This is a genomic window from Streptomyces sp. NBC_00271 (assembly GCF_036178845.1).
In the GTDB taxonomy this organism is placed as follows: Bacteria; Actinomycetota; Actinomycetes; order Streptomycetales; family Streptomycetaceae; genus Streptomyces.
This window is the reverse complement of record NZ_CP108070.1, coordinates 283,077-507,955: the sequence shown is the minus strand read 5'-3', so window position 1 is coordinate 507,955 and position 224,879 is coordinate 283,077. Positions and strand designations below refer to the sequence as shown.

Genomic DNA, 224,879 nt, shown 5'->3' with positions numbered 1-224,879 from the left:
CGCGGCGAAGATCGCGGTGGGGACCCTGGCCGTGGCCATCACGAACGGCGCCGCTGAGGTTCTGGCCCGCTCCCTCGCCCTGGAACTGGCCCCGATCCGGGTCAACGCCATCTCTCCCGGAGTGATCGACACAGGCGCCTGGGACGCCCTCGGCGAGCAGGGCAAGGCGGACTACTTCGCCGACATCGGTGCCCGTAACCCCGCACGGCGCATTGGCACCACCGACGACATCGCCAATGCCGTCCTGTTCGCCATGACCAGCACCTTCCTGACCGGCGTGACCCTGCACATCGACGGCGGTGAGCCGCTCACCTGATCCCGTCCCCGGTCCGATCCGAACAAGACGGGTCTGATCCGAACGAAAGGAAAAAGACCCCGAAAGGAAGCAAGACCCCGAAAGGAAGCAAGACTCCGAAAGGAAGCAAGACTCCGAAAGGAGCAAGACTCCGAAAGGAGCAAGACGATGGGCCTCTCCTGGCAGCAAGGACCGCTCGCGCCCGCGGCGGTCGGCCGGTTCCTGGTCGCCGATGCGCTGCCCGACCGGATGCTGTTCGCCGAGCCGCTGCGCCGTCGCATGCGTGTCCGGTTCGGCGACACCTGGATCGTCGACAGCGAGGACGTCGTACTGCTGCACGAGCCCGGCCGCTATCCGGTGGCCTACTTCCCGCTCGGTGACGTCACCGCCGACGTCCTGCAACCGGGCGAGCACACCACCCGGCACCGTGACCTCGGGACGACGGCCTGGTACACCGTCCGGGCCGGGACGCAGAGCAGGCCGCACGCGGCGTGGCAGCACACCGAACTGCCCGACTACGCCGGAGACCTGAAGGGACGGGTCGCCTTCGCGTGACGGGCCATGGAGGCCTTCTACGAGGAGGACGAGCGGATCGTCGGCCACGCCGCCGACAGCTACCACCGCATCGACATCCGCTCCACCAGCCGCCACCTGGTCGTCCGCAGCGGCGACCGGGTCGTCGCCGACACCATCCGACCCCTGGTCCTGTACGAGTCCGGGTTCGCACCCCGCTGGTACGTCCCGCGCGCCGATGTCGAGGAGTCCGTGCTGACCCCGGCCGAGGGCCAGACGTTCTGCCCGTACAAGGGTCTGGCCAGCTACTACGACATCGCCGACGCCCACCGCGCGGCGTGGTCGTACGAGGACGCCTGGACCGAGGTACGACGCGTCTGTGGGCTGGTGTCGTTCGAGCCGGACGAAATCGAGGTGCTCCTGGACGGCATCCGGCTGAGGCTGGAGCCCGGTCAGGGCGTGGTCTCGCACGGCGTCGACCGCAACCTCGGCCTCGACGAGACGACCGCCGTCCGGCAGGCATGACCGGCACCGTCGTACTCGACGGCACTGCCGGTGCCACAGGAAGGAGCGACCGATGCCCACCCTGCTGTTGGTGAACGTCGGCATGGCGAAAGACGTGTCCTGGCAGGGCAGGACCGTCCACACCGGCGTGTGGAAGTTCCCCGTGCACGGCCCGGCGAGGGTCCGCCGGCTCGACATCGACGGCGACGGCCAGGGCGACACCAACGGCCACGGCGGCGAGCAGCGCGCCGTGCTGGTCTACCAGATCCAGTCGTACTGGCACTGGCAGCAGTACTTCGGACGCGACGACCTCGGTTTTGGCCAGTTCGGGGAGAACCTCACCGTCGACGGCCTGCTCGACGACGAGGTCTGCATCGGCGAGACCGAATTCGAAGTCACCCAGCCGCGGGTCACCCGCTACCGCGTCGGCCTGCGTCTCGGCGAACCCGAACTGCCCGCGCTGCTGGTCAGCCACCACCGTCCCGGCTTCTACATGCGGGTCATCCACGAGGGACACATCCAGGCTGGCGACCCGATCGTGCGGACCAGGACCGGGCCCGGCGCGCTGAGCGTGGCCGACACCGACGCGCTGCTCTACCTCCCCGACCCCGAACGCGCCAAGCTGCGCCTGGCCCTGCGGATCCCCGCCCTCAGCCCCGGCTGGCAGGACTCGTTCCGCGATCTGCTCAAGTCCGTCGACGGCCGGGCCGTTGTCGCGGTCACCGGCCCCGCCTGGAACGGCTCCCGGCCGCTGCGTGTTGCCGGAGTGGTCCCTGAGAGCACGACGGTCACCTCGATCCACCTGGCCGCCGGACGGGTCCCTGCTTCCGGCTGCCCACACAGGCCAGTACCTCCCTGCGCATCCCCGAGGCCGGCCGTCCCGCCCCGGTGCGCAGCTACTCGCTGTCCTCGACGCCCGATGCCGGCCGCTACCGGATCAGCGTCAAACACGAGCCCCACGGCACGGTGAGCGGCTATCTGACCACGCAGCTGCGGCCGGGCGCGATCCTCGACGCCGCGGCACCGCGCGGTGACTTTATGCTCGGCGAAGGCACCGGCCCGGTCCTTCTCCTCTCCGCCGGCATCGGCCTCACCCCGGTGCTGTCCATGCTGCACGAGCTCGCCGTCCGGGACAGCGACCGCGAGATCTGGTGGATCCACGGCGCCCGCCGCCCACGGGAACACCCGCTGGCCGCCGAGACACATGCTCTACTCACCTCGCTGCCGCACACCCACGAGCACGTCTTCTACACCACAGCCAGACCCGAAGAACGCCGCCGCACCCGTGCCGCCGACGGTCGGCTCACCAAGGACAAGGTGGTCGCGCTGTCCGTCCCGGCCGATGCGACCGCCTACGTCTGCGGACCCGCCACCTTCATGGCCGACATGCAGCACGCCCTCACCGCGGCCGGGATCGACCCGGCCCGCATCCACACCGAGCTCTTCGGGGCCATGCCCTCCATCAACCCCGGCCTCACCGGACAGGCAGCCCGGACACCCCACCAGCCCCCAGGGCCGCCCGGAACCGGCCCGCTGGTGACCTTCGCCCGTAGCGGCGTCTCCGTGACCTGCCCCGACAGCAAGCCCAGCGTGCTCGAACTCGCCGACGCCTGCGACGTTCCCACCCGCTGGAGCTGCCGCACCGGCGTGTGCCACACCTGCACCACCCTGCTTCTGTCCGGCGACATCGCCTACTCCCCGACGCCGCTGGAGCCCCCCGACGGCCACGTGCTCATCTGCTGTGCCCAGCCCAGCACCGACGTCGTCCTCGACATGTAAGGCCGGCCAACACCATGACCACACCAACACCGCAGCCAGATAGAGCCGACGAAGACAAGCGGACAGCTGTCGCACCGGCCGACTTGGATCCGATAGCCGTCACTCCGGCCATCGGCCCGATACCGGCCATCTACATCCCCCGGTCATCGAACAAGGCCTGCGCCGCCAACCGGATCTGGCATACCGCAGCCCGGGCGGCATGCAGGGTGGTCCAGCGTGCCACCCGCCGTCCGCCGGACCACCGGACACCCCGGGACGGTGAACCCTCGGCCAGCCCCGCCGCACTCCACGCGAACGGTATCGACAGGAGGAACGATGCCCGAGACCCCAGCTGATCTGCGATACAGCAGTGGTCACCTCTGGGGCCGCTTGGACCATGCCGGCGGCCTCGTCCGCGTCGGAGTCACCGCCTTCGCCAACACCGATCCCTACGGCCAGGGTTGGCTGTTCGAGACCGACATCGACCCAGCGGCGTGGGACGAGCAGGTCGCCGTCCTGATGGAGGTCCGCGCCCACCGAAGCCTGGCAGGTGCCTGATGGACTACCAGCTCGAAGTGATCACCCTGTCGGTCAGCGATGTCGACCAGGCCGCAGCCTTCTACACCCAGGTCGGCTTCATCCTCGACGTCGATTACCATCCGGCCGACAACTTCCGCGTATGGCAGCTGACTCCGCCGGACTCGGCCTGCTCGATCCAGGCGACTGGGCGTCGGGCCCCGACCCCGACCGCCGGGACTACGCCAGCTTCGCCGACTTCGCCGACCCGGACGGCAACACCTGCACGCTCCAGGAAATCGGACGAAGCAGCGACAGCTCCACACCTGTTGCGCACGTGCCTACAGAGTGATCCAGTAGCGGCGCTTGATGCCCGCGTTGGTTGTGCGGACGTCCTCCAGGACACCACCGTTGCGTTCGATGCTGCGTGCCGACGCGACGTTGTCGTCGTCGCAAGTGACGAGGACTCGATCCAGGCCGAGCGCACGGGCCTCTGGTAGAACCGCCCCGAGAGCCCAGGTAGCCAAGCCGCGTCTCCGGAAGGAGGGCCGGATGCTGTAGCCGATGTGCCCGCCGATGTCGAGCAGAAGGGCGTTCAGGTAGTGCCGCAGATCAACGGCCCCCAGATAGCTGTCGCCCTCGACGATCCACCAATGGGTCGCATGGACGCGCTCCTCCCCGACGGCAACCGACCTGTCCGACTGCTGTCGCAGGCGTTCGACCCACGCCGAGAAAACCTCGGGGTTGTCGAGGTCGGCATCAGGAGCGAGACGCAGGCCCGTCCCGTCCTGGTGGGCACCTGGAGACCACTCGTCACGCGCCGCGAGCCATGAGGAATGCAACCGGCCTGTGGGTGCGATCAGTTCAGGCATGCGGGCGACGCTAGCACTCGTTCGTCTCCCGTGATCACGATTTGCTGCGCTGGGTTCTTGAAGTGTGCTGGTCATGCGGCGAGGGCGGGGTTGTGCCCGACGCGGGCCCGTTTCCGGAGATGCTCCGCGTTGGTTGTGCTTCGTGGCCTGTACTCGTCGACGAAGCTGCTCCTGGCCGCAGTACGGTACGGCAGTTTCCAGCCGTGGGTGATGGTGCAATGCTCGCAGGCGATCGTGCCGTTCATGTCCGGGTAGTGCCGCTGCCCTGCGCAAGAACTCTGTGCTCGCTCCTGCACCGGCTTCCACGGGTTGGGCTTCGGCATCCGTACCTGATCGTTCCTCGGGCACCATCCAGCGCCGACACCGTGACCTCGTCCCACCAACGCCTCGGTGGGCAGGCCGAGTTGCGGCTCGATGTGCAGCTGAGCCCCCGGTTGCCGTGGCGTCAGGTCCACAGGGGTCCGGCCCTACTGGCCGCGTCCCGTGCGCCACGGGGCCACACACCTTGCCACGCACACCGTCGAGATACCGGCGAGCGCCATGGCCACGTCGACGTCGGTGAACTCGGCGACGGCCCCGAACACAGCCGGTCCCGCTCCCTGCACCGTCATCAGTCCGGCGGTGAGCAGTCCGAACGCCTGGCCGCGGCTGGCCTCCGGGACCGCGTCGAGGAAGGGGCGCTGGAGTCCGAGTGCGTACGCGAACCCGGTTCCGGTGACCAGCAGGAGGCCCGCGCACACCGCCCACGGCGGATCCAGCGCGAAGCCGGTCAGCGGCAGGCCGATGACCACCACCAGCGCGGCGACCAGGCGTTCCCGTACGGCGGGACGCACGAAGCGGCCGACGGCCAGGTCACCGGCGAGCATGCCGACCGGCAGACAGGCCAGCAGCAGTCCGGCCGAACCGGCGGGCATGCCGCGACCGCCCGCGAACGGGACGAGCAGGCTCTCGGCACCGGCGACAAACGCGGGCGGCAGCCACTGGGCGAGCAGGAGCTTGCGGACCCTCCGTTCGGCGAGCAGCTTCGTGTTGCCGGACCAACTATGGCGCAGCACCGAGCCGAAGCCCTGCCGCGATCCGTGCCGTAACGCCTGCTCAGGCGCGGGCAGGTCGGGCAGCCGGAGGCGGACGGCGACCGCGGCGGCCAGGTAGGCGCCCGCGCTGAGCAGGAGCGCGGTCCGCGGGCCAAGGAGCTCGACCGCGGCACCGCCGCCGGCCAGGCCGAGCAATTGTGCCGCGGACGCGGACATGTTGGACAACGAGCGTCCCAGGACGTAGGCGTCACCGGTGAGCGTCTCGGCGATGAGTCGGTTGGTCACGCCGCTGAAGGCGGGGGTCAAGCAGGCCACGACGGCGATGACGACCAGGATGGCCGCCACCGGTAAGTGGACCACCCCCATGACGGCGGCCGCCGCACACTGGAGGCCGTATCCCGCGGTGACGAGTCGGCGCGGGCGGGCGCGGTCGGCGAGCGAGCCGAGGAGGAGTGAACCGGCGAGTTGCGGCAGGAAGCCGACGCCGAACGTCAGGGCGCCCAGCAGGGGTGAGCCCGTCGTCGCGAAGACGAGCACCGAAAGGGTCATGATCCGCAGCGAGTCGGCCGTGACCGTCAGGGTCCGGGTCACGAACAGCAGCCGGAAGCGCCGGTCGGCCAGCACTTCCCGATAGGTGGCGCGCTGTTGCGGGGCGAGGTCGGGGGCGGAGGGCACGGGCAGCAGAGTGCCGGGCGCCCCGCGAACCAGCCCGCCGTTACGCCTGAGGCGTAAGCCCATCAGCGTGTCTGCCGGGGCTTGGGACAAAATTCAGGACAACAGTCCCATCGGTGCGGGACGCGGGGTGCCGGAGAATGACGCATCCGGGCAGGATGCCATCCGCCCTGCCCGGGCCTGCTCCGCCCACAGACGACCGAAGGGACCGGACATGCTGGTAGACCACATCGAGACCCCCGACCTGGCTCCGCAGACCTACCTCGACGACGAAGCCCCGGAGGTTGCCGTCGACGCCCCGGAGGAGCGCGCCTGGCTCCCGTCGTACCAGGCGGTCCGGACCGCCTGACGCGCGGCGCGTCCCGTCGGCACCGGGCCCGAGACAGGGCCCGGTGCCGATGACTTATGTCCACGTCCGGCGCCCGACCCTGAAGGACGGTCCCCGTTGCCCGCTTCACCTTCCGCCGCCGAGCCGGCCACCGACCAGGTGGCGCAGGCCGACACCATGCTCTGCGCCGATCGGCAGTTCGGCGACTCCGCCGCCATCGGCGAGCGCAACCTCGCCCGGTTCCGGCTGGGCCTGACCATGCTGGCGCGGCATGACGGGGAAGCAGCGGACGTGCTGCGGACAACGGCTTCGGCGGCCGACGAACACCTCCGTCCGCTGCTGTACGACCCCGTGCTGCGCAACTGCTTCGAGGTCGACCTCGCGCGACTGGAGAGCGGCCGACTCGGACCCAGCTCGTTCGGCTCCTACGTGAGCGGTTACGTGCCGGCCTTGGCGGCGGACGCTCCGCCCGCCATGGGGCCCTGCGAAGCCGTCACCCATCCGCACCGGAGTGCCTGGCCCGGTCTCGGGGACGCCTGGGTGCTGACCGAGCCGGCGCCACACGGCAGTTCGCAGGAGATGCTGGCCGGGCGCCTCATGGAGCTGTACCGTGGCGCGCTCGGCGACGGCCGGGCGGCTGGCCCGGTCGATAGGACGACGTACGCGCTGTCCTGCGGGAGGGCGCGGAACTCCTTGCGACACTGCTGCCCGCCGCGGGAGCCGGTGTACTCGGGCACGTCACCATGGTGGGCTTCACCCACAGGGAGAGCGAAGAGGGCCCCCTGCAGTCCATGTCCGGCGGCGACCCGCTCCCCTCGACGGTGCTGCTGGCGCCCGAACGCTGCACGTCTCCGTGGCTCGCCGCCGAAAGCCTGCTGCACGAGGGCGCCCACCTCAAGCTCTTCGACGCGCTCCGTACGGGCTCGGTGGTCAAGAACGCCACCGAGCGCGTCCCGATCCCGTGGCGGATCGGTTCGTGGACGGTCATCCGGGTGTTCGTAGCCCTGCATTTCTACGTGCACCTGCTCGTCTTCCGGGCTGCGGCGGCCGCCGCCGGTGAAGCGGTCCGGGAGAGGTTCGGCCCGCCCCCGTCGGTCGAGGACCTCGACGAGCCCAGCCCCGGCACCCCCGCCGCCCGTAGCGGGCAGTACCGGACCAGCGCGGAACGGGCCCGCTACCTCGCCGAGTGTGTGCTGTCGCTGCCGGAGGAGGCGCTCACCGAGAACGGGCACCGGTTCGCCCGCTGGCTCCTCACCGCACTCCGTCTGGTGGACGGCGACGCGCCGCGGCCCCATGACCGTGCCGCGGCGACCATCCGGCGGGCGGAACCGTGGCAGCCGCCGGAGATTCCCTCAGGAGGCGTCGTCCAGCGGATCACCCCGGTGGACGCATGCGCCCTGCCCGGCCTGGGACAACTCGTCGTGAGTCCCACGCGGTCGGCCCAAATGCACTGGCTGAACGCGCGCTCGTGGACGGTCTACTCCCTGTGTGACGGGCGTGACCTCGGCTCGGTACGCACGGCCTACGCCCGAGCGGTCGATCTCCCGGCCGACTCGGAGGAGGTCGACCGGCAGGTGAGCGACAGCGTGCGTCGGCTTGTGGCAGCCGACCTCATCACCCACGACATGTGACACTCCCCGCTCCAGGCACCGGTTCCGTCGGCCACGGCTGTTCAGCTGTTACGCTGCTGCGCCTTACATACTTGCGGAGCCGGAGCCGGAGCCGGAGCCGGGCTCGGCCGTTTCCAGGCCGGCCAGCCGTGCGGACACAATGGCCTCCAGCCGACTGGAGACATGAATTTTCGGCAGGATGGCCGAGACGTAATTGCGCACGGTCTTCTCCGATATGAACAGCTCCTGCGCTATGCGGCGGTTTCCGTAGCCGAGAGAGACCAATCGCAGCACTTCCCGCTCCCGGTTCGTGAGCGCCGGGAACGGGAGCGTGCCGTCGGCTTCCGCCAGGCGCACCAAGAGGGCGGACAGTTCGCCGCCGGCCCGCGGTCCCAGCGTGACGTACCCCCGCTGTACGGCCCGCACGGTGCGCAGCACGTCCACCGTCTCCGTGTTCTTGAGCAGGTAGCCCGTGGCCCCCGCCATCAGCGTGGTGAGCAGCAGGCCGTCGTCGTCGTGCTCCGGGGACACCGAGGCGATCAGCCGCGGCGCCGGGTAGTGCCGACGCAGTTGCTGGAGCAGCCCGATTCCCGCGCGGCCGGGCAGGTCGAGGTCGACGATGACCACATCGGGCTTCTCCTCCCGGACCGCCCGCACGCCGGCGTGCGGGTCGTGGGTCCCTGCGGCGACGGTGATCCCGCCATCTTCTAACGCGGAACGTAAGCCGCCCAGAATCAGGGGAATGCTCTCTATTACCACCACACGCGTACCGATATGTCGGACCGCATTGGCCATCCTGGCCCTTCCTCACACCCGGGCCGGCGTGAGGCGCAACGAAGCGTCTTCCCCACACCGCCATGATCAACGTTCGAGTGAAAGCGTAGAACCCCCGTTGACCGGCGGCCGGTACAGCGCATGTGCGGATCCGGCGGCGGGTCGGAGGGGGCCATCGGAGCGGAGCGATGTGGTGTGGCCGAGCCTAGGCAACTCCTGGTGGATCTGTTACGGCAGAGCTGACCGAAGCCCCTCGGGCTCGATCGGCGGCACGATGGCCGGCTGACGGCCACGGAACAGGGCGCCGAAGTCGGCCATCCTCGGCTCGACTACTCTCGGCGAGACTGACGTTCACTCTGCGATCCGGGCGAACTGCGACCGAATCGTCACTCGGGAGACGCCGACGCATGAATACGCCACCATCGCCGCCTGCAGCGGAGCGGACTGACGGGTCATCCGTCCGGATCGGCGCTCTCGTTCCGCTGTCTCGGCCTGGCTGGGTCGAGGCAGGCCAACACTTGCTCGCTGGGCTCGAGTTGGCCGTTCGCGAAGTCAATGACGCCGGCGGGCTCGTCGGAAGGCCACTCGAGCTGGTGGTCCGAGACACCGCGGCCGATCCACAGAGGGCCGCGGCGGCCGTGGATGAATTGGCTCGCCTGGGCGTGGCTGCCTTGGCGGGGGAGTATCACAGCGTCGTCGCGCGTGCCGCTGCCGCCAGGGCCGACGCCCTCGGCCTGCCGTTCCTCTGCTCGTCAGCGGTTCTCGACGCGCTCACCGAACAGCCGACGGAATGGGTCGCGCGCCTCGCCCCGGCACAGTCCCACGGCTGGCGGATCTACGCAGACTTCCTTCTCGGCGCGGGCCACAGTCGAATCGCCGTAGCAGCCGAGCCGAGTGTCTACTGGGCATCTGGGGCCCGCATTCTGCGGGACTACCTCGCTCCACGCGGCGGCACCGTCATCGAACTCGACATGCGCGAGCTCGCCCCCACGGCCGTGTGCGACGAACTCGTCGACAATCGCGCGACAGCCCTCCTTCTGCTGGTCGGCCACCCCGAGCCGGCAGTGTCGATCGTCAAGTCCGTACACCGCGACCAGCGCCTCGCCGAGGTCATGATTGGTGCACCGGCAGGGCAACCGGAGTTCGCGGAATGGGCGACGTTGCTGGGCGACGACAGCGCCGCGATCCCGTTCTTGCGCTACTTGCCCGAGTGCCTCAGCCCACTCGGTGCACGAGTCGAGACGGCCCTCCGCGAGCGACTGGGCGAAGCACCCTCATTCGTCGCCTTCGAGGGCTACGACACGGTCGCCGTCCTCGCCGATGTGCTGCGTGCTCGCGGCGCGGACCGGGCGCGCACTGCCGCATCCTGGCCACGCGTCGCAGTCGAAGGCACCCGCGGGCAGATCCAGTTCTCCCGCACGCCAGGCATCAGCGTGTGGCAATGGGCCTGGACGCCAGTCCAAGTCGTTGATCGAGATCCGGCGCGAACCGATCGCTTTCGGATCCTCCACACCGGCTGAGAGAGCTCGGAAGTCCGATTGCCCAGATCTGTCAGGACCTGAGGCATGACGTTCGGCCCAGCAGGAATCGGCAGTTGGGCGGATGCCGAGCGGGCCGAACTCATCGAAGGCGAAAGTGCGGTCCGGACGCTGGTTGAGCGCCTATTCGCTGCGGGCGAGCTTGGCGTCGAAGGCCGGATCCGGGGACACCTTTCACGTCTTCGTATGGTGGAAGGACATCCTGCGGCGGCTCTGTAGGCGGTGCAGGGCCTCCCGGCCGATCGTGATCGGCCGGGAGGTGTTCCGACACACGTGATCGGCGAGCTTGTGGATCCCGACCGGTGGGCACAGCACTGGCTGAGGATGCGCCAGTTTTCGATCAGTGGTTGACGAAGTCCGGGCCGACGGGTCTGCATACGGATCGCGCATGTGGTCCATGGGCTGCTGACCGGCCGCCGACGGGCGCTGTCCGCCCGTGGTGGGAGGCCGTGGGCGGACAGTCGGCGGTGTGTGCGCCCCGGGCGCCGAGCACGGGGGACACGTACGGGGGTCCGGCCGGGGCGAACCCCACCGGACCCCCGTCCCCCCGTTCCCCCCGTCCCCCGTGGCGGAATCTCAGCTCACGGTCCACTTCTGGTTGGCGCCGCCCGAGCACGACCAGATCTGCAGCCGGGTGCCGTTGGCCGAGCTGTTGCCCGTCGCGTCCAGACACTTGTTGGCCTGCGGGTTCACGATGTCGTGGGCCGCGCTGACGGCCCACTTCTGGTTGGGCCCGCCCGTGCAGTCCCACAGCTGTACGGTCGAGCCGTCCGCCGTGCCGTTGCCGGTGACATCCAGGCACTTGCCCAGCGCGCGTATGGTGCCGTCGGAGGAGACCGTCCACTGCTGGGCCGTGGTGCCGTTGCAGTCGTAGAGCTGTACGGGCGTGCCGTTGGCTGCGTTCGCCCCGGCCACGTCCACGCACTTGCCGGCGAGCCCGGTGATCGGGCCGCCGGTGGACCCCGAACTGTCGCTCGTCGTCACCTTCACCTCGTCCACCACCAACTGCTGCGGGAAGACGGTGGAGCCGTCGGGGTCGCCCGGCCAGTAGCCGCCGACCGCGAGGTTGAGGATCATGAAGAACGGCTTGTTGAACACCCAGGTCTTGCCGCCCAGATCGGCGGGCGTGCGCCGCTGGTACACCGTGCCGTCCACCGACCAGCTGATGGAGTCGGGGGCCCAGTCGACGGCGAAGGTGTGGAAGGCGTCGGCGAAGGCCTGGCCGCCCGGCAGGGAGTAGGCGGCGCCGATGCCCCCGGATCCCGAGTACCCGGGTCCGTGGATGGTGCCGTGCACGGTCGAGGGTTCGAAGCCGACGTTCTCCATGACGTCGATCTCGCCCGAGTTCGGCCAGCCGACCTGTCCGATGTCGCTGCCGAGCATCCAGAAGGCGGGCCACATGCCCTGCCCGCGCGGGATCTTCATCCGCGCCTCGACATGGCCGTAGGTTCCGGAGAACTTCCCGGAGGTGTTCATCCGGGCCGAGGTGTACTCACAACGCCCGTACCAGCACTGGTAGTTGCCCGGATTCTCGCGGCGAGCGGTGATCACCAGGTGACCCTGGCCGTCCAGCGTCGCGTTGTTGCTTCCGGACGTGTAGTACTGCCGCTCGTGGTTGTTGACGTTGTCTCCGGTCTCGATCTGCCACTTCGAGGTGTCGACGCCCGCGCCCGCGGAACCGTCGAACGTGTCGGAGAAGGTGGTGACGGCCGCGGCCGCCGTGGGGGGATCCGCCTGGGCGGGAACGATGGCGGCAGCCGTGACGAGCGCTGCGGACAACGCTGCCAAGAGGCATCTGCGGAGGAGACGTGGGGAGTCCAAGACTCTCCCTTCCGTACGGCGCCCTGAGAAGGGGGCGTCGACTGAGGTGGGGGGTACGTGCATCGCCTCTTGATTTAAGGAGTGAGGTAAGGGGGTGTCAATACTTTGGTCCGGACCAGCACTTCGGGTTCGGCTCAGGCCTCTTGGGAGTCACGTCGGTCGCGGAAAACGACGGCATGGGCGCACCTTCCGGCCGCGCCGCCGTCCCAGCGGCAGCCAACCCACCAGCGTCAGGGCTTGATCAAGTTCCGTGGGCGTCCGGATTGTTGGTGATGCCCAGGATGGGGAGTGCTCGTTGGGGCTCGTCGCGGATCGCCCGGGTGGTCTTGGCGATGTTGTCGGCTCCGAGGGTTTTCAGCGGCCGATGGCGAGGTTGCGGAGGGTCGCCATGGCCTGTGGTGCGGTCCCGGCGTGGACGGTGGAGGCGTCCTCGGCGAAGGTGACATCCCTGATGTGGTGCGAGGAGTTCTCCACGCCCCAGTGCCCGCGAATCGCGGCGGCCAGATCGGCGGGACCGGCTTGGTGGGCGTCGAGATTTGTGACGGCGTAGACACTCTCACGGGTCTCACGCCGGCCGGTCTGCTTGCGGCGGCGGTGGATGCGGATGGCCAGGCGGGCGTGGGGAAAGGCGATTCCGCCGAGTTTGTCGGCGATCGAGCAGGTCTTGATTGAGCGGGACTCGCGGCGTCCGTGTCCAGCCCCGGAGGCGGCGTGCTGGACTGCGATGGACTGCCAGGGCAGGGGGGCGAGTTGGGCGTGGACGGTGGGCTGGTTGGTCTTGATCACGGCGATGTAGTGGGCCTTCTTGGTCTCGACCAGCCAGGAGATGTTCGACTTGACCGAGTGCAGGGCGTCGAAGGTGACGACGGTGCCGGTCAGGTCCAGCGGTGCCAGCAGTGGACAGAAGTGTGTGGTTTCGTTCGTCTTCGCGCCGACTTCTACCTGGGCAAGGGTCACGACGGTGCGTGGGTGACCGGGGAGAGCAGATGTCGGCGCGTCGCGGTGAGACGGGCTGATCCCTTGAGTGCCTTGCCGTCGACAGCGATCACACGCGACGGCCCGAACCCGGAGGGCGACGAAGCCTGGGCGGGTTCGGTGGCGGCGCGGTGCCGGTCGGCCAGGTAGGCGCCGACCGCCCGGTCCAGGGCGTCACCGTCAACAGCCCCCAGCACACGGCCGATCGTGGCCGGCGCCGGAGTGCGCCCCCATCTGAGCAGGTGGCGGCGGATCCCGATCGCCGTCAGGAGTGCCGTCGAGGCACGCTGGCCCCACTCGGCAGTTCGTCGATGCTCCTGGCTCCCGAGACAGCCGCGCAGGCGCACACCAGCAGGATCGCTGTGAGTGAGTACCACCGGCCCCGCCGTGCGCGCGGGTCGGGCACCGAGTCGAAGTAGGGGCGCAGGTCGGCGATCCGGCCGCTGTCCAGCGGGCCCAGTTTCACCAGCACGGCAGGTAGTGGAGAGGAAGCAGCAGCAGGCACGGGCCACCTCGTGATCATCTGGCTTAGAGAGCCCGGCGGTAGGCGTCACTTGAGTCTTCTGGTGGTGGGTAGGTGTCCCAGCAGTAGCGCGGCGGACGCGCGTGCGGAGCGTGACGAGTACGCATGGCCGCGCCCGGCTGATCCCTAGATCCTCGAACGTCGGCTGAAGCCTGGCCGGGCGGGCGGCTGCCGAAGGGTCAGGCGGCGGGAACCGCCTGCGGATAGAGCACGCTCGGGTCGGCGGACAGGGCCGCCTTGAGCTGGACGCAGTTGTTGTCGGTGAGGATCTCCATCTTCCCGGCCTCGATACCGTCGAGGGCGGCGCGCACGACATCGGCGGGGTCGTTCTTCTCCACGTCCCACCCGGCCATCATGTCGGTGTCGGTGCTGGCCAGGTGCAGGCCCGTCACCGCGGTTCCCTGGCCCGCGAGTTCGAGGCGGATGCCGTTGGTGAGGCTCCACGCCGCCGCCTTCGACGCGCTGTAGGCGTTGGCCCCGTCGTAGGCGAGCCAGGACATCGCCGACAGGACGTTGAGGATGGCCCCACCGCCGTTGGCGGCCAGGACGGGAGTGAACGCCCGGACCACGTTGAGGGTGCCGAAGTAGTTGGTGTCCATCTCCAGCCGGATCTTCTCGGGGTCCCCGGTGACGAGGTTCTGCTGGGTGAAGACGCCGGCATTGTTGATCAAGAGGGTGACGTCCGAGGCCGCGCCCGCCGCGGCGGCGACCGAAGCCGGATCGGTGATGTCGAGCCGCAGTACCTCCACACCGGGGAGGTCGACGAGGTGGGGGGTGCGCGCGGTCGCGTAGACCTTGGTGGCGCCCCGGTGCAGGAGCTGTTGGGCGAAGTGCCTGCCGATGCCGCGGTTGGCGCCGGTGACGAGGGCGACGGAACCGGTGATCTTCATGGGGAGTCTCCTGGCAGTGGTGAGGTGATTCCTGTCCGGGCTGTTCACGGGCTACGCTAGAACCTGACGTTGACGTCAGAGGCAAGGAATGTGATCCAGGTCATGGAGGGGGCGTTGATGCGCATCGGTGAGCCGGCCTCAAGGGTGGGCGTGAGCGTGCGGGCACTGCGCTACTACGAAGAGCAGGACCTGCTGGCCTCGGCGCGCAGCCCCAGCGGCAGCGGCAGTACCCGGACAGCGCGGTCGACCGCGTCCAGCTGATTCAGCAGCTGTACTCCGCAGGGCTGCCGAGCAGGGCGATCCTGGAACTGCTGCCGTGCGTCGAGACCGGTGACGTGACCCCCGCGCTGCTCGACCGGCTGTCGGCCGAGCGGGACCGCATCGATACGCAGGTCAGCACCCTGGTGAAAACCCGGGACCGGCTCGACGCCATCATCACCACAGCCTCCACAGCCAGGAGCGCGGGCCGGCCCTGCCCTCGTTGAGCAGCGCGCCTTCCCCAGGCGTGCGGCAGTGCTTGTCCGCCCGACGCAGACGGACGCCCGTCAGCAGGCGTCACTTGCGTCTCTTGGTGGTGGGCCGTCCGTCCCAGCGGTAGAGCGGGGTCGCGCGGCGGATGAGCATGCGGTGCGTGACGATTGCGGCGGACAGGTAGAGGTAGAAGTCCACAGCGCACTGGCGCTTCTCGGTGCAGCGGCGGAGCTTGCCGAAGCCGTTCATCCATGCGCGGCTCCGCTCCACGACCCACCTCTTGCCGGCCTGGATCGGTGCGGGCACGCCCTTGCGGGCGATCTCGCCGGTGAAGCCCAGTTCCTCGAGCGCGGCTCGGGTCTTGTCACTGTCGTAGCCCCGGTCCAAGTTGACGTTGACCTGCTCGGGAAACACACCGATCTGCTTCTTCGCGGCCTCCAGGGTGGGCACGAGCAGCGGGGAGTCATGACGGTTGGCCCCGGCCGAGACGAGACCGATCGGGACGCCGCGGGCTTTGGTGGCCACTGAGCGCTTCAGGCCCTGCTTGCCCCGGTCGACCGGGGAGCGTCCGGCTCCCTCGCCGCCGCAGGGAGCCTTGGTGATGCACCCGTCGACGGACAGCTCATGGAGTTGGAGGCCGATCATGCGGTCGTACGCCTGCACGGCCAGCCCGTGGACCTGCTCGGCCATGCCCAGCTGTGACCAGTACTTGACGCGGCGTCGGATGGTGCGGTCGGAGCACTGGCGGTCGGCGATCCGCTCGTATCCGGAGCCGTGCATCAGGGCGGCGATGACGCGCTCGAAGACAATCCGGTCCGGGATGCGCGGGTTGTGGCAGCCGAGCGGATGGGTATCGACATGCTCGGGCAGCAGCGCTGCGAACTGGTCCCACAGGGGTTCGAGCAGGCATGATGGCAGGACAGGCGCGAGCCCTCCGGTGATCACTGAGCGTCAAGAACTCCATGATCACCCAGACTCGTGCCTGTCTTGCCTCCGGGTTGTCACACGGCCATTCGCCACACCTACCGCCGGGCTCTCTTAGACACCACAATGATCACGAAGCCCGTGCCTGCCTTGTTATGCGCCCCAACCGGTCACAACCCGACCAGCCGCACGACCCCAAAACTTGCAACCGCCCTGCAACAGGGCCTCCCGGAACGCTCGGAATGGGGTCGCACCCCCGAGCTACCAGGAGGCCCTGCCTTCATGCGCGTACGGCCGGAAGATCACCCGACCAGGAACTCCGTTCGACCTGCAGGTTTCAAGATCGGTTGAGATGCGGCTTCTCACTGCAAGTGACGCCTCACCGACCTCGACTGAACCCACCACCCCGTTGATCCGTCAGATCACGAAGTACGACTGGAGTACTGGGCCACGAAGAGCACCCTGCGCTACGCCCAGCGCCACCCCGAACTCCTCATCGGTTTCCTGGCCGGAACCGGCCTGGAACTTGTCGCCCCCGCGTCAGCCCGTAGTCAGAGATCAGCATCAGCGGGGGTCTCGTCACGCGATCAGCCGTGGACGGTCTGCTTCACACCGTCCTTGGTGGTGATGTCCACGGACATACGCCACCTCGTACGCTTGCCGACCGTGACGGTGACCGTGTCCGCGAATTTTCTGCCGTGCAAATCCTTCGCCTTGATGCGGGCGCCGAACGTGGCGCTGTCGTCGCAGCCACCGACCTCGGCGCTGAGGCCGGTTCCGCTAGTGACAGTGAGACCGCCAGGTCCGAGACAGTCGTAGCGGACGCCTAGTTCGGCGATCCGGTCAGCAGAAACAGGAAGTTTGACCGTCCCGGGTCCGAGATGGCCCGGCGTCTCCTTTCCGCTGTCAGGACGGTCCGGATCAGACACCAGCACTGATTTCGACGGGCTGCCCACAGGAGCCCGATTTCCCCCTCCCCCACACCCGGCGGCCAGGATGACGATGACTGGCAGTACGGCCAGATGTCTTCTGCGCATCAGCTCTTTCCGTGCCAGGTTTCGCGACCCTTGTAGAGCAGCCGCGCTGATCCACTGCGCAGCACCTTGGTGGTGCAGTTGGGCTGCGTCTGGTTGTAGTTCCACTTCGTGTACTTGACCTTCACACCCGCGTGCAGGTAACCGTGCCTCATGTTGTTCGGCACCTTCCACGACCACGTGTAGGTCGAGCTGTTCGTCCACTGCCATGCGAAGTGGTAGTCGAACGACGCCGACGCCTTGACGAGGACCACCTTCGCTTCGCCCGAGATCGATCCGCCCACGGTGGACGTCGTCGTCTTTCCCTTGTGGAAGGTGATGCTGATTGTCGTACCGCTGTCGCCGCCGGAACGGGGTTCCAGGTCCCGGTAGTAATTGTAACTGCCGGAAAAATCGTAGCCCGTGGTCATCGGGCAACTCATGGGCACAGCGGCGGACGCAGGTGTGGAGCTGATGACGGCCAGTGCCGCTGCGACACAGCCTGCCGACATGATTCGCGAAATTCGGCGCACGCGTTCCCCTCGGTTTTCTTTGGTCGACAGCGGCCTCTACAGCCGCCGAGGAGAGACCCTAGCGCCGACTCCCACCTCCGTTCGCACGGTTGAGCGAAACCTGAGGTGCGGCGACAGGCGGGACCGGGTCGCCCGTTCGGGTGCTGGTGCCCCAGTACTCCAGTTGCACTTGGCGATCTGACGGATCATCTGGGTGAAGGGTTCAGTCGAGGTCGGTGTGACGTCGCTTGCAGTGAGAAGCCGTGGCGGTCACGCTTTTCGGCTCTGGCTCAATTTCTGGATGCTGTTGGTGATCTTCACGCGGTGAGGTGAAGTCTGCCGGCTGTCCGTGAGTCGATGTTCTCGTGGTGCTGCACTGGTGCAGGGCTTGATCAAGTTCCGTGGGCGTCCGGATTGTTGGTGATGCCCAGGATGGGGAGTGCTCGTTGGGGCTCGTCGCGGATCGCCCGGGTGGTCTTGGCGATGTTGTCGGCTCCGAGGGTTTTCAGCGGCCGATGGCGAGGTTGCGGAGGGTCGCCATGGCCCGTGGTGCGGTCCCGGCGTGGACGGTGGAGGCGTCCTCGGTGAAGGTGACATCCCTACAGCCGCGCAGGCGCACACCAGCAGGATCGCTGTGAGTGAGTACCACCGGCCCCGCCGTGCGCGCGGGTCGGGCACCGAGTGGAAGTAGGGGCGCAGGTCGGCGATCCGGCCGCTGTCCAGCGGGCCCAGTTTCACCAGCACGGCAGGTAGGGGAGAGGATGCAGCAGCAGGCACGGGCCACCTCGTGATCATCTGGCTTAGACACCACAATGATCACGAAGCCCGTGCCTGCCTTTTTATGCGCCCCAACCGGTCACAACCCGACCAGCCGCACGACCCCGGAACTTGCAACCACCCTGCACCAGCGTGCCACTGGTGTTGAGGATGGCGTCGTCGATGTAGAAGGCGCGCCATGCGATGACCGTTGCCTGGATCAGTGCCACCAGCAGCACGACTGTCGAGGTGAGCACCAGGTTCCGTCCGGCGGACCTTGCTTGGTCAGCGCAGTGGGTGCAGAGCCGACGAGTGATACACGGATCGCCTCCCTAAGATCGAGATGAGTTCGAGCACCACGGCTGGATCACGGTCAGGGAACCGCGGTTGATGACGACGATGACGTCCGGCTGGGGCAGATCGTCGATGAACTTCGGCTTCACATCGCCCAGATGGCCAGCCCTTACCTCCTTGACCTCAGGTGGATGAACGGCCCCATGAGAACTGCCAACGATCCGGCGGCTTTACATTTCACATACACATCGTCAACGTGCCCTGTAGTTGGGATAGTTGTGACGCCTCGGTCGGATGTTCCGGCCGACGGCCTGACGATCCTGGGGGGACCTGTGACTTTCATTCGCCGTGCCGTTTCGGCGGCCGCTGCCGTCGCCGTCGTGCTCGTGGCGACGTCTGCGGACTTCGCGTCGGCCACCGGTGGGGAGCAGTCGTACATCGCCGCGGACGGCACGATTCAGGGATGTGTGAACTCGAGCGGTCACCTGCGCCTCGTCGAGGTGGGCTCCGTCTGCCGGTCCCACGAGCAGTCCGTCACCTGGGCGCAGACCGGCCAGGAGGGGCCTGCCGGGCCGAAGGGGGACACCGGGCCGAAGGGGGACACCGGAGCGAAGGGGGACACCGGAGACCAGGGGCCGGCGGGACCGGCCGGTCAGCACGGAGACACCGGGCCGCAGGGCCCGGCCGGACCCACGGGTTCGCAGGGGCCCGCCGGAGCCCCCGGTCTGGCGGGCGTGCACGTGGTCACCGTGTCGAAGAACGTCGGAGTCCTGGACGTGGTCGACGTCGCCGCCACGTGCCCGGACGGCGAGATCGCCACCGGGGGCGGCTGGTACCTGCCCGGCTCCGACGCCCAATCGTATGGCTCGGAATTGCACTCCAACCCGATCCTCTCCGGCACCACGCCCGTCGGCTGGACCGCCGGGTTCCTGAACGGCGGCTACGAGCCGTACTACACGGCCTCCGTCTACGCGATCTGCGCCAAGACCGGCTGAGGCCTCAGAGGCGAGGTGCCCGGGGCTTTGCGGCTTTGCTGACCGTCTGAGAATGAGGACGTCTCGCACAGAGGCAGTTCTTCAGTCGTCGAGACGTCGGAGGATCTGTGTGTACTCACCTGTCTCGACCCGGCGGGCGAGTACACCGGGCATGTTGCTGATGCCGGCGTCCCGGACGATGGGTCCCTCCCAGCACCAGAAGAGTGATGATGGTGGCGCTCCATTGGGATCCGTCCTTCAACCGCACTGCGACATCGACGTTGTCCACCGACTCCTGATCCTCGCCGGCATCCTGCAGGAATGCGGCCTCGAACCGCTCCGTGTGGACTCGGTACCAGGGCCCGTCCCACCCGGACCCATCTCAACCACGTTCCTCTGACGACGCCTGCGGGACTGTACCGAAGAAGGGTTCTGGCCCAGGCTGCGGGCTCCACACCGGGCCGTCGCCGGTCGACCGCGGGCGTCCCGGCAGCAAGTACCATCTGGTCGTCTACCAGCACGGCACACCCCTCGCGTCCCGCAATGATCATGGACCCGAGCGTAAAGCTGTCTGAAGGCCTGGCGGCGTGCTCAGCCGGTGGTTCGTGGCGTGTTGAGGGATCGGGCGAAGTCGGCGAGTGTGCGGAAGTCGTCCTCGCGCTGACCGATTCGTGGGTCGACGTGGTGCAGAAGCCCAGGTCCGTGGTGGCGGGCGGTCACGTATGCCTGGTCCAGATCGCTCTGTTCGTCGTCCACCCAGGCGAAGGGTCGGCCATTGGCGTAGTCCACCAGGGGGCCGGTCTTCCAGTGGACCCCGTCGGGGCGGTCCTGGAACAGTGCGTCGCCGAAGTCGACGAAGGGGAGTTCGGGAAGGCCGAGTACCGGAGCGATCCACCGGTTGGCTTCGTCCATCCATGTGGTGGCCCAGCACAGCTCGTAGCCTAGTTGGAGCAGGGATCGCCCGTGCTCTGGGTTGAGCCAGACCCGCAGGGGGCGCCGCCGGGCCGAGAGCCCTCTGTGTTCGTCTGGAGTTCCGCTGTCCTGGGGCACTCTGAGTGTGGTGTAGCCGTCGGGGCGCCTCTCCGGCTGGGCCGCATAGGGGTTGAGCGGCCCGTCCACGTCGAGGAACAGCAGTGGTCGGTTCACGATTTCCCCCCGGTCTTGCTCAACATCGGCTGCGCCGTGGAAGCGTAGCTGCAGCGATCGTCGCGTCGTCGGGCTGGTCTGATGCGATGATCCCGGCGTGGTGGGTGTGATCACGGTATCGGAGCCGTCCCGGACAGCCACGTGCACCGGGCTGAGTCCGGACTGCTGGCGGCAAGTTGGCTGTGCCGACTTGCCCCGCTGTTCGGCGTCTCGGAGTCCGCAGGCGACCGCATCATCGGCCACCGCGGTCCTCTTCTTGTGCTCCGGCCCCGCCGACGGTTCCGTAAGGACACCGTGCTCGCTGTGGGCGGGGCTTGGAGGACTCATGGCGACCACCCAGACCGAGCACCCAACGCGGACGCCGGCCGGATCCTTCAGAGCACGGCCGCTCAACCTGTTCGAGGTCGAGGTCACAATGGCGCTCGTCCTCGGATGGCGAGCGTTGATGAACGACTGCTTCGTGCTGGAACCGTCGAGGCGAGCATCAGCCACCGGACGGCCAGCGGGCTAGGCTCGGCCGACGGCCCGTGGGGCAGCGGTGCGGAACGGCTGCGACTCGGTGGCCAGCAGGACCACGTACCCGGTCTCCGCTACGGCGCTCCCGGCGTATCCCAGCTCGGACTGGATGCCGCGGGCGTTGGCGTTGGCCTTCGGGTTGTACGCGACCACAGGCCCCCCTGCTTGGCGCTCCCGAGTACTTGGGGTCCAGGTGACGTCCCGTTGATCTGCTCGATGCTATGCGGCTGATAGCTGGAGGAGTTCCGGAACTCCCTGGGCGTGCCGGTAGGGCTGGAAGTGGGGGAGAGGGTTGTCGACGAGAGCGACGCAGCGGGGTGCTCCGATGCGACGGGCCGGCAAGCAAGGACCGGGCTGCGGCGGGCTCGGGTCGGGCGTTGCCTCGGACAGGGCCGTTCGCGTCCTCAGGACCGCCGCGGACCGCACTGAGACGAGGTGGCTGCTGTAGGAGCCGCCCCCGCATAACAGCCGCTGGACGTACAGCACATGTGGTTCAGTCCCTCAATCGGTCGATGGGCAGTTGAAGGGTGAACACCGACCCGATGCCGGGGCTGCTGCGTGCGGTGGCTGTGCCGCCGTGTGCCTCCATGAGTTGGCGGACCATGGCCAGCCCGAGGCCGCTGCCGCTGGTCTGTCGGCTGCGTGACCTCTCGGCCCGCCAGAAGCGTTCGAAGACCAGCGGCAGGTCTTCCGGCGCGATGCCGGTTCCCGTGTCGGCGACTTCGATCACGACTGTCTCCGCTTGCTTCCCTGCTTCTCCGGCCGGTGCCGCACGCAATGTGACGCTGCCGTCGGCCGGTGTGTGCCGCAGGGAGTTGGACACCAGGTTGGTCACCGCCTGCCGCAGCCGTATCGGGTCGGCGGTCAGCGCGGGATCTCCCTCGGTGGGGACGCCCAGGCGGATACCGGCGGCGTCCGCCCGAGCCGATGGGCCCCGGCGACATGGTCCAACAGGTCGCGTACGTACAGGGGCTCCGGATGGAGCCGCAGGGCACCGGCGTCGGCGGCCGCGAGGTCCTGCAGGTCGTCGATGATGTGTTGGAGCTGGAGGGCCTCGGCCAGCAGGGAATTCATGAACGCCTGGTCGGGTACGGCGATGCCGTCCTGCCCGGTCTCCAGCCAGCTGCGTATGTTGCTCAGCGGGGTGTGCAGTTCATGGGCGACGTCGCTGACCATGGCTTTGCGCGGTTCCTCCATGAGGCTCCGGCGCTCGGTGAGGTCGTTGAACGCGGCGGCAAGATAGCCGATCTCGTCGTGGGTGGTGACGGGGACCCGCAGTTGTCCCTCTGCCGTCGGGTGCAGTGCCGCCGCGGCGAGCGCCCGCAGGGGTCTGACGAGTTGGGTGCCGACCAGCACCGTGACCGACACGGTGAGCAGCAGCACCAGCCCGGCGGCTCCGGCGACACGCGCGGTGTTGGCCGGGGACAGGGCGAACACCGTGCGGGTGGGCCCGTCTGGCGGATCGGTGATGAAAAGCAGCGCTGGGGCGGCGACGTAGGTGGCCAGCTGTTCGCGGCGGGCCGAGTCGACGCAGGGCTGCGCGGTCGCCGAGGTACTCACGGCCGCGAAGTCGGACCCGATCGCCACCTCCCTCAGGCCGTGGCGCCCCAGGCAGTCCGCGGCCAGCGCGCCCAACTGGGCGAAGGCCTTCCTCTCGGTGGGGGTCGGCTTTTCGAGCCGGGGAACCTCGCAGAGCTGGGATCCCTTGGAAGCGAAGAGGTTGCCGCCGCCGATGACGACGTACGGACGGCCGCTCGCCTGGTGGTCGATCCGCGCGGCCAATCCGGAATCCCGCAGGCAGCCCAGGATCTTCGTGACCTCGCCGCCCAGTTGGCGCCGTTCGGGAGCGGTCAGCCGGTACGGGCCGACGGCTCGTGAGTCGATCCGGTCGTCCGTGGCGTGGCGGTCAAGCCCCGCGTCGACGTGCAACGGGTCGACCACGGCCGACTCCCGGGCGGGGAGCGTGGCGGCCGAGCCGGAACGGGCGAGGGTCCGGGCACGATCCTGGGTGGTGAGGGTGATACGGCGCCCGGTGCGCTGCGCGAGGTCCCGCACCGTCCGGTCCACGCCGTCCCAGCCGGGGTGCGTGGCCGCGTATCCCACCAGGGTGTCGTAGACCGTGGTGTCGTCGGTGAGGACCTGGCCCTGCTCCTGGCGGATGGCGTGGGCGGTGGTGCGGGCGGCGAGCCAGGCCGTGGCCGCGACCGAACAGACCGCGATCAGCACGGATGCGGCCAGCATGCGCACCAGCAGGCTGCGGTGCGGACGCACCCGCCACATGCCGGCGCCCGCGACGGCAGTTCTGTCAGGACCGCGCATCGCCCGGGCCTTCGACGGACCGTCCGTCGGTCAGCTTGTACCCGACGCCGAACACGGTCAGCAGGCGTAACGGCCGACGCGGATCGGATTCGATCTTCTTGCGGAGGTTCAACACGTGGACGTCCACCGTGCGTTCGGTGATGCAGCGGTCGAACCCGTGGAGCTGGGCGAGCAGTTGACGGCGGGTGAAGACCCGCTCGGGCTGCTCCGCCATGGCGGCGAGGATCCGGAACTCGCCCGGGGTGCACTCCACCGGCCGGTCGTCGACCCGCACCTCATGGCGTACGGGATCCACCGCGAGGGGCTTCTCGGCGGCCTCGCCCAGGGCTGCGCCCAGGTGCCATCGGTCGGCGATCTGGAGGGCCTGCGGGGCGCCGTGGGTGGCGTCTTCGGCGTAGCAGGTGGCGCGGTCGTGGTAGATGATCTCGATCTCGGGCCGCTTCGCCAGCCAGGCTGACAGGTGTCGGCCTCGCAGTCCGGCAGCAGGTCCACCGGGTGACGTGTCTCGACGTCGACGACCACGGTTCCGTAGATCCGACCTCTGCGCTGGGTGTGCTCATCCACGCCAACCACGCGGGGCGTGGTAGCAGGAGGGTCGGGTATCGAGGCGATCAGCCGCAACAGAGCGTTCCGGCTGACCGGCGCCCCGAAGGCGTCAGTCATCTGGGCGCCGGCCCGGCCGCCGAGACCGACGGACGCCAGCCTGAAGCGCAGCCTTTCGGTCCGCCCTCCGTACCGGCGAGTGAGCCCGGGCACCTGCTCTGCGAAGGTCCGCCGAGGGCGGGAACTCTCCGTGCAGGTGAACCTGCGGACTCGTAACGACAGCACGATGCGCTTGCCCGCCGTCGGTAAATCACCGGGAAACCGCAGGCAGGAACCGTGTATACGCGACACAAGAAGTGGACCAGAGCCACCGAACGGGTCCACTCGGTTCGCTGCTGCGAGCATCGCGGCTCCCTGCTCGGTAGACGCGCTCCGAAGTTTCCGCATCGGCGTGGCGATGGCCACCAGTGCCCCGAGGCCGAGTGCCGGACGTGCCTATGAAACGGCTCGTTCCTAAGCGACCGTGAGCACGATCTTGCCTCGGATATGCCCCTGGGCGGCGCGTTCGTGCGCGGCTCGGGCATCCGCGAGCGCAAACGTGCTGTCTATCGCGACGCGAACCGTGCCCGTGTCAAGCAGGCGCCCCAGTTCGGCGAGTTGCGCGCCGTTCGAGCGGACCTGGGCGCTCGAGACCGTGACGCCCAGCTTCGCGGTCTCTTCGTCGTCGAAGTCCCCGGGAAGGACGGGGAACTGGACGCCGCCGCGCTTGAGTGTGCGCAGGAAGCGACTGCTGTCGCGGCCACCGACGGCGTCGAGAACGAGGTCGACGTCATGCACGAGTTCCTCGGGACGACTCTTGGTGTAGTCGATGAACTGGTCGGCGCCGAGTTCGCGCAGGAACGATTCATGCGCACCCGATGCCACCGCGATGACACGTGCACCCTTCCATTTCGCCAGCTGTACTGCGAAGTGCCCCACGCCGCCCGCGGCGCCGTTGATGAGCACCGTCGTGTCGGAGTCGAGTGCCATCGGGCGATGCCGCGCCACCTGGAAGGGCGAGGGGTGATCGTGTCCGACCTCGACCAGGAACTGCCACGCCGTCAGCCCGGCCATGGGCGCCCCGGCGGCGTGCACGTGATCGATGCCGACCGGCTTGCGTGCGAGGTCCGACGCGGGCGCGGCCACGTACTCGGCATATGCGCTGCCGTTGAAGCTGGGAAAACGCAGAAGACCGAAGACTTCATCACCTACGTCGAGGCCGTCCACATTCGCGGCTACGGCCTCGACGACGCCCGACATGTCCGTCCCCGGCATCACCGGCAGGGTGACCGTCGATTCCGTCTCCCCGGGCATCGTGGTCAGCCCGCCGCGCAGGTACCAGTCCGGAGGATTGACACCCACCGCGTGAACGCGAACGAGCACCTCACCCGGCCCCGGCTCGGGAGTCGGCACTTCGTCGTAACGCAGAACTTCAGGGCCACCGTGCTCATGCACCCGGATCGCCCTCATCGTGTGTCTCGGCATCGTTTTCTCCCTGCCCCTGTCGGGGGATATGCTTACCGGATCAGTGATCCACCTATCCGGATCACTGATCCGAATATATGGACCACCGATCCAGATAGTCAAGAGGGGCAGATGCGGGCCGACGCCAGGAAGAACCGCGACCATGTGCTCGCAGCTGCGGGCACTGCCATCACCGAGCAAGGCGTCGATGTATCGCTGCGCGACATCGCGCGCAGGGCCGACGTCGGGCTCGCGACGCTGCTGCGTCACTTCCCGACGCGCGAGGCCCTGCTCGAGGCTCTGCTCCGCACGAGCTTCGACGAGATGACGGCGCGGGCAGGCGAGCTGGAGACGTCTAGCGCGCCCGAAGACGCTCTCGTTTCCTGGCTACGCGACTGCGTCGCGTGGACAACCGAGTATCGGGGCGTGACAGTGCTGATGGCAGCCGCCATCGAGGACACCGAGTCCGCACTCCACGCTTCGTGCGTCACCCTGCGCGCGGCCGGTGCGCGGCTCCTCGCCCGAGCCCAGTCCGCGGGCATAGCGCGGACCGACATTGATGGCACCGATCTGTTCGCGCTGGTAGCGGCGCTCGCGTGGCTCAGCGATCAACCCTCGCTCGCCCCACGCGCCGATCATCTCTTCGATGTTGTCGCGAGTGCGATCCTGACCAGCGCAGCGAGCGCCGGTGCCCCCGGGTGAACGCCGCCCCCGGGCCCGAAGCTGAAATCGTCGCGCACGCGGACCGTCGAACTCGGCCGCGCGCGGCAAGGAGCGGTTCGACACCGAGTTCGCCACGGCGGTCAAGGGACCGCATCCTCGTGGTGCAGGCGCTCGACGACGAAGCCGCGAGCGTCGTCGCGTACCGCGTCGGCATCCCACTTGGCCCTCGGCAACAGATGCTGCGGGCCGCATGGGGTCGCGGTTCCACCCGGCCGAACCGTCCCGCGATGCGGTCCATCAGGACCTCGAACGTCTCCTCCCGGCGGCCGGGATCTACGCTGCGACCTGCGACCACTGTCTGATCTTCTGTCTTCGCACACCGATGACCACCGGTGGCCGCACCCGTTCCCGGACCAGTCCCGACCAGCAAGACCTCGATCTGGGCCCAAGACCTCGATCTCAGCCGGAATACCCAGCGCTGGAGTTGCATCAGCTGATGGACATGTCCTCCCGCGAGATCCGCATCCCCCTCAACGAGGTCGTGGCAGTCCTGCAGGACCTCAACGAGTTCGTGGTTTCCCTCGATCAACTCGGATCCCGCCAGGCGTTCGGAACCGCCGACGACTACACCGTCGGCAAATTCGTCGCCGACTGGGATGTCGCTCGGCGATTGTCCCGCGCCCGACGCGTCATCAGTGTCGCGTTGGATGCGCAACTGAGCGAGGACGAGAACGCCGAGATCGATGCCCTGTGTGACCAGGGCCGCTTCTACGGCACGCACAGCCCCACCAGCACCCCCACAGACCAGTCCAGCTGAGACGACAAGCACATCGGACTGAACCGATCGACGCGCATCGGACCGACCCGATCGACACAGGGATCTGCGCGATCGATACCCGGCCGTGATCGGGCGCGCCGATTGGCCGGTGAGGGCTGTCGGACCGGGACAACACGCACCGGCGCCATCGATCACATAGGGAGCGAGAGCAGGCGGACCTCTCCAGCGGGCCAATTCGCACCGTGGCACAGTGGCGTCCACATGGTCCGCAGCGGCATGATCACGGGTCCCCCGGGTTGTTCGACATGGACGTCCTGCTCAAGCGTTTGCCAACCGAGTCGCTGGTAGAGCGGAACGAGGGGAGGTCGGCAGAAGAGAAGCCCGTGCTGTGGCCCCATCGTTCGGGCGTGGTCCACTGCCGCCGATACGACCAACCGTGCCAGTCCACGGCCTCGCAAGTCAGGCGCAACAGCCACCCCGCCGACGCCCACCACCTGTGTGCCGACCTCTCCGATCAATATGGGTAGCCGAAGCAGCCCGGCGTGTGCGACGAGGCGGCCCTTCTGCCTGATGCCGAAATGATCTTCCTTGGGCAACCAAGTCAATCCGGCGTCTGCGACGCCGAAGGGATCGGGGCTGTCGCCGATGATTTCGATCTGGTCGGCCTTCGTATACTCCGTGAGTCGCACCACGTGCGGTGCGGGAGGGAGACGGTCTGTCATCTCGCCATGATCCTGTTCACCCCGGACCCTGGGCAAGTGAAGCACTCGAGGTGCCCAACTGAGGTGCTCGGTCACGCTGGCGGGGGCCGGCGCGGAGACGGGTGCCGCGACCGGTGATCATCGGTGTGTGAGGACAGAACATCAGACGGTGGCCGCAGGTCGCGGCAGGGATTCCGCCTGCTCCGCCAGACATGTTCGAGGTCCTGATGGGCCGTATCGCGGGGCGATTCGCCCGGGTGGAACCACGGAGCCGGGCACGGGAGTTCGTGTTCGGGCTGCCGTCGGACCTGCCACACAAGAACTGCTGGACGCTGGCCGAGTATGCCGGGGACTCGACCCCGTACGGTCTGCAGCACCTGATGTTGCGGGCCAAGTGGGACGCGGATGCGATCCGTGACGATCTCCGGGGCTTCGTCGTCGAGCAACTGCTGGCTGACAACGTCGTGTTGGTGGTAGATGAGACCGGCAATGTGAAGAAGGGCATCGCCACGGTCGGCATGCAGCGCCAGTACACCGGAACTGCCGGACGCATCGAGAACAGCCAGGTCGCCGTCTAACTCGCCTGCTCGATCCCGCGCGGGCATGCGGCGATCGACCGGGAACTGTATGTGCCGCGCTCCTGGACCCTGGACGAGGTCCGCTGCCGGGCCGCCGGGATACGCGAAGAAGTCGCCTTCGTCGCGAAGCCGGCTCTCGCCATTCGTATGGTCGACCGCACCCTGAACGCCGGGGTCCGCACATCCTGGGTGGCCGGGGACAAGGCCTACGGAGGCAACCCGCAGTTACGGGGCGCGTAGGACGTCCTCTGACGACGTGGGAGTTGAGGAGCAGCGGAACGAAGACCGGCGTCAAAGTGACCAGCCTGCTCGCGCCCGTGACCGCAGCCGCTGACGGCGCAGTTCGACCTGTCCGGCGTGCGTGCTGCAACGCCGCACGCCCTGGGGCTGGACAACGCCTGAGGGGCCAGCACGTCGTGCCGGCCCCTCAGGTCTTTAGTAGCGGGGACAGGATTTGAACCTGCGACCTCTGGGTTATGAGCCCAGCGAGCTACCGAGCTGCTCCACCCCGCGTCGGATTCCTCCACCCTACGCCAACTATTCCGCCCCCGAGACCATGATTGCCTGCCAGCCGCGAGGGATGTCGGCCGTCACGGCTGCCGCTTGCTCTTGTTCCTCCGCACCCTCGTTGGCGGCCAGGCCGTGAATCCGCCGGAAGCCGACTTACCGAGGGCGCGCTGATCGCCGGAAGGATCCCCCTGCTGGGCTGGCCTTCCCAGCCGTGGCGCTGCCTGGACCGGCATCGACGTCTACGGTCGGCGAACGCGTACGGAGGCGGCATACACGTGGGGGAGTGGGATGGGGAGTTGGGAGAGCGCGCTGTCCGTGCGGTGGGCGGCCCGCCTGCCCCCGTACGGCCACGGCACCCTCACCTATGGCTGCGCCCGCCATGGGATCAAGCGGTGGTGGCTGTATCTGACGCAGGAACAGGCTGCCTCGGTGGCGTATGGGTTGTGGCTGCACCGGATGGCCGGCTCGGCCGCGGAGGCCAACCGCTCCGCCCGCGAGTACGGCGTCGTGCACAGCCCGGCGCGGGACTTGGGCGAGGGAATTCCGGCCACGCGGGGTGGAGCGGGGTCCGGTGAGCGAGTATGACGTGGCTGGACCGGCCTGGGCAGGTGCTGAGGGCTTCGGTGAGTGCGGACACAAGCGGCGGGCTGCGCGGTGGCGCACCCAGCTTTGTGTCGTGGTTCTTGCTGGTCAACCTGCCCCTGGAGCTTGCGAGGAGAGGGGCCGTCAGCTGTACCCTGCGCCGACGCCGGGTGTGTCGTCGCTCCTCCTGCTCGGGAGTGGGAGTCGGGTTCGGTGAGTTCGTGGGGAGCCGGAACAGGCAGGTCGCGCAGCAGGCGGGTTTGGTCGGTGTCAGTCGGCTTGAGCGATGAAGTCGGCTAGTGCGGCAGCAACGGCGTCGGGTTGTTCGTCCGGGATGAAGTGTCCTGCGTCCGGCACGACGACCCCGGTTCCGTTGTCGGCCCATGGCCTGAGGGAAGCTGCCATGTCGGGGATGGAGCCGTGGCTGCTGGAAAGCCCGAGAACCGGCACCGTCAGGTGCTGTTGTTCAAGGGACTCGTGGTTCTTTCGCGCCGATTCAGCGGCGTCTCGGTAGTAGGCCAGGGAAGCGCGGAGTCCGCCGTCAGCGGCGATGGCCGCGGCGTACTGCTCGATCTCGGCGTCGTCGAAGGTGTCGGGGGAGAGGGTTTTGGCCTTCAGGAACCAGCCTACGTACTCGCGTTCGCGGCCTGTGAGCAGTGTCTCGGGCAGGTCGGGCACGAGATGGAAGGCGAAGTGCCAAGTTTTCCACGCCACCTCGGGGTCGGTCGGGATGGTGTCGGGGAGTGTGATGCCCGGGATTCCTGCGTCGAGGAGTGCGACGCCATGCAGCTGGCTCTGGTACTTCAAGGCGAGGGAGAAGGCGACCCACGCGCCGATGTCGTGGGCGGCCAGCCAGTATGTCGAAACTCCGAGCGCTTTCACCGCGGCGTGGACGTACGCGGCGACGGTGTGCGTGTCGTAGCTGCTGTGCGGGCGTTCGGAGTGGCCCTGGCCTGGCAGGTCGATCGCGATGACGTGGAATCGGTCGGCCAGGTCGGGCATCACCTTTCGCCATGCCCACCAGGTCTGCGGGAATCCAGCGAGCAGCACGACGGCTGGGCCGTTCGGCTGACCGCCCTCAACCGCATGAAGTCGGACGCCGCCCGCGTCGACCCAGCGGTGGGTGAAGCCGGCCAGGTCGTTCAGTGGCAGGTCGCGGACCGGGTTGTCGCAGACGCGGGCGGTGATTGCAGGGTCAGTCATGGTCTTTTCTCCATCGGTGTTGGGTGTGTTGGGTGTGTTGGTTCGGTGTGTCGGCCGAGGGCGAGGCCCGCGTGCGCGGTGAACACGACGTGCGTGGCGAGCATGGTGCTCGAGATCTGTGTCCCCACGGCCTGACGCGCGCAGGCCCGCAGCGCCCACCGCGGCCCCGTAGATGCCGTACGTCTGCAGCATCAGCGAGAGGCGTACTCCACTCTTGTTGCTGAATCCCAAAAATACACAAATCACATCTTTGTGATGTTCGGAGCCATTATGGACTCGCCTGAGGTATCCAGCCGGAGTCCGCCATTGAGAGTGGAGGACGCAGAGCTACTCGGGTACGCGGTCGCTGCAGTACGCCAGTCCTTTGTCGCGGGACTTGACGGGGTTTCATGGAGCGGGCAGGAGAGGGCCGGAGACACTCGGTGCGGCGCGGTCGCTCAGGCAATGGCGGTGGTGGGGCGGCTCAGTGCGCTCGCGAGGGTCGTCACAACGACGGCGACGGCGAGGATCAGGGTGGCGACGTCCTGGTTGATGGTCTGGTCGAGGAGCCCGAGGGCCAGCGTGGGCACGATCGTGCCGGTGTAGGCGAACAGGAAGTACGTGGAGAACAGATCCGCCCTGCGCCGCGGGTCGGCGAGCCGCTGGGCGACCCCGACACCGCGGCGGAAGGCCAGGCCGATGCCGGTACCCGCCAGAAGCGTTCCGGCAACGAACGTCGGCAGTGACCGTGTCCACAGCCCGGCCTCGAACACCGCGACGCCCGCTACGAGGAATGCCGACGCCGGTCGGCGCCCGGTGATCCACCGCTCCGGGGCGGCCACCTGCGCGATCAGGGCGACGATGAACAGCAGCCCGACCTCCGCGCCGACAGCTGCGACGTTGTGGACGTGCAACTTCTCGCGGAGGAAGGAAGGCACCAACGACGAGAACAGTCCGCTGACCGCGAACGCGGCGAGGACAGCTGTGGCGGCCCGCAGGAACTCGGTCCGCGCTGCCCGCCCGTCGGGAATGGTCGGGCTTCGTGGTGAAGGGGTCGAAGCCCATCCGCGGCGCCCACAGCGCATACAGCGGAATCGGCAGCGTCCCGCCCAGCATGACCAGGGTGTACACCGCGGCTACGAGCCAGAACCCGGCGCGCGCCCGACGTCCGTCGGCGGACGGAATAGCCTGTGCGCGGACGTCTGACGCGATGTCGTCGATCATCGTGCGGCCTTTCGAGTGCGAGGACCAAGTCCCTCACGTTAACCATCTTGGATCGATCGGTCAAAGATGACTCGACCGATCGATCCAAGATGCGAGTAGGCTTACAGCAGAGACGTGACAGGGGTGTGAAGGAGGAGGTGGACGCTGTGTCCGGCCGAAAGCAGTTCGATATCAGTGCGGCTCTGGACCAGGCCATGCGGGTGTTCTGGCAGCGCGGGTACGCGGACGCCTCACTCGATGCCCTCGGTGCGGCCACCGGCCTCGGCCGCGGCTCCCTCTACGGCGCCTTTGGCAACAAGGACGCCTTGTTCGGCAAGTGCCTCGACCGCTATGCGTCGATCTACGGTGCGCAGTATGAGCAGGCGCTCGCGGCGCATCCCGGTGACCCGGTGCGCGCGGTCGAGGCATTCTTCGACGTCATCCTGGGCCGTATCGCCGACCCGTCGGTCCCCGTGGGGTGCCTCATCGCCCAGTCCGCCGCGCAGTCACTGACGCTGAAGGAGGAGAACAGTGGGCAGGTGCGTGGCCTGCTCGACCTACAGCGCCAACGGGTACGTGCGGCACTGGCGGACTCCTCGGCCGACAGCCGAACGCTCGACGAGCTCGCAACGTTTGTCGTCGCCGTCAACCAGTCGCTCGCCGTACTGAGCCGTGCAGGCGCCACCGACGCCGAGCTGCGCTCCGTGACCCGGCTCGCATGCACAACGGTGGCGGACACCCTCGCCCGGGCAACATCCGAGGATGTCACCCAGAGCTGAGGGGCACCGGTTCCGCCAGGTCTCGGCTTTCAAACCCGGCATGCCGACAGGCACTGCCGTCGGCGTGATGCCGAGATAGTCGGCGCTCTCGCGGACGGAGTGCCCAAGGGCGTGGAGTGACAGAGTGACCGGTTCGTCCTGGCTCTCGGCCGTCCATGTCGGCTCCGCGGCCCGCCCTTGACCGTCGGGCGGCAGCTAGCCCTTCGAGTCCGGCTTCCAGTCCTGGGCGAGGAGTCCGAGCAGCACCTCGTCCAGGAACTCGCCCAGCACCCAGGCCGAGGAGCGCAGCACGCCCTCGCGGACGAAGCCGTTGCGCTCGGCGGAGCGCAGCATCGCGTCGTTGTCCGACAGCGTCTCGATCTGCAGCCGCTGCAGGCCGCGCACGACGAAACCGTAGTGACAGAGCACCGCGACCACGTCGGTGCCGTAGCCCTTGCCGCGCGAGGACGGCAGCAGCCCCAATCCGATGTGAGCGGACCGGTTGTGATTGTCGATGCCCCACAGCGTCGCGGTACCGACCAGCGTGCCGCCGTCCAGCTCCACCACGGAGAACGGGACGAGCCCCTGCTCCTTGTCGTCCACTACGAGACGCGAGTCCTTCGAACCTGGCGTGATCGGCCGCCACGGCCGGCCTTCGGCCCGCGAGCCGTTGACCACGTCGTCGTAGAGCTCGGTCCGCAGGACCGGGATGTCGTCCTCGTGCCGGGCCCTCAGCCCGACCTTGCTGCCCTTTAGCATGCAAGCTTCCTATCCGACCGGGCTGGTCTGCGGCAAACCAATAAAAGATCAGCTCAGTTGGTGTACCGGCGGTAGCAGATGAGGGAGCTGGCGATGCCGACGAAGGTCCGGAGATGCTTGGTTTTGCGCTCGTAGCGTCTGTGCTCGCGGCGGCAGCGCGCTGTCTCCCTTTCGTCCGGCCCGGTGGCGGATCAGTGGAGGGTGTAGGCGAAGCGCTGGGCGGGTAATGCCGAGGCTGGCTGCAGTTGCTGCTCTGTTGGAAGTGGTGGGAACACTCCAAGACCGGCTCGTGATCATTGTCTCTGGCGGGGCCTCTGTCCGTGTCCGTCCTGTCGCAGACTTGCAGGAAGCGGTGGCCCGGCTGGTCGCCGTGTCTTTGTTCCAGCCGAACCAAGGACTGCAATCGTGAGCGAGCGCGTTCTCACCCCCCGCAACCGGGGTTTCCTCTTCCTCGACTCCCACCCGGCGGGCTGCGAGCAGCTGGTGGCCGACATGTGGCAGGCATGCCCCACCCCTGCCGGTGCGCCGGAGGGTGCCGGGCCGGTGGCTCTGATCATCGGCTCCTCGGCCGGATACGGCCTGGCGGCCACTCTCGCCGGACTCAAGCGCGCCGGCATCCGCGGCATCATGGTCTCCTTCGAGAAGGCCCCTACCGAACGGCGTACGGCTACAGCCGGCTGGTACCGCACCGCCGCCACCGCCGACATCGCCCGCGCCGCCGGGCGGGATCTGGTCTTCCTCAACGGCGACGCGTTCTCCGACACGATGAAGAACCAGGTCGCCGACCTCATCGAGCAGCGATTCGGCGGCAGGCTCGACTACCTGATCTACTCGGTGGCCGCGCCCCGGCGCACCGACCCCGACAGCGGCACCACGTACGCCTCCGTCCTCAAGCCGATCGGCCAGGCGAACCGCACCAAGACTCTTCTCTTCGACGATCAGGGCGTTCCCGAGGTCCGCGAGGTCGAGACCGGGCCGGCCGAGGGCGATGACGTCGAGCAGACCGTGGCCGTGATGGGCGGCGCGGACTGGGAACGCTGGGTCGACCACCTCGCCGGACGGGACCTGCTCGGCGCCGGCTTCGCTACCGCCGCGCTGTCGTACATCGGATCGCCGCTGACAGCGGCGATCTACCGGCAGGGCACCATCGGCGCGGCCAAGGCCCACTTGGAGGCCACCGCCCGCATCCTGAACGAGCGGCTCGACAAAACCGTAGGCGGGCGGGCCGTGACCTCCGTCAACGGCGCCGCCGTCACCCAGTCCTCCACCGCCATCCCCGGCATCGCCCTGTACACCGGCCTGCTGCGCGGCGTCCTTGGAGAGGACCTGGTCCCGCCGGTACACCAGCTCGCCGCCCTCTGGGACCAGCTCACCGGTGCTGCCCCGCTCACTCTGGATGACGAAGGCCGGGTCCGCCTGGACAACTGGGAACTCACTGACGACGTCCAGGCGGCCGTCGCCGAACGCTGGGAGGCCGCCACCACCAGCACCATCGCCGACCTCGCCGACCTCGTCTGGTTCCGCGCCGAAGTCCAACGCCTGTACGGGTTCTCCGTGCCGGGCATCGACTACACCGCCGCAGTCGCCACTGACATCCCTTGGCCCACCCACACACCCTGACCCCGGCATCCGGCATGGAGGAACGCCATTTCGAGGAGCGTACTGAGGTGAGCGGCGCAGCGCGCCGCCGGCGCCAAGGGGGAGGCCCTGGTGGCCGCGTCGGCTGAGCGAGGCGGCTTCACCCGTGCCCAGGCAGCCCCCCGCCCGGCCCAAGGCGGGGGCCAACGCGGGGAGATGTACCGCACGCTCCTGGACGTGTCGGGCAGGCCACCATCTCCCGCGTCCTGAGCACTGCCCACCGGGATTTGGGTGGCGACTTCCTTGGCCTGCCTCAGAATCCCCGTGATGCGGCGGGCCAAGGCACCTCCCTCACGGCCCGGTGGCGGGGGCCGCGATCGCGGCGTCCTTGGTGAACGAGCCGGTCGACGCCGCCGACGATAGGCAGCTGGGCAAGTCCCTCGCCCGCTGCGGGCGCGTCGACCTTCTCGAAATCGACGAACTCGGCTACCTCGAACTGGACCGCCGCGGCGCGGAGATGCTCTTCCACAGCATCGCGGTCGCATCCAACGAGGGTTCACGGGTGGAGCCGCACCTTCGCCGACCCGAGGCTCTGCGCGCGATGGTGGACAGGCCAATCGACTGGAACCGAGACCTACAGGCTCGCCCGCACCGATGGAGTCAAGCGCCTGCAGAAAAGGACGTGGGTCTACGCAGCAGCCACTGCCCGAACGCCCGACGCGGTGGCCGCACCACCACGCGGCCGTGGGCCTTCTGACCGACCAGCTCCACTCGCAGAGTGACCGGCGTATCAGGATCCGTCGGAATCTGACGGTACTTGACTCTGCTGTGCACCAGCTGCAGACCATCAGTGTCGACGACGATGCCCGGCCTCGTAATCAGCGTCAGGGTTTTCCCCGTCATGCTCACGTCGATCCGCAAGGTGCCGTGCGTGATCACTGCGTCAGTGAAGTCAAGCGTCACCTCACAGTATGTCACCGCGAGTTCCAGCCTCCGCGGTACCACCCAGCGCCCTACGCGCTCGACCGCCCCGCTGTGGACCTGTTCGATCCGAACGATGTCCTTGACCTCTGCTCCACTCCCGCCGACGGTAGCCGATACGGGCGGCAGGTCAGCGGTAAGCGTGGTCAGTTCGCTCAGAGTCCGCGCCGACAGGGCAGCTTCCAGGCGATCGTCCAACTCGTCCGCGGTCAGCCGGCCGTCCCCCGCCGCGATGCGCAGCACATCCACCACTTGGTCCCGGTCGGCGTGAGAGGCTCGCAGCTCGGGCGGCGAGCCGGGGCCGGAGTGCTTCCCGGTGGGCGAAATCTGTCCCGACATACTTCCGTCCTGGTCCTGTCGAACGTCTCCACGCGACGCAGGCAGCGGCGCGAGTAGAAGACTAACGCTATATCGCGACATGGATGCCGGCTGGGCCCCATCCCGAAGAGGCGATGGGCAGCGTCGATTCATGGCGTGCGGCATCCATCATGCCGAGACCCGGTCGCGACAACAACCGCATCCCAGCGGCCAGTTCACACCGTGCCCCGGGGCCGCTTCAGTGCGTCCGAAGTGCAGAGAACCTTCGCGAAACGGGGCTACCGCCGACCACCATGCTGGGGCTGCAGAACGGGTCTGGCCCACTTCTCGGCCTTTATCGCTGACTTGGGGGTGCATGACGATCAGGAGCTGGCGGGCATTACCCCCGCGACACGGACGGAGATCCACGCGTGTGCACTGCTCCTACCAGCGGTGTCTGGCGGGCCGTCCCGTCGTCGGCCGACAGGTGCGACTCGATCTGCGGGCAGCGGGGACGTCGTCTCGTGTGCGGCAACGGCAGTTGTGGGCGTCGGACGTTCGCCGAGCGGATTCCGGATCCGACGCGTTGACACGCACGCCGCACGAATGTCCTCGTCGCCCAACTCACTGACACCGCCCTGATTCCGGGCGGACGTGCCGGAGCCAATCTGTGCGGACGCATGGCCGTCACTACGTGCAAGGACACCCTGCTCCACCCCGTTCGCGCACTGCCCGTCCCGCTGCCGGAGACCGTCCCGTATCTGGGGGTCGGCGAATTCGCCGTGCGCCGTGGTCGTACCTACGCAGCGATCCTTGTGGACACGAACACTCACCGTCCCATGGACGTCCTCGCGGACCGCACCGCACTCACCTTCGCCGCCTGGCTGCGCGAACACTCCGAGGTGCGGATCGTCTGTGGCGACCGCGCCGGCTCCTTCCTCGACGGTGCCCGCGCCGGTGCACCACAGGCCCGGCAAGTGGCCGACGCCTGGCATCTGCTGCACAACCTCGCCGAGGCCGTCGAGCGCGTCGTCGGACGACACCGCGCCGAACTGCGTGAACCCCTCACGGTCGGGACCGACCAGGACGACAGCTGCCTGCCGACGGACACCGTCCCCACCGCCCGGGGTGAACTCGACGTGCACGGGGACGTCCGCGGCCCCTGATCGCCCGCACCCGTGCGCGCTACCAGCAGATCCACGAACGCATCGAACGCATCGAACGCATCAAACGCGGCGACAGCCTGCGAGCCATCGCCCGTGAACTCCACCTCAGTCGCGGCACCGTCCCGCGCTTCGCCCGGGCCATCAATGCCGAGCAGCCAGGAGCTGTCCGGCCGATCCTGTGCGGAGCCGGACGACCAGCGCGGTGGCGGTGTCCGTATTGAGGTAGACGTAGCGCGCTCCGACGGCGCCCTGATGCAGCTGCTGGTCTGGACCGACCGGTCCGTGCTCGACCTGTACGGCGAGGGCCTCCAGGTCGAGCGCGCCTTTGAGACCAAGCCTCGCCGCGGCGACGTCTTACTGATTCTGGCGGGTCAGCTCGTTGCGGCGTTCTCGCGCACGATGGTTCAGGCTACGAGAAGGCGGAGGCCGAGCTCTGCCGCGTCGAGGGCGACGAGGTCGCGGTTGCGCTCCGCCCACCGGCCTGAGGAAAGGTCGTCGCGAAGGCTGTTCACCGCCCGTTGCTCGGCCTCCGGCCCGACTCTGGTCCATACCGATACCGCGCGGCGCACATGTTCGTCCAGGTACGCCTCCGGCCGGCGCCAGTGGGCCTCGAAGAAGCCGTCAGCGCAGTCCCATGGGATGAGCACCGGCTCCGCGCGCCCCCCGATCGCGCGGGTCAGGTCTGCCAGTGAAGGCCAGCCGACGAGAAGGTCAGCGAATTCCGGCAGGTAGTCGCGGGTGAGCCAGAACCTCTGAAGCCAGCCGGTGTCACTGGCGTCGTATGTGAACACCACCACGCGCCGGGCCACTCGCCGCATTTCGCGCAGCCCGGCAATCGGGTCCTGCCAGTGATGAACGGTGCTGAAGGCCATCGCGGCGTCGAAGGACTGATCCTCGAACGGGAGGCTCTCCGCGGCGGCGGCCACGCACGGCGCCGCGCTCGCGGGACGCTGCGCCCGCATGACCGCCGACGGTTCCACCGCGGTCACGTCGCGGTCCGGGGGTTCGTAGGAGCCGGTGCCGGCCCCGACGTTCAGTACCGTCCGTGCGTCCCCGAGCGCATCCCAGACTCTCGCGGCGATCCGCGGCTCGGTGCGCCGCGTCGCTGGGTAAGCGGACCCGATGGCTTCGTACAACTGCGCGCCGAGTACTTTCAGTTGTTCCTCTGGTGTGGTCCTGATCCCCATTGCCCGTGCCTCCAGTTCCCTGTCTATGGCCGTCACCATGGCAGCAGCGCGGTCGCGCTGGTCCAGCAGCAGGCCGCGCAGCCTGTGGAGGTGCGCGACCGCGTCGGTGGTCGGGTCGTCTACGAGATCCGCGATTTCACGCAATCCGAAGCCCAGCCGCCGATAGCCGAGCACCTCCCGCAGTCGCTCCACGTCGTCCGCCGAGTAGGCCCGGTATCCGGCCGAGGTCCGCGCGGATGGCTGCACGAGGCCGATCTCGTCGTAGTGATGCAGTGTGCGGACGCTTACGCCGGCCAGCTCGGCCACGCGTCCCACGGTCAGGTGTACCTCCATGTCACCGACCATGCGGCATGACGCCACGTGAGGGTCAAGCACTTCGCTCCTGGTACCGCAGGGTGGGCCGGAGCCCGCCGGCCCTGTCCCTCAGATGTGACACAGCATGTGTCAACTACCTGGCACGCGCCAATCCTCGACACCTTGGTTCTTTGCTCTGGCCGCCACGTAGTCGATTCAGTCCCTCTTGGCATGCAAGACCATGCGGACAGCTGTGTTGACGTGCATAGCGAACAGATCAGCGGTCGTGGACGCAGGCATGTCAATGGCGGGGGTGGTGGTCTCACTCGTCCGGACGACCGGCCCCGCCACCTCCGCGCGCGGCGCGCCACGTCACCCGAGCGCGTCCGCGCTTCGCGCCTAAGGTGACGCCCGGAGGTGGAGAATGCGAGTGGGGTTGCACGCGCTCGGTGTCGGTGACGGTGCCCGTCCCGAGGTGATCCGTGCGGTGGCCACAGCCGCGGAGACGCACGGCTTCGCGAGGCTCTGGTGCGGCGAGCACGTGGTGCTCGTGGATGCGTCCGCCTCCCGTTACCCCTACTCCGTGGACGGCCGGATCGCCGTGCCCGCGGACGCGGACTGGCTGGACCCGCTGCTTGCCCTGACCTTCGCGGCGGCGGTCACCAGCCGAATCGAACTCGCCACCGGCGTACTCCTGTTGCCTGAGCACAATCCGATCGTGGTCGCCAAACAGGCAGCCACACTCGACGTGCTCTCCGCCGGGCGGTTCAGCCTCGGGGTCGGAGTCGGCTGGTCGGCCGAGGAATTCGCAGCGCTCGGGGTCCCCTTCGCCAGGCGCGGGCAGCGCACCGAAGAGTACCTCGCCGCGATGCGCACCCTCTGGGCCGAGGACCCGGCCTCCTTCGCAGGGGAGTTCACCCGATTCGACGCGATCCGGGTCAACCCGAAACCGCTGAGCGGCGGCCAGCTCCCGGTCGTGGTCGGAGGCAACAGCGACGCCGCCTTGCGCCGCGCGGCCACGCTCGCCGATGGCTGGTACGGCTTCAACGTCCCGGCGGCCGACGTCCCGGCACGCATCGCCGTTCTCGCCGACGAGTGCGCCCGCCACGGTCGCGCTTTTGCCGAGCTCACAGTCGCCGTCGCGCTGAGCGAGGGCACCCCGGAGCACCTCCCCGCACTCGCTGCGGCAGGCGTCACCGAACTCGTCGTCGTCGGCGCACCCCCACCCGCTCCCGAGGCGGCGGCCACCTGGGTCGCGGAGATCGCCCAAACCTGGATTCGCCCGGAGACAACGCTTCAGGGAGCGGTAAGTGGTTGAGCGGTAGTCGCTGGAAGGTGCTCGACCGCGCCGAGGAAGTCGCGGAAGGCCCGGTCGGTGCGGGTGGTGTCGCCGGTGGCGTCGAGGTCCATGAGGAGACCACGGATGACAGCGAGAACGAGCGTAGCGAGATCCGGCCGTCCGATGCTGCGCAGGCCGTCTTCGAGCGGCCCGAGCCAGTCGGTCGTCGCGGTGCGCCGGAAGTTGGGCCACAACTGCTGCTCCGCGCTCTCGCGCAGCTGACCGAACATCCGCAGGTACGGCCGCCCGTCCGGGCCGGTGATGGAGGTCCAGGCGCGATCCAGGGTGGCCGTGTAGGGCTCGTCGGGTCGCACCCGCAGGAGGTCGCCGAATGTGTCGAGTTGGCGTTGCCGCGCCCGCCCGAGGACGGCCCGCAGCAGGGCGTCGCGGGTGCCGAAGTGATAGATCAGCATGCGGGCTGAAGTGCCGGTGGCGGTGGCCAGCGGCTCGAGCCGGTCGGGGAGGCCGTGCGCGAGGGCGTGATCAGCGCAGGCATCGAGCAGCCTCTCCTTGATGTGCGGTTGCGGTCGTCTGCCCACGGCGCGACTTTTTCACGTAACGGGGGCTACGTCTACCGTTGGTCGAAAGGCGGTCACGGCAGACGTGGAGGAAGCGATGAGGGTCGTGTTCGTGCATGGGGCGTGCGTGCGGGACGGGTCGTGGTGGTGGCACCGCACCGCCGAGCTGCTGCAGGAGCGAGGGGTGCCGAGCGTGGCCCCGGCGCTGCCGAGCTGCGGCGAGGCCGGCCTGCCCGGCGGCGTCGGCGGTCCGGGGCTGTCCGAGGACGTTGCCGCGGTGCGGCAGGTGCTGCGGACCGGCGACGAGCCGACCGTCGTGGTCGCCCACAGCTACGGCGGCATCGTCACCGCGGAAGCCGCTGTGGGAATCGGGTCGGTGCGCCACCTGCTGCTGGTCTCCAGCTACCTGCCCGAGGTCGGGCAGAGCCTGTCGGAGTTCGGGGACGGGAGCCCTGCCCCGTTCCTCGACGTTGACCCTGACGCCGGCACGTTCGGGGTCCGCCGCGAGCTGCTCGTGGACACGTTCCTGCAGGACTGCGACCCTGAGGTCCAGGCGCAGGCGGCGGATCACCTCGCCCGGCAGAGCGTGCAGGTGACGGGGCAGATGGTCGGGGCGGCCGCATGGCATCAGGTGCCCTCGACGTATCTCGTCTGCACTCAGGACCGCGGCACCCCGCCGCGCCTACAGCGCGAGTTCGCCCGCCGGGCCGGCAGCGTCGTCGAACTCGAGGCCGGCCACCACCCGTTCCTGTCCCAGCCTGCCGCGGTCCGGGACCTGCTGCTGAGCCTGTGACGGCAGCCACGGACGAGCCGGGCCGGCGATCCGAGGACCGGGAGGCCGTCGTGAGCGCCGAGGAAGAACTTCTGTCGAGGGTCTACACGGCCTACAACGGGCAGGACATCGACCTACGAACACCGGCGTGACGCCAGATTTCCGGCCGCTGATCCTCAAGCGCCGTTTCCCCCTGACGCGTTGCCCCCAAGATCAACCGCTTAGCGTTGTTTTTCGCTGGAAGCTACCGGCATCCCTTGGCACGGTCCGAGGACCGGCCACCATTACGGCACCGGGGAAGGCCCCGTCCACACTTCGGGCGGTGCTACTTCTCATCGACATTTCCGGGTCCGGCGATCGCCAGATCCTGGGTGTGGACCCGCCACCGGTTCGCACGGTTCGGTGTGCGGGCGGTCGCCAGACTCAGACGCCTACACCTCTGTGGAGGGCAGCGGGTCCTGTCCCACCAGGTTGTGTCCGCGGGCGGCCGATGCGCGCACGGCGTCGAAGCAGTAGCCGATCATCTCTTCTTCGTACGCGTGCAGGGCATCGGCCAACGGCCGACCACCGGAGGCCTGAACGAGTCGAGCGGTCAGTACCCGCGCGTCACGCAGTGCGGTGTTCGCGCCAACGCCGATGGCAGGGCTCATGACGTGGATGGCATCGCCCAACAGGGTGACCGCGGTGGTCTCCCACGTCGCGACGGGCACGCTGGTGCGCACCGAGACCGGGAAGATCGAGGCGGGGTCCTGGCGGGACACGATCTCGACCAGTCCAGGGTGCCATCCCTCCACGAGGGAGAGCGTGAGCGCTTTCAGTTCCGCGCCGTTCGTCGCGAACAACTCCTCGTCCGTGCAGGGAATCTGCTCACGTCGGGTGCCGAAGACGCACGCCAGGTAGTCGCTGTCGTCGCTGAGCTCGATGTCGGAAGCCAGCCGGGCTGTCGCCCGGTGCATGGGCTCGCGGTACTGCACGGGGGCGAGTCCCACGAAGCGCTTGACCGGGCCGATGACGGTGGTCCAGAGTCCGAGCAGTTCGGGCGGGACCAGGGCTCGGGCCTGGTCACCGGCGAACGGGACCTTGCCGTAGAGCAGCCGCAGTCCGGCGTCGACGACCTGGGCCTGGGGCAGGTACTGCCTGCGGGTGGCCGAGTTGACCCCGTCGGCGCCGATCAGGACATCGCCCGTGGCACTGGTGCCGTCCGCGAAGTGCGCGGTCACCGAGCCCGACCGGTCGGTGTCGTAGTGGGTCAGCCGGGCACCGTAGCGCACCGCCTTGTCCAGGCCGGACAACAGAATCTGCCGCAGCGTCATGCGGTTGACCGCCAGGTGCCCGCCGCCGGGCAGGTCCGGGACGGGCGGGAGTTCCTGGGCGTGCAGCAGGTTCAGCTGGTGGTCGAAGGCGTCCATGCGCGACCCGGGGGTGGCGGCGGTAGCCGTGAACACCTCGTACGCCTGCGGCGTCAGCACCGCCCTGAGCGCGGTGATGCCGTCGGAGTTGATGCCGATGCGGTAGCCCTGGTTGCGGAAGGCCGCAGTGGAGTCCTTCTCGTACACCGCGGCGCTGATCCCCGCCCGGCGAAGCCCCTGCGCGAGGGCCAGGCCGCCCAGCCCGCCTCCGGCGATGATGACATGCAGATCCGACACAGCTGTGTCCCTTCTCGAAGATGAAACGAAAAGGGACGCACCGGACGTGCCTCAACGGCACCGTACGAGCGCATGACCGCCATCCGGACTACCTACCGGACCGTGAGCGATCGTGGAGAAGATCCTCGGTCCAGGTCAGGAGCGCCTTCTCCGTGGCCATCAGCGTCATCTTGCTTCTCCGTCTCGGGTGCCGCCGTCCACCGGCGAACGCCGGTGGTGTGCGGCCTGCGCCCTGCGGGCCGGGCTACGGGCTCCCGGTCCGCACGCGGAGTCGTGGGCCGGCGGGCTGGGCGCAGCACCGGAGGGGCGGGGGTGTCAGGCTCGGTGGTACTGGATAGGGGTGGTGACCGTGCCGCCGAGCCGGTCGGCGGCGTGACGGGCCCAGGAGGGATTGCGCAGTAGCTCACGGGCCAGGAGGACGGCGTCGGCCTTGCCCGAGGTGAGGATCTCCTCGGCCTGCGCGGGCTCGCTGATCATGCCAACGGCCGCGACGGGCAGGTCGGTCTCGTTGCGGACGCGCTCGGCGAAGGGGACCTGGTAGCCGGGCCCGGTCGTGATCTTCGCGTCGGGGACGATGCCGCCGGTGGAGACGTCCATGAGATCGACGCCGTGTGCCTGGAGCTCTTTGGCGAAGCGGACGGTGTCGTCGGCTGTCCTCGGGGTTCTCGGACAGCCAGTCGGTGGCGGAGATACGGAAGAACACCGGCAGGTGCTCGGGCCACATGGCGCGTACGGCGTCGACGATCTCCAGCGCGAAGCGGATCCGGCCCTCGAAGGAGCCGCCGTATTCGTCGGTCCGGCGGTTGCTCTCCAGGGAGAGGAACTGGTGGATCAGGTAGCCGTGGGCTCCGTGGATCTCGGCGACCTCGAAGCCGGCTGCGAGAGCGCGTACGGCGGCAGCGGCGAACTGCTGGGTGATCTCGCGGATACCGGCCGTGGTGAGCTCCTCGGGAACCGTCGACGTTTTGTCGAAAGCCACCGGGCTGGGGCCGACCGGTGTCCAGCCGTGGGGCTCGTCCGGGGCGATCGGGCGTCCGCGGTCGATCCACGTGCGCTCGGTCTACGCTTTGCGTCCGGCGTGCGCCAGCTGGATCCCGGGGACGGTGCCCTGCGACTTCAGGAAGGCGGTGATGCGCTGAAAGGCGGCGACCTGCGCTTCGTTCCAGATGCCGAGGTCATACGGGGAGATGCGGCCCTCGGGGCTGACGGCGGCGGCCTCGGTGATGATCAGTCCGGTGCCGCCGGCGGCACGTGCGGCCAGGTGTGTGAAGTGCCAGTCCGTGGGCGCGCCGACGCTCTCGCCGTCGGGGGAGGCGCTGTACTGGCACATCGCCGCCATCCAGATGCGGTTGGGGATGGTCAGCGACCTGAGGTCGTAGGGGGTGAATAGCGAGGTCATTGCGGTACTTCCTTGGTGAGGGATCGTGTCTCGGACGAGGTCCGCACACCGAAAGAACAGCTGGCAGCTCGCCGAATACGCCGGCCACGCCACCCCGCACGGCCTGCAGCACCTGCTCTCCCACAGGCGCTGAGGTGCCGGGGTTCACGCGTAGGTTTGGTCGGCGGACCGAACGGCTGCGATCGACGTTGCTCTCGGTCGGCCTTGCCCTCGCGGGCAGGGCCGGCGCTCGGGTGACGGACGTCTTGGGGTCGCCGGTCAGCCGGAACGCTTTGCTGCGGCTGATCGCCGCGCTGTCCGATCCTCCGGTCACGGAGCCGCGCGTGTTCGGCGTGGACGAATTCGCCCAGCGCAAGGGTCGCATCTACGGAGCCCGTCGCAAGGGCCGCATCTACGGAACCGTGCTCGTAGACGTCGAGACACGTCGCCCGATCGACCTTCTGCTGGACCGGGGAGCGGACACGCTTGAGGCCTGGCTCGCCGAGCGGCCCGGCATCGAGAACGCCTGCCGCGACCGTGCCCCCTCCTTCGCCGAGGGCGCGACCCGTGGGGCCCCACAGGCCATTGAGATCGCGGACCGGTGGCACCTCTGACACAACCTGGGAGAAGCCGCCGAGAAGTACGTCTACCGATACCGCGGTTGCCTGCGTCCCGCACCAACACCGCCCGACGAACCGCCGGAGGAGGCAGAGCCAGCCGTGTCACCGCCCACGGGCCACCGGTTTGCCGAACGCACCCGCGCCAAACACGTCACCATCCACGCATTTTTGAAGGCTGGCCACAGCAGGCGGTCCGTCGCCCGGTAGCTCGGCATGACGCTCAACACGATCCTGCGCTTCTCCCGAGCCACCACACCGGAAGAGCTGCTCACCGGCCAGTGGCAAAGCCGCGCGACCAGGCTCGACGCCTACAAGCCTAACCTCGACCAGCGCTGGCGGAGGGCTGTACCAACGCCTGGAAGCTGTGGGAGGAGATCAGAGAGCAGGGCTCCCCGGACGGCTATGGCAACGTCCGCACGTACGTGAGCAGGACTCTGCGCCGCGAACCCCAGCCGGTCAGGCCCCGGCCGCCATCGCCCCGCGCCGTGACCCCCTGGCTCCGGACCCACCCGGACGCGCTGGTCGGGAGCGACCGGATCCAGCTCAAGGCTGTGCTGGCGTACTGCTCCGAGCTGCACGTGCTCGCCAAGCATGTGCGGGCCTTTGCCCACATGGTCTCCGACCTGCACGGCGACCAACTGCCAGCGTGGATCGAATCAGCCAGAGCCACTACCGACCTGCCCAGTCTCAGCCGGTTCGCCCACTACGTCGAACGCGACCGTGAGTCCGTCGTCGCCGGCCTTTCCCGACCATGGAACTCCGGTGTGGTTGAAGGCCATGTCAACCGGATGAAGATGCTCAAGCGCCAGATGTTGGATCGCGCAGGTTTCGAGCTCCTCCGCAAGCGCGTCCTGCTCGCCAAGTGACCTTGTCAGCGGGCCTGATCCGACTGCCTGTGTTCGTCATCGATCCTGCGGGGCATCACGCCGAGAATCAGATTCTCGAGGGCGTGCGGCATTGGTCCGAAGGTGGCGACCCAGGTCTCGACAAGGTAGATCTCTCTGTCCTCATCGATACCCAGAAAGAATCGGCCGTGACCGAGCTCGCCGAGCGGGAAGAGACGCCTCCCCAAGGAGTCGCTCCACTCGGAGAACCGGTCATCCTCTCCCCATACCAACTCCGGGTTCAGTTCGAATGGTTCCCGGGCGCGGTTGATTCCCGGGCCACCGATGCTCACGGTCAGCCCCCCGAACTCCTGGAGAAACGCCTCCGCAGCATCGTGCATGACGATGCCGACCGCTTCGAACCTGGACCGCCAGCCGACCGTGTCGACCTGCCTACCCGCCGCCCATCCCGATGCCTCCAGGACCTCAAGCACCTGTGGCGACCATTCGCTCATGACAGGCCCCTAGCTCCCCCCAACTTGAAGTACGAGGCGATCATCCCAGCAGGCGACCAGAGAGAGAACGCGGCCTTGGGGAACATCGGTACAGCGGTTATCGGTGAGAACGATCATGGTTCGCGGGTGGAGGTCTCCGCGTTCGGGTGGGGCTGGGTCTGAAGCCGTTGGCGGAGGTCTGCTTCTTCGGCCGTGAGCGCGCCGTCCGGGCGGCGGACGCGGACTCGGCGAGGGCGCGGGATGTCGTCCGCGTTCCGGAGGTCGGCGAAGTCGGCGTGCGCCTGGGCGACGGCTTCGGGGCACGCCTCCTTCTCCTCGGCCTTCCACCAGGGAAGCTGCGATGAGACCTCAAGTAGCCCTGCGTAGCAGTCGCTACGGCCTGTGACCGGCGTTTGGTGTGGAATTTGGCGTGGTGCTCCAGGTTGCGCGTGGTTCGCAGACGGCCGGCATACGACGCGGCCGGACGGATCGTGATGGGGTGTGGTCGGCCGACAGCGTGCTCGCTCAATGACAGAGCCGACGATCGACCTGCCGAGGTGTTCCATCCCCGGCCCGGCCCTGGCGCTGGTGGTCGAGTCGGTCGCCTGCCCGGCGATCCGCAAGGTTACGGGCGAGTGCCTCACGGCGTGGGCCCAGCTGATGGAGGCGCTGGTGGCCGAGCGCCGCCCCGACCGGCCGGTACCGCCGATGGGCGGTACCGTCGCGATCGGGGCGATCGTGTATCTGCCGGCCACCGCCATCGAGGAGGACCGGGACGTGTCCTCGATGAGCGGCATCCTGGCCGGCACCACCTACCGTCTGCTGCTGGCCTGACGGCGGGGGTGGTCGGCTGCTAGCTCAGATGCCGGGTGAAGAACTGGGCCGCGGCGTCCCCCGCGAACTGCGGGACGCCGGTGTGCCCGCCCAGATTGGCGTGCAGCGTCTTCTCCTTGGAGCCGAAGGCGTCGAACAGGTCCAGGGCCTGCTGCCGGTCGTTCCCTTCGTCGTCCCACTGCAGCAGGACGTGCAGCGGAATGGTGACCTGGCGGGCCTCCTTGAGGATGGCGCGAGGGACGAAACTCCCGGCGAACAGAACGGCGGCCGAGATGCGCGGTTCGACTACCGCCAGCCGGGTCCCGATGGCGATCACTCCCCCCGAGTACCCGACCGGGCCGCCGATCTCGGGCAGCGAAAGGAGAACGTCCAGGGTGGTCTGCCATTCCGGGACCGCCTTTTCGACCAGCGGGAGGACGAGCCGATCCACGATCTCGTCGTCGACCGGCTCGCCGGCCTCCAGCGCCCGGCGCAGGTCGGCACGGGCCTGCTCGGCAGCGGCGGAACGGGGCCGGTCACCACTTCCGGGGAGCTCGATGGTGGCCGCGGCGAAGCCCTCCGCCGCGGAGTGCCGGGCCCGGGCCGCCAGCCGGGGGTACATCTTGTGCAGTCCGCCGGGGTGGCCGAGCAAGATCAGCGGCGCCGGTGCGGATGCGGATCCGGGCGTCCACAGGATGCCGGGGATCTCGCCGAGGGTGAATTCGCGTTCGAGGAAGCCGTCGTCGAGACGCTGTTCAGAAGTGAATTGCATGGTCGTGCCTTTCGGGAGTGCGCTTGAACGGCGCTCCCGGACGACCTATCGCCCGACCGTGACCCCGGAGGGGAGCACCCATGTCGATACTGCGTTCACGGGTACCACCTCCTCGTTCTCTCGCACGGCCTCCGGAAAAGTAGCAGTGGTCGCCGTGGTCCGCCAACAGGTTTCTGCAGAGGCTCCGTGGCCGGATGCCACGGCACGGTTCCTCTAGTCCTCTAGTCCTCTAGTCCTCAAGGCCGACTCAGCTGACCACGGACGGCATCCTGACTCCGACCGGCAGGACCGTCTGGGATGAGTCGGTCGTCCGTCGTGCGTACGCTGCAACGGCGACGAGGAAGGACTGAACCATGGCTCGCATCACCTTTCCGCTGAGCAGACCGCTCACGATGCGCAGATCGCCGCCATGTCCGCGCTCGCCGAGAAGTTCAAGGTCGGGATCTCGCTGTACGGCAACACGCCCTCGCCCGCGCGCGACTCCTTCACCAGGATGATCGAGGGCGGCATACTCCAGGTCGTCCGGTTCATGCGGCACCTGAAGGCGATGCGCTAACCGAGCCACCCGGCCTGCACCCTCGCCCCACTACACACCGACGGACAGCCGAGAACGACCAGGAGTGGCACGGTCGCTACCGTCAATGGCTGCCCCATTGGTCCCCAAGGCCGAAGAAGAACCGCTCCAACTCGGGGCGGGTCGGCTCGTCGGCGAACTTGCCGTACGCCTCGGCCTGCGCATCAGTCAGGAACTCCACCAGCACGGCTGGAACGTAGCAACCGGCCGCTGCCGTCCGATGGCCTTTCGGCGAACCTCGGCAACACCGCCGGGCGGTGTGCTGGCCAACCTCGTGACGTGATCAATTGCTGTTCGTATTCGGCTGGCGCGAGGGAGCCGAGGGCGGAGTGGTGGCGGCGCCGGTTGTAGTACGACAGCCACCTGAACAGCTCCAATCATGTCTGCGCCTTCGAGGTCCAGCGCATCCGTGCCGCAACTTGCGCTTGAGGCCCTCGAAGAACGATGCGGCGAGGGCGTTGTCGTAACTAGAGCTGCCGCGTCCCATGCGGCGGCGGATGCCATGCCGATGGCAGACCTCGGCAAAGGCGGCCGATCCATATTGGGCGCCCCTGTCCGTGTGAAGGACGACGTCGTGGACGAGGCGGCCGCGGGCGGCCACGGCCATCTCGATCGCGTCGGTGACCAGCGAGGTGCGCATGTGGTCCGCGATCGACCAGCCGATCACACGCCGTGGGCAGATGTCGATGACCGTGGCGAGATACGGCCAGGTCGAGCCGACGGCGACGTACGTGATGTCGCCGCATCACGTGGTGTTGAGCATGTCCGTCGTGAAGTCACGCACCACCAGGTCTGGCACAGGCGGTGCCGTCTTGTCCTGAATGGTCGTGCGTTTCTTGCGTCGCAGGTGCCGTCCGACGATGCGGTTGATCCTCATCAGCCTGCTCACGCACCCGAGGCTGATCTTTCTCCCGAGGGAGCGGAGTTCGGCATGGACGCGCGGGGCGCCATAGGCGCGGGCGTCTGCAGTGGCCCGGTGCTGGTAGTAGCCGGAACGGGAAACACCCAGGACTCGGCAGATTTGCTTCACGCCGAAGGCAGCGCGATTCTCGGAGATGAAGTCCCAGCGGCGGGGGCTCACTTCACCTCCCGGGCGAAAGAGGCGGCTGCCCGGCGCAGGATCTCGCGCTCCAGCTGCCGCTCCTTCTCCGCCTTCAGTAGCCGGGCGTTCTCCACCCGCAACCGGGCCAGTTCCTCAGCCGGACTCCCGCCGGCCTCGCGGCGCTCGGGCAGTGCCTGGGACTCGTTTTCCTTGCGGACCCACGTCCGCAGCGACTCAGCTGTGATACCGAGGTTCGCCGCCACCGCCGCGTATGTGCGCTCGCCGCCCGCGGCGCGGTAGAGCGCGATCGCGTCCTTCCTGAAGGCCTGCCGCAGGGCGTGGTGTCGGTGGCGATGGGCGGCCGGGAGTTGTGCGTGCGGTACCAGGGCAGGCCGGATGATTTTGAGGCGCTGAACGCGCGGGTCGACGCAGCCGTTCACCTGGCGGCGAGCCTGCAGGAGGCGTGACGCGGACGCAGACTCGCCCGCTGTCTCGGCTCCGGCTCCCCTCCGCAAACGTTGCTCGCCTGACCTGCAAAATCCACAAGCCCCTCAACGGGTCGCGAGCGCGATCCAAGCCCCTTCAGGATGCTGGGCCGGCTTCAATCACAACTGAGGCTGGGACTGCCGGTAGTGCTCGTCGGTCCCTGACTGCCTAACTGGCTCTAACAAAAGCTGTTGATCATGTGACTGTTGGCTTGTCTGCTCGTTGGTCTGGTCGTGGGGAAACGTCAGTCGAGGCCGTGGATCGTGTCGGATGAACTGTGGTCGCTCATCGAGCCGTTGCTGCCCGCGCCGGGACCGAAGCTGGTGGAAGGCAGACCTCGAGTGCCGGACCGGCAGGCAGTGTGCGGGATCCTGTTCGTGCTGCACACCGGCATCCAGTGGGAGTATCTGCCGCAGGAGTTGGGCTTCGGCTCGGGAATGACCTGCTGGCGACGGCTGGCCGCCTGGAACGAGGCCGGCGTCTGGGACCAGTTACACGTGGTGCTGCTGAAGGAACTGCGGTCGAAGAACCAGCTGGACTGGTCGCGGGCGGTGATCGACTCCTCCCACGTCCGGGCTGCTCGGCGGGGCCCAAAAGCGGTCCCAGCCCGGTCGACCGCGCACGGCCGGGCAGCAAGCACCACCTCATCGTCGACGGGCAGGGCATCCCGCTCGCGGTAACGCTGACCGGCGGAAATCGCAACGATGTCACCCAGCTCCTGCCCCTGCTCGACAAGATCCCGGCGGTCGCCGGCCTGGTCGGCAGACCTCGCCGACGGCCCGACGCGCTGCTGGCCGACCGCGGCTACGACCATGACAAGTACCGCCGCCTGCTCTGGCAACGCGGGATCCGCCCCGTGATCGCGAAACGAGGCCAGCCACACGGCTCCGGCCTGGGCATCTTCCGCTACGTCGTCGAGCGCACAATCTCCTGGCTGCACGGCTTCCGCCGCCTGCGCATCCGCTGGGAACGGCGTGACGACATCCACGAAGCTTTCCTCGGTCTCGCCGTCTGCCTGATCACCCACCGACACGTACAGCGGCTTTGTTAGGGCCAGTAAGGAAGCGTCCCTCACCGTAGGGCCACACCCTCTGGAGGGCCGGGAACGGGGGGCCGCCCTCTGAGACGTTTTGCAGGTTGGAGGCTTGTCGCTTCTGGCCGGTGCGCCATAAGTCTGTCGCGCCACCTCCGTGCATGGTGGTAGGAACTGCGGGCATGGAATTCTTCTGCTATCACCGCGATCGGTCCGGCTCCGAGACCTTGCGCAGCGAGTTGCTCGAAGAGCATTGGTCCTACATGGACCTGTACGCGAAGGAGATGATCGCCCGAGGCCCGACCCTCGCCGACGACGGCGAGATGGCCACCGGCAGCGTGCACATCGTCGACCTGCCAGATCCCGCCGCCGCCCGCGCGTTCGCCTTCGACGAGCCCGGCTATCAGGCCGGTGTGTACAGGGACGTGCTGCTGCGCCGGTGGCGCAATATGCTGGGGCGCACCATGTGGGACTTCCCCGGTGGCCGGACCGGTGGCAACCGGTACCTGGTACTCGGCCTCGGCTCGGGGGAGGCCGCCGACGCCGCCATGCCGCCCGACCGGGACGAGCTGATCGCATACGGGCCGCTGCTGTCCGACGACGGCACCACCTGGCTGGGTACGGCGGCACTGGTCCGGGCGCCGGACCCGGACACGGCACGCGCTGTCCTGATCCCTGACCGGTACGCCGACATCGAGGTCCACAACTGGCAGTTCGGCGGTCGGCCATCATGAACCCTGGGCGGCGGTGACCTCGGCGAAGTCGTCGGCGGGCCCGAGACGCACCGCATCCAGCAGCCGGCACCACGAAGTGCGGCCCGATTCGAGAGCGGCGACGAACGAGTACGGTCGGCCGGGGATCATCGGGTGCTGGTCCCGGCCGCGGCCATAGGTATGGCAGAACAGCCTGTCCGCGCTGCACGGCGCGTCCGGCCGCAGCCGGTTGCTCACGTCCACGGCCAGAACGAGCCTGCCGTCGGCCGCCTTGGGCTGCGGCAGCGAGGCCAGAGTCCGCCGCAGCGCCCCGACGTCGACGCGGCCACGGTTGAGGGCGTCGTCCAACACGCCGTGCCCACGGCGTGCTCGGCCAGCAGCGTCAGGTTCACCGGCGTTCTCACCGGTCCGTCGGCGCACAGCAAGGCGTCGGTCAGCTCGAAGGCCAACAGCCTGAGGCGACCTTGACCTCGCGTCAGGCCCGGAATCGACTCGGGGCGAGAGTTGGGCCTGGTCGACCCCGTCGAGCGCCACGATCAGTTCGTCGACAAGCGCCTGGTGCTGTTCCCGTTCGGCATTCCGCGCCGAAGTGGCTAGGACGAGCGTCTTTGCCAGACCAAGGTCTCCCGGCCCAGCGCCCAGCAGTTCGCGGGTGACGACGATGGAGTCCATCACACCGATGCCACGCGTGCTGAGCATCGACTGGATCGCTGACATCTCCGTGCCCGTCGCCAGCAGGGGGCGGAGCTCGTCAGTCAAGGCCGAGAGTCGCAGGGCCCTTTCAGGGGCGAGTCCAGATAAGGCCACCGCTCAGCTCCCGTTCTCAGCCGGTACGGGCTCGGCCACAGTGTCGACCATGACAAGGCCAGCGCTGACGGCCTGTCTGTCGTCGATCCCTACATGCCGGAGGAAGGCCCAACGGTCCAGCTGAGTGCATGCCCAGTTGGAATCGTATGCCGCGGTCGGCAGCTGCGGCATGCGCTTGCGGCCCGTTTCGTCCAGCCGATACGGCCCCTCGAATGCGCTGTTCCATGCGCTGTTCCAACCGTGGACAGCGGGGGTGTACCGCTCTCGGGCCTCTTCAGCGCTGACCCCCCAAGTAGGCCGCGATCTGTGCCCAGGAGCTGCCGCGTTCGACTTCGTAGACGACGGCCGAGTTCAGAGTCCGCTCGGCCAGTTCGATGAGCTGCCGAGCCTGGCTTACGCGGCCGGCGAGTCCGGTGTCGACATCGTTTCGGGTACCCACCAGCCCGGCGGCACTGTCCGCCACCTCGGTGGCATGGCCGGCAAGTACGAGCCGGGCCAGTCCTTCGCGGGAGTATGCGGCTCGGTCATGGTCATAGAGGGTCGGCTCGCTCATGAGGGACAGAGTTCCATGTCCAGGTGTCACGTCGCCCATGACGCCCGCACTCACAGCGCGCCACCCAGCGCGGGGCGAGTTCCGTGACCAACTCGCCCAGATGTTGGCGCGACAGCCCGCAGAAGGCAGGAGGGGGCATGGCCGCGCGGGCCTGTTTGATCTTCACGCATCAGACAACTCGCGGGGTCGTCTCTCTGTCCCCACACTCAACGACCAAGATCAATCGCAGGTCGGCCCAGTAGGGTCGGAGGCATGACGACACCCCTTGCTGGCAGTGCCTTCGACTCGCTCCGCCTCGACGCCGTGCCCGACCAGGAGGCGCTGCGCAGGGTCTACGAACCCCCCAGCGACGCGGCCGTGCGGAAGCAGATGACCGAACTCACTGAGCAGACCCGGCGGTTGATCGGCTGCTCATCGCTGGTCCTGGTCGCCAGCGCGGACGCCGAGGGCAACTGTGACGTCTCCCCGCGCGGCGGCCCCGCCGGGTTCGTCGCCATCCTGGACGCACGGACGGTGGCGATACCGGACGCGACCGGCAACAAGCGTCTGGACACCCTGCAGAACGTCGTCGCCACCGGACGGGCCGGGCTGCTGTTCGTCATACCGGGACGCACCACGACGCTCAGGGTGAACGGCCGGGCCTGCGTCTCCACCCGCCCAGAGCTGCTGTCGCAGCTGACCGCCGTGGGCAAGCCGCCGGCCAGTGCGCTGGTGCTGGGGATCGAGGAGGTCTACCCGCACTGCCCCAAGTCGCTGCTGCGCAGCGCGGCCTGGAAGCCGGAGGAGTGGCTGTCGGCCGACGCCCAGCCGGCCTCGGCCGAGGTGACGCTGGCCCAACTGCGGATGCCTGAGCTGACGATCGCCGACATCGAGCAGGCGGAGGCGGACTCGCTGAAGTACCGGTACGAGTAGCGGGCCGACCTGCGATTGCTGAACCACCAGCCAGCGGTGAGCGCGGAGTGCAGATCCGCGAGCCACCCGATGGGCTACCTCGATCGGCGTGGGGAATCGACGGAATGCGGTGCTTGGGGTGACGGAATACGCGGGGTGCAAGGTCGGTCGGCTGGGCGGCCGTCACGTGTCCGTCGGTTCTCGCGGGACTCACAGTGATGCGTCGGCGCCCCGCTAGCCGAGTTTCCGCAGCACCTCGGCGATGGTGGCCCGGTACGTCCGCAGCGCCTGCAGCCCGGCGGCGTAGCGGTCGCGGTGCCGTGTGATGTCCACGGCCTGCTTCTGCGCCCGTGCCGCGTGCCAGAGTTCGGCCGTATGGTGGCGGCGTTTGCAGATGACGTCAGCGACGGCGGTGGCCCGCTCCCGCTGTGTATGCCGGGTGTTGCCGTCACTGTCGCGCTTCCAGGCGGTGTCCGTGTACGCCGCGACGGGGTCGGGATAGCGCGTGAATCCTTGTTCTGCCACACAGCGGGACCACACATCCCAAGCCGCGCGGAGGCGCGGGTCGCGCTTGACCGCCTTGTCGACCTCGATCGCCCGTGTGCTTGCGTAGAGCCAGTCCCGCTTGGGGTCGATGCCGCGCATCAGGCGCCGGTTCGCCTCGGCGCTGCAGGCGGGGAAGTCCGCATACTCGGCGTTGGTCATCCGGCGGCCCTTCGGCCGGAGGGACAGGGACTTTGCCGGGTCCCAGCCGTAGCCCCAGCGGCGGGCGGTGGAGAGATCCAGGACGCCGTAGTCGGTGCTGACTGCGGTGGCGACGACGGGGTCGCTGGGGTAGCGGGGGTCGAGCGGGAAGTCCGGGTGGCCGCGCTCCGCCATGCACTGCCGGATCAGCAACGCCGTTGCCCGCTGCGATCGCTGGTAGTCCTGTGGCGTGTAGTCGTAGCGGTCGGCCGGGAGGGGGCCGAGGTCCGACGCCGTGCGGATGACCTCCGGGCGTTCTGGACCGGCGGCGCAGATCGCCGCCAGCACCACCACGGCACTCAGCCGCCACCCCCGAGTCGTCATGCGAAGGGATGGTAGCGGGCGGCGTGCAGCGGTCGGCCCTGGGCCCCCGGCGACTCATCCACGCACGCCAAGACTCCGAGCGACAGAAAGCTCGATCAGGCGACGCCTAACGAGCAGCTCTCCAGACCGACGTACCGTGATCCTGCGGGAAACTCCCCGCTCCCTCGCGGGACTCTCACTCTGCCCATGCCACACTTCAGCAGGTCGGCGAATTGCGTCGGTTGATGCCCGTTCTCAACGAACCCAGTCGACAGCGGGCGGCTGACCTGGTGATCCCTCGCAGCGAAGGCTGATCATTTTCGCCGAAGGTTGGTGACGGCTAGGTTTTCTCACCGAAGGTTGAGTGATTGTTTAGGGCTGGCTGTCTGGGGTCAAGGTTCGGTCCTGGTCAACTCGACATCGCTCGGTCCTCAGACGAGTTGACGGTTGTAGACCGGATTGCGAAGAAGGCCAGTGCTGCGAGGACCGCTGCACTCGCTGCGAGTGCCAAAGCACCTGGAAGGGACCGGGTTACGACCGGTCCGGCAACCGCTGCCCCCAGGGCGAATCCGGTGATTTTCAAGCTGGCGCCGGTGGTGAAGATCTGGGCGCGGAGGTGTTCTGGGGCCTCCCGATGGCGGATGGCGAACAAGGCGGCCAGTTGGGGTCCTTCACCGATCCCCGCGATGAGTACGGCCACGATGAGCACGACGGGCTGACGCCACGTGGCCAGGGCCAGCGCGGCAGCCTGGACGAGAGCACTGGCCCAGATGATCGTGTCGGGGGCGGCTGAAGGCGGAAACCGGGCGAGTACAGCGTTGGCCACCAGGGCGGAGATCGCCGCGCAGGAGAGCAGCACCGCGCCGCGGCCGGCTCCGCCCAGGACGCGCTCGCTCAGGAGTGGGATGCACGCCGTCAGCATGCCCTGGGCGATGCAGGAGACGACCGAGGTGAGGGTCGCTCGGGCCAAAGCCTGCCTTCCGACGATGACGCGCATTCCGGCAGCAAGTTCGCTGATCAGTGAGGTTGTCCGAACGCCCCTCGCCCGACCGGGACGGGCGGGCAGCATCCACGCGGCGGGCAGTGCCAAGGCGATGAGCCCCACGGAGACCACCACGGTCGTCGGGGCTCCCAGCGCCTCTGCCACGCCGCCGGCGAGAGCCGGGCCGGCCAGACTCGCCACGCTGAACGTCATGGCATCGAGGGTGTTCGCCCGGGGCAGGTGGTCGCGCAGCACCATACGGGGCAGTTGGGCCGTCCATCCACCCGACAGGGCCGGCCCCAACAGCCCTGTCACCACTGCGATTAGGATGATGACAGCGAACGGCATACGGCCCAGTCCTAAGAGAATCATCCCCAGCCCCGCCGCATACAGGACGAGGGCCACAGCCAGCAGGCGTCCCGGCCGTCCTGTTCTGTCGAGGAGTGCCCCGAGCACCGGCCCCCCTACCGCGGCAGAGATCGTGATGCCTGCGAGCAGCGACGATGCGTCGGTAGGAGATCCGGCCAGGGCGAATCCTGTCAGCATCAGCGCCGGTCCCGACATCTCGTCCCCGGCACGAGCTGCCACTGCCCCGGCCAGATAGAGGCGGAGTGAGTAACGCTTTTCCATCAGCAAGACGTTACGGAGGTAACTCAAAACTCAGCAAGATGCGTTACATTCCACACGTGTCCCCCAACAGCGACGACTGGTCCACCCGACACTCCGTGCTGACCACCGCTCGGCGGACCGCCGCCCTGATCAACGCTCTCACTGACGACTCTCCCGACCCGACCGAAGTGGCCGACGTGCTCCGCACATACGGTGAGACAGACCCCATCGACCTCACCACCCGCGACGTTGCCGGGATGCGCGCAGCCGCCACCCTGCTGCGGCAAGTCTTCGCCGCCGAGCACACCGATGACGCCGCAGCCACCCTCAACCACCTCCTGCAGGAACACACCGGACCGCTCCGTCTGACCTCGCATGGCGGCAGCACCCCCTGGCATCCCCACCTCGACCACGATGACAACGCCCCCTGGGACGAGTGGCTCCTCGCCTCGTCCTGCATGGCCCTGACCGTTCTCGTCTGGGACCGTCAATGCCCGCCCGGCAGGATCTGCGCATCATCCAGCTGCCAGAACGCCTTCATCACCCAGGGCAGCGGTCCCGAACGCCGCTACTGCTCCCGCCGATGCGCCACCCGCGAACGAGTCGCAGCCCATCGACGCTCCCACTCCGCCGAGCAGTCGAGTGAAATCAAGTAGGGCGTCCAGGATCCAACGCAACATCGCTCAACCTTCGATGAGCCGTCTCCGAGGATCTGGTCCCCGTCTTAGTACTCCAGCAGCACTTTGACGTTTTCCCTGTTCAGGGGCGGTCTGGGTGAGTGTAGAGGGCTGATGACCGGCCTGTGTTCTCTTTCCCGGGCCGCCCCTCGATCGTGTGCAGCCGCCGCTGATAGTGACAGCGGTCCGGGCAGCCTCCCTGCGTGATCGACGAGCGTGCAGTTGAGATCTGGAACGACGAACTCGAGGAACTGTTCCTGCGTACCGGCCACCGCTTCAGGCGTGTCGAGCCGCGTCGCCGGATGCGTGACTACATCCGTGGACTACTGGGCCCGGTCGGCCGCAAAAACGGCTGGCAGCTGGCCGAATACGCCGGACACCGCACACCCGACCGCCTCCAGCGGCTTCTCAACGGCGCCCGCTGGGACGCCGATGAGCTCCGCGACGACCTCCAGCACTACGTAGCCGAACGGCTCGGCGAGCCCGACGGGATCCTCATCCTCGACGACACCGGCTTCCTCAAGAAGGGCACCACCTCGGCCGGCGTGCAGCGCCAGTACTCCGGCACCGCCGGCCGCACCGAGAACTGCCAGATCGGCGTGTTCGCCGCCTACGCCACCACCCGTGGACGCGCCCTGGTGGACCGGGAGTTGTACCTGCCCAAGACCTGGACCGACGACCGCGACCGCTGCCGCGCCGCCCACATCCCCAACGAGCGGACTTTCGCCACCAAACCCGACCTGGCCAAGGCCATGGTGCTGCGGGCGATCGCCTCACCGCTGCCGATCGCATGGGTGACCGCGGACGCCGCCTACGGCCAGGAATGGCGGCTGCGCCACATGCTGGAGGAGACCAGCCTGGGGTATGTACTCGCGGTTCCCAAGTCCCAGCAGGTGCCTCACTTCGGACGCATCGACCACCTCTTCTCCCAAGCACCCGACGAAGCGTGGGAGAGGCATTCGTGCGGTGACGGTGCCAAGGGCCCGCGCGTCTACCACTGGGCCGCCCTGCAGATCACGCCCATCGAGGACTTCGACGACGAGATGCCCACCCACCAGCGGTGGGCACTGGCCCGCCGCAGCATCAGCAAGCCCGAAGAGATCGCCTACTACCTCGCCTACGCACCGCTCGGCACCACCATCGAGCACCTGGTCCGCGTCGCTGGGATGCGCTGGGCCATCGAGGAAGCCTTCCAGGCCGCGAAGAACGAATGCGGCCTCGACCAGTACGAAGTCCGCCGCTACACCGGCTGGATGCGGCACATCACCCTGGCCATGCTGGCGCATGCCTTTCTGGCCGTCATGGCCGTCGACGCCGCGGCAAAAGGGGCAGCAGAAACGGTTCCTGCCTCGCGCCCCTCACCGTGGCAGAAATTCGGCGGCTCCTGGCAACTGGCCACTCATCCACCGCCGTTCACCAGCCCTTCATCAGCGCACGCGCGTTGAGGTGGTCACACTGGCGCAGACGACGCCAAGCCGTCGCCCGCCGCTGTCACTATCAGCGGCGGCTGCACACGATCGAGGGGCGGCCCGGGAAAGAGAACACAGGCCGGTCATCAGCCCTCTACACTCACCCAGACCGCCCCTGAACAGGGAAAACGTCAAAGTGCTGCTGGAGTATTAGTACTGCAACGGTGCTTGCCGTGACTGCTGGCCAGCTCGGTCGTTGGTGTGGGTATGGGTGGGGACCTTGCTGGTGTCAGGTTGTGGGCGGGTGAACTGGACGCTCTGCATGAGCGGTTCGTGCACAGGTTCAACCGGGAGGAGCCGCGTCAGTCGGCGCTGGCTTACATGCGGGGCCTGGTTGCGCCGCTGCAGCGCAAGAACGGATGGACGCTGGCGGAGGAAGCCGGGCACGCGGGTCCCGATCGCATCCATCGGCTGCTGAACAGGATCGAGTAGGACGCCGACGAGGTCCTGGACGACGTGCGCGACTACGTCGTCGAACATCTCGGGGACCGCGAGGCCGTCCTGATCGTCGATGACACCGGCTTCCTCAAGAAGGGCATCCGTTCGGCCGGCGTGCAAAGGCAGTACTCCGGCACCGCCGGCCGCACCGAGAACAGCCAGATCGGGGTGTTCCTCGCCTACGCCACAGATCGCGGACGCACGCTCATCGACCGGCGGTTGTATCTGCCCACGTCCTGGACGGACGACCGGGAACGGTGCCGACGGGCGGGCATCGACGACACGGTCGGCTTCGAGACGGAGGTGGCCATGGCCAAGGCGATGGTCCGCAGGGCCATCGCCGACCGGGTCCCGTTCGGATGGGTGACGGCGGACGCCGCCTACGGCTTCAGCAAGGGCTGGCGGTTCGAGCTGGAGCAGGCGGACGTCTTCCACGTCATGGCCACCACCCGGCACGACACGGTCGTCACCCGCTGGTCCATCGACCACCCCGTCCACGACCTGTTCCCCGGCCTGCCGCGGCAGAAGTGGAAGCGTCGTTCGTGCGGCGCGGGAGCTCACGGCCGGCGGATCTTCGACTGGGCCCGCGTCGAAGTCAGGCCCTGGCACCGCGAGGACCGCCGGCACTGGGTTCTCGCCCGCCGCAGCGTCAGCCGGCCCGAAGAGATCTCCTACTACATCGCCTACTGCCCCACCGACACGACGCTGGACGAGCTGATCCGCATCGCGGGCAGCCGGTGTGCTGTCGAGGAATGCTTCCAGACTGCGAAGCAGGAATGCGGCCTGGACGACTACCAGGTCCGCCGCTACCCCGGCTGGCACCGCCACATGACCCTGGCCATGGCCGCTCACGCCTGCCTGACCGTCCTGCGGGCGCGGGAGCTGGATACGGAGAAAGCAGAAACGGATCCTCCCAGCTCATCCACCTCAGCCTCGCCGAGATCCGACGCCTGATCACCCGCCTCACGGACCGCCGCCCGACCCCGGTCGACGACGTTCTGCACTGGTCGCACTGGTCGCACTGGTCGCACTGGTCGCACTGGTCGCACTGGCGACGACGACGCCAGCACCAAGCCCGCATCAGCCACTACAAACGACGCGGACACAGTCCCTGAAACTGCCCAGCAATCAGAACAAGCACCGTTGCAGTACTAAGCAGTGCCCATAAATCCCGGTATGACAGGTTCGCCAGTGGGACGTGACGGCGGATCGTGATGCCCTGCTTCTTTTGGCTGATGTGGTCGGTGCAGCCGAGGGCAGGACGGTGAGCGGGCCTCATGGCTGGGCGGAAGAGAAACAACCTGGGACGGTGGGTCCGCTGACGGCAGGAACAGGGCAAGCGGTAGCAGAGCCGGAGGCATCAGATTCGGGCGCCGGCAGTTTCCTGCAATGGCTGTGCGCACTCGTCAGTTCCCCCAAGGCTCATGGCCATGAGCCTTTAGCCCATCCGCACGAGTAACGGGCTGTCTCGCGATTGATTATGGGGTGTGCTGGCCTGAGGGTTTGGCTGGTGGGTGGTTCAGCAGGTGGTCGTGCGGACGTGCACAAGCTCAGTGCTCGGCCGACGGCGGGTGGTGCGTTTGGCGGAGCGGTCGGAGACCAGGGCGGCGATGGCGCGGTGGGTTTCGCCGTAGATCTCACGGCGTTGGGTGTACCGCTGGAGCGGGCGCCACTGGCGGTGTTCGGGGTTGGCGTGTTCGACGCAGATGCGTCGGGAGGACTGGCGGCGTTTGTGCTCGCGCCAGCCGTACCGTTCGGTCGGCGGCGCGGTGTCGTCGTCTAGGCCCTTCGGCTTGCGGGGCGGGGCCGAGACCTGGCCGGGGAACTCGTTCGCGAGACCCCCCGGTAGCCGTCGTCGACTACGGCTTTCACGGCTGGGTGCTGGCGGAACTGCACGGTGATGCCCTCGGTGCGCACCGCGGTCTGGTCGCGCATTCGGCCCGGCCGTTCGGCTCCCGACCACAGGGTGCGGCCCTGCTCGTCGCTGACGGTGGTGGTCTTGATGGTCTTCTGCTTCCGCTTGCCCGAGACGAACGCCCGTCGGCCCGGTCTGCCCGCTTGCGGGCGGCGGACCTGAGTCGCCATCCCGTCGATGCTCAGTGTGATGTCCTCAGCTTCGGCGTAGGCGAACACGTCATCGAGCGTGCGCAGCCGCACCCCGGGGGCCGGTGCGGGACGGCGAACCCGGGCGCGGCGAGCAGCGGAAGCAACCTCGCAGATCGCTCGACGGATGGTGGACGAGCCCACCTCGTAGATCACCCCCAGGGCCTCGTAGGTGAGTCCGGTTCGCAGGTGGACCAGCGTCACCAGGAGCCGGTCGACGAAGACCAGCCCGTACTTCGGGCCGTCTCCGGCCTCATGCAGGCGGACACCCTCGCGACGTTCGTGCCGTTCGGACTCGCACCGCGCCTCTCACCGCGGCCCGAGTTCGGCGGCCAATTCACCGAGGTGAGGCCCGAGATGCCGCAGAAGGCAGGATGAGACATGGCCGTACGGGCCTGATTGGTCATCACAATCCGGAGAACTCGCGCCGCCCCCGCCATGTCCCCACCCGTGACGAAGATCATCAATCGCAGGTCAGCCCGTTAGGATCCGCCGCATTCGCTGTTGTCGCTGCCGGACCGGCACAGCGCGCCCGGGTTGATGGAGGGAGAGGTCGGGGCGGGCTGTGGGTGCGCTTTGCGGTCTGCGTCGTGTACTCCGATGACGGCCACGAGCACCAGGACTAGTCCGGCGAGGACTTGGACGCCGCTGCTGATGATCGCGCGGGCCATGAACAAAAGGAACGCGGAGACCAAGACGATGCCGCCGACCACGGCTACGTAGGCGAAGGGGCGGGTGAGGGAGACGGACGAGTTGTCGGCTGCGGGGTCGAACATCGTGTAACCCGCGGCGTCGAGTCCGAATAAGAACGCGATGAGGGGGGCGATGACGTCGATCACGAGGAGGCCGATGGCGAGTGCGATGTCTGCGGCCGTGTGCAACCACCTGCGCCGCTGCGGCGGAAGAGGATTGGTGACCCCTGTATAGCGGGGGTGGTGAGTCGGCCACGGTGGGCTGTGGGGGGGAGGCGGCGTGGTCATGGGCCTAGCGTCCCTCAGAAGCGGACCGGGGTCCTGAGTAGAAGTACTCAGGACCCCGGCAGGCGGTCAGTGCAGGAGCGGCGAATCGGGCGTGGGGGTCGGTAAGGCGTCCTCGCAGGCTACGGGCCACCTACAACCGCTACGGCGGCGTGCGGCACATGCTTGCCGCCCTCGATCTGGCCACCGGCAGGCTGTACTACCGCATCCGCCCGCGCAAGCGGTGGCGGGATTTTCTCGGCCTGCTCAAGGCCCTGCGCACCCGCTGGCCCGGGGAGAAGCTGTATGTAGTGCTGGACAACTTCTCCCCGCCCAAGCACGCGAAGGTCCGCGCTTGGGCGGCCGACAGCGACATCGAGCTGGTCGTCCTGCCGACCTACGGCTCCTGGCTGAACTGGATCGAGGCCGAGTTCGCGGCTCTGCGCCAATTCGCCCTCAACGGCACCGACCATCGCAGCCACGACGAGCAGAACGCGGCCATCGCCGCCTACGTCCGCTGGCGCAATGCCCGCGCCGAACCGAAGAGAGCCTTCGCACCCGACTCACCGATTCGCTCCTGGACCGAATACCCGGTCAGAGCTGCCTGAGTGTTCCTGCTGTTGTCGCCGGCCCGCACGCACCACGCGCGCGCCACCGGGAAATGCACGACGTGGCGCGATGACGGCGATAGCGCCGAGCGTCACGGCCAGCGGGATCTCCGCGATGACCGCAAAGGCCATTGCGGTGTACCAGTCACTCCCGGCAAGGGCGGTCATCACGTCGAACCAGGCATCGAGGGCGAACAGTGTGGCAGCCGCGGAAGCGACCGGAGCCAGATAGGCCGATCGGGTGCGCAGCAGGACGGCCGTCGCGAGCAGCCCGAGCACTTCCAGCACATCGAGTCCGATCCAGGAACTGGACCAGTTGCGTACCTCGGCATGGCCGCGTGGGGCAGCTCCCATCTCGAAGATCCAGATGACAAGCACCGCGGCGAGCACCACGAAGGCACGACCCAGCTGACGCGACGATTTCTCACTGAACATCCGGGGATAACCCTTCCATCTCAAGGTATCTCGCGCCGAGTGTGCGTCCCGCGGCTTCCGGTTGTCCTCATCCCACAAGACGACACCAGACCTGAAGAAGTTCAGGGATCTCACTGCCAGCTACTCAGGGTTGGCGGGGGCCACCGCCATGACCAGGCACCGCAGCTTGATCAGATATCCCGTCCAACATCCCGAGCGGGGTCACTAGCTCGACTCAAGAGTGGCCTTGATGGCCGGCGCGAGGCCGTTTTCGATCTCGTCCCGTGTGAGTGCGGTCACCGCAGGAAGGCGCAGCAGGTAGCGGGTCAGCCCGAGGCCGAGGAGTTGGGAGGAGACCAGGCCGGCCCGGCGTGCGGCGAGCTCGGGGCCCAGGGCGGCGGCCAGTGCGGGGGCGATCTGGGCCGCGAAGATCTCGTGCATCCGGGCTGCCGCATGTTCATTGGTGACCGCCGAGCGCAGCAGGACCAGCAGCGCGTCGTCGGCCGGGTCGCCCTCCCAGCGATCGAGGAAGTGCCGCACCAGCGCCCGTGCCAGTTCGTCCGGCGGAACGGTTGTGAGGTCCGGCAGTCGCAGGTCGATGCACAGTGCCGTGTCGAAGAGCTGTGCCTTGTTGCCGAAGTAGCGCATGACCATCGAAGGGTCGATGTCGGCGTCCGAGGCTACGGCGCGGATGGTGGTGCGTTCGTAGCCCTGGGCGGCGAATCGCTCACGTGCGGCGCGCAGGATCGCGGCCCTGGTCCGGTCGGAACGCTTGTCCGTGCTGGTGGTCTCAGTATCCGGCGTCATGCCAACAATCGTAGGCCAACGGCGGTTGACTTTCCAGTGCGGGTCGGGGCATCCTGCCAACAGACGTAGGCCAACGCCTGTTGGCTTTCCTCCTGGATGTGAACGGAAGACTCCGCCATGAACACCACCGCACTCCCCGTCCGCACCGAGGTCGCCATCGTCGGCGCCGGCCCCGCCGGCCTCGCGCTCGCCGTCACCCTCGCCGCCTCCGGCATCGACTTCGTCGTTCTGGACCGGCTGGCGGAGGGCGCGAACACCTCGCGCGCCGCCGTTGTGCATGCCCGCACCCTGGAGGTCCTGGACGAGCTGGGAGCCTCCGAGGAGCTGATCGCGCGCGGCATCCAGGTCACCCGGTTCGCCGTCCGTGATGGCTCACGCCGGCTGCTGACCGTGCCGTTCGACAAGCTGCCCACAGCCCACCCCTACACGTTGATGGTTCCCCAGTACGAGACCGAGAGCGTGCTGCTGTCCCGGCTGCGGGCGCTCGGCGGCGAGGTGCACCGCCCGCACGAGGTCACGTCGGTCGTCCAGGACGAGGACGGCGTCACGCTCACCACGAGCACCGGGCAGGCACTGCGCGCCGGGTATGCCGTCGGCACCGACGGCATGCACAGCACCGTCCGGGAAGCGGCGGGCATCGGGTTCACCGGCAGCGCCTACGCCGAGTCCTTCGTGCTCGCCGACGTCGTGATGGACTGGGCTCCGGGCCCCAGCGAGGTGTCGCTCACCTTCGGCACCGCCGGTCTCACTGTCGTCGCCCCGCTTCCCGGCGGCCACTACCGGGTCGTCGCCACCGTGGACGACGCCCCGGACACCCCCGACCTTGCCTTCGTCCAGCAGCTGCTGGACGAACGCGCCCCCGGCCAGGCCAAGGTCACGGGCCTTGCCTGGTCCTCACGCTTCCGCGTGCACCACCGGGTCGCCGACCACTACCGGGCCGGCCGTGTGCTGCTGGCAGGCGACGCCGCACATGTGCACAGCCCCGCCGGCGGTCAGGGCATGAACACCGGCATCCAGGACGGCTATGCCCTGGGCCGAGCGTTCGCCACCGGACAGCTCGACGGCTACGAGGCACGGCGACGCCCCATCGCCCAGCGGGTGGTCGCCTTCACCGATCGGATGACCCGCATCGCCACCACCCGCAGCGCCGTCGCCCGCGGTGCCCGCAACATCGCGCTTCCCCTGCTCGGCCACACCGGCCTGCCCAAGAAGCTCGCCACCGAACTCGCCGAGCTCAACTACCGGTAGAGACACCCGTGAGCGTCCCTTTGCGCGACTCGCTCCGGCCCCTGGCAACCGACATCCTGTTCTCGCGTCCCTTGGATTGGTCACGACACGCGATGACGATCGTCGCGGCCTCCGCCACTCTCGCACTTCTCTGCATCCCGGCCGTACAACGCCGCCCGGCGCATGCCCCGGACGCCGCCGGTGGCAACCTCCCCGATGCCACCCGACGTGAAGAGGAAAGCCGCGCCGCCTGCCCTCACGGTGCGAGGACCGCGGGGCGACACGGGGCAGGGCGGCTGGCACACACCTCAGAGCACGTCGGTGCCCGGGGACAGGCCGACGAGCCACAGCGGCCTTCTGCTTGCCCCAGCACAGGCCTCGGGGGGAAAGCCGTCGACGGCGGGCGCGCGCCGTCACCGGCAGATACGACGCACGAATACATGGGACTCGACCTGCTGGCCAAGGCCCGCGTCCACCCGATCGAGTCAGAAACCGCCGAGACCGCCCTGCCCACCGAACCCACCGAATAGCCTCAAAACGAGATCACCGAGTAGCCGTCAACACACCACTCCCGCGGACGTGACCCTTAAGGGGCCATGATCACTCGCCCCAAAGCAGCTCCGTAAGTTGTTCGGTGGCCCGGGAGGGCCGGATGTGGCTTCAAAGCAGCTTGTCGATCGTGGCTTGGCTGGAGTGGCCGTCCGGTCCTTCGGGGCGCCCTGGTCGCTGATTGAAATGCGCGGATCGGTCGCTGTTTACGGAGCTGACGCCGGGGTGTCCTACGGGCCGACGGAAGGAACTCGGCTGCGGGAGGGACGCGTGAGCAAACAGAGGGCCCGGATAATGGGTCGGTATCGACGCGGGCAAGGGCCATCACTGGGCCGCGGTGGTCGACGAGACCGGCGCGACTCTGTGGTCGAAGAAGATCGAAAATGACGAGTCGGCGATCCTGACCGCACTCGGCGAGATCCTGGACCTGGCCGATGAGGTGCACTGGGCGGTGGACATCTCCAGCAGGTCCTCGGCACTGCTGCTGGCGCTGCTGACAGCCCACGGGCAGCAGCCTGTCTATGTGCCCGGGCGGACGGTCAACCGCATGGCCGGCGCCTACCGGGGCGAGGCCAAGACGGATGCCCGCGACGCCTATGTCATCGCCGAAACCGCCCGCCACCGCCGGGACTTCGCCACCCTCGACGTGCCCGCACAGCTGGCCGCCGACCTCGCACTCCTGACCGCTCACCGCACCGACCTGGTCACCGACCGGGTGCGAACGGTCAACCGGCTCCGCGATGTGCTCACGGGCATGTTCCCCGCCCTGGAGCGGGCCTTCGACTACTCGGCCCGCAAGGGCGCACTGGTGCTGCTGACCGGCTACCAGACCCCGGCCGCCCTGCGCCGACGCGGCCAGGCTCGTCTGGCCTCTTGGCTGGTCAATCGAGGCGTCCGCGACGCGGACAGCGTGGCCGCGACGGCCGTGGAAGCCGCCCAGGCCCAGCAGACCGCGCTGCCCGGCGAGGACGCCGCCGCACAGATCGTCGCTGACCTGGCCACTCAGATCCTGGCCCTGGACGACCGACTCAAGCGCATCGACCGGCAGATCCGCGACGCCTTCCGCACCCACCCCCAGGCCGAGATCATCGAGTCGCTGCCCGGCATGGGCCCCGTCCTCGGAGCCGAGTTCGTCGTCGCCGCGGGCGACATGACCGCCTACGTTGACGCCGGCCACCTTGCCTCAGCCGCCGGACTGGTCCCCGTCCCCCGCCATTCCGGCCGCCGCACCGGCAACCTGCACCGCCCTAAGCGCTACAGCCGCCGCCTACGCAGAGTCTTCTACCTCTCCGCGCAGACCAGCATCATCCGCGACGGCCCCAACCGGGAGTACTACCTCAAGAAACGTGGTGAGGGCTGCAAACACGTCCAGGCCATCATCGCCCTCGCACGACGCCGCACCAGTGTGCTGTGGGCTCTTCTACGCGACGACCGGGCCTTCACCCCCACCCCGCCCATCACGCAGACGGCTTGACTCAGCCCAAGGCCACAAAGCCAGCAGCGTGGCTGAGGCCGGCGGGGCCGCAGCGAGACACAGGCGCACCTGATCGGTCGGCGTGCCCGCCGTCGTGGCTGACTTTCGTCGGCTGAGGCACAGACGACCTACGGGACGAGGCGCCGCCCTCACTTGCGAAGGGCGGCCACAGCGTTGACTCGGTCATTGAAACTCCAGCCCGCTAGGCGGAAGGTCATCGTCGTCCGTGCCTGTCGGGCATGCTTTGGGGAGTGTGACTGATAGGCCGATGCTCTCCATCGCGGCTTGGAAGGGGACTCCGGGTGGTGTTGCCGCTGACCAAATCACGGAGGTGCAGGTGCTGGTGTCGCAGTTTCCCCCGAATGTGAAAAAGTCACCGCTCTCCACGGACTTGCAGCGGCACACAGCGTGGGTCGGGTTGCGCGGGTCGATTTCGCAGTCCACGTCCAGACAGTTTGCCCATTGTGCTCGGGGTGTGCAGGTCATGGTTCGGGTATGATGGTTCGTGTTTTGTGTCGAGAACGTCGATACCAATCTTCTGCCGACTGGTGCCCGTTTTGCACACGACTTATAGCCGTAGGAGTAGCCGTATTCCACCACGCAGCGGCAGATGACGACGTTCGGGTCGCTCAGCGAGGGTTTGCAGGCGGCTTTAGTACACAGCGCGTAGCGCTGTTTGCAGAGCCATCCCCCAGCGAACTTCACTTGCTTTGGGCGCCAGTTCGCCCCGGTAACACCGCGGGCCATCGCACGGGTGGAGATGACGGTGGGCACCATCGTGGCCGAGGCGAACAACAGCGCGCGTCGTGCGATCGTTGATCTACCACGCGGTTGGAGTGCCCTGGTCACCAGGTCGGCGATCTCTGCTGCCCCTGCTGCTGGCGCGGCGGCGAGGATCCGGTCGGTGTCGATCAGCATTGCGCTGGGTGTGGCGGTCAGACCGTAAGTGGTGAGCAGCATTCGGTCTTCGTCTACCAGTAGGTTACGCAGCCCGTGCTCACGTGAGAGGGCAACGCTGTCTGCGGAGGGACCGCCGTTCACGATTGCGATGGTCAGCCGTTCTGCATGGGCCTGTTGCCACCGGGCCACCTGTGGCAGCAACGCGTCGCACGCGCCGCACGCGTGATCAGTGAAGAGAAGCAGGAGTGGCTGATGCGCAGCGGCAAACAGTTTCTCGAGAGTCCATACTTGTCCCGTTGCGTCAGGCAGTGAAAAGCCCGGTGTGACCATGCCCGGTCGCACTTTCCCGGATCGCTTGAGTTCTAGTACCACCCAACACGTCGCTGCGATGGTCCCTAGGCCCGTGAAGAACCATGGGGCACGCCCGTCGGTTGCGACGAATCCCGCCGTAGCTGCGAGGAGCCCGTTGCGTGCGAGCGTGGCCCACCCGACCGGCGTGGCGCGTAGCCCTCCGAAGCAGTGGCAATTCGGGGTCCGGCCGCGTGCGATGCTCACCACGATGGCCAGGCAGAACGTCAGCAACAGTCCGAGCGCTCCAAGCGCACCGATTCTTGCCCATGGGTTGACGATAAGGGCCAGGGCTGTGACGAACTCGCAGGAGATGAGAAGGTATCCAAGCGGCTTCCCTGTTCGAGCTGGCAGGCCGAAGCTTGCGATTGCGCGAGGCAGTCCCTCGCGGTCCATGAGTTTGGCGATCCCCGCGACCCCGAAGACCGCAGCCAACACCAGCCGTGCTGCCAGGACCATGCCCGCTCACTCCAATCGTTCTGGACGCCCTCCGGACGGAGCGCAGGCATCACGCACACACACCACGGCGCCCCGAACGACTCGTACCGCCTTGCGAGGCCGCGAACAACACTCCACAGGTCAGACTCACCCAGACGGCCGTGAGCCCGGTGGCCGATCGACATCAACGGCGTCCATTGAAGGTCCTCGGCAGGTTCCGAAATTTGCCCAAGGCCGGGTAGTTACTGAGCCTTTTCCAACCTGTTCGCCGCGAGCGTGGTGCTCGGCTGGTCATGCACCTTCGGTGTCAAGTCGCTCCGCGGACTGGAGCAGGTACTCGGGCAGTTTTGAACTGGCCGCCAACACCTCGATGCCGATGAGGCGGCCCTGCTCGTCGAAGTCGAGGTTGATCATGCCGTCGACGTCCACTGGATCGCAGGGATACATGCGCGCGGACTTCACGCGGGCCTGCGGTTCGGTGAGGTATACGTACGCTGCGTTGACGGTCTTGTCGTAGGTGACTCTGACGTCTGTCACGGTGAGCGGTCTCCCTTGCTGTCATGGATGGTGGCGCTGTCCTTGTCCATGCCTCCGGCCGCAGCGATCTCAGGCTGCCGTGGCGAGGTGCAAGGCCAGGACGGCCTTGACGATGTCGGTGATGCGGGTGGTGCTGCAACGGAGTTTGCGCAGGAGCCGCCAACTCTTCAGGGTGGCGTTGGCCTCCTCTCCGACGGCTCGGGTCTTGGCGTGGGAGGAGTTCACCGCCCGCTTCCCGGCTGGGAGTGTGCTCCAGCGGCCCCCGGTGAGGCACCCGGATCGTCCCCTGAGCTCCCTGATATCCCTTGCCGGCCCACGTCCGGATGCCGGCTTGGGTGAGAGCTTCGATGATGCCGTGGGTGCGTGCGGCCTTGATGTCGTGGACGGCACCTGGCAGGGCAGGTGAGGCCCAGAGCAGGCGCCCGAACGCGTCGGCGATGACCTGGACGTTCATGCCGTGGCGCTTGTGCTTTCCAGAGTAGTAGGGGCGGTCGGCGGCAATGCGGTCGATGTGCAGCAGGGTGCCGTCCAGGATCACGAATGCCTTGTTGGCGGCGACGGTCATGGCCTGCTGGAGTGTGGGGGCGAGGGCGGCCAGGACCTCAACCGCCTCGACTATGTACCGGTAGACGGTGGCCAGCCCGATCCCGAAGCCGGCCGCGAGCTGGGCGTACGTGTGCCCGCAACGCAGATGGGCCAGCGCGAGCAGAGCCTGTCGGTCCGCGGTCAGGCGGCGCCAGCGTGTGCCGCGCTCACGCCGCCGGGCTCTCAGCAGGTCGGACAGGTAGCGCAGGGTCGAGTTGGACAGATCGATCCCCGATGGGTAGACAAGCACGTGAAGCTCCGGGCGGACAGGTTGATCTTGGTCGACAACCCATCTACCAGGAGCTTCACCCTTTCCTCAACGCGGCCTTTAGCCAACCGACGTGCTACGCAACCAGGTTGGAAAAGCCTCCCTACGTTGTTCTGCGGGATGCGGTGAGCCCTTCGTATGGTTGACCCACCCAGGGTGCCGGGTGTGGTTCAAAAGGCTCTGCCGCTTGTGGCTTTCAGTGATTGGCCGCCCGGTGCTCCACGACGACTCGGCTGCCAATTAGGAATTGCGAATGATCGTTCCGTAGGGAATCACTGACTGCTTGAGCGGAACTTCCAGATCACCCCCTCGAACTGCTCCCGCAGATGCTCTGACACGACATCCGCTTCCAGCACGCCGGTCGAACCGGCAGCACCGGTGACGTCCGGCGGAAGGCGACAGCGCGCGGGCTGCTCTTCGAACATCTGGAGAACGGCGTTGTCGTGGGCGCCACCGGCTTCGATGCGCCGCGGGAGGTACTCGCGGTCAGACGGGATCTGGTCCGGTCGACCATGCCCGCTAGCTAGTGTCCTGCGCCGGAGAACCGTCGGCAGAAGTGGGCGGGGGAGTCGAGAGTTTCTTCGGCTGTCTTGGTCCAGATGAACGGCTTGGGGTTTTCGTTCCAGTCTTTGACCCATGCCCGGATTGTCGGCGGCGGCTGAATCCTGACCCAGTTTGGACGGTCGAGTTCTGACCCACCGGGTCTGGTTGCCGGTGTTCAGTCGGTGTCGTGTGTCGCGGTGGGGACGCGTCCCAGTTGGCGTCCGCGCATGCGGTAGGAGTCGCCTTTGAGAGAGTGGACCTCGGCGTGGTGGACGAGGCGGTCGATCATGGCGGCGGCCACGGTCTCGTCGCCGAAGACCTCGCCCCAGCGTCCGAAGGGCTTGTTGCTCGTGACGATCACGCTCGCTCTCTCATAGCGGTTCGAGACCAGCTGGAAGAACAGGTTCGCGGCCTCGGCTTCGAAGGGGATGTAGCCGACCTCGTCGACCACGATCAGCGGATAGCGGGACAGTTTGGTGAGCTCGGTCTGGAGGTGTCCGGCGTGGTGGGCTGCGGCCAGGCGGTCGACCCACTCGGCGGCAGTGGCGAACGCGACCCGGTGACCGGCCTGGCAGGCGCGGACCGCGAGCCCGATCGCCAGGTGCGTCTTCCCGGTGCCCGGCGGTCCCAGAAAGACGGTGTTCTCCTTCGCGGCGATGAAGTCCAACGTGCCCAGATGCGCGAGCTGTTGGCGAGTGATGCCGCGCAGATGGGTGACGTCGAGTTCCTCGATCGTCTTGATCGCGGGGAAGCGGGCGGTGCGGATGCGGGCCTCGCCGCCGTGGGACTCACGGGCGGAGACCTCCCGCTGGAGACAGGCGACGAGGAACTCGGTGTGCGTCCAGGTCTCCTTCAAAGCGCGTTCGGCCAGCCGCTCGGCAGCGTCCAGCAGGGCCGGGGCCTTCATCGCCCGGGCGAGGAAGGACAGGTCGGCGGCGGTCTGACGGCCCGTCCTGGGCTTGTCCGCGGCGGCGGTCTTGGTGGTGGCGGGCATCAGGAGACCTCCGGCTCGTCGTGTCCGCCGCCACCCTCGATGAGGGTGAACATGCGGTCATAGGAGTCGAGTTGGCGCTGCTCGACCTCGACGAGATCACTGGCTGTCGCAGCGTTTTGCCCACGGGCGGCGAGGGCCTGGGAGGCTTGGTGGTGGCGATAGTCGCCGCGCAGGAGGGCGGCGGCGCGGGCATGGTCCGGGTCGGTGATGGTCTGCTGCTTGGCCCAGCACCGCGGATGGCGCGCGACTTCCGCCCCGCCGGGGGTGAGAGTGACGATGACTTCGTCGGTGTCGGTGCGGACCTGGACTTTCTTGCCGATGGCCAAGGGGTGCACGGAATAGTCGCAGGTGTCGACGCGGATGTAGTGGTCGCGGCCGATGCGGGTCGCGAAACGCCACCAGCGTGGCGGGTCGACCGGCGGCAGGGCGAGCATCTGGGCCCGGTCGGCCTCCCACCGGTCAACCGGACGGGCGCCCAGGGTGCGGTGCTGGCGCCGGTTGGCGACGGCCAGCCAGGCAGTCAGCTGGGTGTTGAAGTCATCGGCCCCGGTGAAGGTGCGGCCGGGAAGGAAGCTGGTCTCCAGATAGCCATTCGCCCTCTCCACCAGCCCTTTCGCTTCGGGATCGCGAGGCCGGCAGAGATAGATCCGGGTGGCGAGCAGGCCCGCGAACGCAGCGAAGTCCCCGGTCACCTTGCCCCGGCCGATCCCGGCCTCGTTGTCCCAGACCAGCATCCGCGGCACTGCATCCCAGCCGGTCAGAAGCTTCCAGTGCCCGTCGATCAGGTCGCCGGTGGTGCGGGTGGGCAGCATCCGCGCGGCGATGATCCGCGAGTAGCCGGACACCATCACGAGCACCGGAGGCCGGCCGCTCTGCCCGTATCCGAGCGGGATGTCGACGGGCGGGAACCACAGGTCGCACTGAGCCAGCTCGCCGGGCTGATACGTCGTGCGCGAGACCGGATCGACGGGCAGATAGGCCGGCCGCAGCTCGCGTACGCGTTCTTTGAGGACGGTCATCCCGCGCTCCCAGCCGATCCGCTCGGCGATCACGGTCGCCGGCATCGTCGGGGTCTGCTTCAGCAGTTCCCGGATCTGCGGCTCGACCGCGTCGACCGCCGAGCCCTTCGGCGGCCGCGAGTAGACCGGCGGCCGGTCCGTGGCCAGGGCCCGCTTCACGGTGTTCTTCGAGATGCCCAGCTGCCGGGCGATCGCCCGGATCGGCATCTGCTCGGCCCGGTGCAGCCTGCGGATCTCTGCCCAGTCCTCCACGGAAATCACCCTCTTCTCCTGACCTTCGATCAAGATCAGGTTGGTCAGAAGACCACGAAGTGGGTCAGTTTTGATCCGCCGTCAGAGGGTCACGATTCACCCGTCGCCGACACGGATGTCGGCTTCGAGGGCCTGGATGTTCTTGTGTGCGCCTCGGCGGATCATCTGGTGGGCCAGGTAGCCGAACCACCGCTCGACCTGGTTGATCCAGGAGGAGCCGGTCGGGGTGAAGTGCAGCTCGAACCGCGGGTGTTTGGCCAGCCAGGACTTGATCACTGGAGTCTTGTGAGTGCCGTAATTGTCCACGATCAGATGGATCTGCAGGTGAGCGGGCACCTCCTTGTCGATCCGGATCAGGAACTTCTTGAACTCCGCGGCCCGGTGCCGGCGGTGCAGGGCAGTGATGACCTCACCCGTGGCGGCATCGAACGCGGCGAACAGCGTGGTCAGGCCGTTGCGCACGTAGTCGTGGGTGCGCCGCTCGGGCATGCCCGGCATTATCGGCAGCACCGGCTGGGACCGGTCCAGGGCCTGGATCTGCGACTTCTCGTCCACCGAGAGCACCACCGCCCCTTCGGGCGGGTTGAAGTACAGGCCCACGACGTCGTAGACCTTCTCCACGAACAACGGGTCCGTCGACAGCTTGAAGGTGTCCGCCAGATGCGGCTTGGGTTGGAACTGCCGCCAGATCCGGCCCACGGTCGACTTCGACAGACCACTGTGCCGCGCCATCGATGTCCGTGACCAGTGGATGGCGTTCTTCGGGAGCTGTGGGCGGTCGGCCCGGCCGGAGCCCGTCCAGCCGCTCGGCGAGGAAGCGTCGGCGCCATTTGCGGACGGTGTCCGCGGTCACCCGCAGATCCCGGGCGACCGCGACGATCGGCGGTACCTCCGGGCCCGCGCACGCCAGCACGATCCGCGCGCGCAGGGCCAGGGCCTGGACCGATGTCGCCCGACGCGTCCACCGTTCCAACACCGCCCGCTCATCATCAGACAGCAGCAACGGTTCCAGCTTTGGGCCCCGACGAGGAACTGACGCACCAGCAGCAGAAGTCACGCAACTACTGACGATCAACTACTGGCGCAGGACACTAGTGGGGCCAACTCGAGCCGCCCGGGCTGGGCCGAACGACATCGCAGCCAATGACGTGTACGCGGGTGAGGGCCGGTTGCGCCTGGGCTGAGGGCCTTGTCCCACCGTGAGTCGGCGGGGATCATGACCGCGTGCAACACCGAGAGGAACTCCACGAACTGCTCCCATGCGCCGGACTCACGGTCGTCGAGGAGATGCCCCCTGGCAGCCTGTTCCCGCCGGAGGCCGGCTGGCGGATCGCGCGGGGGATCGCGGCGCCGGACGGCGCGGTCCGGGAAGCGCTCGACACCGCGTGGTGGCGCCGCCTTGCAGATGCCGACGGCGAGTTCCTGGTGGCTGTCCTCGGACATCGGATCGGCGGCAACGACTCCTGGTGGACGCGGGTCCGCTACGCCGGCGGCGGTGTGCCGGGGCTGACCGGCGACCCCGGGTTCGTGGCGCTCTCCCTCGACGGGCAGGTGCTGCTGGCGGAGGTACCGGGCGCGGACGGGCCTCGGGTGACGGCCCTCGACCGACTGCCGGAGCGGCTGGAGGAGGCCGCCGCGGCCGCCGGGCGCGAGACGGAGGTCGAGCGTGCCGAGGTGTGGGCGGCGGTGCCCGGCCAGCCAGCATGGCCTTTGCACTGGGCGGAGGGGATCGGGTCCAATCCGGCCGCGCCGGACGAGCTGCTGATCCGGCTGCTGGATGTGGCGGAGGGCTTCCTGCACGGCTGCGACCGGCCCGCCGTACTCGACGCCGCCGTGGCGCATCCCGATCCGCGGGTGCGCTCAACGCCCGCCGACACCTTCCGGCCCAAGCTCACATCCGATCAGTGGATACGCCTGGTCCGCGCCGAACCGTCGCCGAGCCGGCGCGTGCTCTGGGCCGAGCATGCCTGCGCCTGGGGGGTCGAACTCCCCGGGGACCTGTACGACGACCTCCTCGCCGGCCCGTCCCGCGCTCAGGCCGCCGAACTCCCGGGGCTCCCCGCACACCACCTCCCCAGCCTCACGGCCGACGCCGATCCCGAGGTGCGGGCGACTGCCTGCGCCCGGTGGGAAGACCTCGCCGCGCCGCTGCGGGCGCGACTGCTCGCCGACACCGACGACGCGGTGCGAACGGCGGCGCTGCTCGCCCACCACACCAGCGTCCCCATGCCTCGCGAGGTCTTCACCGCGCTGCCCACGCCCCGGCGCGCGCTCGAACAGTGCCGTCTCGCACCCGGGTTGGAGGCGGATCTGGTCCGGGACGGGGACGCGGAGGTACGCCGAGCGCTGGCCACCAACCCGCTGCTCAGTGCACACAGCGTCGCCGTCCTGGCGCAGGACCCATACGACGACATCCGCTCGGCGGTGGCACTGCGGCCCGACCTCAACGAGGAGCAGCGTGCCGCGGTGCGCTACGACTTCGACCCGACGTCGATGTCGCGCACTGTGCCCTGGGTCGAGGGCCTGCACGGTGACGCCGACGCGATGCGCCGCCTCGCCGTATCGTCCCATCCGCTCATCCGCCGAAGCGTGGCCCGTGCCCGGCATCTTCCACCGGACGTCGTGGAGCGTCTGGCGCGGGACGAGGACCGGACGGTCCGCCTGTTCCTCGCCGAATCGTGCGATGACGCGCCGGCCCGCCGGCCGAGATGCTGCTGGAGGTCTGGAGCTGGTGGGACGGCAGCTTCAGTCACCCCGACCGCCCCCGCAGCCACCCCAACTTCCCCCGTACGGGCCTGCTGCGCTACGCCGGCGACCCCGGTGGGCGGATGCGCCGCCTGGCCCTGGACGATCCGGAGTCCACGCCTGCCGACGTCGCACGTCTCGCCCGCGACCCAGAAGCCGAGGTGCGCCGCCGCGCGGCCGAGGACCCCCGGCTGTCACCGGCCGACGCGGTGCGGCTGCTGAACGACCCAGCGGACTACGTCCGCGGGACCGCGATACGCAATCCGCAGCTGCCGGCCCGCGTCCTTGCCGGGCTGCTGCACGACCGCGACACGGCATGCGAGGCGGTCACCAATCCGGCGATCCCGGTCCCGGTCCTGTACCGCATCCTGGCCGCGGCCGCGGCCGCGGCCGCGGCAGCCGTGGCAGCCCGGCGCTGAACACCGCCACCCCGCCGGGCGGCCGTGGCGGTCTGACCCTGAACTCCGGCGCACCCCCGCCCGGGCGGCTCGAGTTGGCCCCACTAGTGCAGCAGCGGCTTTCGCTGGCTACGGCAGAGACCGGGCCACGCTGGCACGGGGCCGCTTCGAGTCGTCATGCCGGGGCCGTTTGACGACGTCGTAGCCCCGTCGCGCCTTGACGGCCGGCCGTAGGGGGGGCCGAGAGCCCGCCGACCCCACAGTCGTAGCGAGTGAACCCACGTCAGGCTCAACGCCGTAGAGGCAGGATCGCCACCAGTTCCCAGGCAGAGCCCTCCGAGATTCGGCGAACTCGTCGGTTTCCGGTCTCCGGTGACAGCGTGATCGACGCGGCGATCTGCGACGGCGACATCGTGACCGTGAGGAGGCAGGACAGTGCCGACCACGGCGACATCGTCACTTCCAGCGGGGGCAACCGTCGTGCAGCGTGATCCGATGAGGATCGGTGCAGCTCAGCAGTGGTGTGGAGGGCGCTACCGCGCGCAACAGGTGTGGCGCTATCACTCGATCAGGTAAGGGACGCACCGTCCCATTGAGGCCCGCAGCCTCCGATCGAATGCCAGTGCCCAGTGCCTGGATCAAGGGGGCCCGCATGGGCGACCTCGTCGTCGTGTGGGCTCAACCAACCGCAGACCAGGGGGACGTGGTGGCGGCCATGCTGGAAGGCGAAGCTACAGTGAGCTCCGAACCGATCTGCGGCAACGGCGCCACGATCCTTGGCATCGTCACGGCCGTGATGCGCAAGGTCTGAGTCCCGTCCACGGGCTCGTGAAGCAGAGCGGGCACCCGGCGTGATGCCGCATACAAGGCCTAGCGTCTGAGCGTTTCCGCAGGTCAGAGCCATGGCCGCCGTGCTCGCGTCAGCACATGGTCAGCATCAGGCCGGACGGTTTCCGGCTTGCTGAGCCGCACCCGCGAGGCCAAGTCGAGGCACCGCAAGGCGGACAACGTCCGCCACTACTTCCATCCCTCGGCGGAGGCGATCGCCGAGGTCGCCAGCCTCTCGCCCCTGGCGGCAGTCGCCGGTTGAGGCCCGCCGCGCCGGCCTCTCGCGGTCCTAGGCCTACTTCGGTCGGTTGGCGCGAAGCACGGCTGCGACCATGTCGTCCAGTCCGTGCTCGGTCACCCCGGCGGCAGCAAGTCGACGGCCTGGTGAACATGGCCGAGAGCTTCGACAGTGCCGTCGTCGACGAGCTTGGGCAGCCAGTGTGAGTGATCCGCCACTTGTTCTATCTGTGCGGTGTGGTGATCTGCCGTACTGCGTCGACGACGGCGTCGCGGTGCCGGGCCAATCGTCGCGTTGACCATGGGTCGCTTCCGCTGGTTGGGCTCATGCCGCCTGTGAGGCTGAACCAGGCTTGGGTCAGCGCCAGCACGAAAGCCACCAGGTCCTCCGGGCCGAGCTCCGGCTCGACTCGACCCTGCTCCTGGGCCGCCGCCACGGCTGTGGTCTTGGCGGTGTAGGTGGCGACCTCCTGGTCGGTGGCGCCGGGGCGTTCCAGCAGCTTCCAGGAGAGCAGCCGCATCAGGTCGGGGTGGGCGATCAGGTTGTCGAAGATCTGTCCCGCGACTCCGGGGATGTCCTCGGCGTCGAAGGGCACTGTCTCCGCGCCCACGTCGAGCACCCGGTCGATCACGGCGTCGAACAGTTGCTCCTTGTTGCCGAAGTAAGCGTGATCGACTTCGACGGCTCGACCGGTCCGGAGGGCCACCCCGACCTCAAGGGGTTCGGTACCGACACGGCTTTTGTGTTCTGGTTGCGCGACGGGGTCAGTGAGGGGCGTGCCGCGCACGTCGGTTTCACCGCGCCGTCGAAGGAGGCGGTCGACGCGGCGTACGCGGCGGCCATGGCGGCGGGCGCGACCGACAACGGCGCACCCGCGGACCGTCCCTACTACGCTCCTGGGTACTACGCGGCCAGCGTCTTCGATCCTGATGGGTACAGCCTTGAGTTCACGTACAAGGCGTGGCAGCACTCCAAGGACTGACCTGGGCTTTTCGCAAGGTCGCGTTGACGGGCGGTGGTCCGGCTTGCTCCGATTCAAGGCGGCAGCCCCAGCACCGACACGAGAATGCAGGCGACTCGCCCGTGATGGCCTCGACGCCCATGGACGGCGTCCGAACGCCGTTTCAGTTCAGAGGCAGTCGCCGGCCGACGCTCAGTTGTCGTCGAAGGCGTCCTGGTCCCGGAAAGGACGCAGCCCTGCGGCCGGCGATCAGGCGTCCCTCCCGAGTGGTATCCGGCCGGCGGTCGCCCGCGGGTGGGGAACCAAAGTGAGCAACTCTGCGGAGTACCCCGAGCAGGGGTGGCGAGATTCAAGGAGCCTCATCACCGCTCAGCAATTGGTGGTCGGCCAGTTGCGGCAGTCGCAGCCGGAACGGCAGCCACAAGCGTCCGCCTCGGCGCCGGCGGCCGGGGCCGTCGCGGTGGCCGGGGTCGCGCAGCAGCCTTTGCCCTGCCAGGCGTCTCGGCCTTCCTTGATGGCGATGGCGGCGATGACCAGGGCGGCGATGGGGTCGGCCCAGGACCATCCGAGGGTGGCGTTGAGGACCAGGCCGATCAGAAGCACGGGGGACAGGCCTGGTGGACCTGCTCGCCGAGTGCGGCGACACCGAAGAGACCCCGATTCCCGTCGCGTTCGAGACCTCCCGCGGCCAGCTGGTCGCCGTGCTACGGACCGGCAAGCGGCAGGGGTTCGCGATCAACCCGATGGCCGCCTCCCGCTATCGCGACCGTCACTCCGTTTCGCGCAAGAAGTCCGACCCCGGCGACGCCCTGGTTCTGGCGAACATTCTTCGCACCGATATGCGCGCCCCCCGGCCGCTCCCGAACGACAGCGACGACCTTGCCCAGGCGGTCGCCGTCCTCGCCCGGGCCCAGCAGGATGCCACCTGGAACCGGCTACCCGACAGATTGCCAACCAGCTCCGCTCCCTGCTGCGCGAGTACTACCCCTCCGCCCTGGCAGCGGCCGACGGGTGGAAGAACGGTCTGTGCCGGACCGAGGTTCGCGAGGTCCTCCGGACGGCTCCGACCCCGACCCGCGCGGCCCGGCTGACCCGCACCCAGCTCCAGGCCGCCCTCAAGCGGGCTGGCCGACAGCGCGGGGTCGAGGCCGAAGCCGAACGGCTTCGCGACATCTTCCGGGCTGACTGGGCCCATCAGCCTCTGCCCGTCGAGGACGCGCTCGGCAAACAGATGCTCGCTCTCCTCATCCAGATGGAAGCCGCCTGCACTGCTGCCGATAACCTGGCTGAGGCGGTCGAAGAGGCTTTCCCTCAGCACCCGGACGCTGGTGAAGTAGGCCGCCGACGAGGTACCCATGGCTCGGGTCCTTTTCCGACGGCCCCTTCCCGAACCGTGCGGACTAGTTTCCCAGTACACGGCTCTCCGGTGATCGATTCCGAGTGGAGACTGTGGCCCGTCCCGCGTGGATGCGCTGGTGGCATTTTTGGCAAACCACGAGGGTTTTGCGCCTGCGTTCTGCCATCTGGCGAATCCACGGACCCGGGTCCGGTCGGCCTGGTCGCTTGAGGTCTGCGAGCTTCCTGACGTGGTGGACTTGCAGCCCTGTCGTTGCCTCGCACATCTCACAGCGTCCGGCAAGGAGCCGACGAATCAGCTCGTTTTTCCGATTCCCCATGACCGGCTGGACGTCGGACATAACGGTGGTGTGTTGCCGCCGCAGAGTGACTCCGCCGAAGCGGGCGACCAGTGGCTTCCTGCCGTCCTCGCGCTGCACCACGACTGCGAAGCACCTTCTCGGTCCGTCAGGAGTATCGACGGTCGCCTTGTACTTGCGCACCATCTTGTTGACGGTGGAGTCGTGTTTCGCAGCCAGGGTCCTGAGTAAGGAAACTGTCATGACCCAGCGCAGGCGGCTCAGGCGGCACACGTTCTGTGCCATCAGGTAGTACTGGACGATGCCCCGATACTCCGCTCCGTACTTGTCGACGATGGTGAAGTCGGCATCGTGCAGGAGCATGTTGCGGTGCCAGGGCTTGCCCCGCTGCATATAGCGAGCACACCGATCCCGGATGACGGCCATCGGCACGTAGAGCCCAATTTCGCCGTTCACCGCTCGGCGTCCGGCGGTGATCTTCGTGTCGGCATGCTGGGATTTGACCTCATAGCCGAGGAAGTGTGCCGCCTGGCTGGAGGCATGCGTGATCAGCGTCTTCGACTCAGAAAGTTCCAGCCTGAGTTCGTCACGCAGGAACGTACGGATCTGGGACTTGATCTCCTCGGCCTCGTGCTTGGGACCGGCAAACCCCAGGAGAAAGTCATCGCAGTACCGCACGTACCGAAGGCGCCGGTAGCCGGGATCGTCCGGGTCCTGGCTGGGCAGGAGACGGCGCTCACGCCGAAGCGCGTGCAACGTTCCCAGGTCCCCACGCCGTTTCGCCGTGTCGATCCGGTTCTCGATGTCTCGGTAGGGCGGATAGGGACGACGACGCCTCCCGCGGGTGTAGTCCGGGATCAGATGCTGTTCCACGAACTGGTCAAGTCGGTCCAGGTAGATGTTGCACAGGACAGGCGAGGCCACCCCGCCCTGTGGGGCGCCACTCAAGGTGGCGTTCCACTTCCAGTCCTCCAGATACCCGGCCTTCAGCATGTGACCGACCAGCCGCAGGAACCGGCCATCGTGGATCTTCTCCGCCAGGATCGCGAGCATGACCTCGTGGTCCAGGCTGCCGAAGCAGTCGGAGATGTCCCCTTCGATGAACCAGTGCGTCCCCTTCCAGGTATTGACCACCTCGCGTAACGCGGTGTGGCATCCCCGGCCGGAGCGGAATCCGTGGGAATGATCGGAGAACTGGACGTCGTAGTAGGCGTCCAGCAGGAGCCGCACAACCTCGGCGACCAGCTTGTCCGACCATGGAGGTAGGCCCAGAGGCCGCCTCCCGACTTTCTTCGGTATATAAACCCGCTTCACCGCCGACCAGCGATACGACTCCGAGCGTAGGCGCCCGATGATCGCGTCTATTTTGGCCAGCGACATGCCGTCCACGGTTTCTCCGGTGACTCCCGGCGTCATCGCCCCTCTGTTCGAGTAGATGCGCCCGTAAGCCATCAGGAATAGCTGCGGGTTGAACAGCTTCCTATACAGCCTTTCCAGTGGCAGTCCCTTCCTGCCACGCTCTCGAATGACGTCCAGTACCGTTTCGGCATTCTGCATTACGCATACCTCCCTTCACTGGACATCCCTTTCACCTGTGCCCCTTCGCCTTGTGCTCCGGCTTTCCCGGGCTCCTTGGCGGATCGAAACTTCCGCGACTACTACGGGCACTCCGTCACCATGGGGCGCGCGCCCTGTAGGTGATCCCGTGGTACGTCTTCGCTGTACGTGTCGAGCACGACGTAGGCCGCCCACTCATCTCCTTGACCACCCTCGTTGGGCGGCGCCCCGCGCCACAGAGGCTGCCTCAGCCTGATCTCTATGCCGGGGCATGGCGCGGCGTCGGTAACAGGCGTTGTTCCGGCGGGCGTGACAGCTTTACACCTCTTTGGAGATTGGACTTCAAGCAATCCAGCCTTGGCCATATCGCGCGGGTCTCGCGGCACCTCACCCTGAACGCCTCCAGGTGACCACCGCTTTCCTGGCATGCGATTGTCCCCTCGCGCTTTCGCGTCCAGGTAAGCCAGGTGACCCAAGAACATTCCTCTGAGTTCCTCCCAACTGCGTCGGGGATACAACGAAGCGCCTCACGGCGCACAGACCATCCTCAGCTTCCCCGGTCTCAGCGTTCAGCTCGGCGCTCGGGTGCTCGCCGAGATCGGCGACGACTGTAACCGATGCGCCGACTCCCGCGGCCTGAAGGCATACACCGGCTCCTCACCCATCACCAGGGCCTCCGGCAAGAAGTCGTCCATCATCCGCCGGTGGGTGAAGAACGACCGCCTCAACCACGTCGGCTACCCCTGGGCCTTCTCCGCGATCACCGCCACACCGGGCGCCAAGGCCCACTACCGCCACCGTCGCGATGAGCGCGGCGACTGGCACGCCGCTGCACAGCGCAACCTTCTCAACCGCATGATCGGTCAGCTCTACCACTGCCTCCAGCACCGCAAGCTGTTTGACGAAAACACCGCCTTCCCTGTCCACGCGGCCGCCGCCGCATAACCGCGGGCGGCACCTCTGCCATGCTGGCCATCTCGCAAGGGCGGGAGAGACGTGACTGAGCCGATCGCCGGATTGATCATGGGCCGAAACCTGCGCGCCTTCCTGGAACTGCTGTCCAGCTACGCGGACTACGCCTTCGACGAGACCGACTGGGACACGATCGAACTCGGCATTTTCGACACCGACGACGAGAAGCCCGACGGCTGGTACGCGTATCCACTGGTGGGCTCGAGTGCCACGCTGGAGGTCAGCCTGGCCCATTCCGTCGGCAGCGAGGTGATGTCCATCCGCGTCGCGGGGGCTGAGAGCCCCGAACTCCGACTTCGGACCGACACCCTCCTGACCGCATTCTTCAGCATCTGACCACCGTCATGTTCGACTGAACCACCCGAAGCCCGCTGCCACTTGACGAGTTGGACCCCACGCCGGTTCCCGACCGGTCACGGGCAACCGCAACGGTTGCAAGGCGTGGGAACTTTCCGGTGCGAAGGCCGCCGTCGGCCGGGCCACGGTCATCGCGGACGGGGCTATCGGAGCACCGGCCTGCTCATTCCGCACCGCCGTGAACGCGGCCAGACCGAACTGCCAGCTTGGAAAGAGGAGCACGATACCTCCCACCGCAAGGTCCGGGCCCGCGTCGAGCACGTCGTCGAGCGGATGAAGGCATGGAAGATCCTTCGTGACTGCCGCCTGAAAGGCGACGGCGTTCACACCGCCATGCTCGGCATCGCCCGGCTGCACAACCTCGCCCTCGCGGGGTAACTCCCGCCCCATACGGGACCAGAGAGGTCCAAGGGAGGTGGTTCCCCACCTCCCCGGCTCGGAGAATGTTCAGTCGATACAGAACTCGTTGCCCTCGATGTCCAGCATCGGGATGCACGACTCGTTTTCCTCATCGGCGTACAGCGTTTGCACGTGGGTCGCACCGAGCGCGACCAGTCGTGCGCACTCGGCTTCGAGCGTGGCGAGGCGCTCGTCCCCCACGAGCCCGGTGCCGACCCGGACGTCGAGATGCACCCGGTTTTTAACGATTTTCCCTTCGGGGATGCGCTGGAAGTACAGGCGCGGGCCCGCGCCTGAGGGATCACTGCAGGCGGACCATGATCCCTGCTTCTCAGGAGGCAGGGTGCGGTTGAAATCATCCCAGGTGGTGAACCCCTCCGGTGGCGGCGGTATGACGTACCCCAACACTTCACACCAGAAGCGAGCGAGGCGCTCAGGTTCTGCGCAGTCAAAGGTGACTTGGAACTTCTTGATCTCTGACATCGGCGCACCGTACCGCGTACCAGGGGGACCCCGCCGCTCATTTCCCCGGGCGGATCCGCCCGTCACCCGTCGCATCCTGGGGCGCCTTGGAAACCAAGTGATCAAACCGGACAGGCCACGAGAACGACGCGACCGTGGCGGCGGAGCGCCACAGTAGTCCCCAGGATCCAGTCCTGACCAACCACCTTCAGGCCAAGATCAGTTGCGGGACAACCCTTGATGGACGGGGCAAACCTGCTCTGTTGATCCCCTCACCCTTCGTGTGACCTTGTGCGGTCTCTTTGCGTGATCTTCTCCGGCGTGTGAGTTGGCTCGGGAGTGTCGTGGAGAGCCTGCGAGAGCCGCAGTTCGTTCCCGAGGCTCGGTTCGATCACGGTGAGCCGATACCCGAAACCAACGGCACCCAGGCGAAGATCCGGGACTGCAACGACGGCCAGAACCAGGCCTGGACGTACACGTCCCGCCAGGGGTTCGTGGTGTACGGCAACAAGTGCCAACGCGTACAACCTGGGCACCGCCAACGGCACCAAGGTCCTGATCTGGGAGTGCAACGGGCAGAACAACCAGAAGTGGAACATCAACTCGGACGGGACCATCACGAACGTCAACGCCGGGTTGTGCCTGTACGCGTGCAACGCGACGACGAACAACGGGACGTCGCTGGTGCTGTGGACCTGCAACGGCGGGACCAGCCAGCAGTTGAGTCAGAGTTGATCTGGTAGTCCTGTGGGCGCGGGCGGATACTGCCCGGCGGCGCCCACGCGCATGCCGGACAGAGCCACAACGGGCACCCGCCGCGAGGTCACACCTTGTCCCGGGGACTCGCCTCTCCGCTCAGCCCTGCGCGCATGGCGAGCAGCCCGGCCTGTACCCGGCTCTCGCAGTGCAGTTTCTCCATGATCCGAGAGACATGGGCCTTCACGGTCGGCACGCGCAGGCCCAGCCGCCGGCCGATCTGGGCGTTGCTCAGCCCGTCCGCTATCGCCACCAGCACCTCCCGCTCGCGTGGTGTGAGCGAGGGCAACTGGGGCGGCACGGCCGGCGGTGGCTCGGCGGCCGCCCGGGCCACCAGGTGGTTCACCGCCTCGGGGGCGAGGGCATGGAGGCCGGCCGCGGTGTTCCGTACCGCGTCGAGGACCTGACCCGGCTGGGCGTCCTTGAGCAGGAAGCCATGGGCGCCGGCCCGAAGCGCCGGCAGCAGATAGGTTTCGGCGTCGAACGTGGTCAGCATCAGGATCCGCGGCGGTACGGGCAACGCGGACAGTTCCCTGGCGGCGCCCACTCCGTCCAGGCCGGGCATCTGCACGTCCAGCAGCACCACGTCAGGGGTCACACGAGCACAGGCCTCGACCGCGGCCCGCCCGTCGTCGGCCTCGGCGACCACCGTGATGTCGGGAGCGGTCTGCAGCAGCAGGCGCAACCCGGTGCGGACCAGGGCCTCGTCGTCGGCGAGCAGGACCCGGATCACTGAGCCTCCCCGGCGGGTTCTGCCCTCATCGTCTCCTGCTCCCGATTCGGTGCGGGCGGGGGGACGGGCAGCCGGAGCAGGAGGCGGAACACGCCGTCCCGGTTCCCGGTGTCCAGGGTGCCGCCGAGGAGCGCGGCCCGCTCCCGCAGACCGCGCAGGCCCAGGCCCGCGCCCTCGCCGGCCGCCTCACCGGGCAGGCCGGTCACCGGATTGGTCACCTCGCACTCCAGGTACTCCCCGTCCACCCCCAGCCCCAGCGTGGCGCGGGCGCCGTGGGCGTGTTTGCGGATGTTGGTCAACGCCTCCTGGACGATTCGGTAGACCGTGTGCTCCACCGCCGGCGGCAACGGCCGTTCCCCGGCCCGGAGTTCCGTCACCCTCGCGGACCACGGCGCCCAGTCGACGGGCACGCCCGCCACCGCCGAGTCGGCCAGCAACTGGGGCAGATCCCGCAGTGCCGGGCCTGGTTGGAAGGAACTCTCGACGGTCTCCGGGTCACGCAGCACATCGAGAATTTGGCGGAGCTGAGCCAGCGCGCGCCTGCCGGTGACTCTGATCAACTCGCCGGTCTCGCGGGCTCGCTCCGACTCCTGCGGGTCCACACTCAGCGCACCCGCGTGCAGCGTGATCAGGCTCACCTCGTGAGCCACCACGTCGTGCATCTCACGCGCCAGCGCGGCCCGCTCCTCCGCACGGACCCGGCGGGCGATCAGCAGCGCCTCCCGCTCGGCCCGCTCGGCGCGCTCGGCTAGCTGCTCCAGCCTGGCATGCCGGTACCGGATCACCGTGCCGCGCCAGACGGGCGCGCCGACCAGCAGGGCTGACCCCATGACGCCCACCACCGGGGCGCCCAAGGTGAACTGGCTGAGCACCGCGGCGGCGTAGACGCCGTACCGCAGAGGGCTCGCTGCCCGCCGTTTGGCCAGCGAGTACATCGCAAACGGCAGGGCCGGCTGAACGGTCAGCAGGCTCGCTCCGGCGACCACGGCCGCCACCAGAGTGGGCCGATCGCGCCGCCAGGCCAGCAGGAGCCCGGTGGCGCACTCCAGGACAAGGGAGACCGCGAGCGGCAGTGGCAGCAGGGACCGCGGTGCGGCGGCCGGCAGGAGTCCTCCAGAGGCGATCAGCCCTGCCAGCACCCAGGCAATCGGCTCGGAGGGCCACTGGATCCGGGCAGGACGAGCTGCCACCGAGGCAGGCGCAGAGGAAACGGACACGTGTTCCAAGGTAAAGGGCCCTTCGGTTGATCGTTCCGGGAACCGCCGCCGACCCGCGCACCGTGGCCGCGTCCCGCCGGGACGGAGCGTGCCCCGGTGGGCCGGCGTGAGACCGAGTGGCTCAGGGCGTGGTGCTCTCACTGCTCTTGTCGTTGTCCTGGGCGGCCTCGTCTTCGGCGGACGGCAGGGCCTGGGTGGCGGTGACCTTCCCGTCCCGGTAGCAGATCTGAAAGGTCTGCTTCTTCTCCAGGGACACGTGCTTCTGCAGGTAGTAGTCACAAGTGGTGCCGGCCGGCGGCTTTGGCTTGTCCTGCGGCTGGAGACCGCCGGGCTCGCCGAGGCGGTCGCGCACGGCGTCCCGGTTCTCGCCGACGTGAACGCCCTTGAACTGGACCGTGGTGATCATGTGCGAGGTGATGTCGCTCGCGGCGTGCCTGATGCTCAACCAGAGACCGACTCCGGCGAGCACGGCGAGTCCCAGAATTCCGAGCAGGATCTTTCCGGCAAGGCTCACGGCAGAACTCCTTGGCTATGGGGGGGTACCGACGTCCTTTGACGTCGCCCAAGCAGTCTGTTCCGGCACTCCGCGCCGATCGTCGCCCTGGACGAGGAACCCGACCCCCGACTTTCGTATCCCCCCACGTCCTCCGTACGGAATTAGCCGCCGGCAAGCCCCGACATCGTTCCGCTGCGAAGGACTGCCGGTGATCTTGGTGGTCCCCGGTGCTGCAGCCTGATCATCGGGCATGCTCGGGCTGTTCCGAAGGCTGAATCAGTTGTCGAGGTGTCCGTTGTCCGTCCGCCCCCGTCCCGGTGCGCAGGTCCCGTCTCTCACCGCGCAGGTCGCGCGGGCGAGCAACCCGGGTGGCACGACGGCGATATGGGTACGTGACCGCCTCGACGGGCTGTAGAACGACGAGGACTTCGCCGACTGGTATCCACGTCACGGTCGTTCGAGCCTCTCGCCTGCCCAATTGGCCGCCGTCTGTGTGCTGCAGTTTCTGCTCGGCTTGTCGGACCGGCAGGCCGCCGAGGCGGTGCGCTGCCGCATCGACTTCAAGTACGCCCTCGCGCTGGAGCTCGATGATCCCGGCTTCCACCACAGCGTGCTGTCCGACTTGCGAGAGCGCCTCGCCGAGGACGACCGTGCCGACCGCCTCCTGGACCTCGCGCTGGTTCGACTCAAGGATGCCGGGCTCGTGCGTGAACGCACCACGCGGCGCACCGACTCCACCCATGTGCTGGCCGCGGTGCGCGACCTGACCCGGCTGGAACTGGTCACCGAGGCGGTCCGTGCCGCGCTGGAAGAAGTAGCACGCACGGCCGGGCATCTGCTGGTCGGCCTGGCCGACGAGGACTGGGGGCGCCGCTACGGCCGTCCGGTCCGTTTGGGCAAGAACCCCACTCGGCCCAAGACCAGGATCCTCGCCGCCGGCGACGACGCCTGTCGGCTGCTGGAGCATCTCCACCGGCACGGACCGGGCCGCCGGCCCGGCCCGCAGGCAGAGGCCCTGCGGCAGATCGTCGTGCAGAACTACTACCGCGACACGGCGGGCCGCCTGCGCTGGCGCACCGCTGATGAAGGCGGCCTGCCGCCCTACTCCTTGGCGGTCGTCTCTCCCTACGACACCACGGCACGCTATGTCCGTCGCTGGCACATCATCCGCTGGAAGGGGTTCGCGGCCCATCTCACCGAGACGTGTGCCTCCGGCAGCGTCAACGTGATCACGGATGTGGCCACCACCTCGGCCGCCACGAACGACGCTCAGTCCCTGCCCGGCATCCACACCCGCCTGGCGCGTCGTGGACTGCTGCCCGCCGAGCACCTGGTCGACGGCGGCTACATCTCCCTGGTCCACCTGGAACGAACCCGCTGGGCCTCGACGCTCGCCCAGTACAAGCGGACCGCCGCACTGGGCGGCACCTTCGTCCTCCTCCCGCACGACCTGTGGGGCGCGGATGGCACCACCAGCCAGGGCTGGCCCGGTGACAACGGCGACTGGACGCAGTTCGATGCCTTCGTCACCCAGCTCATCAGTGACGTCAAGGCCAACAACATGACGGTCCAATGGGACCTGTGGAACGAGCCCGACGGCAGCGGCTTCTGGGGCGCCTCGCAGACGCAGTACCTCCAGATGTGGTCCCGCTTCTACGCCAAAGTGCGCGCCGCGCTCCCCGCGCAACTCATCGTCGGCCCCAGCATCGCCGGCCAGCCCAACTCCTCCAACACCTGGTGGACGACGTACCTGGCTTACATCAAGGCGAACAACCTGGCCCCCGACATCTACAGCTGGCACGACGAGCCCGGCGACCCGGTCACCGACGTCGGCCGCGCCAACTCCACGCTTACTGCGGCCGGGTTGACCAACACGCGGCCGTACCAGATCAACGAGTACGCCACCCTGTCCATGCAGTCCCCGGGCGGCGGAGCCTGGTTCATCGGCCGCCTCGAACGCGCCGGCGCGGACGGCCTGCGCGGCAACTGGGCCTCGGGCACCGGCCTGCACGACGACGAGGCCAACCTCCTCACCAAGAACAGCGCCGGACAGTACCTGCCGCTCGGCGAGTGGTTCATGTACCGCTACTACGGCTCCCAGACCGGCAACATCGTCAACCTGATACCCGGCACCGGCACCGACGGCCTGGCCACCAAGGACAACTCCGCGGGCAACGCCAAGGTGCTGCTCGGCAGCAGCGGCAACACCGGCACCGGCACCGTCACCCTCAACCTGACGGGACTCAACACCACGTCGGTCGTGGCGAACAGCCAGGTCCGCGTCGTCGTCCAGCGCATCCCCTACAACAGCGGGGCCGCGGTGACCGGCCCGGAGACCATCGCCGACACCACCCTCACAGTCAGCGGCAATGCCCCCTCGGTGAGCCTGCCGTGGACGAACGCCAAGGACGGCTACACCGTCACCCTGCTGCCCCCGTCCAACACCACCGTCTCCACGGTCGCCGTCAGCCAGAACAGCGGCCAGTGCCTGGACGACACCAACCGCTCCACCGCCAACAGCACGCAGTACCAGCAGTACTACTGCGAGGGCGGCTACCAGCAGATGCTCGACCTCAAGCCGGTGAGCGGCAAGACCAACACCTACAGCGTGGTCGACGAGCTGAGCAGCAAGTGCCTGGACGTCTCGGGAGCGTCGACCGCCGACGGCGCTGCCGTCATCCAGTACACCTGCAACAACGCCACCAACCAGCAGTTCACGCTCAATCCCGTCACCGCGCTCGGCAACAGCCACGACTACCAGCTCGTCGCCGTCCACAGCGGCAAGTGCGTCGACGTGAGCAACGTCTCGACCGCGGCCGGCGCGCAGATCCACCAGTGGACCTGCGACGCGGCAAGCGTACTGAACACCAAGAAGAACCAGATCTGGCGGCTGCTCGGCAAGAGCTGACCGCCGTCACGTACGACGATGGGGAGGGGCGGTTGAACTGCCTCTCCCCATCGAAGGCGTTGCTTCAGGAGGCCTGCCGCACCGGCAGGACGATCGCGGAAGGGCGTGCGGGGTCGTGGAAGACCTGCTGGTTGTCGGCGCGGAGGGTGACGGCCGTGGCGCGCTGGTCACCGGTTCCGGTATTGCGGTTGAAGCGGGGGAAGGCACCACTGGAGACTTGGACGCGGATGCGGTGGCCGCGCTTGAAGCGGTAGGCCGTCGGCCAGAGTTGCACCGTCGCGCACGTCGTGTCGTCAGCGTCGGTGAGGCTGATCAGACCGTCGCAGACGTTCGTTGAGCGCCCCTTCTCGTCGACGTCGCACAGGCGGACGAACACGTCGGCGTACGGCACGCTGGAGCGGAAGAAGATCTCGGCGCTCACCTCGCCGATGACCTCGACGTCCTGGTCCAGAGCGGGAGTTGTGTAGGTGAGGACGTCGGAGCGCGCCTCCAGCTTGGCGTTGTCCACACGGCCGTACTTCTGCAGGGTCCACATCCGTACGCCGCCGAGCGCGGGGGTCGGGTCGGCCGGGTCGTAGTGGTACTCGTCCGGAGTGGACTCGACAGGTAGATCGCCGGCCAGGGCACCTCCGGGCTGGAGGTGGAAGCGCTGCGGCTCGTATCCCGGGGGCGGCCAGGCGGGGAAGTCGCGCCACTTGTCCTCGCCCATGACGAACAGGCGCACCGGGGCGCGCTCCGGTATGCCTCGCCCCTGGCGAGGGCCAGGCCCCATTCCAGCGCCTCGCGGGTGGCCAGCCCGTCCGTCGCCGTCGCCCAGTGCGCCCAGGGGCCGATCGTGACCCTGTGCGGCGTGGCCGGTCCGGTCCGGGGCAGAGTCTGGAAGTCGCGCAGCTGGTTGGGCAGGAACAGGTCGTACCAGCCGCACACCAGACTCGACGGGACGGTGATGTCGGCGACCTTGTCGACATGGTCGGCCGCCTGTCAGAACGGGCCGTCGCCGTCGTGATGGAGGACGTTCTGGAATTAGCTGTTGCGGTGCCCCAGGAGCCCGACGTCGGCCTGGCTCAGCGGCAAGGTGCCCATGGCCCGCAGGATCTCCCGCTCCTCCAGCGCGTTGCGCACGTTGGCGAACCGGCGTTCCTGCCGTTCGACCTGGACCGCCCAGGTGAACGGGGTCTCCAGGGCGAAGCCGCCCTCGCGGTTGAACGCCATGGTGAAGGTGGCGTTGGACACCACCGGAACCATGGCCTTGACCTGCGGCGGTACGGCGTCCGCCACCGACCACTGCGTGTAGCCGACGTAGCTGGCGCCGACGAGCACGATCGACTCACCGGCCCACGGCTGCTTGGCCACCCAGTCCAGAACGTCCAGGCCGTCACGCCGTCCACCGGACTTCCGTGCGCGGCCGACACGATCCGGCACAACCGCGCCCAGCCGCCCGCGGTCTGCGCGAGCAGCGTGATCCGCCACCGCGGCTCGGTGACATGGGCGCCGCCGCGGACCGGTGTCCGACGCCGCCCACTGCCCGGGGCGGGCTCGGCGGCCGGAGCGACCGCGAGGTCGACCCCGAAGACGGGCCGGATGCCAGCGGCGGCCGCGGCCTTCGCGAAGCGGACCGTGCCGGCCACGGTGTCCCGGTCGGTCAGCGCGAGCGCGGTGACGCCGCGCTCGGCGACCCGGCGCACGAGGGTGTGCGGGAGAGAGGCGCCGTAGCGGGCCGAGTAACCGGAGGCGACGTGCAGGTGCGCAATCCCGGAGGCCGACACAGTCCACCTCCGATCACACGCGCCTCAGTTCAAGCCACATGGCCAGAACTGTCGCTAATGCATCGAACATAATTCGAACAATGCGACTCTTCTACCCCGGGTGTCGCTCCCGTACGCGGTGTGACCGGCCGGGGCAGCTATCTCGCCCCGGCCTGCGGACATCGCGGCCCGCCATACGACATCCGCACACCACTTCTCCGCCCCGCGCTGGCCTGTGCGCATTCCCTCCCTGTGCGCATGCCGGACCGCACCGCCGCCCATACGCTGGCCTTCTCGGGGCACGTCACGGAGGTCTGCATGCCTCGAACCGTCTGGTCGGGCGCCATCAGCTTTGGTTTGGTGACTTCTCTGAACTAGGAAGCCTTTCCAGTCCACTGCTGCTGAGGGCCAGTGATGTCCCATGCCCGGGTCGACGCCAGCCCGCAGCAGAGCGTCGAGGGCGGTGACATCAGACCCCTACGCCGACGGCGCAGACGATCCCTCCTCCCCGGCGTTGTCATAGCCGCGCAGTCGTGCCGCCGCGTCCGGCGTGAGATACAGGCGGGAGCGGAGAGCCGTGAGGACGAGGTCTGCCTTGCCTGTCGTGCTGTGGGCCTGGAGCCAGGTCAGGGCGCCTGTGACCGCTCGGTGGGTGTCGACCGGAGTGAGTTCAGGGTGGGTGAGGAGGGGGCGAGGACGAAGCGGGCGCGGGCGCCGTACCGGTCGAGGCAGGCGAAGGCGACGGAGATGACCGAGGCGGCGTCCACAGTGGTGAGGCCGGTGTGGGAGAGGAGAGGGCGCAGGAGGAGGGGTGCGCCCGGGGCGGTGGCGTTGTCGTTCAGCCAAGTGAGGGCCGTGGAGAGGGCCTGGCGGGTCTGCTCGGGGGCGAGTTCGGGCCGCTTGAGGAGGGAGGTGAGGACGAAGCGGGCCTCGCCGAGGCCGCTGTGCAGGTCGAGCCACGCGAAGGCATGCGCAGCGGCGCGCTCTCATCGTCGCAGTCCGGCCAGGAGTCGTAGCGGTGGGCGCGAGCTCCGTCCCGCCAGACCTCCAACTCCAGTCGGTCACCGTCGTACTGGAAGGCCGCCAGCACCGGGACGCCCAACTCGGTGCTGATCGGCCCGGCGAGCGCGAAGACACCATTGCCGTCGACGAACCGGTCCGGATGGGCGAGGCAGAATCTCGGCCCGGCGGGGGTCGCGTAGCCGGCCGTGCAGACCTCGCGCAGGACGGAGGCCGCCTGTTCGAGCGGCACGGGAATCAAGATCGTGCCGTACGAGGTCACGGCCTCACCTCCTGGGACGCGGTGACCCTATGTGGCGGTTACGCTGCGCGGCAAACGAAATACACCCACTTCAGAAGTGCGCCTCGCGCCCGTCCGATGGCCTTTCCACGTGGGGAGATCCATCGAGCAGGTTTGGGGGCACCCTCGAGCAGGAGGTGGCCGATTTCAAGGCTCTGACCGGATCGGCGTGAACGCTCCTGTAGGTTCTTCCGGACTCGTGTGGGCGGGCCCTCGGTGAAGGAAAGAGGGGGTGACCGTGGCTGACGAACGGCTTGATGCCGAGTGGCTTCGCGGCTGGTGTGAGCAGGCGGGTGCGGCGCTCGCGAAGCTGATGGAGTCGTTCCAGGCACGGTTTGGCTTCGAGCCGGGAAGCAACGTGGTCGTGCACGCTTCGGAGGCGAGCCATCAGGCCACCGACGTGCTCGTGGAGCTGACGCCGATTCCCTCGGACCTGACCACGATGTACTGGGTGATCGACGAGGTCTCCTTGCCCGATGTGGAGAACGGCTACTTCGTCCACCCGGCCTTGCTGGTCGCGGACCACTTCCGCGAGTACGGGGCCATCCAGATCGACGGGGAAGAGCCCGCCCTGGTATTCGCCAGCGACGGGGGCGGGCACCTGTTCGCACTGGCGGGCTCCGGGCGGGTCTGGAGGTCGACCACATCCTCGTGGTTCGATCAGTTCGACCTTGCCGCGGCCAGTCTTCAGGAGTTCTTCGAGGGGCTCTCTCGGCAGATCAGCGGCCGGCTCTGACGGCTGGTCGAAGGGCGAGCTGACTCGAAGCCGGGTGAGGATTCGGATCCTCAGGAGCCGGATTTCACCCGTGCCTAGCCCTTTGCCCTGGTCGGCTTCAGACAGCACGAGACCATCCTCTACGGTGCACAGATGCGCTATTTGTTAGACGCCTTCGCCGTTGGAGCACTGAGGCGAGGTCGGTCCGTCGAGCAGTTTCTGGGCCCCACCGGCTGGCCAGAACGGCCTGGTGTCCGCTGGGTCGAGGTCAGACCAGCTTCCGGACGTTACGAGGTCTTCCTCCACACCGCCCAGGATGTCGGCCACCAGGGCTTCATGGACCTCGTCGAGTTCCCACCGCTCGACCTGGACGACGAAGAGGAAGAGTTCGGTCGCCTGGTCACCACTGCGGACGACCCGCTGACCGCCCTAGCCGAGGCTGCGAGTCGCGCGGGGGCGGTCAGCGGCCGATGGGTCAACACCGGCCTGGCACAAGACGAATACATCGACTTCGTACGAGCCGGGCGCCCAGCACGTGAATCCTCCGACACGCAGCCCCCGATCTGACCCACGGTCGGGGCCTCCGAGGGGAGGACGGGCTGAGCCGTTCGAGCTGACGAACTTACGCCGGCTCACCCTGCCCGCGCGGGGAGGATGTCAAGGAACACCCGCGGCAGAACGGCGCGTTCGGCTGACCCCCGCCTGCGCGGGGAGGACCGGCGCGAGCAGCGAGACGACAACGGCTCCACCGGCTCACCCCCTGGGAAGGACTGTCAACACTCCATTGAGAACTGGCACGTTGACGGCTCATCCCCTCTCGACACCCCCGCCTGCGCGGGGAGGACTTGAGGTTGGCGAATGGCACCAGTGGATTTGACAGCGGTTCGTGGCTCCACTTGACGGTCAGGGGTGGCTCCACCGGTGTTGGCGGCGGCGTCAACCGAGCGCAAACGACGCCCGCCGCTGCCAGCGCAATCCGTCATGGACCAAGAGATCGACCGACGATACGCGGGCAGTGACGGGAAGCCTGCCGCGAAGGTCGGCCTCAGCTTCCTCCAGGACGGCATCGTCTTGGCCCTGGGCGATAGTCAGATGCGGGACGATGTCGTCGAACTGCCCACCGAAGGGCGGGGCCTCCGGCCACCGGTCCGCGATCGCCTCCGTGAGCCGGCGGAACGATGCGTCCGGCTCGGGGGTGAGATACAGAATCCCGGGGAACCGCCCGCAGTGCTCGAACCGGGCCTCGAAGGACCTGTGATGCCCGATTACCTCACCGATGGCAGCGCAGGTGTCCCTGTCGATGCGGCTTTCGTCGAGGAACGGGAAGAGCACGGTGACATGCGCCGGGACACCCCCACGAGCCGAGGGGTCCAGCCGGTCCCGCCATGCTCGAACAGCAGGTTCCGCCTCCGGAACCCTCACGATCAGTCCCGACCACCCTGCTTGAGATTCGCTGGAATCGTCACCCGCCATCTCACATGTCTATCAGCAGGCCCAGAGGGCAGCGACCGATTATCGCCGCGAGCAGTCGAACCCACGGCCAGCAGCCCCTCCCGCGGGTGGGGCCAAATCTCGTTGCCAGATCAAGCCCAGAAGGTCGCTCAGTGGGGCCGAATCCCGCTGGGCGGATTCCAGAGAGCGTCGCAACACGTGATCACTCCAGTGTTGCGACGAGCTTAGTGAAGAGCTCGGCGGGTGTCCGCCAGCCGAGGATCTTGCGGGGGCGGTCGTTGAGTTCGGCGGCGACGTAGCCCAGGTCCTCGGCGCTGTAGATCGACAGGTCTGTGCCCATGGGGAAGTACTGCCGGAGCAGGCCGTTGACGCTTCTATGTCAAGCGGTGATCTGGTGTTGGGTGATGTGGTGCTGCCAGGAGGCTCGGTCTTGGGTCATGGCGCGGTGGATGACGTCGATCAGGTGGCGTTTGAGGATGCGTCGGGCTCCGCGGGCTCCCTTGGCGGGCTCGTGACGGGCCAGGAGTGCTCGTGCGCCCGGGTGGAATCGCTGCTGGACGATGGACGTCGTGTAGAGCACGCTGTTGAGTCGCCGGTTGCCGCCTCGGTGCAGTCGGTAGCGTTCCTTGTCGGAGGAGTAGACCGGGATCGGTGCGGTTCCGGTGTAGCGGGCGAGCTTTGCTGAGCTGGTGAAGCGGGTGATGTCGCCGATCTCGGCGAGCAGGACCGCCGCGGAGACGTGGCTGATCCCCGTGATCTCCAGCAACGCGGGTGCCAGCGGGGCGACCAGTTCCCGGATCGTGGCCTCGAGTCCGCGGACGCGTTTGTTCAGCTCGTCTATCTCCGTGATCATCTCGGCCAGCACCCGGCGGACGTGGGCGCTCATTTCCGTGGTCTCCAGCAGTGCCGTCAGCGAGGTCATGCCAGGCCGGCGGGTGAGGTCGCCCGGGGCGTGGTCGAGCCACAGGTGCGTGTATGCCTTGGTCTGGTTGATCACCATGGTGCGGCGTCGGACGAGGTCGCCGCGGGAGTCGACCAGAACGCGCAGCTCGCGCACGCGCTCATCAATGCGGTGACGGTCCAGGCCGGAGGTGGCCATGGCGGCGTGGGCGACCGCGACGGCGTCGACGGGGTCGGACTTGGAACCGGTGGCGGCGTGCAGTTTGCGGTGCGCGGCCATCAGACGGGTGGGAACCCAGACCACCTCGTGGCCGGCCAGCAGCAGACCGTCGGCCAGTCGGCGGGCGAAGCCACGGCCGTCCTCGATCGCCCAGGTGACGGGCATGCCGTCGGCGATCGAGCGGATCCACTTGAGCAGCACGCCGATCATCGTCGCGTCGTTCTTGATGGTCAGGGGCCGGCTGACTCGCCGACCGTCTGCACCGATCGCCACTGCGACATGGACGTGCTTGTGCGGGTCGATCCCCACTGTCGCCATCGAGTTGTCCTCTTGTCTGCTGCCGCGGATGACGGGACAGATGCGAGGGCCCCGGCCAGGGGACAGACCTATTGCGAGTTGACGGCTCAGCAGGCTTCTATCAAGTCACTCCCGGCCAGGGCCCTCGTCCTGTGGACCGCCGTGGACATCTCAACGGAAAGCCTTCCGGCACGTGTTCTCCGAGTCACCCAGCGGTCCCGCCGAACCCCTCCCGTCGAAGAAGCCCGGCCTGCCAAGGCTGCACCAATAGGTGTTCTCGTTGGAGCCGCGCTGCCATGGGCTGGCCGGCTCGCAGAAGTAGATCGGTATGTCAGTGGCGCGGGTGAACTCGTCGTGTCAGCCCATTTCGCTGCCCTGATCCCAGGTCAGCGAGCGGGCGAGCTCGGCGGGGAGTTCGGCGAAGGCGTGCAGGAGGGCGTCGCGGACGTGCTCGGCTCCCCGGCCGTCGGGCAGGTGCAGGAGCTTGACGTAGCGGGTGGCGCGGTCGACCAGAGTGCCGATGGCCGATCTATTGCCCTGGCCGACTATGAGGTCGCCCTCCCAATGACCGGCGATCTGGCGGTCTGTGGCTTCGGCCGGGCGCTGGTTGATCAGGGTGCCTGGGGCGATGAAGCGGGTGGCGCGCTCATCAATGCGGCGTCGGGCGCGGCGGCCGGATCGCAGCAGGCCAGGCTTGTGTTCCAGGCCGCCGCGGTGCGGCAGGTAGATCGCCTGGTAGATGGTTTCGTGCGCCAGGTGGCGGTCCGGTTCGTCCGGGAAGGCGGCACGCAGGATCTGGCTGATCTGCTCCGGGCTCCAACGGCGGTCCAGGTGCTGCTGGATGAACTCCTTCAGCTCCGGATCGCGCCGTATCTTTCCCTCCTTCGAGCGGGTGCGGCGCACGGCAGCTCGCCGCTGGGCCTGAAACGGGTGGTACTTGCCGGTGCGCGGGTCGCGGTTGCGGCTGATCGTGGCGGGGTCGCGGGCGATGGCGCGCAGGGACTTCTTGGCCCGGAGCAGGTCGGCGATGACGATCCGCTCGTCCTCGGACAGATAGCGCGGCGACACCTCGACGATGTCCCGCTGTTCGGCGATCGGCGAGTAGACGCGTTCGCGGCCTGCCCGGTCAACGACCTTCCGTCCGTACCTCCACCGGGTCCCGGTCCTACGGTTGATACCCACCTCGCGGCACGCGGCCGAGTTACTCATTCCCTGCGCCATGAGCCGAAGGTATTGATCACGCCTCTCGGCGAGCGGGGCAGGTCCAGGCTTCTTGGGCTTCCGGCGCGGCTTGGTCATCGCAACATCCCTCAGGGCAGGTGTTGCAACGACCTATAGAACCCAAGCTGACGACCGGGGCCAGCTCGAGTTGTCAGAGCCAGCACGAGGTCGTCCGGCGGCTCACCCCCGCCTGCGCAGGGAGGACCACGCCCGCCGCAGCGACTACGTCACCGGCTACGGCTCACCCCTGCCTGCGCGGGGAGGACGGTCGCGTCGGATTCGCGGAGGGCGATGGCGACGGCTCACCCACGCCTGCGCGGGTATGACGTCGCTGGCGTCGGCGCGGGCGTGCTCCACGACGGCTCACCCACGCCTGCGCGGGGAGGACCGCATATGGGAGGTCTGGGGCTACGGCCAGACCGGTTCACCCCCGCCTGCGCGGGGAGGACGGGCCGCGCTGCTCCTCGAACGCGGTGTCGACCGGTTCACCCCCGCCTGTGCGGGGAAGACTCACCGAACGCGCCGCCGAGTTCGGTGATCGCCGGCTCACCCCCGCCTGGGGCTACCACGAAATGCGGCTCGTGAGGTGACGGAATGGCAGTCGCGGGGTCAGGAGCTGCGAGCACCTCCCGCGCCTGATTCCCTCACCGGTGCCGGGGCTGGTGTCAGAGCGTGGTGACACAGTATCCGGGACTGATGAATAGGAGGGGGAGGCGATGGGTGACTTCTTTGAGCGGATCGTCGACGTCGAGGTGACCGGCGAGGAGGCCGGGCCGCTGGCGGAGCGGATGGTCACCTGGATGGTCACTGAGGGCCTGATCACGCGTGAGGTTTCCAGCGACGGGGTGTACAGCCTGACCGTGGACGAGGGCTATGTGCCAGGACCTAACTGGGCGCGGGCCGTTGCCGACTCATCGGACCCGGACTGGCTGCCGGGCCCGGTGGCCGTCGTCGTTGGGCGCGACTACCACGTGGGCGGTCAGGGAGCGGACGATGCGGAGTACGCCGTCTGTCCACGGTGCGAAAACAAGACCGTGATCATCAACTATCCCGAGGAGTTCGAGGCAGACGAGGATGTCTGGCAGCCGTTCAAGGACGGCATCGCGGCCTGGAAGGAAACGGGCGAGGGGAGTGCCCCCTGCCCCGCCTGCGGTGCCTCGGTCTCGGTCACAGAGTGGCAATGGGAGTCCAATTTCGCGGTGGGTGCCCTCGCCTTCGACTTCTGGGGCTGGCCGCCACTCTCCGTCGGCTTCTGTGCGACGTTCAGCCAGCAGCTGGGGCATCGCACTGTGGAGCACATGGGCAAGTTCTGACGGGAACCCACACGCCTCAGCGCGGAAATTGAACGCAAGGCGAGCCACGTTTTCGCAGGTCAAAGAATTCTGTCGGTATCCCGCCTGCGCGGGGAGGACGCGGGCACGGTGCCTGCACCGGTTGTCCTGTCTCACTGAAGGTTGACCAATCTCACCGAAGGTTGACCGCTGCGGTGTTGTCTCAACGAAGCGTGATCGAGATATCCCGCTGGCAGCCTGGTAGTGTGTACGACTTCACCGAGCAAGGGCTTCGCGACGCGATCGCGGCAGCGGAATCGCCGGCCTGGTCTGTGAGGGCTGCCGTGGGACGACGTCTGGCGGCAACACCGCAGATTGAGGGTGTCGCCGATGTCCTGCACCGTCTGTTGCTAGACGCTCAGGACACCGGCGTAACCTCAGATACTGCGTCAGCTCTCTTGGCTCGGAGAGATCTGGCTGGCCTGCGTGCCGTGCTCGCTGCCCGTACAGTCGCCTCTGACCGGGGAACCGCCGATCAGCTCGCTGCGGAGCTGGACTGTGACCCACGCTGGGCGACCGGACAGGACGGCGACGAGCTGATCGTGCAGCTTCGGACGTTGGCAGCGGACAGAGACCCCGATGTCCGCAACGAAGCCCTATCGCGACTTACACGCCTGCGCTGATCGGAAGGCACTGATCAATCTTCGGTGAGATCGGTCAACCTTCAGTCAGACAGGACACCGGTCGACGTGAGCGGCTGCCCCCCTGCCTGCGCGGGGAGGACAAATCCCTGGCGTTCACGCCCGAGGGCACCGGTGTCCCGGGGCTGCCACTCATGCCCGATCGAGCCTGCTTGAAGGATGCGGACGTTTGACAGCGAGCCCAGGCATCCATGCCCTCGCGCCGCCCCCGACCGGCCGGAGGATCCCAAATCGAGGGTCGGCAGGCGGCGTTGCGGGAGAGAATGGCAGTCATGACGTACGAAGGCTCCTCCATCGACCCGACCAAGCCCAGCATCGCCCGCGTCTACGACTACCTGCTCGGCGGCAAGGACAACTACGCCGTGGACCGTGACATCGGCGACGTGTTCAAGCGCGACCTGCCCGGTTCGGTGGCCATCGCCTTCGCCAACCGCGCGGCCCTGACCCGGGCAGTCAGGGAGATCGCGAAGACCACCGGCATTCGGCAGTTCATCGACCTGGGCAGTGGCCTGCCGACCGCGGACAACGTCCACCAGGTCGCGCAACGGCACGCCCCCGAGTCCCAGGTCGTCTACGTCGACATCGACCCCCAAGTGCTGGTCCACGGCCGCGCACTGCTGGAGAACAACGACCGGACCCGCGTCGTCGCGGTCGATGTGCGCAACCCCGAAGGCATCCACACTCACCCCGACACCCTGGAAATCATCGACTTCACTCGTCCCGTCGCCGTCATCCTCAGCGCCATCCTCCACCACGTCAACGATGACGAGGACCCGGCTGGCATCGTCCGCTACTGGCGAGACCACGTCCCCTCCGGAAGCTACTTCTTCATCAGCCACTTCCGCTCCGGCAACAACCCGGAGACCGCAGAGGCCGAGAAGGTCCTCCAGCAGACGTTCGGCCGCGGCCGGTGGCGCACCGACGCGGAGATCGCCTCCCTGCTGGACGGCCTGGAGCTCCTCGACCCCGGGATCGTCCCCGCGTCCCTGTGGCGTCCCGACGAGAGCGACAACTCGTGGAACAGCGGCGAAAGACGAGAGCTCACGGTCTGGGAACACCTCATCGCCGCCGGACTGGCCCGGAAAGCCTAGACGCGATCCCCGGATGACGACCGCCGGGCAACTGCGCCTCCGGCCGGCAGGCCGCCGGGGTGGCGAAGCTCCTCGGCATCGACGCCGGCAAGTGAGCGGATTGACGTCCTGCCCGACCGCACCGCCCAGACCCTGGCCGCGTGGCTGCATGAGTTTCCCGGGGCCGAGTACGTCTGCCACAACGGTGGGATTGATGTCGCGACGGGCTGGTCCATCGTGCCTGGCGAAGCCGAGGACTCCTCGCCTCCCTGTGGCGGGTGGCCACATGGCAGACGCCTTGACAGTGAAGTCAGTCGCCCCAGATCAGAGCGACGACGTCGACTGACTTCAGTGTCGAAGGACACCCCCGCCGAGCGGCTCACCCCCGCCTGCGCGGGGAGCACTGTCAACACTCTATTGAAAACTGGCGCGTTGACGGCTCACCCCCTCTCGACACCCCCGCTCACGCGGGGAGGACCCCGCGCGGGCGGGGGTGAGCCGAGTTCTTCTCGGCCACCTGTGCTCGGGCACCTGGTGTCGCGGGTGGGGAACCCGAAGACGTCGTGATCGCCGCAGGCCATGATTCACCGCGCCGGCGCGGATGGCAGTGGAGGGTGCCGCAGCGTACCCGGCCTGCAACGACGGCCTTCCGGACCGATGCGGCCTTCCATAGGCGCGGCAGCGCCCGGCTGTTACGAAGAGGCTCACCATGGGACGAGGAGATGTGCAGGGTTCGAAGACGATCTGTGAGCACCTCAAGTCCAGCTCTCCACAAGAGCGTTGGAATCGCAACCATCCGCGGGCACCCGTGACACTCCAGGCGCACGGTGCGCTGGAGATAGTGACCCGATCATGCGGGTCGAGGCGCCCGCCCTCATGGGGAGGCATGCGGGTGCCGACCGCAGGAGTGGGCAGGCTCCCCCCGTGCCGGCCCGCTCCTGCGCGCATGCGGCAGCCCGGGTATCTCAGTGGCATGGGCACCTGGGCTGCCGTTGCCGACGACGGCGTGGCCGAGACAGTCTCCGCCCGGCCCGCTGTCCGTGGCCCCTCGTCATCGTGGACGCCACTCCTGCCGGTAGCCGGGATGCCGCGCATACGGCTGTGCGAGAAGGGTCAGGGTGTGACTCAGAGCAACGGCCTGACCTTCCAGTCGAGCGGCGTCGACGAACTCGGCCGTCTGCACTGCGATACCAGTCGCCGACATTTCCGTGACCCGTCGGGTGGCACCTGCGGCCAGGACGGTCGTCCTCTCGCAGGCGTCCATGCCGGCATGCCTGGCTCCGGAGCGTAGGTACCGCAGCCGGGGCGCACGTCGACCCGCTGGGCTGCGTCCCGGTCACTTTCGCACACGGAATCGAGCGGCCAATAACACTAACGACGCTTTCGAAAGGCTATGTGCAGCCCATGTGATGCTCCTGCGGGGATACTCGGGAATTCCATGTGTGCGTCGTCCGCGTCTGAGTGTCCGCAGTCGCCCCGTGATCACGCCGGGCAGTCCTAGAGGTAAATACTGGTCGGCCCTTGGCGGTCGGCAAAAGGAATCACTCGCCCGCATATTTGGGAAAGTTGCAGAATGTGTGCCCAAATGTGGAATATCCCGGGCGGCGTGTAACGCGGCGACGGCTGCATGGCGCAGACCTATACGGGCCCGCGACGATTTGCAGGCGGGACCGTCAGGAGACTCTCGTGAGAGGCGACCCGGGAGGCGGTTTCCGCGCCCCGGTTCGCAAGATGATGCGTCAGATTGGATCCCAGTGAGCAATCCCGACCCGATGCCCGGATACGGCTCCTACGGCCAAACCCCGGGCGAACCACGCCGCTACCAGCGGAACCAGGGCGCTGCCCGACGGACGGCCCTGGCCATCCAGACGGTCGCCGACATTGCTGCCGGCTTCCTGTGCCTGTGGATCCTGCTCCACTTGCTCGGAGCCAATGAGGGCAACGTCTTCGTCGAGTTCGTGCACGGAACGGCCGACTTGTTGGCCTGGTGGTCACAGGACATTTTCACCATGGACGCAGAGGCCCTTCGGGTTCTCCTCAACTACGGCCTGCCCGCCCTGCTTTATGTGCTCGTCGGCCATGGGATAGCTGTGCGGCTCAGCCGCGAATGACCTCATTGCTGCCCTTGAAGTCACCATGGATTTCGGGGTCCGTTCAGGCGGCACAGAAGTACGACACCAAGGAGGACGAGCCCTGTGACATCCGACCCGGCCGAAAATGATCACCTGCCGGTTTACGAACGCCTGGTGCGTGAACACGGTGATGCCGTGGCGGAAGCTCGCGTGGTGGCCGAAGAGACGCATCGCCGGATAGCGCAAGTCTTGAACTGGCATGACGCACACCATCTCGGGCACGCTTCGAGCTAACTCGCCTGGAAGTCGGACTGCGGAGCCGAGCGGGGACCTGCCTGCAGAAGCGGTCCGGTTGCGGGGCGCCTCGTTGGGAAGTCAGCGGGCCGCTGCGGGACCGGCGGACAGGCTCGGTTCGAGGGGTTCGAGGGGATGGAGGGCCGGCCACAGGTACTCGGCCACCACCACCGCCTCGACGCGATACCCCGCATCCCGGTAGGCACGGGCCTGTTCCGGGTCGACGTCAGGGGTTTCGACCACCGCGTCAAATCGCAGCCATCAACAGGAAGCTGGCCCATCCTGGGACGAGTGGCGCCATGCGAGACCTTCTCGTCGCCGACCTGGGGCGGGCCAGCAGAATGCTGGACTTCTCCGAGCAGTTCGTCCCCAGAATCAAGTGAGTGGAGCATGACCGTGGCGCATGATGCATATGTGCGGCAGCTGATCGCACGGGCGAAGGACGGCACCATCCCGCCGCAGGAGGTGAAGCAGATCGCCCAAGCCGTCACCGAGTGCCAGGCCGGCAGGGAGCTCTACCAGCGGCTGTACGCGGTGGCCCGTGCGGGCGGCCCGGCCTACGAGCCGCTGATCGCCACGTATCTGATCTACCCCCAGGATCCCGCGGTCTCGGCGCTTGCCGTGCAGGTGCTCACGGCGCACTGGAGAGTCGGAGCGAAGTACACGAAGCAGATCCTCGAGTTGCTGGGATCCCCCGAGTGGGACCTGGATGACGACGTGTTCATGGCCGCAGTCTCGGGGGCTGGGTGGATCCTGCACGACGGGTTCGACGCCGAACTCCTCCGCGCCCTGCTGAAGCTCGCCGAGGAAGGCCGCGGTGAGTACAACGACGATCTTATGCAGGGTCTCGCAGTGGAGGCGATCGCCCGCGCGCTGGGCGCCAGCCACGCCGAGTTGACCAGACTGCCCGAGGGAGTCACCCGTGCGGAATGGTCGCAGGGCTTGCTGAGGGCCGCACGTGACCGACTGCACGAGGCAGCGCGTCAGCCCTGAATCCGCTGACACCCAAGCAGGCCCCGGCCGGACGACGCCCGGCCGGGGCCTGCTGAGCCTCGAAGACCTGCTGCAGCACGCAATGCACATACACGATCTTTACGACGAGCTGAATTTGCAGGAGCGCGGCCGGATGATGGCGACAAGCGGTCTCCCAGGCGCGCGCGTCCGGAAGTCCGCTTCCTCTGCTGATGCCGGACGGCATGTACGGGATGCGGGGCGATGCGTGCCTGGCGGAGGAGAGTACCGAGATGCTCGCGGATCTGTCCGAGCGCCACCGCCAGTTCCAGAAGGCCCTCAACCAGGCCTCCCAGTGGCGCTCCGAGCCGGTCCCCGAGACCGGGGAGTGGGGCGGCGGCCGCGTGGACGACCCGTACGACGACTTCGTGGGCCGCTACATGTTCGCCTTCTGGCGGCTCATCGCCCAGGGCGTCACGGCCGTCGACCCGTCCCCGGCCGCATCCGTGCGCACCGCCGCCGGCGGTGATGACGGCTCTGTGCCGCGGGACTCCGACGTACGGGTTATCCGGCTTGCTGCGCCCTCGCCCCGCCCGTCGGATCTGGATGGGGAGACGAAGCGGGTGTACCACCACCGGCGGCCGGTGCGGATACACAAGGTTCGGCAGTGGTATCCCAGCCACCAGGAACACCGGGTGATCTGGCGAGGCCCGTACATCAAGGGGCCTGCCGGCGCACCGCTGATGATCGGTGAGAAGGCGTACCTCGTGGATTCGTAGGTGCGCCCTGACGGCCCGTGCCGGTGATCAGAGCGTGAAAGCCCCGGCTGGACGGGGGAGACCAGCCGGGGCCGTGGGTGGTGGTGTGCGGAGGGCGGTCGCCTCTCGGCGAAAGGCTCCATGGGGCTTCAGCCGGACGATCGTCCCCATGGGCTAAAGGTGAGGCCCGGGGACACTGTCCCCTCCGCAGCCACATAATGATGAACGGTCAACCACCCCTGGTTGTTCCGTCGTTGGCATCATGCATCGTGTGAAGTGGGGCACGCCCGACGGTTTTCGCGACATGCGAGAAGGTAGGTCGTTTTCATCTGCTTTGTGTCGCTTCACGCGCCACAGGTGGATGCTTGTGCCTCTGATGTGTCGGGTTCCGGCATAAGGCGGCGGGAGCAATCACCGATATCAGCTCCCCTTGGAACGCGACAGGCTCTGCCGGATGAGACGGGCAATATGGGCTTCCCTCACGTCCCGCGTGCACGCCAAGTACTGGCCAGTCCGCTTTCGTAGGCGGCGATGACGAGTTGGGCCCGGTCCCTGGCCCCCAGCTTTGTCAGCAGACGGCTGACGTGGGTCTTGACCGTGCCAACGGTCAGATACAGCTCGGCTGCGATTTCGTTGTTGGACAGGCCACGTGCGATCAGACCCAGCACGTCACGCTCGCGGCCGGTCACCCCGTCCAGGGCATGGGTGACCGGGCCTGTGTAGCCGGGGCGGCGGACGTAGGTCTCGATGAGCCTGCGAGTGACGCCGGGTGACAGCAACGACTCCCCGGTGGCGATCACCCGCACGGCGTCGATCAGGCGTGCGGGTGGAGTGTCCTTGAGGAGGAAGCCCGCGGCGCCTGCGCGGAGCGCCTCGAAGACGTACTCGTCCAGGTCGAAGGTGGTGAGCACCAGGACGTGGACGGGCACCGGAGACGGGCCGCCGAACAGCGTGCGGATGGCCTCGATGCCATTGATCCCGGGCATCCGGATGTCCATCAGGGCTACGTCGGGGCGCAGTTCGCGGATCACCCTGACCGCCTCGGTCCCGTCGGCCGCCTCGCCGACGACCTGGAGATCGTTTTCCGACTCGAGCAGCACCCGGAACCCGGCACGCACCAGCGTCTCGTCGTCCACCACGACGACCCGCACCGTCATGCGCCCTCCAGATCGGCGCCCACGGGGAACTGGGCTGTTCGCTCGTCCGCGGCGTACGGCAGCCGGGCGGCGACGCGAAAGCCGTGCGGCGAGAGCGGGCCCGCGTGAACCTCGCCGCCGTAAAGGGCGGCGCGTTCCTTCATGCCGGTCAGGCCGTGGCCCTCGGTGATCGGGGTGGACGTGCGGCCGGCTCCGGTATCGACGACCGTGAGCGCGACCTCGCCCGGCGCGTAGGCGACCGTCGCCCGGGCGTGGCTGGTGCGGGCATGCTTGACGACGTTGGTCAGGGCTTCCTGCACGATGCGGTAGGCGGCGCGGTCCAGACCTCGGGGCACGGCGTGCGGGTGACCGCTGATCGTCAACTCGACCTGTACACCGGCCCGTCGGATCTGCTCGAGGAGCGCGTTGAGGCCGTCCAGGCCGCCGGGCAGCCATTCGGCACCGTCGTCATCGCGCAGGACACCCAGCAGCGAACGCAGCTCTCCCAGGGCATCCCTGCTCGTCGTCTCGATTGCGGAGAGGGACTTCGCGGCCTCGTCAGGTCGGCTGCCGATCACGTGGTGGCCGACGCCCGCCTGGACCGCGACGATGCTCAGGCTGTGCGCGACGACATCATGCAACTCCCGGGCGATACGCATGCGTTCCTCGACGAGGAGGAGTTGTGCCCGCTCTTCGGCCTGCTCGACCAGGCCTCGGGTGTAGGCGCGGCCCCGTCTGGTGGACCATCCGATCGCCCAGGCGGCGGCCTCGACAATGAGGCTTTGGCTCATCCCCGGCCACCCCCAGTAGTCGTGCCCTGTTATGCCCTGCATAGGGATCATCAAGGCGAGTTGTGCGGCGCCTGCCACCACGCACGCGTACGCCGCGACACGCGTGGGTCGGGCGACCGCCACCCCGTACACCAGCAAGGCAGTCGCCAGCACCCCCGTCAGGCTGAGCGCGCCGTCGGTGGCCATCACCACCGACGCCACCGCCAGTGCAGGCAGTGGCAGCAGCCGCCGGACGGCGACGGCCGCGCCCAACGAGCACGTCAGCACGGTCTGCCATGCCGGCCAGCCCGTGCGGTGCGTGCCAAGCGTCCACCACACGACGTTCGACGCCATCAGGACCACGGCGAAAAGCACATCCAGCGCGATCAGCTGAGTCGGCGTCAGCTTCCCGGCATGGGACGCCACGTCATGCCTCACCATCATGCCTCGCATGCATCCGACCCTAGCCGGGAGGGCGATCATCCGCCTCTGTCCAGGGATAGAGATCAGCCGGTCATTCCGTGGTCAGATCCGCGGGGCGGGCACCCTCTGCCAGGGTCGGCCACATGGATCTCTCCCGGACGCCCGCCCGCCGATGGCTTTCCCCTGTGCCCTGGCGCTTCGCCCTGCTCGCCGCCGCGTCGTCCCTGACGTACGGCGGTGATCACGCGGTGAACGCCTGGGCATCGACCAACCTGGCCAATATGGGTGATCATCCTGTGGAGGCGCTCATCACCTCCGCCTTCCTGTTCGGCGCCGATCCCTGGGCCTGTCTGCGCAGCATCGCCCTCGCCGGGGCCATACTGGCGTTTCTCGTCATCCGGTTCGGCAACATGCGGGCGGTCGCGCTGATCGCGGCCGGCCAAGTCCTCGGCACACTGGTGAGCGAAGGGCTGCTGGCAGCACGGATCGCGGCGGGCCAAGCAGACCCGGCGCTGCGTACGACGCTGGACGTCGGCCCGTCCTACGTGATCGTCTCGGCCCTGGCCGCTGTGGCGGTAGCGGGGGCCAGGCGGTGGCACCGATGGACCGCGCTCGCCGCGCTCGCGGTGCGCGCACCGCACATCACGAGCGGCCTGACCGCGCTGGGGGTCACTCCCGTCGGCCACGTGACAGCACTGTCCACCGGGATGCTGCTGGCATGGGGTCCCCGGCCGTCCGACGCCCGCCACCGCTACCTGCACCGACTGACGTTACGCGCAGCGCCGCTTCAGACCGAGGAGCGTACCAATGGTCGGGCATTGTCAACTTGAGCTGGTGGCCTTGGGGCTGGGATGATCGCCGGGTTTGTTGATCACCGGGGAGGGCTGGCTGTGGGGACCGGGGCGGCGGTGTCGTAGAAGGGGTTCAGGTTCCCGGCGGAGATCACCGCCCATGCGGTGTGGCTGTATGAGGTGGAGGAGCTGCTGCTCAGCGCGGGGTCATCGTGCCCAGCGCCGTGTTCTCTCTCGAAGCCGACCGCAACGAGATCGGCATGCGGATCCTGTCCGCCGAAGCCCGCGTCGCGCTGCACCACATGCGCTCCGGCACCATGACCGACGAGGACTGGACCCGCCTTGCCCGGCGAATGCCGGACGTCTGCGCCGCCCCGGTCTACATCCAGGACGGCTCCTACTCCAACGTCCACGACCTGCGCGCCCACTGCCGCTACCTGCAGGCCCGGGCAGGCGTGCGGCTCATCGTCGTCGATGCCGTGCACCTGCTCACTACGGCACCAGGCCGCTCGGCCCCCGCTATGAGGAGATCTCCGAGATCGCCCGCTGCCTGAAACTCCTCGCTAAGGAGCTCCGCCTCCCGATCGTCGTGATCTCCACCCTCAACCGCAGTCCCGAGCAGCGCGTCGACAGGAAGCCGATGATCAACGATCTGCGGGACTCCGGAGCCCTCGAGGACAACGCCGACGTCGTGATCCTCCTGCACCGCGAGGACGCGTACGAGAAAGACTCGCCCAGGGCCGGCGAGGCCGACTTCATCGTCGCCAAGCACCGTCACGGGCCCACCGCGACCGTCACGGTCGCCTTGGGCCACTACTCCCGCTTCGTCGACATGGCCCAGCCATAAAGCAGACTTGTAGGGTCTCAAATTACGTGTCGGAATCTCACGACTGGTGCCGGATGGAAGTCGGATCCGATGTGGCGCTGAGACATGCAGGTCGCGCCTGTACCTCGTTCGCGTTGAAACGCCGACGCCTGGAAGGCCAAGCGGCCGCGCCGGGAACAGCCGGTCCGTCCGGCGCGGTTGCATCGACCGAGGGACCGGCGCCGCACGGGCGGGGAACACGGAGACCACAAGGTCGTCCGCCCCACCAGGATCCGGGCCCCAGGGTCGCGGTACGCCCGCCGCGCACTCGGACCACGACGTATTTCTGCAGGAGGACTGTTTCATGACTGACCGGCCCTTGACGCTCATGGCAGTACACGCCCACCCCGACGACGAGGCCACCGGAACCGGAGGGGTCCTCGCGCGGTACGCGGCGGAAGGCATCCGCACGGTTCTCGTGACGTGTACCGACGGCGGTTGCGGTGACGGACCGGGAGGTGTCAAGCCGGGCGATCCCGGGCACGATACGGCGGCGGTCGCCTTGATGCGCCGTCAAGAACTTGAGGCGAGCTGTGACGTCCTGAAGGTCAGCGATCTGGAGATGCTGGACTATGCCGACTCCGGGATGACGGGCTGGCCGAGCAACGACGCCCCCGGATCCTTCTGGCAGACCCCCGTGCAGGAAGGCGCGGCCCGACTCGCGGAACTCATGCGGCACTACCGACCTGATGTGGTCGTCACCTACGACGAGAACGGCTTCTACGGCCACCCCGACCACATCCAGGCCCACCGCATCACGATGGCGGCACTGGAGATGACCGCGCTGACACCAAAGGTGTACTGGACCACGATGCCCCGCTCGATGATGCAGCGGTTCGGCGAGATCATGCGCGAGTTTCATGAGGACATGCCGGAGCCGGATCCCGCCGAGGCCGCCGCGATGGCCAAGATCGGCCTCCCCGACGATGAGATCACCACGTGGGTGGACGCCACCGCGTTCAGCGGTCAGAAGTTCGACGCGTTGGCCGCGCACGCCAGTCAGGGCGAGAACATCTTCTTCCTCAAGATGGGCAAGGAGAGGTTCGGCGAGTTGATGGGCATGGAGACCTTCGTACGTGTCCAGGACGCCACCGGCGCGGCCATACCCGAGAACGATCTCTTCGCCGGACTGCGCTGATCCACCCGTCCGACGGGGGTCTGGGAAAGCTCATTGACCGCACGGCGCGATCGAGCGGGTCACACACCCGGAGGCTTGTCCACGCGAGTTCCGCTCCGGCAGCCCGCGTCCAGGCCCTCGCCGACGGCGTCGACGCCTGCCCGCACTTCCGCCCCGACACTGCGCTCGTCCCCAAACCACCTGGCACCCGCACAGGTGGGAGACCTGCGGGCTGCTGACTCGGAAGGTGCGCGACAGCCCAGGTCACAAGCCCGGCGGTCTGCTCCGATCAAGACAGACCGCCGAGGAAGCGACACAAAGCTGAGGCTCCCATGTCCGACACGCCATGAGGCGACGGAAGAACAGCAGGTCACGAGGGCGGTCTCCGACACCAACCGCGAGACCCTGCAAGACTTGCAGCTCGGAGCGTTCACTCTTCCGAGTGGCGGAAGGGGAGATCCCTCAACGCGGGGAGCCAGCGTTGGCACCTTGGCTATAGCCCGGCTCCGCTGACCTCTCGGCCCCGCGGCGGCTTCTTGGCATCATCACCGCATGGCCCCAACCCTTCCCCGCACGATCCGGGCAGTCGACACCGAACAGCTCCTCGACCTGGAGAGGGAGGCCGGTGCATACGGCTTCAGCCAGCGGCTTCCGGTCGACTGGCTTCGGGACCACCTCGTTCCCGGAGCGACGCACTACTTGTTCCCCGCACTCGTCCATCACCTCAGCCATCGCCCCGAGGTGTCGCCGCACTGGAGATGCGAACTGCTGCTGACGGCCCCGAGCGGCGAACAGTTCTTGAGCCTGCTCGACGTGCTCCCCGCCACCTTCAGCAAGCTCCCGGAGACCTTGGACGCCACGTTCAAGACGGACATCGCAAGCCGCATGGAGCGGGCACCAGCCCAGCGTGCGTGGGCAGAAGCAGCTGGTCGACTGCCGAAACCGACCCGGAAGAAATGCCACGAGCCTGAGACACCAGACGGGGACATGAGCTGAAAGGACGTAAGGTCAGTCTCGTCAACGTAGGTCGTCAACTCGAGTATCGGCTGCGGGATCCTAGGGCCCATATCGAGTCGTGATCAATCTGTGGGATTCGCCCCTCTCGGTGGGGCTGGACTGTGTCCTGTGACAGTGACCTTGACCGATTGCCACTGAAGTTTGACCGCCTGGAGGCGTTTACCAGCGGACCGCCGAGATCAGTCCGCCGGGCCGCTCCTCACGCTGCGGCGGGGTGCTGATCGGGCGGCCGTAGGCGGCAGCGCGCTCGCGCAGGGTGTGGCTGTCAGCCTCCCAGCCGTGCCCGGCCAGCCAGCCCACCGGGTCGTCGGGCATCTCCGAGACCCACATGGACGCCGGCGATCCCGGCTCGGCGTCCCCGCCAAAACGCTCGATCACGCCGCGCGAGCCCAATGTCAGCCCCATCCAACTTCCTGCCGCCGACTGCGCGCTGATCCGGGCCAGCAGCAGCTCCACCGCGTCCTCGGGCAGATAGATCAGCAGTCCTTCGGCGATCCACGCGGTCGGCACGGCCGGGTCGTGCCCTGCGGCGGCCAGCTCGCCTGGCCAGTCCTCATGCAGATCCACCGCGACGGTGATCCGCTCGCAGCATGCGACGGCCCGCTCCTGGCGTAACACCGAAGCCTTGAAGTCCAGTGGTGCGGCGGTGTCGACCTCGAACAGCCGGGTGCCCTCGGGCCACTCCATCCGGAAGGCCCGGCTGTCCATGCCAGCGCCGAGCAGCACGACCTGCCGGACCCCGGACGCGGAGGCCTGCTGCAACAGGTCGTCGAGGAACTTCGTCCTGATGACAATGGAGAACGACACCGCCAGCCGGCGGCGGCGCGCGGCCTCGTCATCGGGCAGCGGCGGCGAGGAGGGCCATAGGCCACCGGCGGTGGCGAAGGCCTGTGCCAGTGGGTCGCGGAACAACGCGTTCTCCCGCTCGGTCTCCAGCGCCCGCACCCTGGCCACCCCGACCGCTGTGGCCCACACTCCCGACGGCTGCACCCGCTCCTGCTCATCAGTCACCGCGTCAGCCTAGATGATCGATTCCAAGGGGGCTGATGAGTACCGGTGGTCAAAGTTCAGTGGCAATCGAACGAGATTCGCTGTCACAAGACAGAGGTCGGCTCACAGGGCGTCGCAACTCCATGATCACGGAACCGTGTCTGTCCCCGTCTGTCGACCGCCTATCTGTGCGACCTCTAAGTACGGCCAGTTACTGAGGTAACTGAACGTGGCCGCTGTCGGCTTGTCGTGCGCACCTTTGAGTCGTCGCGGCCAGCAGCGGCCAAGTTCGCGATCCGCCTCGCGCGGCTGACAGACTGCACAGATGATCGACGATCTTCCCGCTGGCCTGAGGGTCCGACACCTTGCCGACGAAGACCATCTCCGCGTGCTCGCCGTACTGGACACGTGGTGGGGTGGCTTGAAGGGGGAGGCCGGGGCGACGGAACGTGCGCTGCTTCTGCCCCGGCTGTATTTCCAGCACTTCACCACCACCAGTTTTCTGGTCGAACGCGGCAGTGGAGAAGTTGCCGCCTTCCTGGTCGGCTTCCTGTCGCAGACAGAGCCCGAAACCGCCTATGTGCACTTCGTCGGCGTAGACCCGCCGCTGCACGGGCAGGGTGTCGGGCGTGCTCTTTACCGGGCCTTCTTCGCGCTCGCTCGGTCACACGGGCGCCGTTACGTGCACTGCATCACCAGCCCGGAGAACACTGCGTCACGGGCATTTCACACCCGACTCGGCTTCATGGCCTCAGCCGTGAAGCCGGACTACGACGGTCCCGGACTCGACCGGGTGGCGTTCACCATCGACCTTTGCGCGGAGCCGGTGGCCATCCCCTAGGGCGGGCATCGAAAGTGCCTGGTGAGGATGACGGAGAGTCCATTTGTGATCCAGAATGATTCGATGGCCACGCTTGAAACTCCCCGTTTGATCCTGCGTCGCTGGCGCGAGGAAGACGTTGCGCCCATGGCTGCCATCAATGCCGACCCTGAGGTCATGCGGTGGATCCGTGACGGCAGTGTCCGTGACGAACAACAGACTCGCAGCCGGATCGAGGCATGGGAGAGCGAGTGGGAGTCACAGGGCTTCGGCCTGTTCGCCGTGGAGATCCGGTCCACTGGCGAGCTGGCCGGGTTTACCGGCCTTTCGGTGCCCCACTTCTTGCCGGAGGTACTGCCGGCGGTTGAGGTCGGCTGGCGGCTAGGACGTTCCCATTGGGGGCAGGGCTTGGCCACCGAGGCCGCTGCGGCCGCTGTACGGTTCGGGTTCGAAGAGCGAGGGCTGGAGCGGATCGTCAGCATCACTCAAGTGGGCAACGACGCCTCCGAACGGATCATGACCAAACTGGGGATGCATCCGGTCCGTGAGACCGTCAATCCCACCGGCGGTCGGCGAGTCCGGGTGTTCGAGCTGTCGTCGGACCAGTTCGTCACAACCACTCGTTGATGGCGGCAACGAGGACGGTAGCCTCGCAGCGGTTGCCACTGCCGGAAGCGGTTCGAAACGGTCGACCAGGCACCGAACTCCCGCGGCATCTCACGCCACTGCCAGATCATGTGCCTGCGCTGCCATCATGGCTGACCGAACCGCTGTGGGAACGGCTGTGGTGTTGGCGGCATCGCGGCGGTGGCTGCGGGCGTCGACGCGTCGTAGCCGGGAGCGGCTGCTCGAAGGGCGGCGGTCAGGTAGCGGTGAACGATGTCCAGTTCGCCCGGGGTGAAGTCCTCGGTCGCCTCGACCAGGTTGGCGATGAGCGGGCCGAAGAAGGACCGACCCAGCTCCACGGCTTTCTGCTCCACCGTCAGTACGACGCGCCGTCGGTCGTTTTCATCGCGCCTGCGGCGGACGAGCCCCAGGCGCTCCAGCCGGTCGAGCAGGGCAGTGGTGCCGGCCGAGTTGAGCCGCAGCGCCGCACCGAGTCGTCCCGGGGTGACATCGGTGCACGCCCGGTCGGCGTCAAGCAGGTGGATGAGGGCCCGCAGATCGGTCGGGTGCAGGCCGTTTTTCGCGGCGAACTCGGCGCCGCGCAGATCGAGTTCCACGGTCACTGCGCGCAGTAGATGGACCAGCCGCATCGCGGGGTTGATGTCATCACTCACCGGGCTAGTATCTCGCTAAGCGAGATACTTGGTCAACGAGACGATTCTCCGGGGGTTCACTGTGTCCTCATCCCAAGAGTTCTTCGCCGCTTACGACGCACTGCTCGCCCGCTGGCCCACCGGTACCGCCGAGATCGACGTTCCCACCCCGTATGGGACCACCCGTGTCCACGCCTACGGCCCCGCTGACGCCACTCCAGTCCTCCTTCTACACGGTGGCGGTTCCACCGGCGCGGTCTGGTTCGCCAATGCCCCAGCTCTTGGCACGCACCACCGGGTGCTGGCCGTCGACATCCTGGGCGATGCCGGACACAGCATCCCCGGTGGACGCCCGCTGCGCACCACCACCGACCTGATGGCCTGGTTGGACGCGCTGCTCGACGGCCTCACCGTGTCCCGCATGCACCTGCTGGGCCACTCCTACGGCGGTTGGATCGCCCTGACCTATGCCCTGCACGCCGCGTGGCGGGTCGATCGGCTGGTACTGCTCGACCCGACCCAGTGTTTCGCCAACTTCCGCCCGGGTTTCCTGCTGCGCTCGCTGCCGATACTGCTCCGCCCGACGCAAGCCCGCGCACGCGTCTACCTGGACCGCGAGACCGCAGGGACCGACACCGACCTGGGCTGGAAGCGGCTCTATGCCTTGGCGGTCTCGGGCTTCGCGAACCGGAAACTGGTCGTCGGCCGTCGCCCGGACCCGACGGCACTGAGCGTTCCGCTGCTGGTCCTACTCGCCGGCCGCAGCGACGCCCACGACGCCGCGAAAGTCGCAGCCTGCGCCCGCAAAGCCGTACCGGACGCCCGGATCGAGATCCTCGCCGAACTCACCCACTTTGCTATGCCCACCGCCATGCCCACCCAGACGAACCACCGGATCACCGACTTCCTTGCAGACAAGCAGGAGAAGCAAGCCGCCCCGGGCGCGGTTTGAAGGAGATCAAGCGGAGCGGACTACGCTGAGGCCATCCAGCAGCTCGATCCACACCTCGGGGGAAGGTACGTGGTCGTTCAGGGTCGGCGCCGGGGGCGTCCCTCCCAGCGGTGGGTGGTCCAGGCTCGGCGGATGAGGCTACGCACGGTGGCCAGCCGGATCATCAACTCGACCTGCTCTGGAGTAACCGCACTCGATCCCGGGGTCGGTCGTGGCGAACCTCAGCATCCTTTCCTGAACCACGCGAAGGCCCCGACCCTCAACCGCCGACTCCGGCCGGCAGGAACCGCATGTACTTGGGCTGAGACAGCGACGCGGCGACACGCTCCGACACCCAGCCTGGGCCAACCCCGAACCGAAGGAACTGCGTCATCGTCCCCAGCACGGCGTTCGCCTAGCCGTCCTTGCGATACCGGATGACGGGCTGAACTCTTCGGCCCCGCACCGGCAGCGGCGTGCTGACGAGCCAGTTCCGGAGCCTCAGCAGATTCTCGAAACCTGGGTCCGACCACGAGAACGCTCGTTCATCACACCAGGTCAGGTAGAGAGCCAGACCGTACGCGTAGTTCCGTTCGGTGTTCACCGACCGACCCATACCGCGTACAGCATCCAGGTACGCAGTCGACTCCGGATGCAGGCGGAACTGCTCGTCCACCACCACCCATGCCACTCCCGAAGGGCCAGCCACCGTCGCTCGCTCGGCATGAAAGATCACGAAAGGTCTAACGTGCCAGACCTGCCAGTGACCTATCAGATACCCGTCAGCCACACAGCCGAATGAGCCCTGACCTCACATGCCCTACGCCGAGAAACCACCTCTAGATACCTCTAGATAACCATTCCGGTGAAGCTGATGAGCGCCACCGAGGACCGTTCGGTCCGTTTCCATCAGGTCCATACTGAGGACCTGGGCCGGGTGCGGGTGCGCAAGTACTGCGAGGCGGAGGACCGCGAAGTGTCCGCGGCCGAGATCGGCAAGGGGTACGAGGTCTCCAAGGACACGCTGGTCGCCGTCACGGACGAAGAGCTGGAACAGATGCCGCTGCCGACCGCGAAAGCGATAGAGATCGTCGCGTTCGTGCCGGCCGCGTCGATCGACCCGGTGCGGCTCAGCGGCGACAGCTACTTCCTGCAGTACGACGGCCAAGTCGCAGCGAAGCCGTACGCCCTGATCGCCCGGGCGCTGGCCCGCAACACGAAGGTGGCCGTCGCGAAGCTGGCGTGGCATGGGCGTGAGCGCCTGGTGCTGCTGCGGGTGCGGGACGGGGCGCTGGTCGCGCACGTGCTCAAGTGGGACGACGAGGTGCGTGACCCCTCCGAGCTCGCACCGAAGGAGGCCAAGGTCGACGACTCCGAGATCGACGAAGTCCTTCAGCTGATCGACTCGATGACGACGGACGACATCTCCGGCTACCAGGACGAGTACCGGAAGGCCCTGGAAGCGGTGCTCGAGGCGAAGGCCGAGGGCCGACAGCCACCCAAGCCGAGCACTGAGGCCGAGGAACCGGGCGGCAAGGTCGTCGACCTGATGGCCGCCCTGCAGGAGAGCGTCCGCAAGGCCCAGGCAGCGCGCGGCGAGGACGTGGGTGATGCCGAGGTCCACGAGATGCCGAAAAAGCCAGCGGCCAGGAAGCCGGCGAAGAAGACGCCCGTCAGGAAGACCGCGAAGAAGACCGCGGCGGCAAAGAAGTCGGGCCCGGCGGCAGCGGGGCGCCTAGGACGACGTTCCGTCGGGATGCCGCAGCCCGGAGTGTCCGACGGCACGACGCCCGGCCCAAACAAGTCCGTCGTCCAGGACGGAGCCCCCCGCTGCGCGGTGAAGTGCCGTCTGAACTCCTGCTCAAGAGGATTCTGCGCAGCTGCTCGGCCGCCTGGTCAGCTTGCCGCGCTGGCCGACTCCTGCTCGCGGTGGTGCTTGAGCGCATCGCGGGCGGCCTGTACATCGCCGGGAGCGAACTCGGCCGGGTGGCACACGAGAACCTCAGCGAGTTCGAGTTCCCTCGCCCGCAGCCGGGCGATCTCCGCGGCGTCCTCCGGGTCCCAGCCGGGCGAGGCGGGACGGGACGCCGGCCGCCACGCGTTCTCGTGCGTCTCCCACGCGTCCATCGGCTCCACCGACCACGGCACCTTTGCGAAGAGAGCTCGGAGGTCGGCGCGGACCTGATCAAGCTCGTTCTGGGCGTCGATCAGCATCGGGGGAAATTCGTACGTTGCCACGCCCCTACGGTACGTCTGTTCGAACCGGATCTCCGCCCGCCCAGGGTGGATTGCGGCAGCTCCTGCGCCTTCATGTCGTCCCCGCATCGGGTGGTTGATCCACTGCGGATGTCTCTGTGAGCCGATCCCAAAGACGATGAGAACGACGGCACAGCTGCCCCACCAGGGTGCGTCGGCCACTGCCCCGAGCAGGCCGCCCGTGATGACGCTGGTGACTGCGGAAGCGTTCATGCCACGCTCCGGGCGGTGCAACGGCTGCAGAGCCGGCCTGCGCCGCCTTCGCGGCACACGGAGAGTGGACGCGAGAACACCTCAGGGCTCCTCGGATGCGGAGGAAGATGATGGCGGACACCTGCCTGGTGTCGTCCGCGGGGGAGCGCGCCGCGCGGTCGGCCATACGGCTCTCTGCGGTGAGAACGTCCCTGATGAGCTGAAAGCCCCGCCCGAAGGTGACGTCCTGCCAACGTACTGAGCATCCCGCATGCCGTTCCCCCCGCCGCTTGGCATGAGCTTCCCCGGACACCCCGATCGACGACCGCCAGCGCGCTGGTGCCGGAGCGCGCCGTGCCTTTTGCAGACGGCATATTCAGAACATAGGCACCGGTCTTCGGTGAGCCGACACCCTGCAGGAGCTGGCAGAGCTGTTGAGGGGGGCAGCCCTGAGCGGGTGTGATCACAGGAGGACTCTGGAGGGGATTGGCTGCGCGGACGGACGCGCAGAGGAAACAGGAAGCGGGCTGCCACTGGCAGGCCAAGAGCACGATGAGGCAGCCGACGGTTATCCGCGCAACTGCGGGACCGGGAGGACTCGGCCACTGACTGGCCCTTCATCCGAGGGTGTTGACCTGCGAATTCTCCGCAGATCGAAACCTGGGTGGGCCTCGAAGTGGCACTAGCGAGTCGATTGCCCGAGCGGGCTCTGCCACGGCCGCCTTGTGAACGGCTACCCGATACCGCATCGGCGGGCTACTCAAGCAACCGCTGGAGTCAGCCTCGGGACTGCCTTGCCACGCCGACGTGCACGGCCCGACACGGGCCAGCGAACGGCGCTGCGGTCGGCGCCGCCGGTGGCACAGTGGTGCCACGCGCGGCCGCTATGTCTCCACCCGCAGTCCCGAGGACCTGGTCCAGCTTTTCCAGGTCACCGACTGGCGTGCCGAGGAGGCGCTGGCGCCGAACTGGAACGTCGCCCCGACCAACAACGTGTGGGCCGTCCTCGAGCGCATGCCGCGCGACCAGACCGATGCCACCGCGGTGGAGCGGGAGTTGCGTCCGCTGCGCTGGGGCCTGGTGCCGTCCTGGGCGAAGGACATGAAAATCGGCGCGCGGATGATCAACGCGCGCGTGGAGACCGTGCATGAGAATCCCGCCTACCGCCGCGCATTCGCCAAACACCGCTGCCTGCTGCCGGCCAACGGCTTCTACGAATGGGAGCAGGGCAAGGACCCCGACACGGGCAAGGCCCACAAGCAGCCGTACTTCATCCATCCCGAGGACCAGCAGGTGATGGCGCTCGCCGGCCTGTACGAGTACTGGCGCAACCCGGAGGTCAAGCAGGACGACGACCCCGCCGCCTGGCTGACGACCTGCACCATCATCACCACCGAAGCCACCGACACGGCCGGCCGCGTTCACCCCCGCATGCCGCTCGCCCTCACGGCGGACCACTACGACTCCTGGCTCGACCCCCACCGCCAGGACCCCGACGAACTGCGGGCGCTGCTCACCCAGCCCGCCGACGGCCACCTGGACGCCCGGCCGGTCTCCACGACCGTCAACAACGTCCGCAACAACGGGCCCCAACTCCTGGAGGGGAGGCTCCGCCGCGCTGCTGGTCGCGCGCGGAGTAGAAGGTCGTCAGGTCGCGGACGTCGTCGATGTCGGCCTGGGCCACCAGCCGGAGGGAGACCGCTGGGCGCTTCGCCGCTGCGGCAGGGGCGGCTGCTCACCACGAGGCGGTGGGCAAGGCGAGGCCGGCGGCCGAGTACGCGGCGGTCGCCAGCAGCTTGCGTTGGTATATGTCGAGGTCGTGGCGCTCGGCCCTCGCGGGCCACCTTCGCGACGAAGTAGTGCCCCTGCTCGGCAGTAGATTCCGCACGGAACAGCTCCGCCGCGACACGTACTCGGCCGTGGCAGAGATGACCTACCTCTCTTGACGCGATCACCGCGGCTCTGCCTCGTGCCGGCGAGCACGAACGGGCTCTCACCATCGCCGCCGGAGAAGCGGCTGCCCTGGCCGGTTGGGTGGCTTGGGACCTGGGCGAGCTCGACAAAGCCGATGCCTACTACGAGGTCACGTCGCAGTGCGCGGCGACCGCCGGGCACCCTCCACTCCGAGCCCTGGCCCTGACCTACACCAGCTACGGCGCTTCGACGCCGAAGGCGAAGTTGGAGTTCCTTTCTCAAGCGGCCAACGACGTGCGAGGCCACGGCAACGCTACTGCTGCCGTCTGGGCCCTCGGCAGGCACGCGGAGGAAGCTCCGGCGGCCGGCGACGAGACGGGGGCGCTCCGGGCGTTGGACCGAGCGCGCTTCGCCTACGACTTCGCGGATCACACCAGCGAGCAGGCGTGGGTCCGGTTCGTGACCCCGTACCGCATGGACTCGTTGGCCCTCTCCGTATGCGGCAGTTGTGGCGTCCCGAACTCACCGCTACAGCCGACACCGCAGTCGACCGCCTCGGAGACGAACTCCCGGACGGAGGCGTCGTGGTCCTCGGAGATCTTGCTTCGGCCCTACTGCGTGGAGGTGACGTCGACCAAGGCGTCTACGTGTCACGGTAGTTCGCGTCGGCGGTACAGGCCAAGCCCAACACGATGGGTAAGGAGCGCGCAGCGACTATCGCAGCCTCGCTCCCCGACAGCCAGCAGGAACTCGCCGTTCACCTACGGCAGTTCGCATCCTGAGCCCCCTCGCGCGGTACGCGGGCAAGCCTAGGACGCGAACGTCGTCGTACGGCCGGCCCGTCGCTCCTCAGTCCTGTGCCGTCTCCTCGACAACCCAGGACAGGTACGCCTCCGACCCTCCGGTCACGGGCAGCGTGATCCACTGGGGGACGTCATACGGGTGCTTCTCGTGCAGCCACGCCTCCAGTGCCGGGAGACGGTCCGTCGTAGTCATGTACGAGATCCGCCACTCCTGTCCCGTCTCGACCTTTCCCTTGCCGGTCGGCTGCGCGATCACAATCTCGTGGGCCATGCAACTACCTCTTCAGCTCGAGTACCGCGACCCTACCCAGCCGTCCAGGGAACACCGAAAGTCGGTCGCAACCGGTGAAGGTCCTCTCGTCGACGAGGTTGTGCAGCGGCTTCATGACGCAGGTGCCGGTGCATGTCTTGCACCTCAATGAACGGTCAGACTTCCGTGCGAGTTCACCCTGACCGCGGTGTCCAGGGGGCTGCCGTCAGGACTTCCTGGGAGAGGCTCTGGCAGACATCTTGGTGCTGAGCTGCTGGCGGCATGCGGGGCCGCCAGGAGGTGAAGGGGCGCGGTCCTCCTGGCGGCGTTCCCGCCGGGGTTCAAAGGGTCAGCGGTCGTCGCGCCCCTGGGACATGGTGCGGCGGTCGTTGTAGTTGCCGGTGCTGCTGCGGCGGTTGTCGGTGTGGTCGCGGGCGGCGGAGGCGGCGGCGAGGGCGAGGAGGGTGGCGATGGCGCCCGTGATGAGGTTGCTGGTGATGGAGCGGGTGTGGGCGACGTCGCCTGCGACGACCCAGGGGGCGACGCAGGTCCAGATGCCGATGGCGGCGGCGGCCCAGGCCATGGAGTGGGTGCGCTCGTAGGAGCTGCCGAGGCCGCCCAGGAGCAGCATGTAGGCGATGCCGGCGATGAGGTTGGTGACGGCGAGGGTGGTGAAGCCGTTGAAGCCGACTATCCAGGGGGACGCGGCGAGGTACAGCCCGGTGATGAGCGCGAGGGCTTCGATCATCTGGGCGCGTGGGGTGGCGGCGGCGCGGTCGTGTCGGGCGCGCAGTTCCATCAGGTCGGGGTGTTCTTCGATGGGCACGTGATGGGTTGACGCCATGATGGCCTCCAAGGGAGAGATATTCACCCACCGTCTACCCCCGTAAAGCCGACATAAATAGTCAAACAGGGCATGTTTCTGGTTGTGGCGGCGTGCGCCGGTGCTGGATGTGGCGGCTGGCGCACGCCGCCCGCGGGGATGGCGGGTCGGCTGATCGCACACCGGTGCCCACGACCAGATAGGCATTACCGACCTTCTAGCTCGGGCCCTGTGCCCGGTGGAAGTGCGTACGCCGCATGGCGCAATCGACCGCTCGGCAAGACACCCTCCGGGCAGGGAACCACCATGGAAAACAATCGCGAGTCGGATGCGGCGCACCAGGTACCCGACGGTGTTGACGTCAAGACGGTGTTCGCGCTGGGCGCGCTCTCGAAAGCGTTGGAGACCACGGAGCGGGCCCGCGGCCACCTCTATGGGTTCCACCAGCTGACCGGGTCGGCGGACTTCGAGCTCGGCGACGCCGTCCGGCTCCTGCGCGAGGCGGGCCACGACGAGCAGGCCGCACGGGTCGAGCGTGACATCGTGGGCCGCAACGTCATCCCGGGACACTGGACCTTCGAGATCATCGAGGCCTACAACTCCACCTACTACCAGCCCTTCGCCGCGATGGAACGCGGGATCGTGGAAGAGCTGGCCGCCGGACGCGACCACCTGCACGAGGCCCGCCTCAAGGCGACCCGCCGCACCCAATACCATCCCGACCACACCGCGACGCCCCCCACCTCCTGAACCGAAACCCGTGGAAGCCAGAGCGCGTGCGCGATCCGCGGGGAGCGGGCCCGATCCAGGGCCCAGCTGCTCGGCCCGGGGTTCCTGGCCGTCCGGAAGCGACCAGCCCGGCTGTGCGCAAAAGGTCGCCGCTGCCGGGCGCTACCAGCGGTGACGGCCGCCGGAGTGGGTGCGCCCTATCAGCGCAACATGCCGGATGGGCGTCTGGCCCCTGCCGTTTCGCGGACACGGCGACGCCTAGACCTTCACACCCATTCGGCATGGTCGTCATGCACTTTGCTCAGGTTGAGGGATGCGCTCCGACGGCCTGCCGATAGGCCACGTGCCCGCCCAGCGCACCGCTCACAGCGACCGCCGTCAGTCCGCCCAACGACCACAGCCTGCCCTTCGTCGAGCGACCGCGGAGCCGCGCCGTCAGGGACGCGGTGTAGAAGGCCACCGCAGCCACGTTCGAGACCGCGTGGGCCAGTCCGACCCGGGCCTGCTCGGGCGGCAGGTCCGCCCAGTCAGCCCAGCCGGCGACCGCTGCCGGGGCGACACCGGCCAACCCGACGGCCGTGAGGGTTGTAGGCGCACGCTGCCCTGCCGGCACGATGTCCAGTACTGCGGCCGACAGCCAGCAGCCGATCGGTACCTGTACCAGAACGGGATGCACCGGATGGCCCAGCGGCCTGCCGCGCAGCAGATCGCGTACCTCGCCCAGCGGGACCGAGCGGATTCCCCGCTGGAGAACCCGGATCGCCGGATCCGCTACTACCGACCGTTCGATACGGTCCAGAGCCGTCAGCCACCACGTCGACGCGGTGTCGAAGGCCGAGGTCTTTCTGGCCTTCGTAGAGGTGTCGAGGGCGTGAGTGTTCATGCACAACGACTACCCGGCATCAGGCCACCATCCCACGGTGGCCTCGACTGAACCCGAACGGCTGCCCTGCACGATTCCGATGTCAGGCCGCTGGGCCGGCCGTGCGCCGCGGCTCGATGCCTCCCGGGCGGGCGGCAGGTCGGCAGGGCAGCAGGGTTCGCGGGACTGTGGAGCCGCCGGAGCCGCGCAGATCGAGATGATCACCTGTTGTCGTTCTGCGCATGATGCAGATACCGACGGGTACTCGACGATCTCAACCCATTCGACACCAAGTGATCGAGCGGCCTCTCGACGCAGTCTGGGCGGTTCTGGCGCATTCTAAGCTCTACGCCGACGGGGTCGTGGGGACCTCCGCGTCATGGCCACTGGACGCTCGATGGCCGCAGGTCGATGCGGCGTTGGCGTATCGCGTCGGCCTGGGCCCATGGACGTACGAAGGGCGGACGGTGGTTCGTCGGGTGGAACCGCCCCGCTGGCTGGAGCTCGAGGCCGACAGCGGTCGGTCGCTTGGGTACGGCGCGCATCGCCATCGAGGTACGCCTCTGGGGGCGGACAGGCGTTGGTCCTCGTGGATGAACACCCGCTGCGCGGACCGGGAGGAGCTCTGCACGCCGCGCCTCTCGATCTCTTGATTCAGCTGAGGCACCGCAGCATGCTGCCCCGCGCAAACCGTGGAGCGCGTGGCCTCGACGGCATCCGACACCAGAGACAGGGCCACGGCAGGGGACACGGCAGCCGGTGGCCGGGGCCAAGGGGCTTGAACCCCGCGCCACGTTCGGCGTGGCGCGGGTCTCAGCGATGACCGGCTGGGTCCTCGGATTGTCCTGCCGGGAGGCGCAGGCCCTGCGGTGGCGCTCGCCTATGCGCGCGAAGGCGCGGACGTCCTGTTCACCCACCTTCCCCAGGAGATGTGGAGCGTCCATCGGAGCGGGTGGAGCTATCTGAGGTGGCGCCCGGCCGGGCGCGCGATGGCTGCGGCACCCCGGTGCCCCGGACCAGCGGCCGAGGGCACTTTGAGCTGCTGCCTGGTCATGGTCAAGCGGTCTCATCTCCCCGCGCTGCCGCGCCTCCTGCTAGAGCTGGTCCATGGTGGGATTGCCCGCCGGAGGCCGGCGACGGGGGCAGCAGCGGGGAGGTACGGAGGCAGGCCGGCGGTGGTTCCGTCGTGTGGCAGGCGCACCCGCCGTGGGCGGTCTACTGGTCGGCGCTGGGAACCGCGAGGGGATCACCGGGGGCCTTCTTCTTGGCCGCTTCCATCTGTTCGCCGAGTTCGGTGAGTCGGTTGCGGCCCATGGCTTTGTGGACATCGGGGAACCATTCCTTCTCCTCTTCCTCGACGTGGTGGCGGACGTTCTCCATGAGGACGGTCATCTTGGCGTCGAACCGCTCATCGGCCGGGTCGAGGTCCTTGAGCTCGGAGAGCATCCACAGCACGACGTGGTGTTCCTCGACGCTTTCCAGGACGTCGTCCTTGGTGTCGGGGTCCGCCTGGCGGGCGGCCGGGTAGAAGATCTTCTCCTCGATCCAAGTATGGGTGGTGAGTTCTTCGATCACCTGGTCGGCGATCTTCCGCTTCTCGGCGTGGGCGCCGTCGCCGGCCTTCTCGAACTGCTTGAACAGCTTCTCCACTGTCTTGTGATCTTCCTTGAGCAGCACAATCCCGTCCACAGCTATCCCTCCGCATCGGTTTTCCCGGACGGCCCGTGCCGCCCAGGGGAACCGGGTACCCACTGCGGCCACATACCTGTCACAGACGACGCCCGTGTGACTCGGAACGATGACCCGAGCTGAGCCGTCCGCCAGTCAGTAGCGGCGCACCACCAGCGGTTCGTTCTTCTGTACCGCGCCTGGACCAGGCCGCGTCGCCGATCGCCAGTCCCGTGTGGGACGAGAGAGCGGTGGGGGCGCCGATGTGCCTAATCTGGAAGAGGCATCACAGCGAAATCGGAGGACACCATGATCGTCCTCGGCGTCATTCTGCTCGTCATCGGCCTCGTCGCCGGAATCAGCATCCTGTGGACCATCGGCGTGATTCTCGTCGTCATCGGAGTCGTCCTGTGGATTGTGGGCGCCCTCGGCCACGGTGTCGGCGGACGCAAGCACTACTGGTAGCAACCACATCGGCTCAGGGAGCTCCGCAATCCGTGGACCTTACACAGTCCGTACCCCATGCAAGAACGGAAGGCAGGCCAGGCCATGGCCAAGGAGCCGAAGTCATCCCAGCCCCCGCGCGGTGAGGGCCCCAGCCGGCACAAGGGCACCCAGCAGCACGGTTGGTCTCCGGACGTCGACGAGACCCGCCAACAGGACAACCCGAGCGCGCACCGCTCGTTCCACCCTGATCAGCACGCTCCCGACAAGGGCCCCGGGCGCACGGTCTCCAAAGAAGAGGCCGGGAATCCGCACGGCAGGCCCGTGAAGAGCACGAGCGACCGCGGAGAGGAACAGAGCAAGGCCCGCAGTGACGAGAAGGGCATGCACGACACCGGCCCCAAGGGCCGCTCCCAGCGCCCCAGCGGAACCAGGGACGCATCCGCCACCACCGGCGTCGACCCCCAGGACCCGCAGGACCCGCCCGGCAACCGCCGGGCCCGCTGACCTGCGCACCCAGTCTCTCGTCGTGGTCTACGACATCCCCGCCGCTCAAGGTGAGCGGCGAGGTCGAGCTGGAGTGGAGGGCCGCCTCGTCGGCCACCGACTGTGACTGGACAGCGCGTCTCACCGATGTCCGCCCCGGACGGGACATAGACGGGGGTCGTTGATGGCATCGTCCATGCCCGTTGTCGCAACGACCCCCATGCCGATGTCGCCCTGCCCACCGCGCGTGCACGTGCCGCTTCGGCAGTGCGGCATGGCCAGGCGGTCCTCGGGACGGTCGTCTGCATCGCGGTGGAGGCCACGGTCTCAAGGCCGATGTGCGCTGTGCCGATGAAGCGGTAGCGGACCAGGTCGATGGTGTGTCGGTGCTCCCGTACGGGGTGCACGTCCTAGCGGGTGAGGACGCCGACCACGCAGATCTGGGTTCGCTCCAGAGCGCCTGGGGCGCGGCCGTGGCCCCGAGTCGGTCGCGGACCAGGTGCCCGAACTGGGGCCCGGTGGTCCATCAGCCACGACAGGCCCTGGCACCGGTCGGGAGTACGGTCTGCGTGGCGTCCAGGACTCCCGCCACGGGGAGACGCGCCGCCATTCAGCATGCAGGCTCCTGGCCAGCCCGCTCGTGCGAGCCTCAGGCTCGAACTGCGCGGCGCCGAGCTGTGGTGGCGGGTCTACGCTGTGATCTTCGCTCGTGCCCCGGCTACACGGAGCCTCTGGCCGCTCCGAGCACTTTCCAGAAGCACGTCCGCAGCGGCGATGGCATCCTCGACGGTAGCCGTCGCGGTCGTCACGCACAGCGTGTAGGCGACATTGTCAAGGTCCCTGGCCGTGCGCGAATCGCTGCTGTGCGCGTGCGCGAAGCGAGCCTCCGCATAGTGTGCAAGGAGTGTTCGCAGGACCTTGGGGTGAGGTTCGAGCATCGCAGTAGCGCCTCTCGTGTTGTGCTTCTCACGACCGGCTTCCCGCTTGCCATGTCCGCACACGTGCCCATGTCGGCCAGGGGTTGCGGCGATTGAGGGCAGCTACGGCGACACCCGTGTCCTGGTGTGTCGGTTGTACTGGTTTGCGCTGCTTTGCAGTGTCAGGCGGTATACCCCCTGCTCACCGCATCCATCCGTCTCGGTACAGCTTTTCGACATGCCTGGACGACAGAACACCGTCATTGCTGCGTGCAGAAAATCTGTCATGGCGGGAGTAGATATTCGAGATCACGGGGGTTAATGTCTTGCCCGTAGCCAGGAAGTCAGGAAGGCGCGGCAGACACGAACCCGCCGCGCACCAGCAGGTATTGGCACGGCAGTAGAGCGGCGGGGCCGGCGGATTCTCGGGGTCCTCTCGCTGGCTGCCGGGCTGGGCGGCTCACAGGGGCCGCCAGCAGTACGTAGGTGCAAGGAGATGGATCAGGAAGAGGAGAAGGAGGCAGACGCCATCAGGATCGCCCGGGCAAGGCCGTAGTCGGCCCGGGTACCGCAGGCCCCGGAACGGAAGGTGGTCCCACGGTCACGCATACGCGATCCCCGCACGCATCCCCCTCTCCCGGGAGAGCGAGCGGAAACAGAAGGCCGGCACCGCAGTAGGCCGGCAGATGGTGTTCAAATCCCTCGGGGCCCTGGTGCCGTACGGCACCAGGGCCCCCGATGCGTTCCCACGACAGAGGTGCGAATGACCGCAGAAAACTCTCTGCGTCGTCTCGATGACGACGACTACCCCGCCTACACCATGGGCCGGGCCGCCGAAATGCTCGGCACCACACCCGCCTTCCTGCGGGCGCTCGGTGAAGCCCGCCTGATCACGCCCCTGCGCTCGGAGGGCGGCCACCGCCGCTACTCCCGCTACCAGTTGAAGATCGCCGCTCGCGCTCGCGAACTCGTCGACCAGGGCACTCCGGTCGAGGCTGCCTGCCGCATCGTCATCCTCGAAGACCAGCTCGAAGAGGCCCGGCGCATCAACGAAGAACACCAGGCCGGTGCCGAACCGCGCCGCACGGCGGACGCCTGACCCGCCAGGCATGGAAGCCGACGACAGGATTCCCAGTGCGCTTCACACGGCCGCCGGCGCAATGACGGCCTGCCCGACCGGGCAACAGCAGCGCGAAGGCAGAGCTCCGACGATGTCATCGCCGGAGCCCCTTCACGTTCCCACCGCGTCATCAGCCACTGCAGCTGTCCCGCCTGTTCCCAGCCCGCAACGGTCGGGAGGCCTGGGGGAGTTCGGCGCGGCCGAAACAGCAGCGTGTATCCGGACGGGAGCTTGGTGAAGAGACCGCTCGGAGAGCTCCGTCTGTACGTCGTTGGCCTTCACGGCCGGGCGGCGCTCGACGTTGACGGTGAGCATGTTGCGCTCGACATCGAAGTCGAGCGCGCCTTTGCGACACCGGCCGGGCGTGGGCGATCACGTTCTCCTTGCCTTCACGGTAGTCATCCCTCGGCATTGCCGAGGGGGGATCCAAACGAAGCTGCCTTGAGGCCGCGCAGATAGGCACGGTGGTGGTAGCCCGGTAGCAAGGCAGGCTCAGGTCTTGGCGATCACGGAGTTGCGACGCTCTGTGATCACCGGGGAGACCTGTGCCTGTACTGCCGTCATGGCCGACGGAACCACTCTGGAAGCAAATTGAGATTCTGCAGAGTCTGCCCACTGGCACCACCCTGTACGACAGCGCGGAGGCAGTCGCCCGCCAAACACTTCGGCGGTTGGACCGAACCACGGAATCGCACAGCATCACGGGCTCCATCGACGTGGTACTCAGCGGTCGCCGCGGAAATCTCCCAGCCGTCGCCCACGCCTACCCGGTGGGCCGCGCCTTCGCCACCGCAGCGGGGGTACCCCGCGAAATTCTCATCTCCGCCGCAACCCGCTCCCCGATGGCTGCTCAAGCGATCTGACCAAGCCACTGAACTCCTCTACCTTCTCGGCCCGGCTTCTTACGAGGTTGTGAGCGATAGGCGCGTGTCGCCCTTGCGCGTTGTCCGGCTTCAGCGCGAGCACGCCGTGCGTCAGCGCGGATCGCTCCGAAGCAACGAAGAGCGATCGCGCCTGCGGGCTTCAACCGCGGACATTCCAAAGGCCAGCCCACCTGCGATGAACCAGGGGTTCCAGAGCGCCAGGGTCCAAAACCGTTGCCTTGCACTCACGCTGGTATCCAGGTGCGTCACGTCTGTCAGCAGCAAGAACTCAACGACAATGCCTCTCGTCAGCAGGATGCAGCTGACCCCCCAACCCAAATACCTCAGGATGCGCCTCGCTGGCTTGGAAGGGGGACGTGACTGAGCGAGCAGCCATGCCAGCAAGGCGCCGACCAGGCAGAGAGCCCCCACGCCCCACAGACCCACCAGTACGAACCAGAGCGGGCGTGCGTCGGCGAGCTGCCGTCCAGCGGACACGCTTAACCCCACATCGCCGCCGACGGCCCAGTAAAAGTGTGATCCGGCAAAGATCACCGCCCACACACACGCGACGTACCCCCACCGCCAGGCCGATTCCGTCCTCAGCGACACACGCCTCACCCCTCATCGACTTCGGCTCATTCTCTCTGCTACTGCGATTTACGAGACTTCAGGGCCCAAGCCATGACGTGGGGACGGCCGCACGAGTTCTTTGAGCGTGACCTTGAAGTGGGCCCGTGCGGCCTTGTCCCATCCTGCCTTCACCGGGATCCTTCGCGCCCATCTCGCCGATCTGATCGAGGAGTTGGCCGGTCCTTGGACCGCAAGCTGCGAGTCCGCGCTGCACCACCGGCGCGGCAGAAAGCGAAAGCGACAGGCCGGAGCCGGGCCGAAGCATGAACTGCTCTTCACCGACCAGGTCGTGGTCACGCTGGTCTATCTGCGGCTTCAGCTTCCGCACGCCGCCCTCGCCGAGCTGTACGGCATGGAGCGCTCCACCATCACGCGAGCGATCGGGGAGATCCGCCCCCTGCTGGCCCAGCGACGCTTCGCTGTCCGTGCCCCCCTGGCATCCGGCTGCACACCCTGGCGGACGTGTTCGCCTACGCCGAGGCGGAGGCCGCGACCTTACGGATCGACGGCACCGAGACCCAGGTCCGCCGACCACAAGCCCACCGTCGGGGACGGACGGCCTTCATCTCCGGGAAGAAGAAGCAGAACACCATCAAGACCACCACGATCAGCGACGGACAGGGCCGCACCCTGTGGTCCGGAGCCGACTGGCCCGGCCGCATGCACGACCAGACCGCGATGCGCACCGAGGGCATCGCGGAGCAGTTCCGCCTCCGCCCAGGTGTGAAGGCCGAAGTCGACGAGGGCTACCGGGGCCTGGCCAACGAGTTCCCCGAGCAGGTCAGCGCCCCACCGAGGAAGCCGAAGGACCACGCCCGGATGGCGAGAGACACGCCTGGCGCGAGGCACGCCGACGGCAGTCCTCCCGCCGTATCTGCGTGGAGCACGCCAACGCTGAGCACAAACAGTGGCGCCCCCTGCAGCGGTACGTCGGCCGCCACGAACATTACGCCCAGACCCACCGTGCGTTCGCCGGCTTGGTCTCCGACCGCGCCGCCGCCCGGCCCACGAGGCGACAAACGAGCGCCGAACTCGTCCCCGCCAGCCCGGCCGCCTGCTGATCGCCCCCAACCGAACCATCAGGACGACTTGCCCCGACCTCAATCGCTCACAACCTCGTTAGTCCCGGGTGCCTCGCCAGTCCAGGCAGACCACGGTGGCGTCGTCGTGCAGGACACCTTGTTGGGCGCGCAGGACGGCCTGCGTCAGCACGTGAACGGTGTCGCGAGGGTGCAGGTCGCGGGTGCCCTCGATCAGGGCGGGAAGTTCCTCGGCGATGGCGTTGCGTTCGAGCATGCCATCAGTGACCAGGATGAGGCGGTCTCCCGGTTGCAGTTGGCGGGACTGGACGCGGTGTGGGTGCGGCAGGGGAGCGCCGAAGGGCGGATCGATCTCGGGAGTGATGCGGTGGAGATGTCCCTCGCGCAGGAGCCAGGGCCATGGGTGGCCGGCGTTGATGAGACCGACACATCCCGTCCGCAGATCGATGCGCAAGAGCTGGCCGGTGACCAAGGAGCCGTATGTGCCGTGGTCGAGCAGGGCCTGATGGGCTTGTCGGGCTTGTTCGGCCAAGTCAGCGCCACTGCGACGAGCCATGCGCAGAGCGCCGACAAACAGGGTGGCCAGAAGGGCGGCCCGGACGTCGTGGCCCATGGCGTCGGTGATGGACACGTGCAGGGTGTGGCGGTCGAGGGAGTGGTCGAAGGTGTCGCCGGCGACCGTTTCGGCTGGGATCAGCTCGCCGGAGACCGTGAACTGCGGTGCCTCACAGGTGAGGCAGTCGGGGAGGAGAGTGTTCTGGATCTCAGCGGCCAGGACTGCGGGGAGGGTGCGTCGGCCCCACTGGTACAAGTCGGTGAAGCGGCGGTTGGCGATGAGGATGTAGGCCAGAGCATGGGCCGATTCCACGATCGCCTGCACAGCTGCGGATGTGGGGGCCTGAGGGAGGAAGACCTCGAGAAGCCCGATGGCATCCCCCCGGTTGGTCACCGGAGCCACGATCTGAACCTGCCCGCCAGGGTGCCCCTCTCGCACGAACACCCGCTGGTCGCGTAGGACTTGCTCATAGACGGTGCCGGGCAACCCGATGTGCTCCCGGTCCTCGCCGGCGTCGGCGTTGCTCAGACGCACAACGGCGTTGCCGGTGAAGTCGGTGATCAAGAAGGACACGGTTCGGGCGTCCAGGCTCCTAGCCAGCTCGCAGGCGACCACCTCGGCCGACTCGACAGGCATCCGAGCCTCCGCCGCAGCAAGCAGTCCGGGCAGCACTGCAGATCCTTCAGCCATCCCCGGTTCCTCTCGGCCGGATCCACTCAAAGATCCACTCGCGCGACGGGTGCACCCACGGGCTGTGCCCGTCATCCGGCGCAACACAGAGTTACCCCGGGCGACAGCGCGGCACCCCCATTACGCCATCAGTGGCATGTCACAACCCGTCAGGCGGATTGGGCCGAGGCCGATACCCCGTTAGTGAGGCTACGATGCTGATCGTCGACCCGCAGCTCTCCTACGTTGCTGCCGTCCCCAGATCGCAGCAGGTGAACAGCCCGCGCATCGACCATCTCACCACTCAGGCCCCGCGTGAGGTGTGGCAGCGTTTGTCGGCGGGGACAGGGGCCAAGGGCGAACGGTTCTGCGACTGGGCCGCCGCCCGTCCGCCCGCCGTGGACGAGTTCGACGGCGGCGAGCAGGCCCGGCAACGGTGGATGCTGAGCCGCCGCAACATCAGCAAGCTCGACGAGACCCGAGAGATTACTCGACCCCCTGGTGTGGTGACCCACCTCTACCAGCACAGAGCACAGAGAGAAGACGGTTGGCTTCGTTCACTTTCGGCGTGCACAGGGCCAGGCCACTACTGCAGTGCGTGAACCGCGGCTGAGAACACCGGGGGCATCCGAGACGCTGCGGGCACGATGAGGCGGGCGGTGCCAGGACGGCGGCTCGCGGCCAGCAGAGCTCCGGTCAGCAGCCGGTGGCGCCGGGTCAACTGGACCCAGGCCCGCTCGTACGCGTCCGGTCGCCCGGCGGCCAGGCAGCGGACGGCAGCCCCGGCCGTCGCCAGCGCGAGGGCGATGCCCTCGCCGGTGAGGGCATCGAGGTAGCCCGCGGCGTCGCCGACGAGCAGGACACGGCCGGCGACTCTGCGCCGCACCCGCTGGAGCAGTGGTCCGGCGCCGCGTACCTCCGTCGCGGCCGGGCCGGGCAGCGACGCGGTGAGGGCCGGGAAGCCGGCCAGGTGCTCGTCGTACCCGCGACGGCTGCGGCTGAGGACCGCGACGCCCACCAGGTCGTCGCCGACCGGTGTCACATAGGCCTCGCCGTGCCGGGACCAGTGGACCTCCACGAAGTCAGTCCACGGCTCGACGCGGTAGTGCCGGCGCAGTCCGTAGCGGCCGTGGGGGCGGCCCGGCAGTTCCAGACTCAGGCTGCGGCGCACGGGGGAGTGCAGGCCGTCGGCGGCGATCAGCCAACGGGCCGTGATTCCGGCGGCGGTGACCGTGTCCGGGCTCTGGTGCACCTCGCCGACCTTGCCCGTCAGCATCCGCACGCCGAGGCTGAGAGCGCGCTGGTGCAGTGCGGAGTGCAGCGTTGTACGGCGGATCCCCAGCCCGCTCCGGCCGCGGAAAGACGCTTCGGCGCGGGAGGCGCCGTCCACGTAGCGGATGCCGCGCAGTTCGCGGCCGGTGACCTCGACGCCCAGGGCTCGCAGCGCGGCGACACCGCCCGGCATGACGCCTTCTCCGCAGGCCTTGTCGACGGGCGCGGTCCGGGGTTCGACGATGACGGCCTCCAGGCCGGCGAGCGCGGCGTGGATGGCGGCGGTCAGACCGGCCGGCCCGCCGCCGGCCACGAGTACGTCGATCACGCCGGTGCGGGCGTGGTCGGGGCGGTAGCTGTGGCCAGCGCACGGTTCTCGCAGCGGATGCGCACGGTGAGCAGGGCAGCGTTGAGTGCCGTGAACACGGCTGCGGTGACCCAGGCGGTGTGGACGAGTGGCAGGGCCGCACCCTCGGCGACGACGGCCACATAATTCGGATGCCGCAGCAGACGGTAGGGGCCGCTCGTCACCAGCGGCAGGCCGGGTACGACCATCACCCGGGTGTTCCAACGGGGTCCCAGGGTCCCGACGCACCACCACCGCAACGCCTGGGCGCCTGCCAGCGCGGCCAGCATGGGCCAGGCCAGGGCGGGTACGAAGGGCCGGTCGGCCAGCCACACCTCGGCCGGGCAGCCGACCAGCAGGCCGGTGTGAAGGGCGACCATCGCCGGGTAGTGGCCTTGCCCGGTCACGATCGCGCCGCGGGCGGTGCTCCACCGCTCGTTGCGGCGGGCGACGACGAGTTCGGCGACGCGCTCGACGGCGACGGCGGCCATCAGCAGTCCGTACCAGATCATGTGTCCTGTGTCCTTCGAGGGTTCGACTACCAGCGCAGCAGGACGAGTTCGCAGGCGAACCCGGGCCCCATCGCCAGCAGTACACCCGGGGTGCCCGGCGGCGGCCGGTGTTCGGCCAGGGTGTCGCGCAGTACGTGGAGCACCGATGACGAGGACAGGTTGCCCACGTCGGCCAGGTGACGCCAGGTCACCTCGAGCGCGTCGGCGGGCAGGTCGAGGGCTTCGGTGACGGCCTCCAGGACCTTGGGGCCACCCGGGTGGCACACCCAGGCAGTTACGTCCTTCGGCTTCAGGCCGTGGTCGCCGAGGAACCCCTCGACGTCATCGGCGAGGTAACGGCGTACGACATCGGGGACCTGTGGGTCGAGGACGACCTGGAAGCCGGAGCTCCTGACGTCCCAGCCCATGACGCGCCCGGTGTCCGGATACAGATGGCTGCGGGTGTCCACGATCGTCGGGCCGGCGGTCTCGTCAGGGCGGCCCGGGCGGTTCGCGCCGCACGCGACGACCGCGGCGGCGCCGTCGCCGAACAGTCCGGTGGCGACCAGGTTGGCCATGGAGGCGTCGTTGCGCTGGAAGGTGAGCGAGCACAGTTCGACGGACAGCAGTACCGCCACGTGGTCGGGCCGGCCCAGCAGGTAGTCGTGCATACGGGCCAGTCCGGCTGCGCCGCCGGCGCAGCCCAGGCCGAACAGGGGCAGCCGTTTGACGTCCGGCCGCAGACCGAGGCGGCCTGCCAGCCGTGCGTCGATCGAGGGGGCGGCGATGCCGGTGACGGACGTGAAGATCAGCAGGTCCACGTCGGCGGCGGACAGACCGGCCATGTGCAGTGCGGCTCTCACTGCCTTGGCGCCCAGGTCGGTGGCGGCGGCGATGAAGACGTCGTTGGCGGCGCCGAATCCGTCCAGTTCCTCGTACCGTTCCAGCGGCAGCGTCATGTGGCGCGAGCCGACCTTCGCGCTGCGGTGCAGCCGGTCCAGGACCCGGCGGTCGGTGCCCTCGGGCAGACAGATGCGGGCCACCATGTCGGTGATCTCGGACTGGGTGCGACGGTGCGGTGCGAGGGCACCGTGAACGGCGGCGATCCGCGTCATATGGTTCCCGTCCGGCTATCGATTGGAGTGCGTTGCTCTGGACGTGTTCCCCGGACCCGGGCCTCGACACCACGGATCGCCCGTCCGGCCGTTAGCCCAGGGGTGCGTGCTCCAGCCGGGTGGGGGCCGGGGCGCCTACGATCGGCCGGGTGGGCACTCCTGAGCAGTCGACGACCGTCGGCGCGGCCGCGAGTTGGGCCGGCCGGGTGGGCGGCCTGGCCGGGTCGTGCCACCCTGGGCCTGTCGTGGCGGTCACCGCCTTGATCGCCGCGCTGGCCGCGTCCGCCGGACAGGGCGCCGCACGTTGCGTCCTGACCACAGCCGCAGTTCTGACCGGGCAGTTGTCCGTCGGCTGGTGCAACGACGCGTTCGATGCGCGCCGGGACATCGCCGCCGGCCGCCGTGGCAAACCCGTCGTCGACGGCGCGGTGGGTGTGACGGAGGTGTGGGTGGCGGCGTATGCCGCCCTGGCGCTGTGCGTGCCGTTGTCGCTCGCCTGTGGCCTGTGGGCGGGCGTCGTTCACCTGGCCGGGGTGGCGGCGGCGTGGGCGTACGACCTGCGGATCAAGGCGACTGCATGGTCCTGGGCGCCGTACGCGGTGGGTTTCGCCGCGCTCCCGGCGTTCGTGGCGCTGGGGCTGCCGGGGCAGCCGTGGCCGGCCTGGTGGGTTGTCACCTCTGGCGCGCTACTGGGGGTCGGAGCCCATCTGGGTGATGTGCTGCCGGATATCCGCGGGGATCTGGCGACGGGCGTACGGGGATTTCCGCACCGGCTTGGCCAGGACGGCGCGCGGCTGCTGCTGCCGGTTCCGCTGGTGACCGCGTCCGCTGTTCTGGCGCTGGGGCCCGCCGGACCACCCGGCAGATGGGGAGCGGCGGCGCTCGCGGTGGCCGGCCTGGTCGCGGTGGCGGGGACGGTGCTGGGACGCCGCTGGGAGCGGACGGCGTTCGCGGCAGCGGTCGCCGTGGCGGTGGTGGACGTGGCGTTGTTGCTGCTGCGCGGCACCGGGATCGCCTGACCGTTCTGCCTCGCCGACCGGCTCTCACCGTACGAAACCCGCGAGCGGAAGAGGGCGTTTCCCGCCCTTTGCTGCGGTTGCCGTCAACTCCGCCGACAGCCGGACACCCATCCCGGGTGCGTCCAGTGGCGCGGCGCCGCGGACGGGCAGCTCTGTCTCGCGGGACGCGAGCGCGGCGCCGGACACCAGTTCTGGTTCCAGCCGGCGTCACAGCCCCGGCTCCAGTCCCAGGGCTTCGGCGTCGTCCGCGCCGTCCAGCGGTGGCGCCGCGCGCAGTTCCGACGCCGCCGCTCATTGAGCAGTGACGAGCCGGTCCGGCCCTCGGTGGGCGGCCTCGTCGGCGAACAGAGTGCGAAGGCCCGGCCTGGGATGCGCCAGTCTGGTCAGCCATTCCATGAAGGGCACCGGTTCTCTGCGTACTCACGGCCGAGAAGGGAGGGATCCCGGCCCGTCCTTCTGCCGGGCCTCGCCGAGCACGGAAGAACGTTGAGGGCCGAGCCGATCGCCCAGCTCGACGAACAGAGGCGCGTCCATCACATCGGGGAGTGGCCAACGCTGGAACAGCAGATGGTGACATGGGTTGCCGGCATGGGCGCCCTCCTCCGCAGCGACGTGCGCGAGGTCGCGCGAGAGGAACAGTGCACGATCGTGCGATTGCCGGTCGAGCGGCGCGACGACGACCTGGTCGGCCCCTCTCCCTCTGGAGGTTGGCCGCGGGCGCACTGTTCGCTCGGCCGGGGTGGCATTACGCTGCATGGTGACGCCCGAGCCCCCGGCAGCAGCTCAGTTGCTCTGTTCCGGGGAGGCGCGTGGTGCACACAGGTCTCGACAGCGCCTTCGTGATCCTGCGTTTGGCGAGAGCGGGCTTGGCCGCTGGAAAACGTCGGCGCTGGCTTGATGGCGACGATGTGCGTGGCCCAGTTCGATGTCAGGGCATCGAACAAACCGTGACGCGACCGTTCCGCCAGTCGGCGACCGACCATGGTGAGCGCCGGCCGGAGGCCGTTGACCAACGCCAGGCGCATGTTTTTGCGAACCGGCTCCACACAGAACATCTCCGCCTGACGCCGCCTCTCGCAGGCGAGTCGACGGGTGTGGTGACGCCGTACAACTGCCGACGCGCCATCTGTGTCGGCTGCCTCACCCCACGGGCGTACAGGCGCGCATGCGACCTGCATACCGGCGAACTGCACGACCTGGCCGGCCAACTGACCCAGACCTGCGTCTCGGCGACATCCGGACCGCCGACCCTCGACGCCCAGCCCCGCAAGGAGTCCCCTGTGACTGCTACCGCTCCCGCGCTCACCGAAGCCACCCTCGCCGAGGAGTTCGGCAAGGAACTCGACCGAATCCGCTCCGGGATCATCGCCACCCGCGGCGCCGACGACGCCCGTTACATCCGTGCCGTGATCGCCACCCAGCGGAGTCTGGAAGCGGGAGGCCGGATCGCGCTCGCCATCTCGCTGCTCCCGCCCGCCTGGGCGGCGGGCGCCGCCATGCTCTCCCTCGCCAAGATCCTGGAGAACATGGAGCTGGGCCACAACATCCTGCACGGCCAGTGGGACTGGATGGGTGACCCGGCCATCCACTCCACGACCTGGGAGTGGGATTTCCTCACGCCCGCCGCGGCCTGGAAGCACACCCACAACCATCTGCACCACACCTGGACCAATGTCGTGGACCGCGACCGCGACCTCGGATACGTCGTCTTCCGGATGAGCGCCGACCAGAGCTGGCGCCCGCGCCATCTCGCCCAGCCGCTCTACAACTTCCTGCTCGCGCCACTCTTCGAGTGGGGCATTGCGCTGTACGACCTGGAACCCGATGTCGTCGCCGCCGGCCGCAAGCCGTGGCGTTCCTTCCTGGACGACGTGAGCGGGTTTCTTGCCAAGGCCACCCGTCAGCTCGCCAAGGACTATGTGATCTTCCCGTTGCTCGCGGGCCCGTCCGCGCTGCCCTGTCTGCTCGGGAACCTCACCGCCAACACGGTGCGCAACCTGTGGACCCACACCATCATCTTCTGCGGCCATTTCCCCGGCGACGTCCAGACCTTCACCGAGGAGCACATCGAGGGCGAGACCCGCGGCGAGTGGTACCTGCGCCAGATCCAGGGCTCCGCCAATATCGAGGGCGGCCCCCTCTTCCACGTCCTCAGTGGCAACCTCGGTCACCAGATCGAGCACCATGCCTTCCCGGATCTGCCCAGCAACCGCTACGCAGAGATCGCCCCGCAGGTGCGCGAACTCTGCGAGAGGTACGGCATCCCGTACGTCACCGGCCCGTTGTGGCGGCAGTACGGCTCCACGTGGGGCCGTATTCTGCGCTTCGCTCTTCCTGTTGGTGGACTTGCCGCGAGGTAAGGCCGAGCCGTGTGCGGAGAATCCGCCCAACCCGTGGACTCATTGGTACAACTGACCAGCCAGGGCATGGCCGAAGGGCTTGGGCTTTGACTGGACCTCGCGGACGAGGACCGGACAGGTCGCGTGCGGCGCAGGGTGCTGGCAGGGGGCGAGCCGGCGACTTCGATCTCGGGACTCTCCTCTTGGCGGGTGCCCGCGCCCCGTCGGCCGTGTTCGGACAGCCGCGCAAAGAGGTTCTGACGTGTGCGCCTGATGGGGAGCGCAGGCCAGGCGGGCGGCAGCAGCGACACGGCCAGGGTGGAGGGGCCTAGAGAGCGAGGGTGAGCGGGCCTGCCGCGCCATTGACGCAGGTCTGGATCAACTCGCCCGGTTCACCGTGCAGTTCGCCGGTCCGCAGATCGCGGACGCGGCCGTGTACCAGCGGGACGAGACAGCCGAAACAGATCCCCCGGCGGCACCCGTACGGCATCGCCACACCCGCGGCCTCCCCGGTCTCCAGCAGGGGCACGGACGCGGACGCGTCGGCCTCGATGCCGCTGCGCTCGAACCGGACCCGGCCGCCCGGCGCGTCGGTGTCCGCAGACAGCACGGGCATCGGCCGGAATCGCTCCACGCGCAGCCGCTCGTCGGCCCCGGCCGCGGCCCAGTGCCGCTGCAGTGCGTCGAGCAGCCCCCCGGACCGCAGGCCCAGGTCTCGCGGTCGTACCAGTCCGGGCAGAGCACACTGATGTGCTCCGGGACCAGCCGACCGGCCGTACGGGTGTACGGGTCTCGACGCTCAGCCAGGGCAGCCGGGCCGCCAAGTCGGCCAGTTCGGCGCGGAAGAGGAACTCGTCCGGGCCGGGTGCGCTGTGCAGGAGTACGACGTCGGGGGCGGCCCGGGGAAGTGGCGGCGCGCGAGGGTGCGCAGCATCCCCGCCATCGGGGTGATGTCGCTGCCCGCCGTCACCATTAGGATCCGCGGCGGCAGCGGATCGTCCGGCAGCGTGAACTCGCCCTGCGCGGGGCCGAGTCGGAGCACCGTTGTGGGACGGGTGCGGTACACCAGGTGCGGGGAGGCCCGGCCGCCGGGATCCTCCTTGACCGTGATCAGCAGCGTCCGGCCCGGTGCCTCGGGGGTGAGGTGATCGAGTACGTACGCCAGTGCCGTACGCCGTCGATCTCCACCCCCACCGGCAGGTACTGACCGGCCCGGTGTCCCGCCCAGCCGCTCCCGGGACGGATCTCCAGCGTGGCGGCCCCGGCGCACTCCGGCCGCACGGCGACCACCCGGCCCGCGGGATGGCGGGCGGACAGCAGCGGGTCGATCAGGCCGAGGTAGTCGTCCGGCGCGAGGGGAGTCGCGAGAGGGCTCACGAGGGCGCCGGCAAGCCGGCCCGCCGTGGCCAGTGCACTGCCGCTGCCCCGGTCGGCGAGACGGGCGAGAGCGGCGAAGACGTCGGCGGTCGTTCCGGAGACGGCCGACGGCGTCGACGGGAGGGCCCGTGTGCGCAGAACCGGCTCTCACCACAGTGCATACACGCGGGGGCCGAGCACGTCGGTTACGTCGGCCCCTGGGCGGCGTGCCGCAGTCGGCGTCCCGCCAGAGAACCACAACGACACCGCCCGCGGCGGACGCGGAACCAGTTTCCGCCAGGCCACGCGTCCCTCCCGCCTCCCGCGCCGCACGACACGAGCGAGCCCGCCCGGCCCACGCGGGGGTACCTCGGAAGCAAGGCGTACGAATGCCGCACCCGTCCGGCGCACAATGGCCGAATCGCGTCTGACTGCACGTCGTGCCAGTGCACGTATCGGCCCACATACGGCCCCCGTCGGCTGCGGCTCGCCGCGCGGGACGAGCCCAGGGACCCCGGCGCGCTCGCCGCCCCCGCGAGGGAGCAGATGGTGAAAGCGTTGGTGGAGCCGGCGAGGGAGCTGTGCTCGATGCCCGAGGAGGTGCGGAGCCTGTTGCTGACCATGATCATCACGTGGTTAGTACAGCGACTGTTTCAGAACACAGCCGCCGCATTCCGCCGGTGTGGTCCACGTACCGGCTTCCTGCGGCGGCTGTGTTTCCTGCGGGGAAGACGCTGTCACTGGCTGGCAGGCGCTGACATCTGCAGCAGCCGTTCGGTGATCTCCCGGTATTGCCTGAGCGCGAGCCGCAGTTCCTCGGTCTGCGTGTCGGTGTCCTGGTCCTGCCAGCTTTCGCGCAGGACGCGGCGCCGTTCTGCGAGGGTGTTGGTGAACTGGGTGGCGGCATCGTCGAAGACGGTGTCGGCCTCTTCCACTGCCTGGCGTGGGTTGTCGACGAAGGTGTTGAGGGCCTGTTGGAGTCGCAGGGTGAGCTTGTTCCGCTTGCCCTGCGTGACCAGTTCCGGGCTGCGCCTCCGATCGGGGCTGCCGGCGCTGGTACCGGGCTCACGCGGGGCATGAGCGGGTTCGGTGCGAGGTGCCTCGGGTGCGCGCTCCACCGGATCCGGGCCCCCGGTCTGGGAGTGCCGTGCGTGTTCGGCGTTGTACGACATCACCTGCTACTTCCCTGCGCGTGGCGTCGGTGCAGTGCCCACGGCGCGTGGCCTTGACCGTCGGGGGATTGCGGGCGGCGCGGGTCGGAGTCGACTGGTTGTTCGGTTACCAGTGTCTCGAAGAGGCTTCGGGCCTCGATCATGCCTCCCGCATCTCCTCGGTGACGCTTTGGCCGCGCGCCGCTGTGTGCACGCTGCGGTAGCCGTGGATATGGGCGGCGTGGTGGACGGAGAGAGTGGCGAGCTGCTCTTCGAACCGCTCGCCGTCGGGGAAGCCGCGGTCCCTCGCCAGGCCGGCAAGGAGTGTGTCGGCCGGTGACGGCCTTCTGCGGCGAGTCGACGAACTGTTCCTGGACGTCGGCCCACTGCGCCACTGTGCCGCGTACTGCGCCCGGTCCTCGGGCGACAACGGCTGCTCATCGAGGGAGCCGTGCTGCTTGAAGCTGACCGCCGCGATGACGATCACGGCGATGATCACGATGGTGAGCATGGTGGCCTTCTCTGGCTCTCGGCTGGTGTCCACACGACGTGAGCACCACCCGGGGCCTGTTGGTCACCGCCTGAAGGCGTTCTTGGCCTTGTCGCCGGACTGCTTCAGGTTTCCGGAGATCTGGTCGGTCCTGCCTTCACGCTGCAGTCGCCTGTTGCGGGTGGTCCGGCCGATGCGTTCGGTGACCCGGCCCTTGAGTGCCTGCGTCTTGTGCTTGATCGTCTGTCCGACGCTCATGGTTGTCCTCTGCTCGTTCTCTGGATGGGCTTCCGCGCGTGATTGCTGTACAGGCCGCTGTTCTCGCGGGCGGGGGAGAGCGCCTGGTGTGGGCTAGCCGCGACTGCGGCCGTACCGGCGGCCGCCGCCGCGCCTGCCACCGCCGCGCCCGCGCATCGCGAAGCCGGCGATCCAGACGACCAGCAGTATGGCGGCGACCCACCACAGGGCCTGCATGGTGAAGCCGAACCCGAACACCACCAGGATCAGCAGAAGGAGAAGAATCCACAACATCGCCGGGCCTCCAGATCGCGGGAAGTTCCTGAGTTCCGCGGGGTCCGGGCGAAGTGGGTAGGTGGAATGCAGTCCCCGAACAATTCGGAGTGGCATCGCCCTACGCCGTGCTGTCAGTCAACGCCCGGCGACTTCCGTTGTCAACGCAGTGCCGAAACGGGGGAGTTCTGCGATCTGGGCAGGGGCCGCTGGGACAAACGGAGCCTCGGCGGGAGCGTCGACCGGCTCGGCCGGCGGCAGGATGCGGTCCCCCCACCAGAACAGGCCCAGCATGGTGGCGAGCAGGACCAAGGGAGTCGAAGCCGGAACGATCAGTACGTACATGCGTACCGCCTGCGGTGGGATGCGTGCGACGCTGCGGGCAGTAGATCGGTGCCCCTTGGAGTGCATCGAGGCTGCGCCGGGGTCGCGTGGCGACTGCGAGTGCGGGAGCGGCCAGTTGGTGGCGGGGCAGGTTCCGGCACTGATGCGCAAGGTGCGCCCCCGAAGGAACGCGAGAGGCGATCGACGCTGCCGGGGGCCGGGGCCGTACCGCGCATGCTAGCCCTCGCCGCACTCCCGGAACAGACGACAGGTGGCCATCTACACCGGGTGGAAGACGGTTACGTGGGGCGCTATCCGTAACCTCGGGGCAGGACTACGCTGTTCGCACAGGCCCCAGTCCCCGGCAGTGATACCTTGTTCCGCTCCCGGGGAGTCTCGCCGTGTTCATTCTGCTTCTCATCCTGATCGTGGTCTTGTTCGGCTTCGGCTTCCTCCATCCCCTCTGGTGGGTGGCCGCGGCCGTGCTGGTCTTCGGCGCCACCCGCTACGGTCGCGATCGTGGTGGAGGCCGGGGCCTTGGCGGCGGGTCCGATTATGGGGAGTACCGGGAACGTCAGGACCGCTGGGACCGTCGCTACAGCCGTCAGCACCGGGCGCGCTGGAGGCGCGAGGACCGTCGGGACCGCGAACGCCGTGGGTGACCGATGAACTGGCCTGGCATCCAGAGGTTCCGGGACGGCTTCAGCCACACCGGACGCGCCGAAATCGTGGAGAGGTACGTGCCATGCATCGCACAACCACGCTCCCAAGGGATTGGTGGGACCTGACGGCCGAGGCCTCGGTAGGGAATCCGGCCGAACAGGATGTCGCGTCGCTGCGCGCCGAGATCGATCAGTTGCGGCGGGCGCTGGCCGGCCGTGCGGTCATCGACCAGGCCTGCGGCATGGTCATGGTCCTGGCCCCTTGCCGCCGTGGGCCGGCCAGGAACCTGCTGGTGGATATCTCGCGACAGTGCAACACCAAACTCCCAGAGGTGGCTGCGGCCGTGGCCGCCGCCTGGGAGGGGGAGCCGCTCTCGCAGCTGATGCAGCGGGCACTTCGGCGCGCACTGCGGCGGCTTTACGCGGAAGACCGGGGGTGCGACTCACCACCGGCGGATGAGCCGACCGGAAGGGGAAGGCCATGATTCACGCAGCCGACGTCCGCGAATGGCGCAACCGCGACGTCGTCGATACCGAGGGCCACAAGATCGGTATGCTCGAAGCGGTCTATGTGGACACCACCACGGACGAGCCGGCCGTGGCCACGGTACGGACCGGACTGCCCACCCGGCACCGTCTGCTCTTCGTCCCCATCGATGATGCGATTGCCGGGCCGGACTATCTCAAGGTCGGCTATGTGAAAACCCTGGTGAAACAGGCTCCTTCGATCGGCACCGACGACGTGCTGCCCGCCGAACAGGAGGAAGCGATCTTCAAGCACTACGGGCTGGCCTACAAGCCCGGTGCGGCCGGCGAACGGCAACTGGCGCGCCGCTGACCGCCTATGGACAGGATGGCTGGCCTGTGAGGTACGGACCATGCACCAGGTGACCACGCCCCGTGAAGAACGGCGGCTGTTGACGGCCGTGGCTTCGGCGGAGGAAACGGCTCTACTGGCCGAGGTTGTCGAACTACGCGCCAGGAATGAGCAGTTGGAGCAGGCGCTGGCGAGCCGTGCGGTGATCGACCAGGCGCGCGGCATGGTGATGGTCCTGGCACCGTGTTCCAGTGAGCGGGCCTGGGACCTGCTGGTGGACGTATCGCAGCACTGCAACGTCAAACTCCGGAACGTGGCTGCAGCCCTGGTCGCCACGACGAGGGACGAGACGCTCCCGGGGCAGATACAGCGGGAGCTGCGCCGGGCGCTGCGGCGCCTTTACGCGGGAGCCGGGAGATGACGGCATGCGCGCTCAGCGGACGGCACCGGGGGCTGTGAGCTCAACCCTCCGGTGCCTTTGTCCGCCGGCCATGGGAGGCTCTGTCGGGTATCCCAACTCTGGTGATGGCAAACCGTCTCCGTCTGCGCGTCCTCTTCGGACATCTGCCGATGTGCGGGAGACCGGCCCGAATGTTTGGCGAAGCCCGATGGGGGACCCAGCCGACGTCAGTTCGGCGAATAGAAGTCTGCCGTGTCTTCTTGAAGATTTTCGAGGACGAATATTTCGTGTGCGACGTATGGGGTTACGATCCGGCCATCGGCCACGGCGCGGTAATCAACGCAATCGGTTTCACGGTGGAAGCCGCTGGCGGCAGCATTGGGAGGATCGGCAAGCATTCGGACGAAGCCGGCGCCGCCTACCTCGTTGTCGACATGGTGGTCTGAATCTTCGGCGGGCACGTGCTTCTCCTCGCCAGGACCATCACGCGCACGTTATCCGCACCACTCATTCACGGCAGTACGGATCCTGCCGGTGGTTGGCTACCAGCCAGATCGGACCGCCCACCGGCGCCGCCTGGTGAAGGCACTCGGGGGTGAACTGCAACTCGCCAGTTAGGGTGGCCCCTCCACCGAGGAGACCGATCCTGCGACGACCGGTGCCGGGGTCATGTGGCACGTAAGGGCCAAGGGCGATGTCCGCACCACACTGTGCGGACAGAAAGTCGCGCAAACCGTGCGTGCCAGGCCGGTCCTCGATGACACGCCGACCGAAGATCTATTGTTCGCCGTGTATGGCCGTTGTCCACGCGAGGGTCTGATGCACGCTGATCGGGCGCACGCCTCACTGGCATCGGGCGTCCGTTTGCGCCGAGGTTGCGTCTCATCCTCGCCGTTTCAGTGCACGTGCCACGCGTGGGAGCTCCTCGTGGAGCAGTCGGCCGACCAGCGCACCGCCGAATACGACGACGCCCACACCGACCAGCCATGACTGGATGACCAGGACGGTTCCGACGGGGCCGTAGGTGATGGCGTTGGATGCGATCAGTGGCGAGTAGACGAGCCGGGAGAAGACCCTGAGACCGAGCAGCCCGACCATGGTAGCCACCGCGCCGGGCAACAGGGCGTGCCAGCGAACCCGCCCGCCGAGCAGTATCCGCTGCGACCACCAGAAGAACAGGACGGCGCTCAGCGATGCGGCGAACGCGCCGGCCAGGGACTCGGGTCGCAGCGTGGTGGTGGCGGAAGCGAAGAGGTAGCCGATGAGTACGCCGAGCCACACCACATGGCGCCACCTGGCCCACCAGCGGGCCGGGGGCATATCCCAGACCTTCTCATAGCCGGACTGCACCGCTACCCCGAAGGCCAGGCCGAAAGCGGCGAGGACGGCAATTCCGAACGCGGTCGTGGTCCGCAGTGCCTGACTGGGGAGGGTGAACAACTGCTCCACATGTTCTCTGGAGGTCGTCGACACGCCGAGTCCTTCCCCCAGCCACTGCGCGAATCCCCGCCCATGCTCTGGATCGGCCGAGGAGACAATGATCAGCAGCGGCACCAGTGTGAGGAACCCCAGCGCGGCGAAGCCCAGCGAACGCTGCCCCAGCTCCAGATCGCTGCTCCGCCGCCATCCGCGTCCGATTGGCGAATGGCTGATCACGCGGCCCAGCCGTTCGAACAGAGAGGAACGGCCCGCGGCACCCGAGGTCTTCATCGGCATGCCTGTCGACTACCACAGTCGACACCGGCGCCCCACGAGGGCGCGACGCACAGCTTCCCGAACGGCTCAGGAGGAGGCCGTGATCCAGGAAGCCGATATCCGTGAGTGGCGCAACCACAACGTCGTGGATCCTAGATGATCAATTCCAAGGGGTGCCTGCGGAGGGTGTGGGGTGGGCGGCGGCCGAAGCCACCGCGAGACGGTCAGGCGGCGGGCTGCCGGCCCTGGTTGTCGAGGTGGCAGCGGGCGGTCAGGCGTCAGGGTCGACTTCGGGGTGCGTGAACCGCACGGGCTTGCCCAGCGACCGGGCGTAGGCGATTTCGGCTCGGGCGCTGTCTCCGATGTAGTCGCCGACTACGAGCATCTCATCAGCGAGCCGGATCTTCGCCCGGTGCAGATCGTCGAGCCGAACCTTCAGCGCCTCGGCCTCGACAGGATCGGACCAAAGTTCGTGCGGCGACTTCATGTCACAGCCCGGTTTGACGACAATCTTTCCGGCTTTGGTCTCCCGCAGATCGGCCTCGTTCATCTCGGTCATGAAGCGGGTGGAGCCGCAGATTACGACGATACGCGGGAGGCTCAACAGCTTCTTCGCGTCGGCGAGCTTCTCCTCGGGGGTGAGCAGTTGCGGGTATGACACTGGTTCCTCCTGGTGGTGTGGTCCAAGGGGTGCCTGCGGAGACGAGAACGAGGGTGTCCAAGATCGTTTTGTGGCGAACGACGTGGACACCCTCGCGACAGCACTCTATGCGACGACCGACGACATGCTGAAGGAGCATCCCGACCTGGCGCCGTGGCGGCCGCCGGTCGGCATTACGCCCCGCCTGAGCGATGCCGAACTGGTCACCCTCGCCACGATGCAGGCCATACTCGGCTACACCTCCGAGGCCAAATGGCTCCGCCATGCCCATGCTTACCTGCGCCACCTCTTCCCCTACCTGTCCCAGCAGCCCGGCTACAACAAGCGGCTGCGCAAGGCCGCCGGTCTGATGCGAAGCGTCAACCGGATCCTGGCCACCACCACCTCGGTGTGGAGCGACGACGTATGGGTCGTGGACTCCACCCCCGTGGAATGCGGCCGTCAAACGCTCCGACCTGGCAGGTTGGGCCGAATGCGGCTACTGCGCCAGCCACAGCCGCTTCTTCTGGGGCCTGCGCCTGCACCTGGTCTGCACGCTTCAGTGCCTGCCCATCGCCTTCGCCCTGACCGGGGCCAAGGCCGACGAACGCGAGACCCTCCTTGGCCTCCTGGCAGCCGAATGCGAGCTTCTGCGAGAGCGCCCCCGACAGACTCTCATCGGCGACAAGAACTACTTCGGCCGTGGTTTCGAACGCGAACTGTCCGAGCATGGAGTCCAGTTGCTGCGGCCTGCCTGTAAAGGTGAACGGGAACGGCCTGGCGCAGCCCTGTTCAAGCCGCTGCGACAGGTCATCGAATCGATCAACGAGACCTTCAAGGGACAGCTTGACCTCGAACGGCACCGAGGGCGCACACCCGGAGGTGTCATAGCCCGCGTCATGCAACGCATCCTCGCGCTGACCGCCGCGATCTGGCACAACGACGCCACCGGACAAACCGTCCTACGCTCACTGATCGCCTACGATTCCTAATCTCTTTGTCAAGCGGCGTTTGTGACGGGGGGTATGGGTTCGTAGCACCGTCCGTCACGCAACAGGGCCCACAGGACGTTGACCCGGCGGCGGGCGAGGGCGAGGACGGTGTGCCGTTTGCCCTCGGCGCGTTTGCGGTCGTAGAAGCGGCGGGATTCCTCGCAGCAGCGGATGCTGATCAGCGCGGAGGTGTAGAAGACGCGTTGGAGTCGCCGACTGTAACGTCTGGGCCGGTGCAGGTTGCCGCTGATCTTGCCCGAGTCGCGGGGAGCGGGGGCGACGCCGGCGAACCCGGCGAGGCGGTCCGGGCTGTCGAAGGCCGCCATGTCGCCGCCGGTGACGGCGAGGAACTCGGCGCCGAGCAAAGGCCCGATGCCGGGCATGCTCGCGATCACCTCGGCGTGTTTGTGCTCGCGAAACCGGGCCTCGATGAGCTTGTCGGTCTCGGCGATTTGCTCGTTGAGGCGCATCACCTCCCTGGCGAGCGTGTGCACGAGCTGGGCTGTCGGCTTCTCCCCGGTCACGCTGGTGTGCTGGCTCTCGGCAGCCGCCAGGGCCGTCTCGGCGAGCTGGGCAGCACCGCGGACCTTGCGGTTACGCAGCCAGGTCTCCAGCCTCCGGGCCCCGGTCCTGCGGATGGCGGCTGGGGTCTGATAGCCGGTCAGCAGGATCAGCGGGCCGGCGTTGGTGGGGTCCAGAGCCCGGTCCAGAGCGGGAAAGATGCTGGTGAGGTGGTTGTGGAGCCGGTTGATCACGCGGGTGCGGTCGTCGGCGAGGTCGCGGCGATGGCCGGTGAGTACCTTGATCTCAGCGACGAGTTCGTCACCCGGCCGCAAGGGTTGCAGGTCTCGGCGGATCCGGGCCTGGTCGGCGATGATCGCGGCGTCCTTGGCGTCGGTCTTGCCTTCGCCCCGGTAACCCTCGGAGGCACGGCTGACGGCCCGGCCGGGGATGTAGAGCATGTGCTGGCCGTGGTTGAGCAGCAGATCGATCAGCAGGGCGGCGCCGCCGTCGGCCAGGTCGATGCCCCAGGTGACCTCAACGCTCAGAGCGAGGACATCGGCCAGGAGCTTCAGTAATTCCGACTCGTCGTTGGCCACGCGCCGCGACAGCAGCCGCTTGCCGGTGTCGTCGATCACCACGCAATGGTGATGGGTCCTGCCGGCATCGATGCCGGCCCAAATCGCTGTCACGCGCTCTCCACGGGTCGCTCGCCTACCTGCACCACAGACGACCTCGCTGGCGAGTCCCTACTCAGCGATCGGATCGCGATTCCTAATCAGCAGCCGAGTCGTCGTGGGGCGTCGGGCGGCGAATCGTAGGAAGCCACGGACGGCAGACCACTGAAAGCCACACCCGACACCCCTGGGTGAGCCAACCCTACGAATGGCTCGCTCATCCCGATCAACAAGGTAGGGACCACTGATCACATCGGAATGACTCGACTAGCGAAGCCGCCCAACCGGTCGGCGACCGACTTATGCGGGAGCTGGGCATAACTCTGCCCCTGTGGCCCTGGAGGACAGGAGCGCAAGGACGACTGCACGAATGGACTTGGAGACCGGGAGCTGAGGTGGCATCTCCCGCCCCGGCCCAGGCGGGGCAACGGTCTTCGACGACGGACCGTTGCCGACGGGCGGCATCGATTTGGTTCCTCGGCTTCGCCTGCGGCCTGGGCGGACTCGTCGTCGGCTACCTCGGAGCCTGCCTCCAGCCTCCTCTGCCCGGCTCCTCCCTGCACTTACTACTCCCCGCTGTCACTACCTCGCCCGGGCCGCCGCCTCGTCGTCGGCGGGGATGCCCAGCCGGTCGGCCATGGTGGTGAGGGCCGTTCCCAGCGGGAGCGCGACCCGGGCGACGGCGTGCGCGTCGCCCCGAGTCGGGTCCCGGTTGATGATCAGCACCGGCTTCCCGGCCTTGGCCGCCTGGCGGACGAACCGGAGCCCGGACATCACCGTCAGTGAAGAACCCAGGACCAGCAGCGAGGCCGCCTCACGGACCAGCTTGCGGCAGTGCTCGACCCGCCGTGGCGGAACGGCCTCGCCGAAGAACACCACGTCCGGTTTGAGGATGCCGCCGCAGACCGTGCAGGGCACCACGCGGAAGTCCCCGACCTGGTCGTCGGTGAGGTCGGCGTCACCGTCCGGGTTGGTTCCGGCGGCCACCGGCTCGAAGCCCACATTGGCCTCCTCCAGCCGCCGTGCGACTTCGCGGCGCGGGCTGAAGGCGCCGCAGGAAAGACAGACGACCCGGTCCAGGCTTCCGTGAAGTTCCACGACGCCCTCGCTGCCAGCGGCCTGGTGCAGGCCGTCGACGTTCTGGGTGACCACACCCGAGAGCAGGCCGTGCCGCCCGAACGCGGCCACGGCCCGGTGCCCGGCGTTGGGGCGGGCGCGGCCGAAGGTACGCCAGCCGAGGTGGCTGCGCGCCCAGTACCGGCGTCGGGCCTGGGCGCTGGCGGTGAAGTCCTGGTAGGTCATCGGGGTGTGCCGGACGAGGCTCCCGCCGTCGCCCCGGTAGTCGGGTATGCCCGACTCCGTGGAGATGCCCGCCCCGCTGAGCACTAGCACACCGCCTGTGCGCAGCGCATCGGTGACCGGCTCCAGATCCGTGGTGGCCGGCGGCAGGTCCTCGGTAGGGGTCCAACTCAGAGTGGGGCGCATGCGCATGCCGCCAGGGTACGAAACCGGCTGCCACCACCCGCTTCCGCCGTCGATGGTGCCGTTGGCTCGAAGTGGGACATCCCGCGCGTGCCGCTGCGCCCCGCTCGGCCCGTCATCGCCGCTGGACCGGATCTCGTCCGCCACTACGAGCAACCGGCAGGCGAGCACGGCATCTACGGCAGCGCGCTGATCGCCGTGGCCATAGACGCCCGTCGCCTGCGCCTGCCCCTCCTCTCACTGTCCTTCCTTGAGGCCGCCGCCCCCGGCTACCTGAGCGACCAGCAGCGCAGTCAGGCCGATCCCGACTGGTTCACCGGCGCGCTCGCATATGCCCGAACTCTCATCAAGGACACCACCCGTCCGCTACAGGAAGTACCGCGTCCCTCTGGCATGGGCGCCCTGCCCGGTGTGCTGCGTCTGGCCGACTACCTTGAGCAGCACGGCCGTCAGACCCGATGGGCGCGTTGCCCGCCGCCCTCCTTCTGGGAGGCCGCCTCCGTCCATCTCACCAACGGCGCCGATCTCACCCACCTCGCCGACGCAGCCCGGGCGCGAGGCCGGTTCCGGTACGCGTCGCTGCTCTACGGCGCCGCTGTCAGGATGGGCAGTCTCGAAGCGCGTGTGGTGCTGGCAAGGACAAGGGAGTACGCGGGAGACCGGGAAGGCGCACTGCGGCTCGTCAGTCCCGCGGCCGAGCAGGGGTACATAGGCGCCATGGTTCTGCTCGCGCTCCTGCACAACCGGGCTGGGGACCGGCCAACCGCCCTCGGGATCGCTCATGCCGCCGCCAGAAGCGGCGCCCCCCACGCACGCCTGGCACTGGGATCCTTCGGCAGGGAGGAACTGTGCAGCTCGAATACGAGGTGATGCCATCACCGTCCTCGGACCCGGAGGCCTGGCACGAGGGTGAGCTCCGCCGCCTCATCTACATCCTGACAGGGCAAGCGTTGTCCGCTGGCTGGCGCCACAGCCTTGGCCAGGCGGAGCACCTTGCCCGTGAGGCCGCCAAAGCCGATGCCCCGTACGCCCTGGCCCGGATCGCCGAAATGGCAGGGAGACGAGCAGGGCGCAGCCCGGATGTACCGGCTCGCCGTCGACGCCGGGCACCTCGGCGCTCTGGGAGGACTGGCTCGGATCCGCAACGAATCCCCGGATGCGTACATGCGCCTCGGGCTCGAAACGGACGGCTCCCTCGCCGACCCGTGGACCTGGCAGGACCCGGACTCACCCCCAGCCGGCCATACCCCCGGCCCGGCCTGAGAAGGGCACGAGGCCTGGTCCCAGCCGTGCCCCGGGGCTGTGCGCAGAGCTCAGGCGGGGGACCAGCTGACCGTCTCTGCGAAGCTGAGCCGGTCCCGGTCCTAGTGAGACATGTGGTCGCACGCCTCACTCCATCTCGGGCATCTGGTGAGGGGCCTCGGTCAATGTGAGGCACCGGTTCCCTCTGCCACCTGAAGCGGGGCTGACCGCTGCCACCTCCCCTCCGTACCGCAGGAAGATCCGTTCTCCCCAGGCCAGCCGCCGTACGCACCGACGCCCACGGGCCAAACCTCCGCGGGCGTCGGTGCGTACGCCTTCGGCGCGCCGGGCCAGCTGCCGGGCTCCGCCCTGCGGGACGGGTGACGAAGTCGCCGCCGTCTGTCGGGACGCGGCCGGCGGGCAGGCCTCCGCGCCTACCAGCTGCTGCGGTTGGAGGAGCGGGCGAGATCACCCGGGAGGCTGGACGGCCGGTTCGGCCCGGACCGGGGCTTGACCCGCCGGAGAGTGCCGGGAACATCTGCGGGTGCGTCCTCGTTATGGGGAGCGTGGTTGTGAAGGGGACAGTGTCCCCGGGCCTCACCTATAGCCCATGAGGACGATCGTTCGGCTGAAGCCTCATGGAGCCTTTCGCCGCGTAGGCGACCGCCCTTCACGACCACAAGCCCCGGCTGGGTCTCCTTGGCCGGGGCTGCGTCATGTTGCGGATGGTGGCAAGCCTGCTCCGGAAGCCCGTGGGGCCGCCGGTGGCTTGGGGCGGGAGTGCTTGGCGCTGGTCTGGTCGTCTGCTCGCGTTGCGTCGTGACGGGAACGATCCGGATCTGGTCTGCGGGCTGGTCTGGGTCGGTTGCTCCTACATGGCTGGGCGAGAGTGGGTGGTTCCGTTGGGTGCGCCCTCTTCCCCTATAGCGCACGAACCCTGTGTGACGCCAACAGGCCAAGCGCCTGAGGAGAGTTGTGCTACGTTCCGGGCAATCTCAGTTCGAGCGCAAAGCTCGGACTGTCCGCTCCCTGGGCGGCCCGGCGCAACGTTGGGGTGCCAGGAAGACCTTCGCGAAGCCGGTATGCCCCCGACACAGGGTGGCCGGGGGAGCGGTGGTGAACCCGCAGGGCCTCGCCCTGCACGCTGTACCGCAGTAGGCCAGCTCGGGGCTTGGCCGAGCCCTGAATTCTTGGTGTCGGCAGGGAGTCAGTTCTGTCCACGTATTTGGTGGTCGAACTGCACTTGCCGTGCGCATCGGTTTGACCACCTACAGGGAAAGGTCATGACCGGTGGGCGACGCTGCCGTTCTCACCGTCCTCGCCAGCGCAGGCGTGGTATCGGTTCTCCTCTTCGCCGTCAAAGGCATCCTGGATCAGCTGCCGGGCGTCTTCCGTTCCTTGCACCGTGCCCGGAAGGCATGGCGAGAGGAGCCTCCCAGCGAAGAGTAGATTTGGAGCTGGCCCGTCCGATCGTCAGGGCCCAGGGGCGGCCGGGGCCTGCGGTTGGGTCAGCGCAGGCGGACCACGGTGACCATCGCATGCCGGGTGGTGCCTGCCACGACCTCCACGATGATCTCCTCGCTCGCGGGTGTGTAGGCGTCGCCGCCCTGCGTGTACGCGCGCCCGGGCTGGGGGACCAGACACGGGGCGACGGAGGCCGCGAGCACCGTGGTCAGGCGCTGGGACAGCGCGACGCGTCCGCCGGGGAGCCGTACAGCGAGGGCTCGCGGCTGGCGTGCGGTGCCGGTGAACCCGGCGACGGTCGCGTCGATCGTGTCCGCGTGGCGGATCTTCAACCAAGATGTCCCGGTGCGGCCGGCTCGGTAGGGGGCGGTGGTGCGTTTGGCGACGATGCCTTCGATGCCCTGGTGGTGGAGGGTGGTGTACCAGGTGAGTGCGGTGTCGCGGTCGGTGGTGGCGGAGACGGCCTGGATCGGGGTGTTCGCGGGCAGTCCTGCCAGGAGGTTGAGGAGGGCTGTGCGGCGCTCGCTGTACGGGCGTGCTCGTATGTCCCCGGTCGGCGACGGCAGTTGCAGGGCGTCGAAGGCGATGTAGTGGGCGGGGCGCTGGGTGGCCAGGCGGCGGGCGCGGGTGGGGGAGGAGGCGGCTCGGGCCTGGGCAGCCTCGAAGCTGATCCGTCCGCCCTCGGTGGTGATGACGGCCTCGCCGTCGAGAACGGTCCCGGCCGGGAGGTACAAGCCGGCGAGGGCGAGGTCGCCCCATGCGGCGGTGACGTCGCGTCCGGAGCGGGCCTGCAGCCGGACTCCGTCGCCGGTCCGCCACATGATCATTCGGTGGCCGTCGAGTTTCACCTCGTAGCTCCAGTCCGTGCCGGTGGGAAGTTCCGGTACGGACTGTGCGAGGGCGACGGAGGCGGGCCAGTCCACCCGTCCAGCCTGCGGCGGTGTCGGCTGTGGTGCGCGTCGGTGTTGTCGGGAAGCGGGCCGCTCTGGGGGCTTTTAGGCTGGTGGGGCTCGGGGTTGTCGTGGAGGTCTGTGATGCCCCGACCGCTGTGGAGCGGCGCCATTTCCTTTGGCCTGGTGACTTCTCTGAACTAGCTCGCCGGTCCGTCGGCTCTGCCAGAGCGTCAGGCGCACTCGGTGTTCACGTAGGGCTCCACGCGGCCGACGCTCTCCTTGAGGACGAGGTCGAGCAGTCCGGGGAAGCGCTGGTCCAGATCTTCCTTGCGCAGAGTGTTGAAACGGCGGGTGCCGACGTCGTGCTGCCGGATGAGACCGGCCTCGCGCAGGACGCGGAAGTGGCGGGTGAGTACGGACGCGGTGACGTCCTGCGTGAAGCCGCTGCAGGCCAGGCCAGGGGAGACGGAGAGGGTGACGACGATGGTGAGCCGGGTCTCGTCGGTCAGCGCGCTCATGATCTTGAAGAGGTCGAGGTCGTCCGTGTCGGGGTGGACGAGGGGGGATGAGGTGCGACTGGCCATGAGAAAAGAATAGCCCCTGCCCTATGTTCGCGTTAGTGCGTACATGGGCTACAGTGAAGGCACGGATTGACCCTTCATCCGTCATCCACCGGGTTGCCCATCACCGGTACTACGGCATGCCACGAACGCCTTTGACGGCGCGGCCTGCATCAAGAACGGAGCACACCTCATGACCACAACACAGGCGACCGAGCCGAGGACGCACCAGAGCGAAACGGCCGCGGATGTGGTCGGCCGCCTTCGTGCGACGTTCAACACCGGCGTCACCCGCGGACTGGACTGGCGCGTCAGCCAGCTGCAGCGGCTGCGGGCCCTGCTGGTCGAGAACGAGCAGGAACTGATCGAAGCGCTCTGGGCGGACCTGAGGAAGAACGCCGCCGAGGCGAAGGTGCAGGAGATCGACTTCACCGTCGCCGACATCGACGAGGCGCTGGCGAATCTCGAAAACTGGCTTCAGCCTCGGCCGGTGGAGGTTCCTGCCCACTTCGGTCCCACGACAACGGCCTACACCACGTACGACCCGCTCGGGGTCGTCCTGGTGATCGCTCCGTGGAATTTCCCGCTGCACCTTCTCATCGACCCCATCATCGGCGCGCTGGCCGCCGGGAACACCGTGGTGGCCAAGCCGAGCGAGATGTCGGTGCACACCTCGGCGGTCGCTTCACGCCTGCTGCGTGAGTACTTCGACGCCGACGTGCTCACCGTGGTCGAGGGGGGCGCCGAGGAGACCACGGCCCTCCTGGCGGAGCGTTTCGACCAGATCTTCTACACCGGCAATGGCACGGTCGGCCGGCTCGTCATGGCCGCAGCCGCCAAGAACCTCACCCCCGTCACGCTCGAACTCGGAGGCAAGTCACCGGTCTTCGTGGCCCCCGACGCCGACGTGGACGAGACCGCGAAGCGGCTGGTCGGCGCCAAGTTCGGCAACGCGGGGCAGCAGTGCATAGCCCCCGACTACGTTCTGGCCGATCCTGCCACCGCCGCCGCGCTGGTCCCCGCCCTGCGCGCGGCGGTCGACGCCCAGTTCGGCACCACCCCGCAGACCGCAGCCGACTTCGGCCGGATCATCAACGAGCGGCACTTCGACCGGCTCACCCGTCTGCTGGACTCCGGCCGGGCGGCGGTGGGAGGCCAGCACGACCGCGACGACCTGTTCATCGCACCGACCGTGCTCACCGATGTCGACCCCGCATCGCCGGTCATGCAGGAGGAGATCTTCGGTCCGATCCTCGCCGTCGTCGAAGTCGCCGACCTCGATGCCGCCATCGCCTTCATCAACGAACGCGAAAAGCCCCTCGCGCTCTACGCCTTCACCACGTCCGAGGCCACCAAGTCGCGCCTCGTGAAGGAGACGTCCTCCGGCGGCGTCGCCTGGGGCCAGCCGGTGATGCAACTGCTCATGCCGGGACTGCCTTTCGGTGGCGTCGGCGAAAGCGGCATGGGCCGCTACCACGGCCGGTACTCCCTCGAGACGTTCAGCCACCTCAAGGCCGTCGCGGACGTGCCGCTCAACTAGCCCCGCGCTCTCCCGAAGCAGGCTGTCCGATGGCCGATCGGCCGCCGGAAGTGCCTCAGGCCGGTGCGAACGAGGAACGCTGAGATCACTGTTCCCGCCACCGCCGCAAGCGTGTACCAGGTGAAGCCGTGTATCGGTCCTCTTCGCGGGGGCGCGTCGAGGGAGTCGGTCGCGGCGCGGCCTGCAGACACCGATCTGTACCGACCCCGGCGGCGGCACCCATGACTTCGTCACCTGGCTGACTGCGGATCGTGCGCAAGGAGCGAACGCCCTTACTCCGGCGGGCAGTTCCGCTTGACCGGCGTCGACGCCGACGGCATGCGGCTCTCACCGCGTTCGCCGCCCGCACCACCCACACCCCGATCGCGGTCATGGAACCGCGTCACCGTCAGCGGGCCCGCGCCTGCCCGAGGACCGCATCCGTGCCTCCGCCGGGACAGCGTGGACCCCCTGCGTCGCAGACCTTCATCCCGTTTTCCTCCGTATTGCAGAAAGAAAGAAACCCATGACTGTCAACATTTCAGAAGTTTCGTCCGTTTCGTCGCTTTTCTCCCCCGTCTCCCTCGGGAAGATCGAGCTCGCCAACCGCATCGTCATGGCGCCGCTGACCCGGGTCCGGGCCGGTTCCTCCGGCATTCCCGGGGACCTGATGGTCGAGTACTACCGGCAGCGGGCGAGCGTCGGAATGATCATCACCGAGGGCACCTACCCCGACCACGCGTCGCAGGGGTATGTCGGTGAGCCGGGCATCGCCACCGACGAGCAGGCGGCCGGCTGGCAGCGGGTGTTCGAGGCGGTGCACGCCGAGGGCGGCCGCATCGTCCTGCAGATCATGCACGCCGGCCGCGGCACCCACCCCGACATCAACGGCGGCCGCCGCATCCTCGCCCCCAGCGCGATCGCCATCGACAATAAGACGTTCACCGAGAAGGGCGAGCAGCCCTACCCCGTACCGGAAGCGATGACCACCGCAGAGATCCGGGCAGCCCTGGAGGACTTCGTCGCCGCGGCCCGCCGGGCCGTCGAGGCGGGAGCGGACGGCGTGGAAATCCACGGCGCCAACGGCTACCTGCTCCAGGAGTTCCTCTCCCCGGCGGCCAACCAGCGCACCGATGGATACGGCGGCTCGCCGCAGAACCGCGCCCGCTTCGTCGTCGAGGTCGTCACGGCGGTCGCCCAGGCCGTCGGTGCCGAGCGGGTCGGGCTGCGGATCTCGCCGGAGGTCGACCTCGGGGACGTCTTCGAGACCGACCGGGACGACGTCCTGGCCACCTACGGCACCCTGATGGACCAACTGCGCCCGCTGGGCCTGGCCTACCTCTCCGTACTGCACGCCGAGCCGGGCGGTGACCTTGTACAGGAGCTGCGGCGGCGCTTCGACGGCAAGCTGATCGTCAACAGCGGCCCCTTCGGTGGGCAGACCACCCGCGAGCAGGCGCTCCAGCAGATCGAGGCCGACCACGCCGATGCCGTGGTCGTGGGCCGGGCCCTCATCGCCAACCCCGACCTGGTCGAGCGCTGGCAGGGTGGCCACCCGGAGAACGAGCCGCGGCCGGAACTGTTCTACGGGCCGGGCGCCGAGGGCTACACCGACTACCCCTTCCTCGAAGCGGCTTGAGGCCCACGGTCACGCCTGTCCATGCGGCAGTCCCACTCACACATGGACAGGCGCCCGACCGGCGACACTGTGCCCGACCCTTTGAGCCCGCGGTCACACCGGCGATCACCGGCTCGAGGACCGTCGGGTCCGTCAGGGCGTTGAGGGTCCGCAGGTTCCTGGTCAGCAGCCTGCGTTCGGTGACCTCGTCGAGCCCATCGCTCTCGTGCGTGGCCACCGCGGCGGCCTTCGGCCACAGCTGACGCCTATGACAGCTTTCCGGCGGCGGCCCATCCACCAGGTCGGCCTTCCGTAAGGGAGTCCTTCGCCGATATCCGTGTGACCATTCCGGTGAAGCTGATGAGCGCCACCGAGGACCGTTCGGTCCGTTTCCACCAGGTCCATACCGAGGACCTGGGCCGGGTGCGGGTGCGCAAGTACTGCGAGGCGGAGGACCGCGAGGTGTCCGCGGCCGAGATCGGCAAGGGGTACGAGGTCTCCAAGGACACGCTGGTCGCCGTCACGGACGAAGAGCTGGAACAGATGCCGCCGCCGACCGCGAAGGCGATCGAGATCGTCGCGTTCGTGCCGGCCGCTTCGATCGACCCGGTGCGGCTCAGCGGCGACAGCTACCTCGTGCAGTACGACGGCCAAGTCGCAGCGAAGCCGTACGTCCTGATCGCCCGGGCGCTGGCCCGCAACACGAAGGTGGCCGTCGCGAAGCTGGCGTGGCACGGGCGTGAGCGCCTGGTGCTGCTGCGGGTGCGGGACGGGGCACTGATCGCGCACGTACTCAAGTGGGACGACGAGGTGCGCGACTCCTCCGAGCTCGCGCCGAAGGAAGCCAAGGTCACGGACTCCGAGATCGACGAGGCGCTGCAACTGATCGACTCGGTGACGACGGACGACATCTCCGGCTACCAGGACGAGTACGGCCAGGCCCTGGAACCGGTGCTCGAGGCGAAGGCCGAGGGCCACCAGCCGCCCAAGCCGAGCACCGAGGACGAGGAGCCGGGCGGCAAGGTCGTCGACCTGATGGCCGCCCTTCAGGAGAGCGTCCGCAACGCCCAGGCCGCACGCGCCGAGGACGCCGGCCGTGCCGAGGTCCACGAGATGCCGAAGAAGACGGCCACGAACAGGAAGACAGCGGGGAAGGCGCCCGCCAAGAAGACGGCGAAGAAGAAGCCGGCAGCGAAGAAGCCGGGCCGGGGGCAGCGGGGCGCCTAGGGCGCGTATCGAGTCCTGATCAAGAGGTGGTCGGTGGTCCCAGTGAGGATCAAGCTTTCCCGCTAGGGTCGATCCCGTAGATTGCTCATAGCCTGATCTGCAGCCTCGGTGGCTCATACACGATGGCCCTGCGATCATCCATGCATGCTCATGCTCAACGACGACTTTGGACATCTTTCTTACGACCTAGTCGGTGACGGCTCGCCCGTCGTGCTCGTGCACGCCGGTGTCGCCGATCACCGCATGTGGGACGCGGTCGTGCCCGCACTCGCAAAACGGCACACCGTGATCCGGTACGACCTGCGCGGCTTCGGCAGGTCCGCGCCCCCGAGTGGCTCCTTCCGCGAGACCGACGACCTGCGCCGTCTTCTGGACCATCTCGGCCACGAACGCGTCCGGCTCGTGGGCGCCTCCTGGGGCGGCCGCGTGGCCCTGGATTTCACGCTCACCTACCCGGACCGGGTGCACTCCCTCGCGATGCTCGCCGCGCCTTGGCCGCGCTACCACTGGTCCGCGGACATGATTGCGTACGACGAGGCCGAGACGGCGGCCCTGGAGGCGGGCGATTTGGACGCTGCCGTCCGCATCAACCTGGACATGTGGCTGCGCGGACCCGCCCGCAGCTGGGACGACGTGGCCGACGGACTAGCCGACCAACTCCGCGGCCCCTTGCAGACCTCGCTGGAGAATCAGGCCGTCGTGGGAGAGCACTCCCAGGGCCCCGCGACCGGCGACCTCGCTGCTATCTCCGTCCCCACTCTGGTGGGCGTTGGCAAGCTGGACGTCGCCGACTTCCAGGAGATCGCCCGCCGCTACGCCGCCGAGATCCCCGGCGCAACCCTGGTCGAGTTCGCCGCCGCCGCGCACCTCATCGCCTTGGACGCGCCCGCCGAACTCAGCGCGGCACTGACCCCGTTCCTCGCCCGTTAGGGCGTGTACCGACTCTTGATCAATCTACGGGATCGGCCCTTGTGGGAGGGCTTGATCCAGTAGGTCATCTCGAATGACGCGCGCGCAACTCATGGATGTGGAGTGGGAGTTCATCGGCCCGTATCTGCCGATCGGCAGGCATGGCCCGTATCCCGAGCGGCTGCGGCAGCAGTTCGAGGGTGTGATCTGGCGGTTCTGGTCCGGCGCGCAGTGGCGGGAGATGCCGGCCGAGTTCGGCGCTTGGGCGACCGTGTCCAACCGCTTCCGACAGTGGCGCGATGCCGGTGTCTTCGAGGCCCTGCTGGAGGGAATGATCGTGGAGGCCGCGAAGGAGGGCGAGGTGGACGTCTCCCTGGTCAGTGTCGACTCCACCACCGCGCGCGCTCACCACGACGCTGCCGGGATGCACCTGGACGAAGACGTCCTCGCCGCCCTCGAGAAGGCTGCCGCCGAGGAGGAGAAGCCTAGGTCTAAAGGGGCAGCCTCGAAGGACGAAACGGGCAGAACGTCGGGACCGATCCCGTGCAGGGAGAGCGACGATGCGTCCGGCGACGGCGAAAAGTCCGACTGAAGGCCGCTCTCCTGGGACGCTCGCGGGGTGGACAGACCAGCAAGGTCCATCTCGCCGCCGACCGCAAGTGCCGCCCGCTGGCATTCGTCCTGACCGCAGGTCAGGACGCGGATAGCCCGCAGTTCATCCCCGTCCTGAAGAAGATACGGGTCCGCGGGCCTGTCGGACGCCCCCGCACCCGGCCGGACGCGGTCGCCGGTGACAAAGCGTATTCGTCCCGCGGCAACCGCGCCCACCTGCGCAGGCGCGGCATCAAAGCGGTCATCCCAGAGAAGAAGGACCAGGCCACGAACCGGAAGAGGAAGGGAAGCAAGGGTGGTCGGCCCGTGGGCCACGACGCCGATGTCTACAAGGAGAGGTATACCGTCGAGCGCCTGATCAACAAGCTCAAGGCATGGCGGGGCATCGCCACTCGGTACGACAAGACCCCGGCAGCTACCTCGCTGGCCTCCACCTGCGTGCCTCGATGATCTGGATTAAAGACCTCACCCGGACCAGCCGGTGATCAGGCCTCGGCACGCGACCTAGGGGAGTTGCACTGCATCGGGCAGGTCTCGTTTGACACAGGCAGCCAGGGCCGCGCGGGCGGCTTGGGGGCGGGGGGTATGCGGGCTTTCGAGTTGTGCGGCGAGGGCGCTGTCCCAGGTGGCTATCTGACGCAAGGCCATGTCCATGGCGTTGGTGTCCTCGTCGAGCAGGGCAGCTGCCAGGGCGAGTGCATCGGCGCGTTCGGTGCCGCCGTTTCTCGACGAGAGCCACATCGGCAGCGATACCTGCGCAGCAACGGGCAACGCTGCGGGTACGTCCCGGCGTTCACCATGTCGACCCCTCCCAGGTTGCGACCCCGTGTGACCGTCCGGTCACTGCATACCTGAGGGGACGGTACGCGGCCACGGCGGCCCGCTGTCCCCGAACGTTGCATTACGCCCCCAGATCCTCGCCTGGAGCGGGCATGTTGGGTGCTCTGGACGACGAACTGGGCAGGTGACACGATGAGTTGAGGCGATAGATGGAGGCTTCTTGCAGGGCGACAGGCGGCAGATACAGACGGCGGTACTGGGCAGCGCAGACTCCGACGATCCGCTGATGCTGCCGTTGGAGGCGATCGAGCTGGACGCCTTCCGCCACCTGCATGAGAGCGACACGTTCTGGTGCGGGTTGCTGCTCGGCGGCTGCGGGGGGCGATTGACCACGAAGTTGTACACCGACCGGGCCTGTTCCCTGTCAAGTTCTGCGTCTTGAACTGCCGTTTGCCTGTGCCACTGGCCCAAGGTCCAGCTCCTTCCCTCCTGTCCACGGTCGCGCAGAGCTACTCGAGAAGCCGAAGACGTGGGCGACTGGGCCGCCACCGCTGGACCGTCGAACGCACCATGGCCTGGCTCGCCGGCTGCGGCCGTCTCCACCGACGCTACGAGCGCAAAGCCGAGCACTTCCTCGCCTTTGCGAGCATCGCCTGCACCCTCATCTGCTACCGCAGAGTCACCAATTGAGATCGATGAGACTGAGCTCCGGCCTAGGAATTCACGGCAGGGATGGCGCCGCTTAGCTGGCCGCCGGCGTCACGCGGGGTCAGTCTTCGGCTTCGGCCACTGGCTTCTGCCATGGCCACCGCCCGGTGATCTCGAGCTCGAGAGAAAAGCTGAGGAAGGTGCGGATGCCCACGATCACGGCCAGCACTCCGACGCTTGCGTACGTCGGTGCGACGGCGACTGTACGGATGATATCGCCGGCTACGAGGAACTCCAGCCCCAGCAGGATCGACCGCCCGACGCGACGGCGATAGCCGCGGTACACACCCGCCTGTCGGCGACCGAGCCGGATAGCCGCGAGAACGGTCGCCAAGAGCGTTCCCACGACTATGATGGCTACGCCGGCGGCGTCAACGGCTCGACCGACCAACTCCACGATGTGTTGGAACTCCAAAGTATGCCCTCTCACGCCGACCCGAATCCGCTCGTTTGTGGTCGGCAACCTCTGTTGCTACCGACACGTCGTTCCGAGCACCGGCTATTGTCGGGCAGACATGTTTCCACGGCACTCCCGCGCAGTAGACCGGCGACCGTCGACGACGCCTATTGAAAGCGTAACTATCGGCCTACGCGAGCACTAGTTCGGCTGCGAGCTCCTCAGTGCATTCGATCGAGTACTTCGTCAGTCGACAGTAACGCATGGGCGAAGAAATGGTAGTTGATGATCGCCGCCTGATAGCCGTCGCCCCAGACCGGGTGTCGGGGTCCGGCTGTTGCATCCCTGACCACGGCGACCTCAAATCCCTCCTCGATGAGGTGACGCATATGGGACTCGACGCACATGTTCGCCAGCATCCCGCCAAGAATAATCCTTTGTATTCCCCGCTTGCGCAGTTGCAGTACCAAGTCGTTGGTTTCCGGACCGAATACCTTGTGCGGGCTGGCGACCACCGTTCTGCCGTCTTCGATATAGGGCTTGAAGCGGTCCAGCCAGTCTGCCCCGGAGTTTCGGAACCCGGTCAGATCAAGCTGTCCCGACCGTGCGAACGTGTGGGTCTCGAGCTCGCTTGTCTCGAGCGGCCCGTTCATTCGCCATCCGTTGTCCGTCGGGTAGAAGTAATGGGGCGAGATGAAGACCTCATATCCGCCCGCCTTCGCCGCCTCGAAGATTCTCTCCATATTTTCGACGGTCCTGTTCTCTGTGACGCTCGCTCCCACCGCGTCCCAGTTCACTCCGCCCTCGCTCAGCACGTCGTTCTGTGGGTCAATGAACACAACCGCCGTGTCGGTCTTCGTGATTTCCACCTGGCGCTCCTCACGCAATAACAAACCACTGGTGTAGTAAGTATTCGGTACACCGGATGTCCTTCCGAAGCACATTCCGGTCCGGTGACGCGAGGTCTCTTCCCTGAGCCGGTGCGGATTGTTCCGACACCAAGCGACATCACTCGAGTGCCGGGCTCACCTTCGGGGTGTGTGCCCTGAGGGGGCGCTGTCCCGGTCATCCGGCCCTCCATTCCACTGTGCCCCATCGCTGGGTGTTCTGCATCGGTGATATTGCTGCACCTCGGTCGACGTCCATGCCATCCCCGAGGTGTGAACGGTCTGTGGGGATGATGGGGAGGAGAAGTTAGCTCCGTGCATTCGGGGAGGTCGGTGGTCTGCATGGCATGACACCACTCTGGAGCGGAGTGCTCTGTTGGCCCAAGAGGGATGGCCCGTAACGAGCACATGAAAGGGCCGCGTGACCGTGGGCGCCCGCCGACTATTCGATGAACCGATCAGTGAGACCTTGTCGATGACGGCCGGCACGTCTTCACCAGCACCCCCGGCCAGCAGTGGACGCCCCTCCCCGCAACCCGTCCTCCCACGGGAGATCGCCGCCATCGAGGTCGAACGGTGCGGCCCGTACCGCGAGGCTTTCGGCTTGCGCACCGGATGCCGTGGCCGTGTCCAGCGTCGCTGTATCGCCGACGACCCCGGCCGCGCCCCGAGTCCCAGCGAGCCCCGTACGCCCAGCCCTGGAAGTGGGTGCTCTGCCCGCACGCCCGCGGATTCGTCGGCAAGCCGGAAATCCGGCCCAGCGTCCTATATGCACTGGTCCCGCAGCTCAGCCCCTAATACACCTTCGCCGCGGAGAGTCTTGCCCCCTACTTGCCAGCATCGACTGGGCGGCGATGAGCCATGCGTACGGACCGCCAACGACGTTCCCGTGTGGCTGCGGGCGATCGGCTCGCTCAATTCCGAAACCCGGCGGAAAGCGTTGGCTGACTTCTGCAGCGCGGCCCACCGCCAGGGCGACGTGTACGCGTGCACGACGGCGAGTTTGCCGTTCCTGTTCGCGTTGGCCGACGACCCCGCGGCCCCCGACTGTGCCTCTGTCGTCGATGTGCTGCTCAGCATCGGACGCGAATCCGTCGACCGCGACGACGAAATCCGCTTAAGCCTGGGAACAGGTCGGCCTCAAGGAATTGGACGGTGGGGGATGCGGTGCGCGCACGGGCGAGGGCCAACACTTCGGCCGCCGCCTCGACAGCCGTCACCAACTGCGCCCGCGCGGCAGCCTCGGGGTCCACTGGCCCATTGCGCAGGCCACCTCCTCCTGGGGTGCGGATCGAGCCGACGAGGCGGCGGCTGGCCAAACTCTGAGGGGCTGGTCGACGCATCACTCTGGCGCAGGCCGGACGGACCCCGGTGTTACGGGGTGCAGATCGCCTTCGAGCGGCCCGAGTTGCGGGGCCGGCGGCCCGAATCCGCCCCCGGGCCGAGATCGCGCACCACAATCCGTCCCCGGCTGAACAGCTGGGCGCTCAGCGCGCAGGAACGGAAGTTCCGGGTGAACGTGCTGAGCCCCGGCCCGACCGAGCCCCCGGGCCTGGTCGGCGCCGTAGGCCCGGACCTCCGCCAGTTCGCCTCGGAGGTGCCGCTCGGCAGGATCGGCCACCCGGACGAGATCGCCGCTGTGGCGACATTCCTGGACTCGGACGCCTCCAGCTTCGTCAACGGCGCCGACTGGTTCGTCGACGGAGGCCAGGCCCAGGTCTGACCGCACCCCCTCACCCGCAGGGCATACCGCGCACCCGGCTCACCGGGCAGCTTGGCCCCCGGGCCTGGCCGCTTGCCAACGTTCCCGTGACGACCAAATGGGAGGGCTGGCGGCCTCACCCGGCTCGCCGAGCAGCCCCGGCAACACGAGCGGAATACCCCTCTTGGGGCGCCCGGGGCCCGAGCCGCGGGGCGACCAGCTCAGTGGACCCGGCGGCACCTGCAGAAGCAGCCACCCGGTACGGCGAATATGGCCGACGGGGGAATACCAGCGCGAGAGCGCACCACACACCACGTACCAGGAGGAAAAGTGAACGACACCAGCGATATTCAGAAGCGTCGCGAAGAGATTTAATCGACTACTTCCACATGGCGGACGCCGGCAAATCGGCGGGCATCGACCTTTTCACGGACGATGCGCAAATGTTCTACCCGAAGTTCGGCATCGCCAACGGGAAGGCGCAGATCGGTGCGTTCGCTCAAGGTCTCGGCCGCGGAATCGCGTCACTCCAGCACGAGTTCGACCGCTTCACCGTGCTGTAATCCGGGAACACGCGACCGTCGAAGGCGCCGAACGGGGCACAATGGCCGTCAGGTATCGAATTCCCTGACGGCGTTTCCTCCTTCGGCCTGTTCTGCAACGTGTTCGAGTTCGAGGGTGAACTCATCAAGAGAGTCCACATCTACGTGGACCCGGACTTCGCCAACACCCACGCCGAAGGTGTGGCTTGGGGCAAGTCGGTGCAGGACAGCATCGCCAGCCTGTAGTCAACAGCCTCTACTACTCAGTTGCAGATCGCGATCTTCAGGACTGTAAAACGTTCGATGTAACTCCTGATCAAGGAAGATGCACCGATGGCCGGCGAAAACGTGACCGAGCCCGAGACCACCGAGGCGGCTGTGCTGCAACCGTCGAAGTCTGTGGACGACCAGCTGATCGACGAGCTGGTGGCCGGGCCGGGGCCGAGGGACTCCAGCTGACAGGCGAGGGCGGGCTGTTGCAGCAGCTGACCAAGCGGTTGCTGGAGTCCGCTCCGAGCCCGGCAAAGACCAACGACTGGACCCGATATCCCGGTGTTGGGCGTGTGGCGCTCGTGGGACTGCACAGTGGCGCGACGCGATGGCCGAGAGCCTCCGCCTGTAATTCACCATGGTCGACTCTGTCCGGTAAGCGGCGAGCGGGGGTGGCAGGCTCCTTCCCAGGAAACGGCAGACCCCACCCCCTACCAACAGTCATGCGAAACGACATTGACGTCGCATGTTCTCCAGAAAGGTTTTGATCATGACTACCCGAGACGTCGTCGAGGAATTCTTCGGCCTGCTGGCAGGCGGAGACCCGGACAAGGTCGCAGAGGTCTTCGCCGACGACATCGACTGGTACGTTCCCGGGTCGGCGTCGCTGCCCTGGACGGGGCCGCGCACCAAGCGCAGCGAGGTAGCTGACTATTTCAGGACGCTGGGGGCGAACATCGGCATACGCCGAGTGAGCGGCCTCGGCCGTACGGGGATGAGCGCGGGGGCCTGCGCCTGGGCGCGCGTGAATTCGGTGCGGCGGGTAGCGTGAAGGCGCGAGGCGCTCAGTGATCGCCCGGCACCTCGTGCGCCTTCCCCAGGTACCGGCTCGACTTGCCGACAATCGAGTTGACGGCACTGATGGCCTCATGCGAGCTGACGCCCATGTTCTCCGGACGAGTCAGACCGCACGGGGCTGCGGCACTTCACGTCGATTCGATCGAGAGGGGCATGCGATGCCTTTCATCACCACCAGGGACGATACCGAGATCTTCTACAAGGACTGGGGTACCGGACAGCCCGTGGTCTTCAGCCATGGCTGGCCGCTGAACGCCGACGCCTGGGACCCCCAGACCCATTTGATGGCCGACAACGGATTCCGCGCCATCGCCCACGACCGCCGCGGCCACGGGCGCTCCGGGCAGACCTGGAACGGCAACGACCTGGACACCTATGCCGATGACCTGGCGCAGCTGATCGAAACCCTTGACCTACGTGATGTCATTCTTGTCGGGCACTCCACCGGGGGTGGCGAGGTTACGCGCTATGTCGGCCGCCACGGTAGCGACCGGGTCGCCAAAGCGGTCCTGCTCAGCGCGATCCCGCCGCTGATGCTCAAGACAGATGCCAACCCCGAGGGGCTGCCGCGGGAGGTGTTCGACGAGATCCGCAAGGGCGTGGCGACCGACCGTTCGCAGTTCTACCAGGACCTGAGTGCCCCCTTCTACGGCGCGAACCGCGAGGGTCACCAGGTGTCCCAGGGCACCCGTGACGCGTTCTGGCTGTGGTCGCTGCAGGTGGGGATCAAGGGTTCCTACGACTGCATCAAGGCATTCTCGGAGACCGATCTGACCGAGGACCTGCAACGCTTCGACTTCCCTACGCTCATCGCGCACGGTGACGACGACCAGATCGTGCCTATCGTCGCGGCCGGTGAGAAGTCCTCGAAGATCGTCAAGGACAACACGTTCAAGGTGTACCCCGGGGCCCCGCACGGCCTGTCGATGGTCGCTCCGTTCAAGGACGTCTTCGACGCCGACTTGCTGGCCTTCGCCCGCGGCTGAACGCACGAGACCCCGGGCGCCAGCCGGGCCCCGGATGACACCGTGAGCACAGGCCCGCCGCGGGTGTCGTGTGCGGTGCCGGACGGCGGCCGGGGTCCCGTTCAGGGGCGCGGTGGAATCCTGGTCTGACGCCCAGTAGCGGCACGATTGCCGCTGTTTTGACGGACATTGACACAAGCTCCGATACAGGGGGGAAGTCGGCGGTAGCCGTCGAGCCACCGATGCTGTACGCGGCAGCCCGCACAGCGCGCCGGCCGTGGTGAGGGTCTGGGCGCTCAGCAGAGGCCGCCCAGATGACCAGGAATCGCAGATCGGCAAGGAATCCCGCGGCGCCGCGGAGAAGTGCGTCACTAATGATTGGGTGCGGTCTCCGCCTTCACGGAATCCAGCACAGTGCGGGGCGGCCAACTCGACCTCGCGGTAGGAAGCCGGACGGGAACGGCTATACGTCATTGCGGTATTCCTGGCTGACGTCAGGGATGTCGGGCCTACCGCCGGGAGATCCCGCAGAGACAACGACTCGCGACATTGCTGTGACTCTCTGCTGTGATTGTGTTCCGTAATGTGTTGGTACCCGTGATTCAGCGAGCTGCACGTGAATTCCGTGATCCCATTTATTGGTTCTGCTGCGTTGTGCTCCCTGCGGGTCAGGTCTAGCGTGAGGAAGGTGGCAACCGGCGCCATCTGCCGCGAGGCACCACGCCGCCGAGGGAAAATGGTTCCCGAGCCTCCACGGCGACCGTCCTGACCTTGGTCGTGTCCAGCCGGGTTTTACACGGGCGGATTTGACGCAGTTCCGCGCCCACGGGCGCCCGGAGGTCGATGTGCTTCCCACGCGACACAAGACAGCAACCATCAAGGGCCAAGAAGTCTTCTACCGTGAGGCCGGCCCCAGCGACGCTCCGTTCGTGCTGCTGCTGCACGGATTCCCGAGCAGCTCGCACATGTTCCGCCATCTCGTCCCCGCGCTGGCCGACGATTATCACGTGATCGCCACCGACCACATCGGATACGGCCACTCCGCCATGCCCAAGGTGGACGCATTCGACTACACCTTCGACAACCTCGCAGGAATCACCGCCGGACTCCTGGAGCATCTGGGCATCGAACGTTTCGCCGTCTACGTGCACGACTACGGGGCACCGATCGGCTGGCGCCTTGCGCTCGACCCGTCCTTCGACGTCACCGCGATCATCTCGCAGAGCGGCAACGCCTACATGGAAGGCTTCGCCAAGCCTTTCTGGGACGACCTGTTCGCGTACGCCACCAACCCCGGCCGCGACACGGAACCGGGCGCGCGGGCCAAGTTCAGTCCCAGTACGACCCGTTGGCAGTACGAGAACGGCGCCACCGACACCAACCTGGTCAGCCCCGACACCTGGACCCTGGACCAGCTGCTGCTGGAACGGCCCGGCAACGACGAGATCCAGCTGGCGCTGTTCCGCGACTACCCGACGAACATCGACGGATACCCGAAACTGCAGGAGTACTTCCGTACCAGCCAAGTGCCCCTGCTCGCGGTCTGGGGCGAGCGGGATGAGATCTTCGGGCCGGACGGCGCGAAGGCGTTCTCCCGTGACCTGCCGGAGGCGGAAGTCCACCTGCTGCCCGCCGGGCACTTCGCCCTGGAGACGCACCTGGACGCCATCAGCGGATACATCCACGGATTCCTCGGGCGCGTCCTCACATGAAGCGTAGCGAGACCCACGCCCCCTCAGCGGATGCGGCGGCTGATGCGACGTGCTTCCCGGTCGGAGCGGCATGGGAAGCGCCCCCAAGAGAGGCGGCGTGGTGGCCACATTGACAGCAGTGAATGTCGGGATGCCTAAGGGCGTTCCCTGGCACGGAAAGACCGTGTACACCGGCGTCTACAAGCAGACCGTGGCCGGGCCGCGGATGGTGCGGCGGCTGAACATCGACGGGGACGGCCAGGGAGATCTGGGCGGGCACGGCGGTGAGCAGCGGGCGGTGCTGGTCTACCAGCTCGACTCCTACCGCTTCTGGGCGAACGAGCTGGGCCGCGACGACCTCACCCCCGGGAACTTCGGCGAGAACTTCACCGTGGAGGGACTGCCCGACGACGAGGTCTGCATCGGGGACCGCTACCGCATCGGGGACGCCCTGTTCGAGGTCACTCAACCCCGGGTGACCTGCTACCGGGTGGGGCTGCGCATGGGCGAGCCACAGATGGCCGCACTGCTCGTGGCCCACCACCGCCCCGGCTTCTACCTACGCGTCATCGAGGAAGGCGAGGTCGAGGCCGGGCAAAAGATCGTCAAGGTCTCCACCGGCCCGGAGGCGATGACCGTCGAGGAGATCGACCGGGTGCTCTACCTGCCCGGACACACCCGTGAACAGGTCGAACGGGCCCTGCGGATCCCCGCGCTGAGCCCCGGCTGGCAGGGTTCCATGCGGACCCTGCTGGACCAGGCCGACGGCGAGGGTGGTGCTTCCTCGGGCAGCGCCGGACTGAACACCGCGGCCACCGCACCGCCGCCTGCCTGGCCGGGCTTCCGCCCGCTGACTGTCACGCATATCCAGTCCGAGAGCCGCAGCGTGTTCTCCCTGCACCTGGCCGCCGCAGACGGCTCGGCGCTGCCGGCCGCGCTGCCGGGCCAGTTCCTCACCGTCAAAGTCCAGCCCGAGGGAGACGTTCCACCCCTGATCCGCAGCTACTCCCTGTCCGGCGAGCCAGGCACCGGCACGTACCGGATCAGCGTGAAGGTCGAACCGCACGGCGCCGCCAGCAACGAGCTGCGGGCCCACATCCGGGTCGGGGACCAACTGGAGGCCGCCGCGCCCCGCGGCACCTTCTGCCTGACCGGCGGCGACAACCCGGTGGTGCTGCTGTCGGCCGGGGTCGGCGTCACCCCCGTCCTGGCCATGCTGCACGCCCTCGCGCATGACCGCTCCACCCGCCAGGTGTGGTGGCTGCACGGAGCCCGTGACGGGAGCGAGCACCCCTTCGCCCAGGAGAGTCGCGACCTGATCGCCACCCTCCCCAAAGCCCGGTCGACCGTCTACTACAGCAGGCCTGCCGCCGACGACCACCTTGGCGTGGACTACGCGGAAGCAGGCCGCCTCTCGGCCGAGCCCGTCCGCCGGCTCGGCCTACCCACCGATGCCGACGCGTACCTGTGCGGCCCCACCGCATTCATGGACAGCCTCACCTCCGCGCTCGTGGACTGCGGTCTCGACGCCTCCCGCGTCCACACTGAGATCTTCGGCGCGGGCCCCGCCATCACCCCCGGGATCAAGGGCTCGGCAACCGGGCCCGCGTCCCACCAGCCCGCGGGCCCGCCCGGCACCGGACCCGAGGTCTCCTTCGCCCGCAGCGGACTCACCGTCCCCTGGAACGACGCCCAGGAGTCCCTGCTCGAACTCGCCGAAGCCTGCGACGTCCCCGTCCAATGGTCCTGCCGCACCGGGGTCTGCCACACCTGCGAACTCGCCCTGATGTCCGGCACCGTCAACTACTCACCCGATCCCGTCGAACCTCCCGCCGAGGGCAACATCCTCATCTGCTGCTCCAAACCCGCAGGAGGGGTTGTACTGGACCTATGAGACGACGGCCCCGCCGCGCCTGGGCCAGGGCTTCGGGTGGCTGATGTCCGTTTCGTGATTATGTGAGCCCGACGAGTGCGAGGGATCGGCGTGGGTCGCGGGCGTTGCGTCGCAGAGCTGCAGCGATGCTGGTGCTGCCGGTGAGGCGGAGGGCTCCGACGGCGAGGCTGCGCCAGGTGGCCATAGTACGGGGCGCGTTGCCGGTCCACAGTTGGAAGGCGTCCTCGGCGAACGTCGTATCCCTGATGTGGTGCAGGAGCTCGACTTTCCAGTGATCTCGGACGAGCGCCGCGTGTTGGGCGGGGGTGGCCTGCTCGGCGGTCAGGCTGGTGACGGCATAGACGGTCTTGATGGTGGTCTTGCCGGTCTTGCGGTTCACCCGACGGCGCTTGATCTGGAGCGCTTGGCGGGCGTCGGGGAAGGCAAGTTGTTGATGGTGACTACCTTGATCCGCCGGATTTCGGCGCGTTCGTGCCCCATGCCCTTGGTGCGGCTTTGCAGTGGGATCTCGCCCAGGGAAGGGACTTGAGCTGCATGCGCGCTTCTTTTGGTTGCCCTTCGCGATCACGATGTAGTGGGCATCGCGGTCCAGTACGCAGCGTGCTCGCGCTGGGTGTACATGGCGTCGCTGGTGACGACCACGCCGGCGAGGCCGGTGACAGTGTCCGGCAGAGGCTGGAAGCACGAGATCTCGTTCGTCTTCTCCTGCACGTCCAGCCGGGCCAGGACCAGGCCGGTGGTGTGGTCCAATGCCGCGAGTAGGTGGATCTTTCGCCCCGTGGCCCTGGCGGCACCTCGCAGGCTCTTGCCGTCCACTGCCAGGCCGCGCAGCTCGCCCGCTCCAGTACAGCGGTCGGCGAGCCAGCGGCCTACTGCCCGGTCCAGGGCATCACCGTCGATGCCAGCCAGGAGTCGGCGGACAGTTGTCTCAGCGGGAAGGCAACGGCCGGGGAGCACGGGGTCGGCGCGTACGCCGAGCCGTTCCCGGACCTGGGGAGGGGCGTCGGCGTTGCAACCCGTTGACACCGCAGTAGGTCAGCGGGCGGATCCGTCCATGCGATAGGGCCCTGACCTGTGTCGAAGCCCGCTCAACTTGTCATGCGGGGCTCAGGCTCTCAGGCACGGGGCTGCATGTACTCGAAGACAGAGCCGTCCGGGTGGCGGGCGACGATCCTGGTGCCGTTGGGTACTTCGTTGGGTGCTTCGAGGATCTCGGCGCCAGCCTTGCCGAGGACGTCGAGAACGGGGGTCAGGGATTCGACGATGACGGTCGCGTTCTGCGAGACGTACTTCTCCAGCGGGCCGGAGTAGAGCAGGAAGGGTCCTACCAGTGCCACCTCCAGTTCTCGGTAGGGGAAGCGGCGGACTTCCGCACCCCCGGCCAGGTCCTGGTAGAGAGGGATTGCGTCTTCGAGGTTCTCTACTTCGACGTTTGCGATCATTGCTCGGATGTTGCTGCTCACGGAGATCTTCTTTGCTCAGTTGGCGGTGAAGGCGGGGTAGTCGGTGTAGCCCTCGGTGTGACCGGCGTAGTAGGTGTCCCGGTCGCCGTCGGCCAGCGGGTGGCCCTGCGCGAAGCGCTCGACCAGGTCGGGGTTGGCGATGAAGGGGGCGCCGAAGGAGACCGCGTTGACGATCCCGTGGTCGAGGATCTCGTTGCCGAGGGCCTGGGTGAAGCCGAGGTTGGCGACGATGTTGCCCAGGTAGTGGGCGCGGTAGCGGGAGAAGAGGGCGATGCGCTCCTCGATGGTGCCGGGGGTGCCCAGGAGGTGCAGGTAGGCCAGGTTGCTGTCGTTGAGCTTCTTGAGCAGCTGGTCGTAGTCAGCGAGTGTCTCCTCGTCCGCGGTGAACGTGGTTCCGCTGGTCCAGCCCGGGGACATCTTCACGCTGATGCGGTCGCTGTCCCACACGTCACTGACGGCGTCGAGGATGTCGAGGAGGAACTGGGCCCGCTTCTCGCTGCTGCCTCCGTAGGCGTCGGTGCGCTGGTTGAGACGTGGGTTGAGGAACTGCGGGATCAAGTGGGATTGCTGGGCGTGGATTTCCACGCCGTCGAAGCCGGCGCGGCGGGCGTTCTCGGCCGCATGGCGGTAGTCGGCGATGGTGGCGGCGATCTCGGCGGCGGTGTAGGCGCGCGGGGTGACGGTGTCCTTCGGGCCGGAGGGGGTGAAGGACTTCTCGCCGGGGTTGATGGCCGAGGGTCCGGCGGGCAGGCGGCCGCCGAGGTGGTCGGGGTGGGAGGCCGTGCCGACGTGGCCGAACTGGGAGAGGATCCGCCCGCCCGCCTCGTGGACGGCTTCGGTGACCTTCACCCAGCCGGCGGTCTGCATGTCGGTGTAGATGCCGGGGACGTTGATGAAGCCGATCGCGTCGGGGCTGACCCAGGTTCCCTCGGTAACGATCAGGCCGGCGCCAGCGCGCTGCGCGTAGTAGGTCGCATGCAGGTCGGTGGGGGCCAGCTCGGCGTTCTGAGCGCGGGCGCGGGTCATGGGGGCCATGACGACGCTGTTGGGGAGCTCCAGGGCGCCGAGGCGGACGGGCTGCAGCAGGGGCTGGGTGGTCATGAGCAACTTCCTTGTGCTGAGGGGGGATGAGGAGGAGAGCGGGGAATGGGTGAGGGCCCGGCTCAGTCCTGTTTGAGGGCGTGGAGGCCGGAGAGTGGGCCGCCGAGCTGCATGAGGCGTCCGCCCTCGCGCAAGGAGCCGAGGTCGACGGGGGCGAAGCCGAAGGCGGCGGTGAGGTCCTTGACGGTGGTCTTGGCGTCGGCGTCGTCACCGGCGAGGAACAGCACCTGGCGTCCGGCCTGGTGGCGCGGGTCGGCGGCGATGTACTGGCCGTAGAGGGTGTTGAACGCCTTGACGACGCGGGCTCCGGGCAGCAGTGAGGCGACGTGTTCGCTGCCGGTCAGCTCGCCCAGGTCGGCGATCTTCGTGTGCGGGGGCGGGGAGGCGAACTGGTTGGTGGCGTCGATGACGATGCGCCCGTCGAAGGGGGGCAGGCCGGCTACCGCGTCCGGGATCTGGGGCCAGCCGACTGCGAGTACGACGAGTTCCGCGGCGGCGGCTTCCTCTGGGGTGCCGGCGTGGGCGAGCGGTCCGAGTTCGTCGGCGAGGCCGGCCAGGGAGGCGGGGCCGTGGCTGTTGCTCAGTACGACCTGGTGGCCGTGGGCCACGGCGTGGCGGGCGATGGCCTGGGCGACGGTTCCGGCGCCGAGGGTTCCGATCTTCATGGCGGTGCCCTTCGTGGGGTTCAGGATGCGGGGCTGGTGAGCAGGACGGTTCCGCTCTTGCCGGGGCGGCGGACATGGTCGATGGCCTTCGCGAAGTCGGCGAGGTCGTAGCTGGCGGCGACCTCGAAGAGTTCCGGGGCTGTCGCGGCCAGACGGGCGGCGAAGGCGATGTCCTCGGCCCGTTCCTCAGGCGTGCGGGTCATCCACTGGCCGATGGACGTGCCCCGCAGGGTCAGGGCCCGCGGGGTCAGCGCGAGCGACTCCAGCGGCGTGCTGCCGGAACCGAGCTGTCCGTAGGTGATCAGCGTGCCGCCGTCGGTGAGCAGCCCGGCCAGTTCACCGGTCAGGGATCCGCCCACCGCGTCCAGTATGACCTGGGCACCCCGGCCGCCGGTCGCGTCCTGGACCTGAGTGCGCCAGTCCGCGTCGGCCGTCGAGATGGCCGGCAGTCCGGGGAAGCGCTGGCGCAAGGTCTGCGCCCCCGTGGCGCTGCGTACCAGGTTGACCAGCGGGATGCCGTGCTTGAGTGCTGCGGCGCTGACCAGTTTTCCCACCGACGAACCGGCGGCCGTCTGCACCACCGGACCGGCCTGGCTGTGCTGGGCGTCCTCGACCGCCCGCAGCAAGGTGAGCAGGGTGAGCGGGTTGACCAGCATCAAGGCCGCGGTCTCGTCGCTGAGGGACTCGGGCACCGGCACCACCAGATCGGTCGGCGCCGTGACGAGTTCGCTCCACGCGGCCGGCACCGGGAAGAACGCCACCCGCTGACCGGGCCGCAGATCCTGCACGCCCTCGCCGACGGTCTCGATGACGCCCATTCCCTCCACGCCGGGAATCCGTGGCGTAGCGAACCGCTGCCGCGGCCCACCCGGAAGGCCCTCTACTCCCGCCAGGTCGCCGGGGTGGATCGGCCGGGACAGCACCCGCACCTGCACCTGCCCGGCCGCGGGCGCAGCAGGGGCCAGCTGCTCGCTCAGGCGTAGTACCTGCCCGGCTTCTCCGTGCTGGTCGTAGGCGATGGCGCGCATGACGCTCCCCTTCCACGAACTATTGATGATGGGCATCATTGGAACTTCTGCTATGATGAGAGGCATCATTAAAAATGTCAAATCGAGAGCGATGCGAAAGGACGGCCATGCCGCGGATCACCAAGGAGGACAAGGCCCGCAACCGGCAGAACATCCTGGAAGCGGCGGGCCGCATGTTTCGCTCGCAGGGCATCGACGCGGTCGGCATCGCCGAGTTGATGAAGGAAGCCGGACTCACCCACGGCGGCTTCTACAACCACTTCGCCTCCAAGAACGACCTGGCCGTGGAGGTGTGCGGCGCCTCCTTCGCCGCCTCGCTCGGGGGCCTGGCCCGGACGATCGAGGACGGTCCGGGCCAGGGCGGCTCTCCGCTGGAGCGGGTCGTGGCCGGGTACCTGTCCACCGCGCACCGTGACGCCCCGGACGGCGGCTGCCCCTCCGCCTCCCTGGTCACCGACGCCGGACGGCACAGCGAAGCCGTGCAGAGCGCGTACGCCGAAGGCGTCGAGGGTTACCTCACCGGCTTCGCCGCCGAGTTCCTGCGCGAAGCCGAGGAGAAGGGCCACGAGCTCGACCCGGCCGAGGCCCGCCACAGGGCCATCCGCCTGCTCAGCGAAATGGTCGGCGCGCTGATGCTCGCCCGCGCCGTACGCCACGTCGAGCCTGAGCTCTCCGACGAGATCCTGCAGACCGGCCGCAGCCACGCCCTCGACTGATGCGACTCAGGGCCACTGCGGGACGTGGCGCGCGGCCCACCGCCTGGTGCAGCGGGATCGTGCTGCGCGGCACGAACTCGTTCCCCGGCTTCGTCGCCCACGTGTACAGGTTCATCAGTGTGGTCAGTTCACGATTCCACTTGTTTCCGCCCACCGGCACCGGGTGTCCAAATCCGCTTTCACCGCCTGCGTCCAGACCTTCCCCCGCAGCCACAGGAAGTTGAGGAACAGACAGTCGTCCGTGATGTAGTTCCGCTTCGTCTTCCTCGTGCACCCCCGGAACGGACTACTGCGCGTGTACAGGCTGAGGAGTTCGTCGATGCGGTAGTCCGGAGCCAGCAGAATCGGATCACCAGGTCGGATCCCGGTTGACTCTTCGCGCTCCGCCAGCCTCGATCGTTCATGAGTCCTCGTCGGTGTGCTGTGCTGACGGGGACTCTGTTTTTGCGAGGTGCGGTCTTTTCGGGTCTGGGGCAGGTTGACGGCCCGGTTGTCGCGTCGGGTGGGCGCCGGGTTCCACTTTCCCGGGGTGGTGGTGCGGGTCGTTGGGGCCGTTGAAGTGGCTGGTCAGCCGGGGTTCGACAGGGCCTGGAGCCGGTCGATTGCCCGGGTGATCTTGTCGGTCCAGGGCCATGGGGTGGTGAAGCGGAGTCGGCGGGTGCGGCCGGTGGTGACGAGTTGGGCGGCGGCGGAGAACAGCCGCAGGCGGAGCTTTTTGGGTTCCCAGCGGCGGGTCTTGTCGGTCAGGGCGAGCATCGGCATCCAGGCGAGGAGGTCGAGTGCGAGCGAGACGATCTCCAGCCAGATCCGGTTCTGTGCGGTGTCGTGCAGGGGCAGGTTGCGCAGGCCGGTGTCGCGGGCGTTTCGGATGCGGTCCTCGCAGCGGGCCCGGCGGCGGTGACGCAGTTCGAGGTCGGCGAGCTGACCGCCTTTGGTGTTGGTTGCGAAGCAGGTCAGCCGCAGTCCGTCGAGGTCGGTGAAGCGCAACTGGGCGCCGGGGTACGGGCGTTCCTTGCGGACGATCAGCCGCATGCCCTTCGGCCAGGAGGAGAGGTCGGGCATGTCGGTGATCTCGGCGACCCAGGCGCCGGGCCGCTCGGTGCCGCCGGCGTCGTAGGCCGGTGTCCATGCCTTCTTCGGGATCTTCAGCACGGCCTGATGGATGGCGTCGGTGATAGTCATTCCGACGGAATACGACAGCCACCGGCCCGGTCTGGAGAGCCAGTCGAGAAAGGAGTGGGTGCCGCCGGCGGAGTCGGTGCGGATCAGTGTCCGGTGTCCCCGCCGCAGGTGTCTGGGCAGCTGGGCCAGGGCGAGCTGGGTGGTGGTGATGTGATCGCTCGCGGTGTTGGAGCCTGCGTTGCCGGGCCGCAGCAGCGCGGCCACCGGCTCCCTGGAACCGGCCTGGCCGTGGTCGACGAACGCGACGAGCGGATGATGGCCGAAGGTCTTCTCCAGGTCGGGGTGGCGTCCTACTTCCCGGAGTGCGCAAGGACCAGCACCCCATCGATGTCCACGATCACGTGGCCGTCGGCGGCTGGGCCGTTAGCCCCGGCCAGCCCCCAGACCCGCGTACGTACTTCGGCTCGCGCCGTGCGGATCGCGGTGAGGGCCTTCGGGCCGGCTGCGGCGAGGGCGTCGATGAGCCGGGAAGACCGTGGGGTCGGATGCCACCGGGCCGAACACGTCGGGCTCGGCCCGCAGCATGGCGACATCGGCGGGGCAGTCCCCGCCCAGAGCTGTTGCGAGCGCGATATCCAGCAGGACCTTGCCCGGGTCGTGCCCTGCCCGTGGCTTGCGCCAGGGCGCCATTGCCGCCGATATCGCGGTGTCCAGGCCGGACTTGCGGGCCGTCTCGACCAGGAGCACCGCCCCGGCCTGCGAGACCACCGAGCGGCCACCACCCTCGACGCGGACACGCGGGCGGGTTCGCGCTGTGGACGTTTCAGGTCAACGAGTCGGCGCAGCGGTTCTACGAGCGGCACGGCTTCGTCGAGGTCGAGCGAACGGGCGGGCTGCGCAACGATGAGCGAGAGCCGGACGTCCGCTACGTCTGGCGCCCCCAGGAGTAACACCGGCTGGCGAAGGGCGGTCACCCGAACTCAGGGTGACCGCCCTTCGCCCAGCGCGGACGACTCGGGAACCGAGCCTCCGCCGGTGCTGACGGTGCCGGGACCGGTCTACCGTGTCGCACCATGACATCGTTGATCACTGGCGGCAGCGGCTTCCTCGGCGCTGAGCTGACCCGGCAGGCGAGAGCGGCCGGGCACACCACGGCCGCGACGTACTACGCGAAGAAGCCCCGCGGATCCTCCCAAACCGCTTGGTACCCTCTCGACTTGCGGGACGCGGGACGCCGTCATGGCCGAGGTGAGTCCCGTCTCGTCGTCAACGCATCGAGCGTCAAGGACGACTGGGCGGTTACGGCGCAGGGCCCCGTCCGGCTCGCGATGGCAGCGGCGAAGTACGGAAGCGGTCTGATCCAGGTGTCCAGCGATGCGGTGTTCTCCGGTGCCGGAGTCATGTATGACGAGACCTGCCTCCCTGACCCCGTCACTTCCTACGGAGCAGCGAAGGCGGCGGCGGAGACCGGGATTCTCGCGGTGTATCCAGAGGCTGTTGTCGCCCGCACGTCGCTGATCGTCGGCGGCGGGCGTTCCGTGCATGAGCGTGCCGTGCACGAACTCGTCGCTGGTACCCGCGATGGCGTCCTGTTCACCGACGACGTCCGCTGTGAGTCCGGTGCCGGTGAGGCAGCCGTCGATCAGGTTGGGGGGAGTTGGATGTGGCGCAGGCCCCGGCGGAGGGTGCGTTGAAGGTGTTCGTCGTCGGTGAAGGCGGTATTTGCCAGCGGCCCACGCCGTAACAGCGACCAGACGCCCTCGATCGCCGCTTCGATCGTGCACGGTTCCCGACATATTCGCATCTTCAGTGCCAGCCCTGAAACCTCCGTGTTGCGCGGTGTGGCCGCCTTCGTCACGTCGGGCGCGCTGCGCCCGGTGATCGACAGCGTGTACCCGCTCGCGGACATCGCTGCGGCGCACCAGGCGTCATGGTCGTCGGCGGTCACGATCCGGGTCGCCATGCGGGACAGCCGCTTCCGTTCGGCTTCGGACAGGGGAGCGACACAGCTCTCGATCCGCTCGGCGAACTGAGCGGCGACCTGTTTGGTCAGTTGCCGGCCCGCGTCGGTGATCGACACCTGGAACGAGCGGCGGTCGACGGTACTGACGGTGCGCGGGACCAGACGGTCGGGGTGGGGGGTTGAATCGGGTCGTCCGGTTGGGTGGGGTTGGGTGGGGTGGTGGTGGGTGGGTGGGGGTGTTTGGGCTGGTGGGGGTGGGTGGTGGGTGGGTGGGGGGTGGGGGTTGGTTTTGGTTGTTGGGTGGGGTTGGGTGGGGGTTGGGGGGTTGTGAATATACGGACTAGCTGGTTTGGTTTGGGGTGGTTGCAGGGAACATGTTGTGGTGGGTTGTGGGTTGGTCTTTGGAGGTTTTGTGGTGCGGCAGGAGCGTGCGGTGCGCACGCGGCGGTTGATTTTGGATGCGGCGGCGTCGGTTTTTGATGAGCGTGGGTATGAGGCGGCGACGATTGGTGAGGTGTTGGCGCGGGCGGGGGTGACGAAGGGGGCTTTGTATTTTCATTTTCCGTCGAAGCGGGCGTTGGCGGAGGGGGTGTTGGGGGAGCAGTTTGCGGGGTTTGTGCTGGCGCCGCGGGTGAGTAAGTTGCAGGAGTTGGTGGATATGGGGCTGGCGTTGGCGTATCGGATGCGGCGTCATCCGGTGGTGTCTGCGTCGGCGCGGTTGTCGTTGGGTCAGGAGATGGGGGCGGTTTTCGGTACGTGGACGATCCGGACGTGGCTGGATGCGACGGAGCGGGTGTTGCGGGAGGCGCAGGAGCAGGGGGAGTTGTTGCCGCAGGTGGATGTGGCGGAGAGTGCGTGGGTGTTCTCGGCGGCGTGGACGGGGGTGCAGGTGTATTCGCATACGTTGTCGGGCCGGGAGGATCTGGAGGAGCGGGTGTGTGCGTTGTTTGAGCATCTGCTGCCGAGTGTGGCGGTGCCGGCGGTGCTGGGCAGGCTGGTGATTGATCCGGCCCGGGCTGCTGAGGTGGCTGCGGAGGGTGAGCGGCTGGCGGCGGAGGCGGGGGAGCCGGCCGGTCTGGGCGGGGTCGGCGCTCCGGCCTGACTCCGGCCCGTTTCCCCCTGGCCCCCTGGCCCGCCTGGCCCGCCTGGCCCCCTGGTCTGTCCGGCCCCTGGCCCGTCCGGTTCATCTGGTCCGCCTGGCCGGCCTGGCCTGCCTGGCTTGTCTGGCCTGCCTGGCGTGTCCGGCCCCCTGGCCTGTCCGGTTCATCGGGTCCGCCTGGCTTGTCTGGCCCGGCTGGTTCATTTGGTCCGTGTGGTCTGTCCTGGCTGTCGGCGTTGTGTGGCCTGTGCGTGTGTGCGGGGTCCTGTCCTGGCCGGTCTGGGCCGTCTGTGTGTGCCTGGTCCTGGTCCTGGTCCTTGTGGTTGTGGTGTGGCCGGGGTGCTGTCCGTGGCGGGGCGGGGTGGGTTCTGGTGGGGTGCGAGCGGGCGTTGAGTGCGGCCGCTGATGGTGGGGCGGGCCTGTGGTGGCGTCCCTGTTGTGGTGCCGTGTGTCTTTCCCTGCTGTGCCTGGCCTGCTCTCCTCTGGCCTGGCCTGGTTTGTGTCGTTGGTTGTGCGGGGGTCCTCGTGCGGGGGGTGTGCGGGAGGGCTGGGCGGGCGGGGTGGGTCTCTTCCGGTGGGGTGGGGTCCGGTGGTGCGGTCTGGTGGTGTGTCCCGGTGGCGGGGTCTGGTGTCGGGGTGTGGCGGTGGTGGGTCCTGCCGGTGGGGTCTGCCGGTGGGGTCTGGTGTCCGGGGTGTGGGGGCGGGTGTCGGTGGGTTTGTCTGTGTGTTTCTGTGCCGGGGTGGGGGTGGCCGGGTGGGTGGTCCCGGGGGTGGGTGGCCCGGGGTGGGGAGGGGTGGAGGAGGGGTGCGGGTAAACATACCGCGTGTGCGGTTTGGTAGGGTGGGGTGGTCCCGGTGTGTCCGGGGGTGGCGGGGGTGGTGGTGGCTGGGGAGGAGGGGTGGGGTGGTCAGGCAGGTGCGGGCGGTGCGGACGCGTCGGGCTCTGGTGCGTGCGGCGGCTGAGGTGTTTGCGGAGGACGGGTATGCCCTTGCCTCGTTGCCGGTGATCAGCAGGCGGGCGGGTGTGAGTACCGGGGCGCTGCATTTTCATTTCCCGAGCAAGGATCTTCTGGCGTGTGAGGTGGAGGCGGCGGCGACGGTGTCGGTGCAGCGGCTGGTGGTGCGGGAGGGTGAGGGGGGCGGCGGGCTGCAGTTGCTGGTGGATGTCAGCCGTGATCTGGTGGCGGCTCTGGCTGTGGATCCGGTGCTGCGGGCGGGGTTCGAGCTGGGTGGTGATCCTTCGCGTAAGAGTGCGCAGGGGCCGGGGCGGTGGTGGTGTGAGTGGGTGCATGCGCTGCTGCGTGAGGCGCAGGGTGCGGGGGAGCTGGCGCGGGGGGTGTCCCCGGAGGCGGCCGCGGTGGCCGTGGTGGCCTCTGTCGCCGGGTTCGGCCGGCTTGCCTCCCGTCACCGTGTGCGTTCCTCGCCTCATCTGGTGGAGCAGTTCTGGGCGCTGCTGCTGCCCGGTCTCGCGGCGCCTTCGGGCCGGCTGCCGGTGCTGCCCGGTCCCCGGGCCGCCGGGACCGACCGCACCCCCAGGTAAACAGACCGCATGGTCCGGCAATGGGGAAGTCAAATCGCTGGCAGGGCGGCCGCAGCAACCGGAATCCCGCCCGAATGGTCGACTTATGTGCCGTAAGCCGGATTCTCTCGAGGGGGTCTCGAGCGTCGGCGGAGAGAAAACAAGACGACCGGTTTGAGATTGACATACCGTCCATGCTGTTTTTTACTCGGTGTGTCGGGCGGATCCCGTCCGGCCGGGTGCGGCTCACCCGCCGCCGGCCCTCCGGCGGGCCAGGGCCCGGCAGCATCGGAGCCCTTGCGGTCCGGGGTCCGGCAGTGTCGGGGCCTGGCGGTATCGGGGCCCTGCAGTGCGGGGCCTGGAGGCATCGGGGCCCGGCGGCGTCGGGGCCCTTGCGGTCCGGGGTCCGGCAGTGTCGGGGCCTGGCGGTATCGGGGTCCTGGCGGTCCGGGGTCCGGCAGTGTCGGGGTCTGGCGGTGTCGGGGCCTTGGCGGTCCGGGGCCTGGAGGCGTCGGAGCCTGGCGGTGTCGGGGTCTGGTGGTGTCGGCAGTCCGGTGGTCCGGGAGTCCGGGGCTGGGGTAGTGCGGGCCGGGCGGGTCCGGGGCCGGGTTCCGGGGGTTGGGTTCGGGGTTTGGGGGCCTGGGTGTTGATGGGGTCCGAAGGGGTTCGGCAGAGCGCAGTGGACGGACAGGGGAGACGGCGTGGACACCGACATACTCGGCACTCTTGCTGTGCGGGAGAAGGGTCTTTCGATTACTCCGACGGCTCCCAAGCCGCGGCAGGTGCTGGCCCTGCTGGTGGTGCAGGCCGACCAGATGGTGCCGGTGGGCATGCTGAGTGAGGAGTTGTGGGGCGGCAGGCCGCCCCGCAGTGCGCGGCCCACGCTGCAGACGTACATTCTGCAGTTGCGGGAGCTGATCACCGCGGCGCTTGAGCTGGATGCGGCCGATGCCCGTACGGCCAAGGACGTGCTGCTGACCGTGCCGGGCGGTTATCTCCTCAAGAGCGGCGGGGGCGGCAGTGACGTGCGGGAGTTCGAGCGGCTGGCCGGGCTGGGCTACCGGGCGATGGACGCGGCGGACTTCCCGGAGGCTGCCCGGCAGCTGCGGGCCGCGCTCGCGCTGTGGTCCGGGCCGCCGCTGGCCGATGTGCATGCCGGGGTGCACCTGGCCACTCAGGTCAAGCGGCTGGAGGAGAGCCGGCTGTGCGCGCTGGACCAGCGCATCGAGGCCGATCTGCGGCTGGGCCGCCACCGTGAGCTGCTGGCCGAGCTGACCGTGCTGGTCAGCCGCTATCCCACTCATGAAAGCCTGTGCGGGCAGTACATGCTGGCCCTGTACCGTTCCGGGCGCCGGGGCGAGGCCCTGGACGCCTACCAGCGGCTGCGTGCCACCCTGGTGCGCAGTCTGGGCCTGGAACCGTCGGCGGCGCTGAGCAAGCTGCAGCGTTCCATCCTGATGGCCCGGCCGGACGGCTCACCCGCCACCGCCACCGCGACCGCCACTGTGACCGCGACTGCGACCGCTCCCGGTTCCGCCGGGCCGGGCTCCACGGGCAGTGGCCCCGCCGGGACCGGACGCCTCGCCCCGGTCGGCTGACCCCCCTTTGCCCCAGCCGGCTGACTCCCTCGCCCCGGCCGGCTGCCCCCTTGCCTTGGTCGGCTGGCCTTCTCGCCTCGGTCGGCTGCCCCCTTGGCCTTCTCGCCCCGGTCGGCTGCCCCCCTTGCCTCGGGCGGCCGGCCTTCTCGCCCGGCTTCCTCCCAGGTCCCGGTCTCTTCCGCCGGGACCTGGCGCATGCCCCGGTCCCGGTCCGCCTCCCGGCCCCCCCGCAGGCCTCCGGGTACGCCCGGGTTGGCGGCTGTGCGGCCCGCCGTCCGGCCCTCACCCCCACCCCACCCCACCCCACCCCACCCCACCCCACCCCGCCCCGCCCCGCCCCGCCCCGCCCCGCCCCGCCCCGCCCCGCCTCGTCCGGCCTGTGTCACCCGGGTTGTACGGGCTGCTGGTGCTGCTCGTCTCGCCTGTCTTGCCCGGGCTGCTCTTCCCGCCCGTGCCGTCCGGGCTGTGTGTCCTGTCCGTGCCGCCCGGGCCCGGGCGGTGTGTGTTGTGCATGCTGCTGGGGCCGGCTGTGTGGGCTGTGGCGGCTGTGGTGGGTGGCGTTCGGCGGTGTGCGGGCTGTCGCCCGGTCGGCGCCGCGGGGGTGCCGGCCGGTCGGCGGGGTGCCGGGCCGGGTGGCGGGGGCGGGGGCGGGGTGGGGGTCCGGGCGGGTGCGAGGCGGGCTCGAGTGGTGGGGGGCAGGGTGGGGGTGCGCCTGGAGGAGGAGGGGCCGGCATGTCGTCGCGCGTGCACGCCTGTGAGCACACGGTGGGGGTGGCCGCTCCGGCCGGTGTCGTGTACGGGATGCTGGCTGATGCCGTGCGCTGGCCGGTGTTCTTGCCCTCGGTCGTGCATGTCGAGCGTCTCGACTTCGACGGGGTCCAGGAGCGGCTGCGGATGTGGGAGCTGGCCGATGACGCCGACGCCGACGCCGACGCTGCCGATGACGCCGACGCCCCCGCCCCCGCTGCCGCCGGTGCCGGTGCCGGTGCCGGTGCCGGTGGTGTGGGTGGTGTGCTGGGGGGCCGGGTTGGTTCCTGGTATGCCCGGCGGGTGCTGCATCCTGATGTCCGGGCGGTCGTGTTCGAGCAGGAGGATGCTGTCTGGCCCGGCAGTGTGACTTCGGGTGTGTGGAGTGTGCGGCCGGCGGGTGAGGCGGAGTGTGTGCTGGGCCTGCGTCAGGAGTGCGGGCTGCCGGTGGCGGCTGCGGACGGCGCCCGCCGGGAGGCGGAGGCGGATGTGCATCGCCGGCTCGCCCAGGTACGGCGGGCGGCCGGGTGGTGGGAGCGGCTGGACGAGCTGCTGCTGTCGTTCGAGGACCGGGTGCGGATCGAGGGCCCCGCGGAGCTGGTCTATGACTTTCTCTACCGGATCGGGGAGTGGCCCGGGCGGGTCCCGCACGTGGAGCGGGCCGGTGTGCGTGAGGACGTGCCGGGGATCCAGGTGGTGTCTTTGGACAGCTGCGCCGCGCCGGGCGGGCGGACGGTGAGCACGCGGGTTGTGCGGCTGTGTTTCCCGCACGCCGGGCGGATCGTCTACAAGGAGACGCTCACGTCCGGGCTGGTCGCCGCCCACAGCGGTGAGTGGTCGCTGCTGCCGGACGCGTCCGGGGTCACGGTCGTCGCGGCCCACCAGGTGATGCTCCGGCAGGAGGCCGTCGGCCGGGTGCTCGGTGCGGGCACCGGCCTGCTGGAGGCCCGTGACCATGTCCGTGCCTGGCTGTCGCGTGCCAGTACCGAAACGCTGGGCCTGGCCAAGTGGCATGCCGAGAGCACCGTGCGCCGTCTGCGGTGAACAGATGGCCTGCGATGAACAGCCGGCTGGTCGGCCAGCCGGCCAGCCGAGCGGATGACCAGATGAACAGGAGGCCGGTCATGGCCGTCACCCCGCCTGCCGCGCCCAGCGCACCCGCCCCTGCCCTTGCTGCCTCGCCGGCCCGGGGGGCGGTCCGGGCGGCGGCCCCGGCCCCGCCGCCTGCGGCTGCTTTCACCGCGCGGCCGCCCGCCGCGGTGTCCGGGCCGGTGGTGTCGCCGGCGGGGAGCGGGGACAGGGGCGGGGGCGTCGTCCGTGTGGCCGGGCCGGTCCCGGGAGCGCTGGCGCACCGGTATGCCGCGCTGCCGCCGCCGCTGCGGGTGGCGCTCGCCGCGCTGCGGCTGGAGGTGCTGCTGGGCGATCCCCGCGACGCGGCCAACCCCTACAGCCTGCCCGCCCTCGCCTCCGCCCCCGCCGCCTCCCCCGCCGCCGCAGGGTCCGCCGCCTGTGCCGGGTCTGCCGCCTCTGCCGGGGCGGGGGAGGGGTGGGACGGGCGGGCGGGTGTGCTCCTTACGGCGGCCGGTCTGGGCCAGGTATGTGCCGCTGACCAGCGGGTGCGTGCCCTGCGCCCGCTCCTGCGCCGGGATTTGGCCCTGGGACATGCCGCGGGCCGGTGGGGCGGGCCGGGTATGCCGCCTGCCCGGCGTGTCCGGGGGCAGGACGGGGAGTCCTGCCCGGTGTCCTCTCCGGTGCCCGCCGCGCTGCTCGGCCCGGCGGCCCTGGTGGCCGCCGCCGGCAGCGTGCTGCGCCAGGCCGCGCTCACCGTGGCCGGCCGCGGCAGTGGTGAGCCGGCCCTGCGGCAGTGGCAGCCCGTGCTCGCCGCCGCCTTCGCCGACCTGCTGGCCTGCGAGAGCCTGACCTGTGTGGCGCTGCGCCGCCCGGCCGCCCCCGCCCCCGGTCCCGGGGCGGGGCCAGGGCCGGGGGCGGGGCTGCTGGGCGCGGTGGCCGGCTACGTGGTGCCGACCGTGCTGGCCGACGTACTGGCGCAGCTGGGACTGGTCCTTGCCGAATGCGGCCACGGGCCCGCCAGGGCCGGGGGCGGGATGCTCGCGAAACTGACCGGTGACCTTCCCCTGGCCGGGGTGGACGCGGCGGGCGCCGCGCACTGGCAGGCCCGCCTGGCCAGGGCCCTGCCGGCCCTGGCGGCCGAAGAGCCCCGCACCGCGCACCGCGGCCCGCTCCCCGCTTTCTTCCGGCTCGCCGACCCGCCCGCCCCCGCCCCCGCCGGCGGCGTCGCCGCTGCCGGGGGGCAGGAGGGCGGGCACACCCCGGACGGGCACGAGTCCGGCCGCCTTGCCCCGGACGGGCACACCCCGGGCGGGCTCGAGCCGGGCGGGTACGGCGTGGGCGGGGACAGTGTGGTGCTGTCCGGTCTGCTGCGCGCCGGTGCCGCCCGTGCGGACGGTGCGGACGGTGCGGATACGGGCCGTGCCGCGCTGGGGGCGCTGGCCCGGCGGCTGCTGACCGAGCAGCGCGCGCTGCGCCGGCCGTGCCGCACGGCCGGCGCGGACCCCGGCGCTGTGGCGGCGCGGGCGCTGGCGGACCGGCAGGCCCTGCTGTGGCTGGCCGCCGCCGTGCTCGGTGTCAGGGAGGCCGCCGACGACGGCCGCGGCCTGTTTCTGGGCGGTACGCACTGGGCGCTGCTCGCGCTGTCGGGCATCGCGGGACGGCTGGGCGTGCCGCTGCCCGGACCGGCCCCCGACCCGCGCGTACCCGTCTGGGCGGAACTGGCCGACCGCGTCCGCCGCGGCGTGGACTGCGACGTGTACGCCACCCGGCTGCTGTGGTGAGCGGGCACAGCCCGGCCGACGGCCCGGGCAGCACCACACCCCCCGGGACCACACCCCCCGGGACCACACCCCCCGGGACCACACCCCCGGGGACCACATCTCCTGGGGCCGCTCCTTCCGGGACTGGGTCCGCCGGGGCGGGTTCCGGGGGCCGGGGTTTTGGCGGGCCGGGGCGGAACGGGCCGGGGGAGGGCGGGGGAGAGCGGGTGCCCGGCCCGCTGCTGCCCGCACTGCCGTCCGGCCCGCCGCCAGGGACCTCGCCTGTTCCGCTGCCCGGGCTGACGGCCGGTCCGCCACGCGGTCTGCCGTCCGGGCTGACGGCCGGTGTGCCGCCGGGCCTGTCGGCCGGTCTGCCGCCAGGGACCTCGCCTGTTCCGCTGCCCGGTCCGCCGTCCGGTCTGTCGGCCGGTCTGCCGTCCGGGTGGGGGGCCGGGGGGCTGTCCGGGCTGTCGCCGGGGCCGTTGTTGCACGTGGCGGGGCCGGACGGGCCGTGGGAGCAGGTGCACGACCAGCTTGCCGGGCAGGGCCATGCCCTGGTGCACACCACCTGGGGGCAGTGGCTGACGGCGGCGCTGCTGGATCCCGGGCTGCGGTCTCTGCTCGGCCGTGACTGGCCGCGTTACCGGCAGACGGCCGCTCCGGCGGGCCGGCTGCGGTTCGCCGTTTCCCGGATGGTCCTCAAGTACACCGCGGCCGCCGCGCTCCAGGTCCCCGCGGATGCCCTCGACCTCGCCTACCGGCCGGGCGGCCGCCCGCATCTGCGCGGCCTGGCCGAGGCCGAGGTGAGCCTGGCCCACACCGACGAGCTGATCGTGGTCGGCATCAGCCGCAGCGGGCCGATCGGGGTGGACGCCGAGCCCGTCGCCCGCCGGCCTTCTTTCGAGCTGCTGCACCCTTACGTGTGCACCCCGGACGAGGCCGCGGAGCTCGCCGTGCTGGGCGAGGACGAGCGGGCGCTGCGGCTGCTGCACCTGTGGACCCTCAAGGAGGCCTACACCAAGGCGCTCGGGCACGGCATGCGGCGCCGTTTCTCGGCGGTCGGGTTCCGCCGCGACGAACAGGGCCGTACGGTCCTGGCCGGCGAGCCGGACAGCGCGGCGCGGTGGGTTCTGGCCACCCATCTCGTCCACGGCCGGTATCTGGTCAGCAGCGCCCGCCGTCCGCCCCGGGAAATCGAGACCGCTTCGCGGCCCGCTCCATACCCGCTCGAGGAAACAGGCCTCCCACCTGCGGCGACGTTAGGCTGGCAGCTGCCGGGCAGCTCCGGCGCACAGCCGACATGACGAGAGGCGGGCGTCGTGAACCACCGTGCAGCCATCCCACCGCACCCGGCCCGGCCCGCCCCCGCCCGGTCCGTCTCCGTGCGGCCTGTCCCTGCCCGGCCTGCCTCTGCCCGGCCTGCCTCTGCGCGGCCTGTCTTCGCGCGGGGCGCCGCCGCGGGACGTCCCGGCGGCAGCTTTCGCCGCCGCCCGGCCCGTCGCGGGCCGGGCGCCGCGGCCCGCGCTCACCGCCCGGGCGGCCCGTCCGCCGTCACCCCGCCCGGGGCTGCCGCACCCGCACCCGCACCCGCAGCGGCCGTGCCCGCCGTGCCTGCCCTCCCCACACCCCTGCCACCCCTGCCGGTCCTGCCACCCCTGCCACCCCTGCCACCCCTGCCGGTTTTGCCGGCCGTGCTGGTCCTGCCGGCCGGGTAAGGGGTGCGGGGGGCCGGTCCGCCGTGCCGCGGGGGCGGGTTCTGGGGTCGGGGAGGCCGGATGAGCAGCCAGGGTGTGCCGCGGGGCGCTGTTCTTGCCGTGGTCCATGAGCCGGTGGCGCTGTCGCCGGGCGGTCCGCTGGTCCTGGAACTGCGCGGCCCGCTGGGTCCGGCGGACGCCGAGACGGTCGCCGCCCGGCTCGCGCAGCGCCACCGTGCCTTCGGTGTCGCGCTGGACAGTCACCGGCCCGGTCACCACACGCTGCGCCTGACCCCGCCCGCCGCGGGCGGGCTTGCCGCGCTGCCCGCGGACCTGCTGGCCGACCTGCTGGCACCGCCCCCGCCGGGCGGGGAGATCCTCCCGGTCACCGGACACCAGCAGACCCTGCTGCGCGCCGCCCTCACCCCCGCCGCCACCGCCACCAGCACCAGCACTGGCACCGGCGGCAGCAGTGACGGCGGTGACGGGGGCGGGGTCGAGCAGTTGTACTGGGACTGGTCCGGGCCTTTCGATGTGGCGCGGTTCGCCGCGGCGTGGCAGTCCGTCGTCGACCGGGAGTGTGTGCTGCGGGCCTGTTTCGACTGGGTCGCCGCGCCGCGTCTGGTGCTGCACGCCCGGGCCGAGGCGGACATCGCGGTGTGTTCCCCGGCCGCCGTCACCTGGCCCCAGCTGCTGCGGCGGGACCGGGCGCGGGGGTTCGCGCTGCACCGGCCGGGACTGCTGCGCCTGACGCTGCTGGCGGCGGAGCCCGGCGGGGGTGCGGGCGCGGCGCCGCCGCGGGTGCTGCTGACCTATCACCCGGCCCTCCTCGACGAGCGGGGTGTGCACCTGCTGCTGCGGGAGTTCTACCGCGCCTACGCCGCCGGCGGCGTCCTGCCGGGCGGGGAACGCCGTCCCGATCTGCGCGACCATGCCCGCTGGCTGGCCGGCCAGGACACCACGGCCGCGCGGCAGTTCTGGGCCCGCGCGGTGCCGCCGCCGCGGGCCGCCACCCGCCCGGGGCGGCCGGGCGGCGCCACCGGGCAGAGCGGGCCCGGTGTGCTGCACACCCGGCTGCGGGCGCCGGAGACCCTCCGGCTGCGTTCCTGGGCCGCGCTGCGCGGCGCCGCCGAGTCCAGCGCGCTGCACCTGGTGTGGGCGCTGCTGCTGTACCGGGCGGCGGGCGTTGCCGGGCCGCTGCCGGTGAGTTTCGGGGTGCAGCTGTCGGGCCGGGACATCGCCCTGCCGGGGGCGGCGGGCATTCCCGGCCTGCTGGACAGCCCGCTGCCGATGACCGTGACCGTCGATCCGGCCGCCCCGCTGGCGGACCTGCTGCACCAGGTCCGCGACACGCTGCTGGACCTGGCCGCCTACCCGTGGGCCAGCACCGAGACGATCCGTGCGTGGGCCCCCCGCCCGCCCGCCGCCCCCGCCCCCGCTGCCGGTCCCGGTCCTGTTGCCGGTCCTGTTGCGGGTCCTGCTGCGGGTGTGGGTCCGCTCTGCGGTGCCGGCGGCACTCTGGTGCGTTTCGACGGCCCGCTCGTGCTGCCGAAGGTCCTGCGCGGCGAACTCGCCGCCCAGGGCGTCCACGCGGACACCCCCCGCAACGCGGCCGGCGCCGCCGGCGGGCCCCTGACCCTCGCCGCCCGGCACGACAGCGCGGGCGGCCTGGTCCTGGGCCTGTTCTACGACCGGGCGCAGCTGGCGGACGAGGACGCCGCCGCCCTGCACTCCCAGTGCGTACGCCTGCTGCGCGCGCTGCCCGAGTTCCGGCAGGCCCAGGCCAGTGCCGGACAGCTGCTGGACCTGCTGGCCCGGGCCGCGGCACCGCGCATGGCCCGGCCCGTGCCGCCCGCGCCGCACCCCGCCCTGACCGTGCTGCGGCCCGGGCATCCGCACGCGGACGTGATCTGCCTGGTCACCGCCCCGGGTGTGCCGGCGGGCAGCTACGACCTGTTCGTCCGCGGCCACCGCGGCCCGGAGGAAATCGTGGCCGTGCACGGTGACGGCGCACCGGGCGTGCTGCACCAGGCATCCGGGCCGGGCCGGCGCCTGGTGCTGTGCGGGTGCGGGCCCGGGGGGAGGGCGGCCTACGAACTCGCCCAGCGCACGCCGCATGCTCCCGGCATGGTTTCGGCCGTGGTCATGACCGGCATCGGCGACGCCGCCGCCAGCGCGTCCGCCCTCGCCCGCGGGGTGCGCTCCGTCCTCACCCCGCCCCCTGAACCCGCCCCCCGTGCCGGAAACTGGTCCCCCCCCCGCAGGGCGTACGTCGTGCGTCCGCTCGCGGTGTCACCGGTGGCCGCACCCGTTCCCGGACCAGCTCCGACCACCAAGATCAGGGATCTGGGCCCGAGCACCAACTCTGGAGTTGAATCGGCTGATGGACATGTCCTCCCGAGAGATCCGCATGCCCCTCAGCGAGGTCGTCTCAGTACTGCAGGACCTGAACGAGTTCGTCGTTTCCCTCGACCGACTTGGATCGCGCCAGGCATCCGGAACCGCTGACGAGTACACCGTCGGCACATTTCATCGCCGACTGGGATGTCGCTCGGCGATTGGCCCGCGCCCGACGCGTCATCAGCGTTGCGCTGGATGCACAACTGAGCGAGGAAGACAACGCCGAGATCGACGCCCTGTGCGACCAGGGCCGCTTCTACGGCACGGACAGCGCCATCGGCCCCTCCACTGACCAATCCAGCTGAGACGGCAAGCGCATCGGACCGGACCAATCGAGGCGGGGATCGGTTCGGTACGGGACCAGGCACCCGACCAACAAGATCACGATCTGCAACTGGAGTACTAGTGTCCTGCGCCAGTAGTTGATCGTTAGAAGTTGCGTGACTTCTACTGCTGGTGCGTCAGCTCCTCGTCGGGGCCCGAAGCTGGAACCGTTGCTGCTGTCTGATGACGAGCGGGCGGTGTTGGAGCGGTGGACGCGTCGGGCTACATCGGCCCAGGCGCTGGCCCTGCGCGCGCGGATCGTGCTGGCGTGCGCGGGCCCGGAGGTGCCGCCGATCGTCGCGGTCGCCCGGGAACTGCGGGTGACCGCGGACACCGTCCGCAAGTGGCGCCGACGCTTCCTCGCCGAGCGGCTGGACGGGCTGGCGGACGAGCCCCGGCCGGGCCGGCCGCCCACCATCAGCGTCGATCAGGTGGAAGCGGTGGTGGTCACCACGCTGGAACAGCTCCCGAAGAACGCCACCCACTGGTCGCGGACATCGATGGCGCAGCACAGTGGTCTGTCGAAGTCGACCGTGGGCCGGATCTGGCGGCAGTTCCAGCTCAAGCCGCATCTGGCGGACACCTTCAAGCTGTCGACGGACCCGTTGTTCGTGGAGAAGGTCTACGACGTCGTGGGCTTGTACTTCAACCCGCCCGAGGGTGCGGTGGTGCTGTCGGTGGACGAGAAGTCGCAGATCCAGGCACTGGACCGGTCCCAGCCGGTGCTGCCGATAATGCCGGGCATGCCCGAGCGGCGTACGCACGACTATGTGCGCAACGGCCTGACCACGTTGTTCGCCGCGTTCGATGTCGCCACGGGTGAAGTCATCACTGCCCTGCACCGCCGGCACCGGGCCGTGGAGTTCAAGAAGTTCCTGATCCGGATCGACAAGGAGGTGCCCGCGCACTTGCAGGTCCACCTGATCGTGGACAATTACGGCACCCACAAGACACCCGCGATCAAGGCTTGGCTGGCCAAACACCCGCGGTTCGAGCTGCACTTCACCCCGACCGGCTCGTCCTGGATCAACCAGGTCGAGCGGTGGTTCGGCTACCTCGCCCACCAGATGATCCGCCGCGGCGCACACAAAAACATCCAGGCCCTGGAAGCCGACATCCGGGCATGGGTCAAGGACTGGAACGAAGCCCCCAAGCCGTTCGTCTGGACCAAGACGGCCGAAGAAATCCTCGACTCCCTCGCCCGCTTCTGCCGACGGATCTCTGGCGCAGGACACTAGTACTCCAGCAGCACTTTGACGTTTTCCCTGTTCAGGGGCGGTCTGGGTGAGTGTAGAGGGCTGATGACCGGCCTGTGTTCTCTTTCCCGGGCCGCCCCTCGATCGTGTGCAGCCGCCGCTGATAGTGACAGCGGCGGGCGACGGCTTGGCGTCGTCTGCGCCAGTGTGACCACCTCAACGCGCGTGCGCTGATGAGGGGCTGGTGAACGGCGGTGGATGAGTGGCCAGTTGCCAGGAGCCGCCGAATTTCTGCCACGGTGAGGGGCGCGAGGCAGGAACCGTTTCTGCTGCCCCTTTTGCCGCGGCGTCGACGGCCATGACGGCCAGAAAGGCATGCGCCAGCATGGCCAGGGTGATGTGCCGCATCCAGCCGGTGTAGCGGCGGACTTCGTACTGGTCGAGGCCGCATTCGTTCTTCGCGGCCTGGAAGGCTTCCTCGATGGCCCAGCGCGTCCCGGCGACGCGGACCAGGTGCTCGATGGTGGTGCCGAGCGGTGCGTAGGCGAGGTAGTAGGCGATCTCTTCGGGCTTGCTGATGCTGCGGCGGGCCAGTGCCCACCGCTGGTGGGTGGGCATCTCGTCGTCGAAGTCCTCGATGGGCGTGATCTGCAGGGCGGCCCAGTGGTAGACGCGCGGGCCCTTGGCACCGTCACCGCACGAATGCCTCTCCCACGCTTCGTCGGGTGCTTGGGAGAAGAGGTGGTCGATGCGTCCGAAGTGGGGCACCTGCTGGGACTTGGGAACCGCGAGTACATACCCCAGGCTGGTCTCCTCCAGCATGTGGCGCAGCCGCCATTCCTGGCCGTAGGCGGCGTCCGCGGTCACCCATGCGATCGGCAGCGGTGAGGCGATCGCCCGCAGCACCATGGCCTTGGCCAGGTCGGGTTTGGTGGCGAAAGTCCGCTCGTTGGGGATGTGGGCGGCGCGGCAGCGGTCGCGGTCGTCGGTCCAGGTCTTGGGCAGGTACAACTCCCGGTCCACCAGGGCGCGTCCACGGGTGGTGGCGTAGGCGGCGAACACGCCGATCTGGCAGTTCTCGGTGCGGCCGGCGGTGCCGGAGTACTGGCGCTGCACGCCGGCCGAGGTGGTGCCCTTCTTGAGGAAGCCGGTGTCGTCGAGGATGAGGATCCCGTCGGGCTCGCCGAGCCGTTCGGCTACGTAGTGCTGGAGGTCGTCGCGGAGCTCATCGGCGTCCCAGCGGGCGCCGTTGAGAAGCCGCTGGAGGCGGTCGGGTGTGCGGTGTCCGGCGTATTCGGCCAGCTGCCAGCCGTTTTTGCGGCCGACCGGGCCCAGTAGTCCACGGATGTAGTCACGCATCCGGCGACGCGGCTCGACACGCCTGAAGCGGTGGCCGGTACGCAGGAACAGTTCCTCGAGTTCGTCGTTCCAGATCTCAACTGCACGCTCGTCGATCACGCAGGGAGGCTGCCCGGACCGCTGTCACTATCAGCGGCGGCTGCACACGATCGAGGGGCGGCCCGGGAAAGAGAACACAGGCCGGTCATCAGCCCTCTACACTCACCCAGACCGCCCCTGAACAGGGAAAACGTCAAAGTGCTGCTGGAGTACTAGCCTGCGCCGGGTGATGACAGCTGATGACGTGTTGTTCGTCCTGGCCCTGTTGCAGCGGGCGGAGGCCGGCGTCTGGGTCGGTGGCGGATGGGGGATCGACGCTCTGATCGGCGAGCAGACCCGAGACCATCGCGACCTGGACCTGATGCACCGGCAAGACCAGGAAGCCGCCGTGCTGGCGGCCCTCTCCGCGGGAGGCTTCGTGGAGAGCCTGAACTGGAGACCCATCCGATTCGTCGTGAAGGCTCCGGACGGCCGGGAGATCGACCTTCATCCGCTGGTCTTCAGTGATGACGGCTCAGCAGTGCAGGCGTCACCCGAACCGCAACGTCCCTTCGTCTATCCCTCCTCCTGCTTCGTGACGGGCACCATCCAGGGGACGCCCATCCCGTGCTTGTCCGCCGAAGCAGCAGGTCTACTTCCATCAGGGATACGAACCAACGGAACGTGACCGGCACGACATGGCAGAACTTCGCCGCGTCTTCGGGATCGCCACGCACTTTTGACCCGCGTCGAAGCGGTGTCAAAACTCACCGACATGCTCGCGCTCACGGAGCATGAACCGATGTCAGAACTCATCGGCATGCGCTGCTGCTTGTCATCGGCATAACCACTTCTGGTCGTTCGGGGCGTGCTGACGACGTTTCGAGAGGGCCGCCCGGCGGCCGGCTGCCACCGCGCTGGCAGCCCCGCGGCCGGGCGCCACCGCCGCTGAGGCGGACCGGGCCCGGTCCGGCCCGCAGCCGCAGCGGCGGACGGGCCGCCGCCGTCCGCCGCCGGCCCGCAGTATCCCTCCCGCCGCTGCCCGCCCCCGCCGCGACTCGCTGCGGGGGCGGGGGGCGGGTCTGTCAGGCCGTGAACAGGTCGTAGGTGGAGCTGTGGCGCGGGCCCGCGAGGACGTCCAGCTGGGGGTCGACGGTCAGGACGGCCTGGTGGAGGCGTTGCAGCTGGGGGGAGGGTTCCACGCCCAGGTCCTCGATCAGCCGCACCCGCAGCCGGCGGTAGACCTCCAGCGCGGAGGCCTGCCGGCCGGAGCGGTAGAGCGCCACCATGGCCTGGGAGTGCAGTCCCTCGTGCTGGGGGTGACGGGCGGTCAGTTCGATGAGCTCGGCGATGAGTTCGGCGTGCCGGCCCAGCCGCAGGTCGGCGTCGATGCGCCGTTCCACGGTGACCAGCCGGCTCTCCTCCAGCCGCACCACCTCGATCTCCAGGACCGGCCCCAGCCGTACGTCGACCAGGGCGGGGCCCTGCCACAGGCCCAGGGCCGCCTTGAAACGGGCGGCGGACACCTCGTCGTCACCGCTCTCGAAAGCGGCCTGGCCCTCCCTCGTCAGCCGGTCGTACTGGTGCACGTCGACGCAGTCGGGCGGGATCTGCAGCAGATAGCCGCCGTGCCGGGTGGCCAGCACCTCCTTGGCGCCGCCCGGCGCACCGGGCCCCATCGCGGTGCCCAGCCGCCGGCGCAGCTGCAGGATGTAGGTCTGCAGCGTGGTCAGCGCGCTCTGCGGCGGCTGTGTCGCCCAGATCTCCTCCATGAGGGTCGGGACGGGCATCACCCGCCCGGGATACAACGCCAGCAGCGACAGGATCTGCCGCGGCTTGCCCGCGCTCGGAACGATGGATCCCCCGTTGACCTCGGCACTCAACGGACCCAGAACCTGAATCCTCACGGTCTCCTCCGTATTCCGCATTCCGTATGTCGTCGAGCTCCTTGTCCCGTTCCACTTTGTTGGCCGGAAATCCGCGCCGCCGCTCACGCTAGCCGCGGCCGTCCCCGTCCAGCGTTTTCCTGGATCCGTTCTCGAGCGGACTTCCAAGTCCGGTGCCGCGTACGGCGTTCGGCGCGCTGGAGAACGTGTGTACGGCCGCTCGAAGAGAACTCCTGATTCCGCTGTCGCCGCACTCCACACGGCTACCGTCGTCCCTCTTTCCCGCGCGCCGGCGCGGGGCCGGCCGGATCCGTAATCACCGCCACCGGCGCAGTCAAGACACCATGTCCCCGCCCCGCCGCATACGCGCCGCACCGCGCGCCGCCCGCGCCGCCACCCGGCCCCGCCGCCCCCTCCGCCCGCCCGCCCGCACGGGCGGCAGCTGGCCGAAGCGTTTCCCGTTCACCGAGTTTCTGCGAATCGGTGATTCGCCCGTTGCTGGGCGAAGGTCCCCGTCTCACTCGCTACCAGGAGGTATCAATGCGGGGTAGACGCTTCAATGCCACCGGCCCCGCAGGACGGGGTCTTACGGTCGGCTCCACGTCCGTTTTCTGTCTCCGGGCCACTCCCGGCGACGTGCCGCTTCACGAGCGCGGCGAGGTTCAGTGCCGCGTTCTCATCCCGGTCGAGGACGAGTCCGCAGTGGTCGCATGCGTACATCCGTATCCGGAGAGGCAGTTTGGGTGTCACTGCCTGGCATCCGGAACACGTCTTGCTGCTGGGGAACCAGCGGTCCGCCACTTCGAGCGTTCCGCCGTTCCACCGGGTTTTGTAGGCGAGTTGACGCCGGATCTCGCCGAATCCGGCGTCGGCCACGACGCGGGCGAGTCTGCGGTTCTTGAGCATTCCCGAGACGTTGAGGTCTTCCACCACGATCGTGCCGTACTCGCGGGCCAGGGGGGTGGTGAGCTTGTGGAGCGCGTCCCGCCGCAGGTTCGCGGTGCGGCAGTGCACCCGGTTGCGGGCCGCATCCGCGCGCTGCCAACGCTTCGAAGGCTGCTGCCCGGTGCGCCGGTCAGGGCCCAGACGGCGGGCGGCCGTACGGGACAGGCGGCCGAGCTTGCGGCGCGCGGTGTCGTAGTGTCTGGGGTTCTCGGCGGTCGGGCGGCCGTCGGAGAACACCGCGAGGTGCTTGATGCCCAGGTCGACGCCGATCACCGTATCCGCTCGGGACGGGGTACGGTCGGTGCGCTCGACTTCGCAGGTGAAGGACACGAACCAGCGGCCCGCCTCGCGGCGGACGGTCGCCGACTTCACCACCGCCGTGCCGGCCGCGATCCGGCGGTGCAGCTTGCGTGTGGACTCATGCGTCCTGATCGTTCCCAGGACCGGGAGCGTGACATGCCTGCGGTCGTCTTCCAAGCGGATCGTGCCGGTGGTGAACGAAGCCGACGGCGTGGTCTTCCGCTTCGACTTGTAGCGGGGAAAGCCCATCCGCGGGCCCTTGCGCTTGCCGCGCTTGGAACCGGACCAGTTCTCCAAGGCCCGGGCGAGCTGATCCAGCCCGGTGGCGTACGCCTCCTTCGAGCACTCCGCCCACCATGGCGCCACCTCCCTCTTCGCTGTGTTCCAGGCCTTGCGCAGGGAATACATCGACCAGCCGAACGACGGCGTCAGATCGGCCTCGGCCATGCCGTAGGACCGTTCCGCCTCCCGCTGCCCGAGGTTCGCTTTCACCTGCGTAATACCCCAGTTGAACGCCACCCGGGCCGCACCGGCATGCCGCAGCAGCGCCCCGGCCTGACCAGGCGTCGGGTCCAGTGCAAACCGGTAGGCATGCCTGACGATCACCCGGTCAGGCTACCGGCCACCACCGACAACACCCCTGCCATCAACGGAAGTTGAGAAACACTGAGATTCGACGACGAAGCCCACAGCAGTTAAGAACCCCCGCCCCCGCACACACCCCCTCACGCGCCTTTGCCCCGCCGTGTGCAGTGCTCTTCGAGCGCAGTGAGAGCGGTTCTTGAGCCCGGTGGCCGACGGTGTCCCCACGACCGGAGGAGGGGGTATGGGCACGCCGGAGCACCACGAGCCCGTCCTGCGCGTGGAGCGCGGGCAGGCCAGCGACGAGGAACTGGCCGCACTCACCGTGGTGCTGCTCGCGCTGCGCGCGGGCGGCGCGTTCCCCGGCCGGGGCAGGCCGGTCAACGGCTCCCGCTGGTGGCGGCCCCGCACCCGCCGGGCCCCGCGCAGCTGGCAGTGACACCGCCCCCGCACCCACCGGGCCCGGCGGTGATGCGGAACTACCCGCCCCAGAAAGGGACCTGACATGGCATTGACCACCGCCCCCGCCCGTACCCAGGGCCCCGCCCCCACCCCCGCCCAGGGCCCGGCCCCGGCCGACATCCGCGGGCGCGTGGCCGAACTGCACGCGATCCGCGAGGCGGCGCTGCGAGGACCCAGCGAGAAGGCGACCGAGGCGCAGCACGCCAAGGGCAAGCTGACCGCCCGGGAGCGCATCGCCCTGCTGCTGGACGAAGGCAGCTTCCAGGAGGTCGAGCAGTTGCGCCGGCACCGGGCGACCGGGTTCGGCCTGGAGGCCAGGAAGCCGTACACCGACGGTGTCGTCACCGGCTGGGGCACGGTGGAGGGCCGTACGGTCTTCGTCTACGCGCACGACTTCCGTATCTTCGGCGGTGCGCTGGGCGAGGCGCACGCCACGAAGATCCACAAGATCATGGACATGGCCATCGCGGCCGGCGCGCCGCTGGTCTCCCTCAACGACGGTGCGGGCGCCCGCATCCAGGAGGGCGTGAGTGCGCTCGCCGGCTACGGCGGCATCTTCCAGCGCAACACGAAGGCGTCGGGCGTCATCCCGCAGATCTCGGTGATGCTCGGCCCGTGCGCGGGCGGCGCCGCCTACAGTCCCGCGCTGACGGACTTCGTGTTCATGGTCCGCGAGACCTCGCAGATGTTCATCACCGGCCCCGACGTCGTCAAGGCGGTCACCGGCGAGGAGATCACCCAGAACGGGCTCGGCGGCGCCGACGTCCACGCGGAGACCTCCGGCGTGGCGCACTTCGCCTACGACGACGAGGAGACCTGCCTCGCCGAGGTCCGCTACCTCCTGTCGATGCTCCCGCAGAACAACCGCGAGAACCCCCCGCACACCACCCCCCACGACCCGCCCGGACGGCGCGGCGAGTCCCTCCTGGACCTGGTCCCCGCGGACGGCAACCGCCCCTACGACATGGCGAAGGTCATCGAGGAGATCGTCGACGACGGCGACTGCCTGGAGGTCCACGAACGCTGGGCCCGCAACATCATCTGCGCGCTGGCCCGCCTGGACGGCCAGGTGGTGGGCATCGTCGCCAACCAGCCGCAGACCCTGGCCGGCGTGCTGGACATCGAGGCCTCCGAGAAGGCCGCCCGGTTCGTGCAGATGTGCGACGCCTTCAACATCCCGATCGTCACCCTGCTGGACGTGCCCGGATTCCTGCCCGGGGTCGACCAGGAGCACGGCGGGATCATCCGGCACGGCGCCAAACTGCTGTACGCGTACTGCAACGCGACCGTGCCGCGGATCTCGCTCATCCTGCGCAAGGCCTACGGCGGCGCCTACATCGTCATGGACTCCCAGTCCATCGGCGCCGACCTCACCTACGCCTGGCCCACCAACGAGATCGCCGTGATGGGCGCGGCAGGCGCGGCAGGCGTCATCTTCCGCCGGCAGATCGCCCAGGCCGCCGACCCCGAGGCCATGCGCGCCCGCATGGTCAAGGAGTACAAGGCCGAACTCATGCACCCCTACTACGCCGCCGAACGCGGCCTGGTCGACGACGTCATCGACCCCGCCGCCACCCGCGAGGTCCTCATCCGCTCCCTGGCCATGCTGCACGCCAAACACGCCGACCTGCCCTCCCGCAAACACGGCAACCCCCCGCAGTAACCCCCGCCCCCGCCCCCGTCCCGCCCCGGACTTCCCCGCCCCGGACTTCCCCTTTCCGCCCCCCTTCCGCCCCTTCCCGTGCCGGGAGCAGACCCGGCGGTCTGCTTTGCGGGCCGCCGGGTGCGGCGGGCGGAGCCGGGGCCCGGCCCCTCCCCGGAGGGCGCGGACCGGGGGATTCCGGCGCCCCGGCGGCCTGCCGCCCGTCCGCCGCCGGTCCGTCACCCGATAGAAACAGCACGAACGGTCTAGTATTGACAGACCGGACGTGCTGTTTTGTAATCGTGGGTGCGGCACGGCACACCGACCAGGGGAGACGGCGTGGACATCGACGTACTGGGCGCACTGGCGGTGCGGGAGAACGGGGTGTCCATCACCCCGACCGCGCCGAAACCGCGGCAGGTCCTGGCTCTGCTGGCGCTCCACGCCGACCAGGTGGTGCCGGTCGCGGCCCTCACCGAGGAGCTGTGGGGCGCGGCCCCGCCGCGCAGCGCCCGCACCACGCTGCAGACGTACGTGCTGCAGCTGCGCGAGCTCCTCGCGCAGGCGCTGGGGGACGACCGGGCCGCCGCCAAGGACGTCCTGATGACCCTGCCGGGCGGCTATCTGCTCGCCTCCGGCGGCGGCAGCAGTGACGTGCGCGCCTTCGAGCGGCTCGCGGGGGAGGGCTACCGGGCCATGGACCAGGGCGCCTTCGCCGAGGCGGCCCGCACCCTGGGCCGGGCGCTGGCGCTGTGGACGGGGACCGCGTTCGCCGACGTCCAGAGGGGGGCGCAGCTGGCGATGGAGGCCCGGCGGCTGGAGGAGAGCCGGCTGTGCGCGCTGGACCAGCGCATCGAGGCCGATCTGCGGCTGGGCCGCCACCGCGAACTGCTGCCCGAACTGACCGTGCTGACCAGCCGTTACCGCACCCACGAGAATCTGCACGCGCAGTTCATGCTGGCCCTGCACCGCTCGGGGCGGCGCAGCGAGTCGCTCAGCGTCTACCACCAGCTGCGCGCCACCCTCGATGCGGACCTGGGCCTGGAGCCCTCGCCGCGGCTGCGGCGGCTGCAGCACTCCATCCAGACCGCGGCGCCGGAGGCGGCACCGGCGCCCGCCCCCGCCGACGGCGCGGGCCCGCCCGCACCCGCACCCGCGCGGGTGCGCTGACACGCCGCGGACCCGCGCAGGGCGGCCTTCGCAGGGCGGCTCATTCTTTGGGCGGAGGGCCGCGGCGGCGGCTGGTTCCCGGGAGCCAGTCACCGCCGGCGCAGATCACCACGGCCGGGGATGTGGCGGGGTGCCGGCGGCGCCCACAATGCCACAACGGCCACCCGGGATACGACCCTTGGAGACGCCCACCATGACATCCGTCCCTCAGCCGCCCGCGGCCTCGCCGACGCCCGTGGCCGACGTGCTCGCCGAGCTCACCGCGGTGCTGGCGGGCATGATGCGCATCGAGCCGCAGACGCTCGACGCGCAGGAGCCCTTCCGGCTGCTGGGCCTGGACTCGATGCTGTCGGTCGAGTTCGTCGCGGCGCTCAACGCCCGCTACGGCACCCGGATCGCGGCCACCGCACTGTATGAGCACCCGACGCCCCAGGCACTGGCCCGGCACGTCGCGGCCGAACTCGGCACCCCCCGCCCCGCCACACCCACACCCACACCCACACCCACAGACACGGACACGGACACAGCCACAGTCACGGAGGCAGACGTGGCCACGGCCACGGCCACGGCCGTGGATACGGATGTGGCTGAGGTGGCTGTGGAGGCGGTCACCGACACGCTGCGGGAGCAGCTCGCCGGGATCCTGCACTGCGGGCCGGGGGACATCGACGTGAGCGCGCCGTTCGCGGCGCTGGGGCTGGACTCGATCCTGGCCGCGGAGTTCCTGGCCGGCATCAACCGCACCTACGGGCTCAGCGAGCAGGCCGACCTGCTCTACGACCAGCCCGACCTCGGGGCCATGGCGGCGTACGTCAGCGCGCGGGCAGCGCACCACACGCCCGCGCCGGGCCGCTTCGGCGCGGCTTTTGCCGTCCCGGCCGGGCAGGCGGGGCCCTCCCCGGCGGGCCCGGCGCCGGGCGGCGCCCAGGTTCCGCCGGCGGGGGTCGATCTGGACGCGCTGCTCGACGCGGTACGTGACGAGGTGCTCAGCATCGACGAGGCGGCCGCCCTGCTGGCGGCCCGCTCCGCCTGACGGACCGTCCCAGACGAAGGGCGCACGAGGATGGACACCCGGGAGATCCTGACGCGGTTCAAGGGCGGCACCCTGCGGCGTGAGCACGCCGTGGCCCTGCTGGCCGGCACGTCGCCGGCCGTGGCCCCGCCGGTCGTGGCCCTGCCGGTCGTGGCCCTGCCGGTGGCGGCGGACCGTGAGCCGCCGCCCGTCCCCGTCCCCGGCCCTGTTCCCGGTACCGGTGTTGGTGTCGGCGACGGGGCCGGTGTGCCGTGTGCGGTCGTGGGGATCCAGGGCCGTTTCCCGCAGGCGGGGGATCTGGAGGCGTTCTGGCGCAACGGGCTGCAGGGGCGGATCGCCGAGGCCGCGCTCCCGGGCGGGCGCCGGTCGGCGTGTGCGGGCTGGCGGGGGCATTTCCTGGACGGTGTGGAGGAGTTCGACCCGGACCTGTTCGGGCTCGGTGCCCGGGAGGCGGCGGGGCTGGACCTGCAAGAGCGGCTGCTGGCGCAGAGCGCGTGGCAGACGCTGGAGAGCGCCGGATACGCCGGAGCGCGTCTGGAGCGGCTCACCGCTCCCGACGGCACGGCGCGCAGCGTGGGGGTGTATGCCGCGCTCGGCCCGGCCGGCGGTGCGCTGCCGCCCGCCGGGCACCGGCACACCGCCCCTCCGGCTTCCCGGCCCGGGCCGGCCGCGCGGCTGTCGCGGCTGCTCGACCTGCGCGGGCCCAGTCTGAGCGTGGACAGCGGTGACTCCTCCTTCCTGACCGCGCTGCACCTCGCGCTCGGTGCGCTGCGCGCGGGCGAGTGCGCCGCGGCGCTGGTCGGCGCGGTCGAGCTGCGCCTGCATCCGGCGTGCCAGCGGCCCGGCGCCGGTGAGGGGGTGGCGGCCGTGCTGCTCAAGCCGCTGGCCGCGGCCCGTGCCGACGGCGACCGCGTGCACGCCGTGATCCGCTCCAGCGCGGTCGGCCACCCGGGCCGCGCCGCCCCCGGCCCGCAGCACGGCCGGCTGGTCGGCCGGGCGCTGGCCGCGGCCGGCCTGCGGCCCCCGGACACGGGCCCGCAGGCTCCGGAGTCCGGCCCGCAAGGCCCGGACTCCGGCGCGCAGTCGGAGGTGCCGGACGCCGGCCTGGAGGCTGTGGGGGTCGCTCTGGAGGAGAGTTCCCGGACGGTGGCGGCGCTGGTGGGTGATGCCGGGGCGGTGACCGGGGCGGCGGCCCTGGTCCGCGCCGTGGGGCAGCTGCGCCATGCCGTGCTGCTGGCCGGCCCGGACCGCCCCGCGCCCGCCGCCTGGGAGCCGGCCCGCCGCGACGACGGCACCGTGCTGCCCCGCAGGGCGCTGGTCAGCGTGCCGGGACCCGCAGCCCCCGCAGCCCCCGCAGTTCCCGTAGACCCCACGGACGCCGTAGACGCCGCAGGCCCCGCAGACGCAGGGGATGCGGCAGACGCTGCGGACGGCGTGGAGGGCGTCGAGGGCACGGACGGTGTGGATGTGGGTGTGGTGCTGGTCGTGGAGGAGGCGCCCGCCGTCCCCCGCGCCCCGGCCCGCACGGGCCCGCCGCCGGGCACGCGTCCCGCAGAACTGGTGCTGCTGTCCGCCGCGACGCCCGCGCACCTGGCGGCCACCGCCGGCCGGCTCGCGGCCCGCCTGTCCGACGGCGGCGGCCGGGACGGCGCCCCGGCGGCCCCGGATCTCGCCGCACTCGCGCACGAACTGCGCCTGGGGCGGGCGGTGTTGCGCTGCCGTCTGGCGGTGACCGTCCGCACGGTCGCCGAACTGACCGACGCGCTGGCCGGCTTCGCCGCGCACCCCGGCCCGGGCACGGGCCCGGCGGGCGTGCGCAGCGCCGACCTGCGCGGCGCCGCGGGCCCGCCGCTGATCGAGGGACTCGAGGAGACCCGCGCCTATGTGGCCGCCCTGTGGCAGGGCGGCCGCCTGGAGCAGCTGACACGGCTGTGGCTGGCCGGGGCCGACGTCTGCGCCGTACTGCCCGCGCATCCCGGCCCGGCCGCCGTCGAGCTGCCCGCCACCGTGCTGCGGCCCCGCCCGCTGGAGCCCGGCCCCGGCACGGACGGAGCACCGCAGTGACCCCCCGCCCCGCACCCCCGGCCACCCCCGCCCCCGAACCTGCCCCCGGACCCGGGGCCGTCCCCGCTCCTGGTGCGGGGGGCGGGGAGCCGGTCAAGCTGTGGCTGTGTCCCAACGACGGCCTGCCGCCCGAGGTCGCGCTCCTGCTCGCCACGCACTGGCTGGACGCGCAGGAGCAGAAGACCGCGAGCCGCTTCCTGTTCGAACGCGACCGGCGCCAGTACCTCCTGGCCCACACCCTGGTGCGGCGCGCGCTGGCGCTGGAGGCGGGCCTGGCCGAGGCGGAGCTGGTCATCTGGCGTTCCGCGCGGGGACGGCCCTTCTTGCGGCCCGCCGCCGCGGGAGGGCCGCGCGGCGGCTCCCAGCTGGACTTCAACCTCTCCCACGCGGGCGGCTACAGCCTGCTGGGCATCGTGCGCCGGCACCGTATCGGCGTGGACGTGGAACGGCTGGAGGACCGGGACGAGCGGGCCATCACCACCATCGTGCGCACCTTCGCCGCCCCGGAGCGGGAATGGGTCGCGCGCGCCGCCGCCGGCCCGGCCCGCGACCGGCGCGCGCTGCGCGTGTGGACCCTCAAGGAGGCCTACTCCAAGGCCCGCGGCCTGGGACTCGGGCTGCCCTTCGACGCGTTCGCCTTCACGCTGGACGACGAACGCGGCGTACGCGCCTTCACCCCGCCGGCCGACGACACGGCCCGCCCGTGGCGGTTCGTCGAACTGGAGCCGGTGCCCGACGTGCTGGTCGCCGTCGCCGTCCCCGCCGACGAGGCCCAGGACCCGGTCCTGCACCTCGGCTACGGCTTCCCCTGGAGCCGCGCGGCACTGCGCAGCTTCCCGCTGCCCCGCCCGGTGGGCGGACACCCCTCAGCACTCCCCGCATAAGACGAGAAGGCAGAGGAGTGGGAGATAACGGTCGAAGGCCACGGCGTACGAGCTGCGGAAGACCCCTGCCGGTGCTGTAGCCGGCCGCGGGACGGACGTTTTCCTGCGGGAACGGAGCAAGTCAGGGCTGACGGAGATGATTTGTCGATCTTGTCATGTAATGGCCGCCATCATCTGTCCAACCAAAGTGATCGTGGCGACGGTGACTGGCAGAATCACAAGGACAAGGACAAGAAGCGTGGTGGCAAGACGGTCAAGGTGACCAAGAAGGAAACCATCAAAGAGGTGGAAGTCCGCCCGGATGGGACCCGCATCTTCAGGCAGACCACGAAGGAGACCACGAAGGAGACAAAGAAGGGCTTCCACAAGTCCGACAACGAGCTCCACGGTCCGGTCAACGGCCGTCAGTAACGGCCGGTTGCCGCAGCCGGTAACGGCTGAATCCGGGCCGCCGGTCACAGACCGTCGGCCCGGAGTGCTGTGTGCCGGGCAAACAGGAACCCGCTGGCCCCCGGATCCGCCGACATCCTCACCTACGCCCAGGCCTGGCACTGGACCGACCCGCGCAAGTCCGTCCCGGAAGCCGTCCGGGTGCTGCGCCCCGGCGGCGCACTCGCCCTCTGGTGGAACGACTCGGACAGCACGGTCCCCTGGATAGCCGGCCGGGACGCCCACCTGCGCCGCCTCTTCGGTGCCGGCACCGAAAAGCCCGACCCGATGGCCCGGGTCCGTGGCCTGCCGGCGCGCCCGTCTCCAGCGGGTTTCGAAGGGGTCTCGAGCCCGGGCGCCGACCGTGGGGCATCCGGACATCCGCTGTTCGTGCCGTCTGCCGCCGGGAGGTCGTGCCGTGCCCATCCTCAGGTATCTGGAGAGCCCGCTGGACGACCTGCTGCGGCGGGCCGCGGCCCGTGACGCAAACGCCCCGGCCGTCACCGTGGCAGGGGCAGGGGTGTCGTTCGCGGCCCTGGACCGGGAGGCGGACCGGGTCGCCCACTACGTGCGGCGCGCCGCGGGCCGGGCCGGCGCGGTCGTCGCCGCGGCCACCACCCTCGATGCGGTCTTCCCCGCCGTGTACTACGGCACCGTCCGCAGCGGCCACCCGCTCGCCCTGCTCGACCCGCTGATGGGGCCGGCCGCCCTGTACGAGGTGTGCTCGGCGGCCGGGGCCGAGATCGCCTTCGTACCCGCCGCGCTGGCCGGGCTGCTCGCCGGGCTCGGCGACCGGCTGCCCCTGCTGCACACCGTCGTCCTCACGGACACCCCGGCGGACACGGCAGCAGACACACCGGCGGGTGCGGGCCGGGGTGTGCCGCTGGCGCGGGCGCTGGCGTCGGTGCCCGCCGGCGTGCCCGCACGGACACCGGCGCCGGGCGTGGACGCGGTGGCGTGCCTGCAGTTCGCCCCGGACGGTGCGGGCCGGCTGAACGGGGTGCGGCTGACACACCGCAACCTCCTCGCGGGCGCCGCCCAGACCGCCCTCGCCCACCGCCTGGGCCCCTCCTCCGTCGTCCTCAACCACCTGCCGCAGTACCACGCCGTGCACCTCAACTCGGCCGTCCACGCCGGGGCCCGGCAGGTGCTGTGCCCCGGCCCGGATCCCTTCGGGGCGCTGGAAGCAGCCGCGCGGGCCGGGGCCACCCACTTCTACGCCCCGCCCGCCCGGCTGCACCGCCTCGCCGGCGACCCCCGGCTGGGCGCGGCCGGTGCCCGGACCGGCGCCCGCCGGCTGAGCGCCCTGCACGTCAGCGGCGGCGCGCTGGAACCCGACCGCGCCCGCCGGCTGCGCGACGCGCTGCGCGTGCCGGTCCTGCAGGGCTACGGCCTCACCGAGGTGTGCACCCTCTCCCACCACCAGCCGCCCGGCTCGCGGCCCGGTCTCGGCGCGGTCGGGGTCCCGCTGCCGGGCACCGAGTGCCGGGTCGTCCTGCCGGGCGGCGCTCGGCCCGCGCCGGTGTGGTCGACCGGCGAAGTGCAGATCCGCGGGCCCCAGCTGAGCCCCACCGCCCCGGCCGGGGCGGTGCCGGACGCGGACGGCTGGCTGTCCACCGGCGACACGGGCTATCTCGACGCGGACGGCGGACTGCACCTGGTCGACGCGTCCGGGTCGGTGTTCGCCTGCGACGACGCCCTGGTCGCCCCGGCCGTGGTGGAACGGGTCATCGGCCAGGACCCGCGGGTGGCCGACTGCATCGTCGCGGACTGGCCCGACCCGGCACGCGGCGCCCTGGTCTGGGCCGGCGTGGTCCTGCGCGAGCGGCCCCCCGGCGACGGCCGCGGCCTGCTCGACATCCTCGACTCGGTCGCCGAACAGGCCAACGCCCGGCTCGGCCCCGGCGAGCAGATCCGCCGCCTGGAGGCCCTCGACGCCGTCCCCCGCCGGCCGGGCGGCCGGCCCGCCCGCCGTGAACTGCGCCGCCGGCTGCACGCCCTGGCCGCCGTGGAGGCCGCCGCCTGACACCCCCGGGGGCGCGGGAGCCAGAGGGAGTAGCGGACGGATCGTGGCCCGCTGGAGCGCACCGGACACGGCCGCGCCCGCCGCCTACGGTGAGCAGGGCGGACATCCCAGGACCCGGCAGGACAACCCAGGCCCGACGGGACACCCCGGGAGAGACACAGGGAGGAGACCGCCGTGACTCCACCCACGGCTAAAGCCGCGGGCTTCCTGCGCCGGCGGCTAAGCCTCCGCGCAGAGGACCAGCCCGGCCCTCTTGAGGACGTTGAGCGCGCCGACGTGGTCGGCGTTGCCGATGTGGCCGCACTTCACGCACTCGAACTTTGCCTGGATGACGCGGTTCTCCTTCGCGGTGTGTCCGCAGTCGGGGCACTCGCGGGAGGTGTTGCGGGCGTTCACCGGGATCACGCGGCGAGCGGCACTCTCAGCCTTCTGCGCCAGGATTCCCAGGAAGAGGCCCCAACCCGCATCCAGGATGCTGCGGTTGAGCCCGGCCTTGGCGGCGGCACCGTTGGGGAGGAACGCGCCGTTGTTGTCGGGGTCGGGCTTGGATGCGGGCGTCTTGGTCATGCCCGCTGTGTTCAGCTTCTCGTGGCCGATCACGTCGTGTTCCCGGACCAGGGCGAGAGCGGTCTTGTGGTGGTGGTCGAGCCGTTGCCGTCGGATCTTCGCGTGGATCTTCGCAACCTTTCGGGCGGCGGCACGGTGTTTCTTCGTCCGGCGCCTCGTGCGCCTGGGGAAGGTGTCCAGGTGTCGCTGAGCGGTGGCCAGCTGCTCGCCCATCGAGGCGCAGAAGCGCGGGTTGTCCTTGTGCACGCCGTTGGAGTTGGTGAAGAAGTGCACCGTGCCCATGTCGATGCCGACGATGCTGCCGGTCACGGGCCAAGGCTCGAGGGGCACCTCATCACAGGAGAGCACGACGTACCAGCGGCGGCCTTCCCGTTTCACCGAGATCGTCTTGACCCTGCCTTTGACAGGCCGGTGCTGGTGCACGCGGACGTGGCCGACGCCTTGCAGCCGCATGCGGGTGACCGGATCGTGCGGGGTGGAGTCCCAGCGGCAGCCGTCCCCGTCCTTCGGGAAGGTCACTGTGTCGAAGTGCCCGGCGCCTTTGAAGCGCGGGTATCCGGGTGTCTGGCCGGCCTTCACACGCCGGAAGAAGGCTTGGAACGCCTTGTCCAGGCGGCGCAAGGTCGCCTGCTGAGAGCTGAACGACCAGCGGCCCTGGCGCTCCGGGTCGAACGCCCGGATCTCCTTGAGCTGCGCGGACTGGTCCCCGTACCTGATGCTCGTCTTCGAGCTGTGCCGGTAGGCGTCCCGGCGTTCTTGCAGCGCTCCGTTGTAGAGCGAGCAGTGATCACGCAGCATCTCGGACAGAGCCTGGGTCTGGCGGGCGGTGGGCCTCATGAGGAACTTGTAGGCGCGTATCAATCTCGCGCCTCCTTGCCCTTCTTCCAGGGGCGTTCCCACTGGGTGTTGATGTACTTCTCCACCGTGGCCGCCGACACCGCGCCGGCCGAGGCGGCGAAGTACGACGACGACCACAATGTGGGCATCCGCGACTTCAGGTGCGGGAACTCCGCCCGCAGCACGTGGGAGGTGAAGCCCTTGAACTGGTTCGCCACATACGAGGCCGACGACTTCGGGTCGTGTCTGACGAACAGGTGCACGTGATCGGGCATCACCTCAAGGGCGATGCTCTCCCACCCGCGCTCATCCGCCTTCTGGCAGATCAGTTCGTCCAGACGTTCCGCGACCCGGCCGCCGAGGACCGGACGGCGGTACTTCGGGCACCACACCACATGGAGTCCGAGGTCGTACACGCCGCCGGAAAACCGGCGAACCTTTCCGGTCACCGTCACAGGATCACTATATGGGCGCGACAGGTCTAGTGCGGCAGAGAGGCAGCATCAGGTGAACAGTGCAGATCCGTGCACCGGATTGAGGTCAGAGCAGGGTCGAGAAGCCATTCCCCGCCCCGCTGAAGCGGGGCGTCCCCTGGCTAGGTCCTGATGGACGAGCGGCACGCCACACTCCGCGTGCTCCCCGCACCGGCCCCCGGCCCCGGCCCTGATGAGGCGGCCGGCCCGGCCCCGGCCCCCCGCCCGGGCGCGCCGGCCGCCGTGCGCGTGCACGTGATCGGTGAGGACCCGCTCGCCCGCCGCGGCATCACCGCCCTCCTCGAGGGCCACCCCGGCATCCGCGTTACCGGCGAGAGCGAACCGGGACCGCCGCTGCTGCGCGCGCTGGCCGCCCGGCCCCCGCACGTCCTGGTCGCCCACGGCACGCTGGGCGGCGGACAGCTTGCCGCGCCGGCCTTCGGCGGCGGGGACCTGCCGCTGCTGACCCTCGGCGGCCCGGGCCGCACCGACGCCGCAGGCCGGGCGGCCGGCGGCCATCTGCCGGCCACCGCCACCGCCGGGCAGCTGGCCTCCGCGGTCGTCCTGGCCGCTGCCGGATACACCCTGGTGCACGGCCCCACCCCGCCCCCGCCCGGGCCCCGCCCGGCCGCCGGGCCCCTGGCGCCTATCTCGCCCGTCAGCCCCGACCGGCTCACCGACCGCGAGTGCCAGGTCCTGGATCTGCTGGCCCGCGGCCTGTCCAACGGGGAGATAGCCAGGGCGCTGACCCTGTCCGAGCACACCGTGAAGACCCACGTGCAGAACCTGCTGCACAAGCTGCGGCTGCGCAACCGCGTCCACGCCGCGATCTACGCCTTCGAATCCGGCCTGCGCGCCCCGGCCGCCCCTCTGCGCCCGGCCGCCTCCGCGGCCGACGCCCCCTTCGACTGACCTCCTCCGCCCGCACACACCACACCGTCCACATGAAAAACGGCACTCCTGACCTGACTCCGTTCCCAGGTCATTTCCCCAGCTCACGTCAACTTTTGGGCAACGGCACAGAGTGGCGTGGCGAAACGCCGTTGAGCGGTAGCGGCCGTGGAGCAGGCTGCTGCGTTCGTCGCCCCGGTCCGCGGGACGGCTATGTGGACTACATCGCCTGGACGCCGTCGTTCTCGAGGACCTGCCCCCGGGCGGGCTCGTCAGAGAACAGGTCACCCGAGGACGGGTGGCGTGTGCTGGTCACCATCCGCCGCGCTCACCCGGGTACCGCCGGCTTCCCGCTGGAGGCAGCCGCCGTCATGATGCACATCCCAGAGGGAGCGGCAGATACCGCGTCTGCGCGACCGGGGGCGGGCAGAGCGGGGATAATCGGCCGCATGGCTTCACCGTCCTCACCCGTCTCCTTGCCGTCCGCCGCCGGAGTCCTGCGGGAGCGGTACACAGGTCGCCTGCCCGCCTCGCTCGACGAGCTTTCCGGACCCGCGCAGGGCCGGGTCGAACTGCCGCTGCACGTCGCCTGGTCCGGGCTTCGCGCCTACGACCTGGACCGGCCGCGCCAGCGCATGAGCCTGTACCGCACGGTCCTTGCCGAGGGGCAGCGTGACGACCTGACCACCCTGCTCGACCGGGACCTGCTGGTCGCACAGTGGCCCGTGCTGCGCACCCTGGTCAGCAGGCACATCCGCCTGGTGTGGGAGGACGCTTTTCCCGCGCTCGCCAGGCGGACGCCGACCGCCGCGTGAACCTCAGCGAGCTCCACCGGCGGCTCTTGGCCGATGTCCTCGCGATCGGCACGCCGTACCCCTTGATCGTCACGGGCGGATACGCGGTCCAGGCCCATGGGCTGGTCGACCGGCTGAGTCAGGACCTCGACGTCGCCACCGAGAATCCGGCCCCCCTGACGGACATCGTCCACGCTGTAGAGCACGGTCTGGTCCAACGTGGCTGGGCCGTCACGGTAGTCAGCGTGGACCCGCTCTCCGCACGCCTTGTGGCCGCGGTCCCCGCAACCGGCGAGGACTGCGAAGTGGACATCCTCAAAGAGAACCTCTGGGCACCGCCCGTGGAAACGGAGTACGGCCTGGTCCTCGCTCTTCCTGACGTCATCGGCACCAAGGTCCGCGCCCTGGCTGACCGGGGCGCGGTAAGAGATCTCATCGACGTGCACGCCGCCGCCGAGCACCACACCACGAACGACCTCGAACGGCTCGGCGAGCGGCACGGCCGCGACGAGTTCCGCCTCCAGGACCTCCACGACCGTCTCGCCGGCGCCGAGTGGTACGACGACGAGGAATTCGCGCCTACGGACTCACCGAGGACGAGACCTCACGTCTACGGGCCTGGGCCCAGCATTGGGCAAGCGACCTCGACCATCGGCTCGGCGCAGACGACCACGAGGTCTGATGCTGCGGCTGCTCGTGTGCGGGCCGGTAACACGCAGCTCACCGTCGGCAGTCAGCCGTAGATCGTCATCTGATCCCTCCATGGATACTCCGCCCTTCAGGGCGGCGAGGAAACGGACTCCTGCGGAGCAGTGCAGGGAAAGACGATTCGCCGCCAGGGCGGATCGTCGATCCGGCCAACTACCCGCAGATAGTGACAAGTCGATGCGATAGTTTGTGAGCTGTGGGCACTCACGTGAAGCGGGCGTATCGGTACCGCTTCTATCCGACGGATGCACAGGCAGCGGAGCTGTCGCGCACGTTCGGGTGCGTGCGGAAGGTCTACAACATGGCGCTCGCCGCTGTCGTCCAGGGAGCCATCGGGCTGGGGCTCGCCGTTGCCGAGGTTGTGACCGAGGTCGGGTCGGGACTGAACGGGAATCGGCGCAAGCTGCACCGTGTCCTGTCGGACCCGGCCGTTGCCGTCATCGTCGTGGATCATCGCGACCGGCTGGCCCGTTTCGGTGTCGAGCATCTGGAATCGGCACGGTCGGCTTCCGGCCGGCGTCTGGTGGTGCTCGATCCGCAGGAGACGACCAGCGGCCTGGTCCGGGACATCACTGAAGTCCTCACCTCGATGTGTGCCCGGCTGTATGGGCAGCGAGCGGCGAAGAACCGGGCCGCACGCGCTATCGCCGAGGCCACCGCTCCGGCGGCGGAGACGACCGGGTGAGCGGGGCGGAGCCTGCCGGGAGCGGGAAGAAGAAGCGCCGGGGGTTCGAGGCGCGGCCCGGCTTCCACGTTGTGGGCCACAGGCTCGCCCTCGACCCCAATGCGTCCGGCCTGCAGGCTCTGGCCTCGCATTGCGGGGCGGCGCGGGTCGCCTACAACTGGGCGGTGCGGCATGTGCTGGCGAGTTGGTCGCAGCGCGCGGCGGAGGAGACCTACGGCGTTCCCGAGGCAGAGCGCGTTGCGTGGCGGTCGTGGTCGCTGCCGTCGTTGCGGAAGGTGTTCAACGAGGCCAAACACAACGACCCGTTCCTGCGGGAGTGGTGGGCGCAGAACTCGAAGGAGGCCTACAACACCGGCCTCGCGAACGCTGCCGCCGCGTTCGACAACTACGCCAAGTCCCGGCGCGGCGAGCGCAAGGGAGCCCGGATGGGCAGACCCCGTTTCAAGTCGAAGCGGAAGGCTCGTCCGGCGTGCAAGTTCACCACCGGCACCATCCGCCTCGATGACCGGCGGCATATCGTCCTGCCCCGCCTCGGCCGGATCCGCCTCCATGAGGACGTCCAGCCCCTCGTGGACGCGATCGCCGAAGGCGGGACGCGGATTCTGTCGGTGACGGTGCGGTTCGAGCGGGGCCGCTGGTTCGCGGTCCTGCAGACCGAGGAACGCCACGCCATCGCCCCTGCCACCCGCCCCGGCACGGCAGTCGGGATCGACCTCGGCGTCAAGACTCTCCTCGTCATGGCGGACTCGGCCGGCGAGGTCCGCGAGGTCGCGAACCCCAAGCACTACGACCAGGCACTCACGCAGCTCCGGAAGGCCTCCCGGACCGTCTCCCGCCGACGCGGCCCCGACCGGCGCACCGGACAGGCCCCGTCCCGTCGCTGGGAGAAAGCCAACGCGGTCCGTAACCGGGTGCACCACCGGGTGGCGAACCTGCGGGAGAACCATCTCCACCAGGCCACCGCGCGTATCCCCGCCGAGTACGGCACCGTCGTGGTCGAGGACCTCAACGTGAAAGGCATGGTCCGCAACCGGCGTCTGTCCCGCCGTATCTCCGACGCGGCGTTCGGGGAACTGCGGCGCCAGCTCACCTACAAGACCCAGCGCCACGGTGGACGTCTGATCGTCGCCGACCGCTGGATGCCCTCTTCGAAGACCTGCTCCCGCTGCGGTGTGGTGAAAGCCAAACTGCCCCTCGGCGTGCGTGTCTTCGAGTGCGACGTCTGCGGACTCGTCCTGGACCGGGATGCGAACGCAGGCCACAATCTGGCCGCCCTCGCGGCGGCCAACGGTAGAACGGGTACCGGAGTGGCCGGAGACCCGGGCCCCCTGGTGGTGGTGCCGAAGCCTCGTGGAGCCAAGCAGAAGACCCGCACCGCCCGAACCCGCAAGGGGACGGGCACGCGGGCAGCTGGCGCAACACCCCGCCAGGGGACGGAAACGAGAGATCGTCGACAGGACACCAGGCGCGAGCAACTCGCGCTCTGGTGACACCGTCACGAACCTTCCGGGCGGAAACACCCGGAATACTGAGAGTCGCTAAGACTCGAAGCAACGGGTGCAAAGGGGCACGGGGTTAACGGTTAACGAGGGTTACGGGAGTTACGGGCCGGGCGGGGCGCACCGTTTGGGCCAGCCGATGTCCTCGTCGGACGGTGCGTCCGGCGCGGGCGGGGCGGGGTGGCCGGTGTCCGCGGCCGGGGAGGGGCCGCTGCCGTGTCCCGCGGTGGCCGTCCACGCCGCCCGGGGTGGTGCGCACACCGATGGCCTCATCGTCGACTCCCGGGCGTTGACCTGCACAAGGACTCCGCGCCCGGCCGGGTGCGCCGGCCGGGTCCTGCCGAGCGTGCTCCGCCGCGCTGGAGGAACGCTGGAGGAGTCCACGAGAGGCGCGTGAGAGGCGCGTGAGAGCGGCACGAGATTCCCGGCGGGGGCCTGGCAAAGGTTTGCCCGCGTGTTGCCCGGCGCCCTACGCTCGGGGCGGCTCCCGGTGAAACTTTCTTGCCCGCTCACCCCAGGGGATTCGGTCATGCTGCGACAGCCCGCGTTCGGACACCGCCTGAAAAAGCTCCGGACGGCCCAGGGGCTGTCGCAGACGGCGCTGGCCGGCGAGGGCATGTCCACCGGCTATCTCTCCCGCCTGGAATCGGGGGCGCGCCAGCCCACCGACCGGGCCGTGGGCTATCTGGCGGGCCGGCTGGGCCTGGACGTCGCCGACTTCGAGGAGCCGGTCACCGGTTCCCTGGCGCACGCGCTGACGCTGGCGTCCTCCACCGGTTCCGCGGACGCCATCGGGGCGCTGCGCGCGGCGCTGGCCGCCGAGGGCCACGAGAGCGCGGTGCTGCGCTGGCAGGCGCTGTGGCTGCTGGCCCGGGCCGCCCGGCTGCAGGGCGATCACGCCGCCGAACGCGCGGACCTCGGCCGGCTGGTGGCGCTCGGCGACGAGGTGGGATCGGCCGAGCTGCGGGTGCGCGGCCTGACCCGGCTGGCCCGCTGCCTGCGCTCGCTCGGTGAGATCACCCCGGCCCTGGACGCGGCCGTCGCCGCCCACCGCCTCGCCCTGGGCGAGGACCTGGGCGTGGAGGACCGGGCCGCCGCGCTGCTGGCGCTGGTGTCGGTGCAGGCGGAGGCCGGGCAGGTGCCGGAGGCGCGGGTGCACGCCGACGAACTGGCCGCGCTGGTCGCCGGCCGCACCGACGCGCTGTGGGCCGAGGCCATGTGGACGGCCGCCGCCGTCCGGGTGCGCCAGGGCGACCACACCGGGGCGCAGGCCTTTTTGGATGCGGCCCTGGAGCGTTTCAGCAGCCAGGAGGACCTGGTGCTGTGGCTCAGGCTGCGGCTGGCCGCGGGCCGGCTGCACCTGCAGACCCTGCCCCCCGACCCCGCGCGGGCCGAGGCCTGCGCCGCCCAGGCCGAGGCCGCCCTCGCCTTCGTCGGCACGCCCGCCCTGCGCCAGGACCTGACCGCGCTGAAGGCCGATCTGGCGTTCGCCACCGGCCGCTACGACGATGCCCGCGCCCTGCTGGGCGACCTGGCCGGGGACGAGCCGAGGATGACCTACCGCGACCGGGTGCGGCTGGAGATCCTGCGCCAGCAGCTGCTGATCCTGGGCGGCGACGCCTCCGGCGTGGAGGGGCTGCGCACCCTGGCGCAGCAGGCCCAGGCGGACGCCAACATCGACCTCGCGGCGGAGATCTGGCGGACCCTCGCGGACGCCCTCGCCCAGTCCCGGCCCGCCCCGGCCGAACCGGCGTGACCCGCCCGCGCCCGGCCGGACCACTGCGGGAGGAAAAGGGGCAGGGAAGGGCAGCGCAGAGAAGGGGCAGGGGAAGGCGGGGGAGTGGGGGAATTCGGGCGGGGCGGGCGGCGCGCTGATTCCCGCCGACCGCGGGGGAGTGCGGTGCGGAATGCGTATTTCCTTTGCCGGATTTCTCGAGGGCGCCTCGCATTCCGGTGGACGCGGCGCAATGCGCCTTGACGCGCGGTGCGGACCTTCGTGAATCTCAGTACGGTATTGGCCGCTCACGCCCGAAGGGACACCACCGTGGTCAGCAGGAACAGCAAGAAGAAGAATCCCGCAGGAAACGAGCCGGAGCTCAGCCCCGCATTCGGCAGTGAGATCACCGACGGCCCGGACGAGGACACCGAGATGTCCGTCCTGGGCAGCATCGCCCTGCAGTAGGGGCCGCCGCGGACGGCAAGCGGGTGCGGGAGGCGGGAGGCGGGAGGCGGGAAGGGGGTGGGGCGGGAGACCCGCGGGTTTCCCTTCCTCACCCCCCGCCCGTATCCGCGGCAGCCGCCTTCCGCGGTGTCAGGACGCCACGAGTGCCACGCACATCGCGCCCAGCGCCACCGCCTGCAGCACGACCCGGGCGTTGATGACGCTGTCCCAGGTGCGCTGCAGGCCCCGCGCGTTCGGCGCGGTGCGGCAGTCGAGGGCCGCGTCGGTCAGCTCCTTGTTCACCGGCGCGCTCACCTTGTTGTAGACGGCCAGCCACACCACCAGGGCCGCCGCCGCGACGGCGGCCGCCGCGGCCGCCGTCACGCGGCCGCCGAACCCGGCCGCGACGGCCGTGGCCACCGTGGCGAGCAGGCCGAAGACGCCCGGGACGGGCATCCGGCGGTCCCCGAAACGGTGGATCTGCCCCATGGTGCTGGTCAGCACCGCGTCGTCGACGTGCGCGAGGGCCGGCCGCTGGACGATCGCGGAGAAGACGTCGGTGCCGTAGACCACCGCGTTGGCCATCGTGGCCACCACGGCCAGGGTCTGTACGAGGGTTTCCATCACAACCACCCTTGTCCGTCTGCCGGTTGCCACATGGCCTGCCGCCACGTGGATTTATCAACGCTAGATGTACTGCCGACACTATCAAGTTCAGTGCTTCGAATGCTAGCGTTGACAACTCCAGTGGTCCGCAGGGGATTCCGCAAGGACGAGGGAGCACCCCGGGCCGCAGCGGAGTGCCGTCCCCTCCCCGCGGGGACATCCGCCCGGACAGCCACGAGGAGACAGACCCATGGCCCTTGGACGTGCCCGTCGCGTACTCATCGCCGGCGGAGGGATCGGCGGCCTGGCCGCGGCCCTCGCGCTCCAGCGCGCCGGTCTTGAGCCCGTCGTCTTCGAACGGGCCGAGGCACTGCGCGACGGCGGCGCGGGCCTGCACATCTGGACCAACGGCGTGCTCGCGCTGGACTGCCTGGGCGTGGCCGGACAGGTCCTCGAGACGGCCCCGGCCCAGCAGGTCGCGCACTTCAGCACCCACCGCGGCGAGGTGCTGGGCGCCTGGCCGGTCGGCGACTTCGTCGAGCGCTACGGCGCGCCCACCATCGCCGTCGAGCGCTCCGTCCTGCACGGCGTGCTGCGCGAGGCCCTGCACGGCTCCCCGGTGCGCACCGGGGCCCACGTGACCGGCTTCGAGCAGGACCAGGACGGGGTCACCGTACGGTTCGCGGACGGCGGCAGCGAACGGGGCGACCTGCTGATCGGCGCCGACGGCATCCACGGCACGGTCCGCGACGCCCTCTTCGGCCCCGCCCGCAACCGCTACAGCGGCTACATCGCCTGGCGCGGCCGCTCCCCCCTGCAGCACCCGGACATCCCGCCGGGCACCTTCAACGCAATGTTCGGGCCCGGCACCCGCTTCACCTACTACGACGTCGCACCCGGCCTGGTCCACTGGATGAGCGTGGCCAACGGGCCCGCGGGCGGCCGGGACGCGCCCGGCGTGCGGGAGATGCTGCTGCGCCGCCACCGCGGCTGGGGCGGCCCGGTGGCCGACATCCTCGCCGCCACCCCGCAGGAGGACATCATCCGCGGCGACGTCGAGGGCCGCAGCCCCGAACGCCGGTGGGGCCAGGGCCGCGTCACCCTGCTCGGCGACGCCGCGCACCCCATCACCTTCAACATCGGGCAGGGCGCCTGCCAGGCCCTGGAGGACGCCCTGGTCCTCGCCGAGCACCTGGAGCACGCCGACGACCCCATCGCCGCGCTGCGCCGCTACGAGCGTGAACGCCGCGCCCGTACCGCGCCGCTGCAGCGCATCGCCTGGCGGATCGGGCGGATGGGCGCGGTGCGCAATCCGCTGCTGATCCGGGCGCGGGAGGCGTTCATGCGCAAGAACTGGAACACGAAGGCCTTCGCCGCCGCGGAGAAGGGCCAGGTCGCCTACGGCACCCGCTGGGCCCCGGCCCGCCGCCCGGCCGCCACCGTGGACTGACGCCCGCCCTCGCGGCCCCGGCCCCGCTCCAGAACCCCCGCCGTTCCAGGACCGGTTGCGGGCCCCGTCTCCGGCTGTCCTGCCCCCCGGCTCACGGGCCCGCAGGCGGTCTGGGGACCGGGTCCCGGGTCCCGGGACCCCGGGTCCGGCGGACCGGCCCTGGGCTTGGCGTCCCGGCCGCACCCCGCACCCCGCGGCCCCGGCCCGGATCCGGCCCCTCGGTCTTCGGGGCCGGCCCAGCCCAGTCCGGCGCGTACCGTCCCACCGGTCCCGCCCGCCCGGCGGGCGTCAGCCGGGTGCCGGCCGTCGCTGGAGGGCGCCCGGCTGCCGTGCCCCGGCCCGCGCCGCCGGATACAGCCCGTCCCAGAGCGGGTCCCCGGGCGGAAACCCCAGGCAGACCAGGACGTTGACCAGCATCCCGTACGCCATGAACGTGGTGGTCTGGCCGGTGTCCGCGCCGAGCGGCCGGTGGACGGTGTCCCACAGCCGCCGCCACTCGGCCCGCACCGCCTCCCCGAACGCCGCGTCACCGTCCGCCTCGCCCGCCGCCACCGCGACATACACCTGCATCTGCATCAGCAGCCGCTCCGGCTCCTTGACGATGACGCGGGTGTACGCGTTGGCCATGGCGCGCAGCGCCTCCTCGCCCGCCAGGCCCTCGGTGGCCTCGGTGAACAGCCGGGCGGTGTCGGCCAGGCAGCACCGCGCCGCCGCGAGGAAGAGCGCCCGCTTGCCCGCGAAGAGCCGGAAGAGGTACGGCTGCGACACCCCCGCACGCCGGGCGATGGCCTCGGTGGACGTGCCGTCGTACCCGCCCCGGGCGAATTCGCTCACGGCCGCGCGGATGACGCTGCGGCGCCGCTCGTCTGCACTCATCCTCACCATGCCAGCACGTTAGTTGCTGATTGCCGGGCGCCGTAGTGCCGGTCCAGACGCATTCAAGGAATGCGCCAGAGCCCCGTGGCAGATTCACAGAATCGAGCACCGCCAGCCGACCGCTCGATGACCTTTCTCCGGCTCTGAAAACAGCTCTTCGGACAGCTCTTCCGGCAGTTTTTCCGACGGTTCTTCCGACAACTCAGTGAGGCAGGAACGGGGATGATCGACAATCTCTTCACGATGTTTCCCGGGCAGGGCTCGCAGCGCGCGGGCATGGCCGGGCATCTGCTGCGTGACCACCCCCGCACCGCCGGACGCGTCCTGGCCCGCGCCGAGGAGGCGACCGGCCTGCCGCTGACCGCGCTGTGCAGCACCGCGCCGGAGGAGGAGCTGGCCCCGACCGAGATCGCCCAGCCCGCCATCGTCGCCACCAGCCTCGCGGTCCTTGAGGTACTGCGCGACCAGGCGGGTTTCGTGCCCGCCGTGGTGGCCGGGCACAGCCTGGGGGAGTACCCCGCGCTGGTGGCCGCCGGGGTGCTGGAGGCCGAGGCGGCGCTGCGGCTGGTACGCCGCCGGGGCGAGCTGATGGCGGGGGTCTCCCGCCGGGTCGGCGGCGCGATGACGGCCGTACTGGGCCTTGCCGCCGCCCGGATCGAGGAGATCTGCGCGGACTGCGCCCCCCTGGGCGTGGTGGAGATCGCCAACTACAACGAGCCGGGCCAGACCGTGATCTCCGGACAGCGCCCCGCGGTCGAGGAGGCCGCCCGCCGGGCACTGGCCGCGGGCGCCGAGCGGGCGGTGGCACTGAAGGTCTCCGCGCCCTTCCACTGCTCGCTGATGCGGGCGATCGAGGACGAGTTCGCCGCCGAACTGGAGCGCGTGTGCTTCAGCGCGCCCCGGCTGCCCGTGATCAGCTCGGTGACCGGCACCCTGGTGCGCGACGGCAGCCACGCCCGCGATCTGCTGCGCCGTCAGCTGGCCGGGCCGGTGCGGTGGGTGGACGTGCTGGGCGCCGCGGCCGCGCACGCCGTGGACGGCTGCCTGGAGGTCGGCCCCGGCCGGGTGCTCAGCGGCTTCGCCAACCGCACCGGCGTCCACTCCGTGGTGCGCAGCACCCACGACGCGCGCCGGATCTTTGCACTGCTGCGCGAGCTCGGGCAGGAGCCCGCCCCTGGCGCCGCCGCCTGACCCGGCGCGCGGACCCGCCCCGGCCCGCACCCACCGCCCGCCCCCTCTCTCCCCTTCCCTTCTCTCCCTCCTCTCCCTTCTCTTCCTTTTCTTTTTCCTCTCCCGTCCGTCCGGTGCGGGCCCCCGGGCCGGTACCGGCGGAACGACCCATCGAAAGGCAGCCAACGGTGTCCGAAACCCTGACCCCCACCTCGACCGACTACTTCTCCGCGGTCCAGGCCGCCATCGCCGACGCCCTGGGCATCGACGAGGCCGAGGCCGTGCCCGAGGCGACCCTGCTCGGGCAGCTGGGTGCCGAGTCGATCGACCTGCTCGACATCCTCTTCCGTATCGAGCGCGCCACCAAGGTGAAGATCACCGTGGCCGACATCGCCGCCCTGCTGCAGGGCGGCATCCCCGACGAGGAGTTCGGCGACGAGAACGAGGTCGTCAACGACACCGGCCTCACCCACCTGGAGAAGGTCCTGCCGCAGTTCGACCGCAGCCAGCTCAGCGAGCCGCTGACCGCCGAGGGCGTGCTGGGCCTGTTCACCGTGCAGAACCTCACCGACCTGCTGACCGAGCGGGCCGAGGCCCAGCACACCGCCTGAACCCGCACCCCCTCCCCCCGGGGTCGGTGGCGGTGCGGGCCAACGGCGTCCCGCACCCCCGCCACCCCTCCCGCCCCCGCCCGCGCGGGCCCCGGCCGGCCACCGCCCCCTCGTAGCAGAAACGGGAAGAGACAGATGAAGCTGAAGGACCGCACCGCCCTGGTCACCGGTGCCTCACGCGGCATCGGCCGGGCCATCGCCCTGGCCCTGGCCGAGCAGGGGGCGGCCGTCGCCGTCAACTACCGCTCCCGCCAGGAGGACGCCGCCGCGGTCGTCAAGGAGATCGAGACGGCGGGCGGCCGGGCCGCGGCCGTCGCCGCCGACGTCGCCGACCCGCAGCAGGCCGCCCGCCTGGTCCAGGAGGCCACCCGCCTCCTGGGCCCCCTCGACATCCTCGTCAACAACGCGGGCACCAGCGACGACGGCCTCATCTACGACGCGCCGCCGGACGCCTGGCTGAACGTCATGAAGACCAACTTCGGCGGCGCCTGGCACTGCACCCACGCCGTCCTGGAACAGTTCATGGCCCGCGGCGACGCCACCATCGTCAACATCTCCTCCGCGATGGGCGAACGCGGCTGGATCGGCCAGGCCAACTACTCGGCCTCCAAGGGCGCGCTGAACTCCTTCACCCGCTGCGCCGCCGTCGAACTCGCCCGCTTCGGCATACGGGTCAACGCGGTCCTGGCCGGGTTCACCCCGACCGAACTCGTGGACGGCGTGCTGCAGCGCGACGGCGGCAAGAGCATCAAGCGGCAGATCCCGCTGCGCCGGTTCGCCACCACCGGCCAGGTCGCCGCGGCCGCGGTGTTCCTGGCCGGCCCCGACTCCGGCTACACCACCGGCGAACTGCTCTGCGTGGACGGCGGGTTCTCCGCCCAACTGGGCATCGGCCGCCCGTAACGGACGCGTGAGGGAACGGGAGAAGAGACGACGATGCGATTCCATCTGATCGACCGGATCGAGACCTGCGCGCCCCGTGAGCACATCACCGCGCGCAAGGTCACCTCCGCCGGGGAGACCTACTGGCAGGACACCGGCGCCGGACCCGCGCTGCCCTTCGGGCTGGCCCTGGAGGCCCTGTGCCAGTCCGCCACCTGGCTGATCATGCTCTCCACCGACCACCAGCGGCGCGCCGCGCTGCTGGCGGTCGGCGAGGCCACCGCGCACCGCCCGGTGCGCCCCGGCGAGGTGCTGCGCATGCACGCCACCGTCGAGTCGATGACCGAGGAGGCCGCCCTGCTGGACGGCACCGTCACCGTGGACGGCGAGAACGTCCTGGAGGCGAGCGGCATCCTGTGCGCGCTCATCGACGCCGAACGCCTCGACGACCCGGCCGCCACCCGGCGCATGGCGCACCAGCTGCAGGGCGGGGGGCCGGTGGGTTGACTTCGCCCCTTCCTGAAGGGAGGGGATTCTTACGGCTCGCGCCGTGAGGGTTTCTGCTTCGTTGCCGACTGCCCGTCCGGAGTACTCCGTTGAGGTCTTACGCCAGCTCCACAGACTGTCACCGCCAGCCCGGCGGCCAGAAGGTTGTGCGCCGCGTTCACGTCGCGGTCGTGGGTCACGCCGCAGTCGCACGTCCAGGTGCGGACGTGCAGCGGCATCTTGTCCTGCAGGGTGTTGCAGGAGGAGCACAGCCTGGAGGAGGGGAACCACCGGTCCACGGCGATCACTTCGCGCCCGTACCAGGCGGTCTTGTACTCCAGCATGCTCCGGAACTCGCTCCACGCCGCGTCGCTGATGGAGCGGGCGAGCCGGTGGTTTCTGACCATGTTGCGCACGGTCAGGTCCTCGATCACGATCGTTTGGTTTTCACGAACGAGCCGAGTGGTCAGCTTGTGCAGCGTGTCGCGGCGCCGGTCAGCGATCCGGGCATGGATCTTCGCGACCTTCAGCCGGGCCTTCCTGCGGTTGGCGCCGTCGCCCCCGGCCTTGCGGGCAAGTTTGCGCTGGGCCTTGGCGAGGCGGGTGCGGTCACGGCGCTCGTGCCGGGGGTTGGCGATCTTCTCTCCGGTGGAGAGGGTCAGCAGGTGGTCCAGTCCGACATCGACACCGACAGCCTGACCGGTGGCCGGGAGCGGCTTGACGGACGGGTCGTCGCACAGCAGGGAGACGAACCAGCGGCCCGCGCTGTCCTGCGAGACCGTCACGGTGGACGGGGCCATGTCCTCGGGCAGTGGCCTCGACCACACGATGTCCAGCGGTTCGGTCATCTTCGCCAGTGTCAGTTTCCCGTCGCGGAAGCGGAATGCGCTGGAGGTGTACTCCGCACTCCTGCGCGACGTCTTGCGCGACTTGAAACGCGGGTACTTCGCCCGCTTGCCGAAGAAATGGGTGAACGCCGTCTGCAGGTGCCGCAGCGCCTGCTGGAGGGGGACCGAGGACACCTCGTTCAGGTAAGCCAGATCCTCGGTCTTCTTCCACGCCGTCAGCATCGCGGAGGTGGCGTTGTAGTTGACCCGCTCCTGCCGCGCCCACGCCTCGGTACGGGCGGCGAGCGCCATGTTGTAGACCTTCCGCACACACCCGAACGTGCGCGACAGCTCCGCTGCCTGCGCATCCGTCGGACAGAAGCGGTACTTGAACGCCCGCTTCACGTGAGTGCTCACAACTCACAAACTATCGCATCAACTCGTGACTATCCGCGGGAAGTTGGCCGCGAAGGACGATCCGCCCTGACGGCGAATCGTCCTTCCCTGCCCTGCTCCGCAGGAGTCCGTCTCCGCTCTGAAGGGCGGAGCATCCACGGAGGGATCAGATGACCCGAGTAGCCATCACCGGCGTCGGCGCCGTCACCCCGCTGGGCAACGACGCCGCCGCCACCTGGCAGGGCCTGGCCGCCGGCCGCAGCGGCGTCGGGCCGCTGACCACCTTCGACGCGGCCGGCTTCCCGGTGCGGATCGCCGCCCAGGTCAAGGACTTCGACCCGGCCGCGGCGATCCCGGCCCGCATCGGGCGCAAACACCTCTCCCGGGTGGGCCTGTTCGGTGTCGCGGCCGCCTGGGAGGCGCTGCGCTCCGCGCGGGCCGAGGACCTGGGGGAGGAGGTGTACGACTTCGGCGAGCGCGGGGTGGCGATGGGCGCGAGCGTCGGCCGCCCCGAGCTGCAGGCCCTCCTGGACGTCGGCCACCTGCGTGCCACCACCGGCCGCGCGGACGCGTTCTTGTGCCACCCGCCGGCCGTCACCCTCACCGACGACCAGAACGTGCCGCTCAGCGCGATGGCCCGGATGATGTCCGCGACCGGGCCGATGATCGGGATCTCCACCGCCTGCTCCGGCTCCGGGCACGCCATTGGGGAGGCCTACCGCGCCATCCAGGAGGGCGACGCCCGCCTGATGGTCGCCGGCGGCTACGACTCCCTGACCACTTGGCTCGACCTGCTCGGCTTCAGCCTGCTGGGCGCGCTGACCGACCGTCACAACGACGATCCCGAGCACGCCTCGCGGCCCTTCGACGCCGACCGCTCCGGCTTCGTGATCGGCGAGGGCGCCGTCGCCGTCGTCCTGGAAGACCTCGACGCCGCCCGCGAGCGCGGCGCGCCCGTCCTGGGCGAGGTCCTCGGCTACGGCTCCACCCTCAACGCCTGGCGCATCACCGACTCCCCGCCGGACGGCTCCGGCGCCGTCCAGGCCATGGAGGCGGCGATCGGCGAATCCGGGCTGGGCACCGCCGGCATCGACTACGTCGTCGCGCACGGCACCAGCACCCACGGCAACGACCAGTCCGAGACGGTCGCCATCAAGAAGGTCTTCGCCGACGACGCCCGCCGTCTGGTGGTCAGCGCCCCCAAGTCGATGGCCGGCCACCTCACCTCCGCCAGCCTGGGCCTGGGCGTGCTGGCCGCGCTCGGCGCGATCCGCCACTCCCTGGTCCCGCCCACCGTCAACCTCGAGCGGCCCGACCGCGGCCTGGACCTCGACTACGTACCGCACACCGCCCGCCCGATGCCGGTGGCGGCGGCCCTGATCAACGCGTTCGCGTTCGGCGGCAGCAACACCAGCCTCGTCGTCGGCGCCCCGCGGGAGGACACATGACCACCACCGTCCCCGCCGCGGGACCCACCCCCACCCCTGTCTCCGGCGTGGGCTCCACGACCGTCACGGCCGCCGCGGTGCCCGGCGGCGGGCTGGGCGGGTTCGACCGGCTGCTGGAGGCCGTCGTCGGCGAGCGGGCGGCGGCCGTGCGCAACGTGCCCGCCACCCTGACCTGCTTCACCGACCACTTCCCGCGCCACCCCGTGCTGCCCGGCGTGCTGCTGCTGGAGAGCATGGCCGCGCTCGCCCGTAGGGCCGCGGGCCCCGGCACCTGGCGCCTGGCCGCCGTGCGCGGCGTGCGCTTCACGCACTTCGTCGGCCCCGGCGACCAGGTCCACCTCAGCGTCGAGGTGACCGCTCACGGCCCGCACCGCACCGAGTGCCGGGCCACCGCCCGGGCCGGCGGCCGGGTGGTCGCCACCGCCCGCGTCCTGGCCCTGGTCAGCGACGAGACGACCCGGGAGGGCACAGCATGAGCGAGCAGCGCCGCCGCGTGATGGTCACCGGCATCGGCCTGATGACCGCGATCGGCCAGAGCGCCGCCGAGACCTGGCACAGCCTGCTGGAGGGCCGCTGCGGCATCGGACCGCTGCGCGCCTACGACCCCGCCCCGCTGCGCACCGGCATCGGCGCCGAGATCCCCTCCTTCACCCCCGCCCAGTGGGCCTCCCGCCGCACCCTGCGCATGCTGTGCCGCGGCGACCAGCTCGCCCTGGCCGGCGCCACCCTCGCCCTGCAAGACGCGGGCCTGGACGACGGGAGCGACCTGGGCCACCGCACGGGCCTGTTCCTGGGCAGCAACAAGGAAATGCCCCGCATGGACGAGCTCATCGCCCAGCTGCAGGCCGTCCGCGCCGACGACGGCACCCCCGACCTGCACCGGCTGGGGCAGAGCGCCTCCTCGGTGATCGCCCCGCTGTTCTTCGTCGAGGGACTGCAGCCCGCCGCCGCCTTCCACATCTCCGA

211 protein-coding genes, 1 tRNA gene and 44 pseudogenes (2 of these 256 cut by a window edge) are annotated in these 224,879 nt (G+C 69.0%); 139 read left to right on the top strand and 117 right to left on the bottom strand.

Features of this window, described 5'->3' with window-relative positions; translation table 11 throughout:
• The 7 genes from OG798_RS02730 to OG798_RS02700 all read left to right on the top strand — a co-directional run.
• Window positions 1–316, top strand: the 3' end of a protein-coding gene (locus tag OG798_RS02730) for an SDR family oxidoreductase (protein WP_328756102.1). 404 nt of this gene lie to the left of the window's left edge; only the last 316 of its 720 coding nucleotides appear in the window; its start codon lies off the left edge, out of view; its stop codon occupies window positions 314–316.
• 147 nt (window positions 317–463) lie between these two features.
• A complete protein-coding gene (locus tag OG798_RS02725; protein WP_257017111.1) occupies window positions 464–850 on the top strand; it encodes a DUF427 domain-containing protein in 387 nt (128 codons plus the stop codon).
• Between the two features lie 6 nt (window positions 851–856).
• Window positions 857–1,333 carry a DUF427 domain-containing protein gene (locus OG798_RS02720; RefSeq protein WP_267060305.1) on the top strand — a complete coding sequence of 159 codons (477 nt, stop codon included), beginning with the start codon at window positions 857–859 and terminating at the stop codon, window positions 1,331–1,333.
• A 52-nt stretch (window positions 1,334–1,385) separates the two neighbouring features.
• Complete coding sequence (locus tag OG798_RS02715) at window positions 1,386–2,282, top strand: MOSC domain-containing protein (RefSeq protein ID WP_328756099.1); 897 nt, start codon at window positions 1,386–1,388, stop codon at window positions 2,280–2,282.
• Complete coding sequence (locus OG798_RS02710; protein ID WP_328756098.1) at window positions 2,201–3,091, top strand: 2Fe-2S iron-sulfur cluster-binding protein; 891 nt, start codon at window positions 2,201–2,203, stop codon at window positions 3,089–3,091. Before OG798_RS02715 ends, OG798_RS02710 begins: the two co-directional genes overlap by 82 nt.
• A gap of 315 nt (window positions 3,092–3,406) precedes the next feature.
• Window positions 3,407–3,628: a hypothetical protein gene (locus OG798_RS02705; RefSeq protein WP_328756097.1), complete on the top strand. Its 222-nt coding sequence runs from the start codon at window positions 3,407–3,409 to the stop codon at window positions 3,626–3,628.
• 121 nt (window positions 3,629–3,749) lie between these two features.
• Window positions 3,750–3,938 carry a hypothetical protein gene (locus tag OG798_RS02700; protein WP_323138678.1) on the top strand — a complete coding sequence of 63 codons (189 nt, stop codon included), beginning with the start codon at window positions 3,750–3,752 and terminating at the stop codon, window positions 3,936–3,938.
• Here OG798_RS02700 and OG798_RS02695 read toward each other — a convergent pair.
• Both OG798_RS02695 and OG798_RS02690 read right to left on the bottom strand, forming a co-directional pair.
• The gene (locus OG798_RS02695) at window positions 3,928–4,458 is read right to left on the bottom strand and encodes a GNAT family N-acetyltransferase (protein ID WP_328756096.1); all 531 of its coding nucleotides are present in this window, start codon (window positions 4,456–4,458) and stop codon (window positions 3,928–3,930) included. The two genes, OG798_RS02700 and OG798_RS02695, sit on opposite strands and share 11 nt — an antisense overlap.
• 467 nt (window positions 4,459–4,925) lie before the next feature.
• Window positions 4,926–6,167: an MFS transporter gene (locus OG798_RS02690; RefSeq protein ID WP_328756095.1), complete on the bottom strand. Its 1,242-nt coding sequence runs from the start codon at window positions 6,165–6,167 to the stop codon at window positions 4,926–4,928.
• Window positions 6,168–6,378: 211 nt separating this feature from the next.
• On the opposite strand from OG798_RS02690, the gene OG798_RS02685 reads away from it, so the two are divergent.
• Window positions 6,379–6,513, top strand: a complete 135-nt coding sequence (locus OG798_RS02685; RefSeq protein ID WP_257017117.1) for a hypothetical protein — start codon at window positions 6,379–6,381, stop codon at window positions 6,511–6,513.
• A 105-nt stretch (window positions 6,514–6,618) separates the two neighbouring features.
• On the opposite strand, the gene OG798_RS02680 is transcribed toward OG798_RS02685, so the two are convergent.
• On the bottom strand, window positions 6,619–6,765 hold the full coding sequence (locus OG798_RS02680; protein ID WP_328756093.1) for a hypothetical protein: 147 nt from the start codon (window positions 6,763–6,765) through the stop codon (window positions 6,619–6,621).
• A 398-nt stretch (window positions 6,766–7,163) separates the two neighbouring features.
• Between OG798_RS02680 and OG798_RS02675 the strand changes: the two genes are divergently transcribed.
• The gene (locus tag OG798_RS02675) at window positions 7,164–8,123 is read left to right on the top strand and encodes an aKG-HExxH-type peptide beta-hydroxylase (protein ID WP_328759972.1); all 960 of its coding nucleotides are present in this window, start codon (window positions 7,164–7,166) and stop codon (window positions 8,121–8,123) included.
• A gap of 63 nt (window positions 8,124–8,186) precedes the next feature.
• On the opposite strand, the gene OG798_RS02670 is transcribed toward OG798_RS02675, so the two are convergent.
• Window positions 8,187–8,897 (bottom strand): response regulator transcription factor, encoded by a 711-nt coding sequence (locus OG798_RS02670; RefSeq protein WP_328756092.1) that lies wholly within the window; start codon window positions 8,895–8,897, stop codon window positions 8,187–8,189.
• A 386-nt stretch (window positions 8,898–9,283) separates the two neighbouring features.
• Between OG798_RS02670 and OG798_RS02665 the strand changes: the two genes are divergently transcribed.
• Window positions 9,284–10,396, top strand: coding sequence for an ABC transporter substrate-binding protein (locus tag OG798_RS02665; protein WP_267060296.1), 1,113 nt, complete (start codon window positions 9,284–9,286; stop codon window positions 10,394–10,396).
• 594 nt (window positions 10,397–10,990) lie between these two features.
• Here OG798_RS02665 and OG798_RS02655 read toward each other — a convergent pair.
• The 5 genes from OG798_RS02655 to OG798_RS02635 all read right to left on the bottom strand — a co-directional run bounded on the left by OG798_RS02655 (window position 10,991) and on the right by OG798_RS02635 (window position 14,623).
• Window positions 10,991–12,235, bottom strand: coding sequence for a ricin-type beta-trefoil lectin domain protein (locus tag OG798_RS02655; protein ID WP_097227183.1), 1,245 nt, complete (start codon window positions 12,233–12,235; stop codon window positions 10,991–10,993).
• A 354-nt stretch (window positions 12,236–12,589) separates the two neighbouring features.
• The gene (locus OG798_RS02650; protein ID WP_267060294.1) at window positions 12,590–13,192 is read right to left on the bottom strand and encodes an ISAs1 family transposase; all 603 of its coding nucleotides are present in this window, start codon (window positions 13,190–13,192) and stop codon (window positions 12,590–12,592) included.
• Complete coding sequence (locus tag OG798_RS02645) at window positions 13,189–13,407, bottom strand: hypothetical protein (RefSeq protein ID WP_267060293.1); 219 nt, start codon at window positions 13,405–13,407, stop codon at window positions 13,189–13,191. Before OG798_RS02645 ends, OG798_RS02650 begins: the two co-directional genes overlap by 4 nt.
• A 68-nt stretch (window positions 13,408–13,475) precedes the next feature.
• Window positions 13,476–13,682, bottom strand: a complete 207-nt coding sequence (locus OG798_RS02640) for a transposase family protein (RefSeq protein ID WP_267060292.1) — start codon at window positions 13,680–13,682, stop codon at window positions 13,476–13,478.
• 230 nt (window positions 13,683–13,912) lie between these two features.
• Window positions 13,913–14,623 carry an SDR family oxidoreductase gene (locus OG798_RS02635; protein WP_121417949.1) on the bottom strand — a complete coding sequence of 237 codons (711 nt, stop codon included), beginning with the start codon at window positions 14,621–14,623 and terminating at the stop codon, window positions 13,913–13,915.
• Between the two features lie 117 nt (window positions 14,624–14,740).
• Here OG798_RS02635 and OG798_RS02630 point away from each other — a divergent pair.
• Window positions 14,741–15,108 (top strand): annotated as a pseudogene (locus OG798_RS02630) (MerR family transcriptional regulator).
• Between the two features lie 70 nt (window positions 15,109–15,178).
• Here the strand turns inward: OG798_RS02630 and OG798_RS02625 are convergent.
• From OG798_RS02625 to OG798_RS02610, 4 genes are all read right to left on the bottom strand, one after another.
• Window positions 15,179–16,036 carry an IS5 family transposase gene (locus tag OG798_RS02625; protein WP_328759971.1) on the bottom strand — a complete coding sequence of 286 codons (858 nt, stop codon included), beginning with the start codon at window positions 16,034–16,036 and terminating at the stop codon, window positions 15,179–15,181.
• A gap of 569 nt (window positions 16,037–16,605) precedes the next feature.
• Window positions 16,606–16,947: a hypothetical protein gene (locus tag OG798_RS02620; RefSeq protein WP_147467569.1), complete on the bottom strand. Its 342-nt coding sequence runs from the start codon at window positions 16,945–16,947 to the stop codon at window positions 16,606–16,608.
• Window positions 16,948–17,054: 107 nt separating this feature from the next.
• Window positions 17,055–17,462, bottom strand: coding sequence for a hypothetical protein (locus tag OG798_RS02615; RefSeq protein ID WP_267060290.1), 408 nt, complete (start codon window positions 17,460–17,462; stop codon window positions 17,055–17,057).
• Between the two features lie 920 nt (window positions 17,463–18,382).
• A complete protein-coding gene (locus OG798_RS02610; RefSeq protein ID WP_183127627.1) occupies window positions 18,383–18,556 on the bottom strand; it encodes a hypothetical protein in 174 nt (57 codons plus the stop codon).
• A gap of 369 nt (window positions 18,557–18,925) precedes the next feature.
• On the opposite strand from OG798_RS02610, the gene OG798_RS02605 reads away from it, so the two are divergent.
• Window positions 18,926–19,588, top strand: a complete 663-nt coding sequence (locus tag OG798_RS02605) for a hypothetical protein (RefSeq protein ID WP_328756088.1) — start codon at window positions 18,926–18,928, stop codon at window positions 19,586–19,588.
• A 425-nt stretch (window positions 19,589–20,013) separates the two neighbouring features.
• Window positions 20,014–20,115: pseudogene (locus OG798_RS56375) on the top strand (IS5/IS1182 family transposase); the annotation flags it as partial.
• Between the two features lie 43 nt (window positions 20,116–20,158).
• Here OG798_RS56375 and OG798_RS02595 read toward each other — a convergent pair.
• The 5 genes and pseudogenes from OG798_RS02595 to OG798_RS02565 all read right to left on the bottom strand — a co-directional run bounded on the left by OG798_RS02595 (window position 20,159) and on the right by OG798_RS02565 (window position 25,615).
• Window positions 20,159–20,713, bottom strand: coding sequence for a hypothetical protein (locus tag OG798_RS02595; RefSeq protein WP_267060288.1), 555 nt, complete (start codon window positions 20,711–20,713; stop codon window positions 20,159–20,161).
• Window positions 20,714–21,220: 507 nt separating this feature from the next.
• Entirely contained in the window at window positions 21,221–21,382 is a 162-nt protein-coding gene (locus OG798_RS02585; protein ID WP_328760221.1) for a hypothetical protein, read from the bottom strand.
• Window positions 21,383–21,722: 340 nt separating this feature from the next.
• Window positions 21,723–23,548 (bottom strand): annotated as a pseudogene (locus OG798_RS02575) (sensor histidine kinase).
• Window positions 23,535–23,849, bottom strand: a pseudogene (locus OG798_RS02570) (winged helix-turn-helix domain-containing protein); the annotation flags it as partial. The pseudogenes OG798_RS02570 and OG798_RS02575, both read right to left, overlap by 14 nt.
• Window positions 23,850–24,604: 755 nt before the next feature.
• The gene (locus tag OG798_RS02565) at window positions 24,605–25,615 is read right to left on the bottom strand and encodes an NADP-dependent oxidoreductase (protein ID WP_267060287.1); all 1,011 of its coding nucleotides are present in this window, start codon (window positions 25,613–25,615) and stop codon (window positions 24,605–24,607) included.
• A gap of 111 nt (window positions 25,616–25,726) precedes the next feature.
• Here OG798_RS02565 and OG798_RS02560 point away from each other — a divergent pair, with 111 nt between their 5' ends.
• Window positions 25,727–26,296 carry a TetR/AcrR family transcriptional regulator gene (locus OG798_RS02560; protein WP_328756086.1) on the top strand — a complete coding sequence of 190 codons (570 nt, stop codon included), beginning with the start codon at window positions 25,727–25,729 and terminating at the stop codon, window positions 26,294–26,296.
• A gap of 107 nt (window positions 26,297–26,403) precedes the next feature.
• Here OG798_RS02560 and OG798_RS56370 read toward each other — a convergent pair.
• Window positions 26,404–26,523, bottom strand: a pseudogene (locus tag OG798_RS56370) (IS701 family transposase); the annotation flags it as partial.
• A gap of 230 nt (window positions 26,524–26,753) precedes the next feature.
• On the opposite strand from OG798_RS56370, the gene OG798_RS02555 reads away from it, so the two are divergent.
• Window positions 26,754–27,074 (top strand): hypothetical protein, encoded by a 321-nt coding sequence (locus OG798_RS02555; protein WP_328756085.1) that lies wholly within the window; start codon window positions 26,754–26,756, stop codon window positions 27,072–27,074.
• A 152-nt stretch (window positions 27,075–27,226) separates the two neighbouring features.
• On the opposite strand, the gene OG798_RS02550 is transcribed toward OG798_RS02555, so the two are convergent.
• Entirely contained in the window at window positions 27,227–27,757 is a 531-nt protein-coding gene (locus OG798_RS02550; protein WP_267060284.1) for a GNAT family N-acetyltransferase, read from the bottom strand.
• A 206-nt stretch (window positions 27,758–27,963) separates the two neighbouring features.
• Between OG798_RS02550 and OG798_RS02545 the strand changes: the two are divergent.
• Window positions 27,964–28,551 (top strand): annotated as a pseudogene (locus OG798_RS02545) (IS701 family transposase); the annotation flags it as partial.
• A gap of 202 nt (window positions 28,552–28,753) precedes the next feature.
• On the opposite strand, the gene OG798_RS02540 reads toward OG798_RS02545, so the two are convergent.
• Window positions 28,754–28,827: transfer RNA gene (locus OG798_RS02540), tRNA-Met, on the bottom strand.
• A 285-nt stretch (window positions 28,828–29,112) separates the two neighbouring features.
• Between OG798_RS02540 and OG798_RS02535 the strand changes: the two genes are divergently transcribed.
• On the top strand, window positions 29,113–29,409 hold the full coding sequence (locus OG798_RS02535; RefSeq protein ID WP_220788970.1) for a DUF6417 family protein: 297 nt from the start codon (window positions 29,113–29,115) through the stop codon (window positions 29,407–29,409).
• Between the two features lie 267 nt (window positions 29,410–29,676).
• Here the strand turns inward: OG798_RS02535 and OG798_RS02530 are convergent, their stop codons facing one another.
• Together OG798_RS02530 and OG798_RS02525 are read right to left on the bottom strand one after the other, a co-directional pair.
• Window positions 29,677–30,609: an alpha/beta fold hydrolase gene (locus OG798_RS02530; protein ID WP_267060283.1), complete on the bottom strand. Its 933-nt coding sequence runs from the start codon at window positions 30,607–30,609 to the stop codon at window positions 29,677–29,679.
• A 437-nt stretch (window positions 30,610–31,046) separates the two neighbouring features.
• Complete coding sequence (locus OG798_RS02525) at window positions 31,047–31,526, bottom strand: hypothetical protein (protein ID WP_267060282.1); 480 nt, start codon at window positions 31,524–31,526, stop codon at window positions 31,047–31,049.
• 432 nt (window positions 31,527–31,958) lie between these two features.
• On the opposite strand from OG798_RS02525, the gene OG798_RS02520 reads away from it, so the two are divergent.
• Window positions 31,959–32,570 (top strand): TetR/AcrR family transcriptional regulator, encoded by a 612-nt coding sequence (locus tag OG798_RS02520; RefSeq protein ID WP_095858401.1) that lies wholly within the window; start codon window positions 31,959–31,961, stop codon window positions 32,568–32,570.
• A gap of 195 nt (window positions 32,571–32,765) precedes the next feature.
• Here OG798_RS02520 and OG798_RS02515 read toward each other — a convergent pair whose 3' ends face one another.
• Window positions 32,766–33,308 carry a GNAT family N-acetyltransferase gene (locus OG798_RS02515; RefSeq protein ID WP_121417961.1) on the bottom strand — a complete coding sequence of 181 codons (543 nt, stop codon included), beginning with the start codon at window positions 33,306–33,308 and terminating at the stop codon, window positions 32,766–32,768.
• Window positions 33,309–33,713: 405 nt separating this feature from the next.
• On the opposite strand from OG798_RS02515, the gene fabV reads away from it, so the two are divergent.
• Both fabV and OG798_RS02500 read left to right on the top strand, forming a co-directional pair.
• Entirely contained in the window at window positions 33,714–34,928 is a 1,215-nt protein-coding gene (gene fabV / locus OG798_RS02505; RefSeq protein WP_121417962.1) for an enoyl-[acyl-carrier-protein] reductase FabV, read from the top strand.
• 334 nt (window positions 34,929–35,262) lie between these two features.
• A pseudogene (locus tag OG798_RS02500) lies at window positions 35,263–35,539 on the top strand (ATP-binding protein); the annotation flags it as partial.
• 7 nt (window positions 35,540–35,546) lie between these two features.
• On the opposite strand, the gene OG798_RS02495 reads toward OG798_RS02500, so the two are convergent.
• On the bottom strand, window positions 35,547–36,206 hold the full coding sequence (locus OG798_RS02495; protein ID WP_121417963.1) for a DUF1707 SHOCT-like domain-containing protein: 660 nt from the start codon (window positions 36,204–36,206) through the stop codon (window positions 35,547–35,549).
• Window positions 36,207–36,844: 638 nt separating this feature from the next.
• Here OG798_RS02495 and OG798_RS02490 point away from each other — a divergent pair.
• Window positions 36,845–37,330, top strand: coding sequence for a transposase (locus OG798_RS02490; protein WP_328756082.1), 486 nt, complete (start codon window positions 36,845–36,847; stop codon window positions 37,328–37,330).
• Between the two features lie 404 nt (window positions 37,331–37,734).
• Here the strand turns inward: OG798_RS02490 and OG798_RS02485 are convergent, their stop codons facing one another.
• The gene (locus OG798_RS02485) at window positions 37,735–38,850 is read right to left on the bottom strand and encodes a MerR family transcriptional regulator (RefSeq protein ID WP_328756081.1); all 1,116 of its coding nucleotides are present in this window, start codon (window positions 38,848–38,850) and stop codon (window positions 37,735–37,737) included.
• A 385-nt stretch (window positions 38,851–39,235) separates the two neighbouring features.
• Here OG798_RS02485 and OG798_RS02480 point away from each other — a divergent pair, with 385 nt between their 5' ends.
• Window positions 39,236–40,129, top strand: a complete 894-nt coding sequence (locus OG798_RS02480) for an LLM class F420-dependent oxidoreductase (protein WP_267060279.1) — start codon at window positions 39,236–39,238, stop codon at window positions 40,127–40,129.
• Here the strand turns inward: OG798_RS02480 and OG798_RS02475 are convergent.
• Window positions 40,108–40,689, bottom strand: coding sequence for a TetR/AcrR family transcriptional regulator (locus tag OG798_RS02475; protein WP_121417966.1), 582 nt, complete (start codon window positions 40,687–40,689; stop codon window positions 40,108–40,110). The two genes, OG798_RS02480 and OG798_RS02475, sit on opposite strands and share 22 nt — an antisense overlap.
• Before the next feature lie 76 nt (window positions 40,690–40,765).
• Here OG798_RS02475 and OG798_RS02470 point away from each other — a divergent pair, with 76 nt between their 5' ends.
• Together OG798_RS02470 and OG798_RS02465 are read left to right on the top strand one after the other, a co-directional pair.
• Entirely contained in the window at window positions 40,766–41,461 is a 696-nt protein-coding gene (locus tag OG798_RS02470) for an alpha/beta fold hydrolase (RefSeq protein ID WP_267060277.1), read from the top strand.
• Entirely contained in the window at window positions 41,458–41,592 is a 135-nt protein-coding gene (locus OG798_RS02465; RefSeq protein WP_267060276.1) for a hypothetical protein, read from the top strand. Before OG798_RS02470 ends, OG798_RS02465 begins: the two co-directional genes overlap by 4 nt.
• Before the next feature lie 279 nt (window positions 41,593–41,871).
• Here OG798_RS02465 and OG798_RS02460 read toward each other — a convergent pair whose 3' ends face one another.
• The gene (locus OG798_RS02460) at window positions 41,872–43,086 is read right to left on the bottom strand and encodes an FAD-dependent oxidoreductase (RefSeq protein WP_328756080.1); all 1,215 of its coding nucleotides are present in this window, start codon (window positions 43,084–43,086) and stop codon (window positions 41,872–41,874) included.
• Between the two features lie 315 nt (window positions 43,087–43,401).
• Window positions 43,402–44,485: pseudogene (locus tag OG798_RS02455) on the bottom strand (NADH:flavin oxidoreductase/NADH oxidase).
• A 233-nt stretch (window positions 44,486–44,718) separates the two neighbouring features.
• On the opposite strand from OG798_RS02455, the gene OG798_RS02450 reads away from it, so the two are divergent.
• Together OG798_RS02450 and OG798_RS02445 are read left to right on the top strand one after the other, a co-directional pair.
• Window positions 44,719–45,078 (top strand): transposase, encoded by a 360-nt coding sequence (locus tag OG798_RS02450; RefSeq protein WP_183127635.1) that lies wholly within the window; start codon window positions 44,719–44,721, stop codon window positions 45,076–45,078.
• 491 nt (window positions 45,079–45,569) lie between these two features.
• Window positions 45,570–45,950, top strand: coding sequence for a transposase (locus OG798_RS02445; protein WP_183127637.1), 381 nt, complete (start codon window positions 45,570–45,572; stop codon window positions 45,948–45,950).
• 5 nt (window positions 45,951–45,955) lie between these two features.
• On the opposite strand, the gene OG798_RS02440 is transcribed toward OG798_RS02445, so the two are convergent.
• A complete protein-coding gene (locus OG798_RS02440; RefSeq protein ID WP_328756078.1) occupies window positions 45,956–46,423 on the bottom strand; it encodes an SUKH-3 domain-containing protein in 468 nt (155 codons plus the stop codon).
• Window positions 46,424–46,569: 146 nt separating this feature from the next.
• On the opposite strand from OG798_RS02440, the gene OG798_RS02435 reads away from it, so the two are divergent.
• Window positions 46,570–46,767, top strand: a complete 198-nt coding sequence (locus OG798_RS02435) for a hypothetical protein (protein ID WP_183127639.1) — start codon at window positions 46,570–46,572, stop codon at window positions 46,765–46,767.
• Between the two features lie 163 nt (window positions 46,768–46,930).
• Window positions 46,931–47,236 carry a hypothetical protein gene (locus tag OG798_RS02430; protein ID WP_328756076.1) on the top strand — a complete coding sequence of 102 codons (306 nt, stop codon included), beginning with the start codon at window positions 46,931–46,933 and terminating at the stop codon, window positions 47,234–47,236.
• A gap of 19 nt (window positions 47,237–47,255) precedes the next feature.
• On the opposite strand, the gene OG798_RS02425 is transcribed toward OG798_RS02430, so the two are convergent.
• A complete protein-coding gene (locus OG798_RS02425) occupies window positions 47,256–47,987 on the bottom strand; it encodes a dienelactone hydrolase family protein (RefSeq protein WP_121417974.1) in 732 nt (243 codons plus the stop codon).
• A gap of 409 nt (window positions 47,988–48,396) precedes the next feature.
• Here OG798_RS02425 and OG798_RS02420 point away from each other — a divergent pair, with 409 nt between their 5' ends.
• Window positions 48,397–48,543: a hypothetical protein gene (locus OG798_RS02420; RefSeq protein ID WP_183127641.1), complete on the top strand. Its 147-nt coding sequence runs from the start codon at window positions 48,397–48,399 to the stop codon at window positions 48,541–48,543.
• Window positions 48,544–48,625: 82 nt separating this feature from the next.
• Here OG798_RS02420 and OG798_RS02415 read toward each other — a convergent pair whose 3' ends face one another.
• Entirely contained in the window at window positions 48,626–48,748 is a 123-nt protein-coding gene (locus OG798_RS02415; protein WP_147474265.1) for a DUF4158 domain-containing protein, read from the bottom strand.
• An 88-nt stretch (window positions 48,749–48,836) separates the two neighbouring features.
• A pseudogene (locus OG798_RS02410) lies at window positions 48,837–49,989 on the bottom strand (IS3 family transposase); the annotation flags it as partial.
• Between the two features lie 333 nt (window positions 49,990–50,322).
• On the opposite strand from OG798_RS02410, the pseudogene OG798_RS02405 reads away from it, so the two are divergent.
• Together OG798_RS02405 and OG798_RS02400 are read left to right on the top strand one after the other, a co-directional pair.
• A pseudogene (locus OG798_RS02405) lies at window positions 50,323–51,053 on the top strand (IS5 family transposase); the annotation flags it as partial.
• Window positions 51,054–51,304: 251 nt separating this feature from the next.
• The gene (locus OG798_RS02400) at window positions 51,305–51,856 is read left to right on the top strand and encodes a YciI family protein (RefSeq protein WP_328756073.1); all 552 of its coding nucleotides are present in this window, start codon (window positions 51,305–51,307) and stop codon (window positions 51,854–51,856) included.
• A gap of 3 nt (window positions 51,857–51,859) precedes the next feature.
• Here the strand turns inward: OG798_RS02400 and OG798_RS02395 are convergent.
• Together OG798_RS02395 and OG798_RS02390 are read right to left on the bottom strand one after the other, a co-directional pair.
• Window positions 51,860–52,278, bottom strand: a pseudogene (locus tag OG798_RS02395) (transposase); the annotation flags it as partial.
• Window positions 52,279–52,916: 638 nt separating this feature from the next.
• On the bottom strand, window positions 52,917–53,195 hold the full coding sequence (locus tag OG798_RS02390) for a hypothetical protein (protein ID WP_267060265.1): 279 nt from the start codon (window positions 53,193–53,195) through the stop codon (window positions 52,917–52,919).
• Between the two features lie 252 nt (window positions 53,196–53,447).
• Between OG798_RS02390 and OG798_RS02385 the strand changes: the two genes are divergently transcribed.
• Window positions 53,448–54,107, top strand: a complete 660-nt coding sequence (locus tag OG798_RS02385) for an MSMEG_1061 family FMN-dependent PPOX-type flavoprotein (protein ID WP_267060264.1) — start codon at window positions 53,448–53,450, stop codon at window positions 54,105–54,107.
• Between the two features lie 213 nt (window positions 54,108–54,320).
• Here OG798_RS02385 and OG798_RS02380 read toward each other — a convergent pair whose 3' ends face one another.
• On the bottom strand, window positions 54,321–55,154 hold the full coding sequence (locus OG798_RS02380) for a hypothetical protein (protein ID WP_328756071.1): 834 nt from the start codon (window positions 55,152–55,154) through the stop codon (window positions 54,321–54,323).
• Window positions 55,155–55,542: 388 nt separating this feature from the next.
• Entirely contained in the window at window positions 55,543–56,745 is a 1,203-nt protein-coding gene (locus OG798_RS02375; RefSeq protein WP_328756069.1) for an MFS transporter, read from the bottom strand.
• A 38-nt stretch (window positions 56,746–56,783) separates the two neighbouring features.
• Here OG798_RS02375 and OG798_RS02370 point away from each other — a divergent pair, with 38 nt between their 5' ends.
• From OG798_RS02370 to OG798_RS02360, 3 genes and pseudogenes are all read left to right on the top strand, one after another.
• Window positions 56,784–57,380, top strand: coding sequence for a CGNR zinc finger domain-containing protein (locus OG798_RS02370; protein ID WP_328756067.1), 597 nt, complete (start codon window positions 56,784–56,786; stop codon window positions 57,378–57,380).
• Between the two features lie 224 nt (window positions 57,381–57,604).
• Window positions 57,605–58,846 (top strand): IS701 family transposase, encoded by a 1,242-nt coding sequence (locus OG798_RS02365; protein WP_443053695.1) that lies wholly within the window; start codon window positions 57,605–57,607, stop codon window positions 58,844–58,846.
• A gap of 231 nt (window positions 58,847–59,077) precedes the next feature.
• Window positions 59,078–60,262: pseudogene (locus OG798_RS02360) on the top strand (IS701 family transposase).
• An 825-nt stretch (window positions 60,263–61,087) separates the two neighbouring features.
• Here the strand turns inward: OG798_RS02360 and OG798_RS02355 are convergent.
• Window positions 61,088–61,615, bottom strand: coding sequence for a transposase family protein (locus tag OG798_RS02355; RefSeq protein WP_328756066.1), 528 nt, complete (start codon window positions 61,613–61,615; stop codon window positions 61,088–61,090).
• On the opposite strand from OG798_RS02355, the gene OG798_RS02350 reads away from it, so the two are divergent.
• Window positions 61,601–61,789: a hypothetical protein gene (locus OG798_RS02350; RefSeq protein WP_143670838.1), complete on the top strand. Its 189-nt coding sequence runs from the start codon at window positions 61,601–61,603 to the stop codon at window positions 61,787–61,789. The two genes, OG798_RS02355 and OG798_RS02350, sit on opposite strands and share 15 nt — an antisense overlap.
• A 104-nt stretch (window positions 61,790–61,893) precedes the next feature.
• Here OG798_RS02350 and OG798_RS02345 read toward each other — a convergent pair whose 3' ends face one another.
• Window positions 61,894–62,292 carry a DUF6234 family protein gene (locus tag OG798_RS02345; RefSeq protein ID WP_328756064.1) on the bottom strand — a complete coding sequence of 133 codons (399 nt, stop codon included), beginning with the start codon at window positions 62,290–62,292 and terminating at the stop codon, window positions 61,894–61,896.
• A gap of 215 nt (window positions 62,293–62,507) precedes the next feature.
• On the opposite strand from OG798_RS02345, the pseudogene OG798_RS02340 reads away from it, so the two are divergent.
• Window positions 62,508–62,975, top strand: a pseudogene (locus tag OG798_RS02340) (transposase); the annotation flags it as partial.
• Here OG798_RS02340 and OG798_RS02335 read toward each other — a convergent pair.
• Both OG798_RS02335 and OG798_RS02330 read right to left on the bottom strand, forming a co-directional pair.
• Window positions 62,931–63,410 (bottom strand): hypothetical protein, encoded by a 480-nt coding sequence (locus OG798_RS02335; RefSeq protein WP_120984979.1) that lies wholly within the window; start codon window positions 63,408–63,410, stop codon window positions 62,931–62,933. The pseudogene OG798_RS02340 and the gene OG798_RS02335 overlap by 45 nt on opposite strands.
• Window positions 63,411–63,614: 204 nt before the next feature.
• Window positions 63,615–64,196 carry a TetR/AcrR family transcriptional regulator gene (locus OG798_RS02330; RefSeq protein WP_121417981.1) on the bottom strand — a complete coding sequence of 194 codons (582 nt, stop codon included), beginning with the start codon at window positions 64,194–64,196 and terminating at the stop codon, window positions 63,615–63,617.
• A gap of 117 nt (window positions 64,197–64,313) precedes the next feature.
• Between OG798_RS02330 and OG798_RS02325 the strand changes: the two genes are divergently transcribed.
• A complete protein-coding gene (locus OG798_RS02325; protein WP_328756062.1) occupies window positions 64,314–65,444 on the top strand; it encodes an FAD-dependent oxidoreductase in 1,131 nt (376 codons plus the stop codon).
• An 832-nt stretch (window positions 65,445–66,276) separates the two neighbouring features.
• Entirely contained in the window at window positions 66,277–67,446 is a 1,170-nt protein-coding gene (locus OG798_RS02320) for an IS110 family transposase (protein ID WP_328759967.1), read from the top strand.
• A gap of 183 nt (window positions 67,447–67,629) precedes the next feature.
• On the opposite strand, the gene OG798_RS02315 is transcribed toward OG798_RS02320, so the two are convergent.
• The 7 genes and pseudogenes from OG798_RS02315 to OG798_RS02285 form a co-directional block, all read right to left on the bottom strand.
• Window positions 67,630–69,153: a MauE/DoxX family redox-associated membrane protein gene (locus tag OG798_RS02315; RefSeq protein WP_328756061.1), complete on the bottom strand. Its 1,524-nt coding sequence runs from the start codon at window positions 69,151–69,153 to the stop codon at window positions 67,630–67,632.
• Between the two features lie 270 nt (window positions 69,154–69,423).
• Entirely contained in the window at window positions 69,424–69,669 is a 246-nt protein-coding gene (locus tag OG798_RS02310; protein WP_010988952.1) for a DUF2283 domain-containing protein, read from the bottom strand.
• Between the two features lie 69 nt (window positions 69,670–69,738).
• Window positions 69,739–70,504, bottom strand: a pseudogene (locus OG798_RS02305) (transposase family protein).
• A 290-nt stretch (window positions 70,505–70,794) separates the two neighbouring features.
• Entirely contained in the window at window positions 70,795–70,947 is a 153-nt protein-coding gene (locus OG798_RS02300; protein WP_183121263.1) for a hypothetical protein, read from the bottom strand.
• Window positions 70,948–71,240: 293 nt separating this feature from the next.
• On the bottom strand, window positions 71,241–72,059 hold the full coding sequence (istB, locus tag OG798_RS02295) for an IS21-like element helper ATPase IstB (protein ID WP_328755810.1): 819 nt from the start codon (window positions 72,057–72,059) through the stop codon (window positions 71,241–71,243).
• Window positions 72,059–73,339, bottom strand: coding sequence for an IS21 family transposase (gene istA, locus OG798_RS02290; RefSeq protein WP_328755811.1), 1,281 nt, complete (start codon window positions 73,337–73,339; stop codon window positions 72,059–72,061). The genes istB and istA overlap by 1 nt, the downstream gene beginning before the upstream one ends.
• A gap of 102 nt (window positions 73,340–73,441) precedes the next feature.
• A pseudogene (locus OG798_RS02285) lies at window positions 73,442–74,387 on the bottom strand (IS630 family transposase); the annotation flags it as partial.
• Between the two features lie 167 nt (window positions 74,388–74,554).
• Between OG798_RS02285 and OG798_RS02280 the strand changes: the two are divergent.
• The 5 genes and pseudogenes from OG798_RS02280 (at window position 74,555) to OG798_RS02260 (ending at window position 77,563) form a co-directional block, all read left to right on the top strand.
• The gene (locus OG798_RS02280; protein ID WP_328756057.1) at window positions 74,555–76,297 is read left to right on the top strand and encodes a hypothetical protein; all 1,743 of its coding nucleotides are present in this window, start codon (window positions 74,555–74,557) and stop codon (window positions 76,295–76,297) included.
• Entirely contained in the window at window positions 76,237–76,494 is a 258-nt protein-coding gene (locus tag OG798_RS02275) for a hypothetical protein (protein ID WP_328756056.1), read from the top strand. Before OG798_RS02280 ends, OG798_RS02275 begins: the two co-directional genes overlap by 61 nt.
• A 344-nt stretch (window positions 76,495–76,838) precedes the next feature.
• Window positions 76,839–76,937, top strand: a pseudogene (locus OG798_RS02270) (LexA family protein); the annotation flags it as partial.
• Between the two features lie 188 nt (window positions 76,938–77,125).
• Window positions 77,126–77,284 (top strand): LexA family protein, encoded by a 159-nt coding sequence (locus OG798_RS02265; protein WP_413253501.1) that lies wholly within the window; start codon window positions 77,126–77,128, stop codon window positions 77,282–77,284.
• Window positions 77,285–77,431: 147 nt separating this feature from the next.
• Window positions 77,432–77,563, top strand: a complete 132-nt coding sequence (locus OG798_RS02260) for a hypothetical protein (protein ID WP_328756055.1) — start codon at window positions 77,432–77,434, stop codon at window positions 77,561–77,563.
• A gap of 199 nt (window positions 77,564–77,762) precedes the next feature.
• On the opposite strand, the gene OG798_RS02255 is transcribed toward OG798_RS02260, so the two are convergent.
• Window positions 77,763–78,170, bottom strand: a complete 408-nt coding sequence (locus OG798_RS02255; RefSeq protein WP_328756054.1) for a hypothetical protein — start codon at window positions 78,168–78,170, stop codon at window positions 77,763–77,765.
• Between the two features lie 36 nt (window positions 78,171–78,206).
• On the opposite strand from OG798_RS02255, the gene OG798_RS02250 reads away from it, so the two are divergent.
• The gene (locus OG798_RS02250) at window positions 78,207–78,521 is read left to right on the top strand and encodes a VOC family protein (protein WP_220788972.1); all 315 of its coding nucleotides are present in this window, start codon (window positions 78,207–78,209) and stop codon (window positions 78,519–78,521) included.
• A gap of 348 nt (window positions 78,522–78,869) precedes the next feature.
• Here OG798_RS02250 and OG798_RS02245 read toward each other — a convergent pair.
• Window positions 78,870–79,112: pseudogene (locus OG798_RS02245) on the bottom strand (cation transporter); the annotation flags it as partial.
• Between the two features lie 2 nt (window positions 79,113–79,114).
• Between OG798_RS02245 and OG798_RS02240 the strand changes: the two are divergent.
• Window positions 79,115–79,827, top strand: a pseudogene (locus OG798_RS02240) (IS110 family transposase); the annotation flags it as partial.
• 73 nt (window positions 79,828–79,900) lie between these two features.
• On the opposite strand, the gene OG798_RS02235 reads toward OG798_RS02240, so the two are convergent.
• Window positions 79,901–81,712, bottom strand: coding sequence for a reverse transcriptase/maturase family protein (locus OG798_RS02235; protein ID WP_328756053.1), 1,812 nt, complete (start codon window positions 81,710–81,712; stop codon window positions 79,901–79,903).
• 534 nt (window positions 81,713–82,246) lie between these two features.
• On the opposite strand from OG798_RS02235, the pseudogene OG798_RS02230 reads away from it, so the two are divergent.
• From OG798_RS02230 to OG798_RS02220, 3 genes and pseudogenes are all read left to right on the top strand, one after another.
• Window positions 82,247–82,657: pseudogene (locus OG798_RS02230) on the top strand (transposase); the annotation flags it as partial.
• A 51-nt stretch (window positions 82,658–82,708) separates the two neighbouring features.
• The gene (locus tag OG798_RS02225; RefSeq protein WP_121417987.1) at window positions 82,709–83,020 is read left to right on the top strand and encodes a hypothetical protein; all 312 of its coding nucleotides are present in this window, start codon (window positions 82,709–82,711) and stop codon (window positions 83,018–83,020) included.
• Between the two features lie 70 nt (window positions 83,021–83,090).
• Window positions 83,091–83,419, top strand: a pseudogene (locus tag OG798_RS02220) (transposase); the annotation flags it as partial.
• Window positions 83,420–83,488: 69 nt separating this feature from the next.
• On the opposite strand, the gene OG798_RS02215 reads toward OG798_RS02220, so the two are convergent.
• Window positions 83,489–83,923, bottom strand: coding sequence for a VOC family protein (locus OG798_RS02215; RefSeq protein WP_097227227.1), 435 nt, complete (start codon window positions 83,921–83,923; stop codon window positions 83,489–83,491).
• Window positions 83,924–84,315: 392 nt separating this feature from the next.
• Here OG798_RS02215 and OG798_RS02210 point away from each other — a divergent pair.
• Window positions 84,316–84,637 (top strand): annotated as a pseudogene (locus OG798_RS02210) (ricin-type beta-trefoil lectin domain protein); the annotation flags it as partial.
• 88 nt (window positions 84,638–84,725) lie between these two features.
• On the opposite strand, the gene OG798_RS02205 reads toward OG798_RS02210, so the two are convergent.
• The 3 genes from OG798_RS02205 to OG798_RS02195 form a co-directional block, all read right to left on the bottom strand.
• Window positions 84,726–85,391: a response regulator gene (locus OG798_RS02205; RefSeq protein ID WP_097227228.1), complete on the bottom strand. Its 666-nt coding sequence runs from the start codon at window positions 85,389–85,391 to the stop codon at window positions 84,726–84,728.
• Entirely contained in the window at window positions 85,388–86,608 is a 1,221-nt protein-coding gene (locus OG798_RS02200) for a sensor histidine kinase (RefSeq protein WP_328756051.1), read from the bottom strand. The genes OG798_RS02205 and OG798_RS02200 overlap by 4 nt, the downstream gene beginning before the upstream one ends.
• A 121-nt stretch (window positions 86,609–86,729) precedes the next feature.
• Window positions 86,730–87,122: a hypothetical protein gene (locus OG798_RS02195; RefSeq protein ID WP_328756049.1), complete on the bottom strand. Its 393-nt coding sequence runs from the start codon at window positions 87,120–87,122 to the stop codon at window positions 86,730–86,732.
• A gap of 460 nt (window positions 87,123–87,582) precedes the next feature.
• On the opposite strand from OG798_RS02195, the gene OG798_RS02190 reads away from it, so the two are divergent.
• Window positions 87,583–90,012: an RICIN domain-containing protein gene (locus tag OG798_RS02190; RefSeq protein WP_443053693.1), complete on the top strand. Its 2,430-nt coding sequence runs from the start codon at window positions 87,583–87,585 to the stop codon at window positions 90,010–90,012.
• 64 nt (window positions 90,013–90,076) lie between these two features.
• Here the strand turns inward: OG798_RS02190 and OG798_RS02185 are convergent, their stop codons facing one another.
• The 5 genes and pseudogenes from OG798_RS02185 to OG798_RS02165 all read right to left on the bottom strand — a co-directional run bounded on the left by OG798_RS02185 (window position 90,077) and on the right by OG798_RS02165 (window position 93,039).
• The gene (locus OG798_RS02185) at window positions 90,077–90,736 is read right to left on the bottom strand and encodes a CocE/NonD family hydrolase (RefSeq protein WP_267060197.1); all 660 of its coding nucleotides are present in this window, start codon (window positions 90,734–90,736) and stop codon (window positions 90,077–90,079) included.
• Between the two features lie 299 nt (window positions 90,737–91,035).
• Entirely contained in the window at window positions 91,036–91,365 is a 330-nt protein-coding gene (locus OG798_RS02180; RefSeq protein ID WP_328756047.1) for a CocE/NonD family hydrolase, read from the bottom strand.
• 40 nt (window positions 91,366–91,405) lie between these two features.
• Window positions 91,406–91,778: pseudogene (locus tag OG798_RS02175) on the bottom strand (PHP domain-containing protein); the annotation flags it as partial.
• A gap of 605 nt (window positions 91,779–92,383) precedes the next feature.
• A complete protein-coding gene (locus OG798_RS02170) occupies window positions 92,384–92,524 on the bottom strand; it encodes a hypothetical protein (RefSeq protein WP_328756046.1) in 141 nt (46 codons plus the stop codon).
• A 71-nt stretch (window positions 92,525–92,595) separates the two neighbouring features.
• Window positions 92,596–93,039, bottom strand: coding sequence for a hypothetical protein (locus tag OG798_RS02165; protein WP_328756044.1), 444 nt, complete (start codon window positions 93,037–93,039; stop codon window positions 92,596–92,598).
• Between the two features lie 250 nt (window positions 93,040–93,289).
• Between OG798_RS02165 and OG798_RS02160 the strand changes: the two genes are divergently transcribed.
• Window positions 93,290–93,793, top strand: a complete 504-nt coding sequence (locus OG798_RS02160) for a hypothetical protein (RefSeq protein ID WP_267060194.1) — start codon at window positions 93,290–93,292, stop codon at window positions 93,791–93,793.
• A gap of 132 nt (window positions 93,794–93,925) precedes the next feature.
• Entirely contained in the window at window positions 93,926–94,339 is a 414-nt protein-coding gene (locus tag OG798_RS02155) for a hypothetical protein (protein WP_328756043.1), read from the top strand.
• A 369-nt stretch (window positions 94,340–94,708) separates the two neighbouring features.
• Here the strand turns inward: OG798_RS02155 and OG798_RS02150 are convergent, their stop codons facing one another.
• The 4 genes and pseudogenes from OG798_RS02150 to OG798_RS02135 form a co-directional block, all read right to left on the bottom strand.
• Window positions 94,709–95,245, bottom strand: coding sequence for a 2'-5' RNA ligase family protein (locus OG798_RS02150; protein ID WP_328756042.1), 537 nt, complete (start codon window positions 95,243–95,245; stop codon window positions 94,709–94,711).
• Window positions 95,246–95,426: 181 nt separating this feature from the next.
• Window positions 95,427–95,603: pseudogene (locus OG798_RS02145) on the bottom strand (transposase); the annotation flags it as partial.
• On the bottom strand, window positions 95,604–96,662 hold the full coding sequence (locus tag OG798_RS02140) for an IS110 family transposase (protein WP_328756041.1): 1,059 nt from the start codon (window positions 96,660–96,662) through the stop codon (window positions 95,604–95,606).
• A gap of 249 nt (window positions 96,663–96,911) precedes the next feature.
• Window positions 96,912–97,700 (bottom strand): annotated as a pseudogene (locus OG798_RS02135) (IS30 family transposase); the annotation flags it as partial.
• Window positions 97,701–98,578: 878 nt separating this feature from the next.
• On the opposite strand from OG798_RS02135, the gene OG798_RS02130 reads away from it, so the two are divergent.
• Together OG798_RS02130 and OG798_RS02125 are read left to right on the top strand one after the other, a co-directional pair.
• Window positions 98,579–99,175 carry a hypothetical protein gene (locus tag OG798_RS02130; RefSeq protein WP_121417997.1) on the top strand — a complete coding sequence of 199 codons (597 nt, stop codon included), beginning with the start codon at window positions 98,579–98,581 and terminating at the stop codon, window positions 99,173–99,175.
• Between the two features lie 922 nt (window positions 99,176–100,097).
• Window positions 100,098–100,925, top strand: coding sequence for an SAM-dependent methyltransferase (locus tag OG798_RS02125; protein WP_267060192.1), 828 nt, complete (start codon window positions 100,098–100,100; stop codon window positions 100,923–100,925).
• A 1,030-nt stretch (window positions 100,926–101,955) separates the two neighbouring features.
• Here the strand turns inward: OG798_RS02125 and OG798_RS56365 are convergent.
• Window positions 101,956–102,168 carry a DUF6221 family protein gene (locus tag OG798_RS56365; RefSeq protein ID WP_220788976.1) on the bottom strand — a complete coding sequence of 71 codons (213 nt, stop codon included), beginning with the start codon at window positions 102,166–102,168 and terminating at the stop codon, window positions 101,956–101,958.
• A 490-nt stretch (window positions 102,169–102,658) separates the two neighbouring features.
• Here OG798_RS56365 and OG798_RS02120 point away from each other — a divergent pair, with 490 nt between their 5' ends.
• The gene (locus OG798_RS02120) at window positions 102,659–103,015 is read left to right on the top strand and encodes a hypothetical protein (RefSeq protein ID WP_267060191.1); all 357 of its coding nucleotides are present in this window, start codon (window positions 102,659–102,661) and stop codon (window positions 103,013–103,015) included.
• A gap of 84 nt (window positions 103,016–103,099) precedes the next feature.
• A complete protein-coding gene (locus tag OG798_RS02115) occupies window positions 103,100–103,270 on the top strand; it encodes a hypothetical protein (protein WP_183127649.1) in 171 nt (56 codons plus the stop codon).
• Window positions 103,271–103,351: 81 nt separating this feature from the next.
• On the opposite strand, the gene OG798_RS02110 is transcribed toward OG798_RS02115, so the two are convergent.
• The gene (locus OG798_RS02110; protein WP_328756038.1) at window positions 103,352–103,513 is read right to left on the bottom strand and encodes a hypothetical protein; all 162 of its coding nucleotides are present in this window, start codon (window positions 103,511–103,513) and stop codon (window positions 103,352–103,354) included.
• 147 nt (window positions 103,514–103,660) lie between these two features.
• Between OG798_RS02110 and OG798_RS02105 the strand changes: the two genes are divergently transcribed.
• Both OG798_RS02105 and OG798_RS02100 read left to right on the top strand, forming a co-directional pair.
• Window positions 103,661–104,263 carry a hypothetical protein gene (locus OG798_RS02105; RefSeq protein ID WP_328756037.1) on the top strand — a complete coding sequence of 201 codons (603 nt, stop codon included), beginning with the start codon at window positions 103,661–103,663 and terminating at the stop codon, window positions 104,261–104,263.
• A gap of 191 nt (window positions 104,264–104,454) precedes the next feature.
• Window positions 104,455–105,000 carry a hypothetical protein gene (locus OG798_RS02100; protein ID WP_183127653.1) on the top strand — a complete coding sequence of 182 codons (546 nt, stop codon included), beginning with the start codon at window positions 104,455–104,457 and terminating at the stop codon, window positions 104,998–105,000.
• 458 nt (window positions 105,001–105,458) lie between these two features.
• Here the strand turns inward: OG798_RS02100 and OG798_RS02095 are convergent, their stop codons facing one another.
• Window positions 105,459–106,136, bottom strand: a complete 678-nt coding sequence (locus OG798_RS02095; protein WP_328756036.1) for a response regulator transcription factor — start codon at window positions 106,134–106,136, stop codon at window positions 105,459–105,461.
• Complete coding sequence (locus tag OG798_RS02090) at window positions 106,133–107,338, bottom strand: sensor histidine kinase (protein WP_183127655.1); 1,206 nt, start codon at window positions 107,336–107,338, stop codon at window positions 106,133–106,135. Before OG798_RS02090 ends, OG798_RS02095 begins: the two co-directional genes overlap by 4 nt.
• A gap of 113 nt (window positions 107,339–107,451) precedes the next feature.
• Between OG798_RS02090 and OG798_RS02085 the strand changes: the two genes are divergently transcribed.
• The 4 genes and pseudogenes from OG798_RS02085 (at window position 107,452) to OG798_RS02070 (ending at window position 111,077) form a co-directional block, all read left to right on the top strand.
• Window positions 107,452–108,138: a rhomboid-like protein gene (locus OG798_RS02085; RefSeq protein WP_328756035.1), complete on the top strand. Its 687-nt coding sequence runs from the start codon at window positions 107,452–107,454 to the stop codon at window positions 108,136–108,138.
• A gap of 173 nt (window positions 108,139–108,311) precedes the next feature.
• Window positions 108,312–108,946: pseudogene (locus OG798_RS02080) on the top strand (DnaB-like helicase C-terminal domain-containing protein); the annotation flags it as partial.
• A 322-nt stretch (window positions 108,947–109,268) separates the two neighbouring features.
• Complete coding sequence (locus OG798_RS02075; protein WP_121418005.1) at window positions 109,269–110,102, top strand: PIG-L family deacetylase; 834 nt, start codon at window positions 109,269–109,271, stop codon at window positions 110,100–110,102.
• Window positions 110,103–110,633: 531 nt separating this feature from the next.
• On the top strand, window positions 110,634–111,077 hold the full coding sequence (locus tag OG798_RS02070; RefSeq protein WP_267060188.1) for a hypothetical protein: 444 nt from the start codon (window positions 110,634–110,636) through the stop codon (window positions 111,075–111,077).
• A gap of 180 nt (window positions 111,078–111,257) precedes the next feature.
• Here the strand turns inward: OG798_RS02070 and OG798_RS02065 are convergent, their stop codons facing one another.
• Window positions 111,258–112,109, bottom strand: a complete 852-nt coding sequence (locus OG798_RS02065; protein WP_121418006.1) for a class I SAM-dependent methyltransferase — start codon at window positions 112,107–112,109, stop codon at window positions 111,258–111,260.
• Window positions 112,110–112,413: 304 nt separating this feature from the next.
• Between OG798_RS02065 and OG798_RS02060 the strand changes: the two genes are divergently transcribed.
• Window positions 112,414–112,929, top strand: coding sequence for a GNAT family N-acetyltransferase (locus OG798_RS02060; protein WP_328756033.1), 516 nt, complete (start codon window positions 112,414–112,416; stop codon window positions 112,927–112,929).
• Between the two features lie 63 nt (window positions 112,930–112,992).
• Complete coding sequence (locus tag OG798_RS02055) at window positions 112,993–113,535, top strand: GNAT family N-acetyltransferase (RefSeq protein WP_328756030.1); 543 nt, start codon at window positions 112,993–112,995, stop codon at window positions 113,533–113,535.
• 125 nt (window positions 113,536–113,660) lie between these two features.
• Here the strand turns inward: OG798_RS02055 and OG798_RS02050 are convergent, their stop codons facing one another.
• The gene (locus OG798_RS02050; RefSeq protein ID WP_121418008.1) at window positions 113,661–114,164 is read right to left on the bottom strand and encodes a MarR family winged helix-turn-helix transcriptional regulator; all 504 of its coding nucleotides are present in this window, start codon (window positions 114,162–114,164) and stop codon (window positions 113,661–113,663) included.
• An 85-nt stretch (window positions 114,165–114,249) separates the two neighbouring features.
• Between OG798_RS02050 and OG798_RS02045 the strand changes: the two genes are divergently transcribed.
• The gene (locus OG798_RS02045) at window positions 114,250–115,119 is read left to right on the top strand and encodes an alpha/beta fold hydrolase (protein ID WP_121418710.1); all 870 of its coding nucleotides are present in this window, start codon (window positions 114,250–114,252) and stop codon (window positions 115,117–115,119) included.
• Window positions 115,120–115,513: 394 nt separating this feature from the next.
• On the opposite strand, the gene OG798_RS02040 is transcribed toward OG798_RS02045, so the two are convergent.
• Window positions 115,514–115,780: a hypothetical protein gene (locus tag OG798_RS02040; RefSeq protein WP_121418009.1), complete on the bottom strand. Its 267-nt coding sequence runs from the start codon at window positions 115,778–115,780 to the stop codon at window positions 115,514–115,516.
• A 192-nt stretch (window positions 115,781–115,972) separates the two neighbouring features.
• On the opposite strand from OG798_RS02040, the gene ku (OG798_RS02035) reads away from it, so the two are divergent.
• Window positions 115,973–117,283: a non-homologous end joining protein Ku gene (ku, locus tag OG798_RS02035; RefSeq protein ID WP_435864148.1), complete on the top strand. Its 1,311-nt coding sequence runs from the start codon at window positions 115,973–115,975 to the stop codon at window positions 117,281–117,283.
• 1,142 nt (window positions 117,284–118,425) lie between these two features.
• Window positions 118,426–119,148 (top strand): annotated as a pseudogene (locus OG798_RS02030) (SOS response-associated peptidase); the annotation flags it as partial.
• Between the two features lies 1 nt (window position 119,149).
• Here OG798_RS02030 and OG798_RS02025 read toward each other — a convergent pair.
• A pseudogene (locus tag OG798_RS02025) lies at window positions 119,150–119,422 on the bottom strand (Tat pathway signal protein); the annotation flags it as partial.
• Window positions 119,423–119,487: 65 nt separating this feature from the next.
• On the opposite strand from OG798_RS02025, the pseudogene OG798_RS02020 reads away from it, so the two are divergent.
• A pseudogene (locus OG798_RS02020) lies at window positions 119,488–120,242 on the top strand (transcriptional regulator); the annotation flags it as partial.
• A 67-nt stretch (window positions 120,243–120,309) separates the two neighbouring features.
• Here OG798_RS02020 and cutA read toward each other — a convergent pair.
• Window positions 120,310–120,498, bottom strand: a pseudogene (gene cutA, locus OG798_RS02015) (divalent-cation tolerance protein CutA); the annotation flags it as partial.
• A gap of 364 nt (window positions 120,499–120,862) precedes the next feature.
• On the bottom strand, window positions 120,863–121,357 hold the full coding sequence (locus OG798_RS02010; protein WP_183127657.1) for an SPW repeat protein: 495 nt from the start codon (window positions 121,355–121,357) through the stop codon (window positions 120,863–120,865).
• A gap of 285 nt (window positions 121,358–121,642) precedes the next feature.
• On the opposite strand from OG798_RS02010, the gene OG798_RS02005 reads away from it, so the two are divergent.
• The gene (locus OG798_RS02005) at window positions 121,643–122,086 is read left to right on the top strand and encodes a hypothetical protein (protein ID WP_328756028.1); all 444 of its coding nucleotides are present in this window, start codon (window positions 121,643–121,645) and stop codon (window positions 122,084–122,086) included.
• A 280-nt stretch (window positions 122,087–122,366) separates the two neighbouring features.
• Here OG798_RS02005 and OG798_RS02000 read toward each other — a convergent pair whose 3' ends face one another.
• Both OG798_RS02000 and OG798_RS01990 read right to left on the bottom strand, forming a co-directional pair.
• On the bottom strand, window positions 122,367–122,948 hold the full coding sequence (locus OG798_RS02000) for a DUF2231 domain-containing protein (protein ID WP_121418014.1): 582 nt from the start codon (window positions 122,946–122,948) through the stop codon (window positions 122,367–122,369).
• Window positions 122,949–124,142: 1,194 nt separating this feature from the next.
• Window positions 124,143–124,616 (bottom strand): hemerythrin domain-containing protein, encoded by a 474-nt coding sequence (locus tag OG798_RS01990; protein ID WP_121418015.1) that lies wholly within the window; start codon window positions 124,614–124,616, stop codon window positions 124,143–124,145.
• A 288-nt stretch (window positions 124,617–124,904) separates the two neighbouring features.
• Here OG798_RS01990 and OG798_RS01985 point away from each other — a divergent pair, with 288 nt between their 5' ends.
• Both OG798_RS01985 and OG798_RS01980 read left to right on the top strand, forming a co-directional pair.
• Window positions 124,905–125,060, top strand: a complete 156-nt coding sequence (locus OG798_RS01985) for a DUF6131 family protein (RefSeq protein ID WP_183127659.1) — start codon at window positions 124,905–124,907, stop codon at window positions 125,058–125,060.
• 84 nt (window positions 125,061–125,144) lie between these two features.
• Window positions 125,145–125,546 (top strand): hypothetical protein, encoded by a 402-nt coding sequence (locus tag OG798_RS01980; protein ID WP_328758633.1) that lies wholly within the window; start codon window positions 125,145–125,147, stop codon window positions 125,544–125,546.
• A gap of 668 nt (window positions 125,547–126,214) precedes the next feature.
• Here OG798_RS01980 and OG798_RS01975 read toward each other — a convergent pair.
• Window positions 126,215–126,463: a DUF5133 domain-containing protein gene (locus OG798_RS01975; protein WP_121418017.1), complete on the bottom strand. Its 249-nt coding sequence runs from the start codon at window positions 126,461–126,463 to the stop codon at window positions 126,215–126,217.
• A gap of 742 nt (window positions 126,464–127,205) precedes the next feature.
• On the opposite strand from OG798_RS01975, the gene OG798_RS01970 reads away from it, so the two are divergent.
• Window positions 127,206–127,541 (top strand): MerR family transcriptional regulator, encoded by a 336-nt coding sequence (locus tag OG798_RS01970; RefSeq protein WP_328756026.1) that lies wholly within the window; start codon window positions 127,206–127,208, stop codon window positions 127,539–127,541.
• Between the two features lie 258 nt (window positions 127,542–127,799).
• On the opposite strand, the pseudogene OG798_RS01965 reads toward OG798_RS01970, so the two are convergent.
• Window positions 127,800–127,983, bottom strand: a pseudogene (locus tag OG798_RS01965) (Hsp20/alpha crystallin family protein); the annotation flags it as partial.
• A gap of 553 nt (window positions 127,984–128,536) precedes the next feature.
• Window positions 128,537–128,980, bottom strand: a complete 444-nt coding sequence (locus OG798_RS56360) for a DUF3995 domain-containing protein (RefSeq protein WP_353962277.1) — start codon at window positions 128,978–128,980, stop codon at window positions 128,537–128,539.
• A 163-nt stretch (window positions 128,981–129,143) separates the two neighbouring features.
• Between OG798_RS56360 and OG798_RS56355 the strand changes: the two are divergent.
• Together OG798_RS56355 and OG798_RS56350 are read left to right on the top strand one after the other, a co-directional pair.
• A pseudogene (locus OG798_RS56355) lies at window positions 129,144–129,410 on the top strand (transposase family protein); the annotation flags it as partial.
• A gap of 110 nt (window positions 129,411–129,520) precedes the next feature.
• Window positions 129,521–129,760 (top strand): annotated as a pseudogene (locus OG798_RS56350) (transposase family protein); the annotation flags it as partial.
• A 417-nt stretch (window positions 129,761–130,177) separates the two neighbouring features.
• On the opposite strand, the gene OG798_RS01955 reads toward OG798_RS56350, so the two are convergent.
• Window positions 130,178–131,290 carry a PP2C family protein-serine/threonine phosphatase gene (locus tag OG798_RS01955; protein WP_328756025.1) on the bottom strand — a complete coding sequence of 371 codons (1,113 nt, stop codon included), beginning with the start codon at window positions 131,288–131,290 and terminating at the stop codon, window positions 130,178–130,180.
• A gap of 248 nt (window positions 131,291–131,538) precedes the next feature.
• Here OG798_RS01955 and OG798_RS01950 point away from each other — a divergent pair, with 248 nt between their 5' ends.
• Window positions 131,539–131,925 carry a hypothetical protein gene (locus tag OG798_RS01950; protein WP_121418020.1) on the top strand — a complete coding sequence of 129 codons (387 nt, stop codon included), beginning with the start codon at window positions 131,539–131,541 and terminating at the stop codon, window positions 131,923–131,925.
• Here OG798_RS01950 and OG798_RS01945 read toward each other — a convergent pair.
• The 3 genes from OG798_RS01945 to OG798_RS01935 are packed head-to-tail and all read right to left on the bottom strand — an operon-like array spanning window position 131,910 to window position 134,547.
• Window positions 131,910–132,923, bottom strand: coding sequence for an NAD(P)/FAD-dependent oxidoreductase (locus tag OG798_RS01945; protein ID WP_121418021.1), 1,014 nt, complete (start codon window positions 132,921–132,923; stop codon window positions 131,910–131,912). The two genes, OG798_RS01950 and OG798_RS01945, sit on opposite strands and share 16 nt — an antisense overlap.
• Window positions 132,920–133,453 carry an isoprenylcysteine carboxyl methyltransferase family protein gene (locus OG798_RS01940; RefSeq protein WP_328756024.1) on the bottom strand — a complete coding sequence of 178 codons (534 nt, stop codon included), beginning with the start codon at window positions 133,451–133,453 and terminating at the stop codon, window positions 132,920–132,922. Before OG798_RS01940 ends, OG798_RS01945 begins: the two co-directional genes overlap by 4 nt.
• A 26-nt stretch (window positions 133,454–133,479) precedes the next feature.
• Window positions 133,480–134,547 carry a type III polyketide synthase gene (locus tag OG798_RS01935; protein WP_328756022.1) on the bottom strand — a complete coding sequence of 356 codons (1,068 nt, stop codon included), beginning with the start codon at window positions 134,545–134,547 and terminating at the stop codon, window positions 133,480–133,482.
• A gap of 149 nt (window positions 134,548–134,696) precedes the next feature.
• Here OG798_RS01935 and OG798_RS01930 point away from each other — a divergent pair, with 149 nt between their 5' ends.
• Window positions 134,697–135,566, top strand: a complete 870-nt coding sequence (locus OG798_RS01930) for a UbiA family prenyltransferase (RefSeq protein WP_328756021.1) — start codon at window positions 134,697–134,699, stop codon at window positions 135,564–135,566.
• A 420-nt stretch (window positions 135,567–135,986) separates the two neighbouring features.
• Here the strand turns inward: OG798_RS01930 and OG798_RS01925 are convergent, their stop codons facing one another.
• Window positions 135,987–136,322, bottom strand: a complete 336-nt coding sequence (locus OG798_RS01925) for a hypothetical protein (protein ID WP_147474270.1) — start codon at window positions 136,320–136,322, stop codon at window positions 135,987–135,989.
• A gap of 524 nt (window positions 136,323–136,846) precedes the next feature.
• On the opposite strand from OG798_RS01925, the gene OG798_RS01920 reads away from it, so the two are divergent.
• The gene (locus OG798_RS01920; RefSeq protein ID WP_121418712.1) at window positions 136,847–137,926 is read left to right on the top strand and encodes a fatty acid desaturase family protein; all 1,080 of its coding nucleotides are present in this window, start codon (window positions 136,847–136,849) and stop codon (window positions 137,924–137,926) included.
• Window positions 137,927–138,233: 307 nt separating this feature from the next.
• Here OG798_RS01920 and OG798_RS01915 read toward each other — a convergent pair whose 3' ends face one another.
• From OG798_RS01915 to OG798_RS01885, 7 genes are all read right to left on the bottom strand, one after another.
• Window positions 138,234–138,521, bottom strand: coding sequence for a 2Fe-2S iron-sulfur cluster-binding protein (locus tag OG798_RS01915; RefSeq protein ID WP_328756019.1), 288 nt, complete (start codon window positions 138,519–138,521; stop codon window positions 138,234–138,236).
• A gap of 494 nt (window positions 138,522–139,015) precedes the next feature.
• Complete coding sequence (locus tag OG798_RS01910; RefSeq protein ID WP_328756018.1) at window positions 139,016–139,282, bottom strand: hypothetical protein; 267 nt, start codon at window positions 139,280–139,282, stop codon at window positions 139,016–139,018.
• Window positions 139,283–139,998: 716 nt separating this feature from the next.
• Window positions 139,999–140,433, bottom strand: coding sequence for a hypothetical protein (locus OG798_RS01905; RefSeq protein ID WP_328756017.1), 435 nt, complete (start codon window positions 140,431–140,433; stop codon window positions 139,999–140,001).
• A gap of 139 nt (window positions 140,434–140,572) precedes the next feature.
• Window positions 140,573–140,923, bottom strand: a complete 351-nt coding sequence (locus OG798_RS01900; protein ID WP_267060177.1) for a hypothetical protein — start codon at window positions 140,921–140,923, stop codon at window positions 140,573–140,575.
• Between the two features lie 63 nt (window positions 140,924–140,986).
• On the bottom strand, window positions 140,987–141,160 hold the full coding sequence (locus OG798_RS01895; RefSeq protein ID WP_120988519.1) for a CsbD family protein: 174 nt from the start codon (window positions 141,158–141,160) through the stop codon (window positions 140,987–140,989).
• Between the two features lie 93 nt (window positions 141,161–141,253).
• Window positions 141,254–141,433 (bottom strand): hydrophobic protein, encoded by a 180-nt coding sequence (locus OG798_RS01890; RefSeq protein WP_120988522.1) that lies wholly within the window; start codon window positions 141,431–141,433, stop codon window positions 141,254–141,256.
• A gap of 117 nt (window positions 141,434–141,550) precedes the next feature.
• Entirely contained in the window at window positions 141,551–141,757 is a 207-nt protein-coding gene (locus OG798_RS01885) for a hypothetical protein (protein ID WP_328756015.1), read from the bottom strand.
• A 380-nt stretch (window positions 141,758–142,137) separates the two neighbouring features.
• On the opposite strand from OG798_RS01885, the gene OG798_RS01880 reads away from it, so the two are divergent.
• The 5 genes from OG798_RS01880 (at window position 142,138) to OG798_RS01860 (ending at window position 144,061) form a co-directional block, all read left to right on the top strand.
• A complete protein-coding gene (locus OG798_RS01880; RefSeq protein WP_120988527.1) occupies window positions 142,138–142,398 on the top strand; it encodes a hypothetical protein in 261 nt (86 codons plus the stop codon).
• A gap of 83 nt (window positions 142,399–142,481) precedes the next feature.
• Window positions 142,482–142,883, top strand: a complete 402-nt coding sequence (locus OG798_RS01875) for an ANTAR domain-containing protein (RefSeq protein ID WP_120988530.1) — start codon at window positions 142,482–142,484, stop codon at window positions 142,881–142,883.
• Window positions 142,880–143,236: a PRC-barrel domain-containing protein gene (locus OG798_RS01870; RefSeq protein ID WP_120988533.1), complete on the top strand. Its 357-nt coding sequence runs from the start codon at window positions 142,880–142,882 to the stop codon at window positions 143,234–143,236. The genes OG798_RS01875 and OG798_RS01870 overlap by 4 nt, the downstream gene beginning before the upstream one ends.
• Before the next feature lie 49 nt (window positions 143,237–143,285).
• Window positions 143,286–143,636: an ANTAR domain-containing protein gene (locus tag OG798_RS01865; protein ID WP_443053691.1), complete on the top strand. Its 351-nt coding sequence runs from the start codon at window positions 143,286–143,288 to the stop codon at window positions 143,634–143,636.
• Between the two features lie 239 nt (window positions 143,637–143,875).
• Window positions 143,876–144,061, top strand: coding sequence for a hypothetical protein (locus tag OG798_RS01860; RefSeq protein ID WP_147474271.1), 186 nt, complete (start codon window positions 143,876–143,878; stop codon window positions 144,059–144,061).
• A gap of 436 nt (window positions 144,062–144,497) precedes the next feature.
• Here the strand turns inward: OG798_RS01860 and OG798_RS01855 are convergent, their stop codons facing one another.
• Both OG798_RS01855 and OG798_RS01850 read right to left on the bottom strand, forming a co-directional pair.
• Window positions 144,498–145,331 carry a YhjD/YihY/BrkB family envelope integrity protein gene (locus OG798_RS01855; RefSeq protein WP_121418027.1) on the bottom strand — a complete coding sequence of 278 codons (834 nt, stop codon included), beginning with the start codon at window positions 145,329–145,331 and terminating at the stop codon, window positions 144,498–144,500.
• Window positions 145,332–145,581: 250 nt separating this feature from the next.
• A complete protein-coding gene (locus OG798_RS01850; protein ID WP_121418028.1) occupies window positions 145,582–145,971 on the bottom strand; it encodes a hypothetical protein in 390 nt (129 codons plus the stop codon).
• A 70-nt stretch (window positions 145,972–146,041) separates the two neighbouring features.
• Between OG798_RS01850 and OG798_RS01845 the strand changes: the two are divergent.
• Window positions 146,042–146,942: pseudogene (locus OG798_RS01845) on the top strand (IS982 family transposase).
• Window positions 146,943–146,950: 8 nt separating this feature from the next.
• Here the strand turns inward: OG798_RS01845 and OG798_RS01840 are convergent.
• Together OG798_RS01840 and OG798_RS01835 are read right to left on the bottom strand one after the other, a co-directional pair.
• Complete coding sequence (locus tag OG798_RS01840) at window positions 146,951–148,135, bottom strand: IS110 family transposase (protein WP_328756013.1); 1,185 nt, start codon at window positions 148,133–148,135, stop codon at window positions 146,951–146,953.
• 567 nt (window positions 148,136–148,702) lie between these two features.
• Window positions 148,703–149,611: an NAD-dependent protein deacetylase gene (locus tag OG798_RS01835; RefSeq protein ID WP_121418032.1), complete on the bottom strand. Its 909-nt coding sequence runs from the start codon at window positions 149,609–149,611 to the stop codon at window positions 148,703–148,705.
• Window positions 149,612–149,692: 81 nt separating this feature from the next.
• Between OG798_RS01835 and OG798_RS01830 the strand changes: the two genes are divergently transcribed.
• Together OG798_RS01830 and OG798_RS01825 are read left to right on the top strand one after the other, a co-directional pair.
• Window positions 149,693–150,472, top strand: a complete 780-nt coding sequence (locus tag OG798_RS01830) for a hypothetical protein (protein WP_267060171.1) — start codon at window positions 149,693–149,695, stop codon at window positions 150,470–150,472.
• 129 nt (window positions 150,473–150,601) lie between these two features.
• A complete protein-coding gene (locus OG798_RS01825; protein WP_328756012.1) occupies window positions 150,602–150,865 on the top strand; it encodes a hypothetical protein in 264 nt (87 codons plus the stop codon).
• Window positions 150,866–152,352: 1,487 nt separating this feature from the next.
• Here OG798_RS01825 and OG798_RS01820 read toward each other — a convergent pair.
• Complete coding sequence (locus tag OG798_RS01820; RefSeq protein WP_328756010.1) at window positions 152,353–153,231, bottom strand: ATP-dependent DNA ligase; 879 nt, start codon at window positions 153,229–153,231, stop codon at window positions 152,353–152,355.
• Between the two features lie 200 nt (window positions 153,232–153,431).
• A complete protein-coding gene (locus OG798_RS01815) occupies window positions 153,432–153,785 on the bottom strand; it encodes an ArsR/SmtB family transcription factor (protein ID WP_097228359.1) in 354 nt (117 codons plus the stop codon).
• 169 nt (window positions 153,786–153,954) lie between these two features.
• On the opposite strand from OG798_RS01815, the gene OG798_RS01810 reads away from it, so the two are divergent.
• The 5 genes and pseudogenes from OG798_RS01810 (at window position 153,955) to OG798_RS01785 (ending at window position 160,131) form a co-directional block, all read left to right on the top strand.
• On the top strand, window positions 153,955–155,301 hold the full coding sequence (locus tag OG798_RS01810) for an aldehyde dehydrogenase family protein (protein WP_328756009.1): 1,347 nt from the start codon (window positions 153,955–153,957) through the stop codon (window positions 155,299–155,301).
• A 505-nt stretch (window positions 155,302–155,806) separates the two neighbouring features.
• Complete coding sequence (locus OG798_RS01800) at window positions 155,807–156,919, top strand: alkene reductase (protein WP_328756007.1); 1,113 nt, start codon at window positions 155,807–155,809, stop codon at window positions 156,917–156,919.
• A 318-nt stretch (window positions 156,920–157,237) separates the two neighbouring features.
• Window positions 157,238–158,125, top strand: coding sequence for a non-homologous end joining protein Ku (gene ku / locus OG798_RS01795; protein WP_328756006.1), 888 nt, complete (start codon window positions 157,238–157,240; stop codon window positions 158,123–158,125).
• Between the two features lie 144 nt (window positions 158,126–158,269).
• Entirely contained in the window at window positions 158,270–159,055 is a 786-nt protein-coding gene (locus OG798_RS01790) for an alpha/beta fold hydrolase (protein WP_267060166.1), read from the top strand.
• A 73-nt stretch (window positions 159,056–159,128) separates the two neighbouring features.
• A pseudogene (locus tag OG798_RS01785) lies at window positions 159,129–160,131 on the top strand (IS5 family transposase).
• A 19-nt stretch (window positions 160,132–160,150) separates the two neighbouring features.
• On the opposite strand, the gene OG798_RS01780 reads toward OG798_RS01785, so the two are convergent.
• Window positions 160,151–160,417 carry a hypothetical protein gene (locus OG798_RS01780; RefSeq protein ID WP_328756003.1) on the bottom strand — a complete coding sequence of 89 codons (267 nt, stop codon included), beginning with the start codon at window positions 160,415–160,417 and terminating at the stop codon, window positions 160,151–160,153.
• Between the two features lie 229 nt (window positions 160,418–160,646).
• Between OG798_RS01780 and OG798_RS01775 the strand changes: the two genes are divergently transcribed.
• Entirely contained in the window at window positions 160,647–160,868 is a 222-nt protein-coding gene (locus tag OG798_RS01775; protein WP_328756002.1) for a hypothetical protein, read from the top strand.
• Between the two features lie 74 nt (window positions 160,869–160,942).
• Window positions 160,943–161,116: pseudogene (locus OG798_RS01770) on the top strand (transposase); the annotation flags it as partial.
• A gap of 79 nt (window positions 161,117–161,195) precedes the next feature.
• Here OG798_RS01770 and OG798_RS01765 read toward each other — a convergent pair.
• Window positions 161,196–161,597, bottom strand: a complete 402-nt coding sequence (locus OG798_RS01765; protein WP_218835910.1) for a DUF1622 domain-containing protein — start codon at window positions 161,595–161,597, stop codon at window positions 161,196–161,198.
• A 155-nt stretch (window positions 161,598–161,752) separates the two neighbouring features.
• On the bottom strand, window positions 161,753–162,400 hold the full coding sequence (locus OG798_RS01760) for a cysteine hydrolase (protein WP_095849961.1): 648 nt from the start codon (window positions 162,398–162,400) through the stop codon (window positions 161,753–161,755).
• A gap of 493 nt (window positions 162,401–162,893) precedes the next feature.
• Between OG798_RS01760 and OG798_RS01755 the strand changes: the two genes are divergently transcribed.
• The 8 genes and pseudogenes from OG798_RS01755 (at window position 162,894) to OG798_RS01720 (ending at window position 170,280) form a co-directional block, all read left to right on the top strand.
• Window positions 162,894–164,141, top strand: a complete 1,248-nt coding sequence (locus tag OG798_RS01755) for an SDR family oxidoreductase (protein WP_328759966.1) — start codon at window positions 162,894–162,896, stop codon at window positions 164,139–164,141.
• Between the two features lie 368 nt (window positions 164,142–164,509).
• Complete coding sequence (locus tag OG798_RS01750; protein WP_328755998.1) at window positions 164,510–164,683, top strand: hypothetical protein; 174 nt, start codon at window positions 164,510–164,512, stop codon at window positions 164,681–164,683.
• A 99-nt stretch (window positions 164,684–164,782) separates the two neighbouring features.
• Window positions 164,783–164,908, top strand: a complete 126-nt coding sequence (locus tag OG798_RS01745) for a hypothetical protein (protein ID WP_257016096.1) — start codon at window positions 164,783–164,785, stop codon at window positions 164,906–164,908.
• An 87-nt stretch (window positions 164,909–164,995) separates the two neighbouring features.
• Window positions 164,996–165,174, top strand: a pseudogene (locus OG798_RS01740) (transposase); the annotation flags it as partial.
• A gap of 248 nt (window positions 165,175–165,422) precedes the next feature.
• A complete protein-coding gene (locus OG798_RS01735; RefSeq protein ID WP_121418036.1) occupies window positions 165,423–165,704 on the top strand; it encodes a nuclear transport factor 2 family protein in 282 nt (93 codons plus the stop codon).
• A 184-nt stretch (window positions 165,705–165,888) separates the two neighbouring features.
• Window positions 165,889–166,716, top strand: a complete 828-nt coding sequence (locus OG798_RS01730; RefSeq protein ID WP_328755994.1) for an alpha/beta fold hydrolase — start codon at window positions 165,889–165,891, stop codon at window positions 166,714–166,716.
• Between the two features lie 824 nt (window positions 166,717–167,540).
• On the top strand, window positions 167,541–168,407 hold the full coding sequence (locus tag OG798_RS01725) for an alpha/beta fold hydrolase (RefSeq protein ID WP_328755993.1): 867 nt from the start codon (window positions 167,541–167,543) through the stop codon (window positions 168,405–168,407).
• Between the two features lie 130 nt (window positions 168,408–168,537).
• Window positions 168,538–170,280, top strand: a complete 1,743-nt coding sequence (locus tag OG798_RS01720) for an MOSC and FAD-binding oxidoreductase domain-containing protein (RefSeq protein WP_267060164.1) — start codon at window positions 168,538–168,540, stop codon at window positions 170,278–170,280.
• A gap of 58 nt (window positions 170,281–170,338) precedes the next feature.
• On the opposite strand, the gene OG798_RS01715 is transcribed toward OG798_RS01720, so the two are convergent.
• The 6 genes from OG798_RS01715 to OG798_RS01690 all read right to left on the bottom strand — a co-directional run bounded on the left by OG798_RS01715 (window position 170,339) and on the right by OG798_RS01690 (window position 174,537).
• A complete protein-coding gene (locus OG798_RS01715; RefSeq protein WP_328755991.1) occupies window positions 170,339–170,848 on the bottom strand; it encodes a hypothetical protein in 510 nt (169 codons plus the stop codon).
• A complete protein-coding gene (locus OG798_RS01710; protein WP_183127663.1) occupies window positions 170,845–171,306 on the bottom strand; it encodes a hypothetical protein in 462 nt (153 codons plus the stop codon). The genes OG798_RS01715 and OG798_RS01710 overlap by 4 nt, the downstream gene beginning before the upstream one ends.
• Window positions 171,307–171,395: 89 nt before the next feature.
• Window positions 171,396–171,743, bottom strand: coding sequence for a VOC family protein (locus tag OG798_RS01705; RefSeq protein WP_147474272.1), 348 nt, complete (start codon window positions 171,741–171,743; stop codon window positions 171,396–171,398).
• Window positions 171,744–171,758: 15 nt separating this feature from the next.
• Window positions 171,759–172,844, bottom strand: coding sequence for an alkene reductase (locus OG798_RS01700; protein WP_328755989.1), 1,086 nt, complete (start codon window positions 172,842–172,844; stop codon window positions 171,759–171,761).
• A 62-nt stretch (window positions 172,845–172,906) separates the two neighbouring features.
• On the bottom strand, window positions 172,907–173,509 hold the full coding sequence (locus OG798_RS01695) for an NADPH-dependent F420 reductase (protein WP_097228350.1): 603 nt from the start codon (window positions 173,507–173,509) through the stop codon (window positions 172,907–172,909).
• Between the two features lie 20 nt (window positions 173,510–173,529).
• The gene (locus tag OG798_RS01690; RefSeq protein ID WP_121418042.1) at window positions 173,530–174,537 is read right to left on the bottom strand and encodes a zinc-binding dehydrogenase; all 1,008 of its coding nucleotides are present in this window, start codon (window positions 174,535–174,537) and stop codon (window positions 173,530–173,532) included.
• Between the two features lie 107 nt (window positions 174,538–174,644).
• Between OG798_RS01690 and OG798_RS01685 the strand changes: the two genes are divergently transcribed.
• Entirely contained in the window at window positions 174,645–175,253 is a 609-nt protein-coding gene (locus OG798_RS01685; protein WP_328755988.1) for a TetR/AcrR family transcriptional regulator, read from the top strand.
• A gap of 567 nt (window positions 175,254–175,820) precedes the next feature.
• On the opposite strand, the pseudogene OG798_RS01680 reads toward OG798_RS01685, so the two are convergent.
• Window positions 175,821–177,143, bottom strand: a pseudogene (locus OG798_RS01680) (IS1380 family transposase).
• Window positions 177,144–177,178: 35 nt separating this feature from the next.
• On the opposite strand from OG798_RS01680, the pseudogene OG798_RS01675 reads away from it, so the two are divergent.
• Window positions 177,179–177,325, top strand: a pseudogene (locus OG798_RS01675) (GNAT family N-acetyltransferase); the annotation flags it as partial.
• Window positions 177,326–177,448: 123 nt separating this feature from the next.
• A pseudogene (locus tag OG798_RS01670) lies at window positions 177,449–177,925 on the top strand (sugar nucleotide-binding protein); the annotation flags it as partial.
• A 60-nt stretch (window positions 177,926–177,985) separates the two neighbouring features.
• Here OG798_RS01670 and OG798_RS01665 read toward each other — a convergent pair.
• Window positions 177,986–178,140 (bottom strand): annotated as a pseudogene (locus tag OG798_RS01665) (IS630 family transposase); the annotation flags it as partial.
• On the opposite strand from OG798_RS01665, the gene OG798_RS01660 reads away from it, so the two are divergent.
• The 10 genes from OG798_RS01660 (at window position 178,085) to OG798_RS01615 (ending at window position 191,788) form a co-directional block, all read left to right on the top strand.
• On the top strand, window positions 178,085–178,408 hold the full coding sequence (locus OG798_RS01660) for a zinc-binding dehydrogenase (protein ID WP_328755986.1): 324 nt from the start codon (window positions 178,085–178,087) through the stop codon (window positions 178,406–178,408). The pseudogene OG798_RS01665 and the gene OG798_RS01660 overlap by 56 nt on opposite strands.
• 342 nt (window positions 178,409–178,750) lie before the next feature.
• Window positions 178,751–179,440, top strand: coding sequence for a ScbR family autoregulator-binding transcription factor (locus tag OG798_RS01655; protein ID WP_121413272.1), 690 nt, complete (start codon window positions 178,751–178,753; stop codon window positions 179,438–179,440).
• A 901-nt stretch (window positions 179,441–180,341) separates the two neighbouring features.
• Window positions 180,342–180,977 (top strand): ScbR family autoregulator-binding transcription factor, encoded by a 636-nt coding sequence (locus OG798_RS01650; protein ID WP_121413271.1) that lies wholly within the window; start codon window positions 180,342–180,344, stop codon window positions 180,975–180,977.
• Window positions 180,978–181,657: 680 nt separating this feature from the next.
• A complete protein-coding gene (locus OG798_RS01645) occupies window positions 181,658–182,554 on the top strand; it encodes an AfsR/SARP family transcriptional regulator (protein WP_328755985.1) in 897 nt (298 codons plus the stop codon).
• Window positions 182,555–183,286: 732 nt separating this feature from the next.
• Window positions 183,287–184,345 carry an SRPBCC family protein gene (locus OG798_RS01640; protein WP_328755984.1) on the top strand — a complete coding sequence of 353 codons (1,059 nt, stop codon included), beginning with the start codon at window positions 183,287–183,289 and terminating at the stop codon, window positions 184,343–184,345.
• Window positions 184,346–184,425: 80 nt separating this feature from the next.
• On the top strand, window positions 184,426–186,153 hold the full coding sequence (locus OG798_RS01635; protein ID WP_328755983.1) for a hypothetical protein: 1,728 nt from the start codon (window positions 184,426–184,428) through the stop codon (window positions 186,151–186,153).
• A 206-nt stretch (window positions 186,154–186,359) separates the two neighbouring features.
• Window positions 186,360–187,436: a 4'-phosphopantetheinyl transferase family protein gene (locus OG798_RS01630; RefSeq protein ID WP_267060030.1), complete on the top strand. Its 1,077-nt coding sequence runs from the start codon at window positions 186,360–186,362 to the stop codon at window positions 187,434–187,436.
• A 471-nt stretch (window positions 187,437–187,907) separates the two neighbouring features.
• Entirely contained in the window at window positions 187,908–190,334 is a 2,427-nt protein-coding gene (locus OG798_RS01625; RefSeq protein WP_328755982.1) for a condensation domain-containing protein, read from the top strand.
• A complete protein-coding gene (locus tag OG798_RS01620) occupies window positions 190,304–190,531 on the top strand; it encodes a hypothetical protein (protein WP_267060028.1) in 228 nt (75 codons plus the stop codon). Before OG798_RS01625 ends, OG798_RS01620 begins: the two co-directional genes overlap by 31 nt.
• A gap of 135 nt (window positions 190,532–190,666) precedes the next feature.
• Window positions 190,667–191,788, top strand: coding sequence for an IS630 family transposase (locus OG798_RS01615; protein ID WP_438948367.1), 1,122 nt, complete (start codon window positions 190,667–190,669; stop codon window positions 191,786–191,788).
• A 174-nt stretch (window positions 191,789–191,962) separates the two neighbouring features.
• On the opposite strand, the gene OG798_RS01610 is transcribed toward OG798_RS01615, so the two are convergent.
• Window positions 191,963–193,204, bottom strand: coding sequence for an IS701 family transposase (locus OG798_RS01610; RefSeq protein ID WP_443053689.1), 1,242 nt, complete (start codon window positions 193,202–193,204; stop codon window positions 191,963–191,965).
• A 169-nt stretch (window positions 193,205–193,373) separates the two neighbouring features.
• On the opposite strand from OG798_RS01610, the pseudogene OG798_RS01605 reads away from it, so the two are divergent.
• Window positions 193,374–193,866 (top strand): annotated as a pseudogene (locus OG798_RS01605) (nucleotidyltransferase domain-containing protein).
• A gap of 342 nt (window positions 193,867–194,208) precedes the next feature.
• Here the strand turns inward: OG798_RS01605 and OG798_RS01600 are convergent.
• Window positions 194,209–195,030, bottom strand: a complete 822-nt coding sequence (locus tag OG798_RS01600; protein ID WP_054231258.1) for an AfsR/SARP family transcriptional regulator — start codon at window positions 195,028–195,030, stop codon at window positions 194,209–194,211.
• A 516-nt stretch (window positions 195,031–195,546) separates the two neighbouring features.
• Window positions 195,547–196,860, bottom strand: a complete 1,314-nt coding sequence (gene tnpB / locus OG798_RS01595) for an IS607 family element RNA-guided endonuclease TnpB (RefSeq protein WP_328755981.1) — start codon at window positions 196,858–196,860, stop codon at window positions 195,547–195,549.
• A gap of 220 nt (window positions 196,861–197,080) precedes the next feature.
• Between tnpB (OG798_RS01595) and OG798_RS01590 the strand changes: the two genes are divergently transcribed.
• From OG798_RS01590 to OG798_RS01550, 9 genes and pseudogenes are all read left to right on the top strand, one after another.
• Window positions 197,081–197,275 carry an acyl-CoA carboxylase subunit epsilon gene (locus OG798_RS01590; RefSeq protein WP_095849933.1) on the top strand — a complete coding sequence of 65 codons (195 nt, stop codon included), beginning with the start codon at window positions 197,081–197,083 and terminating at the stop codon, window positions 197,273–197,275.
• Between the two features lie 66 nt (window positions 197,276–197,341).
• A complete protein-coding gene (locus OG798_RS01585; RefSeq protein ID WP_328755980.1) occupies window positions 197,342–198,961 on the top strand; it encodes an acyl-CoA carboxylase subunit beta in 1,620 nt (539 codons plus the stop codon).
• A gap of 318 nt (window positions 198,962–199,279) precedes the next feature.
• Window positions 199,280–200,110 (top strand): AfsR/SARP family transcriptional regulator, encoded by an 831-nt coding sequence (locus OG798_RS01580; RefSeq protein ID WP_267060024.1) that lies wholly within the window; start codon window positions 199,280–199,282, stop codon window positions 200,108–200,110.
• Between the two features lie 193 nt (window positions 200,111–200,303).
• Entirely contained in the window at window positions 200,304–201,143 is an 840-nt protein-coding gene (locus OG798_RS01575) for a phosphopantetheine-binding protein (RefSeq protein WP_328755978.1), read from the top strand.
• 30 nt (window positions 201,144–201,173) lie between these two features.
• Window positions 201,174–203,207, top strand: coding sequence for a beta-ketoacyl [acyl carrier protein] synthase domain-containing protein (locus OG798_RS01570; RefSeq protein ID WP_328755977.1), 2,034 nt, complete (start codon window positions 201,174–201,176; stop codon window positions 203,205–203,207).
• Entirely contained in the window at window positions 203,204–204,091 is an 888-nt protein-coding gene (locus OG798_RS01565) for a 4'-phosphopantetheinyl transferase family protein (protein WP_328755976.1), read from the top strand. Before OG798_RS01570 ends, OG798_RS01565 begins: the two co-directional genes overlap by 4 nt.
• A gap of 141 nt (window positions 204,092–204,232) precedes the next feature.
• Complete coding sequence (locus OG798_RS01560; protein WP_328755975.1) at window positions 204,233–204,502, top strand: hypothetical protein; 270 nt, start codon at window positions 204,233–204,235, stop codon at window positions 204,500–204,502.
• A gap of 30 nt (window positions 204,503–204,532) precedes the next feature.
• Window positions 204,533–204,832 (top strand): annotated as a pseudogene (locus OG798_RS01555) (methyltransferase domain-containing protein); the annotation flags it as partial.
• Window positions 204,833–204,938: 106 nt separating this feature from the next.
• Window positions 204,939–206,546 (top strand): ANL family adenylate-forming protein, encoded by a 1,608-nt coding sequence (locus OG798_RS01550; protein WP_328755974.1) that lies wholly within the window; start codon window positions 204,939–204,941, stop codon window positions 206,544–206,546.
• A gap of 219 nt (window positions 206,547–206,765) precedes the next feature.
• Here OG798_RS01550 and OG798_RS01545 read toward each other — a convergent pair whose 3' ends face one another.
• Entirely contained in the window at window positions 206,766–207,974 is a 1,209-nt protein-coding gene (locus OG798_RS01545; protein ID WP_328755973.1) for an RNA-guided endonuclease InsQ/TnpB family protein, read from the bottom strand.
• The gene (gene tnpA, locus OG798_RS01540; RefSeq protein WP_328759965.1) at window positions 207,971–208,399 is read right to left on the bottom strand and encodes an IS200/IS605 family transposase; all 429 of its coding nucleotides are present in this window, start codon (window positions 208,397–208,399) and stop codon (window positions 207,971–207,973) included. The genes OG798_RS01545 and tnpA overlap by 4 nt, the downstream gene beginning before the upstream one ends.
• A gap of 156 nt (window positions 208,400–208,555) precedes the next feature.
• On the opposite strand from tnpA, the gene OG798_RS01535 reads away from it, so the two are divergent.
• The 5 genes and pseudogenes from OG798_RS01535 (at window position 208,556) to tnpB (OG798_RS01515) (ending at window position 212,991) form a co-directional block, all read left to right on the top strand.
• A complete protein-coding gene (locus OG798_RS01535; protein WP_328755972.1) occupies window positions 208,556–209,335 on the top strand; it encodes a response regulator transcription factor in 780 nt (259 codons plus the stop codon).
• A gap of 428 nt (window positions 209,336–209,763) precedes the next feature.
• Window positions 209,764–210,129 carry a hypothetical protein gene (locus OG798_RS01530; protein WP_328755971.1) on the top strand — a complete coding sequence of 122 codons (366 nt, stop codon included), beginning with the start codon at window positions 209,764–209,766 and terminating at the stop codon, window positions 210,127–210,129.
• Window positions 210,126–210,790: pseudogene (locus tag OG798_RS01525) on the top strand (nucleotidyl transferase AbiEii/AbiGii toxin family protein). The gene OG798_RS01530 and the pseudogene OG798_RS01525 overlap by 4 nt, the downstream one beginning before the upstream one ends.
• Before the next feature lie 246 nt (window positions 210,791–211,036).
• A pseudogene (locus OG798_RS01520) lies at window positions 211,037–211,501 on the top strand (IS607 family transposase); the annotation flags it as partial.
• Complete coding sequence (gene tnpB, locus OG798_RS01515; RefSeq protein WP_328755968.1) at window positions 211,498–212,991, top strand: IS607 family element RNA-guided endonuclease TnpB; 1,494 nt, start codon at window positions 211,498–211,500, stop codon at window positions 212,989–212,991. The pseudogene OG798_RS01520 and the gene tnpB (OG798_RS01515), both read left to right, overlap by 4 nt.
• Window positions 212,992–213,102: 111 nt before the next feature.
• On the opposite strand, the gene OG798_RS01510 is transcribed toward tnpB (OG798_RS01515), so the two are convergent.
• The gene (locus OG798_RS01510; protein WP_164331916.1) at window positions 213,103–213,273 is read right to left on the bottom strand and encodes a hypothetical protein; all 171 of its coding nucleotides are present in this window, start codon (window positions 213,271–213,273) and stop codon (window positions 213,103–213,105) included.
• 256 nt (window positions 213,274–213,529) lie between these two features.
• On the opposite strand from OG798_RS01510, the gene OG798_RS01505 reads away from it, so the two are divergent.
• Together OG798_RS01505 and OG798_RS01500 are read left to right on the top strand one after the other, a co-directional pair.
• The gene (locus tag OG798_RS01505; RefSeq protein ID WP_075032279.1) at window positions 213,530–214,756 is read left to right on the top strand and encodes a helix-turn-helix domain-containing protein; all 1,227 of its coding nucleotides are present in this window, start codon (window positions 213,530–213,532) and stop codon (window positions 214,754–214,756) included.
• Window positions 214,757–215,044: 288 nt separating this feature from the next.
• Window positions 215,045–215,182, top strand: a complete 138-nt coding sequence (locus OG798_RS01500) for a hypothetical protein (RefSeq protein WP_328755966.1) — start codon at window positions 215,045–215,047, stop codon at window positions 215,180–215,182.
• Window positions 215,183–215,311: 129 nt separating this feature from the next.
• Here the strand turns inward: OG798_RS01500 and OG798_RS01495 are convergent, their stop codons facing one another.
• On the bottom strand, window positions 215,312–215,785 hold the full coding sequence (locus OG798_RS01495) for a DUF1772 domain-containing protein (RefSeq protein ID WP_054229246.1): 474 nt from the start codon (window positions 215,783–215,785) through the stop codon (window positions 215,312–215,314).
• A gap of 232 nt (window positions 215,786–216,017) precedes the next feature.
• Here OG798_RS01495 and OG798_RS01490 point away from each other — a divergent pair, with 232 nt between their 5' ends.
• On the top strand, window positions 216,018–217,217 hold the full coding sequence (locus tag OG798_RS01490; protein ID WP_328755964.1) for an FAD-dependent monooxygenase: 1,200 nt from the start codon (window positions 216,018–216,020) through the stop codon (window positions 217,215–217,217).
• Between the two features lie 288 nt (window positions 217,218–217,505).
• Here the strand turns inward: OG798_RS01490 and OG798_RS01485 are convergent, their stop codons facing one another.
• The gene (locus OG798_RS01485) at window positions 217,506–218,102 is read right to left on the bottom strand and encodes a TetR/AcrR family transcriptional regulator (RefSeq protein ID WP_179436231.1); all 597 of its coding nucleotides are present in this window, start codon (window positions 218,100–218,102) and stop codon (window positions 217,506–217,508) included.
• A gap of 213 nt (window positions 218,103–218,315) precedes the next feature.
• On the opposite strand from OG798_RS01485, the gene fabD reads away from it, so the two are divergent.
• The 4 genes from fabD to OG798_RS01465 all read left to right on the top strand — a co-directional run bounded on the left by fabD (window position 218,316) and on the right by OG798_RS01465 (window position 221,263).
• Window positions 218,316–219,284: an ACP S-malonyltransferase gene (fabD, locus tag OG798_RS01480; protein ID WP_328755963.1), complete on the top strand. Its 969-nt coding sequence runs from the start codon at window positions 218,316–218,318 to the stop codon at window positions 219,282–219,284.
• Between the two features lie 167 nt (window positions 219,285–219,451).
• Complete coding sequence (locus tag OG798_RS01475) at window positions 219,452–219,874, top strand: acyl carrier protein (RefSeq protein WP_328755962.1); 423 nt, start codon at window positions 219,452–219,454, stop codon at window positions 219,872–219,874.
• A gap of 135 nt (window positions 219,875–220,009) precedes the next feature.
• Window positions 220,010–220,777 (top strand): SDR family NAD(P)-dependent oxidoreductase, encoded by a 768-nt coding sequence (locus OG798_RS01470; RefSeq protein ID WP_097228332.1) that lies wholly within the window; start codon window positions 220,010–220,012, stop codon window positions 220,775–220,777.
• Between the two features lie 33 nt (window positions 220,778–220,810).
• On the top strand, window positions 220,811–221,263 hold the full coding sequence (locus OG798_RS01465; protein ID WP_328755960.1) for a 3-hydroxylacyl-ACP dehydratase: 453 nt from the start codon (window positions 220,811–220,813) through the stop codon (window positions 221,261–221,263).
• Between the two features lie 29 nt (window positions 221,264–221,292).
• Here the strand turns inward: OG798_RS01465 and OG798_RS01460 are convergent, their stop codons facing one another.
• Window positions 221,293–222,486, bottom strand: coding sequence for an RNA-guided endonuclease InsQ/TnpB family protein (locus OG798_RS01460; RefSeq protein WP_328755958.1), 1,194 nt, complete (start codon window positions 222,484–222,486; stop codon window positions 221,293–221,295).
• Window positions 222,487–222,635: 149 nt separating this feature from the next.
• Between OG798_RS01460 and OG798_RS01455 the strand changes: the two genes are divergently transcribed.
• The 3 genes in view from OG798_RS01455 to OG798_RS01445 are tightly spaced (each overlapping or abutting the next) and all read left to right on the top strand, a layout consistent with a single transcriptional unit that may run on beyond the window.
• Window positions 222,636–223,913: a beta-ketoacyl-[acyl-carrier-protein] synthase family protein gene (locus OG798_RS01455; RefSeq protein ID WP_121413253.1), complete on the top strand. Its 1,278-nt coding sequence runs from the start codon at window positions 222,636–222,638 to the stop codon at window positions 223,911–223,913.
• Window positions 223,910–224,389 (top strand): 3-hydroxyacyl-ACP dehydratase FabZ family protein, encoded by a 480-nt coding sequence (locus OG798_RS01450; RefSeq protein ID WP_328755956.1) that lies wholly within the window; start codon window positions 223,910–223,912, stop codon window positions 224,387–224,389. Before OG798_RS01455 ends, OG798_RS01450 begins: the two co-directional genes overlap by 4 nt.
• Window positions 224,386–224,879: the 5' end (the start) of a beta-ketoacyl-[acyl-carrier-protein] synthase family protein gene (locus OG798_RS01445; RefSeq protein WP_267059998.1), read on the top strand. It continues 796 nt past the right edge of the window; 494 of the gene's 1,290 nt are visible here — the first part of the coding sequence; the start codon lies at window positions 224,386–224,388; its stop codon lies beyond the right edge, outside the window. Before OG798_RS01450 ends, OG798_RS01445 begins: the two co-directional genes overlap by 4 nt.

Excerpts from the sequence above, each read along its gene's own strand:
- OG798_RS02695 (WP_328756096.1), bottom strand. The coding sequence starts at position 4,458 with ATGCCTGAACTGATCGCACCCACAGGCCGGTTGCATTCCTCATGGCTC.
- OG798_RS01720 (WP_267060164.1), top strand. The coding sequence starts at position 168,538 with ATGCCTAAGGGCGTTCCCTGGCACGGAAAGACCGTGTACACCGGCGTC.
- OG798_RS01800 (WP_328756007.1), top strand. The coding sequence starts at position 155,807 with ATGACTGTCAACATTTCAGAAGTTTCGTCCGTTTCGTCGCTTTTCTCC.
- OG798_RS56365 (WP_220788976.1), bottom strand. The coding sequence starts at position 102,168 with ATGGACGCCTGCGAGAGGACGACCGTCCTGGCCGCAGGTGCCACCCGA.
- OG798_RS01755 (WP_328759966.1), top strand. The coding sequence starts at position 162,894 with ATGACGGCCGGCACGTCTTCACCAGCACCCCCGGCCAGCAGTGGACGC.
- OG798_RS02635 (WP_121417949.1), bottom strand. The coding sequence starts at position 14,623 with ATGAAGATCACCGGTTCCGTCGCCCTCGTCACCGGCGCCAACCGCGGC.
- OG798_RS01450 (WP_328755956.1), top strand. The coding sequence starts at position 223,910 with ATGACCACCACCGTCCCCGCCGCGGGACCCACCCCCACCCCTGTCTCC.
- OG798_RS02085 (WP_328756035.1), top strand. The coding sequence starts at position 107,452 with ATGGATCTCTCCCGGACGCCCGCCCGCCGATGGCTTTCCCCTGTGCCC.
- OG798_RS01950 (WP_121418020.1), top strand. The coding sequence starts at position 131,539 with ATGCTGATCGTCGACCCGCAGCTCTCCTACGTTGCTGCCGTCCCCAGA.
- OG798_RS01835 (WP_121418032.1), bottom strand. The coding sequence starts at position 149,611 with ATGCGCATGCGCCCCACTCTGAGTTGGACCCCTACCGAGGACCTGCCG.
- fabD (WP_328755963.1), top strand. The coding sequence starts at position 218,316 with ATGATCGACAATCTCTTCACGATGTTTCCCGGGCAGGGCTCGCAGCGC.
- OG798_RS02685 (WP_257017117.1), top strand. The coding sequence starts at position 6,379 with ATGCTGGTAGACCACATCGAGACCCCCGACCTGGCTCCGCAGACCTAC.
- OG798_RS02560 (WP_328756086.1), top strand. The coding sequence starts at position 25,727 with ATGCGGGCCGACGCCAGGAAGAACCGCGACCATGTGCTCGCAGCTGCG.
- OG798_RS02005 (WP_328756028.1), top strand. The coding sequence starts at position 121,643 with ATGGAAAACAATCGCGAGTCGGATGCGGCGCACCAGGTACCCGACGGT.
- OG798_RS01585 (WP_328755980.1), top strand. The coding sequence starts at position 197,342 with ATGGCATTGACCACCGCCCCCGCCCGTACCCAGGGCCCCGCCCCCACC.
- OG798_RS02480 (WP_267060279.1), top strand. The coding sequence starts at position 39,236 with ATGCGAGTGGGGTTGCACGCGCTCGGTGTCGGTGACGGTGCCCGTCCC.
- OG798_RS02010 (WP_183127657.1), bottom strand. The coding sequence starts at position 121,357 with ATGGCGTCAACCCATCACGTGCCCATCGAAGAACACCCCGACCTGATG.
- OG798_RS01955 (WP_328756025.1), bottom strand. The coding sequence starts at position 131,290 with ATGCCTGTCGAGTCGGCCGAGGTGGTCGCCTGCGAGCTGGCTAGGAGC.
- OG798_RS01985 (WP_183127659.1), top strand. The coding sequence starts at position 124,905 with ATGATCGTCCTCGGCGTCATTCTGCTCGTCATCGGCCTCGTCGCCGGA.
- OG798_RS02150 (WP_328756042.1), bottom strand. The coding sequence starts at position 95,245 with ATGGCGGGTGACGATTCCAGCGAATCTCAAGCAGGGTGGTCGGGACTG.
- OG798_RS02670 (WP_328756092.1), bottom strand. The coding sequence starts at position 8,897 with ATGGCCAATGCGGTCCGACATATCGGTACGCGTGTGGTGGTAATAGAG.
- OG798_RS01895 (WP_120988519.1), bottom strand. The coding sequence starts at position 141,160 with ATGAGCGTCGGACAGACGATCAAGCACAAGACGCAGGCACTCAAGGGC.
- OG798_RS02555 (WP_328756085.1), top strand. The coding sequence starts at position 26,754 with ATGGACATGTCCTCCCGCGAGATCCGCATCCCCCTCAACGAGGTCGTG.
- OG798_RS02140 (WP_328756041.1), bottom strand. The coding sequence starts at position 96,662 with ATGGCGACAGTGGGGATCGACCCGCACAAGCACGTCCATGTCGCAGTG.
- OG798_RS02430 (WP_328756076.1), top strand. The coding sequence starts at position 46,931 with ATGACAGAGCCGACGATCGACCTGCCGAGGTGTTCCATCCCCGGCCCG.
- OG798_RS01735 (WP_121418036.1), top strand. The coding sequence starts at position 165,423 with ATGACTACCCGAGACGTCGTCGAGGAATTCTTCGGCCTGCTGGCAGGC.
- OG798_RS02050 (WP_121418008.1), bottom strand. The coding sequence starts at position 114,164 with ATGCGGCTGGTCCATCTACTGCGCGCAGTGACCGTGGAACTCGATCTG.
- OG798_RS01970 (WP_328756026.1), top strand. The coding sequence starts at position 127,206 with ATGACCGCAGAAAACTCTCTGCGTCGTCTCGATGACGACGACTACCCC.
- OG798_RS01810 (WP_328756009.1), top strand. The coding sequence starts at position 153,955 with ATGACCACAACACAGGCGACCGAGCCGAGGACGCACCAGAGCGAAACG.
- OG798_RS01890 (WP_120988522.1), bottom strand. The coding sequence starts at position 141,433 with ATGTTGTGGATTCTTCTCCTTCTGCTGATCCTGGTGGTGTTCGGGTTC.
- OG798_RS02335 (WP_120984979.1), bottom strand. The coding sequence starts at position 63,410 with ATGTTCAGTGAGAAATCGTCGCGTCAGCTGGGTCGTGCCTTCGTGGTG.
- OG798_RS02615 (WP_267060290.1), bottom strand. The coding sequence starts at position 17,462 with ATGACCACGGGCTACGATTTTTCCGGCAGTTACAATTACTACCGGGAC.
- OG798_RS02265 (WP_413253501.1), top strand. The coding sequence starts at position 77,126 with ATGGGCGACCTCGTCGTCGTGTGGGCTCAACCAACCGCAGACCAGGGG.
- OG798_RS02705 (WP_328756097.1), top strand. The coding sequence starts at position 3,407 with ATGCCCGAGACCCCAGCTGATCTGCGATACAGCAGTGGTCACCTCTGG.
- OG798_RS02515 (WP_121417961.1), bottom strand. The coding sequence starts at position 33,308 with ATGCTAAAGGGCAGCAAGGTCGGGCTGAGGGCCCGGCACGAGGACGAC.
- OG798_RS01915 (WP_328756019.1), bottom strand. The coding sequence starts at position 138,521 with ATGCCCGTGCTGTCTGCGGACACCGACGCGCCGGGCGGCCGGGTCCGG.
- OG798_RS02130 (WP_121417997.1), top strand. The coding sequence starts at position 98,579 with ATGGGTGACTTCTTTGAGCGGATCGTCGACGTCGAGGTGACCGGCGAG.
- OG798_RS02105 (WP_328756037.1), top strand. The coding sequence starts at position 103,661 with ATGACCGTGGCGCATGATGCATATGTGCGGCAGCTGATCGCACGGGCG.
- OG798_RS02565 (WP_267060287.1), bottom strand. The coding sequence starts at position 25,615 with ATGCCGAGACACACGATGAGGGCGATCCGGGTGCATGAGCACGGTGGC.
- OG798_RS02100 (WP_183127653.1), top strand. The coding sequence starts at position 104,455 with ATGCCGGACGGCATGTACGGGATGCGGGGCGATGCGTGCCTGGCGGAG.
- OG798_RS02700 (WP_323138678.1), top strand. The coding sequence starts at position 3,750 with ATGGCAGCTGACTCCGCCGGACTCGGCCTGCTCGATCCAGGCGACTGG.
- OG798_RS01590 (WP_095849933.1), top strand. The coding sequence starts at position 197,081 with ATGGGCACGCCGGAGCACCACGAGCCCGTCCTGCGCGTGGAGCGCGGG.
- OG798_RS01870 (WP_120988533.1), top strand. The coding sequence starts at position 142,880 with ATGATTCACGCAGCCGACGTCCGCGAATGGCGCAACCGCGACGTCGTC.
- OG798_RS01625 (WP_328755982.1), top strand. The coding sequence starts at position 187,908 with ATGAGCAGCCAGGGTGTGCCGCGGGGCGCTGTTCTTGCCGTGGTCCAT.
- OG798_RS02495 (WP_121417963.1), bottom strand. The coding sequence starts at position 36,206 with ATGTCGGGACAGATTTCGCCCACCGGGAAGCACTCCGGCCCCGGCTCG.
- OG798_RS01490 (WP_328755964.1), top strand. The coding sequence starts at position 216,018 with ATGGCCCTTGGACGTGCCCGTCGCGTACTCATCGCCGGCGGAGGGATC.
- OG798_RS02215 (WP_097227227.1), bottom strand. The coding sequence starts at position 83,923 with ATGTCAGAGATCAAGAAGTTCCAAGTCACCTTTGACTGCGCAGAACCT.
- OG798_RS01905 (WP_328756017.1), bottom strand. The coding sequence starts at position 140,433 with ATGTCGTACAACGCCGAACACGCACGGCACTCCCAGACCGGGGGCCCG.
- OG798_RS01875 (WP_120988530.1), top strand. The coding sequence starts at position 142,482 with ATGCATCGCACAACCACGCTCCCAAGGGATTGGTGGGACCTGACGGCC.
- OG798_RS02385 (WP_267060264.1), top strand. The coding sequence starts at position 53,448 with ATGACGACACCCCTTGCTGGCAGTGCCTTCGACTCGCTCCGCCTCGAC.
- OG798_RS01635 (WP_328755983.1), top strand. The coding sequence starts at position 184,426 with ATGGCCGTCACCCCGCCTGCCGCGCCCAGCGCACCCGCCCCTGCCCTT.
- OG798_RS01790 (WP_267060166.1), top strand. The coding sequence starts at position 158,270 with ATGCTCATGCTCAACGACGACTTTGGACATCTTTCTTACGACCTAGTC.
- ku (WP_435864148.1), top strand. The coding sequence starts at position 115,973 with ATGAGCGCCACCGAGGACCGTTCGGTCCGTTTCCATCAGGTCCATACT.
- OG798_RS02440 (WP_328756078.1), bottom strand. The coding sequence starts at position 46,423 with ATGAGCGAATGGTCGCCACAGGTGCTTGAGGTCCTGGAGGCATCGGGA.
- OG798_RS02155 (WP_328756043.1), top strand. The coding sequence starts at position 93,926 with ATGCGCTATTTGTTAGACGCCTTCGCCGTTGGAGCACTGAGGCGAGGT.
- OG798_RS02370 (WP_328756067.1), top strand. The coding sequence starts at position 56,784 with ATGCGTTACATTCCACACGTGTCCCCCAACAGCGACGACTGGTCCACC.
- OG798_RS01975 (WP_121418017.1), bottom strand. The coding sequence starts at position 126,463 with ATGCTCGAACCTCACCCCAAGGTCCTGCGAACACTCCTTGCACACTAT.
- OG798_RS02665 (WP_267060296.1), top strand. The coding sequence starts at position 9,284 with ATGAATACGCCACCATCGCCGCCTGCAGCGGAGCGGACTGACGGGTCA.
- OG798_RS02060 (WP_328756033.1), top strand. The coding sequence starts at position 112,414 with ATGATCGACGATCTTCCCGCTGGCCTGAGGGTCCGACACCTTGCCGAC.
- OG798_RS02530 (WP_267060283.1), bottom strand. The coding sequence starts at position 30,609 with ATGACTGACCCTGCAATCACCGCCCGCGTCTGCGACAACCCGGTCCGC.
- OG798_RS02095 (WP_328756036.1), bottom strand. The coding sequence starts at position 106,136 with ATGACGGTGCGGGTCGTCGTGGTGGACGACGAGACGCTGGTGCGTGCC.
- OG798_RS02075 (WP_121418005.1), top strand. The coding sequence starts at position 109,269 with ATGACTGACCGGCCCTTGACGCTCATGGCAGTACACGCCCACCCCGAC.
- OG798_RS02485 (WP_328756081.1), bottom strand. The coding sequence starts at position 38,850 with ATGGAGGTACACCTGACCGTGGGACGCGTGGCCGAGCTGGCCGGCGTA.
- OG798_RS02420 (WP_183127641.1), top strand. The coding sequence starts at position 48,397 with ATGTCCGCGCTCGCCGAGAAGTTCAAGGTCGGGATCTCGCTGTACGGC.
- OG798_RS01495 (WP_054229246.1), bottom strand. The coding sequence starts at position 215,785 with ATGGAAACCCTCGTACAGACCCTGGCCGTGGTGGCCACGATGGCCAAC.
- OG798_RS02470 (WP_267060277.1), top strand. The coding sequence starts at position 40,766 with ATGAGGGTCGTGTTCGTGCATGGGGCGTGCGTGCGGGACGGGTCGTGG.
- OG798_RS01700 (WP_328755989.1), bottom strand. The coding sequence starts at position 172,844 with ATGACCACCCAGCCCCTGCTGCAGCCCGTCCGCCTCGGCGCCCTGGAG.
- OG798_RS01455 (WP_121413253.1), top strand. The coding sequence starts at position 222,636 with ATGACCCGAGTAGCCATCACCGGCGTCGGCGCCGTCACCCCGCTGGGC.
- OG798_RS02125 (WP_267060192.1), top strand. The coding sequence starts at position 100,098 with ATGGCAGTCATGACGTACGAAGGCTCCTCCATCGACCCGACCAAGCCC.
- OG798_RS02325 (WP_328756062.1), top strand. The coding sequence starts at position 64,314 with ATGAACACCACCGCACTCCCCGTCCGCACCGAGGTCGCCATCGTCGGC.
- OG798_RS02315 (WP_328756061.1), bottom strand. The coding sequence starts at position 69,153 with ATGGTCCTGGCAGCACGGCTGGTGTTGGCTGCGGTCTTCGGGGTCGCG.
- OG798_RS02390 (WP_267060265.1), bottom strand. The coding sequence starts at position 53,195 with ATGAGCGAGCCGACCCTCTATGACCATGACCGAGCCGCATACTCCCGC.
- OG798_RS01640 (WP_328755984.1), top strand. The coding sequence starts at position 183,287 with ATGTCGTCGCGCGTGCACGCCTGTGAGCACACGGTGGGGGTGGCCGCT.
- OG798_RS01510 (WP_164331916.1), bottom strand. The coding sequence starts at position 213,273 with ATGAGGCCATCGGTGTGCGCACCACCCCGGGCGGCGTGGACGGCCACC.
- OG798_RS01530 (WP_328755971.1), top strand. The coding sequence starts at position 209,764 with ATGGCTTCACCGTCCTCACCCGTCTCCTTGCCGTCCGCCGCCGGAGTC.
- OG798_RS02070 (WP_267060188.1), top strand. The coding sequence starts at position 110,634 with ATGGCCCCAACCCTTCCCCGCACGATCCGGGCAGTCGACACCGAACAG.
- OG798_RS02055 (WP_328756030.1), top strand. The coding sequence starts at position 112,993 with ATGGCCACGCTTGAAACTCCCCGTTTGATCCTGCGTCGCTGGCGCGAG.
- OG798_RS01690 (WP_121418042.1), bottom strand. The coding sequence starts at position 174,537 with ATGCGCGCCATCGCCTACGACCAGCACGGAGAAGCCGGGCAGGTACTA.
- OG798_RS02715 (WP_328756099.1), top strand. The coding sequence starts at position 1,386 with ATGCCCACCCTGCTGTTGGTGAACGTCGGCATGGCGAAAGACGTGTCC.
- OG798_RS02425 (WP_121417974.1), bottom strand. The coding sequence starts at position 47,987 with ATGCAATTCACTTCTGAACAGCGTCTCGACGACGGCTTCCTCGAACGC.
- OG798_RS01815 (WP_097228359.1), bottom strand. The coding sequence starts at position 153,785 with ATGGCCAGTCGCACCTCATCCCCCCTCGTCCACCCCGACACGGACGAC.
- OG798_RS01935 (WP_328756022.1), bottom strand. The coding sequence starts at position 134,547 with ATGACGCGGATCGCCGCCGTTCACGGTGCCCTCGCACCGCACCGTCGC.
- OG798_RS01575 (WP_328755978.1), top strand. The coding sequence starts at position 200,304 with ATGACATCCGTCCCTCAGCCGCCCGCGGCCTCGCCGACGCCCGTGGCC.
- istB (WP_328755810.1), bottom strand. The coding sequence starts at position 72,059 with ATGCCCGCCACCACCAAGACCGCCGCCGCGGACAAGCCCAGGACGGGC.
- OG798_RS01535 (WP_328755972.1), top strand. The coding sequence starts at position 208,556 with ATGGACGAGCGGCACGCCACACTCCGCGTGCTCCCCGCACCGGCCCCC.
- OG798_RS01570 (WP_328755977.1), top strand. The coding sequence starts at position 201,174 with ATGGACACCCGGGAGATCCTGACGCGGTTCAAGGGCGGCACCCTGCGG.
- OG798_RS01750 (WP_328755998.1), top strand. The coding sequence starts at position 164,510 with ATGGCGGACGCCGGCAAATCGGCGGGCATCGACCTTTTCACGGACGAT.
- OG798_RS02090 (WP_183127655.1), bottom strand. The coding sequence starts at position 107,338 with ATGCGAGGCATGATGGTGAGGCATGACGTGGCGTCCCATGCCGGGAAG.
- OG798_RS01980 (WP_328758633.1), top strand. The coding sequence starts at position 125,145 with ATGGCCAAGGAGCCGAAGTCATCCCAGCCCCCGCGCGGTGAGGGCCCC.
- OG798_RS02330 (WP_121417981.1), bottom strand. The coding sequence starts at position 64,196 with ATGACGCCGGATACTGAGACCACCAGCACGGACAAGCGTTCCGACCGG.
- OG798_RS01505 (WP_075032279.1), top strand. The coding sequence starts at position 213,530 with ATGCTGCGACAGCCCGCGTTCGGACACCGCCTGAAAAAGCTCCGGACG.
- OG798_RS02235 (WP_328756053.1), bottom strand. The coding sequence starts at position 81,712 with ATGCAGAATGCCGAAACGGTACTGGACGTCATTCGAGAGCGTGGCAGG.
- OG798_RS01485 (WP_179436231.1), bottom strand. The coding sequence starts at position 218,102 with ATGGTGAGGATGAGTGCAGACGAGCGGCGCCGCAGCGTCATCCGCGCG.
- OG798_RS01685 (WP_328755988.1), top strand. The coding sequence starts at position 174,645 with ATGCCGCGGATCACCAAGGAGGACAAGGCCCGCAACCGGCAGAACATC.
- OG798_RS02400 (WP_328756073.1), top strand. The coding sequence starts at position 51,305 with ATGGAATTCTTCTGCTATCACCGCGATCGGTCCGGCTCCGAGACCTTG.
- OG798_RS02375 (WP_328756069.1), bottom strand. The coding sequence starts at position 56,745 with ATGGAAAAGCGTTACTCACTCCGCCTCTATCTGGCCGGGGCAGTGGCA.
- OG798_RS01900 (WP_267060177.1), bottom strand. The coding sequence starts at position 140,923 with ATGCTCACCATCGTGATCATCGCCGTGATCGTCATCGCGGCGGTCAGC.
- OG798_RS01470 (WP_097228332.1), top strand. The coding sequence starts at position 220,010 with ATGAAGCTGAAGGACCGCACCGCCCTGGTCACCGGTGCCTCACGCGGC.
- OG798_RS02000 (WP_121418014.1), bottom strand. The coding sequence starts at position 122,948 with ATGAACACTCACGCCCTCGACACCTCTACGAAGGCCAGAAAGACCTCG.
- OG798_RS02380 (WP_328756071.1), bottom strand. The coding sequence starts at position 55,154 with ATGACGACTCGGGGGTGGCGGCTGAGTGCCGTGGTGGTGCTGGCGGCG.
- OG798_RS01465 (WP_328755960.1), top strand. The coding sequence starts at position 220,811 with ATGCGATTCCATCTGATCGACCGGATCGAGACCTGCGCGCCCCGTGAG.
- OG798_RS01885 (WP_328756015.1), bottom strand. The coding sequence starts at position 141,757 with ATGTACGTACTGATCGTTCCGGCTTCGACTCCCTTGGTCCTGCTCGCC.
- OG798_RS02550 (WP_267060284.1), bottom strand. The coding sequence starts at position 27,757 with ATGACAGACCGTCTCCCTCCCGCACCGCACGTGGTGCGACTCACGGAG.
- OG798_RS01730 (WP_328755994.1), top strand. The coding sequence starts at position 165,889 with ATGCCTTTCATCACCACCAGGGACGATACCGAGATCTTCTACAAGGAC.
- OG798_RS01695 (WP_097228350.1), bottom strand. The coding sequence starts at position 173,509 with ATGAAGATCGGAACCCTCGGCGCCGGAACCGTCGCCCAGGCCATCGCC.
- OG798_RS02490 (WP_328756082.1), top strand. The coding sequence starts at position 36,845 with ATGGCCGTCACTACGTGCAAGGACACCCTGCTCCACCCCGTTCGCGCA.
- OG798_RS02680 (WP_328756093.1), bottom strand. The coding sequence starts at position 6,765 with ATGCCGCGCCAGCATGGTCAGGCCCAGCCGGAACCGGGCGAGGTTGCG.
- OG798_RS02725 (WP_257017111.1), top strand. The coding sequence starts at position 464 with ATGGGCCTCTCCTGGCAGCAAGGACCGCTCGCGCCCGCGGCGGTCGGC.
- OG798_RS01925 (WP_147474270.1), bottom strand. The coding sequence starts at position 136,322 with ATGCAGCGTAATGCCACCCCGGCCGAGCGAACAGTGCGCCCGCGGCCA.
- OG798_RS02300 (WP_183121263.1), bottom strand. The coding sequence starts at position 70,947 with ATGTTCGAAGAGCAGCCCGCGCGCTGTCGCCTTCCGCCGGACGTCACC.
- OG798_RS02720 (WP_267060305.1), top strand. The coding sequence starts at position 857 with ATGGAGGCCTTCTACGAGGAGGACGAGCGGATCGTCGGCCACGCCGCC.
- OG798_RS02535 (WP_220788970.1), top strand. The coding sequence starts at position 29,113 with ATGGGGAGTTGGGAGAGCGCGCTGTCCGTGCGGTGGGCGGCCCGCCTG.
- OG798_RS01855 (WP_121418027.1), bottom strand. The coding sequence starts at position 145,331 with ATGCCGATGAAGACCTCGGGTGCCGCGGGCCGTTCCTCTCTGTTCGAA.
- OG798_RS01940 (WP_328756024.1), bottom strand. The coding sequence starts at position 133,453 with ATGATCTGGTACGGACTGCTGATGGCCGCCGTCGCCGTCGAGCGCGTC.